This is a genomic window from Mesorhizobium sp. WSM1343 (assembly GCF_055901535.1).
Window position 1 is genome coordinate 341,705 of record NZ_JBVVWZ010000002.1, and the last position, 182,806, is coordinate 524,510.

General features: G+C 60.9%; 167 protein-coding genes and 7 pseudogenes (1 of these 174 only partly in view). 90 read left to right on the forward strand and 84 right to left on the reverse strand.

Annotation, left to right across the window (positions count from 1 at the left end; genetic code table 11):
* The 11 genes in view from trbB to AC0NIL_RS32195 are tightly spaced (at most 43 nt apart) and all read left to right on the forward strand, a layout consistent with a single transcriptional unit that may run on beyond the window.
* On the forward strand, nt 1–626 hold the 3' portion of the coding sequence (trbB, locus tag AC0NIL_RS32145) for a P-type conjugative transfer ATPase TrbB (RefSeq protein ID WP_473573733.1). Its footprint begins 373 nt before the window's first position; 626 of the gene's 999 nt are visible here — the last part of the coding sequence; its start codon lies beyond the left edge, outside the window; the stop codon is at nt 624–626.
* Between the two features lie 43 nt (nt 627–669).
* On the forward strand, nt 670–939 hold the full coding sequence (locus AC0NIL_RS32150; protein WP_245485308.1) for a TrbC/VirB2 family type IV secretion system protein: 270 nt from the start codon (nt 670–672) through the stop codon (nt 937–939).
* Nucleotides 939–1,202, forward strand: a complete 264-nt coding sequence (locus AC0NIL_RS32155; protein WP_128338205.1) for a VirB3 family type IV secretion system protein — start codon at nt 939–941, stop codon at nt 1,200–1,202. The genes AC0NIL_RS32150 and AC0NIL_RS32155 overlap by 1 nt, the downstream gene beginning before the upstream one ends.
* A gap of 3 nt (nt 1,203–1,205) precedes the next feature.
* Complete coding sequence (gene trbE, locus AC0NIL_RS32160) at nt 1,206–3,752, forward strand: conjugal transfer protein TrbE (RefSeq protein ID WP_473573703.1); 2,547 nt, start codon at nt 1,206–1,208, stop codon at nt 3,750–3,752.
* A complete protein-coding gene (gene trbJ, locus AC0NIL_RS32165; protein WP_473573704.1) occupies nt 3,749–4,498 on the forward strand; it encodes a P-type conjugative transfer protein TrbJ in 750 nt (249 codons plus the stop codon). Before trbE ends, trbJ begins: the two co-directional genes overlap by 4 nt.
* Nucleotides 4,499–4,506: 8 nt before the next feature.
* The gene (gene trbK-alt / locus AC0NIL_RS32170; RefSeq protein WP_473573705.1) at nt 4,507–4,872 is read left to right on the forward strand and encodes a putative entry exclusion protein TrbK-alt; all 366 of its coding nucleotides are present in this window, start codon (nt 4,507–4,509) and stop codon (nt 4,870–4,872) included.
* Nucleotides 4,869–6,236 carry a P-type conjugative transfer protein TrbL gene (gene trbL, locus AC0NIL_RS32175; RefSeq protein ID WP_128338480.1) on the forward strand — a complete coding sequence of 456 codons (1,368 nt, stop codon included), beginning with the start codon at nt 4,869–4,871 and terminating at the stop codon, nt 6,234–6,236. The genes trbK-alt and trbL overlap by 4 nt, the downstream gene beginning before the upstream one ends.
* A complete protein-coding gene (gene trbF / locus AC0NIL_RS32180) occupies nt 6,233–6,919 on the forward strand; it encodes a conjugal transfer protein TrbF (RefSeq protein WP_473573706.1) in 687 nt (228 codons plus the stop codon). Before trbL ends, trbF begins: the two co-directional genes overlap by 4 nt.
* The gene (trbG, locus tag AC0NIL_RS32185; RefSeq protein WP_474048860.1) at nt 6,916–7,980 is read left to right on the forward strand and encodes a P-type conjugative transfer protein TrbG; all 1,065 of its coding nucleotides are present in this window, start codon (nt 6,916–6,918) and stop codon (nt 7,978–7,980) included. Before trbF ends, trbG begins: the two co-directional genes overlap by 4 nt.
* A complete protein-coding gene (locus tag AC0NIL_RS32190; protein WP_473573708.1) occupies nt 7,977–9,191 on the forward strand; it encodes a TraB/TrbI/VirB10 family type IV secretion system protein in 1,215 nt (404 codons plus the stop codon). Before trbG ends, AC0NIL_RS32190 begins: the two co-directional genes overlap by 4 nt.
* The gene (locus AC0NIL_RS32195) at nt 9,188–9,415 is read left to right on the forward strand and encodes a DUF2274 domain-containing protein (protein ID WP_473573709.1); all 228 of its coding nucleotides are present in this window, start codon (nt 9,188–9,190) and stop codon (nt 9,413–9,415) included. Before AC0NIL_RS32190 ends, AC0NIL_RS32195 begins: the two co-directional genes overlap by 4 nt.
* Here AC0NIL_RS32195 and AC0NIL_RS32200 read toward each other — a convergent pair.
* The 5 genes from AC0NIL_RS32200 to hisC all read right to left on the reverse strand — a co-directional run bounded on the left by AC0NIL_RS32200 (nt 9,407) and on the right by hisC (nt 13,325).
* A complete protein-coding gene (locus AC0NIL_RS32200) occupies nt 9,407–9,826 on the reverse strand; it encodes a LysR family transcriptional regulator (protein ID WP_164766207.1) in 420 nt (139 codons plus the stop codon). The genes AC0NIL_RS32195 and AC0NIL_RS32200 overlap by 9 nt on opposite strands.
* A gap of 119 nt (nt 9,827–9,945) precedes the next feature.
* Entirely contained in the window at nt 9,946–10,554 is a 609-nt protein-coding gene (locus tag AC0NIL_RS32205) for an acyl-homoserine-lactone synthase (protein ID WP_473573710.1), read from the reverse strand.
* A gap of 74 nt (nt 10,555–10,628) precedes the next feature.
* On the reverse strand, nt 10,629–11,366 hold the full coding sequence (locus tag AC0NIL_RS32210; protein ID WP_473573711.1) for an autoinducer binding domain-containing protein: 738 nt from the start codon (nt 11,364–11,366) through the stop codon (nt 10,629–10,631).
* 54 nt (nt 11,367–11,420) lie between these two features.
* Nucleotides 11,421–12,191, reverse strand: a complete 771-nt coding sequence (locus AC0NIL_RS32215) for a TetR/AcrR family transcriptional regulator (protein ID WP_473573712.1) — start codon at nt 12,189–12,191, stop codon at nt 11,421–11,423.
* 18 nt (nt 12,192–12,209) lie between these two features.
* Nucleotides 12,210–13,325 carry a histidinol-phosphate transaminase gene (hisC, locus tag AC0NIL_RS32220; protein ID WP_473573713.1) on the reverse strand — a complete coding sequence of 372 codons (1,116 nt, stop codon included), beginning with the start codon at nt 13,323–13,325 and terminating at the stop codon, nt 12,210–12,212.
* Nucleotides 13,326–13,680: 355 nt separating this feature from the next.
* Here hisC and AC0NIL_RS32225 point away from each other — a divergent pair, with 355 nt between their 5' ends.
* The 9 genes from AC0NIL_RS32225 (at nt 13,681) to AC0NIL_RS32265 (ending at nt 22,665) form a co-directional block, all read left to right on the forward strand.
* The gene (locus tag AC0NIL_RS32225; protein WP_473573714.1) at nt 13,681–14,865 is read left to right on the forward strand and encodes a serine hydrolase domain-containing protein; all 1,185 of its coding nucleotides are present in this window, start codon (nt 13,681–13,683) and stop codon (nt 14,863–14,865) included.
* A 53-nt stretch (nt 14,866–14,918) separates the two neighbouring features.
* A complete protein-coding gene (locus tag AC0NIL_RS32230) occupies nt 14,919–16,505 on the forward strand; it encodes an ABC transporter substrate-binding protein (protein ID WP_473573715.1) in 1,587 nt (528 codons plus the stop codon).
* Between the two features lie 12 nt (nt 16,506–16,517).
* The gene (locus tag AC0NIL_RS32235; RefSeq protein ID WP_473573716.1) at nt 16,518–17,444 is read left to right on the forward strand and encodes an ABC transporter permease; all 927 of its coding nucleotides are present in this window, start codon (nt 16,518–16,520) and stop codon (nt 17,442–17,444) included.
* Nucleotides 17,441–18,292 carry an ABC transporter permease gene (locus AC0NIL_RS32240; RefSeq protein ID WP_063170698.1) on the forward strand — a complete coding sequence of 284 codons (852 nt, stop codon included), beginning with the start codon at nt 17,441–17,443 and terminating at the stop codon, nt 18,290–18,292. Before AC0NIL_RS32235 ends, AC0NIL_RS32240 begins: the two co-directional genes overlap by 4 nt.
* Nucleotides 18,289–19,248, forward strand: coding sequence for an ABC transporter ATP-binding protein (locus AC0NIL_RS32245; protein ID WP_473573717.1), 960 nt, complete (start codon nt 18,289–18,291; stop codon nt 19,246–19,248). Before AC0NIL_RS32240 ends, AC0NIL_RS32245 begins: the two co-directional genes overlap by 4 nt.
* Entirely contained in the window at nt 19,245–20,195 is a 951-nt protein-coding gene (locus tag AC0NIL_RS32250; RefSeq protein WP_473573718.1) for an ABC transporter ATP-binding protein, read from the forward strand. Before AC0NIL_RS32245 ends, AC0NIL_RS32250 begins: the two co-directional genes overlap by 4 nt.
* A gap of 21 nt (nt 20,196–20,216) precedes the next feature.
* Nucleotides 20,217–20,933: a M15 family metallopeptidase gene (locus AC0NIL_RS32255; protein WP_473573719.1), complete on the forward strand. Its 717-nt coding sequence runs from the start codon at nt 20,217–20,219 to the stop codon at nt 20,931–20,933.
* Nucleotides 20,934–21,068: 135 nt separating this feature from the next.
* Nucleotides 21,069–21,422 carry a RidA family protein gene (locus AC0NIL_RS32260; RefSeq protein ID WP_063170694.1) on the forward strand — a complete coding sequence of 118 codons (354 nt, stop codon included), beginning with the start codon at nt 21,069–21,071 and terminating at the stop codon, nt 21,420–21,422.
* 7 nt (nt 21,423–21,429) lie between these two features.
* Nucleotides 21,430–22,665, forward strand: a complete 1,236-nt coding sequence (locus AC0NIL_RS32265) for an NAD(P)/FAD-dependent oxidoreductase (RefSeq protein ID WP_473573720.1) — start codon at nt 21,430–21,432, stop codon at nt 22,663–22,665.
* Nucleotides 22,666–22,846: 181 nt separating this feature from the next.
* Here the strand turns inward: AC0NIL_RS32265 and AC0NIL_RS32270 are convergent, their stop codons facing one another.
* Both AC0NIL_RS32270 and AC0NIL_RS32275 read right to left on the reverse strand, forming a co-directional pair.
* Nucleotides 22,847–23,986 (reverse strand): FAD-dependent oxidoreductase, encoded by a 1,140-nt coding sequence (locus AC0NIL_RS32270; protein ID WP_473573721.1) that lies wholly within the window; start codon nt 23,984–23,986, stop codon nt 22,847–22,849.
* Between the two features lie 322 nt (nt 23,987–24,308).
* A complete protein-coding gene (locus tag AC0NIL_RS32275) occupies nt 24,309–24,893 on the reverse strand; it encodes an amino acid synthesis family protein (protein WP_473573722.1) in 585 nt (194 codons plus the stop codon).
* Between the two features lie 198 nt (nt 24,894–25,091).
* On the opposite strand from AC0NIL_RS32275, the gene AC0NIL_RS32280 reads away from it, so the two are divergent.
* The 9 genes from AC0NIL_RS32280 (at nt 25,092) to AC0NIL_RS32320 (ending at nt 34,650) form a co-directional block, all read left to right on the forward strand.
* Complete coding sequence (locus AC0NIL_RS32280; RefSeq protein WP_473573723.1) at nt 25,092–26,897, forward strand: helix-turn-helix domain-containing protein; 1,806 nt, start codon at nt 25,092–25,094, stop codon at nt 26,895–26,897.
* Between the two features lie 191 nt (nt 26,898–27,088).
* Entirely contained in the window at nt 27,089–28,081 is a 993-nt protein-coding gene (locus AC0NIL_RS32285; protein ID WP_063173997.1) for a flavin reductase, read from the forward strand.
* Nucleotides 28,078–29,589, forward strand: coding sequence for an aldehyde dehydrogenase (locus tag AC0NIL_RS32290; protein WP_473573724.1), 1,512 nt, complete (start codon nt 28,078–28,080; stop codon nt 29,587–29,589). Before AC0NIL_RS32285 ends, AC0NIL_RS32290 begins: the two co-directional genes overlap by 4 nt.
* 39 nt (nt 29,590–29,628) lie before the next feature.
* Nucleotides 29,629–30,702, forward strand: a complete 1,074-nt coding sequence (locus tag AC0NIL_RS32295; protein ID WP_473573725.1) for an LLM class flavin-dependent oxidoreductase — start codon at nt 29,629–29,631, stop codon at nt 30,700–30,702.
* A complete protein-coding gene (locus tag AC0NIL_RS32300; protein WP_473573726.1) occupies nt 30,702–31,532 on the forward strand; it encodes an alpha/beta fold hydrolase in 831 nt (276 codons plus the stop codon). Before AC0NIL_RS32295 ends, AC0NIL_RS32300 begins: the two co-directional genes overlap by 1 nt.
* Nucleotides 31,525–31,911, forward strand: coding sequence for a carboxymuconolactone decarboxylase family protein (locus AC0NIL_RS32305; protein ID WP_473573727.1), 387 nt, complete (start codon nt 31,525–31,527; stop codon nt 31,909–31,911). The genes AC0NIL_RS32300 and AC0NIL_RS32305 overlap by 8 nt, the downstream gene beginning before the upstream one ends.
* Nucleotides 31,912–32,042: 131 nt before the next feature.
* Complete coding sequence (locus tag AC0NIL_RS32310; RefSeq protein ID WP_473573728.1) at nt 32,043–32,876, forward strand: transporter substrate-binding domain-containing protein; 834 nt, start codon at nt 32,043–32,045, stop codon at nt 32,874–32,876.
* Nucleotides 32,877–32,935: 59 nt separating this feature from the next.
* Entirely contained in the window at nt 32,936–33,910 is a 975-nt protein-coding gene (locus AC0NIL_RS32315) for an amino acid ABC transporter permease (protein WP_337124031.1), read from the forward strand.
* Nucleotides 33,907–34,650, forward strand: a complete 744-nt coding sequence (locus tag AC0NIL_RS32320) for an amino acid ABC transporter ATP-binding protein (RefSeq protein ID WP_473573729.1) — start codon at nt 33,907–33,909, stop codon at nt 34,648–34,650. Before AC0NIL_RS32315 ends, AC0NIL_RS32320 begins: the two co-directional genes overlap by 4 nt.
* Before the next feature lie 150 nt (nt 34,651–34,800).
* Here AC0NIL_RS32320 and AC0NIL_RS32325 read toward each other — a convergent pair whose 3' ends face one another.
* The 4 genes and pseudogenes from AC0NIL_RS32325 to AC0NIL_RS32340 all read right to left on the reverse strand — a co-directional run bounded on the left by AC0NIL_RS32325 (nt 34,801) and on the right by AC0NIL_RS32340 (nt 36,243).
* On the reverse strand, nt 34,801–35,064 hold the full coding sequence (locus AC0NIL_RS32325; RefSeq protein ID WP_473573730.1) for a DUF6894 family protein: 264 nt from the start codon (nt 35,062–35,064) through the stop codon (nt 34,801–34,803).
* 40 nt (nt 35,065–35,104) lie between these two features.
* Nucleotides 35,105–35,233, reverse strand: a complete 129-nt coding sequence (locus AC0NIL_RS32330) for a hypothetical protein (protein WP_275955654.1) — start codon at nt 35,231–35,233, stop codon at nt 35,105–35,107.
* Nucleotides 35,234–35,308: 75 nt separating this feature from the next.
* Nucleotides 35,309–35,539 (reverse strand): annotated as a pseudogene (locus AC0NIL_RS32335) (IS1 family transposase); the annotation flags it as partial.
* 107 nt (nt 35,540–35,646) lie between these two features.
* On the reverse strand, nt 35,647–36,243 hold the full coding sequence (locus AC0NIL_RS32340) for an oxidoreductase (RefSeq protein ID WP_473573734.1): 597 nt from the start codon (nt 36,241–36,243) through the stop codon (nt 35,647–35,649).
* On the opposite strand from AC0NIL_RS32340, the gene AC0NIL_RS32345 reads away from it, so the two are divergent.
* Complete coding sequence (locus AC0NIL_RS32345; protein WP_281058970.1) at nt 36,194–36,328, forward strand: hypothetical protein; 135 nt, start codon at nt 36,194–36,196, stop codon at nt 36,326–36,328. The genes AC0NIL_RS32340 and AC0NIL_RS32345 overlap by 50 nt on opposite strands.
* Nucleotides 36,329–36,672: 344 nt before the next feature.
* Here AC0NIL_RS32345 and AC0NIL_RS32350 read toward each other — a convergent pair whose 3' ends face one another.
* From AC0NIL_RS32350 to AC0NIL_RS32410, 13 genes and pseudogenes are all read right to left on the reverse strand, one after another.
* On the reverse strand, nt 36,673–37,161 hold the full coding sequence (locus AC0NIL_RS32350; RefSeq protein ID WP_127367185.1) for an SRPBCC family protein: 489 nt from the start codon (nt 37,159–37,161) through the stop codon (nt 36,673–36,675).
* Nucleotides 37,158–37,511 (reverse strand): ArsR/SmtB family transcription factor, encoded by a 354-nt coding sequence (locus AC0NIL_RS32355; protein ID WP_082827621.1) that lies wholly within the window; start codon nt 37,509–37,511, stop codon nt 37,158–37,160. Before AC0NIL_RS32355 ends, AC0NIL_RS32350 begins: the two co-directional genes overlap by 4 nt.
* A gap of 164 nt (nt 37,512–37,675) precedes the next feature.
* Nucleotides 37,676–38,884: a glycosyltransferase family 9 protein gene (locus AC0NIL_RS32360; protein ID WP_473573731.1), complete on the reverse strand. Its 1,209-nt coding sequence runs from the start codon at nt 38,882–38,884 to the stop codon at nt 37,676–37,678.
* Between the two features lie 181 nt (nt 38,885–39,065).
* Entirely contained in the window at nt 39,066–39,764 is a 699-nt protein-coding gene (locus tag AC0NIL_RS32365) for a hypothetical protein (protein ID WP_063170680.1), read from the reverse strand.
* On the reverse strand, nt 39,761–40,507 hold the full coding sequence (locus AC0NIL_RS32370; protein ID WP_013525202.1) for a hypothetical protein: 747 nt from the start codon (nt 40,505–40,507) through the stop codon (nt 39,761–39,763). Before AC0NIL_RS32370 ends, AC0NIL_RS32365 begins: the two co-directional genes overlap by 4 nt.
* 321 nt (nt 40,508–40,828) lie before the next feature.
* A complete protein-coding gene (locus AC0NIL_RS32375) occupies nt 40,829–41,302 on the reverse strand; it encodes a response regulator (protein ID WP_474048867.1) in 474 nt (157 codons plus the stop codon).
* 161 nt (nt 41,303–41,463) lie between these two features.
* Entirely contained in the window at nt 41,464–41,799 is a 336-nt protein-coding gene (locus AC0NIL_RS32380) for a histidine kinase dimerization/phospho-acceptor domain-containing protein (protein WP_245465204.1), read from the reverse strand.
* A 60-nt stretch (nt 41,800–41,859) separates the two neighbouring features.
* Nucleotides 41,860–42,069, reverse strand: a pseudogene (locus tag AC0NIL_RS32385) (PAS domain-containing protein); the annotation flags it as partial.
* Nucleotides 42,042–43,127: an ABC transporter ATP-binding protein gene (locus AC0NIL_RS32390; protein ID WP_063170677.1), complete on the reverse strand. Its 1,086-nt coding sequence runs from the start codon at nt 43,125–43,127 to the stop codon at nt 42,042–42,044. The pseudogene AC0NIL_RS32385 and the gene AC0NIL_RS32390, both read right to left, overlap by 28 nt.
* An 11-nt stretch (nt 43,128–43,138) precedes the next feature.
* The gene (gene kce, locus AC0NIL_RS32395) at nt 43,139–44,071 is read right to left on the reverse strand and encodes a 3,5-dioxohexanoate:acetyl-CoA acetone transferase (RefSeq protein WP_473573595.1); all 933 of its coding nucleotides are present in this window, start codon (nt 44,069–44,071) and stop codon (nt 43,139–43,141) included.
* Between the two features lie 44 nt (nt 44,072–44,115).
* Nucleotides 44,116–44,901 (reverse strand): carbohydrate ABC transporter permease, encoded by a 786-nt coding sequence (locus AC0NIL_RS32400; protein ID WP_442921316.1) that lies wholly within the window; start codon nt 44,899–44,901, stop codon nt 44,116–44,118.
* A gap of 59 nt (nt 44,902–44,960) precedes the next feature.
* Nucleotides 44,961–45,896, reverse strand: coding sequence for a carbohydrate ABC transporter permease (locus tag AC0NIL_RS32405; RefSeq protein WP_027161988.1), 936 nt, complete (start codon nt 45,894–45,896; stop codon nt 44,961–44,963).
* 1 nt (nt 45,897) lies between these two features.
* Nucleotides 45,898–47,148, reverse strand: a complete 1,251-nt coding sequence (locus tag AC0NIL_RS32410; RefSeq protein ID WP_473573596.1) for an extracellular solute-binding protein — start codon at nt 47,146–47,148, stop codon at nt 45,898–45,900.
* Between the two features lie 137 nt (nt 47,149–47,285).
* Here AC0NIL_RS32410 and AC0NIL_RS32415 point away from each other — a divergent pair, with 137 nt between their 5' ends.
* The 3 genes from AC0NIL_RS32415 to AC0NIL_RS32425 all read left to right on the forward strand — a co-directional run bounded on the left by AC0NIL_RS32415 (nt 47,286) and on the right by AC0NIL_RS32425 (nt 50,564).
* Nucleotides 47,286–48,209, forward strand: a complete 924-nt coding sequence (locus tag AC0NIL_RS32415; protein WP_473573597.1) for a BadF/BadG/BcrA/BcrD ATPase family protein — start codon at nt 47,286–47,288, stop codon at nt 48,207–48,209.
* Complete coding sequence (locus AC0NIL_RS32420) at nt 48,210–49,232, forward strand: SIS domain-containing protein (protein ID WP_275954841.1); 1,023 nt, start codon at nt 48,210–48,212, stop codon at nt 49,230–49,232.
* Between the two features lie 141 nt (nt 49,233–49,373).
* Nucleotides 49,374–50,564, forward strand: coding sequence for an ROK family transcriptional regulator (locus tag AC0NIL_RS32425; RefSeq protein WP_064994965.1), 1,191 nt, complete (start codon nt 49,374–49,376; stop codon nt 50,562–50,564).
* Nucleotides 50,565–51,054: 490 nt separating this feature from the next.
* Here AC0NIL_RS32425 and AC0NIL_RS32430 read toward each other — a convergent pair whose 3' ends face one another.
* On the reverse strand, nt 51,055–51,726 hold the full coding sequence (locus tag AC0NIL_RS32430; protein WP_013525211.1) for a GntR family transcriptional regulator: 672 nt from the start codon (nt 51,724–51,726) through the stop codon (nt 51,055–51,057).
* A gap of 133 nt (nt 51,727–51,859) precedes the next feature.
* Between AC0NIL_RS32430 and AC0NIL_RS32435 the strand changes: the two genes are divergently transcribed.
* The 12 genes from AC0NIL_RS32435 to ampH (AC0NIL_RS32490) all read left to right on the forward strand — a co-directional run bounded on the left by AC0NIL_RS32435 (nt 51,860) and on the right by ampH (AC0NIL_RS32490) (nt 65,288).
* Nucleotides 51,860–52,447: an amino acid synthesis family protein gene (locus AC0NIL_RS32435; protein WP_027161992.1), complete on the forward strand. Its 588-nt coding sequence runs from the start codon at nt 51,860–51,862 to the stop codon at nt 52,445–52,447.
* Nucleotides 52,440–54,239, forward strand: coding sequence for an alpha/beta fold hydrolase (locus AC0NIL_RS32440; RefSeq protein WP_473542037.1), 1,800 nt, complete (start codon nt 52,440–52,442; stop codon nt 54,237–54,239). The genes AC0NIL_RS32435 and AC0NIL_RS32440 overlap by 8 nt, the downstream gene beginning before the upstream one ends.
* A complete protein-coding gene (locus AC0NIL_RS32445) occupies nt 54,236–55,273 on the forward strand; it encodes an LLM class flavin-dependent oxidoreductase (protein ID WP_013525214.1) in 1,038 nt (345 codons plus the stop codon). The genes AC0NIL_RS32440 and AC0NIL_RS32445 overlap by 4 nt, the downstream gene beginning before the upstream one ends.
* Before the next feature lie 10 nt (nt 55,274–55,283).
* Complete coding sequence (locus AC0NIL_RS32450; RefSeq protein ID WP_127415724.1) at nt 55,284–56,753, forward strand: aldehyde dehydrogenase; 1,470 nt, start codon at nt 55,284–55,286, stop codon at nt 56,751–56,753.
* Between the two features lie 59 nt (nt 56,754–56,812).
* Nucleotides 56,813–57,817: an ABC transporter substrate-binding protein gene (locus tag AC0NIL_RS32455; RefSeq protein ID WP_127367630.1), complete on the forward strand. Its 1,005-nt coding sequence runs from the start codon at nt 56,813–56,815 to the stop codon at nt 57,815–57,817.
* 59 nt (nt 57,818–57,876) lie between these two features.
* Complete coding sequence (locus tag AC0NIL_RS32460) at nt 57,877–58,737, forward strand: ABC transporter permease (protein ID WP_473573598.1); 861 nt, start codon at nt 57,877–57,879, stop codon at nt 58,735–58,737.
* A 1-nt stretch (nt 58,738) separates the two neighbouring features.
* The gene (locus tag AC0NIL_RS32465) at nt 58,739–59,539 is read left to right on the forward strand and encodes an ABC transporter permease (RefSeq protein WP_027161997.1); all 801 of its coding nucleotides are present in this window, start codon (nt 58,739–58,741) and stop codon (nt 59,537–59,539) included.
* Nucleotides 59,536–60,612: an ABC transporter ATP-binding protein gene (locus tag AC0NIL_RS32470; RefSeq protein WP_128369260.1), complete on the forward strand. Its 1,077-nt coding sequence runs from the start codon at nt 59,536–59,538 to the stop codon at nt 60,610–60,612. The genes AC0NIL_RS32465 and AC0NIL_RS32470 overlap by 4 nt, the downstream gene beginning before the upstream one ends.
* Before the next feature lie 239 nt (nt 60,613–60,851).
* A complete protein-coding gene (locus AC0NIL_RS32475) occupies nt 60,852–61,082 on the forward strand; it encodes a hypothetical protein (protein ID WP_027161998.1) in 231 nt (76 codons plus the stop codon).
* Between the two features lie 620 nt (nt 61,083–61,702).
* Nucleotides 61,703–62,875 carry a M23 family metallopeptidase gene (locus AC0NIL_RS32480; RefSeq protein WP_013525221.1) on the forward strand — a complete coding sequence of 391 codons (1,173 nt, stop codon included), beginning with the start codon at nt 61,703–61,705 and terminating at the stop codon, nt 62,873–62,875.
* 61 nt (nt 62,876–62,936) lie between these two features.
* A complete protein-coding gene (gene ampH, locus AC0NIL_RS32485) occupies nt 62,937–64,085 on the forward strand; it encodes a D-alanyl-D-alanine-carboxypeptidase/endopeptidase AmpH (protein WP_064994128.1) in 1,149 nt (382 codons plus the stop codon).
* Nucleotides 64,086–64,130: 45 nt separating this feature from the next.
* Nucleotides 64,131–65,288: a D-alanyl-D-alanine-carboxypeptidase/endopeptidase AmpH gene (ampH, locus tag AC0NIL_RS32490; RefSeq protein WP_473573599.1), complete on the forward strand. Its 1,158-nt coding sequence runs from the start codon at nt 64,131–64,133 to the stop codon at nt 65,286–65,288.
* 27 nt (nt 65,289–65,315) lie between these two features.
* On the opposite strand, the gene AC0NIL_RS32495 is transcribed toward ampH (AC0NIL_RS32490), so the two are convergent.
* Both AC0NIL_RS32495 and AC0NIL_RS32500 read right to left on the reverse strand, forming a co-directional pair.
* Nucleotides 65,316–67,031 (reverse strand): ShlB/FhaC/HecB family hemolysin secretion/activation protein, encoded by a 1,716-nt coding sequence (locus AC0NIL_RS32495; protein ID WP_473573600.1) that lies wholly within the window; start codon nt 67,029–67,031, stop codon nt 65,316–65,318.
* Nucleotides 67,032–67,140: 109 nt separating this feature from the next.
* The gene (locus AC0NIL_RS32500) at nt 67,141–69,330 is read right to left on the reverse strand and encodes a serine hydrolase (RefSeq protein WP_473573601.1); all 2,190 of its coding nucleotides are present in this window, start codon (nt 69,328–69,330) and stop codon (nt 67,141–67,143) included.
* Nucleotides 69,331–69,780: 450 nt separating this feature from the next.
* On the opposite strand from AC0NIL_RS32500, the gene AC0NIL_RS32505 reads away from it, so the two are divergent.
* The 5 genes from AC0NIL_RS32505 to AC0NIL_RS32525 all read left to right on the forward strand — a co-directional run bounded on the left by AC0NIL_RS32505 (nt 69,781) and on the right by AC0NIL_RS32525 (nt 73,060).
* Nucleotides 69,781–70,011, forward strand: a complete 231-nt coding sequence (locus AC0NIL_RS32505; RefSeq protein WP_245460986.1) for an ATP-dependent DNA ligase — start codon at nt 69,781–69,783, stop codon at nt 70,009–70,011.
* 122 nt (nt 70,012–70,133) lie between these two features.
* On the forward strand, nt 70,134–70,562 hold the full coding sequence (locus AC0NIL_RS32510) for a hypothetical protein (RefSeq protein ID WP_473542051.1): 429 nt from the start codon (nt 70,134–70,136) through the stop codon (nt 70,560–70,562).
* A gap of 813 nt (nt 70,563–71,375) precedes the next feature.
* Complete coding sequence (locus AC0NIL_RS32515; RefSeq protein WP_474048947.1) at nt 71,376–72,485, forward strand: extracellular catalytic domain type 1 short-chain-length polyhydroxyalkanoate depolymerase; 1,110 nt, start codon at nt 71,376–71,378, stop codon at nt 72,483–72,485.
* A 140-nt stretch (nt 72,486–72,625) separates the two neighbouring features.
* A complete protein-coding gene (locus tag AC0NIL_RS32520) occupies nt 72,626–72,829 on the forward strand; it encodes a tyrosine-type recombinase/integrase (protein WP_474048873.1) in 204 nt (67 codons plus the stop codon).
* Nucleotides 72,830–72,841: 12 nt separating this feature from the next.
* Nucleotides 72,842–73,060, forward strand: coding sequence for a hypothetical protein (locus AC0NIL_RS32525; protein WP_473573603.1), 219 nt, complete (start codon nt 72,842–72,844; stop codon nt 73,058–73,060).
* A gap of 780 nt (nt 73,061–73,840) precedes the next feature.
* On the opposite strand, the gene AC0NIL_RS32530 is transcribed toward AC0NIL_RS32525, so the two are convergent.
* Nucleotides 73,841–74,104 carry a hypothetical protein gene (locus AC0NIL_RS32530; RefSeq protein ID WP_013525235.1) on the reverse strand — a complete coding sequence of 88 codons (264 nt, stop codon included), beginning with the start codon at nt 74,102–74,104 and terminating at the stop codon, nt 73,841–73,843.
* Between the two features lie 123 nt (nt 74,105–74,227).
* Nucleotides 74,228–74,419: a hypothetical protein gene (locus tag AC0NIL_RS32535; RefSeq protein ID WP_063170631.1), complete on the reverse strand. Its 192-nt coding sequence runs from the start codon at nt 74,417–74,419 to the stop codon at nt 74,228–74,230.
* A gap of 489 nt (nt 74,420–74,908) precedes the next feature.
* On the opposite strand from AC0NIL_RS32535, the gene AC0NIL_RS32540 reads away from it, so the two are divergent.
* The 5 genes and pseudogenes from AC0NIL_RS32540 (at nt 74,909) to AC0NIL_RS32560 (ending at nt 76,968) form a co-directional block, all read left to right on the forward strand.
* Nucleotides 74,909–75,133, forward strand: coding sequence for a hypothetical protein (locus tag AC0NIL_RS32540; protein ID WP_127369446.1), 225 nt, complete (start codon nt 74,909–74,911; stop codon nt 75,131–75,133).
* An 80-nt stretch (nt 75,134–75,213) separates the two neighbouring features.
* A pseudogene (locus AC0NIL_RS32545) lies at nt 75,214–76,012 on the forward strand (glycoside hydrolase family 108 protein).
* Nucleotides 76,012–76,245 (forward strand): hypothetical protein, encoded by a 234-nt coding sequence (locus tag AC0NIL_RS32550; protein ID WP_473573604.1) that lies wholly within the window; start codon nt 76,012–76,014, stop codon nt 76,243–76,245. The pseudogene AC0NIL_RS32545 and the gene AC0NIL_RS32550 overlap by 1 nt, the downstream one beginning before the upstream one ends.
* Nucleotides 76,230–76,424 carry a hypothetical protein gene (locus tag AC0NIL_RS32555; protein WP_473575086.1) on the forward strand — a complete coding sequence of 65 codons (195 nt, stop codon included), beginning with the start codon at nt 76,230–76,232 and terminating at the stop codon, nt 76,422–76,424. The genes AC0NIL_RS32550 and AC0NIL_RS32555 overlap by 16 nt, the downstream gene beginning before the upstream one ends.
* Before the next feature lies 1 nt (nt 76,425).
* Nucleotides 76,426–76,968, forward strand: a complete 543-nt coding sequence (locus AC0NIL_RS32560; protein WP_128337852.1) for a DUF1515 family protein — start codon at nt 76,426–76,428, stop codon at nt 76,966–76,968.
* Nucleotides 76,969–77,142: 174 nt separating this feature from the next.
* Here AC0NIL_RS32560 and AC0NIL_RS32565 read toward each other — a convergent pair whose 3' ends face one another.
* Nucleotides 77,143–77,337 (reverse strand): hypothetical protein, encoded by a 195-nt coding sequence (locus AC0NIL_RS32565; protein ID WP_127388620.1) that lies wholly within the window; start codon nt 77,335–77,337, stop codon nt 77,143–77,145.
* Nucleotides 77,338–77,592: 255 nt separating this feature from the next.
* On the opposite strand from AC0NIL_RS32565, the gene AC0NIL_RS32570 reads away from it, so the two are divergent.
* The 3 genes from AC0NIL_RS32570 to AC0NIL_RS32580 all read left to right on the forward strand — a co-directional run bounded on the left by AC0NIL_RS32570 (nt 77,593) and on the right by AC0NIL_RS32580 (nt 79,108).
* Complete coding sequence (locus tag AC0NIL_RS32570; protein ID WP_127367823.1) at nt 77,593–78,000, forward strand: response regulator; 408 nt, start codon at nt 77,593–77,595, stop codon at nt 77,998–78,000.
* A gap of 89 nt (nt 78,001–78,089) precedes the next feature.
* The gene (locus AC0NIL_RS32575) at nt 78,090–78,749 is read left to right on the forward strand and encodes a LuxR C-terminal-related transcriptional regulator (protein ID WP_473573605.1); all 660 of its coding nucleotides are present in this window, start codon (nt 78,090–78,092) and stop codon (nt 78,747–78,749) included.
* 155 nt (nt 78,750–78,904) lie between these two features.
* Entirely contained in the window at nt 78,905–79,108 is a 204-nt protein-coding gene (locus AC0NIL_RS32580) for a CsbD family protein (RefSeq protein WP_027162011.1), read from the forward strand.
* A gap of 536 nt (nt 79,109–79,644) precedes the next feature.
* Here AC0NIL_RS32580 and AC0NIL_RS32585 read toward each other — a convergent pair.
* On the reverse strand, nt 79,645–79,830 hold the full coding sequence (locus AC0NIL_RS32585; protein ID WP_027162012.1) for a hypothetical protein: 186 nt from the start codon (nt 79,828–79,830) through the stop codon (nt 79,645–79,647).
* A gap of 369 nt (nt 79,831–80,199) precedes the next feature.
* On the opposite strand from AC0NIL_RS32585, the gene AC0NIL_RS32590 reads away from it, so the two are divergent.
* On the forward strand, nt 80,200–80,781 hold the full coding sequence (locus AC0NIL_RS32590) for an ATP-dependent DNA ligase (protein ID WP_348630082.1): 582 nt from the start codon (nt 80,200–80,202) through the stop codon (nt 80,779–80,781).
* A gap of 565 nt (nt 80,782–81,346) precedes the next feature.
* Here AC0NIL_RS32590 and AC0NIL_RS32595 read toward each other — a convergent pair.
* Entirely contained in the window at nt 81,347–81,580 is a 234-nt protein-coding gene (locus AC0NIL_RS32595) for a hypothetical protein (RefSeq protein WP_027162013.1), read from the reverse strand.
* A gap of 76 nt (nt 81,581–81,656) precedes the next feature.
* Here AC0NIL_RS32595 and AC0NIL_RS32600 point away from each other — a divergent pair, with 76 nt between their 5' ends.
* The 8 genes from AC0NIL_RS32600 to AC0NIL_RS32635 all read left to right on the forward strand — a co-directional run bounded on the left by AC0NIL_RS32600 (nt 81,657) and on the right by AC0NIL_RS32635 (nt 90,646).
* Nucleotides 81,657–82,376: an SOS response-associated peptidase gene (locus AC0NIL_RS32600; RefSeq protein WP_473573606.1), complete on the forward strand. Its 720-nt coding sequence runs from the start codon at nt 81,657–81,659 to the stop codon at nt 82,374–82,376.
* 68 nt (nt 82,377–82,444) lie between these two features.
* Nucleotides 82,445–82,678, forward strand: coding sequence for a hypothetical protein (locus AC0NIL_RS32605; protein ID WP_127370395.1), 234 nt, complete (start codon nt 82,445–82,447; stop codon nt 82,676–82,678).
* 532 nt (nt 82,679–83,210) lie between these two features.
* The gene (locus AC0NIL_RS32610; RefSeq protein WP_013525246.1) at nt 83,211–83,495 is read left to right on the forward strand and encodes a hypothetical protein; all 285 of its coding nucleotides are present in this window, start codon (nt 83,211–83,213) and stop codon (nt 83,493–83,495) included.
* Between the two features lie 159 nt (nt 83,496–83,654).
* Nucleotides 83,655–83,936 (forward strand): hypothetical protein, encoded by a 282-nt coding sequence (locus tag AC0NIL_RS32615; protein ID WP_164753914.1) that lies wholly within the window; start codon nt 83,655–83,657, stop codon nt 83,934–83,936.
* 359 nt (nt 83,937–84,295) lie between these two features.
* Complete coding sequence (locus AC0NIL_RS32620) at nt 84,296–84,574, forward strand: DUF488 domain-containing protein (protein WP_082826764.1); 279 nt, start codon at nt 84,296–84,298, stop codon at nt 84,572–84,574.
* An 87-nt stretch (nt 84,575–84,661) separates the two neighbouring features.
* Complete coding sequence (locus AC0NIL_RS32625; protein ID WP_063173940.1) at nt 84,662–85,705, forward strand: alpha/beta fold hydrolase; 1,044 nt, start codon at nt 84,662–84,664, stop codon at nt 85,703–85,705.
* A 40-nt stretch (nt 85,706–85,745) separates the two neighbouring features.
* Nucleotides 85,746–86,276, forward strand: a complete 531-nt coding sequence (locus tag AC0NIL_RS32630) for a DUF1003 domain-containing protein (protein WP_063170620.1) — start codon at nt 85,746–85,748, stop codon at nt 86,274–86,276.
* Between the two features lie 980 nt (nt 86,277–87,256).
* Nucleotides 87,257–90,646 (forward strand): DEAD/DEAH box helicase, encoded by a 3,390-nt coding sequence (locus AC0NIL_RS32635; RefSeq protein WP_473573607.1) that lies wholly within the window; start codon nt 87,257–87,259, stop codon nt 90,644–90,646.
* A gap of 76 nt (nt 90,647–90,722) precedes the next feature.
* On the opposite strand, the gene cyoD is transcribed toward AC0NIL_RS32635, so the two are convergent.
* The 11 genes from cyoD to AC0NIL_RS32690 all read right to left on the reverse strand — a co-directional run bounded on the left by cyoD (nt 90,723) and on the right by AC0NIL_RS32690 (nt 103,415).
* Complete coding sequence (cyoD, locus tag AC0NIL_RS32640; protein WP_013525252.1) at nt 90,723–91,133, reverse strand: cytochrome o ubiquinol oxidase subunit IV; 411 nt, start codon at nt 91,131–91,133, stop codon at nt 90,723–90,725.
* A complete protein-coding gene (locus tag AC0NIL_RS32645; RefSeq protein WP_082826763.1) occupies nt 91,130–91,816 on the reverse strand; it encodes a cytochrome (ubi)quinol oxidase subunit III in 687 nt (228 codons plus the stop codon). Before AC0NIL_RS32645 ends, cyoD begins: the two co-directional genes overlap by 4 nt.
* A complete protein-coding gene (cyoB, locus tag AC0NIL_RS32650; protein ID WP_473573644.1) occupies nt 91,813–93,816 on the reverse strand; it encodes a cytochrome o ubiquinol oxidase subunit I in 2,004 nt (667 codons plus the stop codon). The genes AC0NIL_RS32645 and cyoB overlap by 4 nt, the downstream gene beginning before the upstream one ends.
* Nucleotides 93,817–93,818: 2 nt before the next feature.
* Nucleotides 93,819–94,841 (reverse strand): ubiquinol oxidase subunit II, encoded by a 1,023-nt coding sequence (gene cyoA / locus AC0NIL_RS32655; protein ID WP_064994882.1) that lies wholly within the window; start codon nt 94,839–94,841, stop codon nt 93,819–93,821.
* 357 nt (nt 94,842–95,198) lie between these two features.
* On the reverse strand, nt 95,199–96,068 hold the full coding sequence (locus tag AC0NIL_RS32660) for an MBL fold metallo-hydrolase (protein ID WP_027162022.1): 870 nt from the start codon (nt 96,066–96,068) through the stop codon (nt 95,199–95,201).
* A gap of 534 nt (nt 96,069–96,602) precedes the next feature.
* Entirely contained in the window at nt 96,603–98,234 is a 1,632-nt protein-coding gene (locus tag AC0NIL_RS32665; protein ID WP_064994880.1) for an ABC transporter ATP-binding protein, read from the reverse strand.
* A complete protein-coding gene (locus tag AC0NIL_RS32670; protein ID WP_473573608.1) occupies nt 98,224–99,108 on the reverse strand; it encodes an ABC transporter permease in 885 nt (294 codons plus the stop codon). The genes AC0NIL_RS32665 and AC0NIL_RS32670 overlap by 11 nt, the downstream gene beginning before the upstream one ends.
* Entirely contained in the window at nt 99,105–100,151 is a 1,047-nt protein-coding gene (locus AC0NIL_RS32675; protein ID WP_473573609.1) for an ABC transporter permease, read from the reverse strand. Before AC0NIL_RS32675 ends, AC0NIL_RS32670 begins: the two co-directional genes overlap by 4 nt.
* A gap of 88 nt (nt 100,152–100,239) precedes the next feature.
* Nucleotides 100,240–101,847 (reverse strand): ABC transporter substrate-binding protein, encoded by a 1,608-nt coding sequence (locus AC0NIL_RS32680; RefSeq protein ID WP_128337943.1) that lies wholly within the window; start codon nt 101,845–101,847, stop codon nt 100,240–100,242.
* 120 nt (nt 101,848–101,967) lie between these two features.
* Nucleotides 101,968–102,321, reverse strand: coding sequence for a Rieske (2Fe-2S) protein (locus AC0NIL_RS32685; protein ID WP_023809364.1), 354 nt, complete (start codon nt 102,319–102,321; stop codon nt 101,968–101,970).
* Between the two features lie 11 nt (nt 102,322–102,332).
* Nucleotides 102,333–103,415 carry an amidohydrolase family protein gene (locus AC0NIL_RS32690; RefSeq protein WP_023809365.1) on the reverse strand — a complete coding sequence of 361 codons (1,083 nt, stop codon included), beginning with the start codon at nt 103,413–103,415 and terminating at the stop codon, nt 102,333–102,335.
* A 134-nt stretch (nt 103,416–103,549) separates the two neighbouring features.
* Here AC0NIL_RS32690 and AC0NIL_RS32695 point away from each other — a divergent pair, with 134 nt between their 5' ends.
* The 3 genes and pseudogenes from AC0NIL_RS32695 to AC0NIL_RS32705 form a co-directional block, all read left to right on the forward strand.
* Complete coding sequence (locus AC0NIL_RS32695; RefSeq protein ID WP_473573610.1) at nt 103,550–104,407, forward strand: LysR family transcriptional regulator; 858 nt, start codon at nt 103,550–103,552, stop codon at nt 104,405–104,407.
* A 205-nt stretch (nt 104,408–104,612) separates the two neighbouring features.
* A complete protein-coding gene (locus AC0NIL_RS32700; RefSeq protein WP_164766175.1) occupies nt 104,613–105,569 on the forward strand; it encodes an FAD-binding oxidoreductase in 957 nt (318 codons plus the stop codon).
* 223 nt (nt 105,570–105,792) lie between these two features.
* Nucleotides 105,793–105,969 (forward strand): annotated as a pseudogene (locus tag AC0NIL_RS32705) (Dyp-type peroxidase); the annotation flags it as partial.
* A gap of 252 nt (nt 105,970–106,221) precedes the next feature.
* On the opposite strand, the gene AC0NIL_RS32710 reads toward AC0NIL_RS32705, so the two are convergent.
* Nucleotides 106,222–107,220 (reverse strand): LacI family DNA-binding transcriptional regulator, encoded by a 999-nt coding sequence (locus tag AC0NIL_RS32710; RefSeq protein WP_127414885.1) that lies wholly within the window; start codon nt 107,218–107,220, stop codon nt 106,222–106,224.
* 242 nt (nt 107,221–107,462) lie between these two features.
* Here AC0NIL_RS32710 and AC0NIL_RS32715 point away from each other — a divergent pair, with 242 nt between their 5' ends.
* The 5 genes from AC0NIL_RS32715 to AC0NIL_RS32735 are packed head-to-tail and all read left to right on the forward strand — an operon-like array spanning nt 107,463 to nt 112,123.
* Nucleotides 107,463–108,455, forward strand: a complete 993-nt coding sequence (locus AC0NIL_RS32715) for an ABC transporter substrate-binding protein (protein WP_473573611.1) — start codon at nt 107,463–107,465, stop codon at nt 108,453–108,455.
* Between the two features lie 27 nt (nt 108,456–108,482).
* Nucleotides 108,483–109,520: an ABC transporter ATP-binding protein gene (locus tag AC0NIL_RS32720; RefSeq protein WP_473573645.1), complete on the forward strand. Its 1,038-nt coding sequence runs from the start codon at nt 108,483–108,485 to the stop codon at nt 109,518–109,520.
* A complete protein-coding gene (locus tag AC0NIL_RS32725; protein WP_473573612.1) occupies nt 109,517–110,404 on the forward strand; it encodes an ABC transporter permease in 888 nt (295 codons plus the stop codon). The genes AC0NIL_RS32720 and AC0NIL_RS32725 overlap by 4 nt, the downstream gene beginning before the upstream one ends.
* The gene (locus tag AC0NIL_RS32730) at nt 110,397–111,188 is read left to right on the forward strand and encodes an ABC transporter permease (protein WP_473542092.1); all 792 of its coding nucleotides are present in this window, start codon (nt 110,397–110,399) and stop codon (nt 111,186–111,188) included. The genes AC0NIL_RS32725 and AC0NIL_RS32730 overlap by 8 nt, the downstream gene beginning before the upstream one ends.
* Before the next feature lie 14 nt (nt 111,189–111,202).
* Nucleotides 111,203–112,123, forward strand: a complete 921-nt coding sequence (locus AC0NIL_RS32735) for a phosphorylase family protein (RefSeq protein WP_127414889.1) — start codon at nt 111,203–111,205, stop codon at nt 112,121–112,123.
* Between the two features lie 341 nt (nt 112,124–112,464).
* Here the strand turns inward: AC0NIL_RS32735 and AC0NIL_RS32740 are convergent, their stop codons facing one another.
* Nucleotides 112,465–113,922 carry a caspase family protein gene (locus AC0NIL_RS32740; protein WP_024504498.1) on the reverse strand — a complete coding sequence of 486 codons (1,458 nt, stop codon included), beginning with the start codon at nt 113,920–113,922 and terminating at the stop codon, nt 112,465–112,467.
* 187 nt (nt 113,923–114,109) lie between these two features.
* On the opposite strand from AC0NIL_RS32740, the gene AC0NIL_RS32745 reads away from it, so the two are divergent.
* Nucleotides 114,110–114,835: a hypothetical protein gene (locus tag AC0NIL_RS32745; RefSeq protein ID WP_013525277.1), complete on the forward strand. Its 726-nt coding sequence runs from the start codon at nt 114,110–114,112 to the stop codon at nt 114,833–114,835.
* Between the two features lie 623 nt (nt 114,836–115,458).
* Here AC0NIL_RS32745 and AC0NIL_RS32750 read toward each other — a convergent pair.
* The gene (locus tag AC0NIL_RS32750) at nt 115,459–116,100 is read right to left on the reverse strand and encodes a hypothetical protein (RefSeq protein WP_473575088.1); all 642 of its coding nucleotides are present in this window, start codon (nt 116,098–116,100) and stop codon (nt 115,459–115,461) included.
* On the opposite strand from AC0NIL_RS32750, the gene AC0NIL_RS32755 reads away from it, so the two are divergent.
* From AC0NIL_RS32755 to AC0NIL_RS32765, 3 genes are all read left to right on the forward strand, one after another.
* The gene (locus AC0NIL_RS32755) at nt 116,086–118,254 is read left to right on the forward strand and encodes a hypothetical protein (protein WP_473575090.1); all 2,169 of its coding nucleotides are present in this window, start codon (nt 116,086–116,088) and stop codon (nt 118,252–118,254) included. The genes AC0NIL_RS32750 and AC0NIL_RS32755 overlap by 15 nt on opposite strands.
* 132 nt (nt 118,255–118,386) lie before the next feature.
* Nucleotides 118,387–119,496 carry an OmpA family protein gene (locus AC0NIL_RS32760; protein WP_024504495.1) on the forward strand — a complete coding sequence of 370 codons (1,110 nt, stop codon included), beginning with the start codon at nt 118,387–118,389 and terminating at the stop codon, nt 119,494–119,496.
* Between the two features lie 20 nt (nt 119,497–119,516).
* Nucleotides 119,517–120,758, forward strand: coding sequence for a caspase family protein (locus AC0NIL_RS32765; RefSeq protein ID WP_224673649.1), 1,242 nt, complete (start codon nt 119,517–119,519; stop codon nt 120,756–120,758).
* A gap of 45 nt (nt 120,759–120,803) precedes the next feature.
* Here the strand turns inward: AC0NIL_RS32765 and AC0NIL_RS32770 are convergent, their stop codons facing one another.
* Complete coding sequence (locus AC0NIL_RS32770) at nt 120,804–121,415, reverse strand: DUF6931 family protein (RefSeq protein WP_224673521.1); 612 nt, start codon at nt 121,413–121,415, stop codon at nt 120,804–120,806.
* 148 nt (nt 121,416–121,563) lie between these two features.
* Here AC0NIL_RS32770 and AC0NIL_RS32775 point away from each other — a divergent pair, with 148 nt between their 5' ends.
* Nucleotides 121,564–122,094, forward strand: coding sequence for an OmpA family protein (locus tag AC0NIL_RS32775; RefSeq protein ID WP_013525282.1), 531 nt, complete (start codon nt 121,564–121,566; stop codon nt 122,092–122,094).
* 100 nt (nt 122,095–122,194) lie between these two features.
* Here the strand turns inward: AC0NIL_RS32775 and AC0NIL_RS32780 are convergent, their stop codons facing one another.
* From AC0NIL_RS32780 to tagH (AC0NIL_RS32810), 7 genes are all read right to left on the reverse strand, one after another.
* A complete protein-coding gene (locus tag AC0NIL_RS32780) occupies nt 122,195–124,525 on the reverse strand; it encodes a M23 family metallopeptidase (RefSeq protein WP_473573614.1) in 2,331 nt (776 codons plus the stop codon).
* Complete coding sequence (locus AC0NIL_RS32785) at nt 124,522–124,932, reverse strand: DUF1036 domain-containing protein (protein ID WP_164920121.1); 411 nt, start codon at nt 124,930–124,932, stop codon at nt 124,522–124,524. Before AC0NIL_RS32785 ends, AC0NIL_RS32780 begins: the two co-directional genes overlap by 4 nt.
* Nucleotides 124,933–125,016: 84 nt before the next feature.
* On the reverse strand, nt 125,017–127,425 hold the full coding sequence (locus tag AC0NIL_RS32790; RefSeq protein ID WP_473573615.1) for a serine/threonine-protein kinase: 2,409 nt from the start codon (nt 127,423–127,425) through the stop codon (nt 125,017–125,019).
* Nucleotides 127,426–127,430: 5 nt separating this feature from the next.
* Nucleotides 127,431–128,204, reverse strand: a complete 774-nt coding sequence (locus tag AC0NIL_RS32795) for a PP2C family protein-serine/threonine phosphatase (RefSeq protein WP_013525286.1) — start codon at nt 128,202–128,204, stop codon at nt 127,431–127,433.
* A gap of 166 nt (nt 128,205–128,370) precedes the next feature.
* Nucleotides 128,371–131,934: a type VI secretion system membrane subunit TssM gene (gene tssM / locus AC0NIL_RS32800; RefSeq protein ID WP_473573616.1), complete on the reverse strand. Its 3,564-nt coding sequence runs from the start codon at nt 131,932–131,934 to the stop codon at nt 128,371–128,373.
* Between the two features lie 19 nt (nt 131,935–131,953).
* Entirely contained in the window at nt 131,954–133,450 is a 1,497-nt protein-coding gene (tssL, locus tag AC0NIL_RS32805; RefSeq protein WP_473573617.1) for a type VI secretion system protein TssL, long form, read from the reverse strand.
* Between the two features lie 292 nt (nt 133,451–133,742).
* Nucleotides 133,743–134,783 carry a type VI secretion system-associated FHA domain protein TagH gene (gene tagH / locus AC0NIL_RS32810; RefSeq protein ID WP_473573618.1) on the reverse strand — a complete coding sequence of 347 codons (1,041 nt, stop codon included), beginning with the start codon at nt 134,781–134,783 and terminating at the stop codon, nt 133,743–133,745.
* A gap of 365 nt (nt 134,784–135,148) precedes the next feature.
* On the opposite strand from tagH (AC0NIL_RS32810), the gene AC0NIL_RS32815 reads away from it, so the two are divergent.
* From AC0NIL_RS32815 to AC0NIL_RS32825, 3 genes are read left to right on the forward strand one after another with little or no spacing between them, the layout of a single operon-like run.
* The gene (locus AC0NIL_RS32815) at nt 135,149–137,476 is read left to right on the forward strand and encodes a type VI secretion system Vgr family protein (protein ID WP_473573619.1); all 2,328 of its coding nucleotides are present in this window, start codon (nt 135,149–135,151) and stop codon (nt 137,474–137,476) included.
* 8 nt (nt 137,477–137,484) lie between these two features.
* Nucleotides 137,485–137,910, forward strand: a complete 426-nt coding sequence (locus AC0NIL_RS32820) for a DUF6484 domain-containing protein (protein WP_127371347.1) — start codon at nt 137,485–137,487, stop codon at nt 137,908–137,910.
* Nucleotides 137,910–138,248, forward strand: coding sequence for a hypothetical protein (locus tag AC0NIL_RS32825; RefSeq protein ID WP_411970029.1), 339 nt, complete (start codon nt 137,910–137,912; stop codon nt 138,246–138,248). Before AC0NIL_RS32820 ends, AC0NIL_RS32825 begins: the two co-directional genes overlap by 1 nt.
* Before the next feature lie 21 nt (nt 138,249–138,269).
* On the opposite strand, the gene AC0NIL_RS32830 is transcribed toward AC0NIL_RS32825, so the two are convergent.
* From AC0NIL_RS32830 to tssA, 17 genes are read right to left on the reverse strand one after another with little or no spacing between them, the layout of a single operon-like run.
* The gene (locus tag AC0NIL_RS32830) at nt 138,270–139,124 is read right to left on the reverse strand and encodes a beta propeller repeat protein (protein WP_127367056.1); all 855 of its coding nucleotides are present in this window, start codon (nt 139,122–139,124) and stop codon (nt 138,270–138,272) included.
* A gap of 10 nt (nt 139,125–139,134) precedes the next feature.
* Nucleotides 139,135–140,142, reverse strand: a complete 1,008-nt coding sequence (locus AC0NIL_RS32835; protein WP_127367055.1) for a PAAR-like domain-containing protein — start codon at nt 140,140–140,142, stop codon at nt 139,135–139,137.
* Complete coding sequence (locus AC0NIL_RS32840; protein WP_127367054.1) at nt 140,142–141,164, reverse strand: 3-oxoacyl-ACP synthase; 1,023 nt, start codon at nt 141,162–141,164, stop codon at nt 140,142–140,144. The genes AC0NIL_RS32835 and AC0NIL_RS32840 overlap by 1 nt, the downstream gene beginning before the upstream one ends.
* Entirely contained in the window at nt 141,161–142,258 is a 1,098-nt protein-coding gene (locus tag AC0NIL_RS32845) for a DUF2169 family type VI secretion system accessory protein (RefSeq protein WP_127367053.1), read from the reverse strand. Before AC0NIL_RS32845 ends, AC0NIL_RS32840 begins: the two co-directional genes overlap by 4 nt.
* Complete coding sequence (tagF, locus tag AC0NIL_RS32850) at nt 142,258–142,785, reverse strand: type VI secretion system-associated protein TagF (RefSeq protein WP_127371557.1); 528 nt, start codon at nt 142,783–142,785, stop codon at nt 142,258–142,260. The genes AC0NIL_RS32845 and tagF overlap by 1 nt, the downstream gene beginning before the upstream one ends.
* Nucleotides 142,782–146,321: a type VI secretion system membrane subunit TssM gene (gene tssM / locus AC0NIL_RS32855; protein WP_127371849.1), complete on the reverse strand. Its 3,540-nt coding sequence runs from the start codon at nt 146,319–146,321 to the stop codon at nt 142,782–142,784. Before tssM (AC0NIL_RS32855) ends, tagF begins: the two co-directional genes overlap by 4 nt.
* A gap of 1 nt (nt 146,322) precedes the next feature.
* Nucleotides 146,323–147,645: a type IVB secretion system protein IcmH/DotU gene (gene icmH, locus AC0NIL_RS32860; RefSeq protein WP_128338328.1), complete on the reverse strand. Its 1,323-nt coding sequence runs from the start codon at nt 147,643–147,645 to the stop codon at nt 146,323–146,325.
* Nucleotides 147,646–147,649: 4 nt separating this feature from the next.
* A complete protein-coding gene (tssK, locus tag AC0NIL_RS32865; RefSeq protein WP_013525301.1) occupies nt 147,650–148,984 on the reverse strand; it encodes a type VI secretion system baseplate subunit TssK in 1,335 nt (444 codons plus the stop codon).
* A gap of 40 nt (nt 148,985–149,024) precedes the next feature.
* Nucleotides 149,025–149,477: a type VI secretion system lipoprotein TssJ gene (gene tssJ / locus AC0NIL_RS32870; protein WP_024504481.1), complete on the reverse strand. Its 453-nt coding sequence runs from the start codon at nt 149,475–149,477 to the stop codon at nt 149,025–149,027.
* A gap of 3 nt (nt 149,478–149,480) precedes the next feature.
* The gene (gene tagH / locus AC0NIL_RS32875; protein WP_224673550.1) at nt 149,481–150,953 is read right to left on the reverse strand and encodes a type VI secretion system-associated FHA domain protein TagH; all 1,473 of its coding nucleotides are present in this window, start codon (nt 150,951–150,953) and stop codon (nt 149,481–149,483) included.
* Nucleotides 150,950–152,017 carry a type VI secretion system baseplate subunit TssG gene (tssG, locus tag AC0NIL_RS32880; RefSeq protein WP_024504479.1) on the reverse strand — a complete coding sequence of 356 codons (1,068 nt, stop codon included), beginning with the start codon at nt 152,015–152,017 and terminating at the stop codon, nt 150,950–150,952. The genes tagH (AC0NIL_RS32875) and tssG overlap by 4 nt, the downstream gene beginning before the upstream one ends.
* Nucleotides 151,981–153,855, reverse strand: a complete 1,875-nt coding sequence (tssF, locus tag AC0NIL_RS32885) for a type VI secretion system baseplate subunit TssF (RefSeq protein ID WP_024504478.1) — start codon at nt 153,853–153,855, stop codon at nt 151,981–151,983. Before tssF ends, tssG begins: the two co-directional genes overlap by 37 nt.
* A gap of 1 nt (nt 153,856) precedes the next feature.
* Nucleotides 153,857–154,612: a type VI secretion system baseplate subunit TssE gene (gene tssE / locus AC0NIL_RS32890; protein WP_013525306.1), complete on the reverse strand. Its 756-nt coding sequence runs from the start codon at nt 154,610–154,612 to the stop codon at nt 153,857–153,859.
* Nucleotides 154,599–155,057, reverse strand: coding sequence for an Hcp family type VI secretion system effector (locus AC0NIL_RS32895; RefSeq protein WP_013525307.1), 459 nt, complete (start codon nt 155,055–155,057; stop codon nt 154,599–154,601). The genes tssE and AC0NIL_RS32895 overlap by 14 nt, the downstream gene beginning before the upstream one ends.
* Nucleotides 155,058–155,103: 46 nt before the next feature.
* Nucleotides 155,104–156,609: a type VI secretion system contractile sheath large subunit gene (gene tssC, locus AC0NIL_RS32900; protein WP_024504477.1), complete on the reverse strand. Its 1,506-nt coding sequence runs from the start codon at nt 156,607–156,609 to the stop codon at nt 155,104–155,106.
* 2 nt (nt 156,610–156,611) lie between these two features.
* Nucleotides 156,612–157,151: a type VI secretion system contractile sheath small subunit gene (tssB, locus tag AC0NIL_RS32905; RefSeq protein ID WP_013525309.1), complete on the reverse strand. Its 540-nt coding sequence runs from the start codon at nt 157,149–157,151 to the stop codon at nt 156,612–156,614.
* Nucleotides 157,152–157,157: 6 nt separating this feature from the next.
* Nucleotides 157,158–158,330 (reverse strand): type VI secretion system protein TssA, encoded by a 1,173-nt coding sequence (gene tssA / locus AC0NIL_RS32910; RefSeq protein ID WP_013525310.1) that lies wholly within the window; start codon nt 158,328–158,330, stop codon nt 157,158–157,160.
* Nucleotides 158,331–158,657: 327 nt separating this feature from the next.
* Between tssA and tssH the strand changes: the two genes are divergently transcribed.
* The 3 genes from tssH (at nt 158,658) to AC0NIL_RS32925 (ending at nt 162,608) form a co-directional block, all read left to right on the forward strand.
* Nucleotides 158,658–161,423 (forward strand): type VI secretion system ATPase TssH, encoded by a 2,766-nt coding sequence (gene tssH, locus AC0NIL_RS32915; protein WP_473573621.1) that lies wholly within the window; start codon nt 158,658–158,660, stop codon nt 161,421–161,423.
* Nucleotides 161,424–161,793: 370 nt separating this feature from the next.
* A complete protein-coding gene (locus AC0NIL_RS32920; RefSeq protein WP_164753874.1) occupies nt 161,794–162,045 on the forward strand; it encodes a hypothetical protein in 252 nt (83 codons plus the stop codon).
* A 77-nt stretch (nt 162,046–162,122) separates the two neighbouring features.
* Entirely contained in the window at nt 162,123–162,608 is a 486-nt protein-coding gene (locus AC0NIL_RS32925; RefSeq protein ID WP_474048950.1) for a hypothetical protein, read from the forward strand.
* Here AC0NIL_RS32925 and AC0NIL_RS32930 read toward each other — a convergent pair.
* Nucleotides 162,533–162,715 (reverse strand): annotated as a pseudogene (locus AC0NIL_RS32930) (helix-turn-helix domain-containing protein); the annotation flags it as partial. The gene AC0NIL_RS32925 and the pseudogene AC0NIL_RS32930 sit on opposite strands and share 76 nt — an antisense overlap.
* 397 nt (nt 162,716–163,112) lie before the next feature.
* Nucleotides 163,113–164,436, reverse strand: a pseudogene (locus AC0NIL_RS32935) (ISNCY family transposase).
* 354 nt (nt 164,437–164,790) lie between these two features.
* Here AC0NIL_RS32935 and AC0NIL_RS32940 point away from each other — a divergent pair.
* Entirely contained in the window at nt 164,791–164,991 is a 201-nt protein-coding gene (locus tag AC0NIL_RS32940) for a hypothetical protein (protein ID WP_013525315.1), read from the forward strand.
* Between the two features lie 405 nt (nt 164,992–165,396).
* On the forward strand, nt 165,397–168,033 hold the full coding sequence (locus AC0NIL_RS32945; RefSeq protein WP_473573624.1) for a bifunctional diguanylate cyclase/phosphodiesterase: 2,637 nt from the start codon (nt 165,397–165,399) through the stop codon (nt 168,031–168,033).
* A gap of 260 nt (nt 168,034–168,293) precedes the next feature.
* Here AC0NIL_RS32945 and AC0NIL_RS32950 read toward each other — a convergent pair whose 3' ends face one another.
* Nucleotides 168,294–168,500, reverse strand: a complete 207-nt coding sequence (locus tag AC0NIL_RS32950; protein ID WP_245265372.1) for a hypothetical protein — start codon at nt 168,498–168,500, stop codon at nt 168,294–168,296.
* 236 nt (nt 168,501–168,736) lie between these two features.
* Here AC0NIL_RS32950 and AC0NIL_RS32955 point away from each other — a divergent pair, with 236 nt between their 5' ends.
* On the forward strand, nt 168,737–170,950 hold the full coding sequence (locus tag AC0NIL_RS32955; protein ID WP_013525318.1) for a putative bifunctional diguanylate cyclase/phosphodiesterase: 2,214 nt from the start codon (nt 168,737–168,739) through the stop codon (nt 170,948–170,950).
* Nucleotides 170,951–171,152: 202 nt separating this feature from the next.
* On the opposite strand, the gene AC0NIL_RS32960 is transcribed toward AC0NIL_RS32955, so the two are convergent.
* The 10 genes from AC0NIL_RS32960 to AC0NIL_RS33005 all read right to left on the reverse strand — a co-directional run bounded on the left by AC0NIL_RS32960 (nt 171,153) and on the right by AC0NIL_RS33005 (nt 181,149).
* Nucleotides 171,153–173,048 (reverse strand): D-apionate lactonase family protein, encoded by a 1,896-nt coding sequence (locus tag AC0NIL_RS32960; RefSeq protein ID WP_164920105.1) that lies wholly within the window; start codon nt 173,046–173,048, stop codon nt 171,153–171,155.
* An 80-nt stretch (nt 173,049–173,128) separates the two neighbouring features.
* A complete protein-coding gene (locus AC0NIL_RS32965) occupies nt 173,129–174,223 on the reverse strand; it encodes an ABC transporter ATP-binding protein (RefSeq protein ID WP_013525320.1) in 1,095 nt (364 codons plus the stop codon).
* Nucleotides 174,224–174,235: 12 nt separating this feature from the next.
* On the reverse strand, nt 174,236–175,084 hold the full coding sequence (locus AC0NIL_RS32970) for a carbohydrate ABC transporter permease (RefSeq protein ID WP_013525321.1): 849 nt from the start codon (nt 175,082–175,084) through the stop codon (nt 174,236–174,238).
* Complete coding sequence (locus AC0NIL_RS32975; protein WP_063170586.1) at nt 175,084–176,025, reverse strand: carbohydrate ABC transporter permease; 942 nt, start codon at nt 176,023–176,025, stop codon at nt 175,084–175,086. The genes AC0NIL_RS32970 and AC0NIL_RS32975 overlap by 1 nt, the downstream gene beginning before the upstream one ends.
* A gap of 104 nt (nt 176,026–176,129) precedes the next feature.
* Nucleotides 176,130–177,785 (reverse strand): extracellular solute-binding protein, encoded by a 1,656-nt coding sequence (locus AC0NIL_RS32980; RefSeq protein ID WP_024504468.1) that lies wholly within the window; start codon nt 177,783–177,785, stop codon nt 176,130–176,132.
* Between the two features lie 114 nt (nt 177,786–177,899).
* Nucleotides 177,900–178,907 carry an NAD(P)-dependent oxidoreductase gene (locus AC0NIL_RS32985; RefSeq protein WP_224673562.1) on the reverse strand — a complete coding sequence of 336 codons (1,008 nt, stop codon included), beginning with the start codon at nt 178,905–178,907 and terminating at the stop codon, nt 177,900–177,902.
* 59 nt (nt 178,908–178,966) lie between these two features.
* The gene (locus AC0NIL_RS32990) at nt 178,967–179,743 is read right to left on the reverse strand and encodes an HpcH/HpaI aldolase family protein (RefSeq protein ID WP_050596335.1); all 777 of its coding nucleotides are present in this window, start codon (nt 179,741–179,743) and stop codon (nt 178,967–178,969) included.
* A 50-nt stretch (nt 179,744–179,793) separates the two neighbouring features.
* Nucleotides 179,794–180,099: a putative quinol monooxygenase gene (locus tag AC0NIL_RS32995; RefSeq protein ID WP_050596334.1), complete on the reverse strand. Its 306-nt coding sequence runs from the start codon at nt 180,097–180,099 to the stop codon at nt 179,794–179,796.
* Nucleotides 180,096–180,806, reverse strand: a complete 711-nt coding sequence (gene nanR, locus AC0NIL_RS33000; RefSeq protein ID WP_013525327.1) for a transcriptional regulator NanR — start codon at nt 180,804–180,806, stop codon at nt 180,096–180,098. The genes AC0NIL_RS32995 and nanR overlap by 4 nt, the downstream gene beginning before the upstream one ends.
* 52 nt (nt 180,807–180,858) lie before the next feature.
* Complete coding sequence (locus AC0NIL_RS33005; protein WP_473573625.1) at nt 180,859–181,149, reverse strand: hypothetical protein; 291 nt, start codon at nt 181,147–181,149, stop codon at nt 180,859–180,861.
* Between the two features lie 412 nt (nt 181,150–181,561).
* Between AC0NIL_RS33005 and AC0NIL_RS33010 the strand changes: the two are divergent.
* A pseudogene (locus AC0NIL_RS33010) lies at nt 181,562–181,867 on the forward strand (type IV secretory system conjugative DNA transfer family protein); the annotation flags it as partial.
* Nucleotides 181,868–182,806: the final 939 nt, after the last annotated feature.

Genomic DNA, 182,806 nt, shown 5'->3' on the forward strand with positions numbered 1-182,806 from the left:
TGCTGCGGCTTGCCGTCGAAAGGAGGAAAAATGTTCTGGTCGCCGGTGGTACGTCGACGGGCAAAACGACGCTGGTCAATGCGCTGCTGGCCGAGGTTGCCAGAACCACCGACCGCGTCGTGCTGATCGAGGATACGCGCGAACTGCAATGTGCCGCGCCCAACCTGGTGGCGCTGCGTACCAGGGATGGTGTTGCCTCGCTGTCCGATCTGGTCAAGTCCTCGCTGCGGCTTCGGCCCGACCGTATCCCGATCGGTGAGGTTCGCGGCGCGGAAGCGCTCGATCTGCTGAAGGCCTGGGGCACCGGCCATCCAGGCGGCATCGGCACCATTCACGCTGGTTCTGCTACTGGCGCACTGCTGCGGCTCGAGCAGCTTGTGCAGGAGGCCGTGGTCACGGTCCCGCGCGCCCTCATTGCCGAGACCATCGACCTCATTGCTGTCCTCGCTGGCCGGGGTGCTGCGCGCCGTCTCGTAGAGATCGCGTGGGTCGAAGGTCTTGATCCCGCCACCGGTGACTATCGCACGCTCAACGCCAGGCTCGAGAGTGCCACAGCCACATATCCCCAGTCACCATTGGAGCTTCAGAATGAACCCGATCCGCTTCACTTCATCGTCTATCCCTAAGCCTGGTGTGCTGGTTGCGCGTGCCGCAGTGGCGGCTGCCATCATGGCCATGAGGATTGTGCCTGCCCACGCCGCAGGCTCGTCCATGCCGTGGGAACAACCCCTTCAGCAGATCCTCGAATCTGTCGAGGGGCCAGTCGCCAAGATCGTGGCGGTGATCATCATCATTGTCACCGGCCTGTCGCTCGCCTTCGGCGACACGTCCGGAGGCTTCAGGCGCCTGATCCAGATCGTGTTCGGCCTGTCGATAGCTTTCGCGGCGAGTTCATTCTTCCTTTCGTTCTTCTCGTTCGGCGGCGGAGCACTGGTCTGATGGACGAGGAAGTCCGAGGCTTTTTCGCACCCGTGCATCGTGCGCTGACCGAACCGATCCTGCTCGGCGGCGCGCCGCGTGCGGTCGCCATCGCCAACGGCACGCTCGCCGGTGCGGTCGGGCTTGGTCTGCGTCTCTGGATTGCTGGTCTCATCATCTGGGCGATCGGACATTTCGCCGCCGTCTGGGCGACCAGGCGCGACGCGCAGTTCGTCGACGTCGTTCGCCGGCACCTTCGCTATCCCTCCCATTTCGGCTGCTGAGAGATGATGAACCTCGCCGAATACCGCAGACGCCCGTCCAGCCTTGCCGACTATCTGCCCTGGGCGGCACTGGTTGCGCCGGGCGTGGTGCTCAACAAGGATGGCAGTTTCCAGAGAACCGCCCGTTTCCGCGGTCCCGATCTGGATTCCGCCACGCCGGCGGAACTCGTCGGCACGACCGCCCGGCTGAACGGCGCGCTCCGCCGTCTCGGCTCGGGCTGGGCGATCTTCGTCGAAGCGCAGCGTAATCCCGCTGCCAGCTATCCTGACAGCCGGTTCCCGGATTCCGCATCCGCGCTTCTCGACATCGAACGGCGCGAGCAGTTCGAAAGTGGGAGCGGCCGGGGATCGTTGCAGTGGAGTCGTCAACCAGACGGAGAGCTGTTCGAGAGCAGCTATTTTCTCACCTTCGTCTGGCTGCCGCCGGCAGAAGACGTCTCGCGGATGGAGAACTGGCTTTACGAAGGCCGGGAAAGGAGCGGTGTCGATCCCCGGGAACTGCTGAAGAGCTTCGTCGACCGTACCGACCGTGTGCTGGATCTGGTCGAAGGCTTTGTTCCAGAAGCTGCCTGGCTCGATGACGGCGAGACACTGACCTACCTGCACTCGACGGTCTCGACCAGGCATCATCGTGTCCGTGTTCCGGAAACACCGATGCATCTCGACGCACTTCTGGTCGACCAGCCGCTTGCCGGGGGACTGGAGCCGCGACTGGGCGACATCCATCTGCGCACGCTGACCATCATCGGGTTCCCCACCACCACCTTTCCGGGGATCCTCGACGATCTCAATGCGCTTGCCTTCCCCTATCGCTGGTCGACGCGGGCGATCCTGCTCGACAAGACCGATGCGACCAGGCTGCTGACGAAGATCCGCCGCCAGTGGTTTGCAAAGCGGAAGTCCGTCGCCGCGATCCTCAAGGAGGTGATGACCAACGAGGCATCCGTGCTCTTCGACACAGACGCGGCCAACAAGGCAGCCGATGCGGACGCGGCCCTGCAGGATCTCGGCTCCGACCACATCGGCCAGGCCTACGTCACGGCCACACTGACGGTGTGGGATGCCGATCCGTCGATCGCAGACGAGAAACTCCGGCTGGTCGAGAAAGTGATCCAGGGAAGGGATTTCACGTGCATCGCCGAGAGAGTCAACGCCATCGAAGCCTGGCTCGGCAGCATTCCCGGTCACGTCTATGCCAACGTCCGCCAGCCGCCGCTATCTACCTTGAATCTCGCTCACATGATCCCGCTCTCGGCAGTCTGGGCGGGACCCGTCGAGGATGACCATTTTCGTGCGCCACCGCTGTTCTTCGCCAGGACAGAGGGCGCGACGCCCTTCCGCTTCAGCCTCCATGTCGGCGATGTCGGTCACACGCTTGTCGTGGGTCCGACCGGAGCTGGCAAGTCGGTCCTGCTGGCGATGATGGCGCTGCAGTTCAGGCGCTATAGGAACAACCAGATCTTTGCCTTCGACTTTGGTGGCTCGATCCGCGCTGCAATGCTCGCCATGGGCGGCGACTGGCACAATCTCGGCAGCAGCGCGTCGAGTGGCCGCGGAGCGGAAGATCCTCTTGCTCTTTTGACCTTGGCGGATCTGTCGGACGACATCGATGCCGTTTCGCTTCAGCCGCTTGGCCGTATTCACCACGTTCCGGAGCGTGCCTGGGCAGCCGACTGGCTCGTCGACATTCTTCTGCGCGAAGGCGTCCCGATCACACCGGACGTTAAGGAACATCTCTGGTCAGCACTGACATCACTGGCCAGCGCACCGGTTCAGGAGCGGACGCTCACTGGCCTGACCGTGCTCCTCCAGTCCTCGTCGCTGAAGCAGGCGTTGCGGCCCTATTGCATCGGCGGTCCCTATGGCCGGCTGCTCGATGCCGAACATGAACGTCTTGGTGACAGATCCGTACAGGCGTTCGAGACCGAAGGCCTGATCGGCACCGGTGCGGCTCTGGCCGTGCTTGCCTATCTCTTCCATCGCATCGAACAGAGAATGGATGGCCGGCCGACACTGCTGATCATCGACGAGGGCTGGTTGGCGCTCGACGATGGCGGGTTCGCCGATCAGTTGCGTGAATGGTTGAAGACGCTGAGGAAGAAGAATGCTTCCGTCATCTTTGCCACGCAATCACTCTCCGACATTGACGGCAGCAGGATCGCGCCAGCCATCGTCGAAAGCTGCCCGACGCGGCTGTTCCTGCCGAACGAGCGCGCCATCGAGCCGCAGATCACCCCGATCTATCGGCGCTTCGGTCTCAACGATCGCCAGATCGAGATCGTCGCACGCGCGACGCCGAAGCGCGACTACTACTGCCAGTCCCGACGCGGCAACAGGCTGTTCGAGCTGAGCCTCGGTCCGATTGCACTGGCGCTCTGCGCTGCATCCTCGAAGTCGGACCAGGCGGTGATCGACCGGATCATTGCCGAGGGAGGTACAGATCAGTTCCTCAGGGGCTGGCTTGCCGATCGCGGCCTCTCGTGGGCGGCCGACCTCATCCCTGATCTCACCAATGTCATCGACCAATCCGCAAGGGAGGTTTCCTCATGATGTCTGTTCCTGCACGTCGCCGCTTTCGGCGCATGGCCGCCGCCGGCGCATTTGTTGCCGCTGTTGCACTGTCATCGGCACCGGCATTCGCATTCATCGTGTTCGATCCCAGGAACTACGCCGAAAACCTGCTTTCGGCCTCGCGGGCCCTTGAGCAAATTCAAAACCAGGTCACCTCGCTTCAGAACGAGGCGCAGATGCTGATCAACCAGGCGAAGAACCTCACCTCGCTGCCAACCTCGCTGCTTGGCCAGATCGAAGGCAATTTCTCGCAGATGAAAACCCTCCTCGGCGAGGCTGACAGGCTCGCCTACAGCGTCCAGGACATCGACAGCCAGTTCACCTCGACCTATGAGCAGTTCGGTTCCGGTCTCTCCAGCCAGCAGCTTGTCGACGGTGCCCGTGAGCGCTGGCGGACATCGGTGTCGGCTTTCGAGCATTCATTGAAGGCCGGTGCCGTTGCCGTGGACAATATCGACGGGACGCAGCAGCAGACCAGCGCGCTCGTCGGCGCCAGCCAGTCGGCGGTCGGCGTGCTGCAGGCAACGCAAGCCGGCAACCAGCTTCTCGCCGTGCAGGCCAGACAGGTCGCCGACCTCACCGCAATGCTGGCGGCGCAGGGCAGGGCTGCTGCGCTGGAGCAGGCGAGGACGGCCGCTGCACAGGAGCAGGCGCGAGAACAGTTCAGCCGCTTCATGACGGGCAGCAGGTACACCGCGTCATCCGTCAAAATGTTCCACGACTGAGGCGCGTCATGGATCTCAAGATCGCCGCCCGGATAGTAGCCGTTATTGCCCTTGGCGCCGCCATGACCGCCGCCTTCATGGCGTTGCGCGGCAACGGCTCGCAGGACGCGTCCTCCCCGCGTTCTGCGTATCCGGGCGGCGAGCCGGCCAGCGTTGAACTCGAGCGATGCCGGGCAGTTGGCATGGTTGCAATTGCAGACGAGGCCTGCAGGAAGGCCTGGGCCGAGAACCGCCGGCGTTTCCTGCGACCGTCCCGACGCGTGGCACCATACGCCGCTCCACCAATCGAGAAGGATCAGAGCCGCCTGCTGCCGCTGAGCCCTTCGACCCGGGCCGATACCAAAGACCCCCGTTCGAACACGGTGGGGCCATGAACGACACGGGCGTAATCGACCGCTTCCTCGAAACCTTTACCCGCTACATCGATTCCGGATTCGGCCTGCTCGGCGGCGAAGTGGCATTTCTCACCTCCACGCTGATCGTCATCGACATCACGCTTGCCGGCCTTTTCTGGGCATGGGGCGCTGACGAGGACATGCTGCATCGGCTGGTGAAGAAGACGCTCTATATCGGATTCTTCGCATTCATCATCGGCAACTTCAATCGTCTCGCCGGCATCGTCTTCGAGAGTTTCTCGGGGCTTGGTCTGAAAGCGGGAGGATCGGCACTTTCGGGCTCCGCTCTCCTGCAGCCGGGCCGTGTCGCACAGGTCGGTATCGACGCCAGCAATCCGATCCTCGACGCCGCCAGCCAGCTGATGGGCTACGTCTCGTTCTTCGAGAATTTTGTCCAGATCGCAGTGCTGATGACCGCCTGGGCGATCGTGCTGATCGCGTTCTTCATTCTGGCCGTCCAGATCTTCGTCACGCTCATCGAGTTCAAGCTGACGACACTGGCAGGCTTCGTGCTGATCCCGTTTGCGCTGTTCAGCCGGACAGCCTTCCTCGCCGAGAAAGTGCTCGGCAACATCGTCGCGTCCGGCGTGAAGATCCTCGTCCTCGCTGTCATCGTCGGCATCGGCTCGGGTCTCTTCGGCGAGTTCACTCGCGGTTTAGGTGCCGAACAGCCAACAATCACGGATGCGCTGTCGCTGGTGCTGGGCGCACTGTCTCTGATGGGGCTGTCGATCTTCGGCCCCGGCATTGCAACGGGCCTTGTTTCCGGAGCCCCGCAGCTTGGTGCGGGTGCCGCTGTGGGGACGAGCCTCGCCGCCGCGGGTCTTGGCGTCGCCGGCGCAATGGGTGCCCGTGCCGGATTCGGCAGCGCAGCGGGTGCGGTCAGTGCTGGGGGGCGGATGTCGGCTGTCGCTGCCCGTGGCGGCGCGCATCTTTCCGGCAGTACTTCGACGGCTTTTGGCCTCGCCGCCGCAACATCGGGACAGAACGGCGCGGGCTCGATCGCCGCCGGTCTTGCTGGGGTCGCCAGGGCCGGTGCTGGTGCCGCTGCCCAGCCCGTGAAGCAGGCGATGTCGCGCGCGGCGTCAGCCCTGTCTTCCAGCCAGCAGGCTGGCCGCTCGGCGGCATGGAGTGCAACCGGTGGAGAGCAGCCATCGGGAGCTGCTTCAGGGCTTGGTTCAGGCGGAGAAGCCAGTGCGGGATCTCCGCCGGAATGGGCCAACCGCATGAAGCTCTCCCAGACCATAGGCCATGGCGCCGGCATGGCCGCGCATTCCGTCCGCTCCGGCGACCATGGCGGCGGCTCGATGAATGTTTCCCTCAGTCAGGATGACCGCCGATGAACCTCTTCAGACGTCCTTCCGTCCGTTATGGCAAGGCACCGCAGCCAGAAACGCCCTACCAGCGTGCTGCGCAGGTCTGGGACGATCGCATCGGCTCGGCGCGCGTGCAGGCGAAAAACTGGCGGCTGATGGCCTCCGGCTCTCTCGTCCTGGCGGCGGGTTTCGCCACGGCACTGGTCTGGCAATCCACACGCGGAACTGTGGTTCCCTGGATCGTTCAGGTCGATAAACTTGGCGAGGCCCAGGCGGTCGCTCCGGCTTTTGCCGACTATCGGCCGACCGATCCGCAGATCGCATGGCATCTCGCTCGCTTCATCGAGCAAGTGAGAAGCATTGCGGACGATCCTGTTATTGTTCGGCAAAACTGGCTTCGCGCCTACGATTACACGACCGACCGTGGCGCCGTCTCGTTGAACGACTACGCACGTCTCAACGACCCTTTTGCCAAGGTAGGCAAAATTCAGATCTCGATCGAGGTCTCGAGCGTCATCCGTGCTTCACCAGACTCGTTCCGTGTCGCCTGGACCGAGCGCCATTACGAGAACGGCAGTCTTGCCAGCACCGAACGCTGGACCGCCATCCTCACAATCATCATCCAGCCACCCCGCGATGCCGACCGGCTGAAGGCCAATCCGCTCGGCGTCTACATCAATGCCATCAACTGGTCGAAGGAGCTTTCATGATGGGTGCGGCACGAACCCGCGATACGACTAGGCAGACTGCCCGCAACATCCCGAAGGCGCACCTTCTGGCCGTGGCACTGCTATCTGCGACAGCGCTCGCCGGCTGCGCCTCGAAAAAATACATTCCGCCGCAGATCCAATATGACGATGCAATACCTGCCGTGCAGAAGCTCGATCCCCCAAGTCCGGTGAAGGTCGTCGAACTGCCGAAACCACTTCCGCTTCCCGGCCAGTTGAAGCCAGTCGAGACCAGGAAGGCCAAGGCAGAGCCGACAGACCCCAAGCAGCGGATCAGTCAGGCCAATGAGGCGGCACGAATGCAGCCCGTCCGCAACGGCTTTATCAACGCCATCCAGCTCTATCCCTGGAGCGAAGGCGCGCTCTATCAGATCTATGCCGCACCCGGACAGGTCACCGACATCGCCCTGCAGCCGGGAGAGCAGCTGGTCGGCTCGGGCCCCGTTGCCGCCGGCGACACCGTGCGCTGGATTATTGGCGATACCCAGAGTGGGGCAGGGGAACGGCAACAGGTCCATATTCTCATCAAGCCGACGCGCCCCGACCTCCAGACCAACCTTGTCATCAACAGCGACCGTCGCACCTATCATCTCGAGCTGCGATCGACCGAAAAGACCTATATGGCCTCGGTATCATGGCAGTATCCGCAGGATGAGTTGATCGCGCTGCGGCGCCAGAACGCACAGGCGTCCGCAGCACAGCCAGTCGCTGCCGGCGTCGACATCCAGAAACTCAATTTCCGCTATCGCATCGAGGGTGACGCCGCACCCTGGAGGCCGCTGCGCGCCTTCGACGATGGCGCGAAGGTCTACATCGAGTTTCCGTCTGGCATTGGCCAGGGCGAGATGCCGCCGCTCTTCGTCATCGGCCCGTCAGGGGGCTCCGAGCTGGTCAACTACCGCGCCCGGCAGAATTACTACGTCGTCGACCGCCTCTTTGCCGCTGCCGAACTGAGACTCGGCGGCAAGACGAGCGAGAGGCGCGTCCGCATCGTGCGCACCGATGGGAGCCGGCCCCGGCATAGCGCAGGATTGTTCAGATGAGCGACCCAACGAATGGGTTGAACCGGGACATCCGCGCTGAACTGCGTCTGCGCCCCGAGCCCGCCAGGGTGACGCGACTGTCGCGCAAGGTGCTGATCGGTCTGGGCGGGATCGCCAGTGTTGCCATCCTTGGCACATTGATATGGGCCCTCGACAGCAGGCGGCGCGGCATGGAACCAACATCCGAACTCTTCACCACGGAAAACCGCTCGACCGCCGACGGGCTGCAGACGCTGCCGAAGGACTATGCTGGCGTTCCAAAACTCGGGCCCGCGCTGCCTGGCGATCTCGGCCGACCGATCCTTCGGGCGCAGGAGCAGGGCCGGCCCGTCATTGCGCCCTACATCAGCACGCCTCGCGTCGATCCGGAAGAACAGCGCCGCCTGGCCGAGATCGAGGCCGCGCGCGTCGCAAAGCTCTTCACGGAAACCAGCGCGCGGACAGCTCCGTCGCGACAGGGTACCGGCGCTGGAACCTCAATCGCGGACACTATGTCCGGATTGACGCCGCCGGCCGAACCGACGGAGCCTGATGCAGGCTCCACTCAAAATACGCAGGACCGCAAACTCGACTTCGTCAACGCCAAACCGGACCGCCGTACGGTTAATCCCGATCGGCTGGCGGCGAAGGCCTCGCCCTATGTCGTCCAAGGCGGCACGGTCATACCCGCCGCCCTCATTACCGGCATCCGTTCCGACCTTCCCGGCCAGATCACCGCTCAGGTCACTGAGAATGTCTACGACAGCCCATCGGGGGTGTATCTCCTGATCCCCCAGGGCACAAAACTGATTGGTCAATATGACAGCCAGGTCGCCTTCGGTCAGTCTCGCGTACTCCTGGTCTGGAACCGGCTCATCATGCCGGACGGCACCTCGATCGTGCTGGAACGCCAGCCGGGCGCGGATGCGCAAGGGTTCTCCGGGCTGGAGGACGAGATCGACCATCACTGGGGCCAGTTGTTCAAGGCCGCCGCACTCTCGACCCTGCTCGGTGTTGGGACGTCGCTTGGTTCCAGCGACGACGAGGGTGACATCGCCAAGGCGATCCGCGAGAGTGCGCAGGATTCGGCCTCCAATGTCGGTCAGCAGATTGTGCGCAATCAGCTCAATGTCCAGCCGACACTCACCGTCCGGCCCGGGTTCCCGGTCCGTGTCATCGTCAATCGCGACCTTGTCCTGGCGCCTTACGGCGTGCCGAAGGAACCGTCATGAGCAAGCTGAAACTCTCTGCAATTCCGGATGATCGGCCAGTCAAGATTACGGTCGAGTTGCCTGCCGCCGTTCATCGAGATCTTGTCGCCTACGCCGAAGTGCTGGGCCGCGAGACGGGACAGACGGTCGCCGATCCCGTAAGGCTGATTGCGCCGATGCTGGTGCGATTCATGGCGACGGACCGCGCGTTCAGCCGGGCCCAACGCGACACGAAATCAGGATAGGCGGACCGTGGCGCGCTTCGTTTCCACGAAACGCAGGGCGACGTCGGGCCTGCTGCGAATGAAGTCGGCAACCGCATCGAGAAGCTCGGTAGCATGCACCGCCATTTCAAAGCCGCCCGGCAGGATGCCGGCCTGTTCTCTTCGGTCCGTTTCCTCCATGGCGAGTGTGCCGTCGAGATCAGTCAGAACGCGGCGAAGATTGCGCAGGAGTCGTGCGCCGGCCAGGGTCGGTCGGACTCCGCCTGCGTGGCGTTCGAAAAGAATTGTTCCCACCGCGTGCTCAAGGCTACGGATGCGCCGGCTCAGTGCGGAATGGTGGATGCCCATGCGTCGGGAGGCGCCGAGGAAGCTGCCCTCCTCGAACACGATGAGGGCGCATTCGAGCGTGATGAGTTGGACGCGTCGCCGCATGGCGCTTCCTCCACCTGGAAGTGATTGTGGCCCGCGCCCACCACGCGAACTGTCCAGTCGCCCGCCTATCTGCCCCATGAAGTACCTGGTCAAAGCCCCCCGGTTTGGGGGCGAGCGCCTCAGTTACCAATCGCACCAGTCGGCGGGCTCGCCTTCCGCGTTTCATGCAATCTGGCGAGTGTGCGTTCATCGAAGCTCGCCGTCACCGCCACTGTCTCTTCACCGCCTAAGATCTTCGGCAGCCCCAGCGGCGTCACCCTGAAATGCAGTTGGACCAGGCGCAGCAGCCAGAGAGGGTTCATCTCGATGATGATCGTATCGATGCTTCTGTCCAGGCCCCACTCGACGATGCCTGACAACAGCGCATTCGCCACCGGGCTCAGCATTCTTCCCCGTTCTCGGTACTGCGGCTCGACGCAGTAGCGCGTCCATTCCCAGATGTTTTCGCCCACTGGGCGTTGGCCTTCGCAAAGGTCCGACAGGACCTCCGAGAGCAAGTGGGGGCGCGTCGAAGGCAGCATTCGTTGGTAGCCGACCACGCGGTCCTCGACGGAAAAGAGCATATGGACAGCATGCTCATCATCGAAGCGATCGATCTCACGGCCATCTTCGCGCCGCAGGTCAATCCAGCCCTTTTCTTCGACAAAGACCTTGTGCCGCAGTCGGAAAGCCTGCTCCAACTCCGCCTGATGTTGTTCTGAGTTCTGCGCTGAAACTATAAGAAGCATCTCTGTGGTCCTCCAGTTTGGAGGCCAATCAATGGTCGCTTCGGGAAGCAGAAGGCATCACGCGATTGCGTGAGCTAGGCGATCAAACCCTGGCGAAAGGCTTCAGCGACGGCATGCACTGTGCTTGCTACTCCGAGCCTCTCGCGCGCCAGTCGCAGATGCGTATCCGCCGTATTGCGACTGACAGCGAGACGGTCAGCGATTTCATCGACAGTCAAGCCTTCAGCTGCCCAGCGCAGAACGTCCCTTTGTCTCGGAGATAAACGTGCCGGCCGGATACTGCGTTTTGCATCAGCGATAACAGCCGCGCAGCCGAAAGCGTAAGCTGCAACCAACTGAAAGGCGAGACGGTCGTGGGGATCCGGATCCAGCTTTTCTCCCGCGACGGAAAACCCGACCGGCTGCCCGTCCAATGTGGCAAACGGGACTGTCAAACCCTCGCATAATCTGAAGTCGGTTGCCTCGTCCATGATCCGACGGCCGAAAGGACAGACCTTGCATAGGCTATCGATCTCGCGCCAGAGGAAGGGCGTGCTGCCCCGCTTCACAAGCTGAATGGTTGGATCGCGATATAGGTAGCCCTTTGAAAAATATCGCTCGGACCATTGTTCTGGCCAGGCATGGAGAATGACATGCGAAGCTTGATCATGTTTCAGAGCTTGGGGTGGGGGAATTAGTCCTGCCAGAAGATTGGTCGCGCCAATGCGTCCGGCGTAGCCAAGGATGTGTCGGCATATTTCCTCTTGAGTTGAGCTCTTACCGACATTGTTCAGAAGCTCGTACGTATCGTCGATGCGTTTAAACCATGCCATATGTACTCCTGCGTCCAGTACTAGGCCGGGACGCGCGCTGCGCCCGTAATCTGGTTATCTATCCGTGGTCTGCTCGCCAGCGTCCTTATCCCTGTTTCGGCCAGGTTTGGCCTGCGACTCCAGTCCCAGGATCAGGGTTTCGATCAGGAAGTCGTAACCATCCTCAAGCGGGGCGACGTTCCCGCTTTTCCAGCGCATCACGAACGACCGGTTGTACATTCGCGGCAGGTATCGCGTAACCAACGGAAACCGCGCTGGGTCAAGCGCATCAAGGCCTGCGTTGAATGTTTCGACCCATTCCGAGTCTTCGGTAGCGCCGTCTGCGGCGAGTTCCATCGTGATATAGCCTTCCAGGGCGCCAACCACTGAATTGAAGGCATTGATCAGAGCCTGATCCTCGAACCCGGCTTGGGTGAGCGCAGTCAGAATGATCTCGACCCAAGGTGCATTCGGCGCGCCGTTGGAGCGGATATGCGGACCGAGCAGGGGTGCGGCCCTGGGGTGCTCGTGGACGCGCGCGCGAAACCGCCGGAATAGAAGCCGGATCGTGTCGCGCCAATCGTCCGGCAGATCCGAGGGTGTCATCAGGCTTGCAATCAGCGCGCCCGAAATTTCGGCAAGCAGATCCGACTTGGCGCCGCCCGCATGCCAGTACAGGGCGGCCGGATAGACGTTGAGCCGGCGGGCGAGAGCGCGGACAGAGAATCCGGCTATTCCCTCGTCGTCGATCAGGGCAATGGCGGCCTCCACGACGCGCTCCCGCGTCAAGCCGATAGCGCCTGCTCTACCGACCGAGCGCTTCTTGGTGGAAGACTGTGTGTTCAAGGCAGCTTTCCGTCACCACTATGCGAGGCCGAGGATGTGCCCGAGTTCTGTCGCAAATCGTTCATTGTCCCCTGTTGTCCCGATGCTCACCCGCAGAAAGTGACGATAGCCGGCCTCCATCCATGGCTTGACGACTATGCCTTTTTTGATCAGGGCGCTAGCCACAGGGGCAGCTTGGGTCGCCAAGTCGAGGAACAGGAAGTTGGTCTGGGACGGGACAACGCGGACACCCAATCCGGCCAGGCGATCGGCGAGGATGTTTCGGTCGTGCCGTATCTTGGCCGTGGTCTGCAGCATCCATGCTTCGTCCTGGAGCGCGGCAATGGCGGCAGCCTGCGCGGCCGCGTTGACGTTGAACGGGGTCATGCATGAACGCATCACCCTGGCAATGCCTTCATCCGAGGCGATGCCGTAGCCCGCACGCAAGCCAGCGAGACCATAGGCCTTGGAGAAGGTGCGTAGCACAACCCAGGAAAGATCCGAGCGACCGCTCAGCACCTGCAGGCCATCCGGATAGCTGGAGTCGATCATCTCGAAATAGGCTTCATCCAACACGAACAATGTCGTGGGATGCACCGCGTCAAGCAGCCGGTCGAGTGCCCTGCGCGACAAGGCCCGCCCCACCGGATTGGAAGGCGATGAGACGAAAACGATCTTTGGTCTGCGTGTGAGCTCATCCGCCAACCCGTCCACGTCATAATCGAGTGCTGGTGTCATCGACACCTTGAGCACTTGTGCACCGGCCGCCATGGGCTCGATCTCGTGCAAGCCGAAGCACGGTGAGACGGTCAAGACCGAATCACCCTTTTGCAGATACGCGCGGCAAAGTGCTGCAATCAACTCCTCCGACCCATTGCCGCAGACGATCTGATCAGAGGAGGTGCCGAGCTTTTCCGAAAGCACGTGCCGCAGCGCAGCCGACGCCGGGTCGCTGTAGCGCGATGGGACAAGTGATGCCAGGGCGGCGGACACTGCCGGCGATGAACCGTAAGGATTCTCGTTGCTTGCCAATGCCGCAATGTCCTGCAGGCCACTGACCCGCCGCGCGGCAACTGCCGATATTCCAGCGTTGTAAACGGGAAGAGAGGCGATTTCCTGCCGAGGGCAGATGGCGTCGTTCGGAAATGACTGCATGATCCTACCTTCTCCTTTTGCTCGCTATTCGCGTCGGTTGCCGCCCGCCAGGGAGGAGGCCAATCCGGGCAAAAAATGTCGTTGACACGACAAAGGTATATACATAATGTTTTTATTGTCCACTGAACAATAAATGCCAAAGCGGCGGACACTGAGACACTGCACGGCGATTGGCGCAGCCGACCATCGGAGATGGCTTCGATGGGCACATGCAGTGTGGGAAAGGGATGGAATAATTCGCACCGGGCGACTTGGTCGCCAGAGTGCCGGCGGATGGCGTGCAACCTGGTTCGTATCACCGAAGGCCTCGTGCGCAGGCCGCAAGTCCAAAAATATCCAGGAAGGGAAATCCATTATGATCTCGACCCGACGTTCGTTGCTCAAGATGGGTTTGGCGGGGCTGCTTGTTCCCCAGGGGCGCGTTGCATCCGCAGACGAGAAGAAGGGGCAGTCGTTCGAAGCCTGGCGACACGATTTCGAAGCCTCCCTTCCAGCACGCATGGCGGCCGCCAAGGTATCAGGAGCCGCCGTCGCCATCGCCTCCAGAGACAGCGCGACGCGCTACACCGCGGCCTTCGGGTTTGCCGATCTGGCGCAAAACCGCAAATTGACCGCGGACACGCCAATGCATTTGGCTTCGGTCAGCAAACTGGTCACCGCCACGGCCCTGGTCCAGTTGTTTGAGCGGAAGGGCTACGATTTGCACGATGACATCAACAAGTTCATCGACTTTCGGATCAAGAACCCTCGCCACCCGAGCTTGCCGATCACGCCGCATCAGCTGATCACGCACACATCCAGTATCTCGGATAAAGGCTACGACGATCTGGACGTGGCCACCGACGGAGATCCGACGCAAAGCCTGAAGGGCTTTCTAAAGGACTATCTTGTTGAGGGTGGCGCATACTATTCGCCTACCACGTCGTTTTTCCCAGCCAAGCCAGGCAATCGATGGAGCTACTGCAATGTCGGGGTGGCGTTGGCAGGTTATGCGGTCCAGTGCATCAGCAAGCAGAGCTTTTCCGCGTATACCCAGAAGAACATATTCGAACCGCTGGGCGTTCGAAATGCGCATTGGTATCTGAAAGAGTTTGCACCAAACGTTCTCGCCAAGCCTTATGAATATGTGAAAGGCGCGTTCAACGAGCTGCCGCAGGAGGGATATCCTGATGTCCCGTCTGGAATGCTTCGTTGCTCGGGAGCCGACCTCACAAAAATCCTGCGTGGCATGCTTGGCGGAATAACCGGCCAGTGCGCGATTTTGTCGCCACGCGCAGTAGCCGCCATGTTGCACGACCAGGTCGATCCGGAACTGGTTTCGTACCAGGGGCTGGGCTGGGTTTCTGAGCCGATCAACGGGCACGATTTCGTCGGGCATTCCGGCAGCGACGTGGGCGCCTCCAACATGGTGGTCCTGACGCGGGATCAAACCCATGCGGTCGCCGTGCTGATGAACATCGAGGGAACCAAGAAGACCGGCGATTTCAGGGCCTCGGTGATCGAAGACCTCGTCCTAGGTGCGAAGCTTGCGAGATGGTGAGGCAGCTAACCACTCAGGAATGCCGTCACAAAAACTAAAAAAGGGGAGAGAATATGAACAGACGCGAGTTTCTGATTTCGGCATCTGGTCTGTCGCTGGCCGCAGGGGTTGGAGTGCTGTCTCCTCCTGCGCATGCCTCGCAGGACGAGCTTGTGCTGGTGCTTGGCAGCAGCAGCAATGGCTGCCCCAACTATGACCCGATCCGCGGCACCTATCTCAATCTTGGAGCCTATTTGATCTACGACAGGCTGATCGAGATGGATGCCGATCAGTCCTACCATCCGCATCTCGCGCAATCTTGGGAAAATTCCCCGGACGGGATGAGCTGGAGCTTCACATTGCGTCAGGGCGTCAAGTTCCACGATGGCGAGCCCTTCAACGCGCACACGATCCCGTGGTGGATCTCGAAATACGCGGGCACCGAGAATCAGTTCATGGTCGACGCCATCGACCACGTCGAGATCATCGATGACCATGCGTTCCGGTTCATCATGAAGCGGCCAGAGCCAAATCTCATCTATTATTTGGCGAACGTGTTCATGGGAATCCCGAGCCCGAAGTCCTATGACGCAGTGAGTGACGGCTACGGCGTGACGGAAGCTGTGGGAACCGGGCCTTTCAAGCTTGAGAGCTTCGTCATCAGCCAGGAAACCGTGCTGGTCAGCAATGACGACTATGCCTGGCCCAATCCGCTCTCCGAAAATAAGGGGCCGCCAAGCATCAAGCGTCTGACACTGCGCGAGATTCCGGATGCTTCGACAGCCTTCCTGGAACTGAAGACCGGCGGGGTTGGCATGCTGCTTGGCCTGCCTACCGAATTTCTCCCTCAGTTGCAGGCTGAAAAGAGCATCAAGTTCCGGACCCTGCCCGGCATCGGCGTCACCACAATCAAGTTCAACGTTCGCAAGGAGCCGTTCACCGACATCAAGATTCGTCAGGCGACAGCCCTGGCTGTTGATCAAGCTGCCATCCTCAAAGGCGTCTACAACGGCATCGGAACAGAGTCGCACCAATTTCTTATCGCCTCGCTCGCGGAATCGCGGGTCGGCAAGGATTTTGAGATCCACTACGATGCGGAAAAAGCCAACCATCTGCTCGACGAGGCCGGATGGGTTCGCGGCGACGATGGCGTCCGTCACAAGGCCGGGGCGCCGCTGGCGGTCAGCCTCTGGACGAGAGGCGAGACCGAATACAAGCGGATTGCCGAAATTGTGCAGGCTCAGCTCAAGGCGGTTGGCATGGCGGTCGATATTGCTGTGTTCGATAAAGCCTCGCTGGATGATCAACTCAAAAAGGGCGAACACCAGTTTGTCGTCAATCACTACGATTGGAACAATGCGGACGAACTCGATTGGGAGTTCAGCGCAAAACGCATTCCCTTCCCAAACGTATCGATGTGGGACGATCCGCGCTCAGAGGAGCTCAACGAAATCGCAATGCACAAGTCCAAGACCTGGGACGAGCGTGTCGCTAATTTCAAAAAACTGCATGAATATATCCTTAGCCAGTTCGTCTTCATACCCATCCACGAGGCCGCGCAGAATATAGCCTACAACAGCGACATGCTGTCGGTTCCCGAAGCCATCCGTGGGGCGGAGATCATGCAGCAGACGGTTCTCGACCTGAAAGCGGTCGGGTAGGCGACCTGGTCCATGGCCGCATATCTCCTGAAGCGGATGCTGTTGCTCCTGCCCATTTTTGTGGTTGTCTCGGCTCTTGTCTTTATGGTCGTCCACTTCGTCCCGGGCGATCCCATCAACAATCTGGTGCGGGCCGGCTCTTCGCCGGCTCAGCGCGCGCAACTGGTTGTCAAATACGGCTTGGATCGCAGCCTGATCGAGCAATATCTGCTGTGGATGTTCCACCTTCTGCAAGGTGATCTTGGCACCTCGATCCTTCAAGCTCGGCCGGTGCGCGATCTCATCTTGCAAAACCTGCCATACAGCCTCCAGCTCGGCGTGGCGGCGCTTGTCCTTTCTTCATTGGTCGGGATTGTCGCCGGTGCGCTCGCTGCCAGCTATCAAGGCACGCGGATCGACGAGGCGATAGGCGCATTGAGCTTGCTTGGTGCGACCCTGCCAAGTTTTCTGCTTGGCCTGCTCCTGATCCTTGTCTTCGCTGTCTGGCTTGGCTGGGTTCCCGTTTCCGGCGTGCGGTCCTGGACTTCGTTGATCCTGCCGGTCCTTGCCACCAGCCTTGGTGGCATTGCCCTGGTGGCGCGCATCACCAGGATCGCGATGGTCGAGACGGCCAGCCAGGACTTCGTAACCCTGCTGTACGCCAAAGGGCTGTCTCCGTGGCGTATCCAGATCCGGCATGTTCTGCGCCATGCCATGCTGCCTGTCGTGACCATTCTGGGGCTGCGTATTGGCTGGATCATCGGCGGCGCCGTGACGACCGAATATGTATTCGCTCGCCCCGGTTTGGGCAGCCTGCTGATCCGCGCGCTGAACCAGCGTGACTATCCGCTGGTTCAAGGCTGTCTGCTGATGCTTGCGATGGCTGTCATCCTGGGCACCCTCATGGGCGACGTCGCTCAAGCCTTCATTGACCCTCGCCAGCGGAGATCCCAGTCGTGACCCGCAAACGATACACCGCGTTTGTGTCCGCATTTGCCACGCCAAAAGGGTGTGTCGCGGGCGTTTATCTGCTGCTTTTGATTAGCGCGGCGCTTCTCGCCCCATGGTTGGCGCCCTATGGCGATTCCCAGCAGAACCTCTCCATCATGAACCAGCAGCCATCGACGAGCCATCTGCTGGGGACCGATGAGTTGGGCCGCGACGTGCTGTCGCGTGTGATCTTCGGCGCTCGTACTTCGCTCACCGTCAGTTCCACGGCGATTGGCCTGTCGCTGCTCCTGGGATTATTCCTCGGTGCCGCGTGTGGATATTTCGGTGGAGCCCTGGACCGGATCGTGATGGTGGCAGTCGATCTTACCTGGTCGTTTCCGGAGATACTGATAGCCTTGATGCTGGTCGCCGTCGTCGGGCCGGGACTCGGCGGCGTCGTCTGCGCGGTGGCGATTGCCTACCTTGCACAATTCACCCGGCTGACGCGCACCCAGGTGATCTCGCTCACCGGCGAAACCTATATCGAAGCCACCCGAAATCTCGGCGCCACGCACTTTCGTATCCTGTTTTCCCACCTTCTGCCCAATGTGCTTGCTCCCGTGCTGGTCGCCGCCATCCTTGCCACGGGCGATGCCATCATCCTCGAAGCCACTTTCGGCTTCTTTGGCCTGGGCGCGCAGCCGCCAACGCCGAGTTGGGGCGCCATGATGAGTTCCGGGACGGCGCAGCTCTTCATCGCGCCATGGGTGATTCTGTTTCCGGGATTTGCCGTGGCCATGACGGTCATCTTCCTGAACCTGTTTGGCGACGCTCTGATTGGGGCGCTCAATGTCCGATCCAAACCAAAGGGCGCATGAAAATGCTTCTTGCTGTGGAACGACTGCAGATCGGTTTCGGCGCCTTCTCGCCTGTCGATGATGTCACCTTCGGTATCGATCGTGGCGAGATTCTCGGCGTGGTCGGCGAGTCGGGGTCTGGCAAGTCGCTGTCGGCGACAGCGATCATGGGCCTGTTGCCACGCATCGGTGCGAGGATCAGCTCAGGTCGCATGGCGTTTGACGGCATCGATCTGGTGGGCCTGCCGGAAAAGCGCATGCGCCGGCTGCGTGGCGGAAAGATTGCGTTGATAACGCAGAACCCGATGACGTCGCTCGATCCGATGATACGGGTCGGCCCCCAGATCGACCAGTCATCGCGCCTTCATCTTAAGGTCGACCGTAAGGCCGCCCGCGCACGAAGTCTGGCTCTCATGACGGACATGCAGATACCCAATCCCGCTGTCGTCTACGATCTCTATCCCTTTCAGCTCTCCGGCGGCATGAAGCAGCGCATTGTCATCGCAATGGCGCTAGCCGGCGAGCCGCAGCTTCTGATTGCGGATGAACCGACCACCGCGCTCGACGTCACCGTGCAGGCGCAAATCATCAAGATCCTCGTGGATCTCGTAAAGCAGCGCGGACTGGCGCTGATCCTCATAACGCACGACATGGGCATCGTGGCACACGCTTGCGATCGGGTGGCTGTCATGTATTGCGGGCGGATAGTTGAGTCCGGTGCGGTGGAGCGGATCTTTGAAAATCCTCGCCATCCCTACACAAAAGCCCTGATCCGCTGCATTCCTCGCCTCGGCATGGTGCGAGGTAGCCTTAGCGCCATCCCAGGAACGGTACCGAACGCCGCGGCTTATCCGACTGGCTGCCGTTTTCGTCCGCGTTGTCCGTTTGCTGTCGTCCGCTGCCGGACCGAAATTCCCAAACTGCACGGTGATTGCGAAGGCCATGGTACCGCCTGCCATCTGGTGACAGCAGCATGAGCAAGCTTCTATCCGTGAAGGACCTCAGCTGCCGGTTTACGAACACGGCCCTGTTTCGAAAGCCGCGCGTCTTCCGCGCCGTCAGCGATGTCTCCTTCGAAATTCAACGCGGCGAGATCGTCGGGGTCGTCGGTGAATCGGGATGTGGCAAATCCACCTTGGCCCGCCTGGTGCTTCGGCTGATCGAGGCCAGCGCGGGAGAGGTCCGTCTCGACGGGCAAGACATCGCCCAGCTGTCGGCGGGGAATTTGCGGCGGTTGCGCCGTCACATGCAACTGGTGTTCCAGGATCCATATTCGGCGATCGATCCTCGTTTTTCGATAAGAGATGCGTTGCTTGAGCCTTTCCGCATCCAGGGCGTGAAGCCAGATTCGGCGGAGGCAACCGTGACCTCGCTGCTGGATATGGTTGGCCTCAGTGGTGCTGTCGCCAACAGCTATCCCCACCAGTTGTCAGGCGGACAGAAACAGCGGGTCGGCATTGCCCGTGCTCTCGCGCTCAAGCCGTCCCTTGTTGTGCTTGATGAGCCGACAGCGTCTCTGGACGTCTCGGTACAGGCGCAGATCATCGCGCTGTTGGACCAACTGCGTGGCGAGTTGAACCTTACCTATCTCTTCATTTCCCACGACCTCGGACTGGTCAGCTATTTCTGCCATCGCGTCCTTGTCATGTATCTGGGCCGTGTGGTCGAGGTGATGGCGAGCAACGCCAAACCTTGCCACCCCTACACGCAGGCCCTGTTCGACAGCACATACGAGCCCGACCCCAAGCAACGACGCAAGGTCGCCCGGCTTTCGGGTGAAGTCCCCAGTGGCTATGATATCCCGCCCGGCTGTTCATTCGCAGCACGCTGTCCACGCGCCACCGACCTGTGCCGCCAATTATTGCCGCCCCTGATGACTATCGCCAGCGGACAGCAAGCCGCCTGTCACCATCCCTTGATCTAGAATTGCGAGGAGCAAAATTACATGAACACGCAGGACGCCTGCTATGCTGCCCTTGAGCGGCATTTCCTGACATACACGGAACTGGCCGCAGTGCCGGTGGAGGACAATGACGAGCCCCTGATTGCGATCGGCCCCGAGTTCTCAGGCAAAGTCCTCGCCGTAGACAGAACGATGAAAGTACACACGGGAGACCAGATCTTCGTCCGGTCGCGTGTGGTTCCGATGCTGGATGTGGCGCAACGCGCGCTCCGCGAAATCGCACAGGATTACGACCTGGAGGTTGTCTGTGGCTATCGGCATCTCGATGTGCAGCGCCAGCAATTCCAGGATCAGATCCAGCACGTGCAGCAAAGAACTCCCTCCCTGTCTGGTGAAGCGCTGAAGGAGGCGGCTCACCGTTTCTCGGCCGTACCGGAGGTAGCAGGGCACCCGACCGGCGGCGCGGTCGACGTCCGGATCATTCAATCGAACGGTCAGGCGCTCGCTATGGGCACTGAACTGGGCGAGGATTGCCCGGACACCTACGTCTTTTCGCCATTCATCAAAAGAGAGCACTGGCGCAATCGACAGACGCTCAGGTTCTGCATGCTTCGCGCCGGCTTTGCGCCATTTGACGGCGAATGGTGGCATTTCTCATTCGGGGACCGCGAATGGGCGCGCTATTTCGACAAGGACAGAGCGATCTACAGCCAGCTCAGTTTCTCCATGGATAAGGGCGCGGAGACGACCTCTCGTTGATTGCCGCTGGAACTGGAAGCCTGCTCGCCTCGGAGCGGGCTCCATCCTGTATTAACGTCCTGCGACGGCAGAACCTGTTTGCTCGCTAGCGAACCCAAAAGAGCGCCGCCGCGCCGATCCTTCCAAGGACCTGTCATGACCGCTTCCACACTGCCGTTCTCAAACCTTCGCCGTGCCGGCGATACAGTCTACCTCTCGGGCGAACTCGGCTTCGATGACACTGGAAAAATCTCCGGCGACATTGTGCAGCAAACCCAAAACGTTCTGCGGCGGATCGAGGCCACCCTTGGCACTAGTGGATTATCGCGACGCGATATCCTCTCCTGTACCTGCTACCTGGTGCGCAAGGACGATTTCTCCGCCTTCAACCAGGTGTATCGCGCTTTCTTCAGTCACCATCCGCTGCCGGTCCGTGTCACTGTGGTTAGCGAGTTGGTCATCGACGCGCTGATTGAAATAGCTGTCATCGCTCAGGACTGTAGCGTTTGACTTGCCGATGAGTGAGTTTGCGATCCTCGGCGCCGGCATCGTCGGTGTGACGACAGCACTTGCCCTGCAAGAAGGCGGGCATGAGGTCATCATCATTGACCGTCGGCAACCGGGCAGGGAGGCAAGCTACGGAAACGCCGGGATTGTCCAGCTCGAAGTGATGGAGCCCTATGCATTTCCGCGGGCCGCGCTTGATGTACTGCGTCTGGCACTCGGGTTGGGCAACGACGTCAGGTACCAGCTGGCGGCTCTGCCCTCCGCGGCACTGCCACTCGCGCTCTACTATCTCAACTCTGCCCCGATAAGATATCGGACAATTTCCCAAATCTATAGGCAGTTGATTGGCCACTGCGCCGCGGACCACGACAAGCTGATTGCCGGAGCCGGCGCAGAACACTTGTTCGTCAGACGCGGCTACATCCAGATGCATCGCGAGGCCCGTGAGCTCGATACGGACGCCGCGCAGGCGGAACGCTACAGAAAGGACTTTGGTGTTCAGTCGCGCATCTTGACCAATCAGGCGTTGAGAGGTGAGGAGCCCTGCCTGAAGAGGGATTTCGCGGGTGCCGTGCATTGGCAACAAAGCAGAAGTTGTGTTGATCCGGGCGGGCTCGTCGCGACGTATGCAGCGCTTTTTCGCCGCCGCGGCGGCACCCTGCTGGAAGAAGAAGTGCGGTCACTGACGCAGCCTGCTTCCGGCTGGCACGTCCACTTGCGGAACGGGCGGCGCCTGGCCACTGAAAACATCGTCATTGCGCTCGGTGCCTGGTCGCCATCCCTCCTCAGGCCGTTGGGCGTTTCCATGCCCATGATACGCAAGCGGGGCTACCACAGGCACTACAAAGCCGATCGCCTTCCAGGCAGGCCGTTGTTCGATGTTGCCGCTGCGGCCCTCTATTGCCCCATGAGTCAAGGGCTTCGACTGACCACGGGCGCCGAGATTGCCCGCTTCGCGTCGACCAAGACGCCTTGGCAACTGGCCCGAGCCGAACGTATGGCGCGCGAGGTGATCGATTTCGGTGAAGCCGTCGAGCCTGAGCCCTGGGCAGGTTGGCGGCCATGCATGCCAGACATGCTTCCGGTAGTTGGCGCCGTTCCCAAAATCCCCGGTCTCTGGTGCAATTTTGGTCACGGCCATCAGGGATTTACCCTTGGACCCACAAGCGCCCGGCTATTCTCGGAACTGGCGGGCGGCAGGGCCGAAGATCAGGTGACTCAGGCTGCCCCTGTGCGATATCTCTGAACAACGGGGTAGCGGTTGCGCCGGATACCGCTTAGATCGAGCCCGCTTCGCATTGGAATGCGAATTCTCAAACCTCACCTCCTTCCAGATTCCGCCGGTATCACCGCGGAGCCCAGATGTGCTCCTGGGCCTCCGACCGGTCGTGTTGTCGGGGACTTCAACGAGTCACGTCCCAGTGCGATTACTTCGCCGATGCCTGCATCGCACTGAACAGATCGACCACGCTTTGCGGTGCGGTGTCGTCAAAAAACCGCTTTAGGTTCTGCTCGGCTTCTTGGGCCACCTTGCCGCTTCGTGGGAAGAGTCTCTTTTCGTAGACAGTGAGTGCGGCTTCGATCTCATCAGGATAGGCAAGGAGCGCCTGGGCAAGCTCCGCGCCATCAAGCATGGCGAGGTTCGCGCCTTCGCCAGAGAATGGGGACATCAGATGCGCGGCATCGCCGAGTAAAGTTGCGCCTCGCACCCGGCTCCAGCGATGACTAACCGGGAGCGCATAGATCGGTCGAAGCACTGGATCGGTGTCGCAGTCCGTGATGAGGGCAGTCAGCTGCGGAGCCCATCCTTCGAATTGCCCGGCGATATGAGCCAACCCAGCTTCAGCGTCACTGAAACCGATCGAAGCGATCCAGTCTTCCGGTTTGTTCAAGGCGACGTAGACATGCAGACTTCCGTCGGCATTGCGATGCGCCAGGATACCTTTGCCGGGCGCAACGGCCATCAGCGTGCCGCTGCCGATCGCCTCTGCGCTCGCCTTGTGGCGCGTGTCGCCATCGAAAAGGAATGTCTCGACGAAACACGTTCCTGTGTAGGCCGGCTTTGAATCAGAAAGCAGTGGACGGACCTTCGACCACGCGCCATCAGCCCCAATGATAAGGTCGCAGGTCACCTTTGAGCCGTCCATGAAGGTGATCTCATGGCGATTGTCGTCGGTAGCTGCCACGGACGTGACCTTATGGTCCCAATGGATCATATCGGCCGGGATCGAATCGATCAGCATCTTGCGAAGCTCGCCCCGGTCCACTTCAGGACGCTCGCCGCTGTGGCTGCCCGGCCTGTCGAACAAGATATGACAGTCCTTGTCGACAATCCGTTTTGCATCTTCGCCAGGACGGACGAGCTGAAGAAACGAGTCAAACAGACCTGCGGATTTGAGGGCGAGCTGACCGTTATATGCGTGAATGTCGAGAAGTCCCCCCTGCGCTCTCGAGGCAGAGGAGGCGTCGGCTTCATAGAGCGTGGCTGAAACGCCATGGACATGAAGAACGCGGGCAAGCGTGAGGCCACCAAGGCCCGCACCAATGATTGCAATACGATTTCGCATTTTTAGCGCTCCAATGCATCCGTCGGAATGACGGTTGCCATGAGCCCGACTTCTCGTCGGGCGGTTACTCTCGGAGACGCTAGCCGAACCGTGCTGTGCACAGTTGACGTGTACTCGACTGCCTGACGAAGGTGACAATGGTCAGGCAGTTGTTTTTCGCGACGGAGCCTAGGATAGGTCGGCTCCTTGCACGAAACAAGGTCCCGCTTCCCAGAAGCCACCCCGGTTTGTAGAAGGCCTTTCGCAGCCAATGTCCCGCAATGGCGCGCTTGAAAGACAGGACAAAGGCTGGTCGGTCTACGACCTGACACGACTCCGATTATCAGGAGGAGCCGTTTTCCGCGTCCATTTCCGCCATATCCTGGAACCTGTCGGCAATCCTGGCGTGAACGCGTCCGCCGTTGGCTGCACCAATGGCAACCAGCACTTCATCGGCACCCGGTGCATCGGCGATCTGGAAGTTCGCGGTGATGAAATGCGAGCGCCTCCCGTTCTCGCTCTTGTGCATCATTGGCAGTGACAACAACGCCCCCGCGGCATTTCTAGTGTTGCAGAATTCGAGATAGGTGGTGCCGCCGACGGCATCGCGGAACAGATTGCCAAAGCGCAGCGTGTGGATCAGTGCCGAGGCATGTTCGATCTCGCCATTGAGGCCGACAGCCGCAGCCTTGCCGTAGGATTCGATCTCCGCCGTCGGCATCAGTGCAATCAGCCGTCGGGTCAGTTCGGCGCCGAGCCTGGGGGCGATGTCGATGATCTCGGGGCGAAGGTTTTCGACGAAGCCCCGTCCCATCCACGGGTTCTTCAACACGGCGGCGACGACGATCGATGTGACCGGTTTGCCAGCGACCTTGCCGCCCTCGATCAGAACCTCGTCGATGAAGGTGCAGACTTTCCTGATTTCCATTCGCGCCAACGGTCCTTCCTGCCCAAACTCGAAAGGGCCAGGCTAGGAAGGCGCGCACCACGCGTCTTCCTCTGCTTCAGAGGAAAAACCGGATGTCTCGCTCTCGGAAGACGTGTAGCTTCACTCGGCCGCGAATTGCTTATATCGGCGCTCGCAGTGCCAACAGGAACAGATCGGTCAGCCGGAACAGTCGCACCAGTGAACCATCAGTCGCAAATCCTGTCGTTACGCGACGCCGCCAGCCTGATCAACTCAGGCGGCGATCTCAGCACGGTGTTGCGTGATCTGGTGCTGGCCGCCTGCCGGCATGCCGGATGGACGATGGGGTCGATCATGAGCATCGACGCACCGCATGGCCATGCTTACGTGATCGTTCGCCATGACCCGACCTTGATCCAGCGGTCGCTCCCCGACCGCTGGGAACTCGCCACCAGTCCGTCGATCGTCGCCCTGCAACGCAACGAGGCCGTCTATATCAGGGATGCCCGGGTCTCGGAGGAGTTTCCTGGCTATCGCATAGAGGCTTTCGAACGCGACTACCGCAGCGTTCTGGTAATGCCGATGAGTTGCGTCGACGAGGCCGGAAGGCCGATGGTGCTCAGCGTCATCTCGCGAGAGATCATGGACGTCAGCGCCGACGATCTCGCCTTCATCGGGATGATCGTCCATCTCGGTGAAATCGCTGTCGAGAAACAGCACAAGCTGCGCGAGGAGAAGCGTGCATCGGAACGGCTCCAGCAGGCGCTCCAGGCACACACGTCGCTGCTGCAGCAGGCCTTGGCCGAAAGCTCGATGCCTTCGCTTGCAGGCAGGATCGCAGCACTTGTGCCCAACCCCGTCGTCGTGGTCGATTTCACCGCCAACCTGATCGTCGCCAGCCGCTCACCGAGCGAGAAGCATTTCGACGACGCGGCCTGGCAGCTTGCCGCCAGCACCAGCCTGCACCGGCAGATCATGAAGGTCGCGCGGTCGGCGGTGGATCAGCCGCACAGCGAGGCTCATACATTCTTCCTCGACGACGGCATGCGCCGTCTGCGTCTCACCGCGAAGATCGAACCGTTGAGCGTTGATGCCGAGGCTGTCGGGGCAATGGTCATCTTCACCATGCAGGAGCCCTTCAGCCAGCTCGACCTGCTCCTGCTCGACAGCGCCAAATTCGCGCTCAGCGTCCAGATGATGCGCAGCTTCATCCGCTTCCGATTCGAGACACGCACGCTGACGGAGTTGTTCATGGAGGTGGTCGAGCATCGCTGGCACGACCCCGCCGATGTAATGCAGCGGGCGCAGCGGCTTGGCGTAGGGCTGGCATCACCAAAGCAGATGATCCTCATCGATCTGCCTGAAGCCGCCCAAAGCAGCGCCGGACGTCTGGTCGATCCGCATCATGCGGTGATCCGGTTGCTGCAGCAGAACTCGGTCGCGGCTGACATCATCGTCGTCGACAATGGCCTCGTCTGCCTGATCCCGGCTGAGCTGGGCGAAGACAGGAACCGTATCGCCAAGCTGCTGCGCAAGGTTGCCGAGGAACTGGGGCGCCAATTCGGCCAGGAACCGTTCGTCGTTCTTTCCGGTCTCTGCACCAAACTTGCGGACTATCCCCCGGCATGGGATCGCTGCCGGCGCATGATCCGTATCGGACGCTCGTTCGGCCGGACCGGCGTCTTTGCCAGCCAGGATTTCGGCCCGCTGCCGATGCTGATCGCGGCCGCCGAGGTGGAGGATGTGCGGAGCTTCGTGCAGGACAGTGTCGGCGCCATCGCCGATCACGATCGCCAGCACGGCACCCCCTATATGGAGACGTTGTTCTCTTATCTGCGCGAAGGCTGCCGCAGCCAGGCCTGCGCTGATGCGATGGGGCTGCACGTGACCACCTTGCGGTACCGGCTGGCGCGCATCCAGGAACTGTTCGGTGTCGATCTCGATACCCCTGAGCGGCGCTTTGCTTTCGAGCTCGCCATCCGCTTGCGCGAGGTCATCGACAACCGCGATTCGGTCGAAAGATAGCATCGTTCCAGCCTCCGCCGTGCGGACTGTTTCCAGCTTGGGTATCTTCCCTGCCGTTTGCGTTGTTGTCCGCGATCCTTGCTCGCAAACACAGCAGCCTCTCTGCCTACTGTTCCTATCAACAGAAGGAAGAACGGCTGCAGGTCAGCGGCTAACGTCTCGCGCAATACGAAGAGGGAACACGAGGCCAGATGCTGACGACTCCACAGCCAACGATCGATCCGATTGCACTGAGAAGGGCATTCGGAACCTTCGTGACCGGCGTCACAGTCATCACCACCCGCGACGCCGATGGCACGCCGCGCGGCATGACGGCCAACTCCTTTACGTCGGTCTCGCTTGATCCGCCGCTGCTTCTGGTTTGCGTCGGCAAGGCCGCTGCCAGCTATGCCGCGTTCAACGCGTCCGACTCCTTCGCGGTCAATCTTTTGCATGAGGGGCAGACTGACGTCTCGGCGGTCTTCGCCTCGAAGGCGCACGACAAGTTCGGCTCGATCAGCCATGACCGTGTCCACACCGGGGCGCCGATCCTCAACGAATGCCTGACCTGGTTCGACTGCACCGTGCACAACCGCGTCGATGCCGGCGACCATGTCGTTCTCATTGGCGCCGTGCAGGCGTTTGGCACCAGTCCGTCGGCACCGCTCGGCTTTTGCCGCGGACGCTATGCCGCGGTGAAGGATCCACTGCCACCGGGCTGGCTTGCTTCCCACTCGATGATCGTCGGCTATTTGATCGAAGCCGAAGGCAACATCCTGTTGCGCGCCGACGGCAAGGGCGGCTGGGTGCTGCCCAGCGCCAAGAGCCGCAAGGCGGAAAACGAACTCAAGCTCGAAGGCGGCGACGCACTGACGCTGCTTCCGGATGAGACGTTTCTTTATTCCGTCTTCGATGTCGCCGACAGCGATCCCGGCTACCTCATCTATCGCGCCCGGCTCTCCGGCGCTTCCGCCGCCCTCACATTGCCCGCGGGATTCAAGTTCTTTCCGCTGGCGGACCTTCCCTACGAAGACATTCCGGCGCGCGAAATCCGCGCGCTGCTGCGCCGCTACAGCCGTGAGCGGCACGACGAGCGCTTCAGCATCTACATGGATTCGGGCGATGGCGGGCGTCTCGCCAGCATTGATGGCGGTTCGAAGCCATGGATGCAAAGCCCCAAGGACGCCGAACAGGAACAGCCATGAAGACGTCAGTCAAATCGATCGAGAATTCCCGCCAGCAGCTGTTCATTGGCGGCGGTTTCGTCGCACCGAAAGGCGGGCAATATATTCCAAGCTACGATCCAACGACCGCCAGGTCCTGGTATGAACTGGCCGAGGCCGACGCATCCGATGTCGATGCCGCTGTGGCCTCTGCGCGAGCAGCCTTTGCCGATCCGGCTTGGCGCCGCATGACCCAGACCGACCGCGGGAAGCTCGTCTATCGCCTGGCGGAACTGGTGTTCGAACATGCCGACGAGCTGGCGCTGATCGAGACACGCGACAATGGCAAGCTGCTCAAGGAGATGCGGGCGCAGATGCGCGCCATGCCGGACTCCTACAGCTATTTCGCCGGGATGGCCGACAAGCTGCTGGGCGACACGATCCCCGTCAACAAGCTCGACATGCTCAATTTCAATATGCGCGAACCGCTCGGCGTCGTCGGCATGATCACGCCATGGAATTCACCGCTGATGCTGCTCACCGGCACGCTGGCGCCGTGCCTTGCCATCGGTAACACCGTTGTCATCAAGCCGTCCGAACACGCCACCGCCTCGACGCTGGCGCTGGCCGAACTGATCATGGAAGCCGGCTTCCCCGCCGGCGTCGTCAATGTCGTGACCGGCACGGGCACCAGCGCCGGCGACGCGCTGACGCGTCATCCCGACATCGCCAAGATCGTCTTCACCGGCAGCACGGCCACCGGCCGGCGGATCGCCACCAACGCGGCCGCAAACCTGGTTTCGTGCCAGATGGAGCTTGGCGGGAAATCACCTCAGGTCGTCTTTGCCGACGTCGACTTGGACCATGCCGTCAACGGCGTCGTCTCCGGCATCTTCGCGGCCGCCGGCCAGAGCTGCGTTGCCGGATCGCGCTGCTTCGTCGAGGCCAGTATCTATGACCGTTTCGTCGACGCGCTGGTCGAGCGCGCCAAGCGGGTCAGGGTGGGCCACCCCCTGAATGACGATACCGACATGGGTCCGCTGGCGCTGTCGGCACAACTTGCCAAAGTTGAAAGCTACGTCGCCTCGGGCGTCCATCAGGGGGCGAAGATCGCGGCCGGTGGCCGCAGACCGCAATCGGCCGAGCTCGCGGAAGGCTGGTATTTCGAGCCAACCGTCATGGTCGACGCCCGCAACGACATGGACTTCATGCAGGAGGAAATCTTCGGTCCGGTCGTCGGCGTCATCCCCTTCTCGTCGGAAGAGGAGATGACCGCGCTCGCCAACGACACGCGCTACGGGCTGTCCTCCGGCATCTGGACCAAGGACATCGACCGCGCGCTGCGCTTTGCCCGCAATGTCGATGCCGGAACCGTCTGGATCAACACCTATCGCGCCTCGTCCTTCATGTCGGCCAATGGCGGCTTCAAGGAAAGCGGCTATGGCCGCAGGGGAGGCTTCGACGTGATGGAGGAGTTCTCGCGGCTGAAGAACATCATGATCGATTATTCCGGGGTCATGCAGGACCCATTTGTCATCCGCCTGCGCTGAGCATCACCCACACCGACCACAAAGGACGGGACAACAGAAATGAAATTTGCAGTGTCGCTGACCATGGAGCGCTTCTCGCCCGACATGCCGATGTCGAAGGTGAAGAGCAATCTGCTCGAGCTGGCGCAGATGGCCGACGCGGGCGGCTTCGAGACGCTGTGGACGGCAGAGCATCATACGATCGAGTGCACCATCTCGCCCAATCCGTTGATGACCCTGACCTGGCTGGCGCAGCACACGCAGCAGATCCGGCTTGGCACCTCGACGCTGGTGGCGCCGTACTGGAGCCCGATCCGCCTGGCTGGCGAAGCCGCCCTTTGCGATCACCTGACCGGCGGCAGGCTGGAGTTCGGCATAGCCCGTGGGTCCTATCAATACGAGTTCGACCGCATGGCCGGCGGCATGCCACAGCAGGAGGGCGTCGCCTACCTCAAGGAACTGGTGCCGGCGGTGAAGAAACTGTGGGCCCATGACTATGCGCATGACGGCCACTACTGGAAGTTTCCGCTGGCCGCGGGCGTGCCCAAGCCATTGCAGACGCCGCATCCGCCGATCTGGGTGGCGGCACGTGACCCCGGCACATTCGACTGGGCCGTAGGCATCGGTGCCAACATCCTGTCGACGCCGCTTTCAGCGCCCGCGGCCGAGATTGCCGTGCTCGGCGAAAAATTTCGCAAGGCGGTCGCCGACCATCCGGAAGTGCCCCGCCCACGCCTGATGATGCAACGCCGCACCTGCATCTACGATCGCCCGGAGGACTGGGAAGTCGCAGTCCGCCACGCCATCGACTACGGGCGCTCCTTCGAGAACCTCTTCCAGAACATCGGCACGGTAAAGAACGGTTTCCCCGAGGCTGTGCCTTATGAAAGCGTCAAGGGCAAGGACAACTACAATCCGGAGAGCATCCGCAAGAACCTGATGTTTGGCACCCCAGGCGAGATCATCGAGAAGCTCGAGGATTATGAGGCCGCGGGCGTCGACCAGTACTGCCTGGGACTCACCTTCAACCTGCCGTTCGAGCTGCAGAAAAAGACGATCAGGCTGTTCGTCGATGAGGTCATGCCGCACTTCGCCACGCGGGATCGCACCAGGGTTGTCGCGGTGGGGCACTGATGGCGATGGCGACCGGTTCCTTCGTTCACGGCGATGTGGCGCTCAACTATCGTGTCGACGGGAACGGGCCACAGAAGCTGGTCTGCATCCATGGCGTCGGCTCCTATCTGGAAGCGTGGAGCGGCGTCGTCGCTCGCCTGCCGGATCAGTTCACCGTGCTCACATTTGATCTACGTGGCCATGGCGGGTCGGCGCGCATCAAGGGACGCTACGAAATTGATGACTTCGTCGGCGATACGCTGGCGCTGGCCGATCATGCTGGCTTTGCGCGCTTTCATCTTGCCGGCTTCTCGCTGGGCGGCCTTATAGCCCAACGCCTGGCACTGACCCATCCCGATCGGCTTCAAAAGCTGGTGCTGCTGGCGACCGTCGCCGGGCGCTTGCCGGAAGAACGGCAGGCGGTTCTGCGTCGTCTCGCCGCTTTGACCGCCAGCCAGCCGAGTGCGCACCATGCCGCGTCGCTCTCGCGGTGGCTTACCGAGGAGTTTCAGGAGCGCAACCCGGATGTGATCGCCGAGCTGCATCGGCGCGACGCCGAGAACGATCCTGCGTGCTACGCCGCCGCTTACCGGGTTCTGGCCGAGACGGATTTCGGCGGCATCCTCGACCAGATCAGGTCGCCGACACTGATCGTGACGGGGGAGGACGACCAGGGATCCAACACGCGCATGGCGCGTCATATGCACGACCAGATCCGCGGCTCGCGGCTCGAGATCCTGCCGGGGTTGCGGCATTCGATCCTGATCGAAGCGCCCGGGCCGGTCGCTGGCCTGATAGCGGACTTCCTGGATGACCACTCACGACGGGAAGGGGCGACCAGCCATGGATAGCAAATTGCAGAAAGCCGGCGAGGCAGTCCGCCGCAAAGTACTGGGCGACGACTATGTCGACCGCGCAATCGGCAATGCCGACGACTTCTCCAGGCCCCTCCAGGAGGTGCTCAACGAGTATTGCTGGGGCACATGCTGGACTGACGCCGCGCTCGATCTCAAGCAGCGCAGCCTGCTCAATCTCGGCATGCTTGCGGCACTGGGGCGCATGCATGAATTCGGCGTGCATTTTCGAGGTGCGATGCGCAACGGGCTTGGCGACGACGAGCTGCGGGCGGCCCTGATCCAGATCGCGGTCTATTGCGGCGTTCCGGCAGGTGTCGAGGCCTTCCGTGTCGCGCGTGCGGTGCGCGACGAAGCAAAGGCCGACACGCCATGACAAGCGTTTCGCGACCGTCGGCTTACCTTCGTTCCGAGCAATCGGCGCGGCAAACCTCCTCTGCCTCGCCGGAAGACGGCGACGGCAGTCTCATTTCTAAATTAGCAACAACAACAAGGGGAACGGTACACATGAAAACATCTCTGAAATTGGCTACATTGGCGGCTTCGCTTGCCCTGACACTGACGACGCTTCCGGCTCAGGCCGGCGCGGTGCTGGACCGTGTCGTGGCGGCCGGGACTCTCAAGGTCGCAACTGACGCCAACTGGGCGCCGCAGTCCTTCCTCAACGCCAGCAACGAGCTGGACGGCTTCGACATCGATGTCGCCAAGGAGATCGGCAAGCGCATCGGCGTCAAGGTCGAGTTCGTGACGCCGGGCTGGGACATCATCACCGCCGGAAACTGGGTCGGCCGCTGGGACATGCATGTAGGCTCGATGACGCCGACCAAGAAGCGCGCCGAAATCTTCGATTTTCCCGCTGTGTACTACTACACGCCAGCAGCGGTTGCGGTTCACAAGGACAGCAAGGCCAAATCGTTGAGCGATCTGGATGGCAAGGTTGTCGGCGCGACGACGACATCGACCTTCGAAGCCTATGCCAAGAAGGATCTGACGCTCGACGCGGCCGGCGCGCCGCCCTTCGAATACAAGCTCAACCCGAAGGAAGTGCACTCCTACGAGAACTCCACCACCGCTTTCGACGATCTGCGGATCGGTGACGGCGTTCGGCTCGATGCCGTCGTCTCCTCGCAGCCGAGCATCGTCGATGCCGTGAAAGCCGGTTATCCGATCAAGCAGATCGGCGATCCGGTGTTTTACGAGCCCCTGGCTGTCGCGATCGAACACGGTGACCCGGAATTCTCGGCCAGGATCGCCGATGCCGTGAAGGCCATGAAAGGCGACGGCACGCTGAGCACGCTCTCCAGGAAGTGGTACGGGGTCGACTACTCGGTTGTAAAATAGTCCCAACTTTCGCTGGCGGCTCGCCTGTGCGGGCCGCCGACCATCTGAAGGGACAGGCTATGCTCTACCCCGATACCGTCGAAGCTGAAGTCCTCGTGCACAAGCCGTGGTTTGTGGCGACGATGTTCGGCGTCGTCTTCGCGATCTTCCTCGCTTTCAACCTGACGTCGACGAGCTTCGGCGAATTGATGCGCCCGGTCATCGGCGAACCCGCACATAGCGGCCTCTACGGCAGGTTCGCCATCGCATTCACGATCGCGCTGCTGTTCGTTTTCAATGTCGTCCTGATCGGCTTCGCCTCGCTGCGCGTCCAGATCGCCATCGTCTGGCTGGAACTGCTGCTGCTCTTCCTTGCCTTCTTCGAAACCTTCCATCTCAGCCTGCCTTTCATCTGGGAGAAGCTGCCATTCCTGATTTCACAGGGCGTCGTCACCACCCTTTATGTCTCTGCGGTCTCCATCATCATCGCCTCCCTGATCGCCATACTGGGTGCCGTAGCCAAGCTGTCCACCAACGGCTTCGCCTATGCCATCGCAAGCTTCTACACCTCGTTCTTTCGCGGCCTGCCGCTCCTGATGCAGGTTTATCTGATCTATCTCGGCCTGCCGCAACTGGGCTTCGTGGTCGGTGCGGTTCCCGCCGGCATCCTGGCGCTCTCGCTGTGCTACGGCGCCTACATGACCGAAATTTTCCGATCGGGAATCCAGAGCATCGACCGCGGTCAATGGGAAGCATCGCGCTCGATGGGTTTTGGCTTTTCGCTGACCATGCGCCGGATCATACTGCCGCAGGCGCTTCCGGTCATCATTCCGCCGACCGGCAACCAGTTCATTTCCATGCTCAAGGACAGTTCGCTGGTCTCGGTCATCGGCGTCTGGGAACTGATGTTCCTTGCCCGCACGCTGGGTCAGAAGACCTTCCAGCACATGGAGATGCTGATTTCGGCGTCTCTCATCTACTGGATGCTGTCGATCTGCCTCGAGCTGATCCAGTCCCGCATCGAACGACACTATGCCAGGAGCAAGGTGCGATGAGCGCTGAACCCATCATTGAAGCCAGGGCCGTCTCCAAATGGTACGGCCAGTTCCATGCCCTGAAGGACATCAATCTGACGGTCCACAAAGGCGAACGCATCGTCATCTGTGGTCCGTCCGGCTCCGGAAAGTCGACACTGATCCGCTGCTTCAATCGCCTCGAATCGCATCAGGAGGGCGACATCGCCGTCAACGGCATCCATCTTCACCCAAAGATGAAGAACGTCGCCGACGTGCGCAGCAATGTCGGCATGGTGTTCCAGCACTTCAACCTGTTTCCGCATCTGACCGTGCTGATGAACTGCATGGCCGGGCCGATGTGGGTCAAGGGCGTTTCCGCCGCCGAGGCACGCAAGACCGCGCTGCAGTTCCTGGAGCGCGTGCGCATTCCCGAACAGGCGAACAAATTCCCGGTCCAGCTGTCGGGCGGCCAGCAGCAGCGCGTCGCCATTGCGCGAAGCCTGTGCATGAAGCCGGCGGTAATGCTGTTCGATGAGCCGACATCGGCACTCGACCCGGAAATGGTGTCGGAAGTGCTCGATACGATGACCGGGCTAGCGCGCGACGGCATGACTATGGTTTGCGTCACTCATGAAATGGGCTTTGCACGGGCGGTGGCCGACCGCGTCATCTTCATGGATGCCGGCCAGATAGTCGAGGAAGGCAAGCCGGACAGCTTCTTCGGCAATCCTCAGCACGATCGCACCAAGCTGTTTCTCAGCCAGATACTGAAGCACTGATACGCACATTTTGCCAAGCCAATGGCGGTGAGGGTAGTGGGTCAGTTATTCAGCGATAATGCGGACGGTCTCTGCTATGGTGGAGCGCAAGTCTCCACCCGTGCCGCCGCTCGCATCTGAAAGCGTCGGGCGCTTTCAACAGCAAGATGGTTAGGCTCCCACTCGCTGATCGGGATAAGGCTCGTTGCGGATTAGCTCGAACGTCGCTTTTACCACAAACAGCGGCGCGGTTGTACCGGCATGAACTTGCAATGCGACTTGGCGGAATGTGCCGTTCGGCATCTGGTCCTTGGCTATTTCGAGCAACGCCCTTGCTGCCTCATCTTCGGCAGAAGCTAGGGTTGGAAGGTCTGTGCCTTCCGTGTCCGGGTATGAGGTTCCATTGTCGACTAGATGGAAGAAGAAGCGGGCCATTTAGCCCTAATCGCGAACCCTCAGAAATGTTTCATTGCTACTACATCTCAATCAGGGCGTAGGCCACGCCGAAGATTGCAAGCGTTGCAGCCGCAAAAAACGCCCAGCCTTTTAAGGCGGCGCGCACATCCTCTGGCTTCGCGCCCTTCTGATTATCGTATTCGTCCATAGTAAAGACCCTGGTTCATCGGTCTGTCTTGATACCAACATCAATCGGCAGTGGGCAACCCTTCGGTGGGGTCTGTCAGGCGAACGCGCGCTTCTTATAGGAGCCGCGCACCGCCGGCTTCTCGGATTCCTTCGCTTCGATCAGGGCCACGATATCGCCAAACTCCCAAAGTTTGCCAGTCACGCCAGCGGCCATTGCCGGGGTCAGCCGCAAGGTCGCATGGATACGGCCAAAATTGTAGTACATGAAGTGAAGCGCCACGGCGTTGGCGTGAGCCTCCACCTTTTTGGAACTGGCGCCGGTGACGAGAAATGTGGCGCTGAGCCTGACTCCTGCTCGGCCTATCGCCGTGTCAGGCGGCCCTGCTTGCTGCGCCGTCGTTCGAATAGGCGGGGAAGTCCGTGTACCCCACTTCACCGTTGCGGGTGTAATAGACGGACCGGTCCGCCACAGCCAATGGCCAGCTGGCGCGGCCTGGGCATGCTCGACGTCATTGAAGCCGCCGCACCATATGAACGCGCCGGGGAACAACGCTCGCGCCTTGGCGAGCATGTCATGGTCGAGATGGCGCGCCTCGAACGTGACCGATTCCATGTTGCCGTCGGGCAGCAGCTCATAGAGCAGATGGACATAGGCCACGCCGCGGCGCCCGAGCTGCTCGACGATGTACAGGAACGTTTCCTCGACGAGCGGATCAGCGGGCATCGAACCATATACTTGCCGAACGGTGAAAGGCGAACCCCCACGCGTCCCGGGCCGAATTCCGCCACGACCGCGTCGACGACTTCCATCAGGAAGCGCGTACGATCTTCCATGCTGCCGCCGCCATAGCAGTCTGTGCGGGTGTTGAGCACCGAGTTCATGAACTGCTCGATCAGATAGCCATTGGCGGCATGGATCTCGATTCCGTCAAACCCGACCTCCCAGGCATTGGCGGCGGCTTTGGCGAAGGTTCCCACCATGGCCGTCACTTCCTCGGTGCTGAGCGGCCTCGGCATCTCTGCCGCCATGAAGCGCAACCGGCCGTCCGGTGCCGCCCTGACGATGAACCTCTTCGGTCACCGGGCGCCGGCCTGCTTTTGGGCTTCGGAGTGAATCCCGGGAATCCGCGCGTAGCCGTGGCTGGACGTGATCCACGTCGTTGACTTCGGAGATGATCAGGCCGGCGCTACCGCGCTGACCGTTATATTTGACGGTCAGTTCGTTCGGGAGGTCGCCATCTGACGGAAGGGCGCCCTCGGAGGTAGAGCCGGTTGTCGTCGTCTGCAGGGATTACCGGTCCCGCCAGCCCTCCCGCAAATCCTTTGGACGAACCCGAATAGATTGCCAACGCGACCGAGAATGCTTAACCAATAGGCTTCCATGTTGTCTCCGCTCACCGGAACCGCAATGGACTCAAACTGTGCTTGCGAGCGACGTTCTCAAATCGCGGCACGGCGTCAGGGCGCCCGACCGGTGAAAAGATCGTGGAACCGCTGCAGGTACAGCGGCCAGCCTTGATCGCTATCGACCCCACCGCGCACGCTCTCCCAGCCTTCGCCGTGGCACTCGAAATTCCTGTGCTCGATCTCAACCCTGGTCCGGTTCTCCGTCTCCGCCGTGAACCGGACTTCCCATTCGCTGGTCTTGTTCAGGTCGGACTCAATCTGCCACCGCGGGTTGATATCCCAACTCAGAACCAGCCGGCTCGGCGGATCGTAAGTCAATACACGAGCCCAGCGACACTCGCTGCCGTCGACGCCGCGATCGTAAACGTGCCCCCCAACCCAGGCTTCAAAGATCGTCTCAGCAATGGGCACTGCGAGAAGATTGTGCTCGCGAGGTTTGAACCTGCCGAAATCCTCGGTGAAGACCTTGAAGGCACGCGCCATAGATGCCTCGACGACGACGGAGTGCCTTACAGGCTCGGTAGCAGGATGCTTGCTCATACCTGGTCCTTCTTTGGAGGCTCGACGACTAGTTTGTAGCCCGCCAGGGTCTTGCTCCAGAACTGATCGACTTCCGCGCGCAGACTTGCCAGGCCGCCGGGATCGATACGATATATGCTTTCCTTGCCCGAGCGCGTGTCGGCAACAAGCCCGGCCTCCTTGAGTACCTTCAGGTGCTGAGAGACCGCTGGTCTGGTTACAGGCAGCGCACGAGCAAGTCCGCTGACCGAACAAGGCTGTTCGAGCAACAGTTCGAAGATCGTTCGTCTCGTCGAATCTCCGAGCGCAGTCCAGTAGTTCGCGTTAGTGGCCACTAACGCGAACTTAAATCGACGGGCCTTCCATGTCAACCTTGGAGTAGTCGACGGGCGGCCCGTTGACTCTGATTAAGCCGCCTTGGCGGCCCCGTCTCGTCGCGCCTCCCGGGCGAGCCGCGGCGCATGCAAAAGCGCGAGCCGATGAGAGCGTTGCAGGACGATCTTGCCAAGGACCCGGACAGCCGATGCCGAGGTCATTACTGCAACCGGCTCCGATCCTGAGCCGATGGGAGGATCAGCGCGTCGCCGCCGGGAGAAGGTGAATTGACGGATGCATTCCCCTGTTGTCTCACCGCCTCTATCAACTCATGTGTTGCTTGAGCGACCTTGGCAACGGGCAATCGGTGCACGCAGTAGACGCCGCCCGGGTTGTTGGGTTTGCACAAATGGGGAGCAACACACTGGCAAGGCAATGGCGGCTCAACCGTGCGGTAAGGCACGCCAACTGGCCCCCAGACATCTGGGGGAGTGAGCCCGTAGAGGCCCACAACTGGAGTTCCGACCGATGCGGCCAAGTGCATTGGGCCGCTCTCGTTTCCCAGGAAGATAAACGCGTCCGCAAGCAATGCTGTTAGTGTCTCAAGCGAGGCTTTGCCAACAACGCTTGCCAACGGGGAGACCGCCACATTCAGGATACGTTGCGCGATTGCGCTCTCGTCAGGTCCGCCAATCAGCAGTGACCGCAGGCCCGTCGTTTCATAAACTTCATCGATCACTGCGGCGAACCGTTCAGGTTGCCAGCACCGCCCTTCGAACCTTGCTCCGGCGTGCACCGCGACGAAAGCTTTTGCATTCAGATTGCTCTGAGCCAGAATCTGGGTCGAAGCGCCTCGTCCGATGGATGTGGGCTCAAGCCTCGGTGTCACTTCACTCAACGTTATCCCGAGCGCTCTCAGCGGCGAAAGATATCGGTACAGGTAATGCGCGCCTCCCTGGCCGAAGGTTTCAGCAAATATATTGGCAGGCTGACTTTCCCAAGATTTTAGAGGCACTTCGGGGGGATCGTATCCGACGCGCATTGGGGCGCCGATCAGCTTGTGTAGCATCCTCGATGTCTTCGAGTCGGTCAGATCGATGGTGAGATCGAATTTTCGGCGGCGGAGCTCAGCGACCAAGCTTGAATATTCCTTCAAGCGCCTGGTTAGGCTTCTACCACCACCTCGAGGGTCGAATCCGATGGCTATGTCTGCGATACCCTGGCTGACCACCAAGTCTCGCAGGCCAGGAGCGCAAAGCATGGCCATGATGGCGTGTGGGTAGGCGACGCGCAGATTTCGCATAAGCGCAGAGGTCAGAATGACGTCCCCGATGTACTTCGCCTGGATAACCAGAATGGATTTGACAGCCAGCCGATCAGCCATCGAGATATTCAGCACGTCAAAACGATGGGGCAGGATGTTGGTCATTGGGCGCGCACAAACGTCCAAGAGAGCTCATGTGCCGCTTGTGGTGATCGATGGATCGGCAGCCTTGGAACCTCCGACCCATGCACCTCTCGTTTGTTCCACAAACAAAAAGGCAATCCCACGCAGCGCTCGCTGCCTGGGAGGAGCGGAACCGGGGCCTGTCGGTCTGCGGATGGCGTGGTCATGGCGTCTGTCCCTGCCAAAGCGGCAATCCGCTTTCTCTGGCGAAGTCTCTATCTTCCGCGTAGATGGGCTCGCCTCTTCTCGCCACCCGCCGAAGCAAATCCGCATCTTCGTCGGCATGATATCGGAAGGCGTTTCGGCTATCGTATCCATGCCCGGCCTGAGACAGGGAAAACCCGCTGACCACAACCGGAGCGAAGCCGGCGAAACGCGCAAGCATGACAGCGAAAGCCCCCGTGGAGATGTTCCGGTGCCAGCCGCGGGATACGTGAAATTTGCCGCTAAGCCGCCAGACGATGTTGGCAAGCTGCCACCTGGTAAGCGCCTGCAAGGTCTCGTAACGATAATCGAAGGTGCGACAGCCGGCTTTCAGCTTGTCCTCCACGTCCGGCCAAATCGGGACGATCAGATGCTTTGCCTGCCGCCCTTTTAGCAAGTCACGCTTGTAGAAGTCCTGCTCACCTTGGCCAACCAGAATGCCGCGACGCATCAGCGCCATATCAGGAGCGGCGAGGCCAAAGGTTTCCGCCAAAATCTGGGAAGCGTTGACGGTTATAAGCGCCCAACCGGCATCATGTCCGTACGGGAGGCGAAAATTCGGCGCCGATCCCATGACCAAGGCGGGACCCGTGAGCCTGGGCAAGCGGAGGATGGGCTTTGAGAGCACGGGCAAGAGATCCGAAAGCGGAGGTTTCATGCGGGGATCTGAACCGCATTTTCCTCAAACGCACGCAGAATGCTTTCTTCTCGGCTCCACAATTCGTCCCATTGTGTGGCGCCCGACCAACCGGCAAACCAGGGACCGCCGAGCGTGTAGTGCGCCAGCGACACCTCGGCGGGGTCGAGTTCGGAAGCCGACGCCCCTACGAGGTAGTTCCATGCCAGAGGCAACTCCCCGATCTCATGATCCTCGAGCCATTTGAAGGCGTGGAGGTCACGTCCGGGCCACGTATTAAGCATTTCGTTCGTCAGTCGTTTGTTGGCGGGATGATCTAGATTCCACAAAACGACCGACGACCAGTTCTTGCGCCGATAGAACGTCTGCGTTTGTCCGTCCATCTTGACGGCTTCAGACTCGCGTTGCCGGTGCTTAACCGCCATGATCGCGTAGGAAGGATCGACCAGGTCGAGCAGCTTGACGGGATCCTGCAGAAAAAGAACGTCACAATCGCAGAACATGGCCCAGCCGCCTTGCCGCATAAACGGAACGGCAAAGCGCGATATGGCAAACTCGGTCGCCATCGGTGCCTCGGAGATCGGGCACCAGAGCCTACCGTCACGTACCTCCATCGGTCGCTTCATGATTCCTTGGGCTTCAAGGTCTTTGAGCACCAGTGGGTGGATCTGCAACGGCGTGCTTGTCCGGCGGAAGGCGCTCCATCGCGCCACCTCGAGGACTCGGGCTTCGCGTGGGTCGTACCCGATGTAGATTGGCATCATAGTGTAACTCTGCAGTTGGAAGTGAGTTTGCCCGCATTATGCAAGGTTGCGCGGCTGGCGGTAGACCCCAGGTAAATGGATCAACCCGCCGCGATGGCGATCGTGCAAGGCCAGAGCGCCACAGTCGGGATATTGTTGCAGTCAGGCCGGAGTCAAGCAACCGTGAGCGACGGTATTTCGTTTGGCTCGACGGAACATTGGCCGGGCCGGCGGCCCAAATAAAGCGAACAGATGTTATCGCGCTCGCTAGCTCCCTTTCCGTGAATGGCTTGCTGAGAATTTTGATGTCGCGAGTCCCCGGGAGTTCGGCGTAGCCCGTTGCTATAATGACGGGTACGTTCGCCACTGGCCTTTGATCGTATTCGATAGCTGCAGGCCCGTCATCTTCGGCATAGCATGATCCGTTATGACGAGGTCGAACGGCTGCTCCTCCAGCAACCTGAGGGCTGCCGCCGCAGAATGCGCCTCCGCGACAGTATGGCCGAGATCCTCGAGCATTGCCGCGGTATTCAAAAGGACCAGCGCATCGTCATCCACTGCCAGAATCCGCAGCGACGCCGTCTCAATGGCTTCCTCGGCAAGAACATCCGGCCCGCGCGCGACTTCCGAGCTCGCGGTTGCGATCGGCAGCCATAGTTCCGCTGTGGTTCCGGTTCCCCTGGAGCTCTTGAGCACTAGGCACCCGCCCATTTGCTCTGTCATCCCATGCACCATGGACAGACCGAGACCCGTACCTTTGCCAGCGCCTTTTGTGGTGAAAACGGTTCCGTCGCCCTTCGTCCATTCCTTCGCCACTGTCGGCTGCCGAGAGGCAGACATAATGGCCGGGAGCCAAGCCAGCACCATTGCTTTCGCCGACCTGTTCCATCCGGGCGGAAATGATGATCGGCCCACCATCAGGCATGGCGTCACTGGCGTTGACACACAGGTTGAGCAAGGCAAGTTCGATCTGACTTTCATCGATCATTACATGATCGAGCGAGAGCGGAAATTTCGTTTCTATGATCGCCCTTGAGCCAAGCGACCGCTCCAGCAATTCTCTCATTCCCTGGATTTAGGCCAATTAGGTCGACAGGCTTTGGATCGAGTTGCTGCCGCCAGGCAAAAGCCAGCATGCGCTGCGTCAAGGACGCTCCCCGTCGCGCCCCGAGCACCGCGTTGTCGAGAAGACGCAGCAATTGTGGATCGTCGGGAAGTCGTTTGCGGAGCAGCTCGAGACTTCCCGAAATCGCCATCAGCAAATTGTTGAAATCGTGGGCGACGCCGCCCGTTAGCTTGCCGATCGCATCCATTTTCTCCTGCGCCTTCTTCCGCTCCGTAATGTCGCGTGTGATCTTCGCGAACCCCAGGAGTTCGCCATCCTCGTGCCGAATGGGCGTCGATGACCACGTGGGACCAGAACGCAGTGCCGTCTTGCGTATACGCCAGCCTTCGCGCTCAACTCGCCCTTCACGGGCGGCGATCTCCAGGGCACTTTGCGGACTGCCCCGCTCACGGTCCTTGAGAGTATAGAATTGCGAAAAGTGCTTGCCGATTAATTCATCTGCCGAATAACCCTTGATGCGTTCCGCACCCGCATAATGCGCTGACCCTTGGCGTTGAACAGATGCAACTGGGTGAGGTCCGGCGCCAGGAAAACCTTCTGGCCCGGCATCACGGAAATCCGCTCGCGCAGCAACGCGCTCAGCGTGTTGTTGCCGGCTTTGGCCATGACAAGGGTTTCCGCGCCGGTCGGCTCGACCACTTCGACCACCGCCGGCACGCCGCTGTCTGAGAGCTTGAGATGTTCGGGCCGGATGCCCCAGGCAAGCGCACTTTCGCCCTGTCCCAACGCAGGCAGCGGAAATACCGTGCCGTCGCTGGCGACAAAACCGTCCGTAGTGGTGCGGCCGTCCAGGATGTTCATCGACGGCGAGCCGATGAACTGGGCAACGAACAGATTGGCCGGCCGGTCGTAGAGATCGAGCGGGGCGCCGACCTGTTCGACGATGCCGCCATTCATGACGACGATCTTGTCGGCCATAGTCATGGCTTCGACCTGGTCGTGGGTGACGTAGACGATGGTGGTTCCCAGGCGCTGGTGCAGCGCCTTGATTTCGGCGCGCATCTGCACGCGCAGCTTGGCGTCGAGGTTGGAGAGTGGCTCGTCGAACAGAAAGACCTTCGGGTCGCGCACGATAGCGCGGCCCATGGCGACACGCTGGCGCTGCCCGCCGGAAAGCTGGCGCGGATAACGATCCAGCAAGTCCTGCAGTCCGAGGATCGTCGCGGCACGCGCAATCTTGGCGTCGATCTCGCTTTTATCGATCTTCTTCAGCGTCAGTGCGAAGGCCATGTTCTCACGCACCGTCATGTGCGGGTAGAGCGCATAGTTCTGGAAGACCATGGCGATATCGCGCGATTTCGGCGCGACATCGTTGATGATCTTGCCTTCGAGCGCGATCTCGCCGGCGCTGATGTCTTCCAGGCCGGCGATCATCCTGAGCAAGGTCGACTTGCCGCAACCGGACGGGCCAACCAGGATGACGAATTCGCCCGACGCGATGTCGACGGACACGCCGTGGATGACCTTCGCCTTGCCATAGGCCTTATCGACACCTGATATGGTGAGCGCACTCATTGGTATTTTCCTTAGAAAGAGACCTTGTCGCCGCCCTTGAGCTGCAAGATCTGCCGTGCCTCGTCAGGGGTGGCGACCGAAGCGCCAAGCCCTTCGATGATCTGGCGTACCTTGCGCACCTGCTCGGCATTGGATTTCGCCAGTTGGCCCTTGCCGATCCAGAGCGAGTCCTCCAGCCCGACGCGCACATTGCCGCCGAGCGCAATGGCCTGGGTGGCGATCGGCAGCTGGCTGCGGCCGGCGCCCAGCACCGACCAGTGGTAGTCCTGTCCAAACAGCCGGTCGGCGGTGCGCCTCATATGCGCGACATCTTCCGGATGGGTGCCGATGCCGCCCAATATGCCGAACACGCTCTGGACGAAGAACGGCGCCTTGACCAGGCCGCGCTCAACGAAATGGGCGAGCGTGTAGAGGTGGCCGATGTCGTAGCACTCGATCTCGAAACGCGTGCCGTTTTGCGCGCAGGTGCGCAGGATGTGCTCGATGTCGCCAAAGGTGTTGCGGAAGATGCGGTCGCGCGAGCCTTCGAGATAGGGGCGTTCCCAGTCATGCTCGAAGGTCTTGAAGCGCTCCAGCATTGGGTAGAGGCCGAAATTCATCGAGCCCATGTTGAGCGATGCAACTTCCGGCGCAAAGGTCGCCGCCGGCTTGACCCGTTCCTCGACGCTCATTGTGGCGGCACCGCCTGTGGTGATGTTGATGACGCAGTCCGAGCGTTGCTTGATCACCTTCAGGAAGGGCGCAAACGCCTCGGTCGACTGGTCGGGCCGGCCGTCGGCGGGGTTGCGCGCATGCAGATGGACGATGGCCGCACCGGCCTCGGCCGCGCCGATCGCGGCGTCGGCGATCTCTTGCGCGCTCACCGGCAGATGCGGCGACATCGACGGCGTGTGGATCGAGCCGGTAATCGCGCAGGTGATGATGATCTTGTTCTGGTTCGCCACTTGAAAGAAACCTCGTCAGTTTGAGCGGGCTATTTGACCGCGCCTTATTTCACTGCGCCTTGGGTGATGCCGGAGATGAACTGCTTCGACAGCACGATGTAGAGCAGGGTGATCGGGAGCGCTGCCAGTGTCAGTCCGGTGAACAGCACGCCCCAGTCGGTGGTGAACTCGCCGACGAAGACGGTGAGGCCCTGCGGCAGCGTCTTGAGATTGTCCGACGTGATCAGCACCAGCGGGAAGAAGAAGTCGTTCCAGATCGGAACGGCGTTCTGGATGGCGACGATGACCAGCGCCGGCCGCGCCAGCGGCAGCATGATCGAGCGCATGATGCGAAATTCGCTGGCGCCGTCCATGCGTGCGGACTCTTCCAGTTCGCGCGGCAAGGTCCGGAGGAAGCCGGTCATGATGAACACCGCCGAAGGAATGCCCATGGCGACATAGACCAGCACCAGGCCGGCATAGCTGTCGACCAGCCCAAGCGACTCCAGCTGGATGAACAGCGGAATGATCGCCAGTTTCAGCGGCACCGTCATGCCGCTGAGGAAAAACATCAGCACCAGCGCGCTCAGCCTGAACTGGTAGCGGGCAATCGCATAGGCGGCCATGGTGCTGAACAGGAGGATCAGCGCCACTGCGGCCATGGTGATGCCGACGGAATTGGCGAGGTAGCGGACGAAATTGGTTTCGCTCCACACCCGCTCGGCATTGGCCAGCGAAAAGTGCGCCGGCAGGGCGAAGGGCGAGCTGAAGATTTCGGCGTTGGTCTTGAACGACGACATCACCATGACGAACAGCGGATAGATCATGATGACGGCGTTGATCGCCAGCATCAGCTGGATGGCGCCATTCTTCAGCAACTCGGCGGGTTGCCCGGTGCGGGCTGTCGCGCTCACAGCTCGATCTCGCGACGGCGCAGGTAGCGAAGCGCGATTGCAGTGACGCCTGCAACGATGATGAACATCATCACGGCCAGCGCGCTGCCCTGGCCGAAATCCTGGATCCCGGTCGTCGTCGAACCGAAGGCGGTGCGGTAGAAATAGAGGCCGAGCACATCTGTCGCGCCGCCGGGCGAACCGGTGAGGCCAGCCATGACATAGGGGATTTCGAACCAGTTGAAGCTGCCGATGAAGGTCAGGATGGTGACGATGGTGACGCTCGGCGCAATCAGCGGCCAGATAATCCTGGTCATCAGCACATAGTCGCCGGCGCCGTCGAGACGGGCAGCCTCGATGACTTCCTTGCTGACGCGCTGCATGCCGGCCAGCAGCACCAGGGTGGGGAAGCCGAGCCAGTGCCAGACGTTGGCGAACAGGACGCTGCCGAGTGCGGTGTGTTCGTTGCCGAGCCACGGTATGGCGCCGATGCCGACCAGCGCCAGCGTCTGGTTCACCAGGCCGAACAGCGGATGCAGGAACAGTTTCCACAGGAAGCCGACGATGACCGCCGACAGCACGACCGGAAGAAAGACGATGACCTGGTGGATACGGTGGCCGGGCAGCGCCTTCAGCAAGGCATAGGCGAGCAGGAAAGCGGTGCCGTTCTCGAACACCATCAGCGCCACGAAGGCGATGATGTTGTGCTTCAGCGCATTCCAGGTCCAGTCGCTGTAAGGCTGTTCAAACAGCACCTTGCGGAAGTTTTCGAAGCCGATGAATCCGGTCGGCTGCAAGCCGTTGAACTCATAGAAGGCAAGGCGGAAGGCTGAGAGCAGCGGCCAGAGCACGAACAGCACCATGACCACCAAGGCCGGTGTCAGCAGGGACGCGATCCAGAGTGACCGGCGCCACGGAAAGGCTTTTGTGGTGTGGCGCCGGCCGCTGTTCATGTCACTTGCCCTGGAAAGGCTTGTACCATTTGGCGAGGCCGTTGGTCAGGTCGGCGGCCAGCTGGTCCGGGGTGATCGAACCCGACATCATCTTGGTGATGTCGCCCTGCAGCAGCTCCGATCCCGTCGGTTTCTCGAAACGGAAGTAGACGACATTGATATGCGGCATGGCGGTTTCGTTCAACTTGGCGACATGGGCGAGAAGCTCGTCCTTGATGACGACGCCCTTGATCGGCGAGATGTTGCCGAGCAGAGCGGAGAACTTGTCGCCGAACTCCTTTGTGCCCATCCAGTTGACCAGCTTGAGCGCGGCCTCCTTGTTGGCCGACTTGGCGTTGACCGCATAGCCGCCGTCGAAAAACTTGGTCACCTGCGGCGTATCGCCGGCCTTGGCCACTGGCGGGGCGACGAAGTCCATGTTGATGGCCGGGTTCTGGGTGCGATAGCTGGCGATGTCGAAGCTGCCGCCGGCAAGCATCGCCGCTTTGCCGCTGATGAACAGCTGGCCGGCGGTGTCATAGTCGATGCCTTCGAAGCCGGGCGGCATGTAGTCGCGCAATTCGAGCAGCTTGCCGAGTGCGGCGACATAGCGCGGGTCCTTGAAGGTGGTCTTGCCCAACGTCAGGTCGCTGACGAAATCCTGGCCGAGGAACGGGTTGGTGAAGATGGCGACGAACATCTCGTTGAACCAGCTTGTGCCCATGCCGTTGGCGAGGGGATAAATACCCTTGTCCTTCAGCGCCTTGCTGACGGTTATGAACTCATCCCATGTGGTCGGCGGGGTCAACCCGGTCTTGGCGAAGACGTCCTTGTTGATGAACAGGCCGAGCGTCTGCGAAGCGAAGGGCAGCGAATAGACCTTCTTGTCGGCGCGATAGGTGCCGGCCACCAGCGCATCGGCGGGCTGGTTGGCGAGCGAAGGCACCGTGGTCAGATCCTGTGGTTCAAAATAGCCGGCCTTCACGAACTGCTCGAGCCAGCCATAGGCGTGGGTGTGGATGACGTCGCCACCCTTGCCCGCGGCCAGGGCCGTCGAGACGATGGTCGGATAGTTCTCGTCCGGGAAGGACTCGAACTTCACATGGATGTCCGGGTTGGCCTTGGTGAAATCGGCGAAAAGTTCGTTGTAGGCGGCCTTGTCTTCCTGGCGCCAGGTCCAGAACGAGATGTCGGTGGCATGCGCCACGCTGGCTGCCAATCCCCATGCGAAAGACGCGGCCGCGAGGGCCAGCCCAATCCTTCTCCTGCTCATGTTGCAATCTCCCAATCGCGCTTGATGCGCTTTTTACGACGATTATCAAATCATAGTTCTTGCCGTCTGGAAAGATAGTTTGTAAAGTTTCCTAACTAATGTGGATTGGACGCGGCAGCCCGGCTTGCGCGGTGGATATGGTGACCCAGAAAATCATTGCAGGCGTGGATATAGGCGGCACCAAGACGCGCATCATGGCGTGCCAGGGCGAGCGCATCGCCGACGAGGTGCTGGTGACGGAGAGCTGGCGCATTCGCCAGATGGAGACTGATGCCGAGACACTGGCTGGGATCGTCGCGGGATTGTGCGGCGGGGTCGCGCCCGCTGTGCTGGCCGTTGGCGCGCATGGCTGCGACACGGGTGAACAATGCCTTCACTTCCAGGCGCTGCTGGCAAGCAGGACCGGTGGTGCGGTGCAGGTGGTCAACGATGCCGAGCTGATGGTTCCTGCCGCTGGCTATATCGACGGCATCGGCGTCGTCTCCGGCACAGGCTCGATCGCGGTGGCACGCACGGCCGATGGCAAGATGCTGGCAGCCGGTGGCTGGGGCTGGATCCTTGGCGACGAGGGCAGCGCGCCGGCATTGGTGCGCGAGGCGGCGAAAGCAATCCGGCACAGCCTCGACCGGGGCCAGGATGGTGACCCGCTGATTGCCGGGCTGATGCGCGAACTGGGTACAGACGACCAGACCAAGCTTGGCATCCTGCTCAACGAAACGCGTGGTGCCGCGGTCTGGGGCCGCTATGCCAATGCCGTATTCGACGCGGCGATCGCCGGCTCGGCTCTGGCTATCCGTGTTATCAGCGAAGGCGGGGCAGGGTTGGCCGCATTGGTCGAACTCTTGATCGAACGCGGCGCCAATCCCGCCCTTGTCGTGGCTGGCGGCGGGGTCATCTCGGAGCAGCCGATGTTGATGACGGCATTCGTCGAGGCCATGGCAAAGGTCTCGCCGTCGAGCCAGGTGCTGCTGCTGCGCGACCCGCCGGTGCTGGGTGCGGTCGCCTTGGCGAGACGACTGCTGGTCGGTCAGGGCCAATCTTCGGGAATTGGAGCGGTTTGAATGATGAAGCGTATCGGCTATCGCCCGGCGGTGGCGCGCCAGACGGAAAGTCTCGAAATCGGCCGGCGTTCGGTGGCCTCGTCGCTTGACGACCTCGATCTCGGCGCTTTTGCCGGCAAGACGATCGGGCTTGCCGGCATCGGCGCCAGCTATCAGGCGGCGCTGGCCGGTGCGCTTTATCTGCGCGCCTCCGGTATCAAGGCTTTTGCCTATACGCCGACCGATCTCTATGGCCGGACGGATGCAGCCGCCGATGCGTTCATCGCGCTGTCGGCCTCCGGGCAGAGCCGCGAAATCTACGACGTCATGCGCGAGGCGTCGGGCGCGCCGCGCCTGGCGGTCTGCCGTGGCAGCGGCAATCCGCTGGCTGATCTGACTGGTGCTGTGCTTGCCACGGATTCTGGCGCCGACAATGGCGCAAGCTCCACCGGCTATACCGGGACCTTGCTGGCGCTCGGCATGCTGATCGACAGGCTCGCCGGCAACAGATTCGACTGGACGACTTTGTCACCTGCAGCCGCCACCGTCCTTTCCGGTGCGCAAAGCGCTGCCGGGCAGGCGGCCCGGCTGCTGCAGGGCAGAACATCCATCGACATCGTCGGCGCCGGTGTCGGCTTCGCCAATGCCGGCGAGGCGGCGATGCTGATACGCGAGGCGGTGCGGGTGCCGGCATCGGGATGGGACACGCTGAACTATCTGCACGGGCCGATGGAATCGCAGGATGCGGCGACCGGACTGATCGCCATCGGCGACGGTCGCGAGGTGAAGATCGCGCAGGATCTTGCGGCGCTGGGCTGCCCCTCGGTGCTGGTGACGCGGCGCAGCGATGTCGCTCCAGCCGACAGGCTGGTGGTGATCTCGATTCCCGCGCTCGGCAACGCCATCGCTGATGCCATACTGGAGATCATCGCCATCCAGCTCATTGTCGGCGACATGCAGGACGCGGCCGGCCTCACCGACATCGTGTTCCGCTACCGCCAGACCGATACCAAGCTGAAGCCGTGGTCGCCGACCGAAGTCTGACGTCCTTGTCCGGACATCGCGGAAATTGCCAAACCGGTCAGCAATGAGGCATTGAGGACAGGATATGGCTTTCGAGTCGGGGCAGCGAATGCGCTTTCGCCGACCGGAGACAGGATTTCAGGCAAAGGTCGAACGGCTGAGATGGCGGCTGCGGAAATCCCCAATCTGACCGACAGCGCCCGGGCGGTGCTGCGCCTGCTTGCCTCGCACGGGCCGGTGACGCGGCCAAAGCTCGGCGCCATGCTCGACCTGTCGAAGCCTACCATGTCGGCGGCGGTGTCGGAGCTGAGCGCGCTCGGCCTCGTCGCCTCGCGTGGGATTGAGCGCGGCGCCATTGGCCGCACGGCGACGATCTACGGCATCGGTCCAGGTGCCGGCTACGCGATCGGCATCGATGTCGGCGCCGCCCAGGTGCGCGCCGTCGCCTATTCGATGGATGCGCAGAAGCTGGCGTCGGTGGAAGAACCGATCCCGGAAACGATAGCCGGCGATGCCGACGCGGTCGGCGCCGTCGTGCTGTCGGTCGCTCGTGCCACAATGGCCAAGGTGGCCAAGAGTTTTCGCGCGCTGCGCGCCATTGCGGTGGCGGTGCCGCGCATCGTCTCCAATGATCGTTTCGACCGGCCCGGGGGGCCGTCCGCCGTGCTTGGCCTGCTGCGGCGCAGCATCGAGGTGCCGATCGTCCTGGAAAACAACGTCAACTGCGCGGCCATTGGCGAGATGCATTTTGGTGCCGCGCAAGGCCACCAGACCTTCGCCTTTCTGCAGGTCGGCGTGCGGGTTGGCCTCGGCTTCATCACCGAGGGGCGTTTGTTTCGCGGCGCCGGTGGTGCGGCCGGCGAAATCGGCCGCATGCCGTTTCCATGGTCGGCCAGCGAGACGCCCTATCGTGAAGGGCTCGAACATTATCTCGGCTCTCGGGCGCTAATAGAGCGCTGCCGTGTCGACTGGCCCGCTGGGGAAGGCGCGCCGCCCGACTCGGCCAAGGATCTGTTCGCGCGTGCTCTGGAGGGCTCAGCACCGGCGGTGGCGGCTGTCGCGCGTCATGCCGCCGATATCGGCAGGCTGGCCGCTGGCTGTATCGGCATACTCGACCCTGGCCTGATCGTGCTTGGCGGCGGTGTCGGCAGAAACCCGCTGATGACGGAAAACGTCGAGCGTGTCGCGGCAGAGCTTGCGTGGCCGACACGGATCGCCGTCAGTTCCCTGGGGGACGACGGGACCGCGCTGGGTGCCGTGAAGCTGGCGGTTGATTACACTCTCGGGCTGATGCTGCGCGAAGGGCGCCACCCGGCTGTGGTGCTGCCCCCAACGTCAAACGTGGAGCCTTAGAGGTGGTGTATCGTGGAGGACAATACCTCGTCGTCACTGAGCATTGCTGGCGCTCATCGCGCCAAAGAAGCGCCTGACGGACGAGAGAGACTGGGCCATATGGATTTCGTTTCTTGCGGTGTTCGGGAACGTGCTTTCGCTCGGCCCTGCGCTCGTTTGGCGCGCCCACGTACTGCGACGAGACTTTTTCCTTCGCCTGAAGATCCTGCATCGCTCGTTCTAGGTGGTCGTATAAAGGAAGCCATTCCTCGCCTTGGTCACTAGGCGCGACGATGATCTCCGCAACGCGGTCGAGCGCTCGCTCGATGCGCTCCTCCTCATGAGAAATTATGCTATTTAAACGATCGAGTGGGCATCCAGTTCCAGGCTCGAAGGCGGACGGCAGCTTTGCGCCCCATCTCAGTCGTAAAGTTGCATTTTTCAATTGCCCGGAAGCAGACACTTTCTTCAAGGCCCTTCGACGGGTTGGATAGGCTGAACTCACCGGGATCTAGACCAGGCGAAGTTTATCTCGAGCGATCTGCCAAGCCGATTCGACATGTCGCCGTGCCGCCGCTTCCGCCTCATCGGGCTTGCGCGACCTTATCGCGTCCATGATCTCGTTCATCTCGCTGATCGCAGGCTCGCGGCGGTTCTCCGAAAGAATGGTCATCGAACGAAGCTGATTGATTCGGACATTCAGCCCGCTGACGATTTCCCAGGCGACACGCTTGTCGGCGGCCTCGAACAGCGCCTCGTAGAATTTCGTCGTCGCCCGCATCACTGCCGGCGGCGTCGCCGACGCCCATGCCCCGAACAAGTCCGCCAGCGCGCGTTCGAGCGTTGCCAGTTGCTCGCCGGTGGCCGACAGGGCGCAGGCGCGTGCCGCAATGCCTTCAAGCAGTGCCCTCAACTCATAGATCTCGTCGGTGCGGCCGAGATCCGGCCTGGCTACGGCCGGCCCGTGCCCAGGGATCATCTGCACGAGCCCCTCGGCCTCCAGTTGCCGCAGCACCTCGCGCACGACGGAACGGCTGACGCCAAGCTGGTCGCAAAGCGGCCGCTCGACCAACCTTTCGCCAGGCTGGAAGTGGAAATCCATGATGGCTTCGCGCATGCGCTCCAGCGCCAGCGTTCTCAAGGTCTTGGCGCTGCGGTCGATGCGAAGGGTGTCGTCTGGCATGTCTTGGCTCCTGCACCGCCACGAAAACAGATTCCATGCCCGGTTGACAAGGTACTTGGTGCTCCATAGCATGGTATACCATAAGATGATACAGAGATCGGACGGTCCCTGGCATCGCCGACCCGAGGATTCCATGCAGCCTGCCATCCGCAAGATCGTGACTTATACCGAGAACACGCTGATCGAAGGCGGCAAGGCTGCACCGCGGCCGCTGCGCCTGATCGGCGTCGCCGCGGTGCTGACGAACCCTTGGGCGGGACGCGGCTTCACCGACGATCTGTCGCCCGAGATCCGCGACTGTGCGCCTGTGCTCGGAGAGACCCTATCCCGCGAGATCATTGCCATCGCCGGTTCCGGCGACGCGATCGAGGGTTATGGCAAGGCAGCCATTTGCGGCACGTCTGGCGAGATCGAGCATGCCTCGGCGCTGATCCACACGCTGCATTTTGGCAATCATTATCGCCGCGCCGTCGGCGCCAAGACCTATCTTGCCTTCACCAACCTGCGCGGCGGGCCGAACACGCCGATCATGATCCCACTGATGGACAAGAATGACGAAGGACGGCGCTCGCATTACCTGACCGTGCATTTCCAGATCGGCGATGCGCCGGCGCCGGACGAACTGGTGGTGGCGCTTGGTGCGTCGATCGGCGGTCGCCCGCATCATCGTATCGGCGATCGCTATCAGGACCTCAAGGAGCTTGGGGACGTGCATGGCTGACGCTTCCACCTGGGCGCGACAGGGCACAACGTTCGATGGCACCTGCTTCATCCGTGCCGGCGCTGGCACGCCGGTGCTGTTCATCCACGGCGTCGGCATGAACGCCGCGATCTGGCAGCCGCAGTTCGAACGCATGGCCGACAGCTTCGACGTCATCGCGATCGACATGCTCGGCCACGGCCAGTCGCCACTGCCGCCGCAGCACCCGGAACTGGCCGACTACGCCGACCAGGCCATTCGCCTGCTCGACCATCTTGGCCTCGACCGGGTGTCCGTCGTCGGCCATTCGATGGGTGCGCTCGTTGCCCAGGAGTTGGCCCTGCGCGCACCGGAGCGCGTCCGCCGCATCGTTTCCCTGAATGCCGTGTTCCGGCGGCCACCTGAACTGGCCGAAGCCGTTCGCCAGCGCGCGGTGGCGCTCAACGGGCGCAGCGATACGGCCGGCACGGCACAGACCATTGCGCGCTGGTTCGGCGATCCGGTGCCGACCGAGCTGGAGGCGGCAGCGCGGAACACGGCATCCGCACTGAGCGCGGTCGACCCGGAAGGCTATGCCCGCACCTACCGCCTGTTCGCTCGTGCCGACGGCGATCATGCCGAACGCCTGCCGACGCTGGCCGTACCGGCCCTGTTCATGACCGGCTCCGAGGACAGGAACTCTTCGCCGGCAATGTCGGCCGCGATGGCACGGCTGGCGCCGCATGGCCGCTGCACGGTGCTGCCGGGCGAGAAGCACATGATGGCGGTCGCGGCGCCGGACCTCACCACGCGCCATATCGTTGACTTCCTCGCGGAGGACGAAGCGATCGAGCGAAGCGGCACTGCTGAGGCGAATACCGGGTTCGACAGCGGCGAGTTCCGCCGTGCGCTGGGATCCTTCCTCACCGGCGTCACCATCGTCACCACCATCGGGCCAGAAGGCGAGCCGCGCGGCTTCACCGCCAACTCGTTCACCTCAGTGTCGCTCGATCCGCCCCTGGTGCTGGTCTGCATCGCCCACAAGGCCTTAGGCCATCCTGTCTTCGCGACATCGAAAAGCTTCGCCATCAACATCCTCAACGAGGGCCAGAAGGCAGCGTCCGGCATCTTCGCCTCGAAAGCCGCCGACAAGTTCGCCGCCGTAGCATGGCGGCCGGGAAGGACCGGCAGTCCCGTTTTGGACGGCTCCGTCGCGTCCTTTGACTGCGACATGGAGCGGCTGGTCGAGGCCGGTGATCATTCGATCCTCATCGGCCGCGTCCGCGATTTCGAGCACAATTCCGCGCAGCCGCTCGGCTATTGCCGCGGCGCCTATGTTGCACCCGGCCTCAGCCAGGACGCGCTGGCCGCCACCCAGCCCGGCACCGATGTCGGCGCCATCCTCGAAAATGGTGGCCGGATCCTGTTCGTGGAAACGACGGACGGTTTTGAACTGCCGCGCGGCCGAGGGTTGGGTTCGGCAGGCGATGGCAATAGTCTGCGTGGACTGCTTGCGGCAAAGGCCATCGAGGCCCAGCTCGGTTTCCTGTTCGCCGTCTGGGACGACGCCGGACCTGTTTCGCGCACGCATGTCTACTATCGCGGCACGTTCGACGTGCCCGCTTCCAGCGATCGCGGCATTCGGCTCATCGAGATCGACGCGATCGAAGGATTGAAGATCGCCGATCCGGCGATCCGCTCGATGCTCACGCGCTATATCAGGGAATGCTCGGTAGATGCATTCGGCGTCTATGTCGGCAACGATGTCGAAGGGGAGGTCCGGCCGCTCGCCAGACCCAGCGCTTCCACCGTCAATACAGGTGCCCACGGATGAAATTCTCGCTCTTCGTGCATATGGAACGGTCGGATCTGGCCAAGCCGCATTCCGAGCTTGTGACCGAGCTCGAAGAACTGGTCCTGATGGCCGAACAGGCATGCTTCGAGACCGCCTGGATCGGCGAGCATCACGGCATGGAATTCACCATCTCGCCCAATCCCTTCATCAACATCGCCTATCTCGCCGCCAAGACCAGCCGTATCCGCCTCGGCACCGGAACCGTGATTGCGCCCTTCTGGCACCCGATCAAGCTTGCCGGCGAAGCGGCGATGGCTGACGTCATCAGCGGTGGCCGGCTGGACATCGGCATCGCGCGCGGCGCCTACAGCTATGAATATCAGCGCATCTTCCCAGGTCTTGACGCCTGGGGCGCCGGCCAGCGCATGCGCGAGATCATACCGGCGATCCGCGGCCTATGGGACGGCGACTTCGAACTCTCCGGCGAGTTCTGGCAATTCCCCGCCACCACCTCCTCGCCCAAGCCGCTGCAGAAACCCTACCCGCCGATCTGGGTGGCGGCCCGCGACCCGAACTCGCACGATTTCGCCGTCGCCAACGGATGCAAGGTCCAGGTAACGCCGCTGGCTTCCGGCGATGACGAGGTGACGAGCCTGATGCAGCGCTTCAACGCCGCCTGCGCCGCGCATCCCGAGATCGAACGACCGGAAATCATGCTTTTGATGCACACCTTCGTTGCCGACGACGCGGCTGACGCCGATCGCCTGACGCAGGACCTGTCGACTTTCTATTGCCAGTTCGGCGCCTGGTTCCAGAACAAGAAACCAGTGCATCAAGGCATATTGGAGCCGCTGACGCCGGACGAGATCGCGGCCATGCCGCAATACGCGCCCGACAAGATCAGGCAGAACCTGGTGATCGGCGAGGCCGATGAGGTCATCGCCCGGCTGAAGACCTATGAGGCACTCGGCTACGACCAGTATTCGATCTGGATCGACAGCGGGCTTTCGCACGAGCACAAGAAAAAATCGCTGCAACTGTTCATCGACCGGGTGATGCCGGCCTTCCTTTGATCGCGAGCCCATGACCGACGCCCCCTTCAGGAACTTCATCGACGGCCGCTTCGACGAACCGTCCGCTACTTTCGACAGCGTCGACCCGTCGACCGGGGCGGCCTGGGCCAGGATGCCGGCGGCGAGCGAAGCCGATGTCGACCGCGCCGTCGAGGCGGCGCACCGCGCCCTGCGTTCCGGCCCATGGCGTAGGATGACCGCGACGGCGCGTGGAAAGCTGCTGGTCAAGCTGGGCGACCTCGTCGCCGCCAATGCTGGGCGACTTGCCGAGCTCGAGACCCGCGATACAGGCAAGATCATCCGCGAGACCCGCGCCCAGATCGCCTATGTCGGCGACTACTACCGCTATTATGGCGGGCTTGCCGACAAGCACGAAGGCGCGCATGTGCCGATCGACAAGCCGGATCTCGACGTCACCATCCGCCGCGAACCGATCGGTGTCGTTGCCGCGGTGGTTCCGTGGAATTCGCAGCTCTTCCTCTCGGCCGTCAAGCTCGGTCCGGCGCTCGCCGCCGGCTGCAGCATCGTGCTCAAGGCCTCCGAGGATGGCCCGGGGCCGCTGCTCGCTTTTGCCGAACTGGTTCATGAGGCTGGCTTTCCCCCAGGCGTCGTCAACATCCTCACCGGTTGGGGCCATGATTGCGGCCGGCGCCTGACCAGCCATCCGCTGGTTTCGCGAGTCGCCTTCACCGGCGGTCCCTCGACGGCGCGCGCCATCGTCAGGAACACGGCGGAGAACCTTGCGTACACCACTCTGGAACTCGGCGGCAAAAGCCCGGTCGTCGTCTTTGCCGACGCCGATCTCGACAGCGCCGCCAATGCGGTGGTCGCCGGCATTTTTGCCGCGACCGGCCAGAGCTGCGTCGCCGGCTCGCGGCTGCTGGTCGAGCGTTCGGTCAAGGATGAATTCCTCGCCCGCCTGAAGCGCAAGGCCGAGGCGATCCGCATCGGCGATCCGCAGGATCCGGCGACCGAAATGGGTCCGCTCGCCACGCTGCGTCAGCGCGACTGGATCGAGAAAGTTGTCGCGGAAAGCGTCGCCGGGGGCGGCACGCTGGTCACCGGCGGCACAAGGCCAGCCGGCAGCGGCTTCTACTATGCGCCGACCATCATCGATGCCGGCGCCAGCGACCTGCCTTGCGTGCGCGAGGAACTGTTCGGGCCAGTGCTCAGCGTGCTTGCCTTCGACACCGAAGCGCAGGCGCTGGCGCTCGCCAACGACACGCCCTTCGGCCTCGCTTCAGGCGTGTTCACCAGCAATCTCGCTAGGGCGCACCGCATGGCGCGCGACATCCGTGCCGGCGTCGTCTGGGTCAACACCTATCGCGTCGTATCGCCGCTCGTTCCCTTCGGCGGCTACGGCCTGTCGGGGCTCGGCCGGGAGGGTGGGCTCGACACCATCAGAGATTACACACGCTCGAAATCCGTCTGGATCAACACCTCGGACGAGCCGATCCCCGATCCCTTCGTCATGCGCTGAGAACCGCGGGACGCAGGTGCACTGAGAAAAACAAGAACAGACCAACAGAGGAGAATGACATGAAACTGATTTTGACCGGCCTGCTGGCCGGGCTACTCACGGCAACCGCCGCCAAGGCCGATGAGATGGCGTTCACCAGCTGGGGCGGCACCACGCAGGAAGCGCAGACCAAATCCTGGGCAGCCCCCTTCGAAGCCAGCTCCGGCATCAAGGTGCTGCAGGACGGACCGACCGACTATGGCAAGCTCAAGGCCATGGTCGACGCCGGCAATGTCACCTGGGATGTCGTCGACGTGGAAATGGATTTCGCCATAAAGGCCGCCAAGGACGGGCTGCTGGAGCCGATCGACTATGCGGTCGTGCCCAAGGCCGATCTTGACCCGCGTTTCAGCAATGAGCATGCCGTCGGCAGCTTCTACTACTCCTTCGTGCTCGCCTGGAACAAGGGCGCCGTCTCGGGCGAACCGACCGGCTGGGCCGACATGTTCGACACCAAGAAGTTTCCCGGAAAGCGGACCTTCTACAAATGGTCGGCGCCGGGCGTCATCGAGATCGCTTTGCTGGCCGACGGCGTGCCGGCGGACAAGCTTTATCCGCTTGATCTCGATCGTGCCTTCAAGAAACTCGACACCATCAAATCCGATATCGTCTGGTGGGGCGGCGGCGCTGAATCACAGCAGCTGATTGCCTCCGGCGAGGCTGCCTTCGGTCAGTTGTGGAACGGGCGTGTCTTCGCCCTCCAGCAGGATGGCACCGACGTCGGCGTCGCCTGGAAGCAGAACCTCACCGCCGCCGACGTGCTCGTCGTGCCGAAGGGCGCCAAGAACAAGGACAGCGCGATGAAGTTCCTCGCCGCCGCCACCAGCCCGACCGGCCAGGCGAAATTCGCCGAGGCAAGCGGCTATGCGCCCATCAACACCAAGGCCAAGGCGGAGATGCCCGCCGATGCCGTCAAGGCCCTGCCTGATGCCCATGTCGACGGCCAGATCAACCTCGACATGAACTACTGGGCCGAGCATCGCGACGAGATCGCCGCGCGCTGGTATGCCTGGCAGACCAAGTAACACCGTTGCAGACCGACGGGGCGCAGCTTGCGCGCCCCGTTTTGAGACAGGACCGCTCGATGCAGGGAAGTTCTTTCAGACGCGGCTCGGTTGCCGGCCTGCCAGCCGGCAGCGGCAGCGCCTTGCCGGCCCTGCTTCTGGTTGGCCTGTTCTTCATCGTGCCGGTGGTTGCCCTGCTGCTGCGCAGCGTCACCGATCCCGAACCCGGCTTGCAGAACTACGCGGCGCTGTTCGGCAGCGACACCTATGTGCGGGTGTTCCTCAACACCTTCCTGGTCGCATCGGTCGTCACAGCCGTCACCATCCTGGTGGCTTTCCCTGTTGCCTGGATGCTGGCGATCATGCCGCCGGCCCCGGGCTCGATCGTCTTCGGCATCATCATTCTGTCGATGTGGACGAACCTTCTCACCCGCACCTATGCGTGGATGGTGCTGCTGCAACGCACCGGCGTCATCAACAGGGCGCTGATGGGGTTGGGCATCATCCATGAGCCGCTGCCGCTCATCAACAACCTCGCCGGGGTCACCATCGGCATGGTGTACATCATGCTGCCCTTCATGATCCTGCCGCTGGTCGGCACTTTACGCGCCATCGACCCTATGACGCTGCGCGCGGCCGCCCTTTGCGGCGCAAGCCCGTCCGAGGCCTTCCGCCGCATCCTTTTGCCGCTGTCGCTTCCCGGCATCGCCGCCGGAGGGCTGATGGTCTTCGTCATGTCGCTTGGCTACTTCGTCACGCCTGCCCTGCTTGGCGGCACATCGAACATGATGCTGGCCGAGATGATCGCCCAGACGGTGCAGTCGCTGCTCAACTGGGGGCTTGGAAGTGCGGCCGCCTTCGTCCTGCTTGTCGTCACCATGGCGCTCTACGCGATCCAGCTTCGCCTGGTCGGCGCCAGGCGCGCCGGCGGAGGGCTCTGACATGCTGCTCGACTATGACCGGCTCGGATGGCTGCGCGTGGCACTTGTCGGCTTCACAGCGGCAGTGGCGGCTTTCCTGTTGCTGCCGGTGGTCTTCATCGTGCTCCTGTCGTTCGGCTCGTCGCGCTGGCTCGCCTTCCCGCCGCCGGGCTGGACGCTGAAATGGTACCAGCAGTTGCTGGCTGATCCGACCTGGATCGATGCCGCGCTGACCAGTGTCCGGATTGCCGCCATGGCCGCCATCCTCGCCGTCGTCATCGGCCTGTTCGCCTCCTTCAGCCTGGTCAGGGGTGAGTTTCGCGGACGCCAGGTCCTGCGCGGCTTGCTGTTGATGCCGATGGTGCTGCCGGTCGTCGTGTTCGCCATCGCCATCTACGCCTTCTTCCTGCGCATCGGCCTTGCCGGCACCACGGTCGGCTTCGTCATCGCCCACACCATCCTGGCGCTGCCTTTCGCCATTATCCCGATCACTGCGGCGCTAGAGGGTTTCGACAAATCCATCGAGGACGCGGCCATAGTCTGCGGCGCCAGCCCGCTGCAGGCACGGTTGAGGATCACCTTGCCGTCGATCAGGATCGGCATCTTCTCCGCGGCGATCTTCTCTTTCCTGGCCTCATGGGACGAGGTCGTGGTGGCGATCTTCATGGCAAGCCCGACCTTGCAGACCTTGCCGGTCAAGATCTGGGGCAGCCTGCGCGCCGACCTCAGCCCGGTCGTCGCCGCCGCCTCCAGCCTGCTTGTCGGCCTGACCTTGTGCCTGATGATCGTGACCGCACTCCTTCGCAGGAAAATGTCAAGATGACCCGGCCATTCCTGTCCATACGCGCGGTGAGAAAGACGTTCGGCGCCTTCGTCGCCGTCCATGACGTCACCATCGATGTGCCCAAGGGGGAGTTCCTGACGTTCCTTGGCCCGTCGGGTTCCGGTAAGTCGACGACACTCTACGCCATCGCCGGTTTCCAGGATCCGAGCTCGGGCGATGTGCTCCTGGAGGACAGGTCGCTGCTTTCGGTGCCGTCGCACAAGCGCAACATCGGCATGGTCTTCCAGCGCTACACGCTATTTCCGCATCTGAGTGTCGCCGAGAATGTCGCCTTTCCGCTGCGCGTGCGCCGCCGACCGGATGGCGAGATCAAGCGCAAGGTCGCCGACATGCTGGCGCTGGTGCGCCTCGAAAACTTCGCCGACCGCCATCCGGGCGCGCTGTCGGGCGGCCAGCAGCAGCGCGTGGCGCTTGCCCGCGCGCTCGCCTACGACCCGCCGATCCTGCTGATGGACGAGCCGCTGTCGGCGCTCGACAAGAAGCTGCGCCAGGAAATCCAGGCCGAGATCCGCCGCATCCACCGCGAGACCGGCGTCACCATCCTCTATGTCACGCACGACCAGGAGGAGGCGCTGCATCTTTCGGATCGCATCGCTCTGTTCAGGGAAGGCCGCATCGAACAGATCGGTACTGGCGAGGATCTTTACCTCCGGCCGGCGAGCGAGTTCGTCGCCGGCTTCATCGGCAACTCGAATTTCCTGCCGGCTGAGCATTTGCAAACCGCAGATGGCGCATCGACGATCCGCCTGGCCGGCGGCTCGATCGTGACCGGCGTCAAGGCGACAACGTCGTTCGGCCAAGGCCAGAACGTCCGGCTGATGGTGCGCCCGGAAGCCTTCCGCTTGACGCCTACGCCGACAAGCGTGGCACTCGCCGTCGAGATCGTCGATACCGCCTTCTTCGGCGACCGACGGCGGGTCGTGGCACGCACGGCCGGCGGAGATGAGATCGACGTCAGGCCAACCTCTGACGCAGAGGTGGGCGATGGCACCGCCAGATCAGGTCAGCGCATCTTTTTCGATCCCGCTTCGGCGTTCCTGTTCCCGGCCTGATGGCCGGGATTGCGCATGTCAAAGCGATTCCGTTGCGGAAAGAAAGTCCACTTGTGAAAATGCGCGCTTAGAAGCTGTCAGTCCGCTTCAGGCCCCTTATCTGCCAAACAAAGTTGCTTACGGCTTAGCGAGAGGGTCAGACGCCTCTGGCTGGAAAGCTGTGCGGTTGCCATCGCACGCCTGCTGGTCTGCAGTCCCTTAACACCCGCCGACCAGTGTCCCTGGCCTGCGCGTTATGCATGCGGCACCTCTACCCCGAGCGCGTGCGGTGGCCGCTCTTGCTGCGATCGGCCGAGGCGTTTATGCAGGTGGAGGATCGCCGCGAACAGCTGGACGTCGTGAGACGCCGCGACTGCATCGTCGCTCAGCTCGCGCATTTGCTCAAGGACCAGGGCGCACGCGCGACCTCGGAGCTGAGCAGCGTCAACCTACATCTGGTCGAGGATGACATTGGCGTCTTGCATACCTGAATATAATCAGGTTACGGAACATTGTGTGCAAAAAACGCACAAGAAAGTTCTGCTTCTCTTCTTTTTTCGTTCCTACGAGGGAGCCGCCGGTAGCCCTTTCGGACGCTCTTCTGCCGACGATATTGACCGCCCCAATGCGAATGTTCGCCGGTGTATTCGTAAACCTCATTGTCCGCAGCGCCGTTCAGTCTGCTTGGGTTTCCTAGAAGCTTTTCGAACTTTCTCTCTTGCGGCTCCCGTCGAGATGCGGGCCCTCTGGAGGAGGTCGGGGTGTTTTGGATCCGCTGTGGTGCAACCTTGATCCAAGCATTTATGCGGGTTCGAGTCGGTAGAGGGCTACCGCCAATTCACCGCTGCTACCGAGTTCGTCTGTTAAATGTACTCGCAAGCAGGGACGACAGAATCACATCCTGTCCCCTGGCTGTGGTGGCCGGCTGATTTGAACTGTCATCAGAGGCCCGCAAAGTTCCCGTAAACCAGACATGCAAACGATAACACTTGAGGCCGCGGTTGCGCCAGGTTCGGCGAATCTTCCTGTGCCGCACGCCACCTTGGCTCCCGGCCTTCATTGTCGTACCCTCGCGTCGCAAAGTCAGCGTGTGCAGAGGAGGCGCGTTCGAATGCGGGTTCCAATTTGGCTCCTTTCGACCTTTGTGCTGTTGTTGGCAACATTTCCATCCGGGGTGCACGCTGCCAGCGACAATCCGAAGCTCACGCCACTCGTTGCGGAGATCATCGCTCCCCCGCATGTGATTCCAGGCTCGGACGGCAGGCGTCACATCGTCTACGAACTGGCAGTGACGAATATCACTGGCGGCGATGTCCGTTTCGAGAAGCTCAAGGTCGTCGATGCCGACAGCGGAGCACCGCTTGCAGAACTCGGCCCGGATGAATTGCGCACGCGCGTCACGCCGGGCGCAAGCCGCGGCAACGAAAACCGCGAGTTGGCCGCCTATCAGTTCGCCGTCATCTTTCTGCATGTCGTGCTTGCGGACGGGGCGGCGGTTCCGGCTCGCATTACCCACGAGATCACGGCGTTTTTCGCGGTCATCGGCGCCGACATGACGGTGACGATTGGCGAGGGTGCCGTCGTTGCGAAGGCACCGGTGGCTCTTGGGCCGCCTTTGCGCGGCAAGGGTTATGTCGCGGCTGACGGCTGCTGCGATTCCATCCGCCATGTCCGCGCCCTGCTGTCGCTCGACGGCAAGTTCTACCTTGCCCAACGTTTCGCTATCGACTGGGAGCAAATCGACGACAACAACACGCTGGTCGTGGGCGACCTTAAGGTTCCTGCGAACTACCACATCTATGGCAAGCCTATCCTTGCCGTTGCCGACGGCACCGTGGTCGGGACGCGCGACGACTTGCAGGACCAAGTGCCCGGTGCGCTGCCCGCCAACTTGCCGATTGACGAGGCCGACGGAAACTTCGTCGTGCTCGACATCGGCTCGGGCTTGTTCGTCAACTACGCCCACATGCGGCCGGGGAGCATTAAGGTGAAGCTCGGAGACAAGGTGCAGCGCGGCGATCAGATTGGCGAAGTCGGCAATACCGGGAACAGTCAAGCGCCGCATTTGCACCTGCATGTCATGGACAGCGCTTCTCCGTTGGCCTCGGACGGCCTCCCCTACGTGTTCGACAGCTTTACCATCACCGCCGTCGGCGAGGCCACCGAGGATTTTGACATGGCGGAAGCGACCGGATCGCCGATGACGCTTACGCCGCGCGTCCCGCCCCAGAAACTGGAAGACGTGCTGCCGCTTGACCTCTCTGTTGTTGACTGGCCACAGTGATCGCCTTGTAAAAGGCAGTGGACAGTCCGCCCTGATTTCCGAAATGGTGAGCTCGAAGCCGATGACCGCCACCCGCACAATACCCTTACGTCTTTTCCTTGCCGCTGCCGTCCTTACCTGCGCAAGTCCTGCAAACGCCGATCGGCTGCTGGACGAAGCGGTCGAATTCACCGGTACATTCGCTTTTGTGAGTTCAGGCGCGCCGGGCCTGGTGATCGCCGGCGTTCGCAACGGCGAGACGGCGTTTGCCGGTTTCGGCGAAACGGTCCGCGGATCCGGCATAGAGCCGAATGCCGACACAATGATGCGAGTGGCATCCATTTCGAAGGCATTTTGCGGAGACGCTCTCGCCAGTTTGTTGGTAAAAGGAGAGATCGGCCTGACTGACCCTGTTCAGACGCACCTGCCTGACGGTTTCGTGGTGCCGGAGAAGGATGGGCGGACCCTAAGGATCATCGACCTCGCGACACAGACATCCGGCCTGCCGCGCGAGATGGCCCAGGCAGGTGGAACACCCAACGATCCCTACGCCGGCCACACAAAGGAAGCGATGATCGCAGCCATGCACGGGGAGCCGTTTCTGTTTCCTCCCGGAACTGGCGCGCTCTATTCGAACCTGGGCTTCGACCTCCTGGGACTGGCGATCAGCGGAGCGGCTGGCAAGCCGTACGCTACCGTCTTGGAGGAGCGCGTGTTGCGGCCACGCGGCATGGTGGACACGGTCTTCAATCCGCGACCTGGTGACGAGGGCCGGCTGATGCAGGGCCACAATTTCGACGGCACGCCGCTTCCCTTCGTGCCGACACCGATGACGATGGAATGCGCCTCGGGGCTTTATACGACGCCCAACGATATGCTGAAGTGGATCGCCTGGCACTTGGCTCAAGGCGGCTCCGAGGACGATGCACGCCGCATTATCGACCACGCCAGCCTAGTCAGGAGGGATGGGCTCTCTCCGGCGCTGGGCCTCGACGACGGTGGCGCGCCGATGGATGCGATGGCACTCGGTTGGGTTGTGGTAGAGGCTGACGGCAACCGTCCGCTGGTGCTTCACAAATCCGGAGGGCGACAAGGCATGTTTACATATGTTGCCATCGCGCCGACGCGCGGCGTCGGCGTCTTCGCGGCGATCAACCAGTTCAACGCCGGGGGCTTTGAAGCAATGGTGCACGCAGTAAACGAACTGATCTATCAGCTCGCGCCCCGCTGACTGCGCTCTCGTCTCACAATCAGATTTCTCGTCGAGGACATTCCAATGACCGGTTCAGGCCACAGGCGCTTGCTCATCCTCTGCTTCACGGCAGCCTGCGTCCTTGCGGCTCCTCACGTCGCCGCCGCCAAAGATCGTCTGCTTGAGGAAGCCGTGGGATTTGCCGGCGGCATCGCCTTCCTGGGCTCGGGCGCTCCTGGCCTCGTGATCGCCGCGGTTCGCAACGGCGAGACGGCCTTCGCTGGCTTCGGCGAAATCCGCAAGGGCTCGGGGCAGGTGCCCGACGAACATACGCTGATGCGGATAGCCTCGATCTCCAAGACCTTCTGCGGCGATCTGATGGGCTCGATGATTGTGGATGGCGTCATCGGCGCGACCGATCCCCTTGCCAAACACCTCGGGAAGGACTGGACCGTGCCTGGGCTCGAAGGACGAACGCCGAGGCTCATCGATCTGGTGACGCAGGCATCCGGCCTGCCGCGCGAGGTACCGAACCAGACAGGCGGCACGCCGGACGACCCGTTCGCCGGCAATACCTTCGACCTCAGCCGCGCTGAGCTTGCGAAGCCAGAACCCTATCTTTTCCCTCCCGGCACGGGTGCCTTTTACTCGAACTGGGGTTACGATCTGCTCGGCCTCGCGCTGGCCAATGCCGGTGGCAAGTCCTATGGCGATCTGCTGGCCGAGCGGGTGCTCACGCCCCGCCAACTGGCCGACACCAAGCTCAACCTGGCGGAAGGCGATGCGGCGCGGACCATGCAGGGCCATTTCTTCGACGGCACACCGTTGCCCCTCGTTCCTTCGCCGGAAACGATCGGATGCGCGGGCGGGCTCTACACCTCCGCCGCCGACATGATGAAGTTCATGGCCTGGCACCTTCGCAAGGATGCGGCCGGCGATGCGGAGCGTACCGTCGACCATGCGGGCTGGCTCTGGCGCGACGGTCTCTCGCCGGTAATCGGCATCGACGATGCGGGGGCGATGGGAATGATGACGCTTGGCTGGGTCGGAGTTCTGGCCGACAAGGACAAGCCCATGATGCTCAACAAGACCGGCGGATTGCAGGGGCAGTTCAGTTATGTGGTGTTGGCGCCAACGCGCGGTGTCGGTGTCTTCGCCTCGATCAATCAGTTCAGTGTCGGCGGGTTCAAGGCGATGGTCGCAGCAACGAATGATCTCGTCGCGCAACTTGCGCCAAGATAAGGGCAGTTCAGGCGGGAGCTCCGCCACCTAATACGAGCTGATTAGCTGGAACAAAAAACGCGTGCCGGTATCAGTCAGACCTCGGTTATCTCTGAACGGTACCGCAACAAGCGCCCTTGCATTGAGGTGTTGCCCAAATGCAGCCTTTGCACCTATTCCGGCCGAGCCGAGTTCCGCCTCAATGTAATCCACGCCCGTATCGTGGTTCCAGACCGCACCGTAATCGACATAAGCAAACACGTTCAGATTTGGGATCGGCAAAGCCTCCGGGAGTTCGATGTTGCGTCCCAATTCCAGCGAGGCCGCTATCCCGCTATCGCCTGAAGCGGCCGAGCCATCGAAAGCCAGGCCATAGGGATCGCCGCCGAGCACCAACTGGACCGACGATGGCACCGCCGTCGGCGCATATTGCGCAGCCACTCTGAGGTGGGCGACGGCCAGCGAAGCGATCTCCTTGGTAAGGTCGAGGTCGCCCCGAAAATACCTGTAGTCATCAGGAACGCCTGGACGCGGTGCAAGCGGATCGGTGCTGCTGCTCGCGCCAAAGCCGTCGAGGCCTTGGCCGAAAGTACCTGTCAGCGTGATGGCGCCGTTTTCCAACTCACCGGTATACTTAAGGGAGGCCGCCAGCCATCGGAGGTCCTCATCCGTCTGCGTTTCGCCGCCCAACGCCAGCGAGTTGTCCTTGAAGTTCAATTCAAGGCGGCTAAACAGGCTGTGGTCAATTGTCCGCAGCAGTGGGTAGTTGGCATACGCGCTGCCGAACCTAGAGGCTATGTCGAGATCGAGAGGCTTGAGGTCGGCGCCCGGCTGGGAAGAGACATAACCGATGCTATAGCCTACATGCAGTCCGTCATACCCGATCGGGACATCGTGCGAAGCCAGCACGAACTTCAACTCCTCGGGACTGTCCGGAATGGTCACCAGGGCGATGTTCGCCACATCGAACAGCCTAAGCGCATCGTTGAAGGTGCCGGTGCCGGTCAGCTGAAATGGGCCGACGGCATTGCTGCCGAGATTGTCGACTAGTGCGTTTGCGCCGGCCCGCTTGAAGCCAATGTTGAGTTTCAGATCACCGCCGGCCGAGGGCGTTTCGGGCCGAATGAAAGTGCCTTCGATGGTCAGGCCGCCAAGATCGCTCATCAGCAACAGCACGCGCTCGGCCTCCTTGATCCGGATTGGCCGCATGGCGACGATGCGATCGATGTAAGGTTTCAAACGCCGCTCAATATCAGGGATGGCGCTGTTGATGGTGACCCGGCGCACATAGGATTCGTAGAGAACGATGACGACGTTGCCGGATGAAAAGTCCTGCTCGGGAACGACGGCCCACGAGAAATATCCGGCCTTCTGGTAGATCTCGTCGATCCGCTCGGCGATCGCGTAAAGGTCGGCGGCGCTTATCTTTTTGTTCCGCTGCGCGGCCCACGCTTGCTCCAGCGTAGCGCTGGGCACCGTCACCGCGCCTCGAACGGTTATCGACCTCAAGGTAAACATTGTTTTTTCGGCTTGTTCCGAGCTCGTTGCCTTGCGTGCATCCGGAACTGACAGGTCAATCGTGCCGGGCTTCCTCGGAGCGGAATAGCGTCGGATGATCTCGTTCTGATCCGAAACCACCGAATCGATCCGCTCGGGGATCGTCTGGCTAAGGCTCGGTCCGACCATGAAGGCACTGGTTGCAAGACTGATGGACACGCGACGTACTGCGTCGAACCAGTGGGACAGCGCCTTGCGAAGAGGCATCAATCAAACTCGCTGACATGTCGTGGCAGGGAAAATCAACGGTTATTCGAAACTTGGTTTAGCAAATTAGCAAATATGTCGGGGTCCGTCATCCCGCGATGCACACCCGTCAGTGCCCCAACAAAGCGCAGACCGCCTGAGCCTGAACCTCCCGCAAGCGGTCGAGCAACGCGCCAGCCGGCTCAGCGATGTTCAGCGTGGTGGTGACCGAGCGCGTCCCGTCGGCGGTTGACGCCGCCCACTGCGTGTAGCCCGGGAAACTGCCGGTGTGGCCATAAACGACACCGCACGGCGTGGTGTAGCGGAACAGTCCGAGACCGGCCTCGTTCGTCCCGGGTCCGGGCGGACTGGAATTGCCGGCCACGAACTTCATCTGTTCAATCTGCTCGGCAGCGCCGAAGAACTTCAGTCCGAGATCTGCCCGTATGAACATCGACAAATCATCAGGCGTCGACACGATCGCGCCCGACGCCCACGCACCGCTCGGGCTGACGAAGGTCGTGACATCTTTCGGCTCGGATCCGGGCGCGACGACATAGCCGTGGATGGCGGGCCCAGGCAGCGCGATGTCGCGCGTGGGGAAACTCGTCCGGGCGAGGGCGGCAGGACCAAACGCGATGTTCTTCAGCAGCGTCCCGTAGGGCATTCCTGTGACCGCCTCGGCGATCAGCCCGACGACGACGTTGTCCGTGTTGGAGTAGGTATACTGGGTGCCGGGCGTAAACTCGAGCGGGTCGTTGCGGACCCAGCCGATGATCTCAATGGGCTGCACGTAACCTTGAGGATTTGTCGCGACCTGCTCGGCCAAGCCCTTGGACTGCAAGTAGTCGGGCAGGCCGCTGGTGTGGTTCAGCATCTGGCGGACCGTGACGGCCGACCATGCCGCCGGCAGATCAGGCAGGTGCTGGCCGATGGAGTCGTCGAGGCCGAGCCGGCCCTTCTGGACGAGGTGCAGGGCAATGGCCCCGTTGAATGCTTTTGAGATGCTGGCGATGCGCATATATTGGTCGACCCCCAGCGCCTCACCCGATATGTCATCGGCGCGCCCCGCTGTGAGTACGGTCATGCGACCGTCGCGGTAGAGCGTGGCGATCGCGCCGGGAGGTCCATCCTCTGCATCGAGGAGTTCCTGTAGGCCGGCCTGGACCTTTGCATCGGCCGTTCTCAACTGAGCCGCGGTTAAGCCGGTCGAGCGTGCCGGGCCTTCGCTATCAGGATGTTTTACATAGAGATCCGGATTCATCTCTTCAGAAGACACGATGACCTCGTCATTGACGCCCGAGTCAATATAATCATCGGTAATTGAAAAGCCTGCCAGAAGCTGTTTGTCCGTGAGAGGATACCAGGAGCCGAGTTCGTGCGAGTAGGCGGCAATGGCTAGCATCGCGAGTTCGCGATTGCTATACAGGTCGACTTCATAATCTTCGACCAATTTGCCATCCGAATATTTTTTATATCCATCAATGTAAGGATCGCGGGAATTGTCGCCTCTATACTTATCCACAATGTCGCCGACGGTGACCTTAGACTTGTTTCCGTGGAAATAGATCTTGCGGAGGAGAAAACCCCAAGCAGCTACACCATACTCTGGGGTTTCATAAATGGCAGTTTGGTTGCCGTACCGGTCTGGCAGAGTGCAACCCACATATCCTCTCATGCTGTCTCGCTGCCATTTCGAGATGTTTATGGCGCCGGGATTGTTTGTTCGAAGGGCCCTCCGAGTAAGCGCATTTGAGGAACTATAGTCAGCGTCCGGCAGGCTGCTAAAGAAATTGCCGATCCCGACCAGACTTCTGAAGTTGAATTCAGTACCTTCAGGATATTTCGCATTGTCGCGAAATGGCGGGGCTAGACTGCGCGCCTTGTTCGCTTCCCAAAACGGCAGCCCGAGTGCACTACCGGTCTGCATCCCCACTGTGCCGTCAACGGGCATTCCATATGTGCTCTGGAAGGACTTCACAGCGCTTGCTGTCTGCGAACCAAACACTCCATCAATCGCTGAGGCGTAAACAAATTTGTCCGTGAGTACGCTCTGTAGAAGCGCAACCCTACGATCAAGAACGTTGCTTCGTGTTTGCTGAAAGACCGGACCGACGGGTTGACGCTTGTCGCTGATGCTGAAGTTGCTGACCCATTCGCTCGACCCGGAATAATCGTCAGGTGCTCCGCATTTCAGGGGATTCGCTGCGCTAACTTCATCCGGGCTTTCAAAAGCGAAGGCCGGACCGGAAGGCAAGAGGGCCAGGAGCGCAATGCCAAGCCAACCGCCCATCCCCGGCCTGAAACAACCGTCTATCATTTGGCGACTTCACCGCATGCGTCGACTGCATCGGTCTTCGACATGCATCCTCCGATCTTCGGCGAATGTCAGTTCGCCTCCTTAACCGACATTCTCGTCTCCCGAGCACCTTTTCCATATCATCCAAAGAGTGGATGACGGAAGGTGAACTCGATTCTGATCTGGCGAATCTTTGTCAGAAACGCCGCTATCGCCGCGGCAGCCTGCAACTTCAGCGCCGAGAGCTTCCGCTTGTCCGACGTGAACTCGGAGCGAGCCATGTTTACGAGCTCGTATCGGCGAGAAACAGTCCTTTCCGGCGAATGGTTGAGCCGTGCGGTCTCCGATTGGAGCAGACCCTGACATGCGGAATTCCGATCCCCTATCAAGGGGTGCGCTTACGCACCTTCGGCGACCAGCGCGCATTTGCAGCCAAGTGGAGTCACTTGGCGTCGCGAAAGTGCGGCTGTGTTGAACGATGCCGGCCTGTCTGACTTCGCCGAGCTGCGCAAGGCGATCACACGACGGCAGCACGACCTCTACTTTGTCGCCTTCGACCTGCTGCACCTCAACGGTCATGACCTGCGCGACATGGCACTGGAGAAACGGCGTGAGATCCTTGAAAGCGTGATCCCCGCCAACATCCGCATTCAATTCAGCCAGGCGCTGCCCAGCGAGGCCAATCCATCACCTGATCGATGAAGCCGGTCTGGAGGGGCTGGCATCAAAGCCACGCCTGATCGGCGCCAAAAGGCATGAAGCGTGAAGCATGTGCGTGGCGAGGCAGACTCTTGCCATGCATGGCTGCAGGACTTTCGGGAAGAATGAGCAAGCGGGGAAGCGATTTTCTCTCCCATTGGATATCGGATGGTGATCGATATGGCTGTGGACGCAAAACGGGCAGCGCGAGCCAGGGCATTCCGGGCCAAGAGATCGATGAAGAGATCGGCCCGATCTTCGAAGACATCATGCAGGGTTGCGGGCGCCACGCTTCGCCGCTGCGAGGAGGACTAATGCTCGGCAGCCGAGGGTTCGACAAGGTGTTGCTAATATGCAGCAGCGGCGGCATCTCTGACGGCCACCGCCTGGAACCGCTTCTCACGGCTGGCTGTAGACGTCAAAATGAGAACGAAAATCGGGAGGTGACGAAGATGGATAAGCGAGAAAACAGGATCATTGAGACGTGTTGCCTTATAGCCGTTCCGGTATCGATGGCTCTCACTATGGTACTTGCTCAACTGATCCTTGGCTGAACCCAAGGCACCGACCAGGCAAGACATGAGCCGTATTAGGCGACCGCTAAACCGGCAGGCGATCTGGCAACGCTAGCTATCGTTGCTCAGGTGGTTTCAGGATTACCTGAACATCGCGGGCAAAATCTACTATGAAACCCACTTGCTCCGCTGATGCGGATGCAAGCATTTTTCAGCGAGGTCGCGCTGGACCTGGTCTGCGCGGATGAATCGACCCTTCCTGTCCTCGTCAACGCCCGCGGAGCGGCGAGGCGAATCGGGCAATCTGCGGTTCATCCGCATCACCGTCTTCAATGCGTCCGACCGCCGCCGCTATGAACGAGAGCTTCTGGAAGCGCGCCGCACTGCAGAGCGGGCCAACGCCGAACTACTTAAACTCCCATACACTCGAACGTCGCGTGGCCGAGGCGGCCGAGGTCGCCTGAAGAGCGAGCGGGCACTTCACCAGGCGCACAAAATGGAGGCGGTTGGCCAACTGACCGCCGGCATCGCCCATGATTTTAGTAACATGCTCTCAGTCATTGTGTCGTCGCTCGGGCTACTCGAGAGGCGGCTTGCAAACGGCGAGGACGTTTCCCGGTTTGTTTCCTCCGCAACGGTTTGTTTCCTCCGCAAACTTAGACTAGCGCTGGGCCTCTGAGTTCGCCTCACCGAGCGCGCAATTCAATCTATAGGTTCACGGACGCAACGGCTTGTTCTTGTGCATCGCAGCAACGATATTGCTGCATGTGCGTTGTGCAGGACCGTGCCATTCCGGCGCACAAGGACACCGACTTGCGAAATATATCCGATACGATCGCTCGCCTGAACGCGATGCACGCGCGGCCAGCAGCTGGATCCGGAGAACGGAACGACGCTCACTTGTCCGAAATTACAGGGTTCGGGTCCAATCCCGGAGCCTTGCGCGCGAGGCTTTATCTTCCGAAGAACCTGCCCCGGCAGGCGGCGCTGGTCGTCGTGCTGCATGGCTGCACCCAGAACGCGGCCAGCTATGATCATGGCTCCGGCTGGAGCGAGCTCGCCGCCGAGCATGGTTTTGCGGTGCTGTTCCCCGAGCAGCAGCGCGCCAACAACCCCAATCTTTGCTTCAACTGGTTTGTACCAGGCGATATCAGGCGCGACAGCGGCGAGGCACTGTCCATTCGCCAGATGATCGAGGCGGCAGTGGTTACGCATGGCCTCGATCGCAAGAGGATCTTTCTCACCGGTCTGTCCGCCGGCGGCGCTATGGCGGCGGTGATGCTGGCGGACTATCCCGAACTGTTTGCCGGCGGCGCGATCATTGCCGGGCTCGCCTATGGAAGTGCCTCGACGATCTCCGCAGCCTTCGACCGCATGCGCGGCCATGGCGGTCCGTCCCAAGCCCACCTCCAGCGGCTGTTGCGGGCGGCCTCGCCGCACAAGGGTCCGTGGCCGCGTATTTCGATATGGCAGGGCTCGGCCGACACGACTGTTGTGCCTGCCAACGCGGATGCAGTCCTGGCGCAGTGGCAAAGCGTGCACAATCTCGGCGAAAAGCCAACACGCATAGAGAAGGTCGACGGCCAGACGCGGAAGGTCTGGAGCGACAGCAACGGGCGCGAGGTAGTCGAGACGTTCACCATTGCCGGCATGGGCCATGGAACGCCACTGCAAACTGGCGGCGGCGATGGTCTCGGCAACGCAGGGCCTTTCATGCTGGATGTTGGGATTTCCTCGACACGCCATATCGCCCGCTTCTGGGAATTGACGAAGCCGGACGTGCGACGCAAAGCCAAAGCCGAGGTCGCTTCAGGCGCCGCATTGCAGTCCTTTGCACCCACGGAAAAACCGCGGGCAGTCCGAATCGATCCTACTCCGGAGCGAGCCAATGCGCGCGGTCCGGCAAGTGGGATTTCCAAGGTCATCGAAAATGCTCTGCGCGCGGCGGGGTTGATGCGCTGAATTGTTGTGGCGGAGGAGCTCTTTGTCTGGACCCTGCTGAACCAAGAGCCCACCATCGATAAGGCAGTGAACCCCTGCTTACCCAAGACAGCGGCGTCGTTTGGGCCAAGGCTATTTACCATCGGCCCTGGAAAGCGCTCTTGAAACAGGCCGGCCTGTCGGATGTGACGCTGCATGAGCTGCGGCATACCTACGCCAGCACGATGGTTCGAAATGGCGCTCCGTTGATCATCGTGGCGCAGGCCCTTGGTCGCAGCGACACCCGAACGGTGGAGAAGCACTATGCTCACCTCGCCCCGTCCTATGTAGCGGACATCATTCGCCGACTAGCACCCGACATTTAGAGGACAATCCAAATGGCTGAGGTCGCAATTGCCTGCTCACTTGCTGTGATCGCGTGCTTCTGCGCGTTGTGCATAATCGCGTTTTTCATGCTGGCGAAGTCCGCTACCCATCCTTCTTACCTTGAACAGAAAGATGACGCCGCTCGGCGCTTTGCCGAGCCATTAGGTCCAACCGTGCGAGAAGCTGTGGCCACGGCGATGGCAAAGGCACGGCGCTCCGAAACCTATTAAGCTCAACTCGACCTACGCCATTGCCGTGAGGCGCTTGCCCGCGCGCTCGTGCACGAAGGTGGCCATGTGAATAATAGGACCGGACCGCCCCACCTTCCGTGGCGTTACAGCTATTCAGAGCGATCGACAGGTCCACGCATTTGCGATGCCGCTTGGGCTTCGAAAAAGCTGACCGGCTTATCCGACGTCGCCCAGACGCAAATTCCGTAGGCAATCCCGAAGGAGATCAACAGGGCGGGCAAGATGGGTAAGCGGTGCATGGATCGGCTGGGCCTCTTTGTTGCAGACCCGCCCACAACCTCCTGCAACCCGATCGGTTCGAGATAAAATATTTACCGTCTTGGCATGGTTTACGGATGGTTTCGCAGGCCATCGCGGATGCTTGCCACTGTGTCTGCTGGCGAAGACAAAAAAAGCCCGCTGCCGGGAGGAGGTGGCAGCGGGCTCGATTTTCGAATGTGGCGCGGGAGGAGGTGCGCCTCATTCAGCGCCGGCATCGCATCTGGGAGGAGTAGATGGCCGACAATCAAAATCTACCCGCTGCCCAGCGATTTCTGCAATCGTGGATCGTGCATAGCTGCTGTGCAGATTTGCTTGTGCCGACACACGTGTAGCATCAGGCCTCCGAATTGGGCAATTTTGTAAGCTCAGCAATCGAGGGAAGGCCGGTCCCGATCCTTGGAGGCGACACCAAGGCCATTCGCGACGCAGAGGAAGAGGACGTGTTCGACAAGATCGCCGCCCGGCCCCGGCAAAAGTTTGCCAGCGGGTCGGAACCTACTACTGCTGCTCCGGCATTTCAGTATTTTCCTGAGGGTCTTTTTTCACGCCCGGGCTGGGTGACGTATCCACTGGCGCATTACCGCCCTGGTTTTGCACAGGAGCACGCTTGAACGGTGCCGTCTGCCAAGAGCCGTTCGATAAGGGCGTGAGTACAAAGAATGCCATTAGGCCTAGGAAAATGACGGCAATAACCGCCACGCCCCAGGCCATGAGTCTTCGCGTGCCGCGTTGTTCTTCCCTGCGAGATAGATTGTCCACCATTGCTCCGGCCTCTCGTGAAGTGGCGCCTGTTGCGAAAGCATCTCCCTCCTCGAACTTCGCTATTGCATCAAAGTTCCGGCCCCGGTGCAGCATCCGCGAAAGAGCATTTTTAAGCTTAGCGCTCTAACGGCGTCGCCGGCGCATTGGGGGAATAGGCTTCGGGTTTAGCCTTAGCCACTGACCGGCGGCGAAGTTCCTCGCGAATTCCTCGGTCTCGAAAAGATGCTGGGTGATTTCGCCATTCTCGACGAGTTCTACCGCCCACTGGCCGTCGATGTGTTCGATACGAACACCAGCCCTTTGGTCATCGTCCACGGCCCGCACTCCCACACACGACGAAGGCACCAACAAATCATAGCGCCCAAAGCGCTTCAACGTTCGAAATGTACAAAGCGAAGGAGAAGTCCTGTGACCGGCGTGGTGCGCACACTTCTGGAACGCTGGCAACCGAAGGGTCGATCACGAAGACGGTCATAGGCGAAAATGCGACTTACGCGGCATCCCTGGATTGCTCGGTCGCGCTCGGTAGGCTCGGCCTGGAGGTCACTGTTACCGGCGTTGCAGCAAATCCTACGGCTGGAATGCCGTCGTGCGGATGCTAGAGGTTTAGTTGTATCCGAGCATGTGACGCAATCCGACAATCGGTAGATAGACGGTCCAAATCATACCGATGGCGGCGGCAACACCAAGGCCAATCGCGGGAGCCCACGCCCTCCATTGCATCTGGAGCCGCGCTGCCAATTCAGTCAAACTGTCTTCCATGGACGAATACTTCCCAAGTCGATTCGAGGGGCGAAAATGCCAATGAACCCCAAGACTGCCGCGCTTGCAATCGCTGCTAGTATTTGCATCGCTGGTTTCGCCTACTCCAGCGGTCACAAGGCCGGTCGTGTTTCTCAACTAAAAGACACCGTCACGGCCTACAACCGCCGCATCGGGATTGACGACAAGGCCAACAGCCTCGGCCGCGTCGATCTCTGCCTGGAGCTTGGTGGCCTACTTGATGAGTGCCAGCGGCTAGACCGCTGATTTGCTTAACCGGCTGATTTCAGCCGTCCACCTCCATTGCCAATTCAACAACTGCCCATCAGGGCGGAAAGGTACTAGCCATGGACCGCAACTTCGCGCGGGCGCTTGCGCTCGTTCTGAAATCTGAAGGCCTCTGGGTGGACAACCCGGCCGATCCCGGCGGCGCCAACCATGAAAGGCGTCACGCTCACCAACTTCCGCCGCTATGTGAAGGCCGATGCGACGAAGGCCGATCTGCGCAAAATCACTGACGCCCAGGTCGCGACGGTCTACCGCCGTTTCTACTGGGATGCGACGGCCGGCGCCCAGCTTCCCAGCGGGGTCGACTACGCTGTTTTTGGTTTCGCAGTGAATAGCGGTCCCGGTCGTGCGGCCAAATATCTTCAGGCCGTTGTGGGGATCAAGCAGGATGGGCGCATTGGCCCGGCCACCATTGCAGCCGTAAAGGCTAAGCCGGCCGGCGTTGTCATCGACGCGCTGTGCGACAATCGCCTAGGCTTCCTGAAGCGTCTCCCGACATGGAAGACCTTCGGCAAGGGCTGGTCCGACCGCGTCAAGTCGGTGCTCGCCGAAACGCTGAAGCTGTCAGCTTTGCCCGACACTCCGCCGCCGGTCACTGTCGAGGTGAAGGTGCCGGTCGACAAACCCGTTGTTCCTGAAAAGGTCGAACAGAAGGTCAAGGAGAAATCCGGCTTTCTGTCTTGGCTGACCGGCCTCTTCGGTTCCGGCGCTATCGGGCTTGGCTGGCTTGCGGGCACGGACTGGCAAGCTGTCCTGGCTGGCGGTGTGGTCCTGCTGGTGCTCCTGCTGGTCCTGCTCCTGTTTCGCTCACAGATCGTCTCTGCGGTGCGCCAGATCAAGGCGGAGGTCGCGGAGTGATGTCCGCCTTCCTCGCTGCTCTCGTCGCTCAGTTGTGGCCGTACCTCCTTGCCGGCGCGGCCGGGCTCGTCGCGCTCTGGCGAGCCTATGCCATGGGCAAAGCGAAGAACCAGGCCAAGCAGGACGCGGCCGACGCCGCAGCGCGCATCGGAGGCCAGAAGATCGATGATGCCGTGGCCGACCGCGCTCTTGGCGACAACCGGGGGAGGTTGGGCGAATGGTCAAAATCCTGACGATGATCTTTGCACTTTTTGCAATGATCTCCTGCACTACGGTCAGAGGCAGCTTTTGCGCCGTGGAGCATCCTATCCGTCTCACGAAGGCGGAAGTCGCCACGCTCTCGGATGGGTCGGTTGCGGCGATCCTGGCGCACAATGAAACGGGCGCCAAGCTCTGCGGTTGGAAAGCCTGACATGGCAACTTCGGCAAACAAGAGCCTGGAAATGATAATCGGCGGGCTCTTGGAGGCCACGCAGAACATGCAGCGCGACATCACGGAGATCCGACGCGACATCAAGGACAGCGATTCCCGTGCTGCCTTGAGCTACGAGCAGTCCGAACAGCGCGCTGCCGCCAGCCGGTCCAAGATGTATGCGAAAACCGACGAGCTGGTTGACCGTGTGGCGGCAACCGAAGCCGCTGTCAGCAAGCTCAACGACGATATGACGGGAGTGAAGGCGGTCACTGCCGAGGTGACCCGGTGGAAGCTCATGGGGCTTGGTGCGCTGGGCGTCACAGGAATGGCGGCTGCGGCCCTGGCTTCGCTGATCACCGCATATTGGTGCGACAAGGAAGTGTCGATGGAGAAGAAATTTGCCGAGATGAGTTGGCACCCGGCGCCTAGGTTCTTTGGCGGTGGAGAGGCCACGCCTGTAGCCCAAGTCGCTGTTGCGGAGGGGACGTCATCGCTCGTGCTCTACGATGACCGCATTCGCATTACGCCGATGTGGACCTAGAAGGAGCGAAGGAGCTAATGCGCAAACTACAAAAGCGCATCGATTTGCTCGAAGAGGAAAAGGGGCCGAACTAGCCCCTTTTGTCCAGGGCTTTCCGCCGCCTTATTGGCGATCTCAGCGCGCGCATTATGGTCTCGGCGCGCTTCTGCCACCCCCTGGCGCCCAATGCCTTTGCTACGGGGCAGCGTTCATTCGTTTTTTCAATTCGATTGCGTTGGTTATTCGTCCAACAGCTTCCTCCATCTCGGCCAGTTCGAGCGCCGTGAACCTAGGCCCAATCTTGCCGATCATACGAGCGCATTCTCTTGCCGCGGAAATCGTCCCTCTGGCTATCGTCGCTCCATCGGCATCCTCGTCGATCAAGCTCATTCTCCTCTGCTTCGGCTAAGTCCAAGCATATAGGCGCTGGCGCCTTTGAGGGCAAACCGGATCCTGGGGGCTTTATATTTCAATTTTCGAAGCGAAACATCGCCAGAGAACGGCTAAAGCACCAACCCCGCCGCCGCATGTTGACCTATGCTGGGCGATCCCAGCTACTCCAGACCCCCGCCGCCGCTGTCCCACCCCGTTGATCGGTGGAACCAACACTCAATCGCGCCGTTGTGGCGGCCGGGAGGGTGGTTCATGAGCGAAAGCGCTATTCTGGTCGTCGAAGACGAGCTCTTGATCCTGCTCGACCTTGAAACAGCTTTGCAGGACGCGGGCTTTCTCGTCGTAGGAGTGCCGAGTGCCGAAGCCGCCGTAAAGGCGTTTGATGAGGATCCAAACAAGTTCGCCGGCCTCCTTACGGACATCCGTCTCGGCTCGGGAGAAACTGGGTGGGAAGTAGCCAGGCATGTAAGGCGAAGCAATCCAACCCTACCTGTGGTCTACATCAGCGGCGATGGTGCTATTTCCTGGGGCTCTGAAGGCGTCCCAGACAGCGTGATGATCGTCAAGCCGTTCTTCCCTCCCCAGATCATTACGGCGTTGTCCACACTGCTCAATCAGCAACACCCAACGGCGTCGAACGGCGGCGAACCCTCTCCGTAGAGCGGGCATTTTTTGGTTTATGAGCGGAACCTAAAATCCATCAGCAAGTTCAATAACGTTTTCAGCGCACGCTGTTGAGGGGAGCAAGCATGGTCGGCGCCATTCGCATCGCTGTTGTCGAAGATCATCCACTCTTTCGCGAAGGCGTGATGCGCAGCCTGTCAGAGATCGGAGGCTTCGAGATGGTTGGCGCGGGCGCCACGGCGCAGGATGCCGAACGCCTCGCCTCTACGGTGCGACCCGACATATTGCTGCTCGACATCTCTTTGCCGGGCGGCGGCCTCGCGGCGGTTGAGAGCATCCTCGCCAGCTACCCCACCCAGAAGATTGTCATGTTGACCGTATCGGAGGCCAATGCCGATGTAACTAAGGCTCTGAATGCAGGGGTGCGCGGCTATGTCCTCAAAGGCGTAGGGTCGCGCGGGCTCGCTGACATCCTGCGCAACGTAGCGGCCGGCGAGAGCTACCTCACGCCAACTCTTTCGGCACGGCTGCTCTCGGATCTCCAGTCCCCTCCTAACAGCACAGCAGACCGGCTGCGGCAGATGACCGAAAGGCAAACGGAAATCCTGCGGCTAGTGGCGGAGGGGCTGAGCAACAAGGAGGTCGCACGGCGCCTGAACCTCCACGAGAAGACAATCAAGCACCACATGACCAGGGTTATGTCAAAACTAAGTGTGCGAAACCGCACCGAGGCGGCTCTCGCGATGAGTGATTATCGTGACCGCTCTCCACAACCAAATCTTTGAGCTGAAGGACTTGACCACGACACGGCATCCCTTCACTGCTTCCCTCAGCGGCGGGCCTTTTCCACCATCAGCGGCGGCTCTTTGTCCATCAAGTGCCCGGAACTTAGCCGGGCTGCGAACGTTTCAACTACGGTGCAACCAAGGAGGCCAAGGCCATGGATTGGAACCGCGTTGAAGGTAATTGGAAGCAGGTCAAGGGCAAGGTTAAGGAACAGTGGGGCAAGCTGACTGACGACGATTTGGACCGCATTGCCGGCAAGCGCGATCAGCTCGAAGGAAAAATTCAGGAAAGATACGGCCTTGAGAAGGACCGGGTTCGGAGAGACGTTGACGACTGGTACTCGATGCAGGGTTGGTAGGGGACTATTCGAGATTTTGAGGGCCGCCTAACGGGCGCCCTTTCAATTTGGTGGCAAGAGCAGCCCCCCCACGAGCGCGCCGGGCCGCGTAAGCACTCGACGAAAGTCCAATGCCGAAGCGCAAAGGTCTGACCCGTGAAACATTGGCGTTTTGTGCACGTTTGCAGTGACGTCGACGATCAATAGTCCCCTCATCGTCGGTTGGTTGATTGCCCGCCACGGCTCGCTTGGCGTGGCGGGCACTCATCACGGAGAGCGCATGCAGCCTGGTGAGATCATTGCAACGCGTTCCCCACCGGGTTGGCCGCCGTCCCGGTGCCAGCGTCAGGAATTAGCGGAACCTAATTTGATGCCTCCCATGAATGATAATCAGCCGCCCGCCAAGCTGTTATACGAGCCGGCGCCAGATTGGCAGAGCGCAGGAGTCCTTCTTGCAGCCGCTGCTCTGGTCTCATCCTTATGCGCCCTGCTAGTGGCATCTTGGATGTCAGGTTGACCGCTCTTGCAGTCTCCGTTCCGGCCAAAACGTAAAAAGTCTACTCCACCGAAACGAGCAGAGGCCGGTGTTTTGGCCGTTCGTGCCAAATGACTTGGCGTAGGTCGCGCATGTCGACCTGCTGACCGCAGATCGGGCAGGTGTAGAAATTGTCGTCCTCGTCGGCAGGCTCGCCGCCGTGCTCCTTGCCGGGAATGGGTGGTCCAAGGTCAGATAGCTTCGCCATGGCCATCAAACATTCAATTCGTCTAAAATGTTCCGGAACCATCTTAGCGCGTGCTAAATTGAATCGCGGTTTTGCGGGTCAGTTCATGCGTCTGAAGTTGATCCGTCCAATGTTTCCCACGCTTGTCGAGGTGCCGCCGACAGGGGACAACTGGATTCACGGAATCAAGTACGATGGCTATCGGACGCAAATCATAATCGAGAACGGCACGGCCCGAGCGATCACGCGAAGGGGCTACGACTGGTCATAGACGTACAAGACGATTGTCGAGGCGGCGGCAACCCTTTCCCCCAAGTCGGCAATCATCGACGGCGAGGCAATCGTCCTTAACAAGAAGGGTGTGTCGGCTTCCATTCGCTGCGGTCGGCGATGCGATGGGCGCCGGATCGGATCATCTTCGTCGCCTTCGATCTGCTGCACCACGATGGCATCAACCTGCGCCCCGCACCTTTGCTGGAACGTCGCGAAAAGCTGCTCGAACTCGTCGGGCCTGCCAGGGGCGTTATCCAGTACAGCCACCATGTACATGGCGGCGGGGCTGACTTCTACGCTGCGGTTGATCGCATGGGCCTGGAGGGCATGGTGTCGAAGCGGCCGGACAGCGTGTATCGGTCAGGCGACACCGAAGCGTGGCTGAAAACCAAATGCTACGAGGAAGTCGACTTTGAGGTTGCAGGCGTGCAGCTAAAACCCGGTTCAGCTCCCCTCGCATTGATGGCGACCCGCGATGCGGAACGCCGCTACGTCGGATCAGCAAACATCGCCCTGACCAAAGCCATGCGCGAACGCCTATGGGCCAAGGTGCAAGAGGGGAAAGGCACGCCGAAGGGAGCGGACAAGCCCGACGCCGAATGGATCAAACCTGGCCTTGTCGGACGCGTGAAGACCTTGAAGCGCGAGGACAAGCTGCGCCATGCGACTTTGCGAGCGATCCGCGAGGCGAAATTATGACACCGCAGCCGTATCGCCCCCTGTGGCAATCGAACTCACTGGCGAACGCGCAGCCTTGAAGCCCGTCCGAATGGCCATCGAGCAGGTCTGCCCTCCCGGCGTGCTGCCATCCGAGGAATGGTTGACGGGGCTACTATGGCCCAGAGCCGATCTATGAAGGCGAGGCATTGGCCAAGGCGATCATTGAGACCGTGGAGCGCCTGACGAAGTAAGCCCGCCGCTGAGGACACAATTACAGCGGCGGGCCTTGCACTTGCACCAGAGCTTGGATTTGAGGAGGGGAATCTCAACCAAGCACATTTCCAACTTAGATTTCAGAAACAGGTTCCAGCCTACGAAAAGATTTGATTGCGGGTGGCCCGCCACCGGGTCTCGGAGCCAGTGGCGGGCCTTGCTCGGCTGTTTCAAGGAGATTTCCTTGCCAAGCGCATTCCGAACTTCGACTGCGGACGCATGTTCCTCCAGGTCGGCGCAAGAGTTTATGCACCCGGTGGGCTTTAATGACCCTTAGCGCGGTCCTGATATTCGTCCTGTCGCTTCGGCGGGTTGATCATGCGCTGTGTTCTCAGTTGGCCGGGCGTTTTGGCTTTGTCACGGAGGTAGATCCGTCGAGGAGATCGAGAAATGAGTGCAACGCCTTCACCATCATCCGTGCCCCGTTTTCGTTCAATGTGAAGGATCGCTTTCCCTCGTCAGTCAACAGCCCGACCAGGCAGACCCTAGGATTGTCACGGTCATCGATATCGATTGTGACGCCCGATACTCCTGGCAGCATTACGTCCTTTGGCTTCTTCGGCATCACAACAACCTTGACTCGTTCTCACTCCGTTCCCATTTTGGGCGGGCCTCGATCCTTGTCAATGAGACGACCGTAAATGTGTGGACGCGTTTTTGTAAAATCGACCATCCCGGACATGGTACGGCGCTTCGAGTTCGCGCACCCTGGCGACGTTGAGCGTTTGGGCAACGGGTTCCCGGTCTGGAATGGCGCGCCCAGCCTGACTTATCCAATCATTGTACGTGAAGAGCTTTCCACGAGCATGGCCGGTTTCGTTTCTGCGAAGTGGGGGCTGGTTCCCGGCTGGGCGCGCGATGGCGGCGGGCGGCCACCGCCTGTCAATGCGCGGTGCGAGACGATTGCCAGCAACGGCATGTTCCGAAAAGCATACGCCGCGCGCCGTTGCCTGGTGCCCGTCGACGGCTATTTCGAATGGCAAAAGCTCGATGTTTCGGGCAAGAAAAAGCAGCCTTACGCTATCGCCATGAAGGATGACGAGCCTTTTGCCATGGCTGGAGTATGGGAAGAATATGCCGACAAGGCCACCGGCGAGTTGATCCGGACCTTCGCTGTCGTCACCTGCGAGCCTAATACGTTGATGGCGACGATCCATGATCGCATGCCGGTTATTCTGGCGCCTGCCGATTACATGCGCTGGCTCGGACCGGAACTGGATCCACGCAACCTCATGAAGCCATATCCTTCGGAGCTGATGAAGATGTGGCCGATTGACAGGAAGGTCGGAAGCCCGCGAAACAACACGCCGGACCTCATTGACGAAATTGGCGTGGGACCAAACGACCTTTTCGACGTTTGAGCCTTTACAGTGAACGCTCGCGGTAGGAATATTGTCCTCAGGTGGGGCGACTCTCAAAAGGTGTCGCAATGGCTAGGTCAAAACCCTCAAAGCAGTTATCACAGGCTGAAATCGAGCGCTTCCTGGTGGCAGCGGAAGCGCTGCACCTAAGCATCATCAAGCCGTTCATATCACCACATTGCGACCACTACAGGCAGACGCGCGTCTTGCACGAGGTGCTGTTGAATACGGTGCGGCAAGTCACCGGGAAGGAAGTTGAGTTCATCCGGTGGAACACCACTGGACCGGTGCTGCCCCCCTAAGGCTGGGTAAGCGCCTGGCTGCCGGGGATCGATCAGGCCGAACCCGCAGAACTGACAATGCCAGCGATGCGGATAGCGACGGCATCAAGTCCGCCGTCGTAAATTCTCGTGAGGACGTGTTCCGCAGCTTCAGCCCGTTGGGCAGTGCAACCGCGAAGGTCGCCACCGCCCAACCTTGCCGGCCTGTTGGCGACGCAATCCCAAACTCCCCACAATCCGTCGCGCTCAATATGACAATAGAATCTGTGCTTGTGATTTTCCATGCAAGGTAAACTCCCCGCATCCCCATTGGGGTCCGATCTATCCAGGAAGGTGGTTAATGGGCCCGCGTTTGCCGATCGCACTTTAGGCTGGCCGCAGTGGTCCGTCGCCGCACGGTGGACTGCTCACTGCACCGGCCATTCTCCACGACACCAGCGCGCGTCAGACGGCTGCCGATGCGGAATCGGCGAGATGGGGGAACAGAGTTCAGACGCCGACGTTTTTTCCCCAGGTCACGCGATTTGCGCGTGTAGAACTAACGGAGGAAAAAATGAGCATCAAAATGCTTACGATGGGCGCGATGGCGCTCGCAGTGATGACGGGCTCAGCGCTGGCTGGCAGCAGCACCACTTCCGCGCTCGATGATCCTGCAAAGATGTCACCTTTCTTCACGGATGCCGGCATGAAAACCTTGAGGTCGGAAGCGGATTTCAAGACCGCATGGATGTCCATGAAACCGGATGAACAAAAGGCGGTGCTGAAAGACTGCGGCGACACCACGCTCAACAAGTCGCACGCGGATTTCTGTGCCATGGCAAAGAAGATGGGCGGCTGAGAATAACCGCTCTATAGGCGTAGTTCCCAAAATTTGGCCCGGCCGTCAGGCACGGGCCTGTTTCTGCGGGCCATTTCCTTGCGAGCCATGTTGCTATCGTCAATCATCGGGACTGGCAGATATGCATTCGTTTCTAGCCACTCCCTCAGCACGATCTGAATGATACCGGCCGATGTTCATCTCGGCGGCGAGGGAGTTCAATGCGTCCTGTGTTGCTGGCTCTGGCGGGAGGCCGGCGACGTTCCGGAGCATCAACGCAGCGCGCCGAAGGATGATCTGAAGATTCGCCCGAAACATGTCGGCTATGCCATCGGCTGCAATCTCAAGTTCTTTGACAAAGGCCCATTCCGAAGCGACCTCGCCGAGCAGTACACAGCAATTCAATTAGACAACGGGGTATCGAGGAACGCGGGAAAATCATCTTGGCTGGATCCGCACTAGGGGGCCACGGTTCTCGCGGGCGGGCTTCAATGGACGAAAGACATGAGATGCACCTTGCTGAACTTTCGAAATACGCTGTCCAGGGGACCGCGAAGCCGTGGACCTCAACTCTGTCATTGAACGCGTAACTGCGAGGGTTATCCACAGGTCGCCAAGATTGGTAAAACGCTCCGAGCTTCGTTAAGGTCTCGTTAACACTCTGAGAGCATCGTTTGCGTGGGTTCGGTTCGTCTGAACCCCTAATCGCCTACGAAGCCCGCTGCCTAACCCCAAGCCCCCCGCCCAGGCAGCGGGCTTACTTTTCCAAAGAGAGCCACGTTAGCAGACAGCGCTCACCGGCGGAGCCGTTCGCCAAAGGCTTGGCGGAACTGCAAGAGCTTAGCAGCCGGCATCGCTGCCCAATCATGTGCGCGGAAGCCGTCTGGTGGCGGTGCCACCGCCGCATTATTTCCGACTACCTGCTCGGAGAAGGCGAACGCGTCATGCATACTCTTGGGGCCGGTCATGCCGAGGAGGCCAGCCTGACGCCAGGCGCTGTGTGCGCGATGATGGAACGATCGTTTATCCCGGGAGCATCTCCTCGGGACGCAAGCATGGATCATTGCAAGATCGCGGCCATGGCGATCGCCAGGCGTTGAAAAGCCTTCCACGCCAGGCACAGGGGCTGGCGGAACAAGCTGTGACCTCGAAGGTTGGGTCACGCAGACAGCTTCTAAGGCACGCGCATGGCGTTGGACAGAGACGGGGCGAAACTAGCGGCCGGATTGTCCGTCGCTGCATTAGCGGCACTAGCGGGATACAACGCCATCCGCGCCAAACGTGCGATCGCCAGCCTGACATGCGGACGTATGATGGCAATTGATGGTCTGCGCCTGCATTTTATCGAAGCCGGAACCGGCATGCCGCTGCTTCTCCTGCATGGCAATGGATCCATGGCGGAGGATTTCAAGTCGAGCGGCGTCTTCGATGAGGCGGCAAAGACCTACCGGGTGCTCGCATTTGACCGTCCCGGCTTTGGGCGAAGCTCACGTTCGCGCACCCGGCGCTGGTCCGCTTGCGACCAAGCCGACCTCATACATGCCGCCGCCGGCAGATTGGGTATTAAGAAATATCTCGTCCTTGGACATTCCTGGGGAGCCTGGATCGCCCTCGAGTTGGCGCGCAGGCATTCTTCATCGGTCGCCGGCATTGTGCTTGTCTCAGGCTATTACTATCCGCCACCGCGGCTGGATCTTGCACTGGCCGCACTCCCGGCATTGCCGGTGATCGGAACGGGGTTTCGCCACACCTTGTTGCCGCTGCTTGTGAGGCTTGCCTGGCCTTGGGCAATGGAAAAGATATTTCGACCCGCTATGATCGCCAGCGACTTCGCCGCATCCGCCAAGGATGCCGCCAGCCGCCCTTCCCAACTGCGGGCGGTTTGTTCGGAGTCAGCATCTATGCTGGCCGCGGCCCTGTCGAAGAAGGCCAGCTATAAGGACATTTCCGTACCGACCGGCATCCTGGCGGGATCTGGAGACCGGTTGTTCGATGCGGAACGGGATGCACGGCGCCTGCATGCCGAAGTTGGTGGGTCTCTCCTCGAGGTGATTCCGGGCGCTGGCCATATGGTTCATCAGAGCGCCCCGCAGGCAGTAGTCGGTATGGTGCACACGATTTCAGCACGGCACGCCCTTTCCCAATCGGGCCGTCGGCAGCGACGTAAGCTGCGTGCCGACGAGTTCAAGCTAGGTCCGGCTCCGCAAATGTTCCAGGCGGGCGACAAGTGACGCCGCTTGCACGAGATCGTCGTTCAAACGAGCTTTTCAAATGAGCGACCAACGTCCAGCCAACATGCAGTCGGTGCTCCACCAGAACATAGAGGCACTGGTCGAGCACAGGCGACAACAGGAGGAGCACCAAAGCGTTCAGGTGCGGATTGCCGGGGCTATTTCGCGCTTCGCGGGGAGCATGACTTTCGTCTATCTGCATCTCGCAATCCTCGTCGCCTGGATCCTTGCAAACCTAGGCGCGATACCAGCCATCCCAGCTTGGGACCCAACTTTCGTGATCCTGGCCATGGTCGCTTCCGTCGAGGCAATCTTCCTGTCTACCTTCGTGCTGATCAATCAGAACAGAATGGCCGAACACAGCGAGCGCCGAGCGGAACTGGATTTGCAGATCAGCCTCCTTAACGAACATGAAACCACGCGGCTGATCGAGATGGTGGCTGCCTTGGCGGTGCGTCTGAATGTCTCCACCCCGGCCGACAAAGAGCTGCGGCAACTGGCAGAGAATGTCGATCCCCGAAAGGTGATGACCCAAATCCAGCAGGCTTCTGAAGATCAGCAGGAAGCTTGATCAAAGCGACCGCGCCGGCAAGCCGCCGCAGCGTACCAACCCAACACGAGCTTACAGCGAGAACCCATTCGCGCGGCTGCCGTAGGCCTGCAATCGTCCTCATCGTCTGGCACTTGGCTGTCGAAGCACCAAGCCCGTCTTGGCGTTGTCCAAGGCGACCTCAGGACGTCAATCGATCGCGGCAGCGTATCAGCGGCGATAGCGAGGTACACTGGGGAGCCGAAGGTGTTCCCAACAGCATAATATGATCACCAAGCCCTTCTTTCTGCCGCAGATCATAACGGCCGTACCTCAACTCTTAAATGCTCAGCAAGGTCCAGAAACTCACATCCAGGATTCGGATCTTGGCCCGAGCTGCTGACTGGATCGCACGCCGGCAAGTCTTACATGCCGTATCCTGCGCCGTGCTTCTGGCTCTTGGCCAATTATTTTCGCCTCACCAAAACTCCCGGAACATTCTGTCCATCCTGCGTTGGGCCGCGCCGGACAATCCCTCTTGCACAATCGCCTGTTGCCCGGCATCGGAAGCTGGATCCCCACAGCTTCAGCCCGCCTCGGCTCCCCACCCGAGGCGGGCGGCGCGGAGTTGATGCAAGCATAGAGCGCCTTCACCCCATCAGAGCTGGCCGTACTGAGCCGCGTTTTGGCGCGCAGCAACCCCAAAAAACGAGACCGAGACCAAGAGAGAACGGAGTGCATCGCGCATCCTGGCTTACTACCAAGCTGGGATAACGGACGAGGACGAACTCGAACAGCTTTCTCGACAATCCCTCGCGTGGTTATCGTCATTTCGGCAATTCAGCATGTGCACATACTAACTCCGGCGGACGGGCCACCGCGCGGGATGGCCCGACGCACAGAGAGCGTTCTGCCGGCGTCGAGCGTGATTCAAGGTGACAGAATCACAGCCGCCAGTTCTTAGGGCAGCTAGGAAGCAATGCATCAACGCCGCACCGGCTGCCCCGTCCTGGAACACTTTAATGCGCGCCGCCAGGAACGGGGTCGCTGTGCTGACGTTCTTCTGGGGACAAGGTGAGATTTCAGTGTACAGGCATATTTCGCGGACGGATGTCGAACAAATCGATCACACGGATGACAGCGGGTTTACGATAGAGCACGGCGTCCCGCCATCTTCAGCAATCGCGGCAGCGCTGGCCGGTGGGCTGGAGGCCAGCCGGCACAAGCACATTATCCATATAACTGCCTCGGAACGCAGCGCCGACGAGATCGTCGGGGCTTTGCGTCAGTTCCTGCCGCACGCGGAGATCATCTTGCTGCCGTCCTGGGATTGCCTGCCTTACGACAGGGTGTGGCCCACACGCGCCAATATGGGGCGGAGGCTTCGTGCGTTGTGTCACATTGCAACGAAGCCCGATCGTGCGCGCATCGCTGTAATGTCGATCGAAGCCAGTCTGCAGCGGGTGCCGCCCGCCCAGGTCATTGCTGGCGGTTTCGCAATTCTGGAGGTGGGGCAAAAGTTCGACCGGGATGATTTCAGAACAAGGTCCGAAGCTTTTGGCTATGTCGTCGACGAGAGGGTCGACGAACCGGGTGAAATAGCTTTTCGGGGCGATCTCATGGACATCTTCCCCGCTGGCGCGGAGGACCCCGTTCGCGTCGTCCTTGGCCCAGACAGCTGCATTCGAGAGCTCAAGACCTACGATCCGATCAGTCAACTCAGCGACCAGGTTCGAGACTCGATTGCTGTCGGACCGGCATCCGAGCTGATGTTTAAAGCTGGTGATCATCCTGAGCTGACAGCGATGCGCGCGACGTCGATGGAAGAGCGCCTGGTCGCATTATATGGCGCGATGCCATCTGTCTTCGACACTGCGTCGAGCGCCTCGATCTCCTTCCTTGAAGGTATCGACGGGCAGCCGCTCGATAAAATTCTGGACCTGATCGAGGATGCACGCCGTGCCAGGCAGGAGGCTGCCGGGCGCGAGAAACCTTTGCCGGAACAATTTTACCTGTCGCGTGAAGAGTGGGATGCTTCCGTGCGCAACCGCTCCACGAGACTTGCCGTTTCTGCCGAGCGAGTTCCCAAATTCTTTCGCCTGGCCCGGCCCGGGTACGAATTCGCTGAATTCGTGACAAGGCAAACAAGCGCCGGGGCCAGGGTGGTGTTGACCGGCGATGCCTCTGAACTGCAGCGAGCAGATCGCCTGCTCAATAGAAAGCTAGGCCGGCGGGCTGAGGAAGCGGTCGACTCACCGCAAATACTTTCGGCCGCGAGAGGCTCTCTTCTCAAGGCTGGCTTCGTCCTCGATGAAGGGTTTGTCGACGCGCAATCCGGTATCGCGATGGTCGCCGCAGCCGACCTGTTTGGCCCTGCGCTGAAGGCGGATGCCGGCATGGCCGCAAGCATACTCGAACCCGAGTTGCGCATCGGCGACGTCGTCGTCCATGAAGACCATGGCCTGGGCGTGCTCGCGGCGGTCGAACAGGTCGACTTGGCTGGTCAGCACCAGGATGTTGTCAGGCTGGAATATCATGGCGGGGCTTCCTTGCTGGTTCCGGTCGACGACTTTGGGAAAATATGGCGCTACGGCTCGGAACCGGAGGCCGTGTCGCTCGATCGCCTCAACGGCGAGAGCTGGCCCAAGCGACGCGAGGCTGCGTTGCGCGAGATCGACAGGCTGGCCAAGCGCCTGGTGGGCCTTGCCGAGATGAGGTCCAGCCAGCCCGCCGAGATCATCAAGCCCTCCCGCGCGGACTTGGCCCGTTTTGCGGCGAAATTTCCCTATACCGAGACTCCTGACCAGGCCGCCGCCATCCGCGCTGTGCTCGACGACCTTTCCTCGGGGAGAACAATGAACCGGCTCGTCTGCGGTGATGTTGGCTTCGGCAAGACAGAGGTGGCTTTGCGTGCTTGCGCCGCCGCCGCCCTCTGCGGGAAACAGGTTGCGGTCATAGCGCCGACAACCGTGTTGGCACGACAGCACTATGAGACGTTCAGCCGCCGTTTCGCAGGAACGGGCCTGCAGGTCGCCCACCTGTCAAGGATGGTCGGGGCAGCAAAGGCAAAAGCGGCAAAGGAGGGCCTGCGGAGCGGCCAGGTTACGATCGTCGTGGGTACTCAGGCCTTGTCGTCCAGGAGCGTCACTTTCGCCAATCTTGGACTGCTGGTGATTGACGAGGAGCACCGGTTCGGCGTCAAGTTGAAGCTGGCCCTGCGGAACATGGCGCCCTGCCTTCACACGCTGAGCATGAGCGCCACGCCGATACCGCGGACGCTGCAATCGGCGCTGTCGGGCATCCAGGATGTCAGCGTTCTAAACTCTCCGCCCGCCAAAAGACGTCCCGTCCGCACGATCCTGGCAGCGTTCGATCCAGCATCGGTGCGCGCGGCCCTCTTGCGTGAATTTCACAGGGGTGGACAGAGTTTCTTCGTGGTTCCTCGCATCGAGGACATTGGCCCGGTCTCTGACCAGCTGAACAGGCTGGTGCCGGAACTCGGCATCATGACGGCGCACGGTGAAATGAAAGGGAGGCAGCTGGACGAAGTCATGGTCGGATTCGCTGACGGTGATGGCGACATTTTGTTGAGCACCGACATCATCGAGAGTGGGCTCGATGTGCCTCGAGCCAACACCATCATTGTCTGGCGCCCGGACCGGTTCGGTCTGGCGCAGTTGCACCAGCTACGGGGTCGGGTCGGTAGAGGAGCGATGCAAGCGGCTGCGTTTCTTCTGACGGAACCTGGCGTTGAGCTGGCCGACGGCACCAGGGCCCGGCTTTCGACAATGCTTGCGCTCGATCGGCTTGGCTCCGGCCTGGCAATCAGTCAAAGGGACCTCGACCTGCGCGGCGCCGGCGATCTGTTCGGCGAAGATCAGGCTGGGCATATGAAACTGATCGGAGTGGGCCTCTACGAGCACTTGCTGGAGCGGGCGGTCTCGGCGGCTGGAGAAGGGGCCGACCCCAACAGGCAACTTGCCAACATCAACGTGCCTGCAAAAGGGGCTTTTCCCGAAAGCTATGTAAACGAGCCTACTGTCCGTGTTGGCCTCTATGCGCGGCTCTCTCGTATTCGTTCTGACTTGGACCTTGATGCATTCAGCGAGGAGCTCGAGGACCGCTTTGGTGACATGCCTGGCGAAGTGACCGTTCTGCTGGAACTTACCAGGTTGCGGATAGCAGCGTCGGAACTGGGTGTCGGCAAAGTTGATGTTGGGCCCGAAGCCGTCGCGATCACCTTGCGCAACAAGCCTCTGGCGTCACGATGGCGGGACAGGAAGGTGTTGGGCCTGGAGTACCGAAACGGCCGCGTGATTTTCAGGCGGATCGAGCCCCGCGTCTCAGGCATCGATGCCGTTCGCTTGGCGCTAGATGCCATACGTGCAGTTCAGCCAAAGCACGAGGTCTGACGAGCCTTTTATCTCCACCCCGGCGGTACAATGTACCAGCTTCATATCACCTCAGCCAAGACTAGCAGGGCGAGGTTTAAGGCATCGTTCCGGCTTGATGGGCCGTCATGGCGGCCATGTTCTCGTTCAGGTGGGCCATGATCCAAACCGAGCCCAGGACCACCAGCGCAACGATCAGCACGCCGAAGGCCAAGGCCAGGATGTTGTTGGTGTTGTCCGGCCCGGTGGTCAGGTGCAGAAAAAAGACTAGATGCACACCCATCTGCGCAACAGCGAGCACCACCAGGGCCGAAATCACCGCCGGCTGGTAAATCAGATCGGTTTGAGCCGCCAGGAATGACGCGATCGTGAGCAGGATGGCCAGGCCGTAGCCGATCACATAGCCCAACAGCCCTCCAGCCACTTCGTGCTCGGTTATACGTTCCTCGCCCGGTGCGGAATCGCGGCGGTCCTGCATCTCGCCGGGCCTGCTCTCGGTGTCGGTCATGGCGATGCTCCCAACAGATAGACCAGGGTGAAGATGGCGACCCAGATGATGTCGAGTGCGTGCCAGAAAAGCCCGAAGCAGTGGAGCCGCCGCAAAATATCCGACCGAAAACCCTTGACCCATAGCTGCGCCATCATTGTGCCCAGCCAGAGCAGCCCCAGCCCGACATGGGTGCCGTGGCAGCCAACGAGCGCAAAGAAGGCTGATAGAAATGCGCTGCGCGAAGGCCCCGCCTGCTCGCCAATCATCGCCGCGAATTCCTGTACCTCCAGAAACAGGAAGGCTGCCCCGAGCAATCCGGTGACGAGCAGCCAGGCCTGCGTGGCAGCCATCGATCTGCGATGGGTCGCGAGTGTCGCCAGGCCACCGGTGAAGCTCGACGTGAGCAGAAGGCCCGTCTGCACCGCAACGCGGGTGGGCTCGAACAAATCCTTGCCGGTCGGTCCGCCGGCGGTCGCCTTGGCAAGCACGGCATACGCCGCGAAGAAGGCCGAGAATATGATGATGTCGGACAGCAGAAAGATCCAGAAGCCATATGCCACGGTGACGAATTTCGAGGCCGGGCCGCCTTCACCGTGGCCGGTCGCGGAGCGCACGCCGTGTCGGCCGCCCTGACCAAGCCGATAGGGGTCTCGGGCCTGGGTGCCCGCGCCGAAGTCGCCGGGTAGCGCGTGATCGCTCATGCCGGCCGCTCCCAGCGCCGCAGCCGGGCTGACTGTGCGGCCTTGTGGTCATCGTCGATGCGCGCGACCTCTTCGGCGGGAATCTCATAATCCCCATGATCGCGCCAGGCGAAGACGACGAAGGTCGCGTAGGCGCCGATGAAGCCGACGATCGCCAGCCACCATATGTGCCAGATCAGCGCGAACCCGATCAGCGTGCTGAAGAAGGCGGTGACGAAGCCTGTCGGGCTGTTGCGCGGCATCTCGATAGGCTCGTATCCTTCCTCCGCACCGGGCCTCTTCTCCTCCCTTGCCCGTTGCTTGATGCGCCAGTAGGGCTCTTCATCCTCGACGTAAGGCAGCCGCGCGTAGTTGAAAACGGGGGGAGGGGAAGACGTCGACCATTCCAGTGAACGCCCGTCCCATGGGTCGCCTGTCTCATCGCGAAGCTTGTCGCGATGTCGGATCGAAACGGCGAGTTGCATGATCTGCAGTGCGGCGCCGGCGATCATCACCAGCACGCCGAACACGGCCACCACCAGCCATGGCGCCCAAAGATCCATGTCGATATGCTGCAGGCGCCGCGTCATGCCGAGCAGACCGACGATATAGAGCGGCACGAAGACCAGAATGTAGCCGGCCAAGGTGACCCAGAATGCGGCCTTGCCCCAGCCTTCGTGCAAGCGGAATCCGAACGCCTTGGGAAACCAGTAGGTGAAGCCGGCGAACGCGCCGAACAGCACGCCCGAAATGATGACGTTGTGGAAATGCGCGACGAGGAAAAGGGAGTTGTGCAGCACGAAGTCGGCCGGTGGAACGGCAAGCAGAACGCCGGTCATGCCGCCGACGGTGAAGGTGGTCACGAAGCCCAGCGCCCAAAGCATCGGCGTGTCGAAGCGGATGCGCCCGCCATACATGGTGAAGAGCCAGTTGTAGATCTTCACCCCGGTGCCGACGGCGATGACCGACGTGGCGATGCCGAAGGCGGCGTTGACGTCTGCTCCGGCGCCCATGGTGAAGAAATGATGCAGCCAGACCATGAACGAGACGATGCAGATGAACATCGTGGCCGCGACCATCGAACGGTATCCGAACAGCGGCTTTGACGAGAATGTCGAGAAGACCTCGGAGAAGATGCCGAAGGCGGGAAGCACCAGAATGTAGACCTCGGGATGGCCCCAGGCCCAGATCAGGTTGACGAACATCATCTGATTTCCGCCGGCTTCGTTGGTGAAGAAATGGAAGCCGAGATAGCGGTCCAGCGTCAGCATCGCCAGCGTGGCGGTGAGGATCGGGAAGGCTGCGACGATGAGCAGGTTGGACGCGAGCGAGGTCCAGCAGAACATCGGCATTCGCAGGTAGCCCATACCAGGCGCACGCATCTTGAGGATGGTCGTCACCAGGTTGACGCCGGTAAGCAGCGTGCCGACGCCGGAGATCTGGATCGACCACAGATAGTAATCGACACCGACGCCCGGCGAGTAGGTGGTCTCCGACAAGGGGGCATAGGGCAGCCAGCCGGTGCGCGCGAACTCACCGATGACAAGCGAGATGTTGACCAGCAGGGCTCCGGAAGCCGCCAGCCAGAAGCTGACGGAATTGAGTGTCGGAAAGGCTACATCGCGTATGCCAAGCTGCAGCGGTACGGCGAAATTCATCAGGCCGATCATGAAAGGCATCGCCGCGAAGAAGATCATAATCGTGCCGTGCGCGGAGAAGATCTGGTCGTAATGCTCCGGCGGCAGGTAGCCCGGCCCGTGGATCGCCAGCACCTGTTGCGTGCGCATCATGATGGCATCGATGAAGCCACGCAGAAGCATGAGCATCGCCAGCACAATGTACATCACGCCGATGCGCTTGTGGTCGACCGAGCTTATCCACTCGTTCCACAGATAGGGCCAGTAGCCCTTCACCGTTATCCATCCAAGCACGGCGACCGCTGCCAGAAAGACGCCGAGAGCCGCGACGAGCGGGATGGGTTGATCGAAGGGAATGGCCGACGAGTCGAGCTTGCCCAGCATCGTCATTCCGCCCCTTCTGCCTGTGGATGATGCCCCGTCGGCGGCGCCGCCGCGGGCAATGCCTTTGGGCTCACCTGTGGCTCGCCGCCGGCGGCACTTTCGGCCGGCCCCGGACCCGGGGGCAATATCTGCTGAGCGACGGCATCGAACAGCCCGGGCTGAACATGGCCGAACGTGGACGGCGGCACGTTGGTGCTTTGCCGGGCGAGCTCGCGATAGGCATTCGCGTTGAGCACGCCACCGCCGCCACGCAGCGACGACGTCCAGCGGGTGAAGGCATCGGCTGAAACCGCGCTCACGCTGAAGTTCATGTCCGAGAAGCCGTCGCCGCTGAAGTGCGCCGACTGGCCGAAAAAGCTGCCCTCGCGGTCGGCCTGCAGATGCAACTCGGTCTGCATGCCGTTCATGACGTAGACCATGCTGCCAAGCTGGGGCACGAAGAACGTGTTCATCACGCTGGCCGAGGTCAGCTTGAAATGAACTGGAACGCCGGCGGGGATGACCAATTGATTGACAGCGCCCACGCCCTGCTCGGGATAGAGGAACAGCCATTTCCAGTCGAGCGCCACCACCTGGATGTCGAGCGGCGGCTGCGCGGAAGGGATCGGTTTGCGCGGATCGAGCTGGTACGATCCGTAATAGATCAGCCCGCCAAGGAAAAGGATGGTGAGCGTGGGGATCGACCAGACGATCAACTCGATGCGCCCCGAATAGGTGAACTCCGGGTCATAGCGCGCGTCGCTGTTCGAGGCGCGGAATTTCCATGCGAAGGCCAAGAGCGCAACAAGCGTCGGAACAACGATCACCAGCATCACCGCCAGTGAGTTCAAGAGGATCGTGCGGTTGCCCGAGCCAATGGGTCCTTGCGGGTCGAGCACACCCCCCGCGCAACCGGGCAAGAATGCGATTGCCGGGATCCAGAGCAGTTGCCGCCCCGGCTTGGGGCTGGATGGCAACAACACTTGCTCGGCCACCAATCCTGGAGAGGACGCGTTCTTGGGGCACGCGCTCTTGGCACTTCTCATCTGAAGCCTTCCTCTGAACCAACTTCAAGGCGCGTGGCCGGGGTGCCGCCCTCCGCCGGACGAAGGACCTAACTGGCGCTTCCTAGGTTTGTTCCTCCTCGCTGGCTCGTGCACAGACTCCATTCGGCGGCACGGCGATGGAGCACAGCTAAGTCGATCACCCCATCAAGCTGGTGGAGCCGGGACGGGGCTGGCCGCAAGTCGCCCAAGCGTGCGACGCCTAACTGGCACCTCCCGGGATTGTTCCGCTTGTCAGTGTTTGGGCGACATGGGCGCGACCCGAGGGGGAACTCTACCTGCTCGAGAGATGGAGTTGTCCAACGTGACCATATTCACAACGACGGCGGCTCGGTTACCTCAGCTATTTGCAGCCATCGCTGGCTCGCGTACGAATTTTGATTTCGGCGGGACGGCGAACACCGTGAAGCGCTCAGCCAGACTGTCAAGAGCTTTACGCATGCCCACTCCAGCGGCAGCCGCACCGTGTCCAGTGATGACCATCTGAGGGTTCAGGGCAGCCAGACGCTTCACAGATCTTTCCGCCGCATCCCAGTCCGGCGTGAAGTAGCGCGGCGGACCGTGCATCTCGAGATCCTGGACGGCGACCTCATAGACCGACTCCTGACCGGTGGTGATGAAAGCGTCCCCTACGATCAGCGAGCGGTCTTCCTCGCGCCAGAGCGAAATGTGACCAGGGGCGTGCCCGGGTGTGTGCAGCCATTGCCATCCGGGCATTCCGGGGACCGATCCGTCGGCGGGCAAGAGTTCCAATCGGTTGCCAAGATCGATCGGCCCGCGTGGAAAGAGCGGCGAAAGCAGCGCCATCAGTCCGCCCCCGACCCAGGGATCCGGTGCCGGATAACATTCAGTTCCGTCCAAATAGGGCCGCTCGAGTCGATGCGCGAAGACGGGCACCTCCCACCTATTCGCGAGGTCCAGAACCGTTCCCACATGGTCAAAATGGCCGTGTGTCAGGATAACCGCGGCAGGCCGTGCGTTGGTGCCAAACCGCTTTTCCGCGACCGCAAGAATACTGCTTCTCGACGTCGGCAACCCCGTATCTATTAGCACCCAGTTCCGATCTCCGCTGCGCGGTGCGCCGAAGAACACGACATTGACGATTGCCAGCCGCAAATAACCCAGGTCCGGTGCGATGCTCCAGGCACCGTCGCCATGATCTTCGCGCCTGGCGTGGTCGATCTCGGAAAGTCGAATCTGAACGGTCATGATCCCGTGCCTCGGTTGTTGCTGCGCAGCCGCTCGAGTTCATCGGCGGCGGTGGTACATGCCCCGAACTTGGGCACGGCCCCCTTGTTCCTTCCTTGATCCTCGTTCGCCACCCGGATTGCAGACAGCGCGACTAACCCGACGTTATTTATTAACTGGTTACGAGGCGGTTCGCCCAAATTGAGTCAAGAAGCTAGGCCACCCATTCGCTGGCTGCATTTATCTTACACCCCTTGGCAGCTTTGCTGCCCAATCTTGGTCATTGAGAGATTAGCAGCCGCTTCCAAAAAGCATACATCACAGGGACTGCGTCGTAGCTCTGATGTGCCTCAGAGCGCTTCTTTTAAGCAAACAGAAGCTGCTGTTCGTGAGCTAATACCGAGATCTCCTGGGTCGCCAGCTTTCTTAGCGGCGAAACGGTAAAATGGTTAGCTCCGTTTGTCGGGCTGGCCAGCCCGATTGAAGCGGAGCACGATCATGCCCTTCAAAGCACGTGGAAGGATGCCAGGGGCCTAGGTGGACGGGGTCCCCCTGTCAGACTTTCCGGCTGGCCAGCAGCCTTGTAAGCCAGTCCGGATCCATTTCCGGTACGGACGACAAAAGCCGTTCGGTGTAAGCGGCATGGGGAGGTGTGAGAACTTGGCTCTTCAGTCCCTGTTCAACGACTTTGCCCTGGTGCATGACAACGATTTGGTCGGCTATCGCCCTTACGGTAGCAATGTCGTGGGTAATGAAGATGTAGCTCATTTCGAGTTCACGCTGCAGGCGCATGAGAAGCTTGAGGATTTCCTCTTGGACGATCTGGTCGAGCGCGGACGTGATCTCGTCACAGATGATAAGCTCTGGATCGGCTGCCAACGCCCGGGCAATGCAGACGCGTTGCTTTTGGCCGCCCGATAGCTCGCCAGGCAGGCGTTCCAGAAAATCCTCGCTCATCTCGACCATGTGCATAAGTTCGCAGATCCGGCGATCCTTCTGCGCGCCCTTTAGGCCGAGGTAGAATTCGAGCGGCCGAGCTATGATTTCTTCGACCGTCTGGCGCGGATTCAGGGCGTTGTCGGGCATTTGGTAAATCATCTGCATGCGGCGCAGGACCTCCTTCGGCCGCGTCTTCAGGCTCGTGGAAAGGGGCTGCCCGGCAAAAGAAATCAAACCTGAAATTGGCGGCAAGAGACCGGTGACGACTCGCGCGAGCGTCGATTTGCCCGAACCGGATTCGCCGACCACAGCCACGGTTCTTCCGCGCGGAACCTTGATGGAGACATCCTGGAGCACCTTGACCTTTCCTGCATAGGCCGCGGTAACGTTGTCTATCGTCAGCAGATAGTCATCGGCTGGAACTTCGGGCTTGTCGAGCTTGCGTACGGCCCAGAGCGTTTTGGTATATTCTTGGCTGGGCGAGGCCAGCATCTGGCGTGTATCAGCCTCCTCCACGGTGCGTCCGTGGCGCAGAACCATGATACGATCCGCCATTTGCGCCACCACCGCCAGGTCATGCGTCACGTAGATTGCAGCGGTGCTGAATTCCTCCACGATGTTGCGAATGGAAGCTAGAACTTCAACCTGCGTGGTCACGTCGAGCGCGGTTGTTGGCTCGTCGAATATTATGAGGTCCGGACGACAAGCCATTGCCATCGCTGTCATTGCCCGTTGCAACTGCCCGCCGGAGACCTGATGAGGATAGCGAAAGCCTATGGTCTCCGGTTCTGGGAGTTGAAGGCGTCGATAAAGATCGACGGCGCTCCGGTTCGCCTCTTCCCGGCCGGCAATTCCATGCGCCACCGCTGTTTCGACGGTTTGTTCCAAGAGCCGATGTGCCGGATTGAAAGAGGCAGCCGCGCTTTGTGCGACATAGGCAATGCGGGAGCCCCTGAGGCGACGGCGCCCTTTTTCATTGACTGCCAGAAGATCAATCCCGTCGAACAGGACCGAGCCTTGCATGATCCGGCAGCCCGGCTTGGCATAACCCATTGCGGCAAGGCCAATGGTGGACTTGCCGGCGCCTGATTCGCCGATCAGGCCAAGAACCTCGCCCCGCTTCAGCGTCAGATCGATCCCGCGGACAATCGGATGCCAGCGCTCGTCCGAGAACCCCTCCACATGCAGATTGCGGATTTGAAGTAGATCCTTGCCTTTTTCGCGTGAGCCTGGACCGCTACTTTTCATCCCGCAACCCGCTTGTTGCGTGCAGGAACCAGTCCACAACGAAATTCACGGACACGGTAAGGAGAGCAATCGCGCCGGCCGGAAGTAGCGGGGTGACGTCGCCGTAGGTGATCAGGGTCGCGTTCTCGCGCACCATTGATCCCCAATCGGCCGTCGGCGGCTGAATACCGACGCCGAGAAACGACAGCGCCGCGACTGTCAGGAACACGAAGCAGAATCGCAAGCCGAACTCGGCGACCAGTGGCGGCATGACATTGGGAAGGATTTCCTTGGCGATGATCCATTTTGGTCCCTCGCCGCGTAATCTTGCCACCTCGACATATTCCATCACCGCCACGTTAAGCCCGACGGCGCGAGAAAGCCGAAAGACCCGGGTGGAATCGAGAAGCGCAATGATGACAATCAGGCTCGTGATCGAAGAGCCGAAGATCGTCAGCAGCACCAGCGCGAAGATCAGACTCGGGATTGACATCAGCACGTCCACCGCACGTGACAAGATCTGGTCGAGCCACCCCCTGTACAATGCGGCAAGAAGGCCGAGCGAGACGCCGACCGCGAAGGACAGCAACGTGGTCGCGACCGATATAGCGATGGTGTTGCGCGCACCGTAGATCAAGCGGGTGAGCATGTCGCGGCCGAGCTGATCGGTTCCCAGTTTGAACTCCTGGCTCCACGGCGCGAAGGCTTCGCTGAAAACCTGCGTCTCGCCATATGGGGCTATCCAGTGCGCGAAGACCGCAACAAAGACGTAGCCGAGGATCACGACGATGCCGAACCACGCGCTGAACGGTGCCTTCTTCAGCGCAGTTTTCGCCCGGGTGGCACGCGAGCGCCTCAGCCTCTGAAGCTCCGCGACAGATTCGGATCTGGTCATCGTGGGTGCAAGAGCCTGGGATTGGTGGCGATGGAAATAATGTCGGCTAGCAGGTTGAGAAGGATGTAAGTCGCGGCGAAAATCAGGGCGCAGGCCTGGACAACCGGAACATCCCTGGATTTTACCGCGTCAACCATCAGCTGGCCGATGCCGGGGTAAACGAACACGACCTCGACCACGACCACTCCGACGATGAGATACGCCAGATTGAACGCGACCACAGTGACGATCGGAGCCCAGGCATTGGGCAGGGCATGCCTCAGCACGATCACCATCGAGGACATTCCCTTGAGGCGCGCCATATCGATGTAGGGGCTTGACAGCATGTTGATGATGGCCGCTCGGGTCATGCGCATCATGTGGGCCACGATTACAAGCGTAAGGGTGATTGCCGGCAGGGCGACTTTCCAGAGATGCTCCCAAAATGGCGTCTGATCGTTCACATTCGACAATGTCGGAAATTTGGGAACCGCATTGAGCGCCCAGTTCAGCGAGACAGTGAGCCAATGAGGCAGCGTTTGAGCGAAATCGGATCCGATGAACGTGTCGCGCGAGATCACCAGGTAGGCGAGCATATAAGCGACGAAAAATTCCGGGAATGAAATGGTTGTCAGTGTCGCGACATTCACCAGCCGGTCGAACCAGCCGTTGCGGTACAGCGCAGCCAGAATGCCAAGCCCCAAGGCCAGGGGAACGGCTATCAGCGCCGTCACTGCTGCAAGGAACATCGTGTTGTAGAGGCGGGGTGCGATGATCTCGGCCACGGTACGCCGATATCCGGTGCGGCTCGCAAACGAAGAGCCGAAATCGCCATGGAGCATCTGGGCGACCCAAGCGAAGTAGCGCTCGACAGGCGGACGATCGATGCCGATCTCCCGCTGGAACGCGGCGACCGTTTCGGGCGTCGCCGACTGCCCGAGCGTGGCCTTGGCGAAGTCGCCTGGGAGCATCGCGATCGCAGAGAAGATGATGATGGACACGATAAACAAAGTGACCAGACCGAGGCCAAGGCGCTGCAGGACCGTTCTTGCGACGGGGTTCATGTGCGTGGCGTTTCCCTTTGGGCGGCAACCCTGCACTCGGAGCCAGCTGACCGGAGCCTCAAAACCATCGCGGCTCCGGCCCGCCATCTCATGCCGTGGCGATCCACCAGCGTTCGGCCATTTTCAGTCCATCGTTCTCCCAGTTGGGCGCCACATCACCGTGTGCGAGCTTTTTGGATTGGGCGCTGACGAAATTGTTGAAGACCAGCACGATGCTGCCGCCGTCATCGTGGGTTAGTTGCTGCATCTCGGCATACATCGCCGCTCGTTTGGCTTCGTCCGTCTCGGCGCGTGCCTGGACAAGCAATTCGTTGAAGTGGGGATTTTTCCAGAACGTTTCGTTCCAGCTGGAGTCCGCGGCAAAGGCTTGCGTGAACATCCAGTCGGCGGTTGCCCGACCGCTCCAATAGGAAGCGCACCAGGGTTTCTTCAGCCAGACATTGTCCCAATAAGCGTCCTCGGCCTCACGCACGACATTGACGTCGATGCCGCATTGGGCTGCCGTTTCGCGAATGAGCGAAGCCGCATCCACCGCCCCCGCAAAGGCGGCATCGGCCACCGAGAGGTCCACCTTCAGGTTCTCCATTCCGGCCTTTTTCAGGTAGTGCTTGGCTTTTTCCGGATCGAAGCTGTGTTGCGGTTGCGGATCCTTGGCGAATTTGATGGCCGGCGCGATCGGGTTGTCGTTGGCCACAGTGGCGTGGCCAAGAAAGATCTTGTCGACGATTTCTTGGCGATTGATCGCCCATTTCAATGCCATTCGCACGTCCGGATTATCAAACGGCGGCATCGTGACATTCATCGGCAAGGTATAGTGCCCGTAGCCAGTGACCTCGACGATTTCCACCTTGGGATTGCGTTTCAACATGCCGAGCGTCTTGAGGTCGGCGCGGCCGATATAGTCCACCTCCCCCGTGGATAGCGCCGCCATGCGAGCGGCGAGATCTGTGATGGCGATGAACTCCACCTCGTCGAGATAGGGCTTGCCATTCTTGAAGTAGTTTGGATTGCGCTTGAGCTTGGCCGACACGCCGGGCTGGAAATTCTCGAGGACGAAAGCACCGGTGCGAACGCCTGAAGCCCAATCCGCCTTGCCGTCCTTGGCCGGCATGATGACCAGATGGTAGTCACTCATGATGTAAGGGAAATCGGCGTTGCCGCTCTTGAGCGAGAAGACCACCGTTTCCGGGCCGTCCGCCTTGACATCGGCGACGGAGTCCAACAGCGACTTCGCCGCCGATTTGGTGTCCTTGCCCATGTGATATTGCAAGGAGGTCACGACGTCATCCGCCGTCACGGTCTTGCCGTTGTGAAAGGTTGCGCCTTTGCGCAGCTTGAAGGCCCAGGTTTTGGCTCCATCCGAAGTTTCAAAGCTCTCGGCGAGGTCCGGTTGGACATTGCCTTTGGCGTCGACCTCAGTGAGGCTGTTGGACAGCGAGCCCGAAAATGCGGTTTGTGTGAACGTGTCGGGGTAGCCGGCCGGATCGATCGAGTCCGTCGTCGCGCCATGAGCCATGCCGAGCTTGGCGAAGCCGCCCTGCATCGGTTCGGCCCGCGCCGTGCTCACGAACAGCCGGTCGGCGGCGGCAACGGTCAGGCCCGCGGCCAGCCCAAGATGAATGAAGTCGCGGCGGGAAACCTTGCCGCCTCCGATCAGGCTTTGCGCGATACCAAGCTTGTATTCAGATTCTGACATTTGACTCTCCCATTGCGGAGTTCCCCGCGTTATTTCTCGTCAAGCACCGGCTAACAAATCTGCTTATTGGCTCCGCCACCTTTCCTTCGAATTTTTCCAATCCCAATCGGCTTGCGCCAATCAGGCCGTCACGTAAATGCCGCCGGCTTCGACGGTGACTGGAAATGTGCGCGCGCGAACGGAGGGATCGACCAAGGCCGCGCCTGACTTGATGTCGAACTCCCACCCGTGCCAGGCGCATCGAACGATCTCGTTTTCGCGATGATAGATGAATTGCGCCTGTTCAACGGGCGCGGTTGTGCCGCATTGCGGCCCCTCGCAAAGCGGAGCGCCGCGGTGCGGACAGACATTCAGCAGCGCGTGGAATGAATCTCCGATGCGGAAAATCCCGACCGAAAGGCTGCGGATCTTGGCGATGAACGGAGACCCTGTTTCGATCTCGTCGACGCGGCAGATATATGTCTTCTCGGGCATCGTATGCTTCCTCAGGCGGCATTCGCGGCTTGCGCGCGGGGGATGCGTTTGTAGACTTCCAGCGCGTTCAGTCCCATGATCTTGCTCTTCCATGCAGGAGGGATTTGCAGCGTGTTGGCATCGTCGTAATCCCAGTGCGGATAGTCTGATGCAAACATCAGCGTGTTTTCGCCGTCCATCGCTTCGAGCGTGGACCAGAGATGTTGGATGTTTGCAGGCTGCTCCAGCGGCTGCGTGGAAAAGCGGATGTTGCGCCGGCAATATTCAGACGGCAGCATCTTCAGCCATGGCGTCTCCTTGCGCAGCGCTTTGTAGTCGGCGTCCAGGCGCCAAAGGACCGATGGAACCCAGGCGACGCCGCACTCGATGATCACGAAGTAGAGGTCCGGCCATTTCTCGAAGACGCCATGGGCGATCATGCTTGCCACGTGCGACATCGCCGACATGTGCAGAATGGCATGCGTTTCCCAGAAGAATGTCGTCGGAGCAGGAGCAATGGCAGTTGAATTCACGCCGCCATGCCCGCCCAGATGAATGGCGAATGGCAACCCCACTTCCGCGCAGGCTTCGTAGATCGGATGGTAAAACGGGTCGCCATACGGCTTGACGGACCCCTGGGAGGCGAGAACCTGGACCATGCGCGGATGGCTGCCAAGACGGCGTATCTCGGCGGCAGCGAGCTTCGGATCCTGTGGCGCGATGATGATCGAGCCCATGAACCGATCGTCTTTCGGCAACCACTGATCGATCTGATAATCGTTGTAAGCGCTGACCAGAGCGCTGGCATAGTAAGGGTTAGCCAGGGTCGACGCCTCGATAGGCTCATCGCCGGTCAGGATCGCCACGTCGACTTTGTATTTGTCGAGGTGCTTCTCTTTCATGATGAGATAGTTGTCGGCTTCCGTTTTCGGACGGATGTCCTTGCGGGAAAAGTCCTGCGGGTGGAACCAGGGCCGATGACCATGCGGAAAGGCCCCAACGGGCCCTGTTTTCTCGCCCTCGATGAACATGTCTTTCCACAAGCCGGAGAGATAGGGCTCCAACACAGTAGCGCTTGACCAGTAATTATGACAGTCGCAGTCGACTATGAACACTTCTTCCGCTCCGTATCCGTATCTCGTCCCGGCGGCGCTGCCGGCCGCTGATCTGCTACAGCTTCCGCCTTGAGTATTGTTTGATCAAGCTTATGATACGTGGAATATGATCGAGTTTTTCGATTGGAGATTTCATGCAACTTGATCACATCGAGACCTTTCTGGACATCATCGAATCGAGAAACTTCAATCGCACCGCGGATCGGCTAGGATTGACCCAGTCGACGATCAGCACCCGCATCAAGAACCTCGGGAGCGCAATCGGGTCCGAACTGTTCCAGCGCGGACGCGCTGGGGCGGAACCGACCGCCGCAGGACGCCGGTTCGAAGCTTACGCAAGATCCCTGCTGTCCACATGGTCGCAGGCTCGCCACGATGTCCGGGCGTTCAATCGTTTCGAAGGCACCTTGCGCGTCGCCGCGCAGGTCGGGATGACCCGCTCGGTTTTGCCGGGTTGGGTGGAGACGCTGTGTCAGGCTCTTCCCAAATCGTCGATCCATGTCGAGTCGGATTATTCGAACCAGATGGTCAGCGACCTAAGCATGGGAAATCTCGACATCGCAGTGCTTTACGCCCCGCGATACCTACCCGAAATCTCCTATGAACATTTGATGGTTGAGGAATATGTGATGGTTTCCACGGTAGCCAGAACCCTCTCCGAGGTCGAACCTGAAACCTATATTCGTCCTGGCTATACGGTCCTGCTGGAGAAGGCCCATGCCGAACTGCTTGGCGAGTTGGCGATCTGTCGCCTTTCCATGGGATCAGAAACCTTGGCGGAGATGATGCTACGGCGCGCGGGCGGGACCTGCTATATGCGAAGTGACGATGCGCGCAGGTTTGCCCTCGAACGCCCATCGTTCATCGTCGAAGGCGCTCCGACCCTGCATCAGCCGGTACACACGGCCATCCTGGCGCGCCGCAAGCACGAACCGATCATCCGCAAGGGAATCCGCGCCCTTCACGTTGCCGTGATGTCACTGGATATGTAATCGAAATAATCGATCATAACTCGCGAGGGAGGCTCCTGTTATGGCGGGCCTGGAAATGGCATCTTGGCTCTACTTCAAACCGAGATGAATGATGAACGCACACGTTGGGACCCCCGGCCTCCTCCCGATGATGCGTCATCGGCAATGGGCACAAACCACATCGCAGCTCGTACTCTGCCGTCGTGTAATCGAGGAGACGCCCGATGTGAAAACTTTCGTTTTCACATCCCCGACGGATCGGATGTTCTGCTTCAGCGCGGGCCAGTATGTGCTCGTGCACCTCAAGATCGAGGGTGCCGCGGTGACGCGCTCCTACTCTGTTTCCTCACCACCGACGCGACCGCTCGACCTGCAGATCACGGTGAAGCGAACACCGGGCGGCCTGGTTTCGAATTGGCTCCACGACAATTTGGGGGCGGGCGACGAGATCGAAATCGAAGGGCCGCTCGGCTCATTCAATCTCGATGACCTGCCATATGAAACGCCGCTCTTCCTTTCGGGCGGCAGCGGGATAACGCCCGTGATGTCGATGTTGCGTGCGCTTACCGACCGCGCAACCGACCAGGATATCTCCTTCATTCATAGCGCCAGAACGCCAGGTGATATAATCTTTCGACGGGAATTGGACGCACTTGCCTCTCGCTTCCCCAACTTGCGGGTAACGTGCGTTTGCAGCCAGGAAGATCGCACCTGGAGGGGGCCAACTGGCCGAATAGACAGTCAGATGCTGCTGACCCTCGTTCCCAATCTCCATAGGCGCACCGTTTTTGCCTGTGGACCCGAAGGGTACATGAAGACGGCACGGGCCTGCCTTCACGCAATAGGCTTCCCGCCGGCGCAGTATCACGAGGAGAGTTTCGGAGGCAGCAATGGTTCGCGGTCGGAATTGGCTTCAGCGATTTCGTCTTCGGTCCGTTTCGCCCGCTCGGGCGTGGAGCATCACTGCGCGCCCGGAGAGACCCTGCTTGAAGCGGCACGGAACTGTGGCATCTACATCCCAACCGCCTGCCAGCAGGGCGTTTGCGGAACGTGCCGAATAGCCAAACTATCCGGCGAAGTTGCCATGGACGATCTAGGCGGGCTGAATGCTGAAGATAAATCGGCCGGCTATGTCCTGGCATGTTGCAGCCGCCCGCAAGGAACGGTTTTGCTCGACGTTTAACTCGGCGTTGTTGACCTTTGAAAAGGCCGCCTTGCGCGCGCTTGGCCTCGAGGGTCTGGTCTCAAAATGTTGCCGCCGCCGTCGAAATGGGAGCAGAGCCGCAACCCTTCCTCCTGGTTTTCGGGTCTACCACCCGCGCACCCGTGGCACCGTTCGACTTATTCCAACCCTTACTGAGCTACAGACGCGAATGTCAGCTTTAGGGCTCGAAACGTGGCAGCGCATTGGCCGGCCGCCAGGCAACTACGATCGGTTGCTGGACTTCAGCCGCGCGGTCACCGGCACATTGTTCTTCGTGCCGGCGACGACATTTCTGGAGAACGTTGCGACCCGGGAAGCAGTCACCTCGACCGCTGGTCCGGCCCTGTCGGACGGATCTATTCGGAGTCATCGTAAGTAGGTCCGCCAGACCATACAGTACGAGGAAACGGCTTTGCGACTACAGAGAACGCTGACCTTCAGCGACTAGCACATCGTTATCTGTCAACTGGTTACGAGGTGGTTCGCCCAAATTCAAGAAGCTAGGCCAGCCATTCGCTGACCGCATTTATCTTACACCCATCGGCAGCTTTGCGCCTCATCTAGGACATAGCGGTGAACCTAGGTGCTCCTCGAAAGCGGACATCGCGGTCACCGACTACTTCCGGTCCGACTATTCGCCAAGGTCGAACTCACCTTTGAATAAGACTGTCGCGACCGGTCCAAGCGGATTGGCAATTCGGCTCTCCAGGACTTCGACGAGTTTGCGTCCGACACCCGCTATGTCCACGAAATGAACACCGATCTTCGCAGGCAGGAAACGTGACAGCCGCGTGCTGTCCCGAGTGACAATGTGGATGTCGCTCCCTGGCGCGAGACCTCTTCTGCCAAGAGCGTGTAGTGCCCCCAGAAGGCCCAGTTCGTTGGCGCATGCAAAGCCCGTCGGCGGATCTGGCCAGTCCAGCATGCGATTGAACCAAGCTGCGCTCGATTCCATGGTGAACATGCCGTGACCGATCAGCGACTGGTCGATCGGAATGCCAGCCTCGGCCATTGCGCGTGCGTACCCAGAAAGACGCATGGCGCTGGCCTGGTCCCCCGGAACGAGAAGTTGCAGCGCAATGCGTCGGCAGCCCTTGTCCATGAGCCATCGGGTCGCCTCGTAGGCAATCTGTTCATTGTCGATGTCGACATAAGGATACGCTGTATCCAAGTCAGTTCTTCCAAACGCGACGAATGGCATGCGTCGGTCCAGCAATAGCTTGACGCGCGGATCACCCGAGACCATGCGCGTGATAATCAGTCCGTCTGTGCTGCCCGCCCGAAGCTGTCGCTCCACACTCTCGATGGGATCATCATCCGGCGTGGTGGAATAGATGGACAGACTATAACCTGCTTGCCGCGCCGCCAGCGTCATGCCTTCGATTAACGGAAGCTTCAACAGATCGGACAGATGATCTTGTGTTTCCATCGGGTATATTGCTGTCATCGTAAGCGTGCGGCCAGTTTTGAGCGCGAAGCCATGATGATTTGGCACATAGCCCACCCGCGTCGCCACTTCCTTGACGCGAGCGATGGTGGCGGGATGAACCTCCGGCCCATCCTTCAGCGCGCGGGATACCGTGGTCACCGATAAGGAAAGTTCCGCCGCGATCTGTTTCAGGTTGGTCATGTCGCCCGACCTCATTTGCGAAAGCGCCGGCTGATTTGCTGACCTCCACTACGTGACCGAATTCCACCTCACCGTCAATCCAAGCTCTCGCCAAAGCAGCTTGACTCTCCCGCACTTGGATGCAATCGTAACGTTACGATTACCGGGAAAAGGCCATTTCGAGCGCATCTCAACAAATTCTAGGGAGGAAACCTATGTCCTTGCTACGCATTTCCTTGACGGCATTCGCATTCTCGGCGGCCGTGCCGGTCTATGCCCAATCAGTCACCATCACGACCGCGGGCGGCGATTATGGCAACGCCATGAAGGAAGCCATGTGGGCCCCCGCTGCAAAAGAGCTTGGCTATGATGTCCGCGAGGAGACGCTAAGCGACGGCTTGGCCGCCCTGAAGATGCAGGTCACCTCGGGCGCGGTCACAACCGACGTCATTCACCTGGGCTCACCGGAGGGCGCGCAGGCCGCCGCACAGTCGCTGCTGGAGCCGCTCGACTACAAGATCATCGACCCAAAGGCCGTGCCGGATGGCGCAAAGTCCGACTACTGCTATCCGTTCGACTCCTATGGCACCGTCATGTCCTGGAACACCAAGACCTATGGCGAGAACCCGCCAAAGACATGGGCGGAGTTCTGGGATGTTGCCAAATTTCCGGGCCGTCGTGCTCTCCGCGCCAATGCACAGGACTCGATCGAGATCGCGCTGCTCTCGGACGGCGTAGCACCGGCCGACGTCTATTCCGTGCTCAGCACGCCGGAAGGTCTGGATCGCGCGATCAAGCGGCTTGAAGCGATCAAACCAAATGTCGCGGTGTGGTGGACGTCGGGAGCTCAGTCCGCGCAGTTGCTGAAAGATGGCGAGGCGGATCTGGTCGTTACCTGGAACGGGCGGGCCCAAACCGTGAAGGCGGATGGCGGCGCGGTTGATTACACGTTCAAGGGTTCCGTCATCGGCACGGATTGCCTCGGGGTACCGAAGGGAGCGCCGAACAAGGAAGCGGCCATGAAACTCATCGCGGCGATGACACAGCCCGCGCGCGTCGCGAAGCTGACCGATTTCATCGCTTATGGCCCGGTCAATCCTGCTGGCTACGAGGGTGGCCTTATTCCCGAGGACCGTCTGAAGACCCTTGCGACCGCGCCTGAAAATGCCGGCACTTCGGTGTTTTCGAATGCGGACTGGTGGGTCAAGAATGGCGAGGCTGCCCAAAAAGCCTTCGACGAGATGATGGCCCGCTGAGTCTCAGCTTTAAGGCTGAAGCACATGATGAAGTCGCTCCCGATCACCATCGACAGCGTGCGCAAGACCTACGGATCTTACGTCGCGCTGGACGATGTCTCGCTCGACATTCAGGCTGGCGAATTCCTCACGCTGCTGGGGCCATCCGGGTCGGGCAAGACCACGCTGCTCATGGCTCTGGCCGGTTTTGTCCGGCCCGATCGCGGTAAACTCTTGTTGGGGGATCGCGACATCACTCGCCTGGCCCCCAACAAGCGGGACATCGGCATAGTCTTTCAGAACTATGCCCTATTTCCACACATGAATGTCCTTGCGAACGTCGAGTATCCGTTGGCACTGCGCAAGACACCGAAAGCGGAGGCGCGTCGGCGGGCGCTTGACGCCTTGGCCCGCGTAAAGCTGGACGGTCTGGAGGAGCGCGACATTGCCGCATTGTCCGGCGGACAGCGCCAGCGGGTAGCGTTAGCGCGGGCGATCGTCTTCGAACCACGCGTGATGCTGATGGACGAGCCGCTGTCGGCGCTCGACAAGAACCTGCGCGAAACCATGCAGTACGAGATCCGGCGTCTGCACGATGATCTGGGGATCACCACGATCTATGTGACGCATGACCAGCGCGAAGCACTGATCATGTCAGATCGTATCGCGGTGATGAATTCCGGCCGCATCCAGCAGATCGATACGCCACAGCGGATCTATGATCGTCCATCGACCCGCTTCGTCGCGGAGTTCATGGGCGAGGCCAACATTGTGGCCCCGGGCTCGGTGCGCAGAATAGACCGCGCCAATGCGTCAGGCGAAGCTCTGATGATCCGCGCGGAAAGCTTCCATCTTGATGCGAAGCTCGTCGGGCGAGACGGGATGGCGCTTGAGGGAACGCTGCGCGCCAAGGCGTTTCGCGGCGAGAACTGGCTTTTGAGGCTGGCGCTTGACGGCGGGCAAGAGATTCTTGTCTGCATTCCGGCGGCGCTGGCCAGCGGCTGCGCCGAACTTGCCGCCGGTCAGCGGGTGACGGCCTATGCACCAGCAGCGAAAGTTCACGCAATACCGGGAGCAGTAGCGTGACCGTGCTTGCCGATCCTACACTCGCGGCAGACGCGCGACGCGAGCGGCGGTTCTTCCTCTCGCTTTCACTGCCTGCGCTTTTCATCGTGGGACTGGCGGCGATACTGCCTATCCTATGGATCATCCGGCGATCTTTCCTGACCGCGGGGGGCGAGTACACCGCCGGCAACTACGAGAAGGTGCTTTCGAGCGGGCTGACATGGTCGGCACTGGTCACAACCCTTGAACTGTCCCTGGGCACGCTGGCGATCTGCATTCTTCTCGGTACCCCCCTGGCGCTCGCCCTGGCCAGCGCCAGACCAAGGATGGCCAATTTGCTGATGGCCTTCGTCATGCTGCCGTTGTGGACCTCCATACTGGTGCGCACCTATGGCTGGCTCGTGCTGTTGCGGCGCGATGGCCTGATCAACGCGGCTTTGACCGGCTCAGGCCTGACAGCCGAGCCATTGCCGCTGGTCTACAACTTCACCGGAACGCTCATCGGCATGGTTCACTACATGCTGCCGCTCTTTCTGCTGCCCGTTTATGCGGCGATGCGCGATATCGATGCAAACCTCGTCCGCGCGTCGGCGAGCATGGGCGCCACTCTCGGGCAAACGATCCGCACGGTCATTCTGCCGCTTTCGACCGGCGGCATCTTCTCGGGTTCGATCATTGTCTTCATTTACACCATAGGGTTCTTCATCACGCCGGCGGTGCTTGGCGGCGGCAAGGTAAATCCGCTTTCCACCCGGATCGAGCGCACGCTATCGACCTTCCAGGATTGGGGCTCGGCGAGCGTTCTGGGCATTCTGCTCCTCGTTCTTATGGCGTTGGTGGGGGCGATGTTTCTGGCCGCGCGGCGGCTGATTGACGGACGCAGCATCGGCACAGCCCATGCTTGAAGCCTATCCAGATAGCAGGCTGGCCCGCATCGTCCTGTGGAGCTTTTGCGCGCTCGTTATGGCGTTCCTGATGCTGCCCACGCTGGTTGTCGTGCCGCTCTCTTTTTCGGCGTCCAATCTTCTCGAGTTCCCGCCTCGCATATACTCGTTGCGCTGGTACGAGGCTTTCTTCGGTTCGGCGACATGGATGGCCGCACTCCGGACGAGCCTGATCCTCGGCACATTGACAGCGCTTATCGCAGTCCCCCTGGGGCTGCTGGCCTGCATCTCGATAAATCGGCTCGGCGGAAAGACCGCCGTAATCATTCAGGGCGTTCTGCTCACCCCGTCCATTGTGCCGGGCATCCTGCTTGCGATCGGTCTCTTCTTTGTGCTGGCGGCGCAACGTCTGGTCGGAACGCTGTTCGGTGTCCTGGTCGGACATGTGGTGCTGGCCATTCCAGTCGCCTGCATTGTGTTGTTGCCCGCCCTGGCCCGCTTTGACTGGAACCAGGTTCAGGCGGCGCGCAGCCTTGGCGCAAACTGGGCGAGAGCCATTGGCGGAATAATTGTCCCGCAACTCCAGATCAGTCTGTTGTCAGCCACGCTGATGGCCTTCCTCACTTCACTCGACGAATCCGTCATTTCTATCTTCGTCGCCAGCGGTCAAAACAGCACGCTGCCGAAGCTTATGTTCCTGTCGCTGCGCGATCAGATCGACCCGACCATTGCGGCGATTTCGACCTTGTGGACCGTCATCGTCGTGGTCGTTGTCCTGGTCGTGACCCTTCGCCAAAAATCCTGAGCGAGACTGAAAACATGCCTAACAATCATCATGCAGCCAACGATCTGGCCGACCAATCAACGGACATACCCCAGGTGGGGTTGGCGATTATCACCGGATCGGCGAATTGGGGTCTCGCCTTTCCGGAAGATGTCGAAGTCGATGGCGTCCGCACTTTGCGGCGAGACATGAGTTTTGAAACGCCTTTCGGTCCCAGTGACAATTGGAAGCTTCTCGAATTCGATGCGTCCATTACCGTCGAGGGCAAAACGAAACGTGCCCTGTGCATGTATTCGCACGGCAACCCCCGAGACCATATCGACCATTCCTGTCATCGCCGCGCGTTCTGGGTCTTGATGAAAGCGGGTGTAAGGCAAGTGCTGGCCTGTTCGACCGTTGGCGCCGTCAACAAGGCGATCCAGCCCGGTGACATGGTCATAAACGCCGATATCATCGAACTGTCGCAGACCCCGTTCTCACTGCTGCCCGGCCGCCAGAGCTTCGACTGCTCGGGCAAGCAGATCGTATGTCCAAGATCTGCGGCATTTTTGGCCGAGACCGCCCGCCGCCATTGGCCAGCCGAATGCCGCGTCCATGGCATCGAACAGCAGTTGGTCGCTGCCCACTGCTACGGGCCGCGACTGACGACTCCCGCCGAAGCTTTGGCGTACCGAAGCATGGGAGCGGACGTGCTCAACCACTCGATCGCCCCTGAGGCCACCTTGTCGCGCGAGATCGGCGCGTGTTTCGTGCCCCTGGCGTTCGTCACGGCCGGTTTCAACGACTATATGGACCGCGATCGCCAGAAATTGCTGCAGGAGGACGTGTTGCCGAGCCTCTCTATGACGGCCTCGCGGGTTGCTCTGGAGACCGCGGCACGTCTTCCGGCTAATCCTGCATGCTCTTGCCAGGGGTTGAAGTCGCGCCAACCGGCAGAACGTTCTATCCGGTTCTGAAAAGCAGCGACAGAGTCTGCATCGTTCACGCGCGAGATGCTCGCGCCGTTGAGTGTCCGCTTTTGAAGGTCCCATGCCCGAAACGTCCGGCCGCCGCTTGCGGCCCCAATCGAGACGCTCCTTGCTCGTACCGCGACTTTCCAATGAGGGACCGAAACTCCGTCACGATCCTTCTTCGCGAGGTAGGGCGAGCGAGTCGTTCATCGGGCGAAATTCAGCGTTGTAGATGGGACAAGAACATCGAAAAACATTGGAGCAGACTTGAATGCTTTGCTGTTCCACTAGTTCCTAACTGCTTGATGTAGCTACATTGCCAAACATCCGCCTGACCGCCCACGGTCCTAAAACACACCACCGATGCCTATCCCCCCACTAATGTCCGGTGGGGGGGCTATGGGGCGTTGCGGGACGGCCTGCGCGCGTTTCGCCGCCTTGCGGCTGGGACCGGTTTGCGAAGGGCCGTTGTCCGACGCGACTTTAGCCGGCTTGGCCTTGACGATGACCGGCTGCTTGCAGATTCTGCCGGAACGCAAAAAGAGATCGCCGAGCAATCCGACGGTCGGCTCGGTCGTGGGTGCGATCTGTTTGGTATTTTTGTAGTAGTCGGTGAGGGCACGGATGGAGCCTGTGCCCCAATCGCCATCAACTTGCATCCGGTAGCACCCCAGGCGACGAAGTTCGGTCTGAATGCTGCGCGCAAGATCGCCTGCCTTGTCCTTTTCCGCTTCGCCCGCCGAGGCGCCGACAATGAGAGTTTCGAGGCCGGAGACGACGCTCTGGCGAGCGACTGCAACGCTTTCGGTTGAAGACAGATTGGCGACCCGAGTGCCGACCGGCTCCGCTGAACCGCCTGACGGTGCCGGAATCTCGACGGACCGCAGCGTCTGTCCGACGATGAGCACGGCAGTCTGCAGGTCGTTGGAGGCGAGCTCTATCTGCAGCTTCTTCTTGGCGTCTGGATCGGACAGGATGCGCGACAGGCTCGCGCTCAACTGCGCCGGATCGAGCATCTGCTGTTCGGTGAAATAGAATTGTTCACGCAGGTTCGACTGATCCCACGGCACCTGGCGGCCGACGGTGAGCGCCTCGGTCTCATTGCGGACGCGGATCATCATGTCCGAAATGCTCAAGCCAGGAATTTCGACGTTTTTTAGAAGCGCAGTGGTGAACGGGCTGTTTTCGTCTGTCCCGTCGACGGTGACGTTCCCGGGCTGGGTGGCGAAGGCGACAAACGTGTTTTCGCCGACCTCGACCTGCGCCAGACCGTTGGAGATGTTGGCGCCGCTGCCCAGCGGATTGTTGCGGCAGGCATCAAGGAAGATGAAGGTCTGACGGCCGCGACTGGCGAATTTGGCGATCACATCATTCAGCTTGACGGCGTGCGCCGTCAGCTTGTCCAGGTTTTCCGGATCGGGCGTATCGATCGGTAGCAGGTAGTTTTCGCCCTGCACCTGCATGCCGTGGCCGGCGTAGAAGATCAGCACGGCGCTGCTTTCGGGCAGCTTCGCCTCGGCGTCATGGAAAAGCTTGACGAAGCCATCGGCGGTAAGATCGGTTCCAGTCAGAACCTCAAAGTTCAGCCGCTTCAGGCTGTCGGACAGTTTCGTCGCATCGTTGACCGCGTTGGCGAGGTGCTCGAGACGCTTGCTCTGGTAGTTCGTGTTGCCGATGACGATCGCCAGCCGGTTGCGCGGCTGTAATGAGGCGTTCTGTTCGACCGCGGCGCGAACGTCGATCGTGCTCAAAATCGCGAAAAGCATGAGCAGCGGGATGCGCAAGTATCCGTGGCGGTGGGTCATATCGGCATGCTCGTTCCAGCCTGCGTCAATCTTGATCCGGCGGCCTTCGAACGCACCAGACGCAAACGCAATCTGCCCGAGCGTTTGGACCCCGTGCCGCCAAAGGCCCGCAAATTTTTATACCAAGTATCCTGTCAAAGATAGGAAAAAGGGATTTGTATGCAGTCACTGGACCGTGGAGGGCTCGATGCCGACCAAGATCAACCTCGCGCTGCCGGTTTACGGAGCAGCCTACAAAAGCGTATTCGTTCGCAGCCTTTTTGCGGCCCTGACTCACGAAAGCCTTTCCAGCTACGCGTTCACGCTGTCGGAAATCGAGTACACGGATATACCGTTTTCCCGGAACTATCTGCTCACGAATTTCTACTACAAGAAGCTGGACTGCAGTCACATCCTGATGATCGACAGCGACATGGGCTTTTCGCCCGATCTCATTGCCGCGATGCTGGCGCTCGACAAGCCTGTAGTCGGAACTTTGTATCCGCGGCGTCTGGTCGACCTTCGCAAACTTCACTCGCTGTCGAAACTGCCGTTCGACAAGGCCTTTGCGCAAAGCCTGGAGTTCCTCGGAACCATCATCGAACCGCGGCAGGAGATGGGCGGCTTTGTGCGGGTATCGCTATGTGGCACGGGTATCTTCTTGGTTTCGCGCGACTGCGTCGCCAGGATAATTGAGAAACTGCCCGAAACGGTGAACCGGTCGCGCTACAGAAAAAACAAATACGCCGCACAGTTCGAGAGCTTTCTGACGCCATTTTCGAAGATCGTGACGCCGGACGTGGACTTGCCTACCGATTTTTCTTTTTGTCATCGCTGGGCCCAGCAGTGCGGCGGGGAAATATGGGCAAGTTACGACCGCAAGGTTGCCCACGCGGGAAGCCTGACCGTTTCGGCAGCCTATTCTGACCTCTAGATGTTCGCGTCCTTGTACCGCGTCGTACTGCATCTGAGCGGTTCAATCTGAGTTCGATAGTGACCTTGTCGCCACACATGACCTTATAGTGGCCTGAGAGCGAACGCCTAACCATTGCCGACGAGCAGCGCGCTGCGTACACTGCCTGTCAATCAAGTCAACGAGCCCCATTGAAGGGCCGGTGATTTATTGTAATTGCCTTAACTGTGACGGTATCGATTCTCGTAAGGTGGGATCGAATGAGAGTGCCGCGCGAGGCCTATCAATTGGCGGGTGTTTCGTTGCTTGCGTTAGCGGCGGCATCCACGTTGCAGATATCTGGCGCGGAAGCGTGCTCGGCTATCGCAAGCGGTGCTGGTACAACAGTCGGCTCAGGCATCTCGGCCGAAACGACGTTCGAAACGACATCGGTCACGGTCGAGTGCAGCACAACTGGAAACGTCCAGGATGTCGGCGGCGTATTCACGACGGGGTTCGCGGGATACAAGGGGCAAGCCAACGACTCGTCAACAGTCATCGTCAACGATTATGACGGAAACGGCGATGACATTGTTAGCATCTTTGGCGGTATCCTGGACAACAGCACGCCTACCCCCGTCATAAGTGGCCTGCCGCCGGTAACGTCATCGGCAACGACATCCTTGCAGTCGGCAGAGGGGACCCTCGAACTCTTTGGCGGCAACGACCGGTTCGAGATGTCCTATGGGGATTTGTCGGGCGATCCGTTCGCCCCAAATGTCGACGCCAATCTCGACGCCGGGGCGGGCGATGACACTGTTATCATCCAGGCCGGCAGCATCCACGACATCGATCTTGGAGATGGTGTCGACAGTGTCGTGATATCCGGCAGCGGCACACAGGTCGGCAATGTGACCGGTGGCATCGGTGACGACCTGATATCGGTCGGTATCCTCGAGGTCGAGGAAGGCGTTTTTTTCAGCGAGCCAATCGTCGGTATCATCTCTGGGGGTGAGGGCGGTGATACCATTACCATAGGGGGAGGCAACGTCGAGGCCGTGGATGCCGGGGCCGGCGACGACCAGGTCAGCATCGGCGGCAATACCGCAATCGAATTGGATATCGATGGAGAGGCCGGCAACGACACAATAACGGTCAGTGGCAACGCCACCATAGGCGGCAGCATTTTCGGCAACGATGGCAACGACACCGTCAACATCGACGGTGGAACCGTCGGCACAACCATATCGCCGGGCATCGTTGATCTTGCGGGCGGCGCCGACATTTTCAACATGACCGCGGGCCATGTGACCGGCTCGGTGTTCGGCGAAGGCGGCGGCAACACCTATACCGTCAGCGGCGGCACGGTCGACGGCTCGATCTATGCCGGCAGCCAGGACGACAGCGTATCGATCTCGGGCAACGCCAGTGTCGGCATCGACCCAGGTGAGGGTGGGGAGGGCACGGATTCTGTCGGGCTGGAGGATGGTGACGACACCTTCGACATGACCGGCGGCACTCTTGCGGGTGCGGTAAGCGGTGGTGCCGGCAATGATGTTATTACGCTGCGCGGCGGCACCATAAACAGTTTTCTGGAAGGCAACGACGGCAACGATCAGATATTGGTCTCCGGCGGCGTGCTTGCGGGAGAGGTCACCGGCGATGTCGGTGACGATCTGATTGTCATCAGCGGCGGCGCCATCGGATCCAGCGTTTCCGGCGGCGCCGGCTTCGACAATGTCTCGGTCACCGGCGGCACCATCACGGGCGGCATAGACGCCGAGCATGTCCATCTGTCGGGCGGCACGATCGGCGGTAACATTACCGGTCTTGGTCCCGACACGCTCGTGATCGACGGCATCGGTGCGGTTGACCCACTCAATTTGAGCGATGGCGTTCTGTTCAGCGGCACGGGCGCCAACGGCACCATCACCGGCACCGATCTCGCTGCCGGCGGCAAGAGCCAGAACTTTACCGGCTTCGACAATTTTTCCTCCGACAATTCCACGCTGCGCTTCAACGGCGGCATACAAGGCATCAACCACCTCAACCTGGGCAGTGGCTCGACGCTGTTCATCAACGGCAACGTCACCATGCCGGGTTCGATCATCGCGACGAATTCGCTGATCGACATGACGAACGGTGTCGCTGACGATGTGTTGACGCTAGGCGGCCTCACCCTCAACGGTGCCAGCATCGGCCTCGACATCAACCAGCAGACATCTCAGTCGGATCAGCTCATTGCCGATGCGTTTTCGGCAACCGGCGCCAATACCATCATCGTCAACCTGCTCGGCACGCCGCAATTTGCCGAGCCGACCGACATACCGCTCATTGTTTCGACCAACGGCCCGGTCACCGGGACGTTCAGCGTCGCAGGCGTGCCCGGCACACCGGGTTCGCTTTTCACCTATGCGATCGTCACAGGCCCGAATGGCAGCGTGTTCCTGCGTGCCACGCCAGTCAATTTTGGCATTGCGGCGGCGCCGACCAGTGCCACCAACGCCGGCGCGGTCGCGGTGGCAATCGAGGCTCTCTACGGCATAAACCGCGACGCGCTCGATGCTGACCTGCATCTCTCGCCCGCATCCGGTTCTGGAATGGTGCCGGTTTCGGAAAGTTTCGGGGTCTTTGCTTCAGGCCAGTTCGCCCATACCGAGCATGACGGCTACAACATCAGCGGCGGCGGCTTGAACGGCTCCGGCCCGAGCTTCGATGCCAATGATTTTTCGGCTGCCATCAGCCTGGATTTCAATGCCGCCAAACACTTCCAGTTCGACAATGAGTACGGCCTGAACATCGGCGTTTTCGCCGGCTACGCCTCGACCGACGTCAACCTCGGCGCGTTTCGGGGATTTGATGCCATCGGCGAAGGTACCAACAAGGCCGGCCTGTTCGGCGGCTACGCGCTGTTTCGCAAGGACTACAATTACGCGCTCGTCTCGGCCTCCGGCTTCATCGGTGGAAGCGACGTGACGAACGGCGTGCTCGGCACCACCGGCAGCTATGATACCAAGGGCTATGCAGTGACGGCATCGGTCGGCCATATCTTCAAGCTGGGCGAGCGCACCCGCTTCGATCTGCGTGGCGGCCTGCTTGGCGTTTCCTTCCGTGGCGATCCCTATAAAGACAGCGGCGGCAACGAGTTCGGCAAGAGCAAGCTTTCTTTTGGCGCGATCAAGCTCGAGCCCGGCATCTATGGCGACTACACGCTAAGCAACGGAATGGTGATCAGCCCCTATGCGCGAGGCGAATTGCAGCAGCGTTTCGGCTACAAGAACACCACCGAAATCGACACCAGGGAGATCGACTTCAACGATGCCGATTTTTCCGCCGCGCTGTCGACCGGCTTCAACCTGAAGATGTCGGCCGCGACCACCGTCAACGGCGAAGTTCGCGGCAAGGTGTCATCGGACAGTTCCACCATCGGCGCCAAGCTCGGACTGAAGATCGCCTTCTAACCAAGACGATGAACCCGAGATTTGCATCGCTCGGGAGTGGTGCACCGCACCACGCGAGATGCTCGCCAAGCGACAGCAAGTGTTCTATGCTCCTCGCTGAGAAATCGTGAACTGCTCTAGGCAGGGGGTTCCATGTTCGAAGTCGTGGGAGTCTGGTGGAAAACACGGGCAAGAGGCTGGCTCGTTATAAACGCGCTTGGCTTGGTCGTTGCGTTGTTGGTGTTGATTTGGCCCGGACTGGGAACTGCGAAGGCAGAGACGAACTGGACGCTGGACTCGACCGCTTCGGTCCTGACCTACCAATCGGTCAAGAAGAACACGATCGTCGAAACCAACAAGATCAGGAATATTTCCGGTAGCCTCACCTCGGCGGGTGATGCGAAAGTCACCTTCGACCTCAATTCGGTCGATACAGGGGTTGACCTTCGCAACGTCCGCATGCGGTTCCTTTTCTTCGAGACATTCAAGTTTCCCTCCGCCGAACTGACCGCGAAGGTAGATCCCGCCGCATTTGCCGACCTGGCGACCAAGCGACGTGTGAAGGCGGTTCTTCCGTTCCGTCTCAGCCTGCACGGGGTCGACAAGGATCTTCAAGCCAACATCGTGGTCACCATGATCAGCGACACCATGGTGTCGGTCGCTTCGGAGGCTCCTGTCGCCGTGCATGTGGAAGACTTCGGATTGCTGCCGAACGTGGATAAACTCCAGCAGGCGGCCAACGTGACCAATATTGTTCCCACGGCATCGGTTTCATTCGATTTCGTTTTCGTCGCTGACGGCAGCAAGCCGGCTGTTGTCCAACCGGTTGCGGCGAGCACTGCCGATGTCGGGCCTGTCACCACCGATGCGGCGAAGACCAGCTTCAGCGACGAGGAGTGCCTCAACAGGTTCGCGGTGCTGTCGCGCACCGGAGCCATCTACTTTAGAACGGCGAGCGCGCGGCTCGATAGCCAAAGCCGGCCGCTGCTTGCTGAGGTCGTCGGCGTCGTGGGCAAGTGCCCGGGCCTGAAGGTCGAGGTTTCTGGACACACCGATTCCGACGGGTCGCCCATCGAGAACAAGCGCCTGTCGGAGCGAAGGGCCCAGGCGGTTGCCGACGCCATAGTTGCCGCTGGCATTCCGCGCACCCAGATCGCGGCGACTGGCTATGGCGAGGAGCGCCCGGTTGCCGACAACGACACGCCGAAGAACAAGGCGCTCAATCGGCGGATCGAGTTTTCCGCCACTAAGCTCGTCAACTGAGGGACGCCCTGTTGTCCCGGGTGGGTTTTGATCGTATCGGCCATTGCGGTGGACTTGTGGGCGCCATTGCGCTTGTAGCGCTGGCACTGCTTTTGACTTTGTCGGCCGCCAGTGCTGAACGCCGTGTTGCGTTGGTCCTTGGCAACTCCCAATATGAGCATGCGCCGGCGCTGACCAATCCGGTACGCGACGCCCACGCCATGGCCGAACGCCTCGAGAATCTGGACTTTGAAGTCGTTTCCGGCTTCGATCTGACCAAATTGCAGACCCAGACGACGATTGCGCAATTCGCAAAGCAGGTGCGCGGCGCCGATATCGCCCTTTTTTTCTACGCCGGCCACGGGTTGCAGGTTTCAGGCAGCAACTACCTTCTTCCGGTCGACGCAGCACTCGAGGACGAGACTTCGCTCGATTTCGAGGCGGTGCCCGTGGACTTCGTCCTGCGGCAAATGTCGCGCGAGACCAGCATAAGGTTGATTTTTCTCGACGCTTGCCGTGACAATCCGCTTGCCGAAGTGCTGGCAAAGACCGCCGGCGTGAAGGGAGCAAGAAGCGGCCTTGCCGAAATTCCCATCGAGAATGGTGGCGCCGGCACGCTTGTCGCGTTCGCCACCAGTCCCAATCAGGTCGCCTTTGACGGGTCGGGCCAACATTCGCCGTTCGCTTCGGCGCTGCTGGCGCATATGGGCGAAACAAACGTTTCCATCACCGAAGCCATGAACCGCGTTACCGCCGATGTCTTCAAGGTAACCGCCGGCAAACAGCGCCCCTGGAGCAATGTCTCGCTGACCACTGAGGTCGTCCTGCACAAGATCGACCTCAACGCACCGCTGATCGTCGGCGAGGCGACCACTCAGAAATCGGAAGCCGGTTCGGATGGGCGAAACGTTGCGGCAAACCCGTCGGGCGCCGACGACGCCCAACTTTCGCTCGATATGCTTCGTCAGAAAATCCCAAGGCTTGCCTCCGACGAGCCTATCTTTTTTGACCATCCTGTCGATTTCGGCGATCCGGAAATCGACGGCAAGAGCATTGCGGAGCTGATCAAGGGCAAGCCACGCTTCAGTCCTGTGGAGGGGCTCGACAAGTCGGTATGGGAAGGAAAGCACTGCGACGGTTGCCATGAATGGAACGAGGCCCGGCTGTGTGAACAGTCGAAAAATTTCGCCGCCAACGACGTGTCTGTCTTACGGCTTCAACATCCGCTTGGAACGCGCTTCAAGGTGGCGCTCGCAAAATGGGCGCAAGGTGGCTGTAAGTAAGCCAGGATGATGACGGCATCCATCGGTTTCTGCCGGGCGAATGCTCTAATCCGCATCCGCTGCTTGGCTCAGGGCCTCGATCTCAGCCATCTGGATGCCCATTTCGACAAATGCCGAAAGAACGGTGAACCGGTCAGCCAGTGCGACACGCGCCAGTCCGGCCAGAATCCCGGCATTGATTGCGTGGGCGGCTGGAAACGGCAGCAACGCCGGTGCCATCGTCGCGGCCCTGGCCGAACCATTGTCACGCCATCCCGCGGCCAGAGCAATCCAGCCGACCGGCGTTGTTGGCGGCGTCGCGCCGGCTGTGCTGAGCGCCGCCTGGTGGCGGAGACTGTCCGGTTCGCCCACCCAGTTGTGGACCAGCGGGAGCAACTGATGATCGGTCTCATCCAACAGGTCGGCCAGGTGGCTCAGGCATTCATGGGCCCACCAGACCGCGGCTCGCTCGGGAAGCAGGTAGGCACAAAATGTAACCGCTTCCTCGGGAACGCGCCCTGCGAGAAGGTCGCGGCAAAACTCGATCGAGCGCTGGTCGGTTGGAAGGCTCCTCATGTCCCGCGCAATAGCAGGACACGCCGCGAAAAGATCCCTTGCCGTTTTGAACCGGAGCCCATTGGCCATGACCGCCACGCTTTCATCGAGAAGCTTGGCCACTCAAGCCTTAGGCGCGGCGCGGGTCAAGTCTCAACCGGTGACGCGGCAACAACTGTCACGCCCCCGGCGATTGCAGACAGACAATTGCCTGCGAATTTGCTATGATCCCAACATCGAAAATCGGAATACTCAACCAGGAGGAGCCGCTATGCAGTGGAGCAGTTCAGCTTTTGTGTTGGCGGTCGTGCTTTTCTCGACCCACGCTTCCGCCGACCCCGTTCAGAAATCGGAAGACATCGTGAAGTTTTTTGCTGGTGCGGCCGATCTCGGCAAGTCCCGCGGGATTTGTGTTGGCTCCGCGGAGGAGTGCAAAAGCAAGTCCAATGACGCGTCGGCAGTGAAAACCGGCCTCGACATGCTGATCAATTTCGGCTTGGATTCGGCCGAACTTGACGCCACCGCGCGCGCTGAACTCGACGAGTTCGCCAAAGCCCTGAAGGACAACCGGCTGAGCACGTTCAGCTTCGTCGTCGAAGGCTATACCGATGCCACCGGCACGGTGCACCACAACGAAGGCCTGTCGCAACGACGAGCGAAATCGGTAGCCGCCTTCCTCACGGCCAGCGGCATCGAGCCTGATCGCATCAACGCGGTCGGCATGGGTGAAAAGAACCCGCGCAGTTCCAACCCATACGATCCGCTCAATCGCCGCGTGGAAATGCGGATAAAGACACAATAGCCACGCAAAGCTGCGCCGCAGCTTGGGATGGGGCGAAGATTGTTCTACCCGATGGAATTTGGACAGGGGTGAGCATCTGATAGAGCAGCGCGAGCGTGGTTCAAGGCGTATTCTGAATTGAGCTTATGACGGCGGTGACGGCCTGCTTGTATTTTTCAAACTCCGGTGACGTCTGGCGGACCTCCGTGGTCGTTGTCTGCTGGGCGGCGCCAGTGGCCATGCGGCCCAGCTTCTGGCCCATTTTCCTTTCGGCCCAGTCCACGACGTAGCTGGCGGTCTTGCCGGTGAGAAACGGGTTGGCCTGGATGACGGCCGACCCCAGCACGGCGCTCAGTTGCGCCGAACCTGTGGCCGACAGCACCTGGTGCGCGCCTTCCATTCCCAGGAAATGACAGAGATAGAGTCTGCCCGCCGTAATCTGGTGACCACGCTCCCGAAGATAGGCCTCGCCTTCGCGAGCCAGGTTGCGAACCATCTCACGCGAGATCGTGGCGTCGTAGCGCAGTGCGAGCAGGTCGGCTGTCGACAGCGTGCGCGCAAGTTCCGGGCGGTAGGTGTTCATCATCCTGATCCAGGTCTTGCTTATGAATTGCCCTGCACCGGTTGCTGAGGAATTTGGGTTCTTGGCGCGAGCGCTGCCGCCGCTTTCGACATGAACGATACGGTCGGTGAGCGTCTCGACCGCGGAATCGTCGGAAGCGACCGCGGTGACCGTGCCGAGTGGGTCGATCGCTGCGCCATTCTGGTAGAGTTCGAAATGCAGGTGGGGCCCGGTCGAAAGGCCGGTGGTGCCGATATAGCCGATCACATCGCCGGCTTTCACCCTGGTTCCGACACCGGTCCCGATTGCAAATCTCAGCATATGCGCATAGCGCGTCTCGCGCCCGTTTGGGTGCGAGATCTTCACCAGATTGCCATAGCTGCCGCCATCGCCCTGGAAGGTGATGTCACCATCGAAGGCGGCTGCGATCGGCGTGCCAACGGGAGCCGCCCAGTCGACGCCCTTGTGGATGCGAACGGTGCCGAGAATTGGATGCTTGCGTGGCCCGAAGGTGGATGTCATCACCCCGTTGACGGGCGTGACCATGCCGTTGGTGACCGTCAGCGAGCGGACCTGATCGTCACCGGTAACGCACGCAAACTGGCCCTCGCTCAGCTGGAAGACGAAACAGTCGAGGCTCTTTTCGGTGCCCTGCACGCCGACATACAGCACACGCCCGTCAGTCTCGCCCTTGCCGCGCGGCGTTTGCGAGTAGATCAGCACAAGGCGCTGGTCCTCGCTGGCGAAGGCGTCCAGATCCTGCCCTCGCGATAGGTACATGATCGCTTCGCCGATCACGCCGGTTGGAACACTGTTGCGAGCCGCCGTCGAGTAGATCGCGTCGAGCAGGCGATACTGCCGCTTGTGCGTGCCTTCCCCCTGTGCGCCCGAATAGTTGAACAGATCTTCACGGACCCAGGGATCGACACCCGATACGAATGCGCCCGCCGCATTGCGTGTCAGCGTGCCGACAAAGACGTTCTTGGCGTAGATGGACACCTGCATCAGCGACATGGTCGTCGTCTCGCGCCTCGGCCTGAAACCACGCATGGCGATGACATAGCCCGGTTCCAGGCCGTCGCGGTTGAAAAGCGCCTTCAGCGCTTGCCCTGCCAGCTTGGCGTCCTCTGCGGAGAAATGCGCATCGAGCGCGACGCTGTCCAAAGAGCGGTCGTTGAGGATTTTCACGAACGTGTCTTCGGTCGCCTCGAACCGCTGATACTCATTCGAGACGGTTGCGACACTCGTGTTGTTTTCGATCTGCGTCTTCTGGAATGCGGGAAGGGCTGCATCGCCCGCATCGATGGTCTCGCCCCAGCCGGCTTCGGGATCATCGGCGTCCGCCCTTTGGTCGGGCGCTGCGGCTGGTTCCCCCTCTATCGGCGATGGCTCAAGATCATTCTGCAGATCACCGGATGGTGGGGCAGCAGTCTTTCGTTGCGCCTGGAAGAATGCAAAATCCTCTTGCGTCGACGGTATCGTTGTCATGAATTTTTCGCTCGCGCTAAGCATGACGTCAGACAGGATTTCGATCTGTGGAGAAACGCCGGCCTGGTTGAGTTCCGCCGGGCGCGGCATTGTCCGGCCTTTGGTTGCGGCGCTGGCATCGGGCGCCAGCGTGATCCACATCGGGTCCCCCGCCAGATCGATAATGGCTGGCACATACACGGATGCGTCCGCCGGCATATCGTCCGCCCCTTCGACCGCATGCAACTCCTCGTCTTCGTCTCCGAACGACCAATACTCGGCGGTGAGGTAGAAACCGGCGGCGATAGAGAGCAGCACAGCCACCGCGAGACCGGCAACAAGCCTGTGCCGAAGCGTGCGCCTGCGAAGGGCCGCGCGCGCCTGCTTTTTCTGCCTGAAGCTCGTGTCGATACCGTGCGTCACGGATTGCTTCCCGTAAGGAAGAAAGTCCACCGCGCCTGTTCGAGGGTATCGACTTCAAGAAATTGTGCCGCGATATGGCCGCGCTGCCAGCACTCGTCGATGCCGCGTATCGAAAAACGTCGCCGCTCAAGGCACATTTCGGTCGATCCTGTGAGGATCGCATGACCAAACACGTCCGTTGCGTAGATGTAGATGTAGCGGTTCGTCAGTTCCTCACGAATGACGTTTACGCATTGATTGGCGCCGATGGTCCACCAGCCATCGGTCTGGTCCGCATTGTCGACCTTCTGGCCGACGGCGAGATTGACGACATCCAGAGTCTGATTGCAGACCGTGAACTCGGCGCGCGCTTCGCTGGATGACAGCACGGCCAACAGGGCCGCCCCCCCCATGACCGCAAGCCTCATGCTGCCACGCAGGGCAGGGGCCCGAACCGGATCAAACTGCCTTATCGGCGGGTCAGAGCGGCTGAGTTGCATCGGGCGCCCATGCTATCCGCCGAGCCGGAAATACTGGGCGGTGGCCGAGAATTGAGACCCGTCGGTCTCGATTTCTTCGAGAATCTCGGGGAGCAGCACCGAGGCTGGCATGGGCGTGGAGAACGCGGCTGCCTGGATGTCCTGAGGGCCCGTGATCACCATTATGATCTGCGGCACCGCCTTTCCGGCGGCTTTGTCGGCGGCCCCGAGACCAATCGGGATGCTGAAAGTAGCCTTGCCGGGTTCTACGACGATGCGGTCGTCGAGATTGAACACCATGCCTTTATGGTCGATCAACAGCACGCTGGACCTGAGCCCGCCACGCGTCACCAGCGTTCCGCTGATCGGCGTACCGTTTGGCACCGATGTCCGATCGAGAACAAGCTGCGGCTTGTCTGATGCGGTCTGCCCGATAAAGCGCAGAAAATTGGTGACTTCGCATTGGCTTGGTTCAATGAGCCGGACGCTGATGTCCGGCTCGACATGGAATTTGGCCTGGAACTCGGCCAGCATGCCTTCGAATGGCTGGACCGATGTTCCAAAGCCTTCGATCGCGGCAGCCTTGTCGGTTGCTGAGGTCATCGTCGCATAGAAACAGTCGCCGCCGCCGAAGTCGCGAACCCATGACACCCGTTGGGCGATGTCGTCGACGGCCGGGGGAATCTCCGGTTTGGGCACGTTCAACGCGACAGCAGGTTGGTCCGGCTGGTTGCTTGTCGGCAAGGCAGGGCTCTCGGCGTTCGCGACAGCCGGCGGGGCCGCAGTGGGATTGGGCTCCCGCGTTGCGGGTGCCGCCGGCTTGCTGGCCTGCGGTTCGGGCTTTTGGCTCTCGCCAACCTTGGGCTCAGCGGGCGGCAGCGTCGAGGCTTTCTCTACCGGCGGCGTCGGGGCGGTTGTCTCACTGGAAGCGGCCAACGTTTGACTGTCGCTGGTCATCGTATCCGGCTGGATTGGCGGCGATGCCTTTTCGGGTGGCGGCCTGGCGTCCGTTGCGGGTGACTTCGCGACGACGTCGTTCTGCGAGGGGACTTCGGCGGGCTTGGTAGGCTCCGGCTTTTGAACCCCCAACGTATCTGCCGGATTTTCAGCCGCCTGTCCGCTGGCCTGCACGGGCGAAACTGCCTTTGCCGGCTCAGGGGCGGCAGAGTCCGCCAGGGGCGGCTTTGACAGGCCGGGCGGGAGCTTGGACGGCTCCGGTGCCAAAAGCGATGTCTTGCCGGCAGTCGGTGTGGCAGGCGTCATGAAGCCGCCCAGGTAAAGGCCCGCGCCGGAGGCCACAGCCAGCATCGCCAAGGCAGCGATCGCCAGGGTTCGGGTCCTTGTGGACCTTCCAGGCAAACGCGCCGTGGCCTCGCGCGGCATCGGCGCCGCAGGCGGCCGTTCGAACAAATGCGCGGGCCGCACGTGCTCTACGAAGGGCTGTCCGCCTGGGCCCGCTGCGGCTGCGTCGTCGTGCCTTTCAACATTGTGTGATCGTGCCTGGGTTTTGCTGCCGGATGCAAAGGTTCGCGGCAAAGCCGACCGATCGCGGGGTGTGATGGACGCCGGCGGGGTTGTCTCCTCGTTTTCGTCACGCGTCATCCTGGCGATTTCCGCCATGCTAACCGGTCGGTCCTGCGGATCCGGTTGCAGCATGGGTTCAACGATGTCACGAAAATCATCGTCGATGTCGGTGAGATCAGGCACGGTCCGGCGCTTTTCGATGACCTCGAATTGCGATCCGCTCATATCGATTGGCTTGCCGCGCAAGGCGGCAACCAGCACCAGCCCCAGGCTGTAGATATCGGATTGCTCACTGACATCGCCGCTGTAGAGCCCGAGCTGTTCGGGTGAAACATAGTTGTATTTTCCCGCAAACTTTCCGCCGATCAGGGTCTCACCGCCGACACTCGCCGACCGGGCGATACCGAAATCTATGATCTTCGCGCGGTCGACCCGGCCTCCCGGCAAGATGATGTTATCGGGCGAGAGGTCGCGGTGTATTGCTCCCGCCTGGTGCACGGCGCTCAGGCCGGAGGCGAGGCGGTGGCAGAGCTTGCGCACATCAGCCGCCGGCATCGCGCCACGCCGCATGATGTCGAACAGCGACTCACCGTCGACGAATTCCATGGCAAGGTAGGGACGGCCGATCCCGGGATCGATCGTGAAGACGTGGTAGCGCACGACCGCGTCATGCGACAGGTGATTGAGGATCAATGCCTCCTTGCGAAACAGCGACAAGATCGTCTGGTCACGGGCGAACTCGGGCAAGACGATCTTGATCGCGACATGGTCACCGGTCTGGATATTATGACCACGGTAAACCTCGCCCATGCCACCGAATGCGATGCGTTCGTCGAGCTCGTAGATGCCGCTGAGTTGCGTGCCTACGACGGTGTTGGCCATGCCCCCCGATATGCGCGTCTTGTCGTCGGAGCCCATCAACCTCAGGCCTTCGCTCTATGCAGATATGGAGGAGGCAATTGGCCATCGCGCTCGTGTCCTATCTTTACGAGGACGATCGTGACGTTATCCGTTGCGCCGCGCGCCAGCACCATGTCGAGCAGGTTCTCGCAGGCTGCCTGAGGTGTCGCCGACACCGTCGCCGCCTCGATCTCGGCGTCGGTGACATGCGCCGTCAGACCATCCGTGCTCAACACAAAAATATCCCCCGGCATGATTTCTCCCTGCTGGAAATCGATGACAATCTCGTCGCTGACGCCGATCGCTTGCGTGATGACATTGCGGCGCGGCCACGTGCGTGCTTCGGCTGCGCTGATGATACCGCGGTCGATGAGCTCCTGAACTTCGGTGTGGTCTCTCGAGATCTGCGAGATCGAGGCGTTGCGGACAAGATAGACGCGGCTGTCACCCGCCCACAGGCAGGCAAACCGCCCGTCCATCGCCAGCAGGGCGGCAACGGTGGAACCGATGGTTATGCCGCGGGATTCAGATATGCCTCGGATCTCGGCATTGGCCCGGCCCAGCCTGTCCTCGAAGCGGGCGCGAAGATCGGGAGCTGAGCTCGCAATGCCGATTGTTGACAGATGATCGACGATACTGGCGGAAGCGACCTCTCCGGCGTCATGTCCACCCATTCCGTCGGCTACCACCCAGACGCCAGTTTGTGGCTCGACCAGATAGCTGTCTTCATTGAGCTCACGGACACAGCCTTTGTGGCTCACGCCGAAGCTCTCAACGGAAAGGGCGACAGTATTCAATTTGCCACCAAGCGCTTTTCAAGCGTCCTTCTGCGGCGCACCTTTGGACGCTCGCTGGCGCCACTTTGCCACAGGCTCGAACATTAAAGTATCGAAAACTAAGGAAAACCAGGCTTTGAACGCCGTGGTCAGCGGACCGACGCCATGTTCAGCAGATGAACCCTGTTCAAAACGCCTTGGGACAGCTGAATCCGGACAGGGCCGGGAGGAAGAAGGGGTTGGAGCCTGAGCCTGTCTGGAGAGCATAAGTAACGTCGCGTCCGCCGATCACGAAGCGCGCTTGCATGTTGCTGCCGTCGCCGGTGACGGCAGCCTTGTCCAGAAGTCGTTTCAGCGCCCAGGGCCCTTCGAACTTGATGGCGGATTCGCGGCCTGGCATCTCCGGCGTCAAGCTTAGGCTGGCGGACGCGGAAGCTGCCTCGCCCGGCCAGGTGACCGCGCTCGGCGCGTTGCCCGTCTGATTGCTCCAGACGATCTGGCCTTCGGCATCGAGTATCGCCGTATCGACATCGCCATTCAGTGAGAACGGTGTGAAAGTGATGCTGACCGAAGGCAACGAACCGCCCGATGGGAAGAAGGCGCTGCGGATTTCCGCCGCAAGCTGGAAGTCTTTCAGGGTCGATTTCGACAGGTCGCGTCCAAATCGCGCATCCTGTTTCCAAGTCCAGTCCTGGCTGGTCATGTCGATCAGCGATGCTAGATTTTGTGCGAAGAACCGGTCCAGCAAGCCGCCAGGGGCGAACAATTTGGCGAAATCTGCCATCGCAACATCCTCGGTGGCGTCGCGGGCGAAGGGATAACGGCCGCTGATTGCGGCTTCACAAGGGGCTGTGACCGTCTGGTCAAGTATCTGATTCAAGTTGGTCACCGAGGTTTCGGCAACGTTGCCTTCGAACTCATCCGCCGTCGCGTTGACCATCCGGCCGAGTTGCTTGGGCAGGCGCGAGACATTGGCGCGAAGCGTGGCTATCTGCAGCTGCAGGTTCGAATTGACGCGTTCCGTCTGCGAAGGAACTTCGGCCGCCAGTTGCAGGCTCTGATAGATATCGCTGAAGTTTTGGGTCAGAGCATCGATCGGGCGATGTCCGGCAGGGCCGTTCACCAGGGCCTGGAATGGTCTGAATTGCGCTTCGATGTTTGCTCCTGGACTGAAGTTCCGTGCGTCGGCGGCCCCGGTGCCGGCGCGGCTTTGCGATTTGCCGCTGGCGATTGTTATGCCGATGCGGGCCAGGCCCTTGGCCAGATCCGCGGGGTTGCGCGGCGGGTTCTGGGCCGTGCCTTCGATCTCGGTGCCGGGATCGGGGCCGTCACCTGAGTCCCGCGTCAGAGCTGTTTCATCGGCGATTGCCGCAAAGAGCTGATTCATCGGTGAGCTTGGGGAGGCAGCGGCCGAAAGTGCGATGTAGTGCGGCTTGTCCGTCAGCATCGCCTTGAATTTCAACTGGCCGAGAACGCCGTTCCACGCGGCCGCGAACTCCTTGCCGTAGCGATCAAGAAGTTCGGGGCCGAGCTTGAGCAATTGCTGGTTGATATCGCCTTGTTCGCCGCCGCCCCCGAGAACCCACTGCTCGTCGACAAGCATCTGCGCAATGCGCGACAGTTGCCGGAGATAGAAGGTGTTGAAGCCGGAATGAGTATAGATGCCGGGAATACGAAGCCCTGACAGATCGCCGCCATCGATGCGCTCGAACAGCAGCTGCGCTTCCGGCCCGCCTTTCTGAGACAGTGAAAAATCGTCCAGCACCGCTGCGTATGTAGCCGACTTGATCAAGGCCGAAGCGCGATCGGCAAGGCTCATACGCCCGAGTGAACGTTGAGCGGCTTCGACAAGCGGCTGGTTGAGTTCGAAGACCGGATCATAGGCGTCGTCCAATGCCAGCATGGCGCGCAGGTGCTTTTCGAGCTGCTCGCGTCCTTCGCGATTGTTTTCGCCCGGATATCGGTTCTGCTCCCAGTCCCGCTTCATCCACGAAACGATCAAAGCGTCATCGACCTTCGGTGCCTTGCCGCCAAGCATCAGATAGATTTTCAACGGTTCGTAGAGGGCGACGGGATCGGCCATCTTGGCCTGGATCGTCCGCTCGGCCTGGATCAACAGGCGCGATCGGAGCAGTCGCTCCAGCGCCTGCCGATAGGCTGTTTTGGATGCCGAAAGAAGTCTCTCCCTCTGGCTGAGGCCGAACGTCTCCTCTAACGGTGTCGGCAAGTCACCGGTTTCATACCCGGCCGGCAGATCGCGCAACTGGTCAAGCGGGCCGATGACGTTTTCAAGGTCGACATCGGTGACCGTGCTGGCCTTGAGCAACGGGGCCGCCGTCTCGCGATACTGGCCCATGGCCAGCGTTGTGGAGGCGATCAGCGACCGGTTGGAAGCAAAGCTCAGGGCGAGCGTACCCAGTGCGGCGGCGGCGATCAGCGTTATGGCACCCAGGCCACCAAATCTGACGATCGCCGCACGCCTTGCAGCCGATTTGTCATACGAAACCCAGCCCGATTCGGCAAAAATGACGTCCGTCAGCAGATCATGCAAAAAGAAGCTTTTGCCGGTTCCAGAAAGGTGAGGGCGGGAATTGCCACCGAAATTGCGGCCGATCGCGCCCAGCACCTGATCGATAGGCGTGCCCTCTTGCGTGCCGGACGAAAAATACAATCCACGCAGGCTGACATTCACCTGGCTGCGTCCGGGATTGATCAGAGCGGCGACAAAGCTGGTAACTCGGCCCTTTAGTGCGCCGAACTGTGCCGGAAAACCGAAGATGGAGATGCGCGTGACGGGATCAGTCTCTTCCTGGAGGCGGTCGGCCATCTCGTCGGCCAGTCGTTTTGCCAGCGCATCGAATTCGGCAGGGGCTCCAGCGGCCATGTTCCTGTCGCGCTCCGCGGTCTGGAATGTCGCGCCCCACACCTTGCGCCTTCGTGACTCGTCGAAACCGCCGAAGTAGTCCATGAAACCGGAGACAAGATCGGCCTTGGTGAAAATCAGATAGACTGGAAACTGAACTTTCAGCGTCTCGTGGATTTCCCTCAGCCGGTTGCGTATCTCGGCGACGTGGGTATCTAGCTGCCGGTCGTCGAAGCTCATCAGATCGGCAAGGCTGATGGCCAGGATGACGCCGTTTATCGGTTGCCGGGCGCGGTGCTTCTTGAGCAGTGACAGGAAGGAGAGCCAGCTCTTCTTGTCGCTCTCAGCATTGGAATCCTGCGTCGTGTAGCGACCTGCGGTGTCGATCAACACGGCCTGGTCGGTAAACCACCAGTCGCAGGCACGTGTTCCGCCAATGCCGGCCACCGGTTGGGCGTCTCCTGAACCGGCAAGCGGAAAATTCAGCCCCGAATTGACCAGTGCCGTTGTCTTGCCGGCACCCGGCGGGCCTATGACGACGTACCAGGGGACGTCGTAGAGGAAGTTGCGCTTGCCGCTCGACCCTTTGAGCGCCGCCAAGGCCTCATTCATGCGGGCTTCGAGCAGCCGCCCATCGTCATCATCGCGGTCATCATTGTGCGCAACGACGGTTTCGAGCGCTTTTTGCGCCTTCCTCCCCTGCCAGAAACGCAGCCCGTGAACAAGCGCCAGCGTCGCCACGATTACACCGATGATCGTTGCACGCAGCCAGGCAGGCCCGAGCGGCCGGCTATCGGCAAAGCGGATCAAGGGGCCGGCAAACCATATGGCCGTCGCGAAGCCGATCAGCGCGGTCATGCTGAATATCCGCAGCAGCCAACGCGTCATGGATGCTTCCAGCAGGTCGTCACAATGTCTCCTCCCTGGGGATCATCACATCGACACGGCGGTTCCTGGCGCGGCCTTCCGGCGTCGCGTTTTCGGCGATCGGTTCGTCCTCGCCCTTGCCGTCCACCGTCAGTCGCGAGGGATCGCTGAATTTCGCGGCCATCAGCGCTTCGACGGCTTTGGCCCGGGCCAGCGAAAGGTCGAAGTTGGATTTGAAGGCGCTCGACCGACGCGGTTTGACATTATCCGTGTGGCCGACGATCCGGATCGGTCCAGGCTCGTGCTCAAGAGCCGCGGCGATGTCGGCGGCGATGGGCTGAAATTCCGGCTTCGTCTCGGCCCTGCCGGACTGGAACAGCAGCAGATTGTTGATTTCCACGACGATGAAGTCGCCCTTGGTGCCAATGGCCAGTCCGCCGCCTTCGACGTCCTTGGCCAGCGCCGAACGAATACGATCGATCTGAGCGTTGGCCGCCGGTGGGGCGACTTTGGCTGGCTCGACCAGCGGCGCCACGCTGGCGCGCTCGATAGCGACGGGTATTGATGGGTTGAGTGCCAGCAATTCACCTGCGGCGGCGTCGCCTTCATTGGAGATGAAGACCCGCAATGCGAAGAACGCTGCCGCCAGCAGCGCCGACGCTGACGCGGCAACCACCCAAAGCGGCAGGCGGGCCGAGGACTGCGCCATCGTCTCGGCCAAGCCCTGCCAGCGCGGCGAGATGTCTTCACCCGCACGCGTCCTGAAGTAGCGAAGCGTCTCGTAGACGTCGCGTCGAACGCGCTCGAGATTGTTGTCTTCGCGCCTCACGCCGCGATACTGGCCCTCGAACCCCAGCGACAGACAGACATGCATCAGTTCGAGCAGATCGTAATGTGTCTCGGGATGGGCCAGGATCTTGTTCAGTGCTTCGTAGAAGCCTGTGCCGGAGGACTGGGTATGAAAGAACTGCCACGACATGCTGCGTTGCGACCAGTCGTCTTTCCCAGGCCAAGGCAGGTTGCCGATGAGATCGTCGGCTGTTTCGCACAGAACATAACGCGCAATCCGCGCATCCTCTTCGGCAACGTCCGATTTCTCCACCGTCCGGTCGAATTTTTCGATGGCCTCAGCGACATGTTGCGCCAGTGGCTCCGCCTGTCTTTCGACAGGCATCAGCCTGAGTTGCCCAAACAGCATCAGCAAAGGAGCGGCCGCAGCGAGAATAGTGTTTGCCGCGCAGTATCTGACCACCTCGGCGGCGCCGAGCAGCATGCGCTGCTCGATGGGCGGCTTTGATGCGGCGGCCGAAGAGCTGGTACCTGCTGGGGCACCCAGGGCCGGGCCTTGATAGATGACGGTTCCTGATACCCAGCCCGGTGGCCGCACGACGCCAGGATCGAACACGGTTGAATCCTCGATCCTGGAGGTGTCCGCGATGGATTGCTCCGGAACCGGCGGCGGTTTTTGCGTGCGCCGTGGATTTGCGCGAATGACGGTCTTGCCCGCCGGACCGAAGGGGTCGTCCTTCGAGCTCATCGCCGATCACCCGTGCAGGCGGGACACCCGCGATTGGGCGAGACAGGCGCAAGACGGTTTCTGGTCGGGTAAAGGGGCAGCTCCGGTCGGCCGCGGCAGTGTCCGCAGAAGGATTGGCCAGAAAATCCTGTCCCGCCGTAGCATGACATTGCCGCAGACCCCCAGGTCAATGAGTCTTACCCGCTTGGCGAACTGTCGTACGCGATTGTAATCTCAGAAATTGTTTATTGGAACCGGATGCCGGGCGTCGGAGGACTTTTCTGATTGCCCTGCCAGGCGTTTCCTGGATCGCCTATTTTTGCTTGTCGGCTTTGGCGTAGGCCTCGCTGAAATACGCCAGGAAGATGTCCAGCATGCCGTTTTCATGTGCCTCCTCCATGGTCCGCCATGTCGCGACATAGGCGTCCCAGGCCTGCCCCTTCTTCGATGTGAACGACGTAGGCGGGAGTTTCCTGCCGATCGCCTCGGGCGACAGGTCGTCAAGCAGTCGGGAGAGCGCAGCTTGCATGGCGGCATAGGTGGCGAATTCGTGCGTCTTCAGATCGCGGAATGCGTCCTCGATACTGCGCCTGGCATCAAGATAGCCGGCCCTGCGACGGGCGAACATGATTTCGAGGATTTCGTCGGTTCCTGGAACGAACTTCAGCGGATTGTTGTCGGCGGCGCTGATCATCGTTCGTTGTGTGCTCTTGGCCAGCATTTTCGCGGCCGCACGTGCTTTCAGCAGCAACGTCAGTTCCTCGACCACCGCCCGCAGGACCGCGCCGATTTCGGCGGCAACTTCATGCGGGTCGCGTAATTGAAGCAATTCCGGCGAAATGCCGGCTCCGATCGCGATCTCCCGCAAGACCTCGTCTCTGGTCGAAGGCAGGGGTGGGGAGTGCGGCGGAATGCGCTGCCCGGGCCGTTGCTGCGCGGGATCGAAGAAAGGTGCATCTTTGAATTCCAGCGGTCGGCCTGTCGCGGGCGGCATGTCTCGCTGCTCGGATTTGTAGCTGGGGTAGCCCGCCGTGGCGCGCTCTTCGTCGATCGATACCAAGATGACATAACGGCCGATCAGTATCCGGTCGCCATGGCCAAGCCGGTGTGGCCCGGTCATGCGCTGGCTCGATCCGTTGATGAAAGTCCCATTGCGCGAGATGTCGTGCAGCCAGAACGCGCCCGCCTCGTAGCGAACCTCGCAGTGGCGGCCCGAGATGAACTTGTCGGGATCCGGCAAGGTCCAGTCGCAAGCATCGCGTCCGATTTCGAAGCCGCGATCACGCGCCGCGTAGCAGGTCGAGGTACCAGCGGGCAAGGCGTCGACATTGTTGATTTCCAGACTGATGTGCATCCGAGATCGCCGTCGATCGTTGATCGGTACTCCGCCATTCTAGCAGCTTGCGGGTAAAACAGGACAGAAGCGTTTCAAGCCGATGAACCGGCTGGTTAATGCATGTCGCCCAAAAGTGCCCTCCGTTTGAGAAAACGACATTGCATGAAACAAGACCTGAAGGTGCAGCGCGTGAATCCGACCAACCGCGACACGGTTTAGGTTTCTGTCGCCCCATGTCCTCTTTGGCCAGCAGGAAAACATGTGGTAGGCTCAACATGGCCTGGCGTGGCGGATTTAAGAAGTTCCTGAACGGAATGCTGTTAATATAGCGGGAACTTCAAATCCATCACATTGGCGGCCGCGTCCAGGAGGGGGCTCGACCCATGCCCAATGAACGTGCCACCGTTGTCCGGACACCGGTTGGCTCCGAGCTGTTGACCTTCACGCATCTTGTCGGACGCGATGAGATCAGCCGTTGTTTTGCCTATACGGTCGGATTCGTGAGCACCGACTCCGATATCGATCCGTTGAAGATGCTGGGCGGGCCGCTCTCGATCGAAGCTGAATCTGATCCGAAACGCTGGTTCAGCGGCATCGTCTCCGAGTTCCGGCTCACCCGGCTGGAAGATCGGCTGGCCTACTATGAGGCGGTCATCAGGCCGTGGCTCTGGTTTCTCGGCAACACCACCGATTGCCGTATTTTCCAGAACAAGAGCGTCCTCGACATCGTCAAGGACATCTTCAAGAAATACGGTATCGCGGAATTCGATCTGCGCCTGCAAGGGTCCTATCCCCCGCGCGAATATTGCGTGCAGTACGACGAACCCGATCTGGATTTCGTGCAGCGGCTGCTGGAGCATGAAGGCATCCTGTATTTCTTCGAGCATGATGACGGCAAGCACACGCTTGTCCTGGCCGATGCGATGAGCAAGCTGAAGCCTGCGCCGGGCTACGAGAAAGTGCTCTATAACTTTGAAGGTCAGGGTTCGCGGCGCGATGTCGAATACATCACTGAATGGATACCGGGCAGTTCGGTGCGCCCAGGCGCCTATGCCCACACTGACTATGATTTCACGAAGCCGGGCGCCGATCTCATGGCCAAGTCGGCCCAGCCGTTCAGCCACAAAGAGGCAGCGGGTGAGAACTACCGCCAGCCCGGCGCGCATCTCGAAACGGGCCGGGGAGACAGCCTGGCCGCGATCCGGCGTGAGGAAATCCAGGCCGTCCACCAGCGCATCGCCGCTGTCGGCACCGTGCGCGGCCTCTATTCGGGCTGCACGTTCAAGCTGGATAGCTTTCCGCGTGAGGACCAGAACCAGGAGTATCTGGTGGTCAGCGCCGAATACAGACTGTTTGATCCAGGTTACAGAGCCCATGCTGACGTCAACAGCGAGAATTTCAAGGTGATCCTCGGCTTGGCGCCGACAGCCTTGCCCTATCGTCCGCCGCGGATCACGCCACGGCCGATCATGCGTGGCCCCCAGACGGCGACGGTGGTCGGCCCGTCCGGCGAGGAAATATTTACCGACAAATATGCGCGGGTGAAGGTGCAGTTTCATTGGGACCGTCTGGGCAAGAAGGACCAGAACAGCTCCTGTTTCGTGCGGGTGTCGCAGACCTGGGCCGGCAGCGGCTGGGGCTTCATCCAGATCCCGCGCATCGGCCAGGAGGTGATCGTCGACTTCATCGAAGGCGACCCGGACCTGCCGATCATTACCGGCAGGGTCTACAACGCCTCGCAGATGCCGCCCTACGGGCTGCCGGGCAGCGCCACGCAATCGGGCTGGAAGTCCGACTCCTCCAAAGGCGGTGGCGGCTATAACGAGCTGATGTTCGAGGACAAGGCCGGCTCCGAACTGGTCAATTTCCAGGCCCAGAAGGACCATAACCTTCTGATCAAGCACGACCGCACCAAGCTGGTGCAGCACGACCAGTCCGACCGCATCGACCACGACGCCAAGCACTCCGTCGGCCACAACCTCGACGAGGACGTCGGAAACAACAAGACCGTCAAGGTCGGCGTGGACCAGACCACCAACATCGGCTCGAACGACACCGAGACAGTGGGCGCCAACCGTTCGCTGACGGTCATGGCCAACGAGACCATCCATGTCGTGTCGAACTCGACGGAGAATATAGACGCAAATCATTCTCAGACTGTGGGGATAGGTCAGACGATTACCGTCGGTGCGGCGCGCGTCGACAGCGTCGGAGCGGCGGAACAGCGCACCGTCGGCGGGCTGCAGAGCAACACGGTCGGCGCGACGCGCAGCGTGAGCGTCGGTTTGAGTCAGAGCCATAGCGTCGGCACGAGTGATAGTTGGGAGATAGGAACTGCGCAGAATGTGAAGATAGGTTCTGATCAGAGTTTCAAGATCGGCGGTGCACTGACTTCCGAGATAGGAAAAGAGCGAAGCGCGAAGGTCGGCGCGGATGACGTGACGGAAATCGGAGGCTCGCGAGCGCTCAAGATCGCCAAGGGAAGCTTGGTAGAGGTCGGGGAAGACGGTTTGATCAAGATCGGCCAGGATCTCGTCATCGAGGCCGGAGATTCGATTATCATCAAGTGCGGCTCCGCAGCGATAGGGCTGAAAAAGGATGGCACGATCTCGATCGACGGCAAGAACATTTCCATCAATGGTTCAGGCAAAATCACCGTGAAGGCATCCAGCGACATCACGATGAAGGGCTCAAAGATCAACCAGAACTGAGGCATCGGATGGCGAAGACCAAACAGCGCATCGAAGGGGTTGTCATCGGTGCATTCCTCGGTTTCGGTGAGGACGCTCCCCTGGTCGTCTTTCCCGGCAATCCGAATGAAACGGCAGTTCCCGCGCGCAGCCTGACCGAACTAACGTCGGACATGATCGGCGCAGAAGTGGCGCTGCTGTTTCAGGATGGCGATCCTGGGCGACCGCTCATCGTCGGTCGCATTGTAGATGCTGCCCGCAAGTCAAATGTCCCGCAGATTGTTCAGGACGGTGAGCTGATGCGAATTACGGCGAAAGAGCGGCTCGAGCTACGTTGCGGCAAAGCAACGATCATCATGGAAAAGGACGGCCGTATCACCATCCGCGGCACCTATTTGACAAGTCACGCCAGCGCGACCAACCGCATCCGTGGCGGCTCGGTCAACCTGAACTGATGGCTGCGATGGTCCTACGCGAGATTGTTCGCCAACACGCGGAGATGGCAGCATTCCTATGGACGGTCTATGACCGCCATTTGCTTCATCCCGACGAGAACCTCGATCTGGATGAGGTCCGCCTAGGCCGCCTTGTCGAGCGGCTGGAAGCCCATCTAGATGGCTTGCGCACAGCCGGTCCTGCCGGCCTGGAAATCGCCGAAGAGCTTTATGCCCAGTATCCGGAAGCGGGCGAACTTTTCGTCACCCGGATGCTGCGGCCGCAAGCAGCCAGCATGCACATACGCGACCTGAATTTGGATCAGGTGCGGTCCTATCTTGCGACGCAAGGACGATAATCCGTCTCAAATCTTTCGCATTCAATCGAACTTTATCCCCGCCCATGTCTCGCCATTGAAGCGGATGGCGATCTTGTCGCCGAAACTAACCATGTGGTGCTCATCGGCGACCAAACCGTAGCTGACGACGGTTGGTTTGACGGATTGCAAACCCGTTTTCTCGTCGTATTTCAGAACTCCGTCTCGGCTGCCGGCAATGTAGATCCCGCCTTTGAACAGGCATATCCCATGCAGGTTGGTTTCGGTCAGCCGCAGTTCTTCCCAATCATCGCCGCGGCCACGGAAGAGCGCTCCTCCTTCGCCACACACCCATACGGTCGAGTCCGGCGTGGCAAACGTTGCTGTCAGGCGCCGGTTGGTAGGCAATTCGATGCGCTGCCAACGCGAGTCGGTCCTTCGCCAGAAGTGACCGGCTTGACCACAGACGTAGAGCGATCCGTCGGCTGCCTTTGATGCACCGTAGAGACGGTCGCCGAGCGGATCGGAGATCGCCGTCCAGGTTTTGCCGTTCCAGAGAAAGACTACGCCTGCATCGCCGACAGCGTAGACTTCTTGGTCCGAAAGGCCCCAGACAAAGGTGATGGCCCGTCCCTCCGACACGATCCGCGAAGTCAACCCGGATTCGGCGGACTCGTGCACCTCGCCCGAATCGTCGGCGATGTAGAGAATGCCCTTGTCGCTCCTCCAGAAATGAGTAAGCCAGGTGTGCAACTCCAGAATCTTCGCCCTGTTGGGCGTGGTCCCAGCACCGAGAAGATTGGTTACCCGAAAGATCTTCGACCAATAGTCCTCAGAATCGGTCTGCACGACCAGCGCGAGCAGCGATTCCTGATATTCCGGCGATGCGCAGTCACAGCTTGCGAAAAATTCGGTCATTGTCGTCCTCTTAACTGATGCCTGCAGCGCCGGGATCGGCAGGCGCGGCGTAGGATTTATGCGGAATTTTCACTGGGGTATCGTCATCCATCCCCAGTTCATCCTTGAAATATTTGTCGCACTCGACGCGCAAGCAACCCACGGCAGGATGCTCCTCGCCATTTGGACCGTCGTCGATTCGTGGTTTGAGGGCATCCTTCATCGCATCGAGATTGTCCTCCCGTGCATCTTTGTAGGTAGGATTCCAATTCGCGTCCGCTTTCCGCTTGGCAACCCAGTCACGCTTGGATTGCCGCTGCGATGCCGATTTTTCGCCGTGTTCAGTGCTCCGTCGACTTGCATCTTTCAGACATACGCAGGGCGCCTTGTTGATGTCGTAGGCTTTGTTCGGCCCTGCGGTCGGGATAGCCTCACCGAGGCGACCATCAGTGAAGCAGGCCGTCTGGATGATGTGGTCGGACTGCTCGAATGTAGCCTTGTTCGATCCTCCGGCACGATCTTCAGCCTCGCAGGGGCTGTCTTCATGCTTGTGAAACTTGAGCCCGAGAGCGGCCAGTATCTCGGCGCACGACGCTGTTGCCGGATTGACGCCGGCAATATGTGGCCAAGGCGGCGCGTTCGGCGGATCGGAAGCGTGGTTGTTGGTGGCGAGATCCGTCATGCGAATGACTGGTTCGCCGTCGAATTTTACGTTCGGCGACCATGACTTGAAGAACTCCTTACCAGTGTTCTTCGAAGTGATTACTCCCTTCTTGGCGGCGCAGCCGGCTTCCGTGCCGCTGGTTTTCGACAAATCCGACTTGTTCTTGATGTTGACCGTCTTGCCGCCGATTTTGACCGTTCCAGTACCATCTTCCGTATCGGAAGCCATGCCGAAACTGGGATAGGGAATCGGAACGCCGGGCGGCGTTGCGGGGTTTTCAGGCGGCGTGAAGCAAACGTCGGGAAAAGCCGCGATCGTCTTTGCGTCGACCGACTTTCCTGAAATCTCAAGGCCGTTTGCAAATACATCCGACATCAGGCCGCTCTTGCCAGGAAGACTGCGGCCCCGCAGGCACCAGAATCATTGGATGCGTCTATCAGTACCGGATTGCCGGCCGCATAGCCCTTGCGGGCTGCGGTATGTGCCATTCCCAACATGATCGGAACGACTGCCGCCCCCACATTGCCCAAGGATTCCCCCGGTGACCAAAGGTCCTGGAATTCGTTGCGGACGCGCTGCACACGTTGTGCTGCAAAGGCGTTTTGCTTGAACCAATACTGCTCGCCAATCAGGTCCGATATGCGGTATCCGATCAGACCCAGATCGATCCCTGTCTCTTTCAAGGCAATCCTATAGGCTTCAGCGAGGCCATCGCCCCGCAACGGCAAATCTTCTCGATTGTAGATGAAAGCCTTCTCGCGGGCCAATCCCAAACCCCTAAGTCGAAAGCCGCCTTTGTTGCCGCGCGCACACAACACGGCTGCTGCTGCTTCGCCTGGTATGAAGCCATTCGGATTGTCCGGGCTAAGCAGACGCGACTGGCCACCATAATGCGAAATGGCATCTGTGCTAAGATAGCTGTCAACGCCGACGATCATGACATAGGGCAACTCGTCCGACGCGAGAAATTTCCGTGTATGTTCAAGCGCGACGTGTCCGGACGGACGGCCATGCGCTATCACGCGCGAGCGGGAATGAGGGGCGACTTCGACCATCTCGGCGATTCTCCTCAACAGCCGTAGAGGATCGCGGATCGGGCGGCCTGGGCGATTGTCTTCGGCTAGGCATAAGATTAATGCCGTTTGACCTCGCGCCTCGGGTCTACTTTCAAAGGCTTCGCAAATAGCGCCGGCTGCAAGGTGCGCCATGCGCTTTTCGCCGATCCAGTTGCGCGGCAGCAGAACAGGTGCGCCTATCTGCGGCGCCCCGCCCCGCCCTATGAAACCGGTTTCCTGGAAACCGTCGAGTCGCGCGCGCATCGCAGCGCAGGCAGACGGCGCGTCGAGTCCTACCGCGGTCACCATGCCGACCGAGATGATATCGATCGCGGCGCTCATGCGTCCTCGGCCTCTTCTTTCGGCGCTGTGCCGGTGGCCCGGACATAGCTGCGGCCGGTGGCGCGCGCCCGCAGCATGGATTCCGTCGGCGGGCCGACCCAGCACTCGGTGAAATCAAGGATGGTTCGGTGGATGCGTTGCGACACGCGCCAGAGCAACGAGAAGCGGCGGTTCTCGGGATCGAACAGTACAGTGTCGGGCAGAAGCTGGCCCTCGAACGCTTTCTTCTGGCCCTTGAAAAAGGTCACCGGCAGCGCCGCCGGCGGTAATCGGAAGCTCTCGCGGCCGGCCGGCGTCAGGTTTATCAACTGCACGTCCTCTCCGCCCCTTGGGTGGTCGGTCTGCTGGTCCGGCGGCGCCATCTGGAAATAGCGCTCGTCGAAATCGGGCGGCAGGAACGGAAAAATATTGTCGATCCAATTCTGGTCGTAAGTGCCGCCGTATTCGATGCGTCCCGGCCAGCCACGGCCCATTGGCCCGAAACTCATCGGCTTGTAGTCGCCGAACGGCGTGCGGATATCCTCGCCGACAGCTTGCGTATTCGGCAGTCGCAAGCCGGGAATGAGCCGTTGGTTTCTGGTCCGCGACCAGCCGGTTCCGACCGGGTTGTATTTGTAGCTGGCGGGGTCCTCGGGGTCCAGCTTGTCGACGCCGCCCCAGGCGACGTCATAGGAGATCGGCAGTTTGAGGAAGGGTTGCGGCGACGTGGCGGCAAAGAGCGGGCCGATGGAGCGCCATTCGCGGTGACCGACGACCTCGAAGAGTTTCGACCAATTGCCCACCTTGATGCCGACCGGTACGCGCTCGGCGGGACGCCCACCCGGTGCGTAGGCAAAGCCATTGGCGATCACATCGCAGCGCGGCTTGCGGAAGGCGAAGTCTGTTTCCCACAGCGTCGCCGAATAGCCGGGCACACCGGTCTGGGTGTCGGCCATGACCAGCGGCACCTGCTCGGTCGACTTGCGCACAGGCCCGCCCGGCTCCGTAGGGAAATCGTAAGTACCCTTGACGACAACGACGATGTACTCACGAGCTTCCTTGTCCATGCCCATGGTGAATTCATGCGCAAAGCCGGTCTGGTTCCAGATCTGCATCAGCTAGTCTCCCAACTGGCGGCAAAGATCTGTTCCAGCGTCGCCTGCGGCGATTGCGGGTCGATGTCGAAAATATCCGAACGGGTGGTCCAAATCACCATGCCGCTGATGGCCTCGTCGCCCGGCTCGACAGTCGGCACGGGCAGGGCGCCCAGCGCGGCATCCAATCCGTCGGGCGTCAGATCGCCGCGCTGAGCGGCGAAGGCGGTCTCTTCGATGCTGGAAAACCACGCCTCGGCCTCAGTCAGCCGAACAGGGGCTTCAGCAAGCTGCGCAACAATGGTCAAAGGAAACTGCCTGCCAACTCTGTCGGCACTCTGCAAAATGATGCCGGCCGATGCGCCGAAGGAAGCCGGGCCTGCCAGGAAGCGGAGCGCGGTTGTGCTTGGCCAAAATTCCGAGCCCATCAGCGGGACAAGATGTTGCGCAAGCCAGCGGTCCCAGACGCGGACAAAATCCCCCGTCAGCCGCCGCGTCACGAAATCGCCGGTGGCAGGCATTTTGCCGTAAAAGCCGGGCAAGGTCATATCTGCGGCGGACATGTGAACTTCTTGAACATTTCGAGGTTGTACGGATTTTCGACGCTGGCGGCCTTGAGCTCGAAGTCGGCGTACATGCCTTTCGTGCCCAGACGCAGGCTGTAGACGTCGGTCAGCGAAGTGCTGGCGAAACGGCCACTGCGGAGCATCCTCAGCCACGCCCAACTGCCGGTTTCGTTGAGCATTATTTCAGGCGATCCGTCGATCGGCTGGAAGGCGAGCGAGATGACGCCCGTGCCGTCCTTGCCGGGCCATGTCATGGGTTGCGGCCGCGTTGCGTTGTTGTAGTAGACGAGGCTCTGGCCATCGAGATTGAGCGTGACGCGCGTGACGTTGGGAGACAGGTCCTTCGGTTCAAGCGTGAAGCTCATCACGGGTCCGCTGCCGCCCGCAAACAGATCGTCGCGGATATGCCTGGCCTGCTCGAATGCCGCCAAGGCCGAACCGTCAAGGCCGAAATCGGCGCGCCACTTCCACGGCTGGCTGGTCATGTCGACATAGTTGATCAGGTGGTCGTTGATGAAACCGTCGATCAGCCCGGCCGGTCCGAACAGCCTTGCGAAATCCCGCACGTTGACGTCCACCGCGCTCTCGGCGCTGAACGGATAGCGGTCGTTCAGCGCCGCCTGGCAGAAAGGCAGGATATCGGCCCGCCAGATGGCGTTGAGCTCCGAAGTGACCGCCTTCTGAGTCAAATTGCTGGTGTCGCCGGCAATCCCGCCCAGCCAACTGCTGATAGGGTCGGGCAGGATCTGTGCCTGCCGGGCGACCGCTCCCGTCAGTTCGGCAAGGCCGCCCTGCTTCTTGATGGCATCCTGCGGATTGGGGTTCGCGGTGACCGTCTGCAGCACGTTGGAAAGTGCGGTCAGCGCGACGACCGCAGCATCCAGTGCCGGCGGCTGGCCATCGACCTCGGCAATGGTGCTCTTGAGTGGTTTGAAATGCTCGGCCACAAGATTGCCGGTCAGGTCCACCTCGCTGGCCGAACCCGCCCGTGGCAACAGTTTTGCCCCTGTTTTCACTATCTTGCCAAGCTTGCCCAGTTTGCCGAGCAGTTTCGAGCCGCCTTTGGCTGCCGCCTTGTCATCTCCGGCGGGCGCGTCATCCGAACGGGTGAGCTCCGTCTCTTGCACCACTGCCGTCAGCAGGCGTTTCAGCGCGGAATCGGCGCTCGAAAGATCCTTGAGGTTCTCACTGGCGACGATGAGATCGGTCAATGGCGCGAGCCTCATGTCGCGCAGGAAGCTGTCCCATTGCGCGATATAGTCGTCATAGTAGAGCTTCAGAATATCCTCGGACAGCGCCGAGACCGAGGTTTCGGAGTTCTCTGAGCAGCCGCCAGCGAAAACGGCACGATCGAGCGCGGCCTGTGCGGCGACATCGTCGATGCGATCGAGAATGACGTCGTGGAAGCCGGCATAGGTGAAGGCGCCGGAAATGCCGACGCGAAGCGTCTTGGCGGAACGCCGCGCAAACACCTTGCCGCCGTTTGGGCCGGCGAAATTCGCCGGGACCCACTCCTTGAGCCCGGCCACTGCCGGATCGGCCAGCAACTGTTTGTAGGCGCGCGCCGGCAACGAAATGGTGCACACCGTTTTCAGCGCTTCGGCAACCAGGGCCTGGTCGGGCGCGACATAGCTCTCGTCGACCGTCATCCGGCGGATGGCGGCAAGCTGATGCTCTTCGGCATCGGCGGTCGGAAATGGTGCCGCGGCCGCGAATTCGGGCAAGCTGTTCGCCCACCAGTCTTGGGCGTAATCGGGATCCATCTGAGACAGGCCCGTCATCATGCGATAGGTTTTCAGCGCTCCGAGCATGAAATCCGGGTCGCGGATTTGCCGCCACATCGTCGCCTCGAGCAAGGCGATCATGCGTGGCTCAAGAACATTGCGCAGGGCATGATCGTACGTGTCGGTCTGCGCCCGCACCATTTCCGCGGAGGCCGATGGTCCCAGCAGATCCTGTGCGGCGCCAGGCGGTGCTGTCCGGGCGGTTGCGACCGCGTCCATCGCACCGAGCGCGCCGTCCATGGCGGGCTGCTCCACCGATGCCGGCGTTGCAGCGACGGAGGTCAGCGGCGTCTGCAGCGCTTCGAACTGGCCTGCCTGGGCCGTTATCGCGTTGCGGTTGTCAAAATAGGACCAGGTGAACAACCCGCCGGCCAACAATGCCGCCGCCGCGCAAGCGGCTGCCGCACCCCGCCAGATCCAGGCGCGGCGCCGTTGCGCCAGCGGATCGAACGTGCCGAGGCCCGCTTCCTTGAAGATGACTTCGGTCAGCAGGTTCTTCAGGAAGAAGCTGCGTTTTTCGACCCTTGGTGCGGGCAGCGCCCGTCGCGGCGGCAGGCCGAAGGACGAAGACAGCGCCGCGGTCAGCCGGTCGATGGGCGCTCCTTCCTGCGTCGCCGATGTCAGATAGAGCCCGCGCAGCCAGGCGACCTCTTCATACCGGCTTTCGCCGAACATTGCCTCGACCAGCACCTGTATCGGTTCGGACAGGCTTGCCAGTTGGGCGGGAAAGCGGAAAATCTCGGCACGGGCGGCGAGTTTGTCCTCATCTTCCAGCCGCGGCACCAGCCTCCGCTCAAGTTCCGTCGCCAGCGCGGAAATTTCCCGTTCAATGGTCTTGGCATCGACACGCGCTTCCAGCGCGAAGGTGGTCCCCCATACCTGCTCGCGCGAAGCCGTGGACAAGCCGCCGAAGAAAGCCTCGAAGCCCTTGATCAGATCGGCCTTGGTCAGCATCAGATAGACCGGAAGGCGGATTTCGAGCCGGTCGTTGAGTTCGGCCAACCGGCGGCGGATCTTGCGGCCGTGCGCCTTGATGGCTTCATCGCCCTCCCAAAGCACGTCGATCGAAAGCGCGACGATTACGCCATTCAGCGCGCGGCGTCCGCGGTGCTTTTTCAACAGGTCGAGGAAGCCCAGCCATTCAACCGCGTCCACATCGGGCTGGCTCTCCTGCTGGACATAACGGCCGGCCGTGTCGATCAGAACCGCATGTTCTGAAAAGAACCAGTCGCAGTTGCGCGTGCCGCCGACCCCCTGCAGGTCGTCGGTGAGGTCGATCGGAAAATTCAGCCCGGACTGCCGCAAGGCCGTAGTCTTGCCGGTGGCCGGCGGCCCGACGATCACATACCATGGCATTTCGCGCAGAAACTTTCGTCCGCCCAGCTTGCGGCGCTTCAGTTCGGCCATCACCTCGGCGAACTTGGCACCGACGGCCGCGACATTCTCTTCGCCGGGTCTGAGCGGCTTTTCCACCACCGGCGCGGCAATCTCGGCGACGAACATACGGTTGGCGCGGATCGCCCGGCGCTGGGCGACGATCAGCCAGATCAGCCAGAAGATGACCAGCAGCGCAATGATGACGATGCGCACGTTATCAGAGGCGAACGGTTCATAGGGACCGACCCTGACGATCGGACCGAACACCCAGATGACCAGGGAAAGCAGCGTGAGGCCGATCAGCGTCCATAGCCAGCGTGATGTCAGGACAGCCCAAAGGAAGCGCAGGATGAACATCTCACAGCCTCTTTTCGACAAGCACCTCGACGCGGCGGTTCAAGGCCCGCCCCTCGCGCGTGCTGTCGGTGGCGACTGGATCGGTGGCCGCGCGGCCCTCGGAATGGACGCGATCCCGCGGCACTCCGTTCTGGACCAGCATGTCGGCAATCGTCTGGGCGCGAGCCTCCGACAGTCGCTGGTTGGTCGACAGCGGATTGGTCTTTTGCAGGGGAACGCTGTCGGTATGACCGACGACGGTGATGTTTCCGATCAGCTCCTGGTTGGCGAGGATCACCTTGGCGAGCGACCCGATCAGGGGCTCGAAGCCTTCGGTCAGTTGTGGCCGTGACGACTGGAACAGTTCGGGATTGGAGGCCTGGATCGTCAGCTTGGCCAGCGAAACGCTTTCGGTGCCGCTGAGGGCGGATTTGAAGTCGGCGGGCGCCCCGGCCTGAAATTCCGGCAACAGCGCAAAATCCACCTTCTCCGGCGGCGGGGCATCGACTTTGGGCGACGTGCGGGTGATGTCGCCGCGCGCGGGCGGCGGCAGCGCGCGAACAAGTGCGGAGAGCTCGACCGCTTGGCTGCTCAGTGCCATCGAGAGCCCGACATGGATTGTCATGGCTGCAACCGCCGCACCGAGCGCCATGACCCAGATCGGAACGATGAAGCGCTGCGGCTCGTCAGATGCGATCACGCCTTTCCAGTTTGGCGACAGTGGCGCGCCTTCGGCGTCGGCATCGCGTAGGAAGCGTGCCGCCGCCACGCGAACGGCATTGAGCGAGCGGTCGCCGGATCGGGCCGACACGCGATATTTGCCACGAAAGCCAAGCGCCATGCATTGATACTGCAGTTCCAGCAATTCGCGATCACGGTTGGGATGGCGCTCGAGTTCGTCGAGACGGGTGAAGAACTGCGTGCCGGCATCGACATCGCCGCGCAGCATGACCACAAGCGGCTGCCGCGGCCAGGCGCTGGCACCGCCCCATGGCGTGTTCAGGGCCAGATCGTCGAGCAACGCCGCCACCACCCAGGCCGCCTGGTCGGCGCGCTCCATTGAGGATCCGACCGACATAGCCGTGTCGCGTGCCCGGACCAGTTCTTCGAGCAATCGGGTACGCAATGCTTCCGGATTGTCCGGCGGCAGCGCACTTTCAAGCTCGGGAGCGAATTCGAGCAAGGGCGCAAATGCGTTGACGAGTGCGTTCGGATGGGTGCGGGAGCGCTTTACCGACGCGCTCGGCAAAGGTGGCGCCATCGGCCGCGGCATCGGCGCGCCGGTCAATCGAATGCGGGTGCGTTCGCGATCCTCCGACAGTCCGAACGGATCATCGCGGCTCATGATCTCACCTGTTCACCGAATAGCAGTCCACCTGCGGCTCGCTTGGCAACACGCCCGAAACGCCGATGACGAAGCCGGGAGCGTCGAGCAGCGACGCCCAGTGCTCACTTTTCTGGTCCAGTTCCAGACATAACCGATCGCCATCGTAAGGAATCTCGCGCGGCTGGGAATGAAGCGGTTTCAGCGGAATGCCGGGCAAGCGCGATTTCCACAGGCCCTCGAACTGGTCGGCCGAGCCGACGGTTGCCTGATTGACGAATATCTTGCGCAGCGCGTCTTCCGACAACTCCGAACCGACCCGGATGACGATCCGGCTGGCCACCAGCAGCTTCGGATTGTCGATACGGATCTTCCAGACATTGGTCGAATGCCGCATGACAGGCAGCGCACGCGATTTGGGCTCGATGTAACGCAGGCTGAGGATGAGCGAGCGCAGCGCATCCGCCAGCGCCGAATAGGCGGGGCCAGGCGCCATGTGATCGTAGGCGGGCAACTCGCCCAGCCGCCGCGCGCTCGATCCGTAGGTCGCCATCGAACCGGCGAGACCGGCAAGTTCCAGGTAAAGCTCGGCTGGATGGAACACATCCTGAGCCAGCATGTGGGCCAGCCGCGGACGTGCCGCATTGGCGAGATTGAGCATCAGCAAATCTTCGACGCTGCGCCCAGGTCCGCCCATGACCATCTTGCCATGCGCCTCGGCGATCTGGTCGAGGCCGGTGACAACTTCCAGCAGCAATTGCCGGTACCAGGCCACGGCGCCCGTAACCAAGGTCGGTGGCAGGAAGGTCTCGTCCAGGGAGACGCCGCCATCGGCTCGAATCCCCTTGAGGTCGGCTATCGGCAAGGCCGTGTAGCCACCGACCGACTTGCCGGGTGCGAGCAGCAGCGCCTGCGGCCGGGCAATTTCGATTTCTTCAGGGTCTGAACCGCCCTGGACGGCGTCACGCACCGAAACGATCCGCCCATGATATCGCGCACCCGAGGCGGCAGCGTGTGCCGGATCGAAGCCGACACCGCCCGGAGGCTCCAGCGGCAAGGCGATCAGCACCGGTCCGGCGCCCGTGTCAGGGGTGACCGGCAGCGGTCGCGGCGCGTCCATCATGTCCGGGATGGAAAAAGGTGTCCCATCCGGAAAGATGCCCCGCGCGGACAGGATCGAGATCTGGCCGGCTTCCAGCAACGCCTGGTCCAGTGTCAGCTGTTGGAAACCGAACGTATGCAATTGCCCGGCCTGCAACGCGCCGCGCACCGTCGCCTCGAAAAAGCGATCCTGCTGCTGGAAATGCTGGGTCCGCAGGAAAAGCCCTTCGGACCATAGCACCCTGTTTGCATTGCTCATGCCGCTACTCTCTGCATCGAGCTCCCCTTGCCCTTTGCCGCTAGGCGGAAATGCCGCCGCTGCCAAGCGTGACGTTGATCGTGAATTTCGATCCCGACGACACCGACTTGGTTGTCCGCCAGTTCCGGCCGCCGGGCTCGCGGATCAGAGCAACAAAGCCCAGCGCCGTAGCGTCCGGCTCGACCGTGATGGTTTTGGATGCGGATTTTCCCGGCCCGACGGAAATCTGGTCGGATCCGATGAGATCGCCCGCCAGCGCCGTGCCGGCATCCCCCTGCAGCGCGAAATAGTCGGCGGAATTGAATTTGCCGGTGCTTTTCAGCCGCATCACCAGGATCGTTACCGGCCGGTCGCCGCCGCCTGGTCCCGGGTTCATGCCAGCACCGCCGTTTACGTTGACGGTGATCACCGATGGTTTCGGCGGACCACTCTGGCAAGCCGCAAGCAACCCTGTCGCGCCCAAGGCAACAACAAATTCACGTCGATCAATCATCTCTCACTCCTCCTCATATGCATCTCGAAAATCAGCGCCGATTTCGCCAAGGAAGCTCTTTTCAGCACTCTCGGCGATTTCACGATGGCGCTTCTGGTAAAGTTCCCACAGCTTGGCGCCCCGCCCCCCAGAGAGAAGGGTTCCGATCGCGGAATTCGTTTTCAGCTCTTCCTCGATCACTACCGGGTCAAAACGGTCGATCATCCGCCGCATGGCGGTCTGTATGCCTCGCCAGGCGCGTACGTGATGTTGCGCGAGATCGCGCACCGCATCGGTGATTGCCGCTTCACCGCCGAGAAATCCTGGGCTGCGCTCAGCGATAAGCGTTATGATGGCGTCGTCGACGGTCGGCAGGAACTTGAGCGGATTGACTTCGGAGGCCCCGACCATGGTCTGCGCGACGCGCGCGTTTCCCTTTTCCTCGGCCCGCTTGCGCAGAAGCTGCATCAGGCCTTCCATCATCATCCGGTATTCGCGACCGAACTTCTCCATTTCCGCGATGCTGTCGCGTCCGGGGAAATCGGCTTCCTCGACACCCATGCCATGCAGGAATGCGGCGCGAAGCGCCATCTCCTCCGGCCGCGCCGCACCCAGCGCCGGGGCGGCTTTGGGAGCAGCACCCACACGTGGTGAAGCAGGAGTAGCTGCGGGCTGCACCGGCAAATCCCAGGGATTGGCTGATTGGGATCGCTGGGCGATGCGCTCGCGCTGTTCGATCGAACTGGCGCCGTTCGCCGAACTGAGCGTGGCGGCTGGTCCGAAAGCAAAGTCATCATGGGTTCCGGACGGCTTGTCACGGGCGGCTTGGGCTGCGCGGTCGGGGGACGGTACCGCGTCGAGGCTGAACGGGTCCGCTTGGCTCGCCGCGCCGCCCGGTTCGCGATAAGGGGCGGGATTTTTCGACACCGGCGTCGAAACCGGATCGAGGCTGAACGGGTCATCGAAAGCGGCCGAGTGGCGCTGGTCGGAGTTGGCACGTTCGAATGCACCCGCAACCGGCTGCTCGAAAGGGTTCGGCAGATCGGCCGGACGTGGCCGTCGCGGCTCTTCTTCGACCTTGGCGGAAAAGAAGTCATCGCGACCGATGCTCACCGGGGCCCGGGATGCTGGCGGCGCGCGTTCCGAAACCGGCTGGCCGGCCGCTGGTGCTTGAGTGGCTGGCGTTTGCAGGTCGACATGGACGACGTAGTCGCCCAATCTCAGCCGCATGCCACTTTGAAGGCGCGTCGACTTGCCGGCACCGAGCGGGCTGTCGGAGTCGTTTATGAACAATCCGCTGCTCGACGTGTCGGTGACGAAATATCCATCTCGCCCGCCAGAGATCTTGCAATGTGCCCTTGAAACGAACATGTCGGGATCGTTGATCTGCCAACCCGCGTCCGCGCTGCGGCCGATCACCAGCTCACCCTCGTCAAGCCGGGCCTGCCGCACCGCCTGGGTGCGGGGCCCTTGCTCCAGTGTCAGCAGCAGGCTCATGCCGCGACCCCCGTCATTTCCGGCCGCCATCCGACGATTGTCCGCAGCCGCATGTCGTCAGCATCGCCCCTTTCGATGGGTCGCGCAAGCCAGGCGGTCCGCCCGAGCCGAACCGCTCCGATTTGGGGCGGCGGTACGGCTTCACGCGCAAGCACGATGCGCAGATCGACGTCGAGCGACTCCCCGACCATGTCGCGAACGGCCTGCTTGAACAGCTTGAGCCGCTCCCCGCCAGGCAGGAACGCCTTGAACTCCTCATACCCCAGCGGGCCGACACGCAGTTCGATCCTGCTTTGGCGGCTGAAAACGCGTGGGCCGATCGTCGCGCCCTTGCCGAGCCCTGCAAAGGCCTTTGCAAGACGGGTCTGGAGACCGGTTGGTACTGTTATCCAGGCGGAGATGAACTCCTTGATCTGTACCGGCGCCTTGAACGCTTCCGCCAGGAACAGCGTCAGCCGTTCCGGGCCGTCGACCTGATTGGCCAGCGAAGCCGCCTGCCGAAGCTTCACCGTATCGAGATTGGGGTCCTGCGTGCCGGGAAGTCCGATCCCGGCCATGGCTTCAAGCATGGCGCGAACGCGCCCGCCGACCGCGCGTTCGGCCTGCACGGCCGGGTGCGCATCCGCCCACGCCCGATAGTAGAGGGCGATCATACGGTGCTGCAGAATGTTGACGAAGTCGACGAACGTCGTGTCGCTGGTCAGTTGTGCCTCGGCGCCGGCGAACCAGCGTTGCGAGAGCCGGTCGAGCACCCAGCGCGTCAGATGCAGCGGCATTGGACCCTCGGGTCCCAGCAGACCGAAATTTGCCACCGTGACCCGGGCCGGTGCCGCATCGCGGGCTTCGCGGAACACAACCAGGTCCCGTGCGGAAAAGGCGAGGCGTACATGCTGGCCGAGCCGTGCCGGCTCACGGTCGGGACGGCCGGAATGGCCGAACAGACCGTTCCGTTGTTCGAGGCGGCGCAGCAGTTCGAAAAAGTCGAACGTCTCGGACAGACCTTCGGCCCTGTTCGGGCCGGGCGTGTCTAGATCAGGTAGCGATTGCCGGGCGTCATCGGCCATGGCACATCCTCCTGCTTCTGCAGCAGCCGCGTGCGAGTTCGCACGAAGCCGTTTATCCCGGCGTGACGAGCAAACAACCGCGCCAGCAAGGCCGAAAGCAGCAAGGTACTTTGGCCGGCCAGGACCGATTGATCAACATGCAACGTGACTTCGGTACCGCGTCCAAAGCACATCGGTCCATCGATTTGCAGACGTTCGATGACCGGCTGCGAGTCGATACGCACGATCGAATGCACATTTCGGGCAAGGCTTGGATCGCCGCGATCGGCATAAAGGTCGAGTAGCGCATGCAGGGGATCGATGCCGCGGCCTTCTTTGGCAAGACTGAGAAAGTTGAGCGCGAGCTGCGCCACCAGCCGCCAGGCGAGATCATCGGCCCGCGATTCCCCGTCGGCCCCAGCAGGCAGTGCCGCAGGAATAGCTGGCTGCGGCGCACGCAAGGCGCCAAGAAGCCTCACGGTTTCGACCGGGTCGCCGGCCTCTAACGTCAACGTCGGATTGTCATCGAGGATCGGCAGATCACGATTGGTGCAAAGCGCCATCACGTCGAGCCGCTTCAGCGGCCGGGTCGCCGGCCTTACGAGCGGCCGGGACACGGCCAGGAAAACGTCATCCCCGGTATAGGACGTTCGCGTCAGGCCTTCGCGGCGCTCCTCCTCCATCGCGCGGCGAGGGCGCCTTTCGGTCGAATAGACCCAACCACTACCGCCGTTCTGACCCAGGCTGAAGAGCTCGGGGATTTCAGCGTCGTTACCTTCCGTGTCGGCGTCCTCGACGCGGATGACCCGGTAGATTTCGAAGTCACGCGCCCGCGTCCGGTCCGCATGCAACACCTGGCGCGTCTTGCGTTCATCGACTTCGACGACGTTGCACTCGCGTTCGAACAGATTGATGATCGGTGTCGCGAAAAGTTCGAAGTCCGCCGGCGTCAGATCGGCCAGCTCGGGAACCGTGCGTTTGAACAGGAAAATGATCTCGAGTCCGGCCGCGCATTGGCGCACGACAGGCTGCAATCCCAAAACCCGTGCATAGTGAAAACGCTCGGGCATCATGAAGTATTCGCGCAGCAACCGGTATCCTTCGAATGTCGGGCGGGTGCGCGGCATCAAGGCCTCGTCGTCGCTGATGCCGATCATCTCGGGTGCCGGCAACGGCGACAGCGGGTTGGTCTTGCCTTCCGGTCGCGCTGCTGTGGCCGCGCAGGCGCCGAAAATCGCATCGAACAGTAGCGGCGCCTTGGTGCGTCCGGCAAAATAGAGGTCAAGCCGGTCGAGAGCCAGTTCGTCGAGCTTGCCTTTTCCGGTCCTGGCCAGCGTGAGGCGGAGCGCCGACTCGCCGCTGACACCGCCGATCGGTCCTATGCCAGCCATCGCCATCGCACTGCGGTCCTGAAAAAAGCTGACCGAAGTGACCGCGATCGGCCATAGAGTCATTTCCTGGGCGGTTGAGAAAATGCAGCGCGTTGACAGGCCTGGCTGCAGGCTGGAAACCAGCCGTGTGTTGCGCTTGACGACGTGGCCGGCCAGCATGGTCTGGACCTGCTGGCCGGGTTTCAGCACCGCCATCGCCGTTGCCGGCGCCGGCGTGACCAGATCGGGATAGAGAACGTCGAGCACACTGCGGGAAAATCGCGAGCGCTCGGCATCGACCTTTAGCCGGGTGCGCGCGGCCAGGAAGGCTACGCCATCGAGCAGGCGCTCGACATATGGGTCCGGACACGGCACCGTATCGAGGGAAAGGTTGCGCGCCACCGCCGGATGCATGTCTGCGAATTCCGATGCAAGAGCGCGGATATGGCTCAGTTCCTCCTCGTAATATTCGACGAAGACCCGATCCATCTCAGGCCTCCCCAATTTCGGTCCGCGCCAAACCGTTGTCGAGATTGATCGTGGTGCGCAGGCGCATGCGTTCGGGAGTCGGGGTCATGATCAGAACGGCGTCTATCTCGATCTTCAGGCCGACGGTGTTGTCGCCAAGCGTGACCGTTACCTTTGTTGCGCTTTCCTTCAGGCGGGGCTCGAAGGTCGCGAGCACCATGCGGATCTCACGTGCCAACACCTCGCGATCGAAGTCGCGCGACGAGCGGCCCGAGAAGGAGGGCACGCCGTAATTGACCACGCTGCGGCGGACCTCCGGGAAATCGGCAAGCGAAGGGGGATTGTCCGCAACCTGTTCATTTTCCAGGTCGGAAAGAAGCGGCGTCGCCTCGAAGCGCTCTGTGTTGAAGAGCGCCTCGATGTCACGCCGTACCGCTTCCCTGAGCACGCGCGCCGATACCACCACGCCACGGCTTTCGATTTCGACGCGGTGCTGGGTCTGAACGGCCAACCGATGCAGACGGCGTTTCTGATCCGGTGTCAGTACCACATCGGCGTCGATGGCACGCGTGCTGCCGGCAACGAGTGTGTCGAGACGGTCCGCGCCAAGCTCGTCGAGCAGGACATGGCGCAGCCCGTCTATTTCCGAGGTCAGGCCCGGCAGATCATTGACGAGACGATCCCAAAGCGACGGCTGGACGGCTTCGCTTTTCGCCCGCAAGCTGCCAGTGGTCTGCTGCATGCCCGCGCCGGGTCGCCGAACCTCACTTGCCGACATAGACATCCATTTCGGCTTCATCATTGCCGTCATAGACGAATTTGATCTTCTTGTAGGCGAAGCTGACCTCTTCCTGGATCAGGTCTTCCTCATCCTCGGCCTGCGACATGTCGTATTCCATGATCGAGGCGTCGGTGAGGGTAACGACCAGGTAATCCTTGGTCTCGCCATCGATGGTCCGGCGGGCCGAGAACACCACCTCATCAAGGGCCTTGTTTTCGAACAAAGCCTTTTTCAGATAGGGCGATGATTTGTCGTAGTGCTTGGTGAATTTGATCATCCCCATGGAGACGCGGCCACGGCGTGACAGCGAATTGGGATCATAAGGTGCGACCATCTTGTAGTCGACGCCATGGATTTCAATCTCGTCATCGTGGCCGTCGCGGGTGCTGGGGCCTTTGATATCGGGAACCTTCAGGAAGCCATCAATCTTCGTAGTCGGCATTGTGTTTCTCCACCGCTTTCAAAAAACCAGGTTGTCGTTGCTGCGATCAAGTCTTAACGGACGGTAGTTCCGAGACCAGTCGGAGCGACGCATTGATGCCCTCCAGCTGGTAATGCGGGCGCAGATAGAAGCGGGCATTATAATAGCCCGGCCGCCCCTCCACGCTGTCCACCTGGACCTCGGCGGCGGCAAGCGGGCGCTTGGCGCGCGCCTTGTCGTCGGCAAAGGCCGGGTTGGCCAGCACGTATCGATTGATCCACTCGGTCAACCAGATCTGCATGTCGGCGCGCTCCTTGAACGAGCCGACCTTGTCGCGCGCGATCGCCTTGAGGTAGTGCGCAAAGCGCGAGACCGGGAACAGGTAGGGCAGGTTGGCGCTCAGCCGCTCGTTCGACTGTGCATCGGGGTCGACCAGCCGCCCCGCCCGCGTTTCGTCGTCCTGCAGCGAGTGTGCTCCGATGAAGGCCGCGAGATCGGTATTCTTCCGGTGCAGGATGGGCATCAAGCCAAGCTTGGCCAGTTCCGCCTCGCGCCGGTCGTCGATGGCGACTTCCGTGGGACATTTCATCGCGATCGAGCCATCATCGGTCGGGAAGCTATGCACCGGCAGGTTGAGCACCGTGCCACCATTCTCCACGCCGCGGATCTGCGTGCCCCAGCCGAAAAGCTTGTGACTGCGGTTGATGTTGACGCCCATCGGGAAGGCGGCGTTCATCCAGACATATTTGTTGTGATCGCCCTCCACCTCTTCCTCGAAGGTGAAACCCTTCACCGGAACGGTATCGGTGCCGTAGGGCAGCCGCGCCAGGACGCGGGGCATGGTCAGGCCGATGTAGCGAGCGTCCTCACTCTCGCGCAACGACTGCCACGAGGCATAGGCGGGGTTGGAGACGATCTGCTGCAGGTCTTGCGGGTTCGGCAGTTCCTGCCAGCTGTCCATGCGAAATAGGCGCGGCGAAGCGGCCGCGATAAACGGCGTATGCGCGGAAGCGCAGATGCCGGAGATGTTGCGCAGCAGGCCGACGTCACGTGGGTGATTGGAGAACTCGTAGGCGCCGATCACGCAGCCGATTGGTTCGCCGCCAAGCATCGAATACTCGTCTGTGTAGACTTTCTTGAAGATCGGGCTCTGGTCCCACATCTGACCTTCATAGTCTTCAAGCGTATCGGCCAGTTGCTCTTTGGAGATGTTCATCACCCGGATCTTCAGCTTCTGATCCGTCTCGGTGTTGTTGACGAGATACCACAGCCCGCGCCATGTGCCTTCCATCTCACGCACTTCCGGCGCGTGCAGGATTTCGTTGACCTGTGTCGTCAGCATCTTGTCAATGCCGGCGATCAGCGACTTGATCGATTTGATGGCATTGGACGAGATGGTCGTGGTGTCGGAACGGGACTGCGCCGCGAGCGCGAGATTGCGCACGAGCTGTTGCAGCTTCTCGCTGTCGTCCTTCTTGACCTTGAAATCTTTTTCGAGGAGTCCGCTGAATTCATCGAGGTTTATGGCTTCGGCCTCCGCGGCGACTGAGGCGGTCTTTTGCTGTTCGGCCATGATCATTCCCCAACCTTGTCGTCGTCGGCCAGCGCCTGGCTGGCAATCTTGCCAAGTAGCGGTTCGTTGTTCAGAAGCTGCGCGATGCGCTTTTCAGCATCGACACGGCCATCCATGAAGCCGAGCAATTCCTCGAGTTGGCGACGCATCTTGAGGATCTCGGCCAGTTGCGGAACTTGCTCGGCAATCTTGTCGGGGGCGAAATCACCCATCTTGGAAAATGTAAGATCGAGAGCCAGTTCCTCGTCACGCTCCTGGCCCTCGGCCTGCGGCAGCGTGTTCTTCACCCGCGCTTTGACGCGGGGGCCGAGCGCCTCCATGAATTTTGGGAAGCGGTTCGCGTCGGTCTCGACAAAGGAGCGGTCCAGCACCGACTTTGACGCTTCCTTGGTTTGCGAAGCACCGGCAAGGTCGGCCATCACGCCCATGACAAACGGCAGTTCGATCGTCGTCGGGCTGCCGTAGGTTTCCACATCGTAGGCGATCTGCACCCGCGGCGCGCGATTTCGTTCGATGACCTTGGCTTTGCTTTCGGCTGGCATGTGTTGTTACCTTTCATCCTTCTGAGCCGTCTTCTTGGCATCGGGAACGCCGGCCAGCAGCCTGAACTCCTTCAGCCCCGAAGGGGCGAGATCTTCCATCAGTTCAACGAAATCCATGTGCACCATCCGACGGACCCGCCGAGCCAGGTGCGGAATTGGGCTCGACGGTTCGGTACGGTCATAGAAGGCGACGACCAGGTCGAGGCATTTCACCACGTCGTCGCGCGAGGAGATCCGGTCGGGGAGTCCCGTGCTCGAGTCCGCATAGCTTGCCATACTTGCCATAGCATCGGCTCCATGACCGTTTCGAGCAGGCGTTGCCAGTTCCGTCGGCACCGCCTGCGTGGCTGCGCCATTCGTCACCGCGCCGGCCGCTGAATTCCGTTCAAGTGTCGTCAGCAAACGCTGCAGGAACCGTTTTAAGTCCGGAACGGGAGTGCCGCTGCCCTCGAGACGAGCGTTGAGCGCAGTCTCGAGCGCATCCAGTGCCGTGATCGTCGCCCGGGCGTCGGCGATGAGCTGGACCATCTCCGCATTGGCCTGATCGATCTGTGCCGCACATGCGGCACGCACCCGATTCAAGAGTTGTCCGTGCGCACTGACCAGCTGCGCTTTTTCCGCCGCATTCAGCCCCGAGGCGGCTTCCTGGAGCATGACGCGATCGTCGAGCGCACCCTTCTCCAGGTCCTTGCCCTGAACCGGGCCGATTGCGCGCGGCGCGAAGAACGTCATTTGCCGCAGATTCGCCAACAACCCGTCCTGACCATTCTGCAGGTCGATCAGCGCGTTGATACGGCGCAAGGCGGCATCGCGCGGCGAAGCGTTGGGCCGCATAGCCGGATGCATGGTGTCCCAATGCTGATCGAAGGTCTGCGCGATCAGCGTCAGACCTTGCGCCAATCCGGCCAGCCCGTCTTCATTGGCCAGCGCGCGCGTGACGATGACAAGCAGGCGCAAGTCCCTGCCATGCGCGCGCAATTCCTCCGCCTTTGCGAGCACAGCGGGCCAGTCGACTGGAATCGTGCTTTGCGAGCCGGCCTTATTGTTGCCGTCGTGGACGACCTTGAGTTGGGCTTCGGTCAGGCGCTCCAACTCATGGAAAGCCGGGTCGTTGCGCAAATCTTCCCCGGACGGGTTCTCACCGTCTAGCGAAGAAAGCCAGAGTGCGAGATCAATCACACCAACCCCCAGCGAAGGCCCTCAAACCTTATGTGACCTTACGTTATCACACCGGTGCACTTTACCACAATTCAACGAGTGCTCCAAAATTAACAGAAGCTGAACACCGCCATGAGTACCGAACTCCGTGGCGCAATTGTCAATCCGTATGAGAAATGCATCGCGCAGGGCGCGCAATTCCGCTGTTGTTTGCAGCCGGTGGTGCAAGACTTCCACAATACGAGGAAGCTGGCTGAACCAGGCATTGAGGCCTCGTCCACAACGCACTTTGTCAAGTGGCGGCATCTGTGGCAGTTTATCGGCTGGCAGATTGCAGGAGCACGTTCGATGGAACAGCGCCGGTCGTCGCAGAGCTTCAAGCGTAAGGAACTGGTCGGCAAGCTTAATCCTGTCGGGGTGCGCGCCTTCAAGGCCGCGGCCGATAGCGCCAAGCTGCGCGGCAATCCTTACGTCGAACTCGTTCACTTCATCGAGCAGCTGGTGCTTTCCGACCGCTCCGACGTGCAAATGATAATCGCCGATGCGGGACTGGATGCCAGCCGGCTCACGGCAGATATGACCCGTGCCGTCGACAAGTTGCCCTATGGCGCAACCTCGATCGAGGAATTCTCCGATCATATCTTCCATGCAATCCAGGAAGCCTGGAACCTCGCGACGCTGGAGTTCGGCGTCGAGGAAGTCCGCAGCGCCCATATTCTGCTTTCCTGCCTGAAAACCCCGGTTCTGGAAGGCCTGCTGTCGAAGATCAGCGGCGAGTTCGACAAGATCGACGCCGACGCGGTTGTCGCGCGGTTCGCCGATGTCGTGGAAGGTTCGCTCGAAGGCGGCGCAGCCATCGCGGTTCCCGCGGCCGAAACGCCGAAGCGGACCATGGGCGGAGATTCGGCCTTGGCGAAATTCGCCACGGATCTGACCCAACGCGCCCGCGAGGGCAAGATCGATCCGGTCGTCGGCCGCGATCCGGAGATCCGGCAGATAGTCGACATCCTGATGCGGCGTCGGCAAAACAACCCGATCCTGACCGGCGAGGCCGGGGTCGGCAAGACGGCGGTCGTTGAGGGCTTTGCCTTGCGTATCGCTCAGGGCGATGTGCCGCCCACGCTGCAAGGCGTCAGCGTGCGCATGCTCGATGTCGGATTGATGCAGGCGGGCGCCAGCGTGAAGGGCGAATTCGAAAAACGGCTGAAGGCTGTGATCGACGAGGTTCAATCGTCCGAAACGCCGGTCATCCTGTTCATCGACGAGGCCCACACCTTGATTGGCGCCGGCGGTGCTGCCGGAACCGGTGATGCCGCCAATCTCTTGAAGCCGGCGCTGGCACGGGGCGAACTTCGCACCATCGCCGCAACGACCTGGGCCGAATATAAGCAGCACATCGAGAAAGACCCGGCGCTGACCCGCCGTTTCCAGGTGGTCAAGATCGACGAGCCGTCGGAGGCGGTGGCCGTTCTGATGTTGCGCGGGGTGGCAGGGGTTCTGGAGCAACACCACAAGGTGCAGATACTCGACGAGGCGATCGAGGCAGCAGTCGGCCTGTCGCATCGCTACATCCCGGCACGGCAACTGCCTGACAAGGCGGTGAGCCTCCTCGACACCGCCTGCGCCCGTGTCGCCATATCGCAGCATGCTACGCCAGCCGAGGTCGAGGACATCATGCGCCGCCGCCAGGCTCTGGAGGTCGAGCGCGGCATCATCGGGCGCGAGGCCGCGATCGGCATCGAGGTGGCTGAACGGCAGGCGCGCGTCGACACCGGGCTTGCCGAGAGCGAGATCACCCTGGCTGCGGCGCAGCAGCGTTGGGATCGTGAAAAGGTGCTCGTCGCCGAGATACTCGAACTGCGCGCCAGGCTGCGCGGCGAGGGTGTGGCGCTCGATGCGGCCACCGTTGGGGCCGATGCCGAACCGGCAGCGGCGAACGCAGAAAAGACCAAGGTAGCGGAGTCGTCAGAGACTGAGCCGCCCAAGGCCGCCCAGACGGACGCGGAGACACAGGCCGCTGCCGATCCTGCCGCCGATCTCGCCCGATTGCGCGCACTGATGGCCGAATTGGCAGCGGCACAAGGCGAGACACCGCTGATTCTGCCCTCGGTTGACCGCAATGCAGTGGCCGCCGTGGTCCAGGACTGGACCGGGATCCCGACCGGACGGATGCTGTCCAGCCAGACCGAAAAGGCGCTCAAGCTCGCCGCCACGCTTTCGGAACGGGTCGTCGGCCAGGATCACGCCATGGAGATGATCGCCAAACGCGTGCAGACCAGCCGCGCCGGGCTTGGCGCGCCTGAAAAGCCGGTCGGGGTCTTCCTGCTTTGCGGCCCCTCGGGCGTCGGCAAGACCGAAACGGCATTGGCGCTGGCCGAAACGCTTTACGGTGGCGAGCAGAACCTGATCTCCATCAACATGTCCGAGTTCCAGGAGGCGCACACCGTCTCGACACTGAAGGGCGCACCGCCCGGCTATGTCGGCTACGGCAAGGGCGGCATCCTGACCGAAGCGGTGCGCAGAAAACCCTATTCGGTGATCCTGCTCGACGAGGTCGAGAAGGCGCATCCCGACGTCCACGAAATCTTCTTCCAGGTCTTCGACAAGGGCATGATGGACGACAGCGAGGGCCGCCGGATCGATTTCAAGAACACCCTGATCCTGCTCACCTCGAATGTCGGCTCCGAAGTTATCATGGACCGCACAAGGAATGGCACGCTGCGGACCGGGCTCGACGATCTGGATACCGCCTTGCGCAGCCCATTGCTGAAGGTCTTCCCGGCTGCCTTCCTTGGCCGGGTGGTGACCATTCCTTACTATCCGCTCTCTGATTCGATGATCGAAGCGATCACTGGCCACCAGTTCGCCAAGATCGCTCGCCGGTTGCGGGCAACCAACGATGCGGAACTGGTGATCGGCGACGGTGTCATGGATCTGGTCAAGGCCCGCTGCACCGAGATCGAATCCGGCGGGCGGATGATCGATGCCATCCTGACCAACACGCTGCTGCCGGAACTGAGCCGCGGCGTGCTTAACCGGTCGCTCGAGGGCGAAAAGATGACCAAAGTCACCGTCGGCGCCTCCAAGGAAGGTTTCACTTATTCCTTCGAGTAGGTTCTGATCGTGTAGAACCTCGTCGCCCTCGGCTGCCGGCCCGCTATTCGCGATCCCCCGTGGCGCCGCAATTCGAGAGGTGGCGGTCTTGCCCGTGCGCGAGAACGACGTGCGCAGCCGGTAGCGGATCGTCCCCGACAGCACCGGCCCGCCGGTAGCATCGCGCCTGGGCTTGAAAGAAGCTCACTGGCTTATCCGATGTCGCCTAGACGCAAATTCCGCAGGCAATCCCGAAGGAGATCAACAGGGCGGGCGAGATGGGTAAGCGGTGCAGGGATTGGCTGGGCCTCTTTGTTGCAGACCCGCCCAAAACCTCCTGCAACCCGATCGGTTCGACATAAAATATTTACCGTGTTGGCATGGTTTACGAATGGTTTCGCGGGCCATCCACCTCATGGCCGCTTTGGCTTTGGCCGGACCGGTTAAGGTTGAGCCGGATGATTTGACCGGCTGCGAAACTCCTCGCAAATTCCTCGTTGTCGAAAAGCTGTTGGGTGGTCACGCCATCCTCGATGATCTGCACCGCCCATTGGCCGTCTATGTGTTCTACCCGAACACCGTCCTTCTGATCGTCGCCCACGCCCGCACTCCCACACAACGATGTGGGAAAAAAACCATGTGATCGGCAATCCAGCAAGTCACAAAACCGTACGAATCCGGCCGCTGGTTAACTTTGTAAAAGCGTCGAAATTTTCGCAAATGCCCGCACCCGCAGGAAACCAATTTTGGAAGGCCCGTAGCTCACACGGCCGCAGCCCGATCATCATCGATCCAGAGAAGCTGTGGACGGCATGTTGCGAGTACTTCGAATGGGTCGACGCGCACCCGCTCTATGAGGCCAAGCCCTTTGCGTATCAGGGCGAGGTGAAGATAGAGAACGTGGCGAAGATGCGCGCCATGACGATTTCACCAGCCAGGTCGAGGAAATCATCCGCACCCAGAAGTTCGAATCGGAACTCACCGGCAAAGACGGCGAACCGTTGCCGCTGGTCCCCGTGGTCAATGTCACAGTCCGCAGTTCTTGACCTGGAGCTGCATCCCAAGCAGGGGATAGCATTCAACACCGAAGCGACCGAAACGCTGTATGGTGGCGCGGCCGGCGGCGGCGGCTCCTCATCATGGCGCCGATTGCTCGGTCGGCCGCGCTCCTTCGACACCAGCCCGCCGGCGCCGTCCTGGTCATAGGCTTGCAACAGCCGGTGAACCTGACTGCGGCTGAGATGAAGAAGCTCCGCCGCCTGGACGCTCAGCCGCCGGTCGCGGATCTTCTGGATGGCTTCAAGACGATGCAGCTCTTTTTTGCGACAAGGTGATCAAAGGCATGCCGGCTCCGCCCGGTCTCACGCCAGGCAGTGTGAAGTCGTCAGCCTTCCTTTCCAGCTTCGAGTTGGCCAGAGCATGAGCTGTGAAAGTCGGGGACTGTCGCATCTCTAAATTGCTCAAGTGTCGCATCTCTATATAACTGCTACATCCAGTGTGGCGGCGATGTAGAAATGTCGCCGGCTATGCAAAGTAGAAATGTCGCATCCTACGTTCGCGGGGGGCAGGGTCCAGCAAGTTAGAAATGCGACAGCGACGCACTTCCTGGCGCCGACGTGAGTGCCCGATCGGGCGTCAGCTGGTCGGGGTTGCGCAGCCCGATCGGGTGCGTTCCAGCTTGGCTCCCTGGCTTTAGCTTTGAAAGCCGCCTCACTCGGCAGCGGCCACCCTTGTCAGTGCCTGTTCTCGCCGGGCGATGACGGCAGGGTCGTTGATGAAATCTGTCCTGCGGCCCGGCTTCGACCCGCGCTTCTTGTAAGCGATCTGTTCGCTGTTGGTCTTGATCTTCGGCGGAGGCCGCGCCTCGTCCTGCTGAGCCTTGATCCAGGTCAGCACTTCGCCGAGCCGCTTGTTCTCGGTGACACGCCCTCCATCGAACGTCCAGCCGACCGTCGGCGAACTCGTAGATATCGACGTATTTGCCGACCAGCCCGCACGAAAGGTCGTTCTTCTCAAGCATGATTTGCCTGCGTTCGTAGGAGAACGACAATTGCTGGCCGACATAACGCTGCTCCCGCTTGCACAGCACGTCACGCAGCCGATCCGGCGCAACATTCAATGCGCGATGCAGATTGTCCGGTCGGGCAGGGACCTTGGCGAACCTCTCGTTGAAGTCGGCAACGAACCCCGGCAGGAAAGCGTTGGCCGCCTCGATGTTCGATATGCCGGCGAGGCGCAGTTCCTTCACGAGACGATCCTGGAGGGTCCGGTTGACCCTCTCGACCCGGCCTTTGGCCTGACTCGAATTGGCGCACAGGATCTCGATGTTGAGTTCGGAAAGCGCCCGCCCGAATTGCGTCATGCCCCGGCCGGCGCGGGCCTCGGCCTTCGCAACCCGAAACACCGTATGCTTGTCGGAATAGAACGCTACCGGGCAACCGTGTGCCTTCAGATAGAGCTCGAGCGCCTCGAAGTAGCTGAAGGTGCTCTCCGACTTTACAAAGCGAAGCTGCTGGAGCTTGCTCGTGGCGTCGTCGATGAAGACGAGCAGGGTACACGGATCGCCCCGCTCCTCGAACCAATGGTGATCGCTGCCGTCTATCTGCACCAGCTCGCCATACGACTCCCGACGTAATCTGGGCTGATGGAACGTCCTGCGCTGCTTTCGCGACAGCCAGATTCCAGCCTCCGCCATCCATTTGCGCAACGTCTCTCGCGACACGACCAGGCCGTGGTTCGCCGCCAACTTCTCGGCCGCCAAGGTCGGCCCGAAGTCGAGATAGTGTTCCCGAACCAACTGAACCGCCAGTTTGCCGATGCCGGCGACATATCGATGGTTCGACGGTCGTCCTCGAGCCTTGTGCCGAAGTGCTGCAGCGCCTTCGGCTCTGAACACCTTCAGCAGACGCTGGACCTGACGCGTCGTCATATCCAGCACATGCGCCGCCGAGACAACCGTCATGCGCCGCTCCAAAACCTTCGACAGCACCTCAATGCGTTGCAGCTCGCGCTCGCTCATTAAGATCAGTCCCAAGCCGCCATCTCCCTCGCTCATGGACGAGCAGGGCGACATTCCTACTTTGCAGAATCAAGACATTTCTACTCTGCGGCAATATCCAGAAGTCGCATAATATACATTATGGAACATGAAATTATGATTTGAAATCAATGTGTTGGCAAAATTTATCGGCTGTTAGCCACCCGCTCCATCATGCTTTCGCCGCACAAGAAAAGCAAAATGCGTTTCATCGTTGGGCCACCGGGCCCCTTTTGTTGCGAATAGCTGCTTTGTGCCGCGAGGACCTTGGGAAGCTATTTCCTTTCGAAAAAACAGATTTTTCCTTTCGGGTAGAGGTTGGGATATGATTGCGCGACAGGAGTGCGATCTATGCAGAGTTTCACCGTCGAGCTGATACGCGACGGCAAAGCTGTGGAACGTGCCGAGGTTCAGGCCGAAAATGTTGTTGAAGCTGCGAAGACGTGGGGACCAGTAACCATCCCGTACGCCGAAGAGCCTGACATCGGCGAATGGATCAGGGTAACGCACCCTTGCGGCAGCACGACAAGTTGGTTCGAGCCGGATCGTTAAGCGCGGCCAATTTAGAGCTCACTGGCCAGGATGCGTCAGGGCTGTGGGTAAGAGCCGTGACGAACGTCACGGCGTCGGGATCATAGCAGAAGATGGACGGATGACCCGGTGCGAACCAGCGAGCATGTAGTAGGCTAATCCATCTTCCTGATGTCGATCTCGCCCCTCCCCTCTCCCAGGCTGTCCGTCTCGCTTTCCCTACCCTTCTTCCGCCCGAGCAGGACGACCCTGCTGTTCGGCGCAGCAGGACTGGCCGGCACAGGCCCAACGGTACTACGCGCAGCGCCCAAGCGCAGCCTTTCGAAACTTGGTGGCACAGACCAGAAGCTTTTATGCAGATTGGAAGTCCAAATTTAAACAGTTCATCCTACGTTGGCCGATGGGCTTTTTGTCAAGGAAACGCAATTGAGCCGGTCGGGCAGAACGGATTTTGACTTTGATGGTGCAAGAAAGGCGGTTTTTTCGACCGCCAACTTGCCGGCGGCAATTGCGTTGGCCGTGCTTGTGATCTGCGCGGTCCTTGCGGACTTGCAGAACACGAAAGTGTCCGATCAACTCGCGCGCGCCGAAGTCCAGGCCAAGGTCAACATCATAAGGGCCAAGCTCGAAGGCAATGTAAACGGTAATCTCCAGCTTGTTCAGGGCCTCGTCTCGGCCATAGTTACAGAGCCGTACATGGGACAGCAGAGATTTGCGTCCCTGGCAAGCAACCTGTTCCGACAGAGATCGCAACTGCGCAACATCGCCGGTGCGCCCGATCTCGTCATCTCGCTGATGTACCCGATGGAAGGCAACCAGAAGGCGATCGGGCTCGATTACCGCAAGAGCGAGGCGCAACGGACGGCGGCGCTTCGCGCGCGAGACCTCGGCGTTCTTGTGTTGGCAGGCCCCGTCGACCTGGCCCAGGGAGGGCGGGGCTTTGTCGGGCGCATTCCCGTCTTTGTGCCGACGGCGGGCGGCGGCAGCCGATTCTGGGGCATCCTCTCCGCTGTCATCGATGTCGATCAGCTTTACGCGGCGAGCGGCTTGAATGACCCCGGGATTGATATTGATGTCGCCCTGACGGGGACCGACGCGCTTGGCGGTGGCGGCAAAAAATTCTTCGGGGGAGACAATGTCCTCGCCGGCAAGCCGGTGTCGGCCGATGTGCAACTGCCTTCGGGCTCCTGGCTGATTTCGGCTATACCGAAGGGAGGCTGGCCGGCCATTCCGAACAATGCGTGGATGTTGCGGGGGCTCATAGCCTTTGCCGGCGCGCTGGTGGTGCTGCCGATCCTGGTGGCCGGGCGACTGTTCGGCGAACGACAGAAAAACTATGCCGAGCTCAGACGTCTGTCTGGCCGCCTTGAGTTGGCCCTGGAAGCTTCTGGAATTGGCGTGTGGGAGCACGACCTGGCCACAAAAGAACTGCTATGGGACGACCGCGTCAACCAGATCTACGGCAAGCCAGCCGATGGCAAACCGCGCGGTTATGAAGACTGGGCGATGGCCATTCATCCCGAAGATTTTGACAGGGCGCGCCAGGAGTTCGACGCGGCCGCCGAGAGGGAGGGACCGTATTCCTCGCAATATCGAGTCCTGCTAGCGGACGGTACCACGCGCCACGTGCGCACGCGCGCAGCCTTCTTCCAGGACATCGGCGGCACGCCGAAGATGATCGGCGCCGAGTGGGACGTCACCAGCGACGTGCTGCTCAATGAGACGCTCATTCGAGAGCGCCAGCTGTCGGAATCGAAAAATGCCGAACTCAAGGTCGCAAAGGCGCATGTAGAGCATGTTGCGCTGCACGACCCGCTGACCGGCCTGCCCAACCGCCGCTATCTCGATGAGTTGCTTGCCGAAAAAAGCGTAACGGGGACCCGCACAGCGCTGCTGCATCTGGACCTCGACCGCTTCAAGCAGATCAACGATACACTCGGCCACGCAGCCGGTGACGCCATGCTGGTGCACGCCTCCAAGGTCATCAAGGTCAACACGGGTCCCGGTGATTTTGTTGCACGCATCGGCGGTGACGAGTTCGTCGTGGTGAGCCATGGACGTGATGACAAGCAACTTTCCGCGCTCGGCGACCGCATCATCACGCAGATGCGCCGACCGGTCGATTTTCAGGGCAACCCGTGCCGGTTCGGGGTGAGCATCGGAATTGCCGCCGGAACCGACGCCAAGCAACTGCTCGTCAACGCCGACCTCGCTCTTTACCGGGCGAAAGGAAGCGGTCGCAACCGACACGAATTCTTTGACGAAGAGCTGCAAAGCGAGATCGTGCGGACCAAGCAAATTGCCGACGAAATCCTGGGCGGGTTGGAGCGCGCCGAATTCACAACATACTATCAGCCGCAGTTCGACGCCAGGACACTTGAGATCGTCGGGGTCGAGGCGTTGTCGCGTTGGAAGCATCCCGAACGCGGCATCCTGGCCCCACAAAGCTATCTCAAAGTGGCCGAAGAACTCAACGTCGTGGCAATCATCGATCGCGCTGTCCTGGAACAGGCGCTTGAGAATTTCGACCAATGGTCGAACAGCGGTCTCAAGATCCCGCACGTCTCGGTCAATGTCTCCGCCAAGCGGTTGGAGGACAAGGATCTGATCGATGGCTTGCGCAAGCTTGCCATCAGGAAGGGCACGGTGTCGTTTGAGCTGGTTGAGTCCATCTTCCTCGATGAGAATGACGACCTGGTCACCTGGAACCTGGAGCACATTAAGGAACTCGGCATCGACATCGAAATCGATGACTTCGGCACCGGCCATGCCTCGATCGTGTCCCTGCTCAAGCTGCAGCCGCGCCGGCTCAAGATCGACCGCCAACTGATCACGCCCGTCACCCAGTCGATCCCGCAGCGTCAGCTGGTCTCGTCGATCATTGAGATCGGCAAATCGCTCGGCATCGAAGTCATTGCCGAGGGTGTCGAGACGAATGATCACGTGCGCATCCTGAAGGAGCTTGGTTGCGATATTCTGCAGGGCTATGTTTTTGGCCGCCCAATGGACGCCAAGGCCTTCACGGCCTTTGCCCAATCGCGCAAATGGTTGGCCGTGGGGTAGGTCATGCCTCGCGCGGTAAGGCAGGCAGGCCGAGCGGTTCAACCGGCGCCCAGTCGCGAATTGGCTCGAGCACACTGCACTTGCATCGGCAAACCCACCGCCACCCTTGTCCCCAAAGTGCCCGACCGGCTCTGCGTGCCGGTGAAGTGACCGAAAGCAAATTTCTCGTCAGGTCTCTCAGATCTCATGATCCGACGGTCCGGTGGCGCGGCATGGGCTGTTAGCTCCAGACAGCTGAAGATAGCCAAAAGCGTCCGGCGTTATGGGCGAAGGAGCGCGGCACCAAATTGCGCCCACAATCGATCGCAGTCATTTGCCCTGAGGCTTGGCGTTCCCGGTTCGCCGTAGAAGACCATCGCCGAACGGACATCGTAACCGAGCACCGAGGCATTGGCCACGAACTGAATTGCCATTCCCAAATTCATCGCGTTGATCCTTACCTCGGCTTTAGTGCTGAGATCGACCACGCCGAAAATTTCCGCACCCCCACTTCTGCCGGCCATAACCGTCGTCGAGAGCGCGTTCCCCAAAGCGAGTAGCATTCGTGTTCAGTCCCCGCAAAGGCCGCTCTCGAACGCGCGCGCGGCGAATTTGTTCCTTGGCAGTTCAACGCCGGGCTATCGAACTGGCCTTTTCAAACGTGCAGCTTGCCTGATGCCGCGCCTTTAACGGTCCAGCAGTTTTCTTAGCGTAAAGCAGCCTCATGACGCTGCTCCGGCATTTCGGCGAACCAACACGTCGCCTTTTTTTCAAGCGAACGGCTTTGCCCATCATTGTCGTGACGCTGCTTGTTGCGACCCTCACCACAGGCCTTTTGCTATGGTCGGCGACCCAGTCCGATGGTGTTGCCGTGTCGCGGCAGAAAAGCTTGGTCGCCTTGATCATATCCAAGCTGGAGAGCGGAATAGCCCACGATCAGGAGAGCGTCACCGTCTGGGACGACGCGGTCAGCGCCCTGCGGAGCCAGGATGCCAAATGGGTCGACACCAATCTCGGCACCTGGATGCACACGTATTTCGGCCACGATGAGGTCTACATTCTCGATCCGAAGGACGCGCCAGTCTACGCATTCGCCGATGGATCGGCGGTGGATCCGGCGAGCTATCAATCCATACGCCCGACCACTGCGCCTCTCGTGGAGAACCTCAGGGCGAGGCTGAAACAGGGGGACACCGACGGCGTCACCGAGCAGGTGCTCACGATAGGTGCTTCCGACATGGTCGTCATCTCCGGCCATCCTGCCATTGTCAGCATCAAGCCAGTCGTTTCCGACAGCGGCCACATTGCACAAGTACCAGGTCAGGAATTCCTACACGTTGCCGTTCGCTATCTGGACGGCAGTCTGCTTGCCTCCTTGCGCCAAGACTATCTCCTCGACGACGCACACTTCTCCTGGTCAAACATGCTTAGCTCTGAAGAGGCGTCCTATCCCCTCGTCGGTCGCTCTGGTTCGACTGTCGGCTTCTTTGTGTGGCAGCCATATCGGCCCGGGGCGTTTGTCCTTTTTCAACTGGTGCCAACACTCGTGGCGGTGTTCGGACTGGTACTTGGCGGAATTATTGTAGCTCTGGCCGCTTTGCGCCGGCGGACTTTGAGGCTGATTGAGACCGAGAATCACATCTATCACCTGGCCCACTACGACCTGCTTACAGGGCTGCACAGTCGCGGCCATTTCAACAGTCGTTTGGCTGATGCGCTGACACTGCTGCCCGCGACGGGCGAGCAGCTCGCGATCCTCTATCTTGACCTCGACCGGTTCAAGCAGGTCAATGACAGCTTTGGCCACCCTGCCGGTGACGAGTTGCTCAGGGAGTTCGCAGACCGGCTGAGGCGGCTGACCCTGGAGGTGGACACGGTGGCGCGCCTGGGCGGTGACGAATTCATTATCATCCAGCGCGCGGTCGCAGGCGAGAATGAGGTCAAAACATTGTGCGAGCACTTGATCGAGTCCGCGCGCCGGCCGTTCGAGGTCGCCGGAGTTCAGGTTTTTGTCGGGGTGAGCGTCGGCGTAGCTCTTGCTCCCAGGGACGGGGTGGACCAGGTCGAGTTGGTGCGGAAAGCCGACCTCGCCCTGTATCACGCCAAAGCCGGCGGTCGCAGCGGCTATGCTCTGTTTGAACCCGAGATGGACCAGACGCTGGCAAAGCGTAAGGGTCTCGAACAGGACCTGCGCAAGGCGCTGCAAACGCCCGGCCACATCCGGGTGCATTATCAGCCGCTTTACACCGCCGACACCAACAGGATGACGGGCGTCGAAGCCCTCGCGCGCTGGTCGCACGCAGAGCGTGGTTGGGTCGCCCCTGACTTGTTCGTACCATTGGCAGAGGAAACGGGGCTCATTGAAGTTCTAGGCGAGCTGGTTCTGCGCCAGGCCTGCCTTGACGCGGTGCATTGGCCGATCGAGACCCTGGCAGTGAACGTATCGGGGTTGCAGCTGAACAATCCGAGCTTTGCCATGAAAGTGACGAGCATCTTGTTGGAAACGCAAATGGATCCACGGCGGCTCGAGCTGGAGGTTACGGAAAGCACGCTCTCCGAGCGCCCCACCGAATGCCAGCAGAACATGGCAGCGTTGCGCAGTGTCGGGGTGCGCTTTGCGCTTGACGATTTCGGTACGGGATTTTCCTCATTGGGCCGACTGCAGAGCCTGGAAGTGGACAGGATCAAGATCGACCGAAGCTTCGTGCAGGGCTTTGGCGGCTCGAACGGTGACGAGGCCATCGTTCAGGCGATTATCGACCTGGCTCGCGCGACTGGCCTCAGCACCACAGCGGAAGGGGTCGAGACCGAGAGCCAGTGCAATTATCTGCGCAAGCTCGGCTGCGACCAGCTACAAGGCTTTTTGCTTTCAAGACCGGTGCCAAAAGAGGACCTTCAGGAACTCCTCGACGGCGGATCAAGGCGGGCGACCGCATGAGAATGCGTCTATGTGATTCCCGACGGTCGACGATGCCGCACGCGGATGCAAGCAGCGAATCTTGGCGGCCTGGGACAAGGTGCGTCGACACTCCCCTGGCCAGTGACGCCTGACGATCTGTGTCACCCGCTTCGGGCCAGAGCGATTGATGCGGCTGCGCATGACGTTGGGCTCAACTCTCAACTTCAGCGCACATCGGGCTCTAGGTCGAAAATGGTAGGTCGAGATCAACTCGCGCGACGGCGTAAGCGTCAAGCGAGATGAATTGGTCATCCAGCGGTCTTGCGGTACTTTCCATGAAGTTGGGATCGGTTGCCGCCCGTTCGAACTGCTCGGCGCCAAGAAGAGCTATACGGGCACTGCTCGGCGCATCCGGAAGTTTCACAGATTGCGCCTTGGAGGTGAGGTTGGCGACCCACAGTGTCACGCGCCAATCTTTTTCAGCTGCGATCGTCGCAATGGCGTCAGCGCCGGAAGTTCCTACGGACAGCAGGGTGGCTCCGCCGAGCCTTGAGAGACCCGCCATGACATGGAAAGCGGGATAGACCGTTCGGCCGTCCTGCTGGTCATACCATGGCTGGACGAAATCAGCCTTCCTGTGGATATGGCCAAAGGGGCCGGTGAAGTCCCCTACCGCGACGGCCTCGACCCCTCCGCGAGCGCAGGCCGCGAAATAGCCGAGCGTCCATGCCGCATTGAACAGCCCGCGCTGCCGTGGATCGATGCGGCTCAGACATATGCGGGCGTTCGCTTTGTTCGGCGCGGTGCCCTTTCCGTAGGGGTTCTCGCGGCAGCCGAGCTGACTGGGACCTATGCGCAGCGGCACGCGGTCGCCCGTGAAAGCATGTGCCGAGCGTATCTGATGAGGGATAGCCTGAAGCGTTTCCATCACCGAAATATCATCCGCCGCGTGCACGCTTGGACAGGTGGTGAAGGTCACGTAGTCGAGCGCTTCGGCTGGCGGACGCTTGCGATTGAGTTCGGTGAAGTAAGCGGCCATGCCTCCGCCCAGCCCGATCCCCGGGAAAGCCCGGCGAGCGGCGGAGTAGCATTCGTGGAAGCTGGGCATGACCGGCCGCGGTGCTCCCGGCTGAACGGATTTCATGTCCTGCGCCGGAAAGACGGAGACAGCTTCCAGTTTGAGGCCGATTGTATGGACCGCATCAGCGACGGGCGCCAATTCGCCGAATGGGTCGAGCGTGCCCTTGGTGATGATCTCGAGGACCACGCCTGCGCCGGTCAGCCGTGCAAGCGCGGCGTAGCTTTCGAGTTCATCATGGCCGTGTCCGAATCGGAGATCGACTTGGCAGACCATCCACTGCGGAGCCATTCGTCGTAGAAGCTCGGGGGATTCAAGCGCGTGCCTTGCCTCGTCGCCAGCGACGCCGACGCCAACGCGAGGCACTTGGCCGACGGGTCTGCCGATCGTCAGGTTGATGAGTGGATTGCGGTTTTCAGACGCCCCGGCACGAAGCGTTCCTGACACGTGTAGCCGGACGACCTGGGTGAATTTCTGGCCCTTGGGCAGTCGGTAAGGCCACGGGCGACGCAGAGGGCGGACATAGGTTTTATAGGAAGCGTCAGACCAATTGCGTTGATCCTCCATCTCGAAGGCATCACCGTCCATGGTGCATGTGGCCCAGATCCCAGGCGCGATCTCATGCGACAACGCCCGGATATCGGTGAACGGACATTTAGGGTCGATGTGGTCCGGAAAGAGCGATAGCTCATCATGACCATCCTCATGCAGCACCTTTACCGGCTTGCCCGCCAAGGCTTCGATCGGATGAAGGACGATGAAGCCGGTCCGATTCGTCAAAAGGTCAGTCTCGGGCTCTGCCTCGGCCGCAAAAGCCAGCGCACCATCACTACTGCCCGAGATCCGTACCTGATAAACCAGGCGACCGGATGTTGCGGAACATGTTGCACGGTATGCGACGCTGAACACATCCAGCCTTTCATCGATGTGGAGATCATCGAGAACGGCTGTAGCGGTTCCCCAATTTTCGTCCCGCACAAGGAACGAGATTCCGCGCAGAATCTCAATTCCGTCAAGGCGGATGTAGCGTAACGCCCCATTGTCGAAGTCGACCGACAACGATCCCGCGCGAAGTGTGCGCAAGGGTGGCTCGACCTGTTCGGTTCCACACAAGCGGATGGCTCGAGATGCTGCCAAGGTCAAATTGCTTGCTCCGTCGCAGCGTCAAAAATCGACGCCCGGTTCATGTTGATGTCGATCGGCAGTCTCTCGCCGGGACGGCTGACGTCGTGCGCCTGAAGCTCCGCCACCACTGGCGCGCCGGCAAGGCGGAAGGTCGCATAGCTGCGCGAGCCAGTCGGCTGCAGCAGGTCGATGGTTGCATCATAGCGCAGCGTGCCCGGCTCGGGGGTAGCAGCGTGTGCGCGTGTCAGATGTTCCGGGCGCAGCCCGAGCAGCACCGACTGCCCATCTATAGCGCCATTTAGAGTCCGCCCGGGGGCGATCGGCAGCAGACCATCGGCCAGCCGGATGGCGGCGGCGCTCCCGTCCAAAGCCAGCGTGCCCGGCAGGAAGCTCATGCGTGGGGAACCGAGAAAGCCCGCGACGAAGATCGAGGCGGGGCGCTCGAACAGTTCGAGTGGCGCGCCCTGCTGCTCGATCAACCCGTCGCGCATCAGCACGATGCGGTCAGCCAGTGTCATCGCCTCGATCTGGTCATGGGTGACGTAGATCATCGTCGTGGCGATGTCCTGGTGAAGGCGCTTGATCTCGCCGCGCATTTCGTCGCGAAGCTGGGCATCCAGATTGGACAGCGGCTCGTCGAACAGAAAGATGCGGGGGTTGCGGACTATGGCGCGGCCGATGGCGACGCGCTGACGCTGCCCACCGGATAACTGGCGTGGAAATCGCCCGAGCAAGGGGATGATGCCGAGCATACGCGCTGCCTCGGCAACGCGCGCCTCTACCTCGGGCTTCGGCATCTTGCGCGCCTTGAGACCGAAGCCGATGTTCTTCGCCACGCTCATATGTGGATAGAGCGCATAGTCTTGAAACACCATCGCCACGTCACGATCGCGCGGCCGCAAGTCATTGACCACCTCGCCGCCAATCTCGATCGTGCCTTGCGAACTCTCCTCCAGTCCTGCAATCGTCCTCAAAAGGGTACTCTTGCCGCATCCGGAGGGGCCGACCAGAACGGTGAACTCACCGTCGCGAATGTGGAGGTCAATGCCGCGCACCGCATGGAAGGCGCCGTAGCGCTTGTGCAAGCCGGTGATCCTGACTTCAGCCATGCCTGCCTCTTTCTATCCGCGAACGGCGCCGAGCGTCAGCCCGCGCACGAGATGTCGTTGAGCAAGGACTCCCAGAGCGATGGATGGCACGAGGGAAACAATGGCCAGGGCCGCCGCTTCACCATATTGCGCGCCCTGGAAGCCGATGAAGGAGCGGAATACGGTTGGCAGCGTGAACGCAGTTCGACTGGTCAAAATGAGCGCGAAGAAGAACTCCGTCCAGCAAGCGATGAAAGCGAAGACGGCCGCCGCGACGATGCCCGGGGCGGCAAGCGGCACGGCAACACGCCAGAACGCCTCCCAACGCGTGCAGCCATCGACCAGGGCCGCCTCCTCCATCGACTTCGGCATGCCGCGGAAATACGCGAACATCATCCACACCGACACCGGCAGCGTGAAGACCGTGTAGGCGATGATCAGACCAATATGGGTGTCGTACAGCCCGACGCCACGATAGATAAGGAATACCGGCAGGACGATGCCGATCGGTGGCAGGAAGCGCTGTGACAGCACCCAGAAAGACAGGTGCTGGCCGCCCGTGTTGTAGCGCGCCAGACTATAAGCCATCAGCGTGCCCAACAACGCTGAAAGCACGGTGGCCGACAGCGAAATGATCAGACTGTTGATGAGCCCGTCGAGGCCGCGATAAGCGAACAGCGCAGCTTTGTAGTGTACAAGGGTCGGCTCGGCAGGGAACCAGACGGGCGGCACGGTGAGGTAGTCGTCGCTCGGCTTGATCGAGGTGTTGAACATCCAGTAGAGGGGCCACAGCACGAACACGAGGAAGAAGCCGAGCAGCAGCATGCGACCGATCGGCACCGACCGGCGTTTCCTGCGGCGGGCGGGCGCGACGGCGGCCATCAGACCGGCTCCACCTTCAAGAGCCGCCGCACCAGCAGCGTCACTACCAGCGCGGTGAAAATCAGGAATAGCCAGCTTCCGGCCGTCGCCTGCGACAGATGAAACTGGGTGAAGCCGACCGTGTAGAGATAGTAGGAAGCCGTGTAGGTTTGCGTACCCGGGCCGCCGCCGGTCATGATAAAAATGGTATCGAACATTCGGATGGCGTCAAGCAGGCGGAAGGTCAACGCCAGCAGCATCATAGACCCGAGATGCGGCAGCGTGATCGCCCAGAAGGCCTGCCAGGCATTGACGCCGTCGAGTTCCGCCGCCTCGTAGAGGTTCGGAGGGATTGCGGTAAGCCCGGCGAGCAGGACGACAAACATGAACGGAGTCCACTGCCAGACATCAGCGATGATCAGCGAGACATAAAGCCATGGGCGCTCGGTCATCCAGCCGATCGTCACCTCCTGCCCCAACAGTTGCGTCAGGATGTAGTTGGTTGGCCCGAAAGGCCGCTGAAGCAGCAGCGTCCACGCTTGGCCGACTATCACCGGGCTGATGAAAAGCGGCACGATCAGGATCGACATGACGACACCGCGCCCCGGAAAGCTGCGCACCATGGTGAGCGCCACCAGAAGGCCCAGCACGAATTCGATGGCGACGCTGATGCTCGACAGGCAGGCCGTCAGCAAGAGCGACCACCGTGCCACGGGATCGAACACCACCCGCTCGAAGTTTTTCAAGCCGACAAAGGCGTGGCCCGGCACCTGGAAGTCGTAGTTGATGAAGGACACGACCAGTGAGAACAGCAGCGGATAGATCGACAGCGCCAGTATCAACAGCACCGCGGGCGCGACCAGAATCCATTTGAAGTGGCGGTCCGCCCACTGTGCGAGGGTCGAAAGCCGAGGCGGGGCGCCGGTGGTCGTCATGCGACTGATCGTGGTGGTGTGCGGCATCGATTTATTCCAAAGATCGCCACGCGGTTGAGCCAGGGTGTTGCGAGCAAAGCGCCCGCAACACCGGTCTGGTGCTAGAAACCCGGCTCCCCTCCAGGCGAGTCTCAGAGGGTGACTGCCATGCCAAGCTTCTCCACTGTGTTGTCAGCGGTGGCGCCGGGCAGTTTCAGGAACTCGGTGTAGAAAGCCTTTTGCGACTCCATCCCGAGCCGATCGGTCGTCTCGTTCCACTCGGCGGCCGCCGTTTCCAGCGATGCTTTCGGATCCGCACCAGCCCACACTGCGGTGCACATGCGGTCGATGCTCAAGAAATAGTCCTGCGCACCTGGCATGATCGGGTCGAGCAGGCCGACATTCGCCGAGTTGTTGAGGTTGGCCAGGTACTCCTTGGCGCTAGGGAACAGTGCTCCATAGAGCTCCGACTTGAAATGCGAAATGCGGTATGGGTCGCGCAGCGCATAGGGCAACATGCAGCGCGCCAGTGAGACGGGAGGCGAGCAGGCCCACTGCATGAACAGATACGCCGCCTCCGGATTGGGCGAATCCGCCGACAGCGCCTTGTTGTAGCCGGTGGCATGTTCCGGATTGCCCGGCACGACGGCATAGCCAACCTTGCCAGCGATCTGCGACTGGGGAATGAAGTTGATCGCCGTGGCGGATTGCGAATAGTTCGCCGCCATCCGGCCGCTTGGAGGCCAGGAATAGATCATCGCAACCTTCCCCGTCAGGAATGCCGCCCAAAGGGAGACGGCGTCGAGCTCGTTGTTACCGGGGATCGAGGCCTTGTTGGCCGCGAGCATGTTCGTCAGCGTCTTGACGCCCGCATCCGACACCAAGCCGGCCTTCATGTCGTCGCCGAACAGTTTCCCGCCGTTGGCACGGTACTGCTGCAGAAAGTCGAACTGATTGCCCGGGCTGCCCGCCTTGCGGAAGTGGCCTGCACCATAAACCTTCGGTGCCATCTGGTCGGTGATGAATTGGGCGATCTGAGCATATTCCTCCCAGGTCTTCGGTGGTCCGAGCTTCGCGTTGAACTTGGTCTGGTAGGCCTCCATCATCTTCGGATCCTCGAAGATGTCCTTGCGGTAGTAGAGAGCGAACATGTCGCCGTCGTCGAAGAAGCCCCAGATCTTTCCCTTGTAGGTCGGCAGCGCCTTGTAGAGAGGATGATAGTCCTCGAGGTCTGCAGGGTTCATATATTTGGCGATATAGTCGTCGAGAGGTGCGATGACGCCGCCATCGGCGAGCGACGGTGTCCAGGCTGGCGAGATGTCGAGCACGTCATAGGCGCCTGAGCCGGCAATGTGCTCGGCGACCGCCTTGGAGTATTGATCGGGATTCGACAGTTCGACCACATTCGACTTCATGCCCGTAAGCTGCTCCCACATCGGCCCACTGAAATTGCGTGGATCGAGCGCCTGCAGGCCTGCCTCGTAGGTCATGTTGATCGTGACGCCCGCATGCGCCTTGGCCGCCTCGACCGCGCGGAAGGCGGAGCCCTCCGCCGGTCCTTCCTTAGATGCTTTCAGCGCAGCGGCCTGCGCCTGTCCCAGCGGCGACGTGGCGTCGGCCAGTTCGAGCTTCTGCTGCGCCAGCGCCCAATCGGTCATCATACCCAAAATGGGTGCAGACGCTGCCAACATACCGGTCATCTGGCCGAAGCGGGTTATGAAATTCCGGCGGGTCGTTTCGCCACGCATGAAGGCGTCGACCTCTGCTTCGAGACCGGCCTGAAAGTCACGTTTTTCACGATCGTTCATAGTGCTTGGTCCTCCCGTTTCTCATTTGCTCACTCGTCCGCAGGCGCGGCGGTCGAGCATTCCTCCCGTAAGGCCCCCGCAATGGCCGCGGCGGCGCGCCAAATTCTCGCACTCCTAGCTTCCGAAGCGGCCCGCGAAAACGGCCAGCCTATCCTTCCACCGCTCGCTCGAAAGCACCTCGCGATTGACCACACCGCGCGGCTCGCGACCATGTTGAACCTCGATTACCGCTTTGACGTCTGCAGCGCCGTTGCCGGCAAAGCACTGGTCGGTCCAGCACAATGCGTGCGGCGCAAGGATGACGTTGTCGAGTTTGAGGATTGCATCGTCAGCATCCGGCGGCTCCTGCTCCAGCACGTCGAGACCGGCGCCGGCGATACGACGCTCCCGCAGGGCTTGTGCCAATGCCTTCTGGTCGACGATCGGGCCGCGCGCTGTATTGATCAGGTATGCAGTAGGCTTCATCAGGGCGAGCCGCTCGGCATTGACGAGATGGCGCGTGTCAGGCGTCAGCGGGCAACTTACCGACAGCACGTCGGCGCGACGAAACAGATCTTCCAGTCCGACCAGCTCCACGCCTAGTTCGGCAGCGACCTTCTTGTCTGCAAATGGGTCATGGGCGATGAACCTCATATCGAAGGGCTTTGCCAGGCGAAAAACTTCGGCGCCTATGTTGCCGATGCCGAGCGACCCCAGCGTACGCCCCACGAGCCCGACACCCATATGTTGGGAGCGCTCCTGGAAGCCATGAGGTCCCTTACGGGTGAGGGCGTCCTTCGTGAACAGCTTGCCGGTGAGTGCCAACATAAAGGTGATGACGGATACGGCGACCGGCCGTCTTACCCCATCGGGCGTGATGACCAGAGCGATGCCGGCGGCAGTGCAGGCCTCGACGTCGACAGTATCGTAGCCGACGCCGAAGCGGGCAACGACGGCCAGCCGACCGCTCTTGGGGACACTCGTGGAAACGAAGCGATGAGTGAGAAGGATCAGCGCATCGAAGTCCTCAAGCTGGTCGGCGCGAAGCGGGTTATTCGATTCCAGGAATGTCATCTCGAGGCCTGGCGCCTTGCGCAGAGGCTCCAGGTCAAAGTCGGGATAGGTCAGCGAGCCGTCCGGCATGCGGAAATCACCGGAAAGCGCCACCTTGAACTTTAGGTCGCCCATTCTCTCCTCCGTTCTTACTGGCACCCGGCCCGGATTTTGGAGACCGCGTCGGCGATCGCGTCGTGCAGTATCCAGACGTCGCCCGAATAACAAATGAAGTCGAAGCCTTGTGCGTAGAACTCGTGGCCCTGCTGGACGTTGGGCACCAGGCGCCCGAGCGACTTGTTGTGCCTTTTGGCGGCGGAAACGATTTTGGCCATCGCGGCGATGAAGGTCGGGTGCGCGAAGTCGCCGGGAATGCCGAGCGAGACCGACAGATCAAAGTGACCGACCCACAGACAATCGACGCCGTCCAATCCCGCAATGCCGTCGATGTTCTTGACGCCGTCGGCGGTCTCGATCAGGCAGATGAACACCGAGCGCTGGTTGGCCGCCTCGAACTTATCTGCAACCGAGCCCGGACGGTAACGGTCATGCGCGATCTGCAGCGCCACGCCGCGAGCGCCAGCCGGATGGTATTTCATGGAATTGATGATGTGCTGCGCCTGCTCGACGGTACTCACCATCGGCGCGATTAATCCTTCGGCCCCCATATCCATGGCGCGGGCGAGGAAATGGTAGTCCTGCGATGGCACACGCACCATAACCGGCAGGTCGGCCGCCTCGAAATAGCGGATCGCGCTCTTGACCGTTTCCAGGCTGAAGCCCGAATGCTCCATATCGAAAAAGGCGAAGTCACAGCCAGCGGACTTCAGGATGTGGCCTATCCCCGGCGTCGCGAACTCGGCGACAAGGGTCCCGAGCTTGACGCGTCTGTGAGACGCTAGCGCCTTGAGACTTGGCTCCGACATGAACTTCCCTCCCGTTCGCCCACAAGGGGCGCATTGCGCCTACGCGTTCTTCAAGACGAAGCTTCGACAACAAGGTCGCAGATCGTCACCAGCTTGGTGTCGACGAGCGGCGCGCTCTGCGAATTGAATTCCTCGAAATGGGCTGTCCGGCAGTGGAGCATGAATGCCGCCTCGCTGTCGTAAATCTCGTAGAGCAGGACCCGGTCGGGCTCGCCGCGCGCCTGCGTCACATCAAAGCGGCGGCAGCCGGCTTCGCTGCGAACCGACGCGGTCGCGTTGGCGTCCACGAGCTCTCGGAATCTGCCCCGGGCACCCGGCTTGAGGCGGAAATCGACCCAGACTACGAAGCCGCTCATCCCTTGCCACCCGCAATTTCAAGATAGCGTCTGGAGACATATTCCAGATGCCTGCGCATAGCCGCTTCGGAGGCGTCTGGATCGCGCGCGGCGACGGCATCAAAGATTTCGCGATGAGCCTCGTAGGCCTTTCGGTCTTCACCTTTGGCCAAAGTTGTGCGCCGCTGTTCCAGCAGCCATTCGGCCAACGCCGCGTGAATGGCTGTGAAGATACGATTGCGGGTGATCACAGCCAGCACGTAGTGGAAGTCCACATCAGTGCGCTCGAAGCGCGTCAGGTCCCCGATCGACTGCCGGTTGATTTCGAGCGCCTCCTTGAGGCCCTCAATATCCTCTGACGTGGCATTGATGGCGGCGTTGCGGGCAAGCCCGACTTCGAAAAACAAACGCGCGCTCTGGAAGTCATGAACCCCGCCAGGGGCCGAAATCATGTGGCGCGCCGGCCCCGAGAGGGCGTCGATCACGAATTGGGGGGTTGGCCGAGTGACGCGGGCGCGCTCGCCGGATTTCACCTCGACAAGCCCCATCTTGCTCAGATGCAGCAGGGCCTCGCGGATTGAAGGGCGCCCGACCCCGAACTGCCGCATGAGTTCCCGCTCGGATGGGAGCCGGTCGGCTTCGGCCAGCTCTCCCCTGCGGATCATCCGCTCGAGGTGCGCTGCAACCTCCTCCGAAAGCTTCCGCGGTTTGATCAGAACGCCGATCATGTGGCATACCTGTTATACCAGTCAGATACGCTAGGCTCCCAGAGCGCCTCTGTCAACGATCACTTGGGCTGGATAGAGACCGAACAGAGATGCCCAGGCTCGCGCGGCCCGCCTCTTGGATGGCAAGGACGACGATGGGCTGCTCGTAGCAGATCAGCGGCGCAACCTTCACGCCCTCGACCTCGACCACGGGAGTGGCACAGACATGTGCCCTCGCCCCGCTGCGCTGCCTGACCCAGGCAACCCAGGGCTGCCAAAGGGCGAGCGGATTTCCGCTCCAGCCGATCGCGCCAGCGGCCACACCGCCGGTGATGAAACCAAGCGAATGCAGCGCTTCAAGCATGAAAGTGAGGATAGGCCTTGCAAGGCCGAGAATGCCGTCGACCTGAACCCGTCCAGCGTGAGTCATATGAACCTGGGAATCTGGAGTGAAGGAAGCCATCGCCCGGAGGAACCACACCGCCGACGAAGGCTGTGATGATCCTACCCTCGGAATAGATTGTGCGAAGTTCGGAATTCCCAAAGCGGACCGGTTCCGCGGGCGCACAGACCTCGCGGGAGATAGCCGCGCACAACCGCAAGGTCGGAGGCCTGCGACCGGGGCGGACAGATAAGGCGATGTCACCGACTCTGGGCTCGTGCTGAATTGCTTCGATTCGGCGAAGGCCAAGCGGATAGCTCGGTGTCATGTTCAGCCGACACCCACTCCATGCGACGTCGTCGAACCACTGCTGCGCGGCGTGACGCAATGGGTTCCGGAACCAAAACTGCGACCCGATTGCAGGATTGCGACTCGTCGCCAGGCGCATTTGTCCGCGAAAACGTCGCCCGCTTCATCAACATGACACCGGAGACATTCTATGGGGCCGCATCCAGGGAAACGCACTGGCTGTCCTACGAGAGCTACGCCGCGCCCGTCTCGGGCAGAAGTTTGCGACCGACGAGGTTGCAGCGGGCAAAATCGACATCTTCATCAACGTCGACTCAACACACTCGAGAACCATCCGGACCTCGCCCGGGTCAGCATTGGCTCACTGATGAATGCCATCTACAATCGCAATGAAGCAGGCCAGTTCGGATCTTGTCGATGAGCTGATTTCCATGAAATTCGTTCAGGAGATGAAATCCACCCAACGGCGCGTTGGCAAGCCTCCGACCCCGCTTGAAGATGGGCCCCCCTCCCCTTCCCGAGATCAGCTGTTTAACGGTGTCCGCGGCAGCCTACGGCGACAGCGACCTCAAGGGCCAAGAGTGACACCATAGAGCCGGGAATGATGGTCTTGGCATCGTTGTTCCCGAGCCGACAAATTCGGTTTCTACCTCAGGCCGGATTTCATCACCAAGCGTCTGCTATCAACGCTCGGGTGGCACCCTCGTCGGTTGCGAACGCTCCCTTGGCGAGCAGATAAAGGAAGTTTCGGGCGCTCGCCCGCACCGCTCAAAACGATGGTGCGCGAACTGCGGTCTCCAGCGATCGGCTTTCAGTCGGGTAACGGTTGACCTCCGCATGCAAACGCACCTGCAGGAGGCACGCTGACCTACCCTATGTCAGCGAATATCGTTTGAGGCCGCTAGAGACGAATTGGGGTCGGTCCGAGCTTTGGACGTTTGCGTCTCGTCATGATGGAGGAGGTCGGCCATTGCTTTTGATGCCTTCGACCAAGCCTCAGCCGGCAAAGCGAGCCCGCCTACCGCCTTGAGCGGGTGGAAGCGCCCTCCCCTCCCCTAAGCCGCTCCGCTGATGGGGCGGTTTTTACTGCCGTAAAGACTGCTCTTTGTGTCAGAAAAACCAGGCGTTTAGCCAGATGAGCGGGAGAGTTCCAGTCGAACGACAACCCGCCATTATCCGACGACAGCAGGAATCGGCCGCAAGGAAGCCCGCTAGTGCTGTTCACCTTCTGTTAACCTAAAACTTCTTGCCGGGCTTTCCGAATCGGAGCTTAATGGCGCTTGTTGAATAATTTCATCGCAAAAAGCGCCAATTCAGGTTTTCGACGAGA

Coding starts and splice junctions, on each gene's coding strand:
- AC0NIL_RS32315 (WP_337124031.1), top strand. CDS start 32,936: ATGCTCTACCCCGATACCGTCGAAGCTGAAGTCCTCGTGCACAAGCCG.
- AC0NIL_RS32605 (WP_127370395.1), top strand. CDS start 82,445: ATGGCTAGGTCAAAACCCTCAAAGCAGTTATCACAGGCTGAAATCGAG.
- AC0NIL_RS32365 (WP_063170680.1), bottom strand. CDS start 39,764: ATGAAACCTCCGCTTTCGGATCTCTTGCCCGTGCTCTCAAAGCCCATC.
- AC0NIL_RS32745 (WP_013525277.1), top strand. CDS start 114,110: ATGCCGACCAAGATCAACCTCGCGCTGCCGGTTTACGGAGCAGCCTAC.
- AC0NIL_RS32320 (WP_473573729.1), top strand. CDS start 33,907: ATGAGCGCTGAACCCATCATTGAAGCCAGGGCCGTCTCCAAATGGTAC.
- hisC (WP_473573713.1), bottom strand. CDS start 13,325: ATGCAGTCATTTCCGAACGACGCCATCTGCCCTCGGCAGGAAATCGCC.
- tssE (WP_013525306.1), bottom strand. CDS start 154,612: ATGTCGGCAAGTGAGGTTCGGCGACCCGGCGCGGGCATGCAGCAGACC.
- AC0NIL_RS32775 (WP_013525282.1), top strand. CDS start 121,564: ATGCAGTGGAGCAGTTCAGCTTTTGTGTTGGCGGTCGTGCTTTTCTCG.
- AC0NIL_RS32405 (WP_027161988.1), bottom strand. CDS start 45,896: ATGAACAGCGGCCGGCGCCACACCACAAAAGCCTTTCCGTGGCGCCGG.
- AC0NIL_RS32730 (WP_473542092.1), top strand. CDS start 110,397: ATGCTTGAAGCCTATCCAGATAGCAGGCTGGCCCGCATCGTCCTGTGG.
- AC0NIL_RS32740 (WP_024504498.1), bottom strand. CDS start 113,922: ATGACCCACCGCCACGGATACTTGCGCATCCCGCTGCTCATGCTTTTC.
- AC0NIL_RS32710 (WP_127414885.1), bottom strand. CDS start 107,220: ATGACCAACCTGAAACAGATCGCGGCGGAACTTTCCTTATCGGTGACC.
- AC0NIL_RS32480 (WP_013525221.1), top strand. CDS start 61,703: ATGCGGGTTCCAATTTGGCTCCTTTCGACCTTTGTGCTGTTGTTGGCA.
- tagF (WP_127371557.1), bottom strand. CDS start 142,785: ATGACCTTGCCCGGCTTTTACGGCAAAATGCCTGCCACCGGCGATTTC.
- AC0NIL_RS32230 (WP_473573715.1), top strand. CDS start 14,919: ATGAACAGACGCGAGTTTCTGATTTCGGCATCTGGTCTGTCGCTGGCC.
- AC0NIL_RS32345 (WP_281058970.1), top strand. CDS start 36,194: ATGGCCGTCACTTCCTCGGTGCTGAGCGGCCTCGGCATCTCTGCCGCC.
- AC0NIL_RS32235 (WP_473573716.1), top strand. CDS start 16,518: ATGGCCGCATATCTCCTGAAGCGGATGCTGTTGCTCCTGCCCATTTTT.
- AC0NIL_RS32975 (WP_063170586.1), bottom strand. CDS start 176,025: ATGCCGCACACCACCACGATCAGTCGCATGACGACCACCGGCGCCCCG.
- AC0NIL_RS32285 (WP_063173997.1), top strand. CDS start 27,089: ATGCTGACGACTCCACAGCCAACGATCGATCCGATTGCACTGAGAAGG.
- AC0NIL_RS32295 (WP_473573725.1), top strand. CDS start 29,629: ATGAAATTTGCAGTGTCGCTGACCATGGAGCGCTTCTCGCCCGACATG.
- trbJ (WP_473573704.1), top strand. CDS start 3,749: ATGATGTCTGTTCCTGCACGTCGCCGCTTTCGGCGCATGGCCGCCGCC.
- AC0NIL_RS32245 (WP_473573717.1), top strand. CDS start 18,289: ATGAAAATGCTTCTTGCTGTGGAACGACTGCAGATCGGTTTCGGCGCC.
- trbE (WP_473573703.1), top strand. CDS start 1,206: ATGATGAACCTCGCCGAATACCGCAGACGCCCGTCCAGCCTTGCCGAC.
- AC0NIL_RS32835 (WP_127367055.1), bottom strand. CDS start 140,142: ATGTCGGATGTATTTGCAAACGGCCTTGAGATTTCAGGAAAGTCGGTC.
- tssH (WP_473573621.1), top strand. CDS start 158,658: ATGGAACAGCGCCGGTCGTCGCAGAGCTTCAAGCGTAAGGAACTGGTC.
- AC0NIL_RS32585 (WP_027162012.1), bottom strand. CDS start 79,830: ATGGCGAAGCTATCTGACCTTGGACCACCCATTCCCGGCAAGGAGCAC.
- tssM (WP_127371849.1), bottom strand. CDS start 146,321: ATGTTCATCCTGCGCTTCCTTTGGGCTGTCCTGACATCACGCTGGCTA.
- AC0NIL_RS32455 (WP_127367630.1), top strand. CDS start 56,813: ATGAAACTGATTTTGACCGGCCTGCTGGCCGGGCTACTCACGGCAACC.
- trbF (WP_473573706.1), top strand. CDS start 6,233: ATGAACCTCTTCAGACGTCCTTCCGTCCGTTATGGCAAGGCACCGCAG.
- AC0NIL_RS32260 (WP_063170694.1), top strand. CDS start 21,069: ATGACCGCTTCCACACTGCCGTTCTCAAACCTTCGCCGTGCCGGCGAT.
- AC0NIL_RS32580 (WP_027162011.1), top strand. CDS start 78,905: ATGGATTGGAACCGCGTTGAAGGTAATTGGAAGCAGGTCAAGGGCAAG.
- AC0NIL_RS32630 (WP_063170620.1), top strand. CDS start 85,746: ATGAGCGACCAACGTCCAGCCAACATGCAGTCGGTGCTCCACCAGAAC.
- AC0NIL_RS32450 (WP_127415724.1), top strand. CDS start 55,284: ATGACCGACGCCCCCTTCAGGAACTTCATCGACGGCCGCTTCGACGAA.
- ampH (WP_473573599.1), top strand. CDS start 64,131: ATGACCGGTTCAGGCCACAGGCGCTTGCTCATCCTCTGCTTCACGGCA.
- tssC (WP_024504477.1), bottom strand. CDS start 156,609: ATGGCCGAACAGCAAAAGACCGCCTCAGTCGCCGCGGAGGCCGAAGCC.
- AC0NIL_RS32830 (WP_127367056.1), bottom strand. CDS start 139,124: ATGACCGAATTTTTCGCAAGCTGTGACTGCGCATCGCCGGAATATCAG.
- AC0NIL_RS32440 (WP_473542037.1), top strand. CDS start 52,440: ATGGCTGACGCTTCCACCTGGGCGCGACAGGGCACAACGTTCGATGGC.
- AC0NIL_RS32720 (WP_473573645.1), top strand. CDS start 108,483: ATGAAGTCGCTCCCGATCACCATCGACAGCGTGCGCAAGACCTACGGA.
- AC0NIL_RS32995 (WP_050596334.1), bottom strand. CDS start 180,099: ATGAGCGGCTTCGTAGTCTGGGTCGATTTCCGCCTCAAGCCGGGTGCC.
- AC0NIL_RS32530 (WP_013525235.1), bottom strand. CDS start 74,104: ATGGTGGACAATCTATCTCGCAGGGAAGAACAACGCGGCACGCGAAGA.
- AC0NIL_RS32350 (WP_127367185.1), bottom strand. CDS start 37,161: ATGAGCAAGCATCCTGCTACCGAGCCTGTAAGGCACTCCGTCGTCGTC.
- tssJ (WP_024504481.1), bottom strand. CDS start 149,477: ATGATTGATCGACGTGAATTTGTTGTTGCCTTGGGCGCGACAGGGTTG.
- AC0NIL_RS32370 (WP_013525202.1), bottom strand. CDS start 40,507: ATGATGCCAATCTACATCGGGTACGACCCACGCGAAGCCCGAGTCCTC.
- cyoB (WP_473573644.1), bottom strand. CDS start 93,816: ATGCTGGGCAAGCTCGACTCGTCGGCCATTCCCTTCGATCAACCCATC.
- AC0NIL_RS32190 (WP_473573708.1), top strand. CDS start 7,977: ATGAGCGACCCAACGAATGGGTTGAACCGGGACATCCGCGCTGAACTG.
- AC0NIL_RS32840 (WP_127367054.1), bottom strand. CDS start 141,164: ATGAGCGCCGCGATCGATATCATCTCGGTCGGCATGGTGACCGCGGTA.
- AC0NIL_RS32820 (WP_127371347.1), top strand. CDS start 137,485: ATGGCGAAGACCAAACAGCGCATCGAAGGGGTTGTCATCGGTGCATTC.
- AC0NIL_RS32430 (WP_013525211.1), bottom strand. CDS start 51,726: ATGCCAGACGACACCCTTCGCATCGACCGCAGCGCCAAGACCTTGAGA.
- AC0NIL_RS32300 (WP_473573726.1), top strand. CDS start 30,702: ATGGCGATGGCGACCGGTTCCTTCGTTCACGGCGATGTGGCGCTCAAC.
- AC0NIL_RS32255 (WP_473573719.1), top strand. CDS start 20,217: ATGAACACGCAGGACGCCTGCTATGCTGCCCTTGAGCGGCATTTCCTG.
- AC0NIL_RS32970 (WP_013525321.1), bottom strand. CDS start 175,084: ATGGCCGCCGTCGCGCCCGCCCGCCGCAGGAAACGCCGGTCGGTGCCG.
- AC0NIL_RS32895 (WP_013525307.1), bottom strand. CDS start 155,057: ATGCCGACTACGAAGATTGATGGCTTCCTGAAGGTTCCCGATATCAAA.
- AC0NIL_RS32615 (WP_164753914.1), top strand. CDS start 83,655: ATGATACCGGCCGATGTTCATCTCGGCGGCGAGGGAGTTCAATGCGTC.
- AC0NIL_RS32150 (WP_245485308.1), top strand. CDS start 670: ATGGCCATGAGGATTGTGCCTGCCCACGCCGCAGGCTCGTCCATGCCG.
- AC0NIL_RS32445 (WP_013525214.1), top strand. CDS start 54,236: ATGAAATTCTCGCTCTTCGTGCATATGGAACGGTCGGATCTGGCCAAG.
- AC0NIL_RS32695 (WP_473573610.1), top strand. CDS start 103,550: ATGCAACTTGATCACATCGAGACCTTTCTGGACATCATCGAATCGAGA.
- AC0NIL_RS32550 (WP_473573604.1), top strand. CDS start 76,012: ATGTCCGCCTTCCTCGCTGCTCTCGTCGCTCAGTTGTGGCCGTACCTC.
- AC0NIL_RS32735 (WP_127414889.1), top strand. CDS start 111,203: ATGCCTAACAATCATCATGCAGCCAACGATCTGGCCGACCAATCAACG.
- AC0NIL_RS32680 (WP_128337943.1), bottom strand. CDS start 101,847: ATGTCAGAATCTGAATACAAGCTTGGTATCGCGCAAAGCCTGATCGGA.
- tagH (WP_224673550.1), bottom strand. CDS start 150,953: ATGAGCCTGCTGCTGACACTGGAGCAAGGGCCCCGCACCCAGGCGGTG.
- AC0NIL_RS32250 (WP_473573718.1), top strand. CDS start 19,245: ATGAGCAAGCTTCTATCCGTGAAGGACCTCAGCTGCCGGTTTACGAAC.
- AC0NIL_RS32495 (WP_473573600.1), bottom strand. CDS start 67,031: ATGCCTCTTCGCAAGGCGCTGTCCCACTGGTTCGACGCAGTACGTCGC.
- tssF (WP_024504478.1), bottom strand. CDS start 153,855: ATGGATCGGGTCTTCGTCGAATATTACGAGGAGGAACTGAGCCATATC.
- AC0NIL_RS32155 (WP_128338205.1), top strand. CDS start 939: ATGGACGAGGAAGTCCGAGGCTTTTTCGCACCCGTGCATCGTGCGCTG.
- AC0NIL_RS32645 (WP_082826763.1), bottom strand. CDS start 91,816: ATGAGCGATCACGCGCTACCCGGCGACTTCGGCGCGGGCACCCAGGCC.
- AC0NIL_RS32435 (WP_027161992.1), top strand. CDS start 51,860: ATGCAGCCTGCCATCCGCAAGATCGTGACTTATACCGAGAACACGCTG.
- tssM (WP_473573616.1), bottom strand. CDS start 131,934: ATGACGCGTTGGCTGCTGCGGATATTCAGCATGACCGCGCTGATCGGC.
- AC0NIL_RS32425 (WP_064994965.1), top strand. CDS start 49,374: ATGGCGGCTGCGGAAATCCCCAATCTGACCGACAGCGCCCGGGCGGTG.
- cyoD (WP_013525252.1), bottom strand. CDS start 91,133: ATGACCGACACCGAGAGCAGGCCCGGCGAGATGCAGGACCGCCGCGAT.
- AC0NIL_RS32785 (WP_164920121.1), bottom strand. CDS start 124,932: ATGAGGCTTGCGGTCATGGGGGGGGCGGCCCTGTTGGCCGTGCTGTCA.
- AC0NIL_RS32610 (WP_013525246.1), top strand. CDS start 83,211: ATGAGCATCAAAATGCTTACGATGGGCGCGATGGCGCTCGCAGTGATG.
- AC0NIL_RS32525 (WP_473573603.1), top strand. CDS start 72,842: ATGGCTGAGGTCGCAATTGCCTGCTCACTTGCTGTGATCGCGTGCTTC.
- AC0NIL_RS32540 (WP_127369446.1), top strand. CDS start 74,909: ATGAACCCCAAGACTGCCGCGCTTGCAATCGCTGCTAGTATTTGCATC.
- AC0NIL_RS32825 (WP_411970029.1), top strand. CDS start 137,910: ATGGCTGCGATGGTCCTACGCGAGATTGTTCGCCAACACGCGGAGATG.
- AC0NIL_RS32575 (WP_473573605.1), top strand. CDS start 78,090: ATGGTCGGCGCCATTCGCATCGCTGTTGTCGAAGATCATCCACTCTTT.
- AC0NIL_RS32760 (WP_024504495.1), top strand. CDS start 118,387: ATGTTCGAAGTCGTGGGAGTCTGGTGGAAAACACGGGCAAGAGGCTGG.
- AC0NIL_RS32390 (WP_063170677.1), bottom strand. CDS start 43,127: ATGAGTGCGCTCACCATATCAGGTGTCGATAAGGCCTATGGCAAGGCG.
- AC0NIL_RS32515 (WP_474048947.1), top strand. CDS start 71,376: ATGCACGCGCGGCCAGCAGCTGGATCCGGAGAACGGAACGACGCTCAC.
- AC0NIL_RS32965 (WP_013525320.1), bottom strand. CDS start 174,223: ATGGCTGAAGTCAGGATCACCGGCTTGCACAAGCGCTACGGCGCCTTC.
- AC0NIL_RS32460 (WP_473573598.1), top strand. CDS start 57,877: ATGCAGGGAAGTTCTTTCAGACGCGGCTCGGTTGCCGGCCTGCCAGCC.
- AC0NIL_RS32940 (WP_013525315.1), top strand. CDS start 164,791: ATGCAGAGTTTCACCGTCGAGCTGATACGCGACGGCAAAGCTGTGGAA.
- AC0NIL_RS32400 (WP_442921316.1), bottom strand. CDS start 44,901: ATGCTGGCGATCAACGCCGTCATCATGATCTATCCGCTGTTCGTCATG.
- AC0NIL_RS32595 (WP_027162013.1), bottom strand. CDS start 81,580: ATGCCGAAGAAGCCAAAGGACGTAATGCTGCCAGGAGTATCGGGCGTC.
- AC0NIL_RS32750 (WP_473575088.1), bottom strand. CDS start 116,100: ATGGCCCGCGGTCATGTTGAAAATGTCGGCGCCGCCCGCAAGATCAAC.
- AC0NIL_RS32625 (WP_063173940.1), top strand. CDS start 84,662: ATGGCGTTGGACAGAGACGGGGCGAAACTAGCGGCCGGATTGTCCGTC.
- trbK-alt (WP_473573705.1), top strand. CDS start 4,507: ATGGATCTCAAGATCGCCGCCCGGATAGTAGCCGTTATTGCCCTTGGC.
- nanR (WP_013525327.1), bottom strand. CDS start 180,806: ATGATCGGCGTTCTGATCAAACCGCGGAAGCTTTCGGAGGAGGTTGCA.
- AC0NIL_RS32920 (WP_164753874.1), top strand. CDS start 161,794: ATGGTTTCGCGGGCCATCCACCTCATGGCCGCTTTGGCTTTGGCCGGA.
- AC0NIL_RS32210 (WP_473573711.1), bottom strand. CDS start 11,366: ATGGCATGGTTTAAACGCATCGACGATACGTACGAGCTTCTGAACAAT.
- AC0NIL_RS32670 (WP_473573608.1), bottom strand. CDS start 99,108: ATGACCAGATCCGAATCTGTCGCGGAGCTTCAGAGGCTGAGGCGCTCG.
- AC0NIL_RS33005 (WP_473573625.1), bottom strand. CDS start 181,149: ATGCTTGAAGCGCTGCATTCGCTTGGTTTCATCACCGGCGGTGTGGCC.
- AC0NIL_RS32660 (WP_027162022.1), bottom strand. CDS start 96,068: ATGACCGTTCAGATTCGACTTTCCGAGATCGACCACGCCAGGCGCGAA.
- AC0NIL_RS32360 (WP_473573731.1), bottom strand. CDS start 38,884: ATGACCAACATCCTGCCCCATCGTTTTGACGTGCTGAATATCTCGATG.
- AC0NIL_RS32290 (WP_473573724.1), top strand. CDS start 28,078: ATGAAGACGTCAGTCAAATCGATCGAGAATTCCCGCCAGCAGCTGTTC.
- AC0NIL_RS32755 (WP_473575090.1), top strand. CDS start 116,086: ATGACCGCGGGCCATGTGACCGGCTCGGTGTTCGGCGAAGGCGGCGGC.
- AC0NIL_RS32265 (WP_473573720.1), top strand. CDS start 21,430: ATGAGTGAGTTTGCGATCCTCGGCGCCGGCATCGTCGGTGTGACGACA.
- AC0NIL_RS32990 (WP_050596335.1), bottom strand. CDS start 179,743: ATGTCGGAGCCAAGTCTCAAGGCGCTAGCGTCTCACAGACGCGTCAAG.
- AC0NIL_RS32310 (WP_473573728.1), top strand. CDS start 32,043: ATGAAAACATCTCTGAAATTGGCTACATTGGCGGCTTCGCTTGCCCTG.
- AC0NIL_RS32925 (WP_474048950.1), top strand. CDS start 162,123: ATGCCCGCACCCGCAGGAAACCAATTTTGGAAGGCCCGTAGCTCACAC.
- AC0NIL_RS32200 (WP_164766207.1), bottom strand. CDS start 9,826: ATGCGGCGACGCGTCCAACTCATCACGCTCGAATGCGCCCTCATCGTG.
- tagH (WP_473573618.1), bottom strand. CDS start 134,783: ATGCACATCAGTCTGGAAATCAACAATGTCGACGCCTTGCCCGCTGGT.
- AC0NIL_RS32790 (WP_473573615.1), bottom strand. CDS start 127,425: ATGGGCTCCGACGACAAGACGCGCATATCGGGGGGCATGGCCAACACC.
- AC0NIL_RS32420 (WP_275954841.1), top strand. CDS start 48,210: ATGATGAAGCGTATCGGCTATCGCCCGGCGGTGGCGCGCCAGACGGAA.
- AC0NIL_RS32500 (WP_473573601.1), bottom strand. CDS start 69,330: ATGATAGACGGTTGTTTCAGGCCGGGGATGGGCGGTTGGCTTGGCATT.
- AC0NIL_RS32475 (WP_027161998.1), top strand. CDS start 60,852: ATGCGGCACCTCTACCCCGAGCGCGTGCGGTGGCCGCTCTTGCTGCGA.
- AC0NIL_RS32815 (WP_473573619.1), top strand. CDS start 135,149: ATGCCCAATGAACGTGCCACCGTTGTCCGGACACCGGTTGGCTCCGAG.
- AC0NIL_RS32410 (WP_473573596.1), bottom strand. CDS start 47,148: ATGAGCAGGAGAAGGATTGGGCTGGCCCTCGCGGCCGCGTCTTTCGCA.
- AC0NIL_RS32305 (WP_473573727.1), top strand. CDS start 31,525: ATGGATAGCAAATTGCAGAAAGCCGGCGAGGCAGTCCGCCGCAAAGTA.
- AC0NIL_RS32675 (WP_473573609.1), bottom strand. CDS start 100,151: ATGAACCCCGTCGCAAGAACGGTCCTGCAGCGCCTTGGCCTCGGTCTG.
- AC0NIL_RS32635 (WP_473573607.1), top strand. CDS start 87,257: ATGCGCGCCGCCAGGAACGGGGTCGCTGTGCTGACGTTCTTCTGGGGA.
- AC0NIL_RS32380 (WP_245465204.1), bottom strand. CDS start 41,799: ATGGATGCGATCGGCAAGCTAACGGGCGGCGTCGCCCACGATTTCAAC.
- AC0NIL_RS32465 (WP_027161997.1), top strand. CDS start 58,739: ATGCTGCTCGACTATGACCGGCTCGGATGGCTGCGCGTGGCACTTGTC.
- tssB (WP_013525309.1), bottom strand. CDS start 157,151: ATGCCAGCCGAAAGCAAAGCCAAGGTCATCGAACGAAATCGCGCGCCG.
- AC0NIL_RS32570 (WP_127367823.1), top strand. CDS start 77,593: ATGAGCGAAAGCGCTATTCTGGTCGTCGAAGACGAGCTCTTGATCCTG.
- cyoA (WP_064994882.1), bottom strand. CDS start 94,841: ATGAGAAGTGCCAAGAGCGCGTGCCCCAAGAACGCGTCCTCTCCAGGA.
- AC0NIL_RS32665 (WP_064994880.1), bottom strand. CDS start 98,234: ATGAAAAGTAGCGGTCCAGGCTCACGCGAAAAAGGCAAGGATCTACTT.
- AC0NIL_RS32330 (WP_275955654.1), bottom strand. CDS start 35,233: ATGGACGAATACGATAATCAGAAGGGCGCGAAGCCAGAGGATGTGCGC.
- AC0NIL_RS32560 (WP_128337852.1), top strand. CDS start 76,426: ATGGCAACTTCGGCAAACAAGAGCCTGGAAATGATAATCGGCGGGCTC.
- trbL (WP_128338480.1), top strand. CDS start 4,869: ATGAACGACACGGGCGTAATCGACCGCTTCCTCGAAACCTTTACCCGC.
- AC0NIL_RS32470 (WP_128369260.1), top strand. CDS start 59,536: ATGACCCGGCCATTCCTGTCCATACGCGCGGTGAGAAAGACGTTCGGC.
- AC0NIL_RS32555 (WP_473575086.1), top strand. CDS start 76,230: ATGGTCAAAATCCTGACGATGATCTTTGCACTTTTTGCAATGATCTCC.
- AC0NIL_RS32600 (WP_473573606.1), top strand. CDS start 81,657: ATGTGTGGACGCGTTTTTGTAAAATCGACCATCCCGGACATGGTACGG.
- AC0NIL_RS32325 (WP_473573730.1), bottom strand. CDS start 35,064: ATGGCCCGCTTCTTCTTCCATCTAGTCGACAATGGAACCTCATACCCG.
- AC0NIL_RS32270 (WP_473573721.1), bottom strand. CDS start 23,986: ATGCGAAATCGTATTGCAATCATTGGTGCGGGCCTTGGTGGCCTCACG.
- AC0NIL_RS32590 (WP_348630082.1), top strand. CDS start 80,200: ATGCGATGGGCGCCGGATCGGATCATCTTCGTCGCCTTCGATCTGCTG.
- tssG (WP_024504479.1), bottom strand. CDS start 152,017: ATGGCCGATGACGCCCGGCAATCGCTACCTGATCTAGACACGCCCGGC.
- AC0NIL_RS32685 (WP_023809364.1), bottom strand. CDS start 102,321: ATGCCCGAGAAGACATATATCTGCCGCGTCGACGAGATCGAAACAGGG.
- trbG (WP_474048860.1), top strand. CDS start 6,916: ATGATGGGTGCGGCACGAACCCGCGATACGACTAGGCAGACTGCCCGC.
- AC0NIL_RS32845 (WP_127367053.1), bottom strand. CDS start 142,258: ATGCAGATCTGGAACCAGACCGGCTTTGCGCATGAATTCACCATGGGC.
- AC0NIL_RS32955 (WP_013525318.1), top strand. CDS start 168,737: ATGACGCTGCTCCGGCATTTCGGCGAACCAACACGTCGCCTTTTTTTC.
- AC0NIL_RS32510 (WP_473542051.1), top strand. CDS start 70,134: ATGAGCAAGCGGGGAAGCGATTTTCTCTCCCATTGGATATCGGATGGT.
- AC0NIL_RS32415 (WP_473573597.1), top strand. CDS start 47,286: ATGGTGACCCAGAAAATCATTGCAGGCGTGGATATAGGCGGCACCAAG.
- AC0NIL_RS32205 (WP_473573710.1), bottom strand. CDS start 10,554: ATGCTTCTTATAGTTTCAGCGCAGAACTCAGAACAACATCAGGCGGAG.
- AC0NIL_RS32340 (WP_473573734.1), bottom strand. CDS start 36,243: ATGGCGGCAGAGATGCCGAGGCCGCTCAGCACCGAGGAAGTGACGGCC.
- AC0NIL_RS32980 (WP_024504468.1), bottom strand. CDS start 177,785: ATGAACGATCGTGAAAAACGTGACTTTCAGGCCGGTCTCGAAGCAGAG.
- tssK (WP_013525301.1), bottom strand. CDS start 148,984: ATGAGCAATGCAAACAGGGTGCTATGGTCCGAAGGGCTTTTCCTGCGG.
- AC0NIL_RS32275 (WP_473573722.1), bottom strand. CDS start 24,893: ATGGAAATCAGGAAAGTCTGCACCTTCATCGACGAGGTTCTGATCGAG.
- icmH (WP_128338328.1), bottom strand. CDS start 147,645: ATGAGCCGCGATGATCCGTTCGGACTGTCGGAGGATCGCGAACGCACC.
- AC0NIL_RS32195 (WP_473573709.1), top strand. CDS start 9,188: ATGAGCAAGCTGAAACTCTCTGCAATTCCGGATGATCGGCCAGTCAAG.
- AC0NIL_RS32985 (WP_224673562.1), bottom strand. CDS start 178,907: ATGCCGGACGGCTCGCTGACCTATCCCGACTTTGACCTGGAGCCTCTG.
- tssL (WP_473573617.1), bottom strand. CDS start 133,450: ATGAGCTCGAAGGACGACCCCTTCGGTCCGGCGGGCAAGACCGTCATT.
- ampH (WP_064994128.1), top strand. CDS start 62,937: ATGACCGCCACCCGCACAATACCCTTACGTCTTTTCCTTGCCGCTGCC.
- AC0NIL_RS32225 (WP_473573714.1), top strand. CDS start 13,681: ATGATCTCGACCCGACGTTCGTTGCTCAAGATGGGTTTGGCGGGGCTG.
- AC0NIL_RS32565 (WP_127388620.1), bottom strand. CDS start 77,337: ATGAGCTTGATCGACGAGGATGCCGATGGAGCGACGATAGCCAGAGGG.